Genomic DNA, 197623 nt, shown 5'->3' with positions numbered 1-197623 from the left:
GTCTACGGGTTCTACAAGACGGTGGGCGCCGAGGTTCTCCGGCTCGCAGACGATCGCACGACAATCGCGGCAATGTCGGCGGAGACAGGCCGCACCTTCGAGCTCCTGCTGCTGGAGGACTTCGGTCGCGCCGGCACGCAGAGCCTGGTGATCGACCGGCTCGGCAGCGGTGGTGAGCTGAGCTGGGGCGCGACGTACATCGGCGACGTGATCCGGCTGGCGCCGGACGCCATCGCTCCCACTCCGGACGACGACAAGGTCGCCGCGGGCACCGAGCTGCTCAACGGTGCCGGCTCCTACGCCGTCGGCGAGCGGTCGAGCCGGATCTACGGTCTGGCCGGGGAAGGAATGATCAACTTCGGCTTGGTCGGTGGCATCGTCGCCTTCCTGCCCTTCGCGGTGCTGGTCCGCTGGGCCGATCGCTACTGGTCGGACTCGTTGGCTCCGGACGATCCGTCGGCAAAGCTGCTCGCGGCCTGGCTGCCCGCGACGGTGATCGTCGCACTGGCCAGCGACCTGGACAACGTCTTGTGGATGTTGATCAAGCAGGCGATGGTGATGATCCTTGTCGTGTTCTTCGCCCGTACCAGGGCCACCGAGCGCGATGGCTGACGACACGGCGACGCTGAGCCGGCGGTCGCTGCGGCTGCGGACCCGACCGGTCCTGATCGGAAACTGCGGGTACGCGCTGGCCCAGTTCGCGATCCTCGTCGTGCTGGCTCGGATCCTCGGACCGACCGAGGTCGGCCTGTACGCCCTCGCCCTGGCCGTCACCGCGCCGGTCCAGCTCGGGCTCGGACTACGTCTTCGGACCACCCTGAGCGTCGATCACTCCGCCACCTCGTTCTCGACCTACACCCGGCTCTCGACGGCCCTGGCCGTGCTGGCCCTGCTGGTCGGCAGCCTGATCGGCTGCCTCGTCCGGCCCGAGCCGGCGTTCGTGGTCGTGGTCGTCCTGGTCGCCGCCTCGAAGGCGGTGGAGAGCGTGCTCGACGTCTGCTACGGCGAGTACCAGCGCCGCGAGATCCTGGCTGCCATCGCCTTCTCCCAGCTCCTCCGCGGAGCGGTCACGCTGGTCCTCGTCAGCGCAGCTGCCTGGCTCTGGGGGCTCCAGGCCGCACTGATCGCGCTCGCCGTCACTTGGACGCTGCAACTCCTGCTGCTGGATTATCCGCGAGCCAGCGCGGCGGATTCCCGCTCCACCGCCGCCGGACCGGCCCTTCGTGCGCGTGACCTGGTGCGACGAAGCTGGCCGCTGGGTCTGGCGGCCGCCCTCTCCTCGCTGTCGTTCGCCGTTCCCCGGCTGACGGTCGCAGGACTCCTCGACGCCGACGCGCTCGGTGTGTTCGCGATTCTCGCCTATCCGATGACGGTCGTGACGATCTTGGCCAACTCGCTCGGGCAGGCGAACGTACGATCGCTGTCCGTCGCGGTCCGGCATCACGGCTCCAAGGAGCTGGTGATCTCGATGCTGAGGATGTCGGTGGTCATCTGGGGACTGGGTTTCCTGGGCGCCGTCGGCGCGGTCGTCTGCGGACCGCAGGTCGCCCACTGGCTGCTGGGAGACGCCGTTCCCGTCTCGGTCGGACTGCTGCTGCTGTTGGTGGCCGGAGCGACGGCCGCCGGGCTGGCGACCATCGCGTCCTATGCCGTGGTGAGCACCACCCGCTTCGGCTGGCAGCCCGTCGTGGTGTGCGCGAGCATCGCTGTGACGCTGCCCGTGATGTATCTCGCGACCAAGGCGTTCGGCCTGACCGGAACCGCCCTCGGCATCGTCGTGATGTACGTCCTGCAGACGGTCTTCGGCACGGTCGCTGCGCTGTGGTCGCTACGCAGCGCCCGATCCGTCGACGAAGGAGCCGCGGTCTGAGGCGCGCTGATCGGCCGCCGGACGGACAACCGACCGGTAGAAGTCGAGCAGGCTCTCCCAGAAGAGGCGCTGGTCGTATCGCTCGCGCACCCGCCGCCGGGCCGCGCACCCCAGCCGGGCCCGAAGATCGACATCGAGCAGCCGCTCCAGGGCGGACGCGAGTGCGGCACTGTCCCGCACCGGGATCAGGAGGCCTGTCTCCGCGTCAGCGACGACCTCGTTGCACCCGTTGATGTCGGTCGCCACGCAGGCGAGCCCGCACGCCGACGCCTCCAGCAGCGCGTTCGGCAGACCTTCGCGATAGCTCGGCAGGGCGAAGATGTCGGCAGCGGAGTAGTACGGCCGCACGTCGTCGCACCAGCCCACGTTGACGATCCCGTCCGAGGACCGCAGCAGCTGCGCCGCCTGCTCGGACAGCGGGTCCCGCTCGGGCTCGGCCGACCCGACCAGCAGCAGCACCACGTCGTCGTGCTCGGACCGGAGCTGCTCGAAGGCGAGCAACAGCTCCCCGATCCCCTTGTCGCCGACTAGCCTGCCCGCGTACAAGATCACCGTCGCGTCCTCGTCGATGCCGAAGAGTCGGCGTGCCGAGGCACGAGCGTTCGCGTCCGCCGGCCGGTACCGGGCGGGATCCACACCGTTGATCGAGCCCTCGCCGATCACGTCGATCCGCCGGGCGCTGCTGACGTGGTCCAGTACCCAGGACCGCAGTCCCGTGCTGTTGCAGGTCAGCCGGGTGGACAGGGCGTACGTTGCACGTTCCGCGGCCAGCAGAAGTTGCCGACGAAGTCCGGACGCCTCCATCAGTGGCATCCCCACGATCCCGTGGACCCGGACAGGGACCCGGGCCAGCGCCGCGGCGGCCATCACCAACAGCCCCGCCTTCGGCGTGTAGCTCTGCACCAGTTGCGGCCGGGTCCGGCGAAACCACCGGCACAGCTGCCAAAGCGCAGCCACGTCCGCGAGCGGCGTCACTGCTCGTTTCATCTCCACGCCGAACGCGGCCACCCCCTCGCGGTCGGCCACGGCGTCCAAGCGATCGCCGGGTGAGGAGATCACCGTGACGTCGAACTGCCTGCTCAGGTACGCGGGCTGGCCGACGAGCAGGCTGTCGAGCGACTGGGGCACGGTCGTCGCCAGGTGGAGCCTGGGTCTCATCGGCGGATCGACTCCAGCACGTGCTCGACGACCCGACCGAACCGGCCGACGTCGACGAGTCCCGACAGCACGGTCACGTCCGCGATCGAGACGTCGATCTCGCGTCGCCGGACGGACTCGATCTCGAGCTCGTACCCCTCCCGCCGGACCGCGTCGAGGATCGACCGGACGGATGTGCCGAAACCGGTCGCGACGTTGACGACGGGAATGTCGCGACGATCGAGCAGCACCTCGTACACGTCGACGACGTCGTCGACATGAATGAAGTCGCGGACCGCGTTGCCCCGGTTGGCGACCCGCAGCGGAGTGCCGAGCCGGGCCGCGTCGATGATCTTGGCGATCAGCGAGAAGTTGTCGTCTCCGCCGTACATGTTGAACAACCGCACGATCGTCGTATCGATACCGTGCCGTCGCCCGGCACTGCGCACCAGCGACTCGTTGGCGACCTTGAGACTCGAGTGCAACGAGTCGGCCATCAGCCGGTCGTCCTCACGACACGAGGTGTTGTCGCCGTACACCGACGCGCTGCTGGTGTAGATGATCTTGCGAACGTCGTAGTCGGCCAGCGATCCGAGAATGCTCGCGGTCACCCCGAGCGAGACCTGGACGAAGGACTCCGGATTGCGCACGTCGTCGAGCCTGGTCGCGGCCTGGAAGTTGTTCAGGACCAGGCTGAACGGCCCGGCCGGCAGCTGTCTCCGGAAGCCTTCAGAGCTGAACTCGCGCGCTGAGATCAACGTCGGCGCCGGCGCCCGCTTCGCCAGCCGGGCAGACAGGTTGCTGTCCCGCCCGACGATGACGGTTGCGGGGCGCGGGTCCTCCCCGGGCAGCGGCTCGGCTGGAGTCACGTCAGAGCCGCACGACGCCGGACGCGGTGACGACCCCCCGCGTGTCGAGCAGCAGCCGCGACGATGCGGCCAGTCGGGCCAGGTCGTAACTCCCGTGCGGCTGGAGAAGGATGGTGAGGTCGGCCTGCTCAGCTGCCTCGTACGGGTCGGCAGCTCGATTGAGCGATCGGCCGGGCGAGACCCGCCAGCCCGGAACATAAGGGTCGTGGTACGAGACCACCGCTCCCCAGTCGATGAGCTTGCGGGCCAGCGGCATCGCCGGTGTCTCGCGGCAGTCGGCGACGTCCGGCTTGTAGGTCACACCGAGGAGCAGGATCCGAGCCCCGTTCGCCGCCATCCTTCGATCGTTGAGCAGCTCCAGGGCTCGGGTCGCGGTGTACAGCGGTGCGGCTCGGTTGATCTCCTCGGCCAGCTCGACCATCCGGAAGGCGTACCCCAGCTCGGCCTTCACCCGATGACTCAGGTAGGCAGGATCGACCGGGATACAGTGCCCGCCGACCCCGGGACCGGGGCGGAACGCCATGTAGCCGAACGGCTTGGTGGCAGCGCAGTCGATCGCGTCCCAGAGGTCGATGCCGAGCTCGTTGGAGAACCGCACCATTTCGTTCACCAGGGCGATGTTGACGTGCCGGAAGGTGTTCTCCAAGAGCTTGGCCATCTCGGCCTCCTTGGCTCCCTTGGCCGCGACGACCGTGTCCACCAGGATGCCGTAGAACTCCACCGCGGCCTCGGTGCACCTGCTTGTCAGGCCGCCCACCACCTTGGGTGTGTTGCGGACCCCGTACACCTGGTTGCCGGGATCGATCCGCTCGGGCGAGAAGGCGATCATGACCTCGCCCTGTGCCCACTGGTCACCGAGCACGAGCGGCGCGAAGACCTCCTCGGTCGTGCCGGGGTAGGTGGTCGACTCCAGCACCACCAGCGTTCCCTTGCGGACATGGCGACCGATGACCCCGGCCGCGTCGAGGATCGCTGTGAGGTCCGGGCCGCCGTCTCGGTGCAGCGGCGTCGGCACGCAGACCAGCACCACGTCGGCATCGGCGATGCAAGTGGGATCGGCGGACGCCGAGTACCCGAAGTCGAGACCTTGTCGCAGCTCGTCGACCGAGACGTCGGTGATGTGCGACCGGCCGGCATTGAGCCGCTCGACCAGGGCGGCGTCGGAGTCCAGGCCGACGACGTCCATCCCGACCGCGGCCGCACGAAGCGCCATCGGCAGCCCGACGTAGCCCTGGCCCATCACGACGAGCTTCTTCATGACTGCTCCCTCAACCAGGTGTAGGTGCGGTCGATGCCGTCGCGGAGGGGGACCGGTGCGACGTCGGGAAAGAGACCGCGGAGGACCGCGTTGTCCGCCTGCGAGTGCGGTACGTCGCCGGGTCGAGGCCCGCGGTGCTCGAGCGGCGACTGGCAGCCGGTGACGTCCTCGATCACCTCGACCAGGTCCAGCAGGCTCGTGTTGGTGCCGAACGCGAGATTGACCGGCTCCGGATGCGACACCCCGCGGGCGAGTGCGCGCAGCAGCACGTCGCAGACCGTGCCGACGTAGGTGAAGTCACGAGAGTTGCTGCCGTCGCCGTTGATCGGTATCGCCGAGCCGCGGCGAACCGCATCCAGGAACACCGGGATGACCGCGGCGTACGCGTGGCCGGGACGCTGCCGGGGTCCGTAGACGTTGAAGAACCTGAAGGCGAGCGTGCTCAGGCCGAACGACTGCTGGTAGGCCAGCACGTACTGCTCCGCCGCCAACTTCGACACCGCGTACGGACTCATCGGCCGCACCCACTCCCGCTCGCCCTTGGGCAGCGCAGGATTGCTTCCGTACACCGAGCTCGACGAGGAGTAGACGACATGCCGGATGTCGGTCCGGCGGGCACACTCCAGCACCGTCAGGGTGCCGGTGGCATTCGCTTCGTGAGTTGCCATCGGGTTGGCGATACTGCGCGGAACACTGCCGAGCGCGGCGAGGTGGACGACCGCGTCGACGTCCCGCATGGCGCGCATGACGTCGTCGGCGCAGGTGACGGAACCCTTGACGAAGTCCACGTCGAGCCCGAGCAGGTTGTCGACATGGCCGGTCGCGAGATTGTCGAGAACGGTGACACTCCAGCCGCTCGCGATCGCGGCCTCGGCCAGGTTGGAGCCGACGAAGCCCGCACCTCCGGTGATCAGGACATGCATCTGCTAGCCCACCCGATCGGAGCCGGTTGCGACGGCCACAGGCCTGAGCTCCGGTCGCTGCGAGAACGACCCGACGTCGGCCCGATGCAGCGGCGGAACCGGGACATGGGTGATCAGTGGATGCTGGCGCCGGGTTCCCTGCTCCCCCGTGCTGAACAGCGCCTCGTGCAGCTTCTCGCCCCGGCGGAGACCGGTGAAGACGATCTCGATCTCCTTTCCCGACCGCGCCACCAGCCGCTGTGCGACGTCGAGGATCCGGACCGGCTCTCCCATGTCGAAGATCAGCACCTCACCGGCCTCCCCGATGGCGCCGGCCTGGATGACGAGCTGACATGCTTCCGGAACGGTCATGAAGTACCGCGTGATGTCCGGGTGCGTGACGGTCACCGGACCGCCGCGATGGATCTGCTCCATGAACGAGTGCAGGACCGACCCCCGGCTGCCGAGCACGTTGCCGAACCGGACCGAGATGTAGGTACCGGGGGCATTCGCGCTGTACCAGGCGGTGACGCGCTCGGCGATGCGTTTGGTCCGTCCGAGGGTGCAGCTGGGATCGGCGGCCTTGTCGGTGGAGACGTTGACGAACTGGGCACAGCCGACCTTGCGAGCCGCCTCCAACACGTTCAGCGTTCCTTGGACGTTCGTCTTCCAGCCCTCGTCGGGATACTGCTCGAGCATCGGCAGGTGCTTGAGCGCTGCGGCGTGGAAGACGACCTCGGGACGATGCAGAGCGAAGATCTCCTCCACGACCCGAGCGTCCCTGATGTCGGCCAGCACCATGTCGGGCGTGTCCAGCAGGCCTTGGCCATAGATCGACAGCTGGACCGCATGCAGCGCGGACTCGTCCCGGTCGAGCAGCACGAGCTCCGTCGGTCCGAAGGCGTGCACCTGACGCGCGAGCTCGGAGCCGATCGAGCCGCCGGCGCCCGTGATCAAGACCACGCGTCCGGTGAGATAGCCGGCGATCCCGCCGAGGTCGGTGTGGATCTGCCGACGCCCGAGCAGATCCTCCATGTCGACCTCACGAATGTCGCTGAGCTTGACCCGACCGCCGACCACCTCGTTGACCGGCGGCAGCACCAGGAATCTCAGCCCGGCTTCCTCGACGAGCGCCGATGTCTCGCGCACCAGCTCGGGGCCGGCATCGCTGATCGCCAGGATCACCGTCGTCGCGTCGACCATTGCTGCGGCCTGGAGCAGTCCGCTCCGATCGCCGAGCACCGGAACTCCCATCAAGCGCAGGTGTCGCTTGCTCCGGTCGTCATCGATCAAACCGACGGGACGAAAGGGCGCCGCATCCTCCATGGTCAGCAGCCGCACCAGCTGGTGCCCGGCATTGCCGGCACCGTAGATCAGCGCGCGCTCCCGGTCGGCGCCGGCACGCGCGCCGGCACGAGTGACGATCGCGCGGTAGCCCCACCGTCCCGCGGCCATCAACAGCAGGGCGACCGGCGGGGCGAGGGCGGCGACGGCCCGCGGAAACGCGCTGGTGCCGACGAGACCGATGAAGATCACCGCCAGCACGAGCGAGACGACGACCGTCGACATCGCCAGGCCGAAGCTCTCCTCGAAGCTCGCGGTCTTGTACCGGCCGCGGTACAGCATCAGCAAAGTCCCGACGATCACCTGAATGACGCAGGCAGCGACCGCGTACGCGACGACCGCGACGTCCTGGGAATCAGCGAGCGTGAAGTCGTACCGAGAGCCGACCACCACGCAGGTGGCCAGCACCCAGCTCGCGCAGTCCCACAACACACGGACGGCCTGGCGCGACAGTGCGCTCTTGCACAACACGTCTCGGGGGGCTCCCTCCATGGGCACTGCCCCCGCAGTGCTGGCGTCGTCGCGACTCGTGATCACGAGTCGCGCTCATGCTAACTACATCGTGCAGACAAATGCCAGGCGGGATACCAACGTGTGATCAAACGGCTCCGGCCCCGATCGATCGTGATACCTGATCTGCGGACGATCATGATCGCGCCGTCCTCAGAGTCGTCCACCGGCAATCCTGGCGATCGTCGTCACTGCGTCGTCGATCTCGCCGAACGCTCGGACGTAGTCGGCTTCGGAACCCCCGTACGGATCGTCGATCTCGTCCGCCGCGCTCGGGCTCCGCCGCGTCGCCGCCGATCTCACGGCTACCCGCAGCCGTTCCGCCGAGGTTCTGCCGGGCAGCTCGTCCGGCTCCAGCCCGTCCAGCAGGCGAGCAAACTCACGCAAGGTGAAGGTCCGGCGAACGACGGAGGGCGCCAGGTCGACGACGTCGCGTCGCTGCTCCTTGGTCATCGTGAGCACGAGGTCTGCCGCGCGCAGCTCCTCGGGCGTGACCCGGCGTGCCGAAAAGTCTGCGGACGCGATCTCGGCCTGCCCGAGCAGCCGAGCCATCGGTGGTGAGATCGGGGCACCGAGCACACCGTAGGTACCGCCTGAGCTCACGGCCACGCCCGGTCCGAGCCTGACGGCCAGCAGTCGCTCCGCCACCGGCGATCGACAGATGTTGCCGGTGCACACACAGAAGATCCGGAACTGCTCGAGGTTCGACAGGGCGGGACACTCCTCGGACGACTCGACCGCGGATTGGACCGGGGCACCGAATATTGTGGTTAGGCTACGCGCCATGCTCGGCGCGCTGCGAAGCAACGCGCGATGGATCGCGATCGGCTGCTTGATCATCCTCAACGCCGCTCTGATCGCCGCGCTCATCGTGCGACACTCGGCCACCGCGACGTCCGCGGTCCCGGCCGGCGTCCCTGCGGTGAGCCCCGCCATGAGCCCGAGCGACACATCGCGGACTGTCTCGACGCCGACTCCCGCACCGACCGCCTCCCCATCCGCACCCGAGTCCCCGGGTCCGGCATCCACCCCGAGCCGGCTTCTCACCGCCAACTCGGCCACCATCGCCTGGCGTGCCGAAGGTGGCGGCTGCGGCGAGCGAGCGGTGGTCGAGGTCACCACGAACGGCGGAAAGACCTGGCGACGTGTCGATCCCCAGCTGCGCGCGCTCGTCCGCCTGCAGGCGTACGGCGATCACTCGGTGTTCGCCGTCGGCGCGGATGCCGCCTGTCGACCTGCCTACACCAGCACGGAGTCCCCGGATCGGAGGTGGCACAGCGCACCGGTCGTCTGGGACACCTGGTTCAGCGATCCGAAAGATCCTGCCCGGGTGCACGCGCCCGGTGGTCGGACATCTCGGCCGTGTGGCGATGCCGTCCGGGCCTTCAGCGCCACGAGCAGGGCGGGCGCCGCGGTCATCTGCGGCGACGGGCGGGTCCGGGTCAGCACGACCGGCCGAACCTGGCGCACGATCCAGTCACGCTCGACCGCTGTAGCCCTCGGCTCCTCCGACCGTGGCTTGCTGCTCGCCTACCCGTCTGCCTCCTGTCAGGGAGTGGTCGTGCGGAAGTTGCGCGCGACCACGGGCGGTGGAAGCTGCGCCGAGGAGTTAGATGCCGTCGCGATCGCCGGACACGGCACGACCACGTGGGCGTGGGTCGGCGATCACATGTCGGTTCGGTGAGACTGCGGCGTGGAGATGGCGACGATGTGATCACGCGGCACCCGGTATGGACCGATCCCGGATCGGCTGGCTATGCTTCGAGGCCAGTGCTGTGCAGCGGCTCGGGGCGCTGCGTTCGGGACCAGCGCATCCGTTGTCCGCTGAAGAACAGAGCCGATGTCGCCCCCGATCCGCATGGCCCCGCCCGCATCCACCGAGCCAGATCCCCGTGGCCGCAAGACGTCGCGCCGGCGCTCGGTGCTCCTGATCGCGCTCATCGGCACCGCCGTGCTCATCGTCGGAGCGCTTGTCTTCGCATCGGTCTATGTGGTGCGCATCGACTCGGCCGTCGAACAGAACCTCCAGCGGGTCGACGAGATGCCGCCGGACTCGCCGACCGATCCCTCCGAATCGCCACGTCCGGCGAAGAACCCCGCAAGCAAGGCCATCAACTATGTCTTGATCGGCTCCGACAGCCGCGCCGTCGGCAATGCCGGCGCCGGCCGGAGCGACGCGCTGATGGTGCTGCACCTGACGGGCGACCGTCGTGAGGCATATCTGATCTCGTTTCCACGCGACCTGTACGTCCCGATTCCCGGCCATGGCAAGGACAAGATCAACGCCGCGTACGCCTACGGCGGCACCGCCCTGACGATCCGCACGCTGGAAGGCTTGCTCGACACCCGGATGGACCATGTCGCCGTGATCGACTTCGCCGGCTTCATCGGGCTGACCGACGATCTGGGCGGAGTCACCGTATACAACCAGTACCCGTCACGATCCGACGGCTACGCCTTCCCGCAGGGCAACGTCACCATCCGCGGCCAGCAGGCGCTCGCCTACGTGCGCGAGCGCAAGCAGTTGCCGCACGGTGATCTCGACAGGGCCGAGCGCCAACGCGCAGTGGTGGCGGCAATCATGAAGAAGGGGCTCAGCCCAGCAGTCATCGCCGACCCCGACCGCTTCGTCCGGTTCGCGGGCGGCGCCGCACGACACATCAGCGTCGATCGGCAGCTGACCGACCGCGAGCTCCGGAAGACCGCCGCGTCGTTGCGGCTCACACCGGACGACGTGTTCGCGCTGCAGGCACCGATCACGGGCTTCGGCACGTCTCCCACGAAGCAGAGCATCGACATCGTCGACCAGCCCAAGCTGGATGTCCTCGCGGCGGCACTCCGCGACGATCGGATGACCGACTACGTCGCCAGCTATCCCAACTGACCGCCGTCGGGGCCGGGCCGTCGTCGACGTGCGCTGAGCCTGTCGAAGGCACGCTTCGACAGGCTCGGCGCGCGATCTCAGTCGTTCTGGGGGAAGCCGAGGTTGAGGCCGCCGTGGCTGGGGTCGAGCCAGCGGGAGGTGACGACCTTGCCCCGGGTGAAGAAGTGCACGCCTTCGACTCCGTGGGCGTGGCTGTCGCCGAACAGGGACGACTTCCAGCCGCCGAAGGAGTAGTAGGCCATCGGCACCGGCACCGGCACATTGATGCCGATCATGCCGACCTTCACCTCGTTCTGGAACTGTCGGGCCGCACCACCGTCGTTGGTGAAGATCGCCACCCCGTTGCCGTACGGGTTGTCGTTGATCAGCTGCACACCCTCGTCGTAGGAGTCGACCCGGACCACCGACAGCACCGGGCCGAAGATCTCGTCGGTGTAGATGCTCATGTCGGTGGTGACGTGGTCGAACAGGGTCGGCCCGACGAAGAAGCCCTCCCCGTCGGCATCCGGCTGGATGGTCCGGCCGTCGACGACCAGCTCGGCACCTGCAGCCTCGCCGGCGTCGACGTAGCCGGACACCCGCTGCTGCGCCGCAGAGGTGACCAGCGGGCCCATGTCGCAGCCCCGGGTCCCGTCACCGGTCCGCAGCCCCACGGCCCGCTCCTTGATCTTCGCGACCAGCGTGTCGCCGATGTCGCCCACGGCGAGCACCGCCGAGATCGCCATGCACCGCTCACCGGCCGACCCGAAACCGGCGTTCACCGCCTGGTCGGCGGCCAGGTCCAGATCGGCATCCGGCAGCACCAGCATGTGGTTCTTCGCCCCACCCAGGGCCTGCACCCGCTTGCCGTTGGCGGTGCCGGTCTCGTAGACGTACTTCGCGATCGGGGTCGAGCCGACGAAGGAGATCGACTGCACGTCCGGGTGGGTGAGCAGGCCGTCGACGGCGATCTTGTCACCGTTGAGCACGTTGAACACACCGTCGGGCAGGCCCGCCTCCTTCCACAGCTCGGCGATCCACCGCGCCGCAGTGGGCACCTTCTCGCTCGGCTTCAGCACGACGGTGTTGCCGGCGGCGATCGCGATCGGGAAGAACCACATCGGCACCATCGCGGGGAAGTTGAACGGGGAGATGATGCCGACCACGCCGAGCGGCTGCCGAACCGAGTGCACGTCGACCTTGGTGGAGGCGTTCTCGGTGAAGGCGCCCTTGATCAGATGGGCGATGCCGCAGGCGAACTCGACCACCTCCTGGCCGCGGGTCACCTCGCCGAGGGCGTCGGAGAGCACCTTGCCGTGCTCGGAGGTGATGATCGCCGCCAGCTCCTCCTTCCGCGCATTCAGCAGCTCGCGGAACGCGAACAACACCTGGGTCCGCTTCGCCAGCGAGGTGTCCCGCCATGCCGGGAACGCCGCCGTTGCCGCCGCCACCACCTCGTTCACGTCCTCCTCACTCGCCAGCGCCAGCTGCGCGGTCACCTCCCCGGTTGCCGGGTTCGTGACATCGGAGAAGCGGCCGCCGGTGCCCTCGAACGAGGTGCCGTTCTTCCAGTGGTGGAGCGTCGTTGCCATGATCTTTTCCTTACTCGGTTGCGTTGTGTGCGGGGGTCGGTGTGGCTGGGTCAGCCGAAGTGCTTGTCGATCAGTGCCTGCGCCCGCTCGCGCTGGCGGGAGTTGACGCCGTCGGCGTCCTCTTCCCAGCCGAACACACAGCTGCTGATCACGCCGTCGAAGCCGACCGAGGCGAGTGCCGCGAACACCTCGTCGTAGTCGACCTCGCCGCGGCCCATCTCCATGTGCTGGTGCACCCGGGCGGTGTTGCCCGGCGGGTTGGAGATGTAGCGCAGTCCGTTGGAGGTGAGGTGGTTCCAGGCGTCGGCCAGATGCACATAGCGCACCTTCTCCGCCGCCCGCTCGATGATCTCGGTCGGGCTGTGGCCCTGGTGGAAGGCGTGCGGTGTGCAGTAGAGGAAGCCGAGCCAGTCACGGTTGAGACCGCGGATCATCTCCACCGCCTCGATCCCGTCCTCGATGAAGTCGTCCGGGTGCGGCTCCAGGATCAGCTGGACTCCCTCCCGCTCGAACACCGGCAACAACTCCTCCATCGACTTCAGGAACTGCGCCTCCGCGGTCTCGGCGGCCTCCGGGCGCCCGTTGAACTCGGAATTCATCACCTCCACGCCCAGGTCCACGGTGATCTGGATCGCTCGCCGCCAGGCGCGGACGGCCGCCTGCCGCTGGTCCTCGTCCGGTCCTGACCAGCGCAGCACCGGCAGCACCGAGGCGATCTTGATGCCGGCATCGGCGGTGACCTTCTTCAGCCTGCGAACCCCGGCATCGTCGATGCGGGGATACTTGAAGAACGGGACGAAGTCCGCTTTCGGTGACAGCTCCATCCACTCGTATCCCAGTCGGGCCACGTGATCGGCCAGCTCGTAGACCGTGCTGGTCGAGTAGTACATCTGCGGATCGAGCGCCAGCTTCACACTCATGGCCGGTCGCCGATCAGATCGGGCGCACGGATGTCGGGGATGGGCTCCTCCTCCACCGGCAGCGCAATGCCGGCGAGCTGGACATACTCTTTGCGGCCGCTGCGGACGGCCTTGACACCGGCCTCGCAGACCGCGACCGCGGCATAGCCGTCCCAGGCGCCCGGGCCGTCGATGGTGCCCTGCTTGGCCGCGTCCACCCAACGCTGCAGCTCGATGTCGTACGCCTGACCGAACCGCTCCACGAATCCGGGCGTGATCTGGCCGCCCCAGCTGCCGTCGGTGCGCTTGACCTGGAGGTTCTGGTCCAGGCCGATCGTGGCGCTACCCTGCTCGCCGACGACCTCGGTCCGGACCTCGTAGGCCACGCCGGTGCGGACGTAGATCTCGTCGGTGACGATCCGGCCCGATTCGGTCTCGAAGACCACAAGCATCGGATCGTTGGTGCCGGCCGGAGCAGCCGAGGTGGCCACCCCCTTGATCACCTGGACCGACACGATCTCTTCTCCGAGCAGGAAGCGGGTGACGTCGACCTCGTGCACGACCGAGTCGCGGATCATGAACTCGGAGTTGAAGTGATCGGGCACGGCCGGATTGCGATGGGTGCAGTGCACCATCAGCGGGTTGCCGAGACCACCGGAGACGATCAGCTGGTGCAGCGCGACATACTCCGGGTCGAACCGGCGCATGAATCCGACCTGGATCAGCTCTTTGCCGAGCGACTTCTCCTTCTCCACGATCACACGCGAGGAGGCGATGTCGGTGGTCAGCGGCTTCTCGCAGAGCACCGGTTTGCCGGCATCCAGGCAGGCGTTGACCTGGACGTCGTGGACCGCGCCCGGGGACGCGATCAGCACCGCATCCACCTCCGCGTCGTTGATCGCCTCGATCGGGTCGTCCACCACCCGGGCGCCGATCGCGTCGGCGACCTCCTTCGCCTTCTCCGGGAAGTAGTCGCTGATCACGGTCACCTTGGCGCCTCTGATCCGCTTGGTCAGTGCGTCCACATGGAAGGCGCCCATCATCCCCACGCCGAGGACGGCGATGCGCAGCTCCGTCATGACACAACCCCCATGTCGATCTTCACGTCGGAGCAGTTGCTCAGATAGGTCTTGGTGCGCTTGGCGATCGGCAGCGGGATGTCCGGTGCGCACGGATACAGGTCGTGCTCGATGATCCCCTTCACCTCGCGGTTCAAGGCGTTCAACGCGTCGAGCACCGGCGGCATCTCGGGCAGGCCGAGCGGCGGCTCGATCATCGCCCCCATCCGCACCGCCTCGGGGAAGGACAGGTTCCGGTCGAGGACGTACTCGACCACCGTGGGGTTCACCTGCTTGAGGTGGACGTAGCCGATCCGCTCCGGGTACTTGGTGATCAGCTCGACGCAGTCGCCGCCGTAGTAGGCGACGTGGCCGGTGTCGAGGCAGAGGTTCACGTACTCCGGATTCGTGCCCTCCAGGAAGCGCTCGATCTCCGGCTGGTAGCCGACGTGGGTGTCGGCGTGGCTGTGGAACTGCACGTGCAGCCCGTACTCCTCGAGGATCCGGCGGCCGAGCTCGTCGGTCTGGCGGGTCAGCAGGTTCCACTGCTCTTCGGAGAGGTCCGGGTCCTCCTTCGGCTCACCGGTCTTGTGATCGCGCCACGGCTCCGGGATGACCACGATGTGCTCGCCGCCCATGGCCTTGGTCAGCGCGGCGACGTCGGTCACCTGCTTCCAGGTGTAGTCCCAGGCACCGGGCAGGTGCAGGTGGGAGAAGACGGTGCCGGCGAGCACCGACAGGTTGTGCTGGTCCAGCACCTCCTTCAGCTCGCTGGGGTCGGTCGGCAGGTAGCCGTACGGTCCGAGCTCGATCGCCTCGTAGCCGGCCTCGGCGACCTCGGCGAGGAACTGACTGGCCGGCAGCTGCTCGGGGTCGCTGGGGAACCACACCCCCCACGAGTCGGGCGCGGTGCCGATGGTGATCTTGGCCAACGGGGTCACTCTCCTGGTTCTGCTGGATGGATGGATGGTTCGGTGATCACGCGCCGGCTCAGACGGTGGTCGGGGTGAGGAACGGCCGCTGCTCGGCCTTGTGCTGGTCGTACGTCTCCCGCGCAGACCGGGTGGACTCCAGCGTGGAGGTGGCGCTGACCGGGACGTCCCACCAGGATTGCGAGCTCGGCGCGTCGATCAGCGGGTCGGTCTCGACGTAGATCACGATCGGGCCCTCGGCCGCCTTGGCCGTTTTGATCGCGTCGGCGAACTCGGCCCGGGTGCCGGCCTTGATCACCTCGAGCCCGAAGCTGGCCGCGTTCGCGGCCAGGTCGATCGGCAGCTTGTCGCCGTCGAGCCGCCCGGTCGCGGCGTTGCGCCGCCGGTAGGACGTACCGAATCGCTGAGAGCCGAGAGACTCCGAGAGCGAGCCGATCGAGGCGAAGCCGTGGTTCTGGACCAGCACCGTGATCACCTTGATGCCCTCCTGCACCGCGGTAGCGAGCTCGGTGGCCATCATCAGGTAGGACCCGTCGCCGACCAGGACGAACACGTCCCGGTCCGGACAGGCCAGCCGCACGCCCAGGCCGCCGGCGACCTCATAGCCCATGCAGGAATAGCCGTACTCGACGTGGTAGCCCTTCGGATCGCGGGTCTGCCACAGCTTGTGCAGATCGCCCGGCATCGAGCCGGCGGCGCAGACCACGACGTCACGCGGGTCGGACAGCTCGTTCACCATGCCGATCACCGAGTTCTGGGACAGCAGGCCCGGCGACGGCTCCTCCTCGGCGTACGCCTTCGCCACCGTCGCGTCCCACTCGGCGTTCAGCTCGCTGATCCGCTCGGCGTAGCCGGGGTCCACCCGGTGCTCCGCGAGCAGCGCGCCCAGCGCGTCGAGGGACTCCCGGGCGTCGGCCAGCACGCCGTAGCCGGCGTGCTTGACCGCGTCGATCGGGGCGACGTTGATGTTCACGAACTTCACGCCCGGGTGCTGGAACGCGGTCCGGCTGGCCGTGGTGAAGTCCTCGTAGCGGGTACCGATGCCGATGACCACGTCGGCGTCGCGGGCGATCGCGTTCGAGGCGGTCGTCCCGGTCGAGCCGATCGCGCCCAGGCACTGGGGGTGGTCGAACGCGAGGGTCCCCTTGCCGGCCTGGGTCTGGCCGACCGGAATGCCGGTGGACTCGACGAACGCCTCCAGGGTCTCGGTGGCGCGGGAGTAGTGCACGCCACCGCCGGCCACGATCAGCGGGCGCCTGGCCCCGCGGATGATCTCGGCAGCCTGCTCGATCACGCGGGTCTCCGGCAGCGGCCGGGCGATGTGCCAGACCCGCTTGGCGAACAGCTCGACCGGCCAGTCGTACGCCTCCGCCTGCACGTCCTGCGGGAAGCAGACGGTGACCGCGCCGGTCTCGGCCGGGTCGGTCAGCACCCGCATCGCCGAGATCAGCGCTGCGGGCAGCTGCTCGGGCCGCCAGACCCGGTCGAAGTACTTGCTGACCGGGCGGAAGCAGTCGTTCACGGTCACGTCGCCCGCGTACGGCAGCTCGAGCTCTTGCAGCAGCGGCGACGCGCTTCGGTCGGCGAAGGTGTCCGCCGGCAACAGCAGCACCGGCAGCCGGTTGATCGTGGCCAGCGCGGCGCCGGTCACCATGTTCGTCGCGCCCGGCCCGACCGAGGTCGAGACCGCGTACGTCTGCAGCCGGTTCTTCGCCCGGGCGTACGCGACGGCGGTGTGCACCATCGCCTGCTCGTTGCGGCCCAGGACGTAGGGAAGCGTGTCGGGCTCGGTCAGCTCGGCCTGCAGCAGCGCCTGGCCGATGCCGGCGACGTTGCCGTGGCCGAAGATGCCGAAGCAGCCGGCGAACAGCTTCTGCTCGGTCCCGTCCGACTCCGAGTACTGCGCGCCCAGGAACTTGACGACGGCCTGGGCGACGGTGAGGTGAACAGTCTCAGCCATGAGGTTTCACGAGTCCTTCGCGATGAGTCTGGGGTCGGGGTCTTGGTCTACCCAGGTGCCACGCACCCAGGCGTGATCGGGGTGGTCGGAGATCTTCCAGGCGCGCTCGGCACCCGGCCCGGCCATCACGTTCAAGTAGTACATCTCGAAGCCCGGCGCCGCGACGCAGGGCCCGTGCCAGCCGAACGGCACCAGCACCAGGTCGCGGTCGTGGACCTCCTCGAGCAGGTCGATCTCATGGCCGGGCGACGACGACGTGCGCATGAAGCCGAAGCCCGGCTGGCCGTCGGGACCGGCGGCGATCTCGAAGTAGTAGATCTCCTCCAGCTCCGACTCGGTCTCGGTGGTCTCGTCGTGCTTGTGCGCCGGGTAGGACGACCAGTTGCCGGCCGGGGTGATCACCTCACAGGCGATGATCTTGCTCGCCGGCAGGGTGTCCGGGGTGCCGAAGTTGCGCACCCGGCGGCTGGACTGGCCGGCCCCGCGGAGCTCGACCGGCACCGCCTCGGCGGCCAGGTAGCGCGACTCGGCGTCGGCGTCGGCGGGGACCTTCGCACCGCACAGGGCGTACCTGCCGCCGTGTTCGGAGTACAGCTCGACGCTGCTGCCGGGCGCCAGGTAGGCCACGTCGGTGGGCCCGGCGAACACGTTCGGCCGGCCGGTGAGCACGCAGAACTGCGCTCCCTCGGTCTCGATCGCCAGCGAGCCGGACAGCGGTACGACGACGATCTCCTCAGCGCCGACATCGAGCTGGGTCGTCTGGCCGGCGCCGAGCTCGACGATCCGGAGCGACGAGTAGCCCCAGCCCGCCGACTCCGGCGTGACCTCGACCTCGTACGTTTCGCTGCCCGCGCTGCCAGCGGCCAGATAGAACTCGGAATTCATCCCGGACCTCCTCAACGCACCAGCGAAACGGCGGTGTCGACGGCCTTGGCCACGTCGCCGTCGGCCGGGTAGAGCATGGTCCGCCCCACCATCAGGCCCCGCACGGACGGCAGCGCGAGCGCGGCCTGCCAGGCCGCGTACGTCTCGTCGGGTGAACCCTCCGGGTCACCGCCGAGCAACAGGGTCGGCAGCGTGGTCGCGTCCATCACTCGCTCCATCTCGTGCACGACCGGAAGCTTCAGCCAGGTGTAGGCGCTGGAGGCGCCGAGGCCTTGGGCGATGTGCATGGACTTGATCACCGCATTCGGCGACAGGTCGTTGACGATCTTGCCGCCGACCCGGCTGGACATGAACGGCTCCACCATCGCGATGGTCCGGCGCCGGTTGAGCTCGGTGATGATCTTCGCCTGGGCCTCCAGTGTCGCCACTGTCGCCGGGTCGGCCAGGTCGATCCGAGTGAGCATCTTCAGACCGTCGAAGCCGGCGTCGATGGTGCCCTGCACGTCGTAGCCCGTGTTGCGGTCGTCCAGCTCGAAGCTGGAGCCCTGCAGGCCACCACGGTTGAGGGAGGCGAAGACGACCTTGTCCTCCAGCGCACCGAGAAGCAGTAGGTCCTCGGCGATGTCGGCGGTGGCGAGCAGACCGTCCACTCCGGGCCTGGACAGCGCCGTCATCAACCGCTCCAGCAGCTCGGTTCGGCTGGCCATCGCCGTCGGCCGGCCCTGAGCGCCGAGCGCGCCGCGGGCCGGGTGGTCGCAGGCGATGATCATCAGCCTGCCGTCCTCGCGCAGCAGTGGCCGGCGGCGGCGGGCGGCGAGCAGCCGTTGGATGCGCTGCGGGTCGCGGGCCCGGATCTCGTTGATCTCCGCGATCGAGCCGGCGAAGCCCTGCCCGGCCGGCGCCGCGACCGGAGCGGTCGATGTAACGGTCATCAGTTGCCCGCCTTCTCGAAGTGCACCGCGAGCGAGTCGGCCAGCCGCTCGTTCGGGTCGCCGCCGGCGATCAGCGTCTCGATCTCGGCCTCGGTCGGCATCGCGGTCGAGCACTCCAGCCGGGAGGCCACGATCGCACCGGCCGCGTTGGCGTACTGCAGCACCTTGTCCAGCGGCCAGCCGCGGAGCAGTCCATGACACAGCGACCCACCGAACGAGTCGCCGGCGCCGAGGCCGTTCAGCGGGCGGATCGGGATCGGCGGCGACTCCAGCCGGGACGTCCGGGTCTTGGCCAGCACGCCCTTCGGTCCCTGCTTGACGATGGCCAGCTCGACACCCGCGTCCAGCAGCGCATCCGCCGCTCTCTCCGGCTCGGTCTCACCGATCGCGACCTCGCACTCCTCCCGGTTGCCGACCGCCACGGTGACGTGCGGCAGCGCCTTCTGGATCTGCTCGGTGGCCGCGGCCGGGGTCTCCCAGAACATCGGCCGGTAGTCCAGGTCGAGCACGGTGAACTGCTTGCGGGCCCGCGCCTCCAGTACCGCGAAGTGGGACTCCCGGCTCGGCTCCTCGCTGAAACCGGTCACCGACAGCCACATCAGCCGGGTGCCCCGGACGGCGTCGAAGTCGATGTCGGACGGCTTGACCTGCAGGTCCGGTGCCGTCGGCTTGCGATAGAACCAGAGCGGGAAGTCGTCCGGCGGGAAGATCTCGCAGAAGGTCACCGGCGTCGCGTACTCGTCGTTGGTCACCACGTGGGAGTCGTCGACCCCCAGCTCGCGCAGCGCCTTGCGGACGAACCGGCCGAACGGGTCGTTGCCGACGCCGGTAATGATGCCGGCCCGCTCGCCCAGCCGGGCAGCCGCGACGGCCACGTTGGCGGTGGTGCCGCCGAGGTACTTGCCGAACGTCTCGACGTCCTCCAGGCCGACACCGATCTGCAGCGGGTACACGTCGACTCCGGCGCGACCGAAGGTCAAGACGTCCAGCGGAGCCGCGGCCGAGAAGCCGGAGCCGGTGGGGACAGGGTCGCTCATCGCGCTCTCCTTCGAGATTTCCATCGTTTGCACACAGGTCAATCAGGGGCCTGTTCGGGCGGCTCGTCTAGAACCTAGGCCTTCGCCATCGCAGTGTCAATAATTTGTCCAGACAAAACGTCATGCATCGGTGTCCGCGCTTGATCGCGGCTGGGTCGCGACTCGGTCACCGCTGGGCCTTTTGCGGCCGTCCTGGCTCAGAGATCGCCCTCGAGGAACTGCGCTCGGCCGTAGCCGAACGACCAGTCGGCCCTCTCGTTCGCGACCACCGACACGATCAGATCGGTCGGCTTGACCCCGCACTGGGCAGCCAGCCGGTCCGCGAGCAGGGCGTACGCCGCCTTCTTCTGCTCGACGCTGCGACCCTGCTGGAAGATCTGGATCACCACGACCCCGTCGCTGCGCTCGAAGCCGAGCCCGGTGTCCTCGGCGATGATGTGGCCGACCGGATGCTCGGTGATGATCTGGTAGCGATCACGCGGCGGCGCCGCGAAGACCTCGAGCATGACGTCCTGGACGACATCCGCCAGTTGGCGGAGCTCCTCCGGCGTACGTCCGGCCTGGACATCGATTCGGACCAACGGCATCTCTCGACCTCTTCTCGCGGGGATGTCCTCATCCTAGAGTTTGTAAGGACATACTGTCAAATATGGATGGCGAATCATTCGCACCCCCGCCCCCAGCACCGCTCCCCCGCCCCGGAAACTGTGCACATCTCGCAGCGACACGCCGGTAAGCCCTGCAACAACTGCACAGTTTCCGGGGTGGATGTGTCGGACGTCGGACGGCCTGACCGACCCAGGAACCCCGCCGCGGCGGGAAAATCGGGCCAAGACCGGGCCGACCCAGCCCTAAAACCCCGCGGCGGCGGGAAACTGAGGGGCGCGCACCGGCCGCGGCTCGGGGTCAGGGAGCCGACGTTCGGTCAGCGGCCGACGGTCAGATCAGCGGCCGACCAGGAAGCCGGCGCCCCAGGCCAGGTGGGTCGCGGCCAGCACCACGGGCAACCAGCGCCGCGCGGCCGGCGACAGCGCGCCGGGAGCGGTGGCGGTGACGTACGCAACGAAGGCGGCGTAGCCGAGCGGGGCGAGCGCGCCCAGTTGCAGTGGCCGGGAGCCGATCCGGCGGCCGAACCACGCCGCGAGGGTCCCGCCGGAGATAGCGACGACCGCGGCGGGCGGGGCCAGATAGCGCAGGCTCGCGGTGTCGCTGTGCCGGCGGACCACCTCGCGGCGCCACTTGCCGGTGTCGTACATCTGCTTGGCCAGCGCGGGCAGGCTCGACCGCGGCCGGTACGTCACCCGCAGCTCCGGTGAGAACCAGATCAGCCGGCCGGACGTCCGCAGCCGATAGTTCAGCTCCCAGTCCTGGGCCCGGTGCATGCTCTCGTCGAATCCGCCCACGGCGAGCAGCTCGGCCTTGTCGAACACACCGAGAAAGACCGTGTCGGCCGGCCCGGCGGGTACGTCGCCCTGGTGGAACGCGGCGCCGCCCAGGCCGTACGGACTGGTGTAGACGTAGGCCACCGCTTCCTCGAACGGCGTCCGGCCCTGGGCGTCCATCACCCCGCCCACGTTGGCGGCACCGGTCTCGGCCAGCAGTTCCACGGCGCGGACGATGTAGCCGTCCCCGAGCTCGCCGTGCCCGTCGACCCGGACCACGATGTCGTAGCGCGACGCCGCGATCGCCAGGTTGAGCGCGTGTGGCGTCTTGCCGGCCGGGTTGTCGACGACGCGGAGCCGGTTGTCGCCGGCCGCCAGCCCGGCCGCGATCTCGGCGGTCCGGTCCCGGCTCGGTCCGACCGCCATGATCACCTCGAGCGGGCCCGGATAGTCCTGCTCGAGCACCCGGCCCACGGCCGCGGCCAGGTGCGGCTCCTCGTTCAGCACCGGCATCACGACGCTGACCCCCGGCCAGTCGCGATCGGTCCCGGTCACTGCCCCGATGCCGCGCAGACGGCGCCCACGTCCGAGGCGTTGGAGGCGGTCGTCTTCTTCTTGGTCGCCGACGAACTGGCCTTCGCCGACGATGAGGGTGCCCCGGACGCGGTCGGCGCGGCGGCCGAGGTCGAGGCGGCCGGCGCCGGATTGTCAGCGGCCTCGGACTCAGCGATCTTCTTCGCCACCATGGTGTGGACCTTGTCGAAGTTCGGCGCGCCCGGATAGACCGTCGGCGGCACGAACGCGAGGGTGGAGATGGGCTTGGCCTTGGCCTTCATCGCCAGGTCGAGCATCGTGTCGACCCGGCTTGTCGGGATGTCGGTGGCCACGATCTCCTTGCCGGCGGCCGCGATCTGGTTGAAGTTGGTCAGCACCGTGACCGGATCGAGCTGCTGCAGCATCGCGCTCATCACGCACTTCTGCCGCGCCATCCGGTCGTAGTCGGAGGAGTCCGATCGGGACCGCGCGAACCACAACGCCTCGTACCCGTTCAGGTGCCGGTTCTGGCCCTTCTTCACCCAGCCGTAGAGCTTCGCGTGCCCGCCGCCGATCGGGATATCGCGATTCACGTCGAGGGTGATCCCGCCGACCGCGTCCACCAGCGCCTGGAACCCCTTGAGGTCCACCAGCGCCCAGTAGTTGATCTTCAGCCCGGTGGCGCCCTCGATCGCCTCCTTGGTGGCCTGGGCGCCGGGGTTGCGTACGCCCGGATAGAGGTCCTTGTGGCCCATCGCGTAGGTATAGACCGCGTTCAGCATGCAGGAGTGGTCGGGGCAGCTGTAGCCGTTCGGGAACCGCTTGTGCAGCGGCGAGGACTCCGGGAACGGTACGTCCTCGAGGTTCCGCGGGAGGCTGATCAGCACCGTCCGTCCGGTCTCGGCGTCCACGCTCGCGACGGTCATGCTGTCCGGCCGCAGCCCGGTCCGGTCCGCCCCAGCGTCGCCGCCCATCAGCAAGATGTTGTAGCGACCGGCGGTCGCCTGCTTCTCCCCGCCGCCGGCGAACACGGTGCTGACCAGGTCACGCTGGGCCGACACCACTCCGGCGGAGGCGACCAGCGCCCCGACGACGGCGGCCACCAGGGCGAGGCTGATCAGGGCGAACAGTGGTCTGTGGCGGCGGGCCAGCTCCGGCGGCCGGGCGATCCGCCAGGCATCCAGCAGCAGGATGCCCCAGCCGATGCCCAGCACGACCAGCCCGATCTGGATCACCCGGAGAGTGAGTGGATAGGTGAACAGCGCGACCGCGCCGCTGCGCCAAACCAGCGCGAGCAGCCCGGAGAACAGCAGCAGTCCCCACAGCACCGCCCAGGTCCGCAGGGCGAACCGGCCGACCCGCTTGTTGCCGGCGGCGACCTGAGCCGACCCGGGAAGGATCAAGGTCATGCCGAGGAAGGTCAGGGCCCGGCGCAGCTTGACCCGCTCGCTGCGCAGCGTCGGCGTCTTGAAGCCGGACGGGATGTGCTGGCGCTCCTCGCCACCGACCGGATTCTCCGCGGAGCCGGTGTCGGTGCCGGGATCGTCCACGAAGGTCTGAGACACGTGCGCAAGCCTTTCGGTCGGGGAAGGAACCGAGCGTTGGCTCAGTATGTCCGCGACGATCCATCCGGGCGGTCGTGCCACGCCGAGCGCCGGAGCGCTTTTGCCGGCCATGACCCGCCCCCGTGCCAGGTACCCTCGCTGATATGTCCAGCCGCGACGACGACCTCGACTGGCTGTACGGCCGGGAGAAGTCCGCGCCGTCGGCGCCCGAGCCGACCCAGGTGATGCCCGGGGCGTGGGGCCAGCCGGGCGGCGGGTCGGCGCAGCGGCCGGCGGCCGGCTCGCCGCCGCCACCGCGCGTGGCCGGACCGGCCGCTCCTCAGCAGAGCGCCCCGGAGCACAGCGCCCCGTTCGACACCGCGCAGTACCAGTCCGTGCCGGCGTACGGGCAGGGCTCGAGCAACCCGCGGGCCTATCAGGACTGGCGGGCGGCCGGCAACGCGCCGACCCCGCCCGGCCAGCTGCCGCCGGCGCCGACCGCACCGGGTGGCAGGCCGGGCAAGGGACCGCGCAAGCGGCACCCGGTGCGGAACGTGTTCGTCGTGCTGCTGCTGGTCGTGCTGGCCTCGATGACCTGGCTGGTGGCGGTGCCGCTGCACGCCTGGAGCCAGGTCCAGCGGGTCGACGACACACCGAGCGGTCAGCGACCGGCCGCCCAGCCGGGGACGACGTACCTGCTGGTCGGGTCGGACTCCCGCGAGGGTCTGTCCAACGCCGAGAAGAACAAGCTCGGCACCGGCAGCACCGCGGGTCAGCGGACCGACACCATGATGATCATGTACATCCCGCCCAGCGGGCGGCCGGCCCTGATCTCGATTCCGCGCGACTCCTATGTGCCGATCCCGGGCAAGGGCAAGAACAAGATCAATGCGGCGTACGCGTTCGGCGGTCCGAAGCTGCTGGTCAAGACCGTCGAGCAGAACACCGGGCTCCGGGTGGACGCCTACATGGAGATCGGGTTCGGTGGCTTCGTCAACATCATCGACGCGCTCGGCGGGATCCAGATGTGCATCCCCAAGGCGATCAAGGACCAAGACAGTCACCTGAACCTGAAGAAGGGCTGCCAGACGCTCGACGGCACGACGGCCCTGGGCTACGTCCGGATGCGCAAGGCCGACCCGCTCGGCGACCTCGGCCGGGTGCAGCGCCAGCGTCAGATGCTCGCCGCTGTGGCGAAGAAGGCGGCCACGCCGTCGACCGTGCTGAACCCGGTGCGGTACTGGACCCTGACCCATGCGATCTGCGACTCGATCACGGTCGGCCAGGACACCTCGCTGCCGGAGACCGCCTCGATGGCGCTGGCCATGCGCAAGGTCGCCAACGGCCAGGGCCTCACCCTGACCGTGCCGGTGTCGAACACCAACGCCTACACGCCGGCCGGGTCGTCGGTGCTCTGGGACACCACCAAGGCGAAGGAGATGTTCGCCCAGCTAGCCAAGGGCGACACCTCAAATCTGGACAAGTACGCCAAATAGCCCGGTCATAGGTTCTCCCGCCGGGTAATTCTCGACCCCAGATTCCCCTCACTCCGCCCGACCGAGCGTGACAGGTCGTCTCGAGCTGGTTCTCGGGTCGAGAATTACTCAGAAGGGCGTCGTCATCCTCGGGTGAGCAGCTGCCGAGCCATCACGATCCGCTGAACCTGATTGGTGCCCTCGTAGATCTGCGTGATCTTCGCGTCCCGCATCATCCGCTCGACCGGGTAGTCCTTGGTGTAGCCGTAGCCGCCGAGCAGCTGGACCGCGTCGGTGGTGATCTCCATCGCCACGTCGGAGGCGAAACACTTCGCCGCGGCCCCGAAGTAGGTCAGGTCCGCGTCGCCCCGCTCCGACTTGGCCGCCGCGGCATAGGTGAGCTGGCGGGCGGCCTCGAGCTTCATCCCCATGTCGGCGAGCATGAACTGCAGTCCCTGGAACTCCGCGATCGCCTTGCCGAACTGCTTGCGCTCCTTGACATAGCCGGTGGCGTAGTCGAGCGCCCCCTGAGCGATGCCCAGCGCCTGCGCCGCGATGGTCACCCGGGTGTGGTCGAGCGTCTTCATCGCGGTGGCGAAGCCGGTGCCCGGCTCGCCGATCATCCGGTCCGTGGGAATCCGCACGTTGTCGAGATATACCTCGCAGGTCGGCGAGCCCTTGATGCCGAGCTTCTTCTCCGGTGCCCCGAACGAGACGCCGGGATCGTTCTTCTCGACCACGAACGCGCTGATCCCCCGGCTGCGAGCATCGGGGTCGGTCACGGCGAACACCGTGTAGTAGTCGGACACCCCGGCGTTGGTGATCCAGCGCTTGACGCCGTTCAGGACGTACTCGTCCCCGTCGCGCACCGCTCGGGTCTTCATGCTGACCGCGTCGGAGCCGGCCTCCGGTTCGGACAGGCAGTACGACGCCATCGCGTCGCCCCTGGCGATCGGCGGCAGGTAGCGCTGCTTCAGCTCCTCCGACGCCGAGATCAGCCAGGGCAGCGAGGCGAGCTTGTTCACCGCCGGGATGAGCGAGGAGGACGCGCAGGCGCGAGCCACCTCCTCGATCACGATCACGGTGGCCAGCGCGTCGGCGCCGACCCCGTCGTAGGCCTCCGGGATGTGCGGGGCGTGGAAGTCGGCGGCCCGCAGCGCCTCGTAGGACGCCTTCGGGAACTCCGCCAGCTCGTCGGTCTCCGCCGCCCGCGGCGCCACCTTCGCGTCGCACACCTCCCGCACCGCGGCCCGGAACGCCTCGTGCTCCTCCGTTGGTGCGTACATCTCGCTGAAGTCGCTCACGCTCCGAATCCTACTGGCGAGTAACAACAACCGCGCCCCCTGAGCCTGTCGAAGGGCAGATCAAAGCTTCGACAGGCTCAGCGCACATCAACCCTCAGACGGTTGCGGCCTTGGGGTCCCAGTCGGCGGGGAGCGGGGCGGGGACCTCGACGGTGCTCTGCACGTCGACGTACGCCCCCGAGGTGATCGCCTCGTCGATCGAGATCATCGCGTCCAGCACGTGGTAGGCGAGGGCGCCCTGGGCCCGGTGCGGCCGGCCCTCGCGGATGGCCCGGGCCATGTCGAGGGCACCGGTGCCGCGCGAGGAGAGCTGCGTCGTCGTCGAGACGACCTTGGGCTCCTCGTCGTCGCGGCGCTGCACCGCGATCTCCCCGTCGAACATGTTCGGGTCGGGCAGCACCATCGTCGCCTCGGTGCCGGTGACCTCCAGCAGCGTACGGCGGCGGGGCGAGTCGAACGAGAAGATCATCGTCGCCGACTGGCCGGACTCGAACCGCGCCGAGGCGCTGACGTGACTCGGCACGGTGACGGCGAACTCCTCGCCGGCCTTCGGACCGGAGCCGATCACCCGGGTCTCCCGCGACTTCGAGCCCACGGCGGCGACCGAGGCGATCGGGCCGAGGGTCTGCACCAGCGCGGTCAGGTAGTACGGGCCGATGTCGAACAGCGGACCCGCGCCCTCCTGGAAGAGGAAGGCCGGATTCGGGTGCCACGACTCCGGGCCCGGCGACTGCATCAGCACCAGCGCGGTCAGCGGCGTCCCGATCTCACCCTCCTCGATCAACCGTCGGGCATGCTGCAGCCCGCTGCCGAGGAAGGTGTCCGGCGCGCAACCGACCCGGAGCCCGGCGGCCTCGGCGCCGTCCAGCAGCGCCCGGGCGCTGACCCGGTCCAGCGCCAGCGGCTTCTCGTTCCAGACGTGCTTGCCGGCGTCGATCGCCGAGAGCGCCACCTCGGCATGCGCCGCCGGGATGGTCAGGTTGATGACGAGCTCGACCTCGGGATTGTCCAGCACCACCTCCGGGCCGCCGGAGACCGCGATCCCGTGCTTCTCCGCCTTCGCCTTCGCCGCATCGGCGAACAGGTCGCCGACGGCGACGACGTTGGTGTCGGCGAAGCTGTTCAAGTTCTCCAGGTAGGTGTCGGAGATGACACCGGCCCCGATGAAGCCGATGCCGACCGGTCCGCTCTTGCTCATCGGGCGTCTCCCTTCAGCAGGTAGGCACGGCTCGCCTCGATCGCCTGGACCCGGTCGCCCTCGCTGTCGTCGAGCTCGACCACGGCGAGCGCTGTCGGCGCGGCGGCGATGTAGTCCCAGACCGGGACGATCCCGGAGCCGACAGCGACCTGCTTCTTGTTGTCCCGGGTGCCGTCGCCGTCCTTGATGTGCAACGCGACCACCCGGTCGCCGAGCCGGTTCAGCAGGGCCGGCACGTCGGCGCCGCCGACGTAGGCCCAGTACGTGTCGACCTCGAGGACGACCTCGGGGGCCAGATTCGCGGCGAGCACGTCCAGCCCGGTGAGACCGTCGAAGTCGGTTTCCACCTCGAACCAGTGGTTGTGGTAGCCGACCCTCAGACCGCGCGCGGCCGCCTTCTCCGCGGCGGCGTTCAGCTTCTCGGCCGTCGCCGCGATGCCGTCGGTGGTTGCCCACTGCTCGGGGTCGACGAACGGGTCGATCACGGTGCCGATGCCGAGCTCGGCGGCGAGGTCGAGGATGGCGTCGGCGTCGCCGCGGAGCAGTCCGACGTGCGCGGTCGGGGCGGCCAGCCCGTGCTTGGGCAGTCCCTCCCGGAGCTGGTCGGCGAAGGTGTCGAAGCCGAACGGCTCGACGGTCTCGAAGCCGAACCCGGCGATGGTCGCCAGGGTGGCGTCGAAGTCCTCGGCGAGGGCCTCGCGGACGGTGTAGAGCTGGACGGACAGCTCGGGGACGGACAGGTCGGACGCAGGCATGCGGCTCCTCTGACGAATGGCTGGATCGGGTCGTACGGACAGCTGAAGCGGTTAAGCGACCCGGGTGCCTACTCTACGAGACGCGTGGGGTGTCCTGTCCAGCCGGTACGTCCGCGAGCAGTTCACGGGCCAGCAGGGTCGCGCCGGCGGCGGCCGCCGGGAACACCAGGATCGCCAGGAACGGGACGGCGAGCAGTGCGAAGGTCGGCGCCGCGAATCCCCAGACGTGCAGCCGCCGGGTGCGCATCGCGGCCCGGCGCTCGGCGATGGTGAGCCGTCCGCGCCGCTCGAACGGGCCGCCGAGCAGCTCGATGGCCAGCAGCCAGCCGCCGAACATGGCGGCGACGACCGGCACCACGCTCTGCCCGACCACCGGGATGAACCCGGCCAGGAACAGCGGGATCGCGCCGAGCGCACTCACCGCGATCAGGGCGAGCGACTGCCTGATCGCGCGGCCGATGCTGCGCACCAGTGGTTCCTCGTGGGCCGGCTGCTCACCGCCCAGCTCGCTGTCGACGTACTCCCCGATCTTGTCGTAGATCGGCCCGCCGATCGCCAGCGTCAGCGCCGTGAACGTGACCACCATCAGCAGCACGGTGACCCCGACCAGCGCGACGCCGACCGCGATCTGGATCGCGCTCTCGGCGCCCTCGGACCAGTCCCGGGCGAACGGCGTCAGCCAGCGCGTCAGCGGTCTCAGCTCGCCGCCGAGCACGACGATGACGATCAGGAACAGCACCGAGGTGATCGCCGGCGGGATGGCGCCGAGAGCGAAGTTGCGCGGCCGGCGCACGATCAGGCCGAGCCCGCGAACCAGCAGGCCCAGACCGCTGACCGCTTCCGAGACCGGGTTCGCCATCCGTCGAGGGTAGCCAGCCCGCCGCAGACCCGAGGGAGCGAGCCGGGAGAGAGCCCCGGCTAGGCGGCGCGCTCCGGACGAGGTACGGCGGCGAACCGGGAGGGTGCGAACCAGCGCGGGACCGCGCGCCGGTAGTCAGCGGCACCGGTCAGCCTGACCGCACCGGTGCGCAGGGCCCGGTCCCAGGCCAGGTCGCCGCGCCAGATCTCGACCATGGTGCGCAGCGGACTGGTGATCTCGACCGCGACCGTGTGGCCGGGATCGAAGTCGCAGACGTCGACCTCCTCGGCGGTGAGCACCAACCACCAACGCCGCGCCTTGGCCGGCGCGTCCGGGAAGTCGAAGACGACGACGGTTCGTTCGGCCGGGAGCAGCGCGGGGTCGATGATCCGGTGGAAGTCCCACATCAGCAGCTTCGGATCGAGGTCGGCGTCGCCCAGCTCGCCGGCCCAGCGCACGCCCCACGCGCCCAGCCCCTCCAGCACCGGCCGGAGCTCTTCGGCGGCCTGGCTGGGGACGTAGCTGACCGACCCGCCGGCCTCCTCCCGCCGCACCAACCCGGCCCGGACCAGTTGCTGCAACCGCTTCGACAGCAGCGACGGGGACATCGTCGGCAGGCCGTGCCGCAGCTCGGTGAACCGCCGGCTGCCGTACAGCAGCTCGCGCATGATCAGCATCGTCCAGCGTTCGTCGAGCAGCTCCATCGCCTTGGCGACCGGGCAGAACTGGTGATAGGGGGCACCCATGACCGCCACGCTAGGAGGCGGTCCCGGCAGCGACCACCAACAGCGCCAGGACAGTACAGATCCTGTACCGGCGAGGTACAGATCTCGTACTGGAGCCGGCCGGGCCGCGGTTCCTACCGTCGTGATGTCAGCCAAACCGACTTCCCGAGGGGGACATGCTCACATGACATCCATCATCGAGACCGGCCCGCAGCACGCGGCCGCGGCGGATCGCGGCGAGGAGGACCGGGCCCTCAAGACACGCCAACGCGGCATGTGGGCGCTCGGCGACTACTCGGCCGTGGCGACCGAGATCATCGCCGGCTTCGGCCCGATCCTGGTCCAGGCGGCCGGCATCGCGTCCGGCCAGCTCGTGCTCGACGTCGCCGCCGGCTCCGGCAACATCGCCCTCCCGGCCGCCCGGACCGGTGCCCGCGTGACGGCATCCGACCTCACCCCGGAACTGCTGGAGGTCGGCCGGGCCCGTGCGGAGGCCGACGGGATCAGCCTCGCCTGGGAGACCGGCGACGCCGAGGCGCTGCCCTATGCCGACGCCCAGTTCGACGTCGTCACCTCCTGCGTCGGGGCGATGTTCGCGCCGCACCACCAGCCCACGGCCGAAGAGCTGGTCCGGGTCTGCAAACCCGGTGGCACGATCGCCCTGATCGCCTGGACGCCGGCTGGGTTCATCGGGCAGATGTTCGCCACCATGAAGCCGTACGCTCCCCCGCCGCCGCCCGGTGCGCAGCCGCCGCCGCTGTGGGGCGACGAGGCGCACGTACGGAGTCTGCTCGGCGACCGGGTCGAGATCCTCCGGACCGAGACCGCGGGTCTGCCGGTGAGTCACTACCGCTCCGGCGCGGAGTTCCGGGACTACTTCAAGGCGAACTACGGACCGACGATCGCGGCCTACCGTGGGATCGCCGGCGACCCGGACAAGGTGGCCGCACTGGACGAGGCGCTCGCCGAGCTGGGCGACCGCTTCGGTGCGGGGACCGGGTCGATGGAGTGGGAGTACCTGCTGCTGGTGGCTCGCCGGCGCTGAACCGCTGGGGGCTGTTCGGACGTCCTCCCCGAACCGGCGCGTGGTCGGCGGTGTACTAGCGGTTGAGACGGATGGGGTGAGGACTCGAGCGAACCACGGCAATCCTCGAACCGGATCGGCGAGGACGAGGAAATCGGCCAGACGCCGGACACGAGCCTGGTGGCCGCGACGTTGGGTGGAGACCCGACGGCGTACGGCCACCTGGTTCGTCGGCATGCCGCGCTGGCCAAGAGGATGGCGGTGCTCTGGGGCGCCGCGAGCGAGGCGGACGACGTGGTCCAGGACGCGTTCGTCCAGGCGTACGCGGCGCTGCCGCGGTTCCGGGCCGGGGCCGAGTTCCGGCCGTGGCTGCTGACCATCGTGCGCAACCTCACCCGCAACGCCCAGCGGGCCCGCGGCCGCCGGTCGGCCCGGGAGGCGTTCGTCGCGATCGACGACGTGGTCGCCGACATCGAGGACTCCGCCCTCGACACCGTCCGCCGGGACCGGCTGCTGAGCGGCGTCCGTCGGCTGCCGGAGGACCTGCGGGAGGTGGTCGCCTGCCGGTATCTGCTCGAACTGTCCGAGGCGGAGACGGCGACGACGCTCGGCATCCCGGCGGGCACCGTGAAGTCGCGCCTGCATCGCGCACTGGCCCGGCTACGGGAGGAGGTCGGCGATGAGTGAGCTCGACCGGCTGGAGTCCGAGCTGATCCGCGCGGGGCGGAGTCTGGCGATCGCCCCGCCGCCCGACGACCTGGCCGAACGGGTCCTGACCAGGATCGCCGACCGGCCGGTTCCCGCCGGCACCCGCAGCGCCGGCGGACCCGGCTGGTGGCGCTGGCTCCGCGCTCGCCGTCGCAGGCTGGCCGCCGCGATCGTCGCTGCCGTGATCATCGCCTTGACGCTCACGCCGCCGGTGCGGGCCGCCGTGGTCGAGTGGCTCCGGATCGGCGGGGTCGTGGTCAGGACCGTGCCACCGCCGGAGGTGTCCCCGACGCCGTCGCCTCCGCCCGTGGGCCAGCCGGTGACCGTGGAGCGGGCACGCTCGAGCGTCGACTTCCCGTTCGGTGTGCCGACCCGGCTGGGCGAGCCCGACCGCGTCACCGTCAGCGGCGACCGCCGGGTGGTGGGGATGGACTGGAGCGTCGACGGCAGACCGGTGCACCTCGATCAGTTCGACGGCACGATGTCGTGGGCCTTCGTCAAGCAGAACTGGACGAAGGTCACACCGACCGACGTCGACGGCCGGGATGCCGTCTGGATCGCCGACCCGCACGAGATCGTCTACGTGGACCGGGACGGGATCGAGCGGCCCGAGACCGCGCGTATCGCGGGCCCGGCGCTGGTCTGGGAAACGACGATCGTCGGCCGGTCGATCACGGTCCGGCTCGAGGGGGTCGCCGAGCTCTCGACGGCCCGCGTGATCGGCGAATCCTTGTCCTGAACCCGGCGGTGGTCGGCGGTGTATCCGAGGTGAACCAGTTCCCCTCCGTGAGGAGCACCGATGGTCGAGACGAGCCGAACCCGCGGGGGCCGCACGGCCTCGGCACTCATCCTGGGACTGCTGCTGGCACTCGGGGGCGGCCTTCTCGGCGCCGGTCCGGCCTGGGCGGGCGGCCCGACGAGCGTGCTGGTGGTGGATCCGGCCGCGGGTCGAGCCGCCGCCCTGTATGTCGACGACGCCCGCTACCAGGCGCTCGCCGACGCGGTCGGTGCCTACGCGGCGCCGGACGACTCGGATGCCGGCGCCGAGCCGTCCTCGAGCACCAGCCCGGCGAGCGTCTCCGACTGCTTCGAGTGCGAGGTCCGGATCACCTGGCTGATCCACGACATGAGCGTGTGGCGGGTCGATCGGGTGCATCTGACGGCCGGTGACGGGATCTGGCTACAGACGGTCGCCGACGCTTCCGGCGGCGACGTGTTCGACCGCCCGGCGATCTGGCAGCGCCCGCACGACGCGGCCCGGCTGCGGGCCATCCTCACCGCCATGGGTGTCGTCGCCGGCGCGTCGGCGGGGCCCGAAGGCGGGTCCGCCGACCCGTCGGCGGACCCGAGCCAGACCGCCGAGAGCGGGGTGGCCGGCAGCGGCGGCTCCTCTGCCGGCCCGCCCGTGGTGGGAGTCGCGGCCGGAGCAGGCGTGCTCGGACTCGCGCTGGGCCTCGGGGCGGCACTCCTCCTCCGCCGCCGCGGGCCGCGGCGCCCGCGCGCCGACCGGATCGAGCTGATCGGCTGACCGCCGCCACGAGTGGGCGGACCGCCGTCAGGAGGGAGTGGTCCGCTGCGGGTCGCGGGTCTTGTGGGCGCGCAGGGAGCCGGCGTGGGCCTTCGCGGTCGGGTCGTCCCGGGTCTTCAGCAGACTGGCCACGGTGACCACGGCCAGGATGGCGACGATCACGCCGAGGCTGACCATGGTGGGGATCTCCGGCACCGCCGGGTTGATGTCCACGTGGGCCCAGTGCAAGATCAACTTCACGCCGATGAAGGCGAGGATGATCGACAAGCCGGTGGACAGGTAGACCAGCCGATCGAGCAGGCCCTGCACCAGGAAGAACAGGGCGCGCAGGCCCAGCAGGGCGAACGCGTTGGCGACGAAGACGATATACGGCTCCTTGGTCACCCCGAACACGGCCGGGATGGAGTCGAGCGCGAACAGCAGGTCGATGCTGCCGATCGCGATCAGCACGAGGAACAGCGGCGTCACCATCCGGCGGCCGTCGATGCGGGCCACCAGCTTGCCGCCGACGTACTCGTCGGTGATCGGCAGCACCCGGCGGGCCACCTTCACCACGACGTTGTCCTCGACATCGGGGTCCTCGTCTCGGTGCCGAAACAGCTGGATCGCGGTGAAGATCAGCAGCAGGCCGAACAGCAGGAAGACGACGGAGAACAGCGACAGCAACGCGGCCCCGACGGCGATGAAGGCGGCCCGCATGATCAACGCCAGCACGATGCCGAAGGTCAGCACCTTGTGCTGGTGCTCCTCCGGCACGGCGAAGGTCGCCATGATGATCACGAAGACGAACAGGTTGTCGACCGACAGGCTCTTCTCCACCAGATAACCGGCGAAGTACTGGACCCCGAAATCACCCCCGTACGCCAGGCCGAACCAGACGCCGAAGGCGATCGCCACCGCGATGTAGAAGACCGACCACAGCGCGGCTTCGCGGAAGGTGACCTTGTGCGGGCGGAGTGCCGCCGACACCAGGTCGACGGCGAGCAGCAGGACGATCAGGCCGATGGTCACGGCCCAGACGAGTGGGGTCAGTTCGAGCATTCGGGCGTTCCTCCGCGTCGACGTACGAATCGCGGAGGTCTCTGCCGATCCGATGACGGACCCAGCGCGCCGGGATCCGACGCTGGATCCGTAATGACGACGGGCTGCGCGTGCCTGTCACGGCACCGGCGTACTCCCCTCCTTCGGGCACATCGAGTGAAGCAGAGTCGACCCACCAAAAGCAAACGCGAGTTCGATTGTTCGACGGGCTAAATGGTCGACAGCGGGTTGGCAGCGGAGCGAACCGCCTCGCCCTTGGCCAGCGCGGACTGGCGCAGTTGATCTTGGAATCCGAGCATCTTCTGCTGCAGCCTCGGGTCGGCAACGGCAAGGATCCGGGCCGCCAGCAGCCCGGCGTTGCGAGCGTTGCCGATGCTCACTGTCGCCACCGGCACGCCGGCCGGCATCTGCACGATGGACAGCAGCGAGTCCATCCCGTCGAGGTACTTCAGCGCGACCGGGACGCCGATCACCGGCAGCGGGGTTAGTGAGGCGAGCATCCCGGGCAGGTGGGCCGCTCCCCCGGCCCCGGCGATGATCACCCGCAGCCCGCGGGTGTTCGCCTCGCGGCCGTAGCGCACCATCTCCTCGGGCATCCGGTGCGCCGAGACCACATCGGCCTCGTACGCGATGTCGAACTCGTTCAGGGCCTGGGCTGCGGCGCTCATCGTGGGCCAGTCGGAGTCCGACCCCATCACGATGCCGACCAGCGGTCCGGTGGTCTCGGCGGCAACGTCACTCATCTGGGTTCCCCATCAGGTAGTTCGCGGCATGGCGGGCCCGTCTGCGGACGTCGCGGAGATCGTTGCCGTACGTCGTCACGTGCCCGACCTTGCGCCCGGGCTTCACCTCTTTGCCGTAGAGCTCGACCCGGAGCTTCGGGTCGCGGGCGAAGCAATGCAGCAGCGCGGACGGCAGGTCCTCGACGCTGCCGCCGAGGACGTTGGTCATCACGGTCACCGGAGCCCGGGTGGTCGGATCGCCGAGCGGCAGGTCCAGCACCGCCCGCAGGTGGTTGCCGAACTGCGAGGTGTGCGCGCCGTCGATGCTCCAGTGCCCCGTGTTGTGCGGCCGCATCGCCAGCTCGTTGATCACGATCTGGCCGTCTGCGCGTTGCATCAGCTCCACCGCCAGCACCCCGACCACGCCCAGCTCGTGCGCGATCCGCAGCCCCAGCTGCTCGATCGCGATCCGCTGGGCATCGCTCAGGTCCGGCGCCGGCGTGATCGTCTCCACGCAGATCCCGCCCTGCTGCAAGGTCTCCGAGACCGGATAGGCCACCGCCTGGCCCGACGGCGAGCGCACCACCAGCACGCTCAGCTCGCGGGCGAAGTCGATGAACTCCTCCGCGACGATCCGCACACCGGGCCTCAGGCCGTCGAACGGGACCGCCGCCTCGGCCGCGGAGTCGATCTTGAACACGCCCTTGCCGTCGTAACCGCCGCGGGAGGTCTTGGCGATCACCGGCCAGCCGACGTCGTCGCCGAACGCGGTCAGCTCGGCGGCGTCGGCGACCACCCGGAAGACCGGGCAGGGGGCGCCCAGCGCGGTCATCCGCTCGCGCATCACGACCTTGTCCTGCGCATGCACCAGCGCCTCCGGGCCGGGCCGGACGGCGACGCCGTTGGCCTCCAGCTCGTGCAGCAGGTCGGTCGGCACGTGCTCGTGGTCGAAGGTGATCACGTCGCAGCCGGTCGCGAACCGCCGTACGGTCTCGGGGTCGGTGTAGTCACCCACCGTGACGTCGTGGACGACCGTCGCCGCGGACACGTCCGGACCCTCGGCCAGCAACCGGACGTCGATGCCGAGCGGGATCGACGCCTCGTACATCATCCGGGCGAGCTGTCCCCCACCGATGATGCCGACGGTGAACCTGCGGGTCGTCACGTGCGGGAACCCTACCAACCCGACAGTCCCCGGCGCTCAGCCGCGGAGGACCTCGACCAGGGCGTCGTACGTCGCCGGGGTCGCGGCGACCAGCCAGTTGCCCTTGGTCAGCCCGTCGTCGGCGAGATAGTCGTTGGTCACCCCGCCGGCGGCCTGCAGGACCGCGATCCCGCCGAGGCAGTCCCAGGACCAGATGTGCGGCTCGACCAGCCCGAGCAGCCGTCCGCACGCGACGTCGCAGATGCCGAGTGCCCCCGAGCCGTTGCGCAGGTACATCCCGCGCCGGCGCATCAGCCGGGCGAAGACGGGGATGATGTCGTCGGCGGGGATCCGGGCGGCGCAGCCGAGATAGGTCAGCCCGTCGGTCAGGTCGGTGCCGGGATGCAGGCTGATCGGCTGCCCGTTCTTGGTCGCCGGGAGCCCGCGGCCGCCGACGAACAGCTCGCGGTTGGCCGGCGCGTTCACCAGGCCGAACTCCAGCACGCCCGCGCGGACGTACGCGATCGAGATGCACCAGCTGCTCAAGCCGGACACGAACGGCTGGGTGCCGTCGATCGGATCCACCACCCAGATCCCGGTGCTGCCGGGAAAGTCCGAGTGACCGGTCTCCTCGCCCAGGAACGCGTCGCTCGGGAACGCCTCGGCGATCCGCTGCTTGATCAGCTTCTCCACCGCCACATCGGCCTCGGAGACGACGTCCTGCACGCCCTTGCTGGTCACGGTCAGCGTGCCGACCCGATCGGAATAGGTCAGCGACAGCTCGCCGGCGGCGGCGATCAGGTCGCGGGCGAATGCCAGTCGGCGCTCGATGTCGTCAGCCACGTTTCCGCTCCTCCCGGTGTGCACCACCCGATTCTGTACGGTGGCGGCATGTCCGCGGGAGCCGGCCGCCGGAGCGAAGGCTCCCGGCGTGATCTGCTGATCGATATCGCCCTCGACGTGATCGCCGAGCACGGCGTGGCCGGGACCACGCATCGGCGGGTCGCGGCGGCGGCGGGCGTCCCGCTCGGCTCGACGACGTACTACTTCGCCGATCTCGGCGACCTGCTCCGAGCCGCGTTCGGACGGCTGGCCGACCAGGTGTCGGAACGTTTCGAGGCGCGCCTGGCACCGGCTCGCACGCCGGGCGAGGCGCGCGACGCGATCGTCGACTATCTCCGCTACGACCTGAGCGACGAACGCGAGGCCGCGCTCAGCTACGAGTTCTACGCCTACGCCGTGCGCCACCCGGAGGTGCGCTCGATGGTGGCGGCCTGGTTCGGTCGCAGCCAGATCGCGCTCGAGCGATTCTTCCCACCCGCCACGGCCCGGCTGATCGACACGATGATCGAGGGGCTGTGCACCTATCGCGGGCTGGCCAGCGGGCCGGACGAGGCCGAGATCCGGCGGGCGCTCGAGCTGCTCAGCCCGGAGCGCTGAGCGAGGCCACCTCGGATCGAACCCGAAAGGCCGACCCTCGTTGCCTCGCCGAAGGCAGTGCCAGGCGGCACCGATCCCCGGAGAGTCCGTCGAGGGGCGGATTCTCGGGTTCGCCGGGAATATCGCGGCCCAACAAGTTGCTTGTACATACGTACACAATTTGTGTACGATCGTACAGAAGCGGCGTCACCGGCGACGTCGGAGCGTCACATCGTCACAACGAGGTCATCATGTCCACCCCGAGCCTGACCGGCACGGATTCCCTTCAGCACATCGTCCGCCGATGGCGTACGGCCATGTTCGTCGTCTTCGCCGCCTGCGGCTTCGCCCTCGCGGCCTGGGTGTCGCGCACGCCGTCGATCCGCGACGGCCTGCATGCCTCCACCGCCGAGATGGGCTGGCTGATCTTCGCCATCGCCGGCGGCGCCATCTTCGGCCTCACCTCGGCCGGGGGGCTGGTCGGCCGGTTCGGCGCTCGGCCGGTGATCCGCGTCGCGCTGCTCACCGCCGCCGCCGGACTGGCCGTCATCGCCCTCGGCAGCGCGCTGGCCTCGTTCGCCGTGGTGCTGGCCGGCCTGATCGTCTTCGGGCTCGGCTTCGGCACCACCGACGTGTCGATGAACGTGGCCGGAGCCGTCAACGAGCGCGCGCTCGGCCGGACCGTGATGCCGCACTTCCACGCGACGTACAGCATCGGCACCCTGCTCGGCGCCGGACTCGGCGTGCTGGCCCAGCACCTCGGCCTGCCGGTCAGCCTGCACCTCGTGCTCGCCGCGGCGATCATGGTCGCCGCCGTGGTCCCCGCGCTGCGGCTGATGCCGGCCGGGATCGGCATCGCCACGCCCGGCCAGCCCAAGCTGACCCGGTCGGAGCGGCTCGCCGTCTGGCGCGACCCGCGGACCCTGCTGATCGGCCTGATGGTGCTCGGCATGGGTCTGGCCGAGGGTGCCGCCGAGGACTGGCTGCCGCTGGCGACCGTGGACGGCTACGGCGTGACCGAGACCATGGCCGCCGCGCTGTTCGGCGTGTTCGTCGTCACCATGACCCTCGGCCGGCTGTTCGGCGTGCTGCTGATCGACCGCTTCGGCCGCGTCGCCATGCTGCGGGCCTCGGCCCTGGTCGCCGCGATCGGCCTGGTCGTGGTGATCTTCGGCCCGACGGTGACCACCGCCGCTATCGGCATCGCGCTGTGGGGGCTCGGCACCTCGCTCGGTCTCCCGGTCGGCATGTCGGCGGCCGCCGACGACCCGCGGACCGCCGCCGCGCGGGTCAGCGCCGCCGCCACCGTCGGCTACGCCGCGTTCCTGTTCGGGCCGCCGGTGCTGGCCTTCGTCGGCGAGCACGTCGGGCTGTTGAACTCGTTCGTGGTCGTGCTCGGGCTGGTGATCGTCGCCGGCCTGATCGCCCCGGCGGCCAGGCCACTCACGGGGTCCGGCACCGCTCCGGCCGTCCGGACCGAGCAAGAGCCCGTCTCCGTAAGCTGAGCCCGTGATCTCCGCGACCGCCCTCGATCCCGAACAGCGCGCCCGCAACCTCGACCGCCTCGCGTCGGAACACTTCGACGTGCTGGTGGTCGGGGCGGGCGTGAACGGATCCGGTGCCGCGCTGGACGCGGTCACCCGGGGGCTCAAGGTCGGGCTGGTCGAGGCCCGGGACTTCGCGGCCGGCACGTCCAGCCGGTCCAGCAAGCTGTTCCACGGCGGTCTGCGCTATCTCGAGCAGTTCGACTTCCACCTCGTCTTCGAGGCGCTCAAGGAGCGCAAGCTGGCGCTGGAGAAGCTCTGTCCGCACCTGGCGAAGCCGGTCCGGTTCCTCTATCCGCTGCGCAAGCCCGGCATCGACCGCGCGTACGCGGGGCTCGGCATCGGCGTGTACGACGTGATGGGTGCCGGGCGCGGCGTGCCGTCGCGGCTGCGGCACCTGGGCCGGAAGAAGACCCTCGCCGCCTTCCCGTCGGGCGACCGGGACGCGCTGTACGGCTCCATCACCTTCTACGAGGGTCAGGTGGACGACGCCCGGCACACCATGATGATCGCCCGGACGGCGGCCAACTACGGCGCCGTGGTGGCAAGCAGTGCGCGGGTCACCGGCTTCATCCGGCAGAACGACCGGGTCACCGGCGTCCACCTTCGCGACCTGGAGTCCGGTCGCGAGCTCGACGTCAGCGCCGACGTGGTGATCAACGCCTGCGGCGTGTGGATCGACGAGATCCAGACCATGGTGGGCGGCAAGGGCGCGTTCCGGGTGCGGGCCTCGAAGGGCATCCACCTGATCGTGCCGAGGAACCGGATCAACTCCAGCCTCGGCCTGATCACCCGGACCGAGAAGAGCCTGCTGTTCATCATCCCGTGGGGCCAGGGTTCGGCCGGGTCGGGCGGCTTCTGGCTGATCGGAACGACCGACACCGACTGGAACCTCGACCTGGCCCATCCCGCGGCCAGCGAGGCCGACATCGACTACCTGTTGGGTCACGCGAACGCCCTGCTGTCGGACAAGCTCAGCCGCGACGACGTGGTCGGGGTCTACGCCGGACTGCGTCCGCTGCTGGCGGGAGAGTCCGACTCGACCTCCAAGCTGTCCCGCGAGCACGCGGTGGCCTCGCCGGTCCGCGGGCTGGTGGTGGTTGCCGGCGGGAAGTACACGACCTACCGGATCATGGCCGCCGACGCCGTCGACGCGGCGGTGCACGGGCTCAACAAGACGGTGCCGCCGTCGTGCACCGAGGACGTCTTGTTGCTCGGCGCGGACGGCTATCACGGACTGTGGAACACGCGCGGCCAGCTGGCCGAGTCGCTGGGACTGCCGCTGGGCCAGGTCGAACGGCTGCTCGGCCGATACGGCTCCCTGATCGGCGAGCTGGGCACCCTGATCGCGGAACGTCCCGAGCTGGCCGAGCCGCTGGAGGCGGCGCCGGAGTATCTGAAGGTCGAGGCGCTCTATGCGGCGACCCACGAGGGTGCCCTGCACCTGGACGACATCTTGGCGCGGCGCACCCGGATCTCCATCGAGACCTGGGATCGCGGCGTCGGCGTCGCTCCCGAGGTCGCCGAGCTGGTCGCCCCCGTGCTCGGCTGGGACGCCGCCGCCATCGAGCGGGAGGTCGATCACTATCGCGCCCGGGTCGCCGCCGAGCGGGAGAGCCAGCATCAGCCCGACGACCTGTCGGCCGACGCCGCTCGGCTGGGCGCGCCGGACGTACGAATGGGGCGGTCGGGCGGCTGAGCGGGAGCGGCCGCGCAGGATCGGAGCAGATCGTTCGGGTTACTCCCCCGACGATCGACTCCAATCCTTGTCGGGTCAGCGCAACTTGAAGATGACCGAGCGCTGGACGATGAAGTTGACCGTGGTCGCCACGCCCTGGGCGATGACGAAACCGATCACCTGGACCGCGAGCCGGCTCAGTCGCGGCTCGAGCACGGTGTAGAGCACCGAGAACAACCCGACCTGCAGGGCGAAGGTGACCGCGTAGAGCACCACCACCGCCAGGAACCGCCGCTTGGACGGGGCGGCCCGGAAGGTCCAGCGCCGGTTGATCAGGTAGGCGGTGGTCGTGCCCGCGATGAACGACAGGGCCTTGGCGGGGGTGTGGCCGAGCCCGAAGTGCATCAAGATCACCAGCAGGCCGAAGTCGACGATCGCCGACAGGCCGCCGGTCAGTACGAACCTGATCAGCTGGTCGCGCAGCGGCAGCGGGCTCTCCCGCTCCTCCACCGGCAGCTCGACCGGCTGCGGCAGCTGCGGCACGTGCCCGGCCATCTCGGCCCCCACCGCCCGGTCGGTCCCGTCCGTGCTCTCGGCGTGTCCGGCGTGCTCAGTCACCCGCGTCCTCCGTCCCGCGCCAGCGGGGTGCCCGGCGCTCGTTGAACGCCGCGATCCCCTCCCGCCGGTCCGCCGAGAAGGCCGCCTCCTCCCAGGCCCGGTTCTCCACCACCAGCGCGCTCTCCAGGTCGAGGTCACTGCCACGACGCAGCGCCTGCTTGGCGGCCCGCAGCGCGATCGGCGACCGGGAGGCGATCAGCCCGGCGAGCTCGAGCGCGGCGGCGCGCGCCTGTCCGGCCGGCACCAGCCGGTCGACGGCGCCCAGCCGGTGAGCCTCCTCGGCGTCGACGTGCCGGGCCGTGAACAGCAGGTCGGCGGCGCGGTTCGAACCCACCCGGCGCACCAGCAGCTGGGTGCCGCCACCGCCCGGGACGAGCCCGACGCCGGTCTCGGGCAGTCCGAGCACCGCCGCCGACGAGGCCACGATCAGGTCGCAGCACAGCGCCAGCTCGAAGCCGCCGCCGAGCGCATAGCCGTCCACGGCGGCGACGGTCGGCACCGGCAGGTCGAGCACCGCCCCGAACGCCGAACGGAACACCGGCCGCTGCGCCGCCAGTGCGGCGTCGTCGAAGGAGTTGCGCTCCTTCAGGTCCGCGCCCACGCAGAACGCCTTCGGCGAGCTGCTGGTCAGCAGCACAACGCTCAGCGATCCGTCGTCGGCCAGCTCGGCGCACGCGGCGGTGATCGCTCGAGCCTGCGCGGTCGAGATCGCGTTCAGCGCCTCGGGCCGGTCCAGCACCAGCTCGGCCACGGCCTCCGCGGGCCGCTCGATCCGCACCGTCATGTCCACTCCGGCTCGGTCGTCTCCGGGCGCGGGGCGAGGCCGAACAGCAGCTCGCTCATCACCGCGTGGACGTGCTCGACGTCGGGCACGTCGACCAGCGCGATGGTGCCGTTCTCCCCCGCCGTCTGCACCTCCAGGGTGCCGCAGCCGAACATCCGGTCGACCAGGCTCTGGTCGTACGACACGTCGTTCACCCTGATCAACGGCAAGTCCTTGCCGCTGCGGTGCAGGATGCCGCGGCGGGTGATCAGCCGGTGCGTGGTCAGCGTGTACGTCGTCGTCGCCCAGCGCAGGAAGGGCCGCAGCACCAGCCAGACCACCACCAGCAGGCCGAGGCAGACCACCACCACCTGCCCGGCCGGACGGAAGCCGCCCGGCACGATCGCCGCGCCCGAGCCGATCAGCCCGCCCAGCACGACCAGGCCGACCGCCGGCCAGACCAACACCTTCGCGTGGGTCCGGGTGCGCACGACGACGTGCTCGTCGGCGCTGATCAGCCGGACTCCTGCCACCCGTCCATGCTGACACAGACGCCCGGAGCCGTCCGCGAACGCGAGACGCACAGCGTCGACACAGATAGTAAGGCTACCCTTACTCGCATGACCGAACGACCGCGCCCGAAGCGCGTAGCCCGCTCCGCGACCGTCGTGCGCACCGAGCAGCTGAGTCCGGCGATGGTGCGCGTCGTGCTCGGCGGTCCGGACCTCGCCGCCCTTCCCGAGCTGGAGTTCACCGACCACTACGTCAAGCTGCTGTTCGCCCCCGCCGGTGCCGGCTACGCCTGGCCGTTCGATCCCGACGAGATCCGGGCATCCCGCCCCGCCGAGCAGTGGCCGGTGACCCGGACGTACACGATCCGCTGGTTCGACCGGGAGGCCGGCGAGCTGGCCATCGACTTCGTCGTGCACGGCGACGCGGGACTGGCGGCTCCGTGGGCGGCGCAGGCGCGACCCGGCGACGAGATCGGCTTCTTCGGCCCCGGCGGCGGATACGTCCCGGAGCCCGGCGCGGCCCACCTGCTCGCCGGCGACGAGGCGGCGCTGCCCGCGATCGCGGCGGCACTCGACCGGCTGCCGGCCGACGCCGAGGCGGAGGTGTACGTCGAGGTCGCCGGGCCGGCCGACGAGCTGCCGCTGCGGGTCACCGACAAGACCAGGCTGACCTGGGTGCATCGCGGGGATGCCCCGTACGGCGCGCCGCTGGCCCGGGCCGTCCGGTCGGGCTGGACGCCCGGCCCCAACGCCCAGGTGTTCGTGCACGGCAATGCCGAGCTGGTCCGCGATCTGCGCCGCTTCCTGTTCGTGGAGCACCGCCTCGACCGGCGTGCGGTGTCCATCTCCGGCTACTGGCGCACCGGCTACACCGAGGAGCGCTGGCAGAGCACCAAGCGCGAGCTGGTCGAGCAGATGGAGCGCGACGAGGCGGCCGCCGCCCACCCCTGAGCCCGACGGCGCGGCCGCCTACCCCACTCCGCACCCCGCACGTCGACTCCGCACCCCGCGTGCCGGGTGCGGAGTGCACATCCGAGGTGCGGAGTGCGGCCCGAGGCGCCTGGCCCGGGATTCGACCGGCGGGCGGCACAGGACGAGCGATCCGCAGGCGCTGAGGCGCCGGCCGGAACAGCTCAGAACAGGTGGGTGACGTCGCCGGCGCTGAAGGATCGCGGGCCGGTGGCGGTCCGGACAACCAGGCGGCCGTCCGTGTCGATCGCCTCGGCGACGCCTTCGACGGCCCGATCGCCGGTGAGCTCGACCCGGACGTGGCGTCCGATCGTGGCCGAGCGGGCGACGTACGCTGCCGCGAACGCCGCGTCATCGGAGTTGCGCTCCCACTCGGCGAAGATCAGCTCGAATGCGCCGAGAACGGCGGCGACCACTCGGGTGGCCGACGGCGTCGGCGCGTCCGGGGCGAGCAGGGCGAGCGAGGTAGCGGTCGGGACCGGGAGCTGGTCCGCACCGAGCGCGACGTTGATCCCGATCCCGACCACGCAGGCCGGACCGTGCGGCGTCTCCACCCGCTCGGCGAGGATGCCGCAGAGCTTGCGCTCGCCGACCAGCACGTCGTTGGGCCACTTCAGCCGGGCGTCGACCGGGCAGATCCGGCGCAACCCCTCGACCACGGCCAGCCCGGCCAGGAGGGACAGCCAGCTCCAGCGCTGGACCGGGATGTCGTGCGGGGCGACCAGCAGCGAGATCGCGACCGACGTACCGGGCGGAGCGCTCCACTGCCGGCCCTGCCGGCCACGCCCCGCCGACTGGTAGCCGCTGACCAGCACCGACCCCGGGGAGGCGGCTCCCGAGCGCGCGGCGGCCGCGAGATCGGCGTTGGTCGACCCGGTCTCGGCCAGCACCTCGATCGAGCGCCAGAGCGAACCGGGCCGGACCAGCTCGGAGCTCAGCCAGCCGCCGTCGATTGTCGTCACGCGCCGACAGTAGCCCTCGCGGCCCGCGGAACTCGGATCCGCTGTGCGCCGCCGGATCCCGTGCAACGGGTCCGAGCAGATCCAGGCGATCCGAAGAGGCCCCGGGGGATCCGGGATCGTCTGGTGGGGCGCGGGGGCGGCACCTCGTCGGGAGGGGTACGAGCGAGGTGACTAGGGTGCGACTCATGGAGCGTGTGGCGTGAGCGGGGGCAAGACAGCGAGCTCCGCCGCCGACATCCACACCACCGCGGGCAAGCTGGAGGACCTGACCCGGCGGATGGACGAGGCGGTCCACGCCGGCTCCGCGGCGGCGGTGGAGAAGCAGCACGCGCGCGGCAAGAAGACCGCCCGGGAGCGGATCGCGCTGCTGCTGGACGCCGACTCCTTCACCGAGATCGACGAGTTCGCCCGGCACCGGGCGACGTCGTTCGGGATGGAGAAGCGGCGGCCGTACGGCGACGGTGTGATCACCGGCTTCGGCACCATCGACGACCGGCCGGTGTGCGTGTTCAGCCAGGACGTGACCGTGTTCGGCGGCAGCCTCGGCCAGGTCTACGGCGAGAAGATCGTCAAGATCATGGACTTCGCGCTGAAGACCGGTGCCCCGTTGATCGGGCTGGTCGAGGGCGGCGGTGCCCGGATCCAGGAGGGCGTGGTCTCGCTCGGTCTCTATGCGGAGATCTTCAAGCGCAACACCCACGCCTCCGGAGTGATCCCGCAGATCTCGGTGATCATGGGCGCCGCGGCCGGTGGCCACGTCTACTCCCCGGCGCTGACCGACTTCACGATCATGGTCGACCAGACCTCGCAAATGTTCATCACCGGTCCGGACGTGATCAAGACCGTCACCGGCGAAGACGTCACGATGGAGGAGCTCGGCGGCGGACGTACGCACAACACGAAGTCCGGCAACGCGCACTACCTGGCCGCCGACGAGGAGGACGCGCTCTCCTACGTCCGCGCCCTGATCGGCTACCTGCCGCAGAACAACCTGGAGGACCCGCCCAGCTTCGACGTGCTGAACCCGCTCGACGTGAGCGAGGACGACCGGCTCCTGGACACGCTGATCCCGGACTCGCCGAACCAGCCGTACGACATGCACGAGGTGATCGCCGGCGTGCTGGACGACGGTGAGTTCCTCGAGGTGCACGAGCTGTTCGCCCCGAACGTCGTGGTCGGGTTCGGCCGGATCGACGGCCGCTCGGTGGGGGTGGTGGCGAACCAACCGCTGCACTTCGCCGGCTGCCTGGACATCGACGCGTCCGAGAAGGCGGCCCGGTTCGTCCGCACCTGCGACGCGTTCAACATCGGAGTGATCACGTTCGTGGACGTGCCCGGCTTCCTGCCCGGCACCGACCAGGAGTGGAACGGCATCATCCGGCGCGGTGCGAAGTTGATCTACGCCTACGCCGAGGCCACGGTGCCGCTGGTCACGGTGATCACCCGGAAGGCGTACGGCGGTGCGTACGACGTGATGGGCTCCAAGCACCTCGGCGCGGACGTGAACCTCGCCTGGCCGACCGCCCAGATCGCCGTGATGGGCGCCCAGGGTGCGGTGAACATCCTGTATCGCAAGGAACTGGCGAAGGCCGACGATCCGGAACAGCTCCGCAACCGGCTCGTCACCGAGTACGACGACGAGCTCGCCAACCCCTACATCGCCGCCGACCGCGGTTATGTCGACGCGGTGATCCACCCGCACGAGACGCGGGCCGAGATCACCCGGATGCTGCGGCTGCTCCGCACCAAGCGGCAGACCCTGCCGCCGAAGAAGCACGGGAACATCCCGCTGTGACCCCGAGCACGGCGGACCCCGACGGCGCACCGGTGATCTCGGTGGTCCGCGGCAACCCGACCCCCGAGGAGATCGCCGCGGTCGTGCTCGTGCTCACCGCCGGCCGGGCCGAGGAGGCCGCGACGAGGTCCCCGTCTCCCACGGGTCAGTGGGCGGCCTACTGGCGGAGCCTCCGGACGCCGATCGCACCAGGACCCGGGTCCTGGCGGCAGTCGGGACGCACCCAGTGACCGGGGTGAGCGTTCGCATCGCCTGCCGGCCGGTGTGAGCACCGGACCTCGCGCCGACACCACGAAGGGAGCCCTGGATGCACGTCATCGAACCGAGCTCGACGGCGAAGAACCCGCCCGAGCGCTTCACCGGCGACGTCTGGCTGGACGGGATCGCGACGCCGCAGGAGGACGGTCAGCGGATGGTGGTGGCCCGCGTCCGGTTCGCGCCCGGCGCACGGACGGCCTGGCACTCCCACGCCAACGGGCAGACCCTGCACATCACCAGCGGCGTCGCCTGGGTCCAGCAGCGGGGCGGCGAGGTGATCGAGCTGCACCAGGGTCAGACGGTCTACACCCCGCCGGGCGAGGAGCACTGGCACGGTGCCAGCGCCGACCGGTTCATGGAGCATCTGGCGATGTTCGAGTACGGCGACGACCCGGCGTCGTCCACCACCTGGCTCGAGCACGTCGCGCACGAGGACTATCGACCTCCGCGCGGCTGAGCGACGTGGATCGGGCAGGATCGGGCAGATGGACGAGGACGCCGACCTGCTGGACGCCGGGCCGTTCTATCACGGGACCCGGGCGGATCTGAGTCCCGGCGACCTGCTGCAGATCGGATACAGCTCCAACTTCGGGTCGCGGAGGCGGGCCAACTTCCTCTATCTGACCGCCACCCTGGACGCCGCCACGTGGGGCGCCGAGCTGGCCGTGGGCGACGGCCCGGGGCGGATCTACCAGGTCGAGCCCACGGGTCCGTTCGAGAACGACCCGAACCTGACCGACAAGCGGTTCCCCGGCAATCCGACCCGCTCGTACCGGACCCGTGACCCGCTCCGGGTGATCGCGGAGGTCCGCGACTGGGCGGGCCACCCGCCCGAGGCGCTACAGGCCATGCGCGACCACCTCGCGGAGCTCCAGCGGCAGGGCATCGAGGCCATCGACGAGTGATCCTCAGCCGATGGATCGGGTCGCCGGCCCGAGTGCGTCCCCGTCGTCCACGGATCCTTTGGGGCGATTCGGATCCCCTGCAGCGGATCCGAATCGGCACAGGGGATCCGAGGCGCAGGAGGGGTCATCTAGGGTCGGGCGGGTGGGTACTCCGACCTTGATCGTGGTCAGCGGGCCGCCGGGAGCGGGCAAGACAACGCTCGCGCACGGTCTCGGCGCACGGATCGGCGCGCCGGCGATCTGCCGCGACGAGCTCAAGGAGGGCATGGTGCACGCGGCCGGTGCGACGCCCGGCGCGGCGGAGCACGACCGGCTGAACCTGCGTACGCTCGCGGTCTTCTTCGACCTGCTCGACACCCTGGTCCGGGCCGAGATCAGCACGATCGCCGAGGCGGCGTACCAGGACCGGCTGTGGCGGCCCGGCCTGAATCCCTTGTTGGAGCTCGCCCGGGTGGTGGTCATCCGCTGCCGGCTGGACCCGGCGCTGGCCCGCCTGCGGCACGAGGCGCGGGCCGGAGCCGACCCGCGCCGGGCCGCCCATCAAGACGCCGCGTACCTGTCCACCGGAACGGCGCCGGACCGGGCGACGTTCGACTGGCCGCGACTGGACGTACCCACCCTGGACCTGTCCACCGACGGCGATCCGTCCGCGAGCGTCGAGGCAGCCGCCGATTTCGTGCGGACCACGAGCTGACCACGAAGGGAGATCGATGACCCGACCTGTCGACGAGGTGGCCGACGCGTACGTCGCCGAGTCCGTCGAGCGCTATCCGGAGGTCGCCACGAGCCTCGGCGCGCCGGGGCACGATCACGAGTGGAGCGACTACTCCCCCGCCGGGGTGGCCGCCGAGCTCGAGCACCTCCGCGGCACCGTCGCCGCCCTGGCGGCCGCGATTCCGTCCGACGACCGGGAGCAGATCGCCAAGGAGGCGATGCTGGAGCGACTGGCGCTGCAGGTCGAACTGCACGAGGCGCACATCCCGGCCAGCCGGGTCAGCTCGGTCGCGGGCGCCGTCCAGGGTCTGGTCAACACCATCGACCTGATGCCCGACGGTACGGCGCAGGCCTGGGAAGCGATCGTCGAACGGGTGCGCACCCTCGGCCGGCCGCTGACCGAGATCGCCGAGACGCTCCAGCGCGAGGCGGATCAGGGCCATGTCTCTGCGCGCCGGCAGATCCTCGCCACCGTCGACCAGGTCGGCGGCTGGATCGGCGGCGACGACGACTACTTCGCGGCGCTAGCCGATCGGATCCCGACCGAGCTCCGCGACGGCGTCGTCGACCAGCTGACCGAGGTCTCCGCCAGTGCGCGCGAGTCGCTGGGGCGGTTCGCCGACTGGCTGCGGTCCGAGCTCGCCCCGCGCGGCCGCGAGGTCGATGCGGTCGGCCGCGAGCAGTACGAGCTCGAGTCCCGCTACTTCCTGGGCGCTGTGGTGGACCTGGACGAGACCTATCAGTGGGGTTTCGCCGAGCTGCACCGGTTGCAGACCGAGCAGCACGCCATCGCCCGGGAGCTGTTCGGCGACCCCGACATCCCGGCTGCCTGTGCCGGGCTGGACGCCGACCCGGCGCGCCAGATCACCGGCGCGGCCGCGTTCCGGGACTGGATGCAGCAGCTGGCCGACCGGGTGATCGCGGAGCTGAACGGAGTCCATTTCGACATCCCGGCCGAGATCGCCACGATCGAGTGCTGCATCGCGCCGACCCACGACGGCGGGGTCTACTACACCGGCCCGACCGAGGACTTCAGCCGGCCGGGCCGGATGTGGTGGTCGGTGCCGGCCGGGATCGACCGGTTCTCGACCTGGAAGGAGACCACCACCGTCTTCCACGAGGGGGTTCCGGGGCACCACCTGCAGGTCGGCCAGAACGCCGTGCAGAGCGAGCTGCTCAACCGCTGGCAGCGCCAGCTCGCGTTCGTCTCGGGCCACGGCGAGGGCTGGGCGCTCTATGCCGAGCGGCTGATGGACGACCTCGGCTATCTGGCCGACCCGGCCGATCGAATGGGCATGCTCGACGCACAGGCCTTCCGGGCCGCCCGGGTGGTGATCGACATCGGGATGCACCTGCAGCTGGAGATCCCGGCCGACAACCCGATGGGCTTCCATCCGGGCGAGCGCTGGACTCCCGAGCTGGGGTACGACTTCATGCGCGCGTCCACCGCGATCGACGAGCCGACGCTGCGTTTCGAGATCGACCGCTATCTCGGCTGGCCCGGCCAGGCGCCGTCGTACAAGGTCGGCGAGCGGATCTGGCTGGAGGCCCGGGACGCCGTCCGGGCCCGGCAGGGAGCGGAGTTCGATCTGCGGCGCTTCCACGCCGATGCGCTGAACCTCGGCTCGCTCGGCCTCGACCCGCTGCGCGCGGCGCTCGACCGGCTGTAGGCGGGCCGATGCGACTCGTGCTGGCCTCCGCCTCGCCGGCCCGGCTGCGTACCCTCCGTGCGGCCGGGCTGGATCCGGAGGTCGTGGTGTCCGGTGTGGACGAGGAGGCCGTGTCCGCACCGACCGTCCCGGCGCTGGTGGCAGCGCTGGCGCAGGCCAAGGCCTCCGCGGTGCTGTCGGGGCTCGACGACCCCGACGTGCTGGTGATCGGCTGCGACTCGATGCTGGAACTGGACGGCCGCGCGCTGGGCAAGCCGCGCGACGCCGAGGAGGCGACCGCCCGCTGGCGGTCGATGCGCGGTCGCGAGGGCGTCCTGCACACCGGGCACCACGTGGTGCTGCGCCGGTCCGGGACCGAGACGGCGCGGACGGCGGTGGCCTCCACGGTGGTCGAGTTCGCGGCGATCGACGACGAGGAGATCGCGGCGTACGTCCGCAGCGGCGAGCCGCTGCTGGTGGCCGGCGCCTTCACCATCGACGGGCTCGGCGGGCCGTTCGTCAGCGGGCTGCGGGGCGATCCGCACAACGTCGTCGGGATCGGCCTGCCGCTGCTGCGGACCCTGCTCGCCGACCTCGGGGTCCGCTGGACCGACCTCTGGTCCCGCTGATCCCTCGCGCCGCGCGCTCCCTCCCCGCCAGACCCGGCCTTCTCCCCCGGAGACCCGGCCCCGAGAAACCTGGCCCCTCCCCGGAAGCCCGGCCCGCTCTCCCGGAAACTGTGCAGTTGTTGCAGCCGCGCCCGGCGTGTCGCTGCAACAACCGCACAGTTTCCGGTTGGGGGATGCGGCGCGGGGAGCCGGGCGAGGCGGGGTGCCAGGGTCGTACGGAGCCTGGGGCGAGCGGCGGACCGGGCCGGGTGAGGGAACTCAGCGGCCGAACAGGAGCAGCACGATCAGGGCCGCATTGAACGTGGTCACCACGGCGACGACCAGCCAGGCCAGCACGACGGTGGGGCGACGCGTGGGGGCCAGCGCCATCAGCGTCTTGTCGGCCACGATCCGGACCAGCGGCACCAGGGCGAACGGGATACCGAAGGACAGCGCGACCTGGCTGACGATCAGCAGCCAGGTGGGGTCCAGCCCGGCGGCGAGCAGCAGCAGCGCCGGGACCGCGGTGATCAGCCGCCGGGCCAGTAGCGGGATCCGGCGGTGCAGCAGGCCGTCCATGATCACCGCGCCGGCGTACCCGCCGACCGAGGTCGAGGCCAGCCCCGAGGCGAGCAGGGCGAGCGCGAACATGGTCGCCACCACCGGCCCGAGGGTCGCCTCGACCGCCGCGTGCGCCTGCTCCAGCCCGTCGACCGGGAGGCCGAACAGGGTGCTGGCCGCCAGCAGCAGCATCCCGATGTTCACCGTTCCGGCGACCAACATCGCCGACACCACGTCCAGCCGGATCGCTCGCAGGGTGCCGACCGCACAGTCCGGATCAGCCTTGCCGTGCCGGTCGCGGACCAGCGCGGAGTGCAGATAGACCGCGTGCGGCATGATCGTCGCGCCCAGCATGCCGACCGCCAGCAGCGCCGAGTCGACACCCTCCAGCCGCGGCACCAGCCCGCGTACGGCCGCGGCCGGGTCGGGCGGCGAGATCACCAGGCCGGCCAGGAAGCCGATGAACACGATCGCCAGCAGGCCGGTGATCACCCGCTCGAAGGTCCGCTGGCTGCGCCGGTTCTGGATCACCAGCAGCACGGTCGAGACGGTCGTCGTGATCACCGCACCGAGCACCAGCGGCAGCCCGAACAGCAGCCCGAGGGCTACCGCGCCGCCGACGATCTCGGCCAGGTCCGTCGCCAGCGCGACCAGCTCTGCCTGCGCCCAGTAGGCGAGCCGGACCGAGCGACGGTTCCGGGCCGCCACCAGCGTCGGCAGCGACTCCCCGGTCAGCCAGCCCGCCTTGGCGGACAGATACTGCACCAGGCCGGCCATCACCGTCGCCGCCACCAGCACCCAGAGCAACAGGTAGCCGTACCCGGCCCCGGCGGCGGTGTTGGTGGCGACGTTGCCGGGGTCGACGTACGCCACGGCGGCGACGAACGCCGGGCCGAGCAGCCGGGTCCGCTCGAGCAGGCGGGGCGCGCTGATCGTCATGACCCGGTCACGCCGGCCGGAGCGCGACGGCGGTCGTGCCATCGGACCCGGTCAGCACTCCCGTCCACCCGTTGCCGGCGAAGGTCATCGTGTTCGTCGCCGGGTCGTCGGCGCTGATCGCGAAGCCGGCGGCCGGGAGCGCCCGGCGGTAGTAGCCGGCCAGCTCGGCACCGCTCGGCGCGCTCATCACCACCGTCACGGCGTTGGGCTGGTCGACCCGATCGGTCAGCACCGCGCCCACCGGGACCGAGAACGCGTCCAGCGGGCCGTTGACGAAACCCAGCATGCGCAGGGTGACGCCGTCGCTCGGGATGCTCGGTCGTACCGACGGGGACGCGCTCGGAGCGCCCGTCGCAGGCGCCGATCCCGACCCGGCCGCCGACGGCGACGCCGAAGATCCGCCCGACACCGGCTCGGGCGCCGCACCACAGGCCGCCAGCACGGCGCAGACGAGGGCAACCGCGGCCGCCGCCGCGGCAACCCGTCCGCGACGTGGCCGAACACACATGGGGTCAAACGTAATCGGCCCCGTCGCATCCGTGCCGTCGCCGACGCCCCGCGGGCCGCGGTCGAGGTCCCCACGGCGCCGCGCCCACCGGGAATGAGCCCGGGGCCCGCAGCCGCAGAGATCCACACGCCCCGGTTTCGCACATTCCGGCCGTGGCGGGAATGTGGGGCCCATTCGAAACGGGAACAGCCCGAAAATCCGGCCGCGGCCGGAAATTGCCCGACCTGCCGGGCGCGCGCCGCGCAGGCGTACGCACATTCCGGCCGCGGCTGGAATCTGAGGGTCGATCTGGCCGTGGAAGGCCCGAAAACCCCGCCGCGGCCGGAAATTGCGGCCTGAAGGGGCCGCTCCCGCCGCCGATCGGGTCTTCACGAACGGGCGGAAAGGGAGTGACCTGCATTCCATCGGGGTGTCATGCGTCACTCACACGCCAGCGCGGCGACGCTGCTGTCGTGCCGTCGCGGTCCGTTGGTGCCGTCCAGACACAGCGCGGCCGCTCAGCCGACCGACCCTCGACCACTAACCTTGAGCCCGCCATGACAGAACAGCAGCTCGCCGTGTCGGCCGCCAAGCGGTTGACGGCGCCGATCCGGGCCATGCGGCCGCGGCAGTGGACCAAGAACGTCCTCGTCGCCACCGCACCGCTCGCCGCCGGGCAGCTGCTCCGCCCCGACGTGCTGGTCGGCGTCGCGCTGGCCTTTGTGTCGTTCTGCCTGGTCAGCGCCGGGGTCTATCTGCTGAACGACGTCCGGGACGTCGCGGAGGACCGGCTCCATCCCAAGAAGAGGTTCCGGCCGATCGCCGCCGGCGAGCTCAGCCCGGGCGCCGCTCTGGGCCTGGCCGCCGTGGTCGGGATCGGCGGCCTCACGCTCGGCTTTCTGACCGCGATCCCACTCGGCATCACGCTGGTGGTGTACGTCGCCATCCAGATCGTCTACTCGGTCTGGCTCAAGCACCTGCCCGTGGTCGACCTCGCCGTGGTCGCCTCGGGATTCCTGCTGCGGGCGATCGCCGGCGGCGTCGCTACCGGCATCTATCTCAGCCAGTGGTTCCTGCTGGTCGCCGCGTTCGGCTCGTTCTTCATGGTGGCGGGCAAGCGCTACTCCGAGATGAAGCACCTCGGCGCCGACGTGGGAACCCGCAAGTCGCTGACCCGCTACTCCGAGTCCTATCTGCGGTTCGCCTGGATGCTCGCGGCGGTGATGGTGCTCATCTCCTACAGCCTCTGGGCCTTCGAGTACGCCGGCCCGTCGCCCCTGTTCGGGGTGCCCTGGACCGCCGTCTCGATCGCGCCCTTCACTCTCGGCCTGCTGCAGTACGCCCTCGAGGTGGACGCCGGTCAGGCCGACGCACCCGAAGAAGTCGTGCTGTCCGACCATGTCCTACAAGGCATCGGCCTGGCCTGGCTGGTGACGATCTCCCTGGCGGTGTTCTTTTGAGCGATCGAACTGACGACAACCTGCCCGACATCAAGCCGTCGCCCGCGGTCGAGTCCCAGCCGGCGATCCCGCTGGAGCTGACCAGCCTGCACGGCTGGGGACGTACGGCCGCCAGCCGGTCGCACCTCGCCGCGGTCGACTCGGTGGCCGGCGCGGTCTCCGCGCTGCGGACGGCGGGCGGTCAGCCGCGCGGGGTGGTGCCCCGCGGCCTCGGCCGCAGCTACGGCGACGCCGCGCAGAATGCCGGCGGCACCACGTTGGACCTGACCAGGCTGAACCGCATCCTGCACCTGGACGCGGAGTCCGAGCCGCCGACCGTGACGGTCCAGGCCGGGGTCTCGCTGGACCAGCTGATGAAGGCGCTACTGCCGTTCGGGCTCTGGGTGCCCGTGCTGCCGGGCACCCGCCAGGTGACCATCGGCGGCGCCATCGCCGCCGACGTCCACGGCAAGAACCACCACACCCAGGGCAGCTTCGGCAACCACGTCCGGTCGTTGGATCTCCTCTGTGCCGACGGCGAGATCCACACGGTGACACCCGACGGGGACGATCCGGACCTGTTCTGGGCGACCGTAGGCGGGATGGGGCTGACCGGAGTCATCCTCGGCGCGACGGTGGCGGTCCAGCACGTGGAGACGGCGTACTTCAGGGTGGACACCGACCGCTGCCGCGACATCGACGACCTGATGGAGCGGATGAGCGTCGGCGACGACAACTACACCTATTCCGTGGCCTGGTTCGACGCCGTCAGCCAGGGCTCGCACCTGGGCCGGGCGGTGCTCACCCGCGGCAACAAGGCGCAGCTGTCGGAACTGACGCCCAAGCAGCGCCAGGACCCGCTGAAGTTCGTGGCGCCGGAGTTCGGCACCATCCCGGAGGTGTTCCCGAACCGGATGGTGAACAAGCTGACCGCGAAGGCCTTCAGCGAGTTCTGGTTCCGCAAGGCACCCGCCCACAAGGTCGACCAGGTGCAGAACATCACCCAGTTCTTCCACCCCCTCGACATCGTCGCGGAGTGGAATCGCGTGTACGGGCCCAACGGGTTCCTGCAGTACCAGTTCGTGGTGCCGTTCGAGGCGCACGAGACCTTCCGTACCGCGTTCGTCAAGATCGTGGAGTCGGGCCATCTGTCCTGCCTCAACGTGCTGAAGCGGTTCGGACCGGGCAACCGCGCTCCGCTGTCGTTCCCGATGCCGGGCTGGACACTGACCGTCGACCTGCCGATCGAGGCCGGCCTGGATCGGCTCTGCAACGAGTTGGACGAGCTGGTGGTCTCGGCCGGCGGGCGGGGCTATCTGGCGAAGGACTCGCGGCTGTCGGCGGAGACGTTCCGGCTGATGTATCCGCGGCTGGACGACTTCCTCGCCGTCCGCCGGCGGGTCGACCCGACGGGTATGTTCACCTCAGACCTGTCCCGCCGGCTCCGACTGTGAAGCCCTCGCCCCGAGAACCCGTGCAGCGCCTCCCCCATACCGGAAACTGTGCAGTTGTCGCAGTTCCGAATCGATTCACAGCTGCGAGATCTGCCCAGTTTCGGGTGGTCCCGGCGGGTTCGGAGAACTGACGTGAGAGAAGAGAGAACACCGATGATCAATGCCGTGGGTACGCCCCAGTCGTTGCTGCTGCTCGGCGGGACCTCCGACATCGCGCTGGCGATCGCCCGGCTCTACGCCGGGGCCGGGCACGTGCGGGTGGTGCTGGCTGCCCGACCCACCGACCGGCGTACGGCCTCGGCGGACGAACTGCGCGCGCTCGGCTGTGCCGTGTCCGAGGTCGACTTCGACGCCCGCGACGTGGCGTCGCACTCGTCCGCGATCGAGGCGGCCTTCGCCGACGGCGACATCGACATCGCCGTGGTGGCGTTCGGCCTGCTCGGCGACCCGGAGCGGGCCTGGACCGACCCCGACGTCGCGCTCGAGCTGGCCGAGGTCAACTACACGGCGCCGGTCCACGTCGGCGTCCTGCTCGCGACCCGGATGAAGGCCCAGGGCCACGGCGAGATCGTCGCGCTGTCCAGCGTGGCCGGGGAACGCGTACGCCGGTCCAACTTCGTCTACGGCTCGACCAAGGCCGGCTTCGACGGCTTCTTCCTGGGACTCGGCGAGGCGCTGCGCGACAGCGGGGTCGGCGTGCTCGTGGTCCGGCCGGGCTTCGTCCGCTCGAAGATGACCGAGGGGCTGGACGCCGCTCCGCTGTCGGTCACCCCCGAGCAGGTAGCGGAGGCGGTGGTCGACGGCGTCCGGCACCGGCGCGACCTGATCTGGGTCCCGGCCACCATGCGCGCGGTGATGTCCGGGCTGCGGCACGTGCCGCGACCGCTGTTCCGCAAGCTGCCCATCTGAGTCCGGCGCCCGGCTGGGCTCAGGTGGCGCGGCCGACCGCGACCGAGCGATCAGCGTCCTCCGTGAGGCTCATCGCCTGAAGGAAGTCGACCATTCCGCCGGAGACGAGATAGCCGCGCCCCGGGGTGACCGCCACCGGCGCCCGGCGCGGGAGGGTGACCCCGAGCAGTTCCCCGTCGTAGTCCACGTTCGGTTGCAGCAGCACGCCGCAGCGGGCCTTCCGGATCGTCTTCGTCCAGTGCGAGTACAGGCTGCGCAGATCGTCGGACCGGCCGGCCGCGACCACCAGCAACTCCGTCGTCCGGGCCGACAACAGCCCGGCGAAGGCCTGGTCGTCGTCGGCGAACTGTTCGGCGTCGTCGACCAGCAGGAGCAGCGGGCCGCGGTGCACCCGCGCCGCAGCGAGGAGTGCCGTCGCCTCCTCCGCACCGACCGCGCAGCGGTCGAACCCGCCCTGCTGGAGTGGTGATCGGCGGCCGCAGATCGCCCAGATCGTGCTGCCGGCGCCCCGGGCGTTCTCGGCGATGGCCAGCAGCAGGGTGGACTTCCCCGACCGGGCCGGTCCGGCGATCAGCACGTGCTCGCCCTCGTAGACGTCGATCTCGGCGACCTCCAGGTCCGACTCGCGGACGCCGACCGGCAGGTGCCAGGGCTCGGTGTCGAGCCGGACCGGCGCGCCGAGCTGGGCGACGCTGATCGAGGTCGGCAGCCGGCCGACCACCGACGCCTTGGCGGCCGGGTTGCCCCAGTGCGCGGCGACCGCGGCCACCGCCTCGGCGAGGCCGCCCGCGGGCGTGCCGACGTGTGCATGCAGCTTGGTCTCGGCCAGGATGCAGCGGCCGGGAACGGCCGGCGGCGCGAGCCGCACCGGCACACCCGAGGCGCTGTAGTCGTACGGGTCGGCCAGCCGGAACAGCCAGCGCTGGGTTGTCACCTCCTCGAGCTGGCTCGGCACCGCCTTGGAGCGGGCGGTGGCTACCGCGGTCCAGATCCCGACGTCCGGGCCGTCGGCGTACACCCGGTAGAAGCCCTCGATCAGCTTCAACCCGTCGAAGTCGTCGTACTCGTCGCGCAGCACGCCGAGGCCGTCGACCAGGACGACCATCCGGCGCTGCGGTCCGCCGCCGCGCCGGCGGTCGAGCTCGGCCCGCAGGTACTTCAACAGCCGCACCTGCTGCTCGCGCGCGCCCGAGCCGGACCCGACGTACGCCGTGGCGTGCGGCAGGTCGGCCAGCGGGGCCAGGTCGCGGTTGCCCAGGTCCAGCACGAGCAGATCGAGCTCGTCCGGGGCGTACGCGTCCGCGAGCGTCAGCGCGGCCGACGCGAGCGTGGTCGAGGTGCCGCTGCCGGGGATGCCGAGCAGCAGCAGGTTGCCGCGCTCCAGGTCCCAGCCGACCGGAAGCTGGCGCTGCCGGCGCGGGTCGTCGGCCACCGCGATCTGCGCGGTGCTGCCCTGCACGCCGCCGACGACCGGAGTGACGTCCTCGGCCGCGCCGGCCGCCAGCCGCAGCGCCACCCGCTCGCCGAGCGGTTCGGGCCAGACCGGTCGCGGCGGGCGGTAGCCCAGCTGGTCGTTCGCCGCGACGACGGCGTCGATCAGCAGATCCAGGTCCGTGGGCGCGTCGTCGTCGACGGACGCCCCGTCGATCTGCTGCTGGTCGCGGTCGAAGCGGACCGGATGGACGTCGACCAGCTGCGAGGTCTGCGCCTCGGCGCGGCCGGTGACCAGCGCCGTCTGGACGGGCGTGATGTCGTCCTGGCCGAGCTTGACGTAGGCCCGGCCCCACTGGGTTCGGCCGATCGACGACGCCGCCGGCACGCCGATCACGTTGACCGAGTCCTCCCGGCTCTGCACCCGCAGCGCGACCCGCAGGTTGGTGTTGGCCAGGATGTCCTCGTTGACCACGCCGGCGGGTCGCTGGGTGGCCAAGATCATGTGCACGCCGAGCGTACGTCCGACCGCGGCCACGCTGACCAGCGACTTCAGCACGTCCGGATAGTCCTTGGCCAGCATCGCGAACTCGTCGATCACCAGCAGCAGCCGCGGCATCGGCTCGCTCGGGTTGGTGGCCAGATAGGCGTCGAGGTTGTCGATCCCCTCGCCGGCCCGAGCGAACACCTCCTGGCGATAGCGCAGCTCCGCCTCCAGCGCGGTCAGCGCCCGGTCGGCCAGCTGCTCGTCCAGGTTGCTCACCGTGCCGATCGTGTGCGGCAGCCGCTCGCAGGTCTTGAACGCCGCGCCGCCCTTGAAGTCGATCAGGATGAACGTCAGCCGGGTCGGGTCGTTCTGCGCGGCCAGCCCGGCCACCATCGAGCGCAGGAACTCGCTCTTGCCCGATCCGGTGGTCCCGCCGACGAGGCCGTGCGGACCGTCGCGGACCAGGTCGATCCCGAACACGCCGTGCTCGCCGACGCCGAGCGGGGTGGCGACCCGGGTCGCCGCCGCCCAGGTCCGGCGAACGGCCTCGGGGCTGACCTCGTCGATCCCCAGCAGCGGCGGCAGCCGGACCAGACTCGGCAGCACCCCGCCCGGGATGGACAGCTCGGGGTCGTCGAACCGGGCCAGGTCGGCCGCGCACGCCTGCGCGGTGGCGACACTGATACCGGCCAGCACCACGTCGTCGACGCTGGTGCGGTCGCCGGGCCGGCGAACCCGGCCGCCGGCGTCGCGGCGGACCTCGATCACCGTCGTACACGATGCCGGCAGCTGCTCCTCCGTCGCCGCGATGACGATCCCGGAGACCTGCACGGTCGGCCGCTCCGGGGCCAGCCGGTCGCGCTCGGCCGGCCGGCCGTAGCCGAGCAGCTGGCGGGCCGGCGCGTCCCGCCCCTCGGTCAGCACGTCGGAGTCGAGCAGCAGCAGCACGGCGCAGGTGGGGTGCGCATCGACTCCGTCCCGGACGGCCCGCAGCAGCCCCTCGCTGCGACCCCGCTCGGTGGACAGCCAGCGACCGCCCGATCCGTCGCCCATCCGCCGGGTGTGCGGCAGCCAACCCGCCCAGCTCCACTCCTCCGCCCGGCCGGGATCGCAGAAGACGCCGACGGTGAGGTCGGCCGGCCCGCAGTGGGTCGCCGCCTGGCAGAGCAGGCTGCGGGCCACGGCGAGGCACCCGTCGCGGTCCCCGATCACCCCGACGACACCGGCGGCGGTCAGGTCGATCTCGACCGGAGCGGCGGGCAGCACGGCGTCGTCGATCGTCTGCTGGACCTCCTCCTCCGGCTTGCGTGAGGTCGATCCGCTGAGCGGCGGATCCCAGTCGACGTTCCCGGTCCCGGCGTGCAGGATCAGGAAGTCCGCCGAGCCGGGGCGGCGCTGCCACAGCCGGGTCGTCGGCAGGTCGGCCCGCCGGAGCGTGAGCGCGGGATCGGGGGCGAGCTCGCGACGGCGCTCACGCTCGATCGCGGCAGCACTCTCCAGATCGGCGCGGAACTCGGTCAGTGCGGTGTCGAAGGTCTCGTCCGCCTCCTTGACGTCCTTCTTCCGCCGCCGCTTCTGCTCGACCGTGGTGCCGACCGCCATCACCGGGCTGAGCAGCGCGAACAACGCGAACCGCAGGTCCCGCATCAACATCACCATCACGACGGCCATCAGCAGCGGCGCGACGATCGCCGCGATCCCGAAGCGGGCCGGGGGCGGCGGGTCCTTCCGGGCCGGTGCCTCGATCGGATCCGGTGCCGGCGCCAGCCCGGCTCGCGGCGGCCGGTTGAACGGCACGGTGGCCGAGTGGGTGAGGTTGTGCAGCGTGCCGGGTGCCGGTGCCAACGACTCGGTCCGCCCCTGCCACAGGGTGACCGACGCGCCGCCCACGACCACGACCGACAGATCGGTGATCAAGATGCCGTCGTCGCCGACCGCCACCCCGTCGACCATCGTTCCGTTGGTGGACCCGCTGTCGCGGATCCGCAGGCCGTCGCCGTCACGTTCGACGCTCGCATGGCTCCAGGAGACGCTCGGCGAGTCGACGGTCAGGTCGGCCTGCGGCGAACGTCCGATCAGCAGCGGTCGGCCGCGCGGCACCGGCACGGTCCGGCCGGCGTTCATCCCGCCCGACAGCGACGCCGCCCAGCCGTCGATCGCTTCGGCGTGATCCGCCCGTGAGCGACCGATCCGGCTGCCCTCGAGCAGGCTGACGTCACCGACCAGGTCGCCGGCGCGCTGCCGGCTGTCGTCCACCCACAGGGTGTCGTCGGGCGACAGTGCCACATCGCAGACGTGCCGGACGACATCGGTCAGCGTCGCCGTGTCGGCGGCCTGCGCCAGCTCGACCTCGCGGCGGACGCCGTCGACGTCGATCACCAGATGCACCCGGGTCCTCCTCCGTCCGCGGCGACGTGTCCAACCCTAGGGTGTGTCCCGATTCTGCTCGGCGCCGAGGCATTCCCGCTCAGCGCGGGCTCGCCGCGTACCAGTACAGGGATGCCGATGATCCCGCGGTGGACTGGCCGGCGGACGGCGCGCTCGACGGACGTACGCCCGGGGAAACCGGTGTGGCGGCCAGCGCGCGGACGTCGGCGTCCGCGACGGTCGGCGGCGTGGCGAAGTCCAGGGGCGCTCCGGCCAGCCCGTCGGCGGCACCCAGCCGCATGGTGCCGAGGGCATCGCCGACCGCGGCGGGATCTGCGCCACCCGTCCGGTCGGTGGCCTGCGCGGCGGCCCGGACCAGCGCGACGACCGCGTCGTGGCTGCGGACGTCGGCGGCGCCCGCGACCGCGCCGAACGGCCGCTCGCCGAACAGATCGGTCGCTCGCGGATTGTCGGCGGCAAGGCTCAGCGCGGAGAAGTACGCCGCCAGCGAGCGGCCGGCGTCGGTCGGCTCCAGCGCGCGGGCGTCGCCGTCGTCGGGTCCCGCGCTCAGGTACGTCCCCGCGAGCGAGCCGTCCGCATCCGCCACCGCCCGCGGGAAACCCGGGCTGAGCGCGTCTGGAGTGAGCAGCACGGGCAGGTCGATGCTCGCCCCCTGCAGCGCCGCGACCAGCCTGCCCTGCAATTCGGCGGGCCCGGAGATCACCACGGCGTCGGCGGCCCGGCCCGGGTCTCGCTGCCGGACCGCGAGCCTGGCCACCACGTCCGCCGGGTCGTCGCCGGCGGCGAACGACTGGGTCGCGACCGGGGTCAGCCCGCTGACCTCGCCGCCGCCCGCATCGATCAGGTACGGCCGGGTCAGCTCGTGGTCGGTCAGGGTCTCGGCCAGCCGCTGGTCGGTGACCGTGGAGTCCGGCCCGGTCGACCACACACCGGTCGGCAGGCCGTTCGCGGTGGCCGTATAGGGCAGCAGCACCGGAAGGTGCCGGTCGGCTGCCGCCTGGACCGCCGCACCGATGTGATCGCCCTCGGTCGCCAGCACGATCCCGGCGACGTGACGGTCGGCCAGCGTCGTCACCGCGGCCACGGCACCGGCCTCGGTGCCCTTGTCGTTGACGGGTACGAGGGTGACGGATGTCCCGCCGAGCGCGAACCGCTCGGCCGCGACCCGGGCGCCCTCGGCCGCGTCACGCCACGCGGACCCCTCGCCCGGCGCCGACGTCACGCTCACCACCACGCCGATCGACAGCCCGGCCGGCACGGTGGCGGTCAGCCTCACCGCCGGTCCGGGGGCCGGCATGTCCGCGGGCGTCCGGGCGCAGCCGCTGGGGGCGGCGACCACCAGGGTCCCCACGGTCAGCACGGCGCCGGCGAGCACGGCGGGCCGGCGTGCGCCCCGCCGGACGGGCTGAGATTCCGGCGGGAGGGCGGGTGACGGCGTGAGCGCGCCTGCGGGCTGCGGCGCGGGCTTGCGTGCGCTCCCGCGCGCGAAAGGGGGCGCGGACCGGCGGAGGGCCAGCCGGCGACTCATCGGCCGCCGGTGAGGTGGAACGCGTACACCGTCCGGTGCTGGACGTCGTCCGGCACCTGCATGGCGAACGCGGACAGGTCGGCCTGCCGGGCCAGCGCCGCCTCGGCCTGGGCCTGGCGCAGCATGATGCCCGCGATGTCCTGCCCCCGAACGGCGGCGTACGCGTTCGTCTGGTCGGCGGCCAGCGCCAGCTGGTAGTCCGCCGCGCCGGCGGCCGTGGCGCCCTTGGCCACCGTGCCGATCACGCCGGAACCCTTGACGTTCGGGTTGCCGAGATCGAGCAGGATGTTGGCCAGGTCGCGGGTGAGCTGCTGGCGGGTGGTGGTGAGGTCGCGGGTCGCCGAGGTCACGTCGCCCGAGATCCGGCCGAGCGACGCGGTGGTGGTGGTCGTCAGGGATCGGCTCGCGGTCTGCTGGGTGCGGTCCAGCTCGGTGCGCTGCTGGTCGATCGCGGCCGCACCGTTGTCCTGCAGCGCCTTCGCCGCCGAGCTCAGTCCCGCCGCCGAGCTGGTGAACGCCTTGCCCAGCTGCTGACTGCTCGCCTGACCTTGGTCACTGACCGTCTTGATCGCGTCGTCCAGGCTCGCCGTCGACGCGTTCTTCGCCGCATCCGCCAGCGACTCGTCCAGCGCGGCGATGGCGTCGCTGTACTTCTTCTCCAGGTCGCCGAGACCGGAGGCCAGCGAGTCGAGACCATCGAGTGACTTTCGAGCTGCCGTGTTCAGGTCCGCGACCGACGCCGTAGCAGCGTCGCTGGCCTTACGGGCGTCGGTCAGCGCATCGGTCGTCGCGGTCAGCGCTTTCCCGAGGTTGTCGTCGGTGCTCTTGGGGTCGGTTTCCTCGGCCAGGTCGCTCCACGCGTACGACTGCTTCTGCAGCCGGGTCGACATCGCCGCGGTGTACGGGGCGGGGGGCGTGAGAGCGGTGGTGTCACCGTTGGCGTCCGGGCACGAACGCGTGACCAGGAAGGACCGGATTCGCTCGGCGGTCTCGGCGGTCAGGGTCCCAGGCTGGGTGCCGTCTCCGATCACGGGGCAGATCGCGTCCGCGGCGGCCTGGTTCTGCGCCACCATCGAGTCGACGTCGTCCTTGTTGGCGAGCGCAGCCGTGTGTAAATCGCCGATGACGGAGCCGACCACCTTCAGCGAGTCCTCGGCCTTGACGATCGCCGCATTCGTCGCCGCGAGCTGCTTCGCGGTGTCCGATTTCGTCGGGTCAGCGCTCGTGCCGTCAACCAGCGAATTGAGCTGCTTGATCAGGTCGTCGACAGTCGCCCGGCTGGTATCGAAGTCCTTCTCGGGATCCAGCCCGTCGGTCACCTTCTGCGCGTCCTTGATGCTCGCCGAGACGGCTGCGAAGCCATCACGTGTCGCGGCGAGGGAGCAGGTCACCGAGACGACGGCCGCATCGGCCGGGCAGGCGTCGGGCTTGGACGGATCGGCAGGGCCGATCGTGTCGCTGATCGCCTTCTGCAGCTCGTCGCGGCAGCCCAGGGTGGTGCTGGAATAGGCGTTCAGCTGGGCGGAGACCTGGAGCAGGCTGCCGTAGACGGTCCCGGTCGCCACCGGCGCGCTGACCTTGGCGTCGCAGCCCTCACCGGTCACCGTCGCCGTCGGCACGGGTGCCGAGGTGTCACCGAGGAGTGCCTCGACCTGCCGAACGGTCGACTCCAACTGCTGCAGCGTGCTGGAGCTGGTGGACTTCAGCGAGGACTGGAGCGCCTTGTCGAGCGAGCCGAGACTGCGGTCGGACTCCTTCAGCGAGCTGTCGATCTGCTTGGTGTTCTGCTGCAGAGCGACCACCGTCTTCGCACCCAGCGTCGTGGACGTCGAGTCGAGGGTCTTGCGGACCTTCGAGATCTGGGAGCTGGCCCGGGTCAGCACGTCGTTGACGTCGCCGATCACCGCGATGGTGCGCGACTGCAGCGCGAGCTCGTCGGAGTTCTTCGGATTGAACGCCGCGTCGACCAGCGCGCCGACGGACGGATCAGTGACGAGTCCGGGCTGCACGCTGACGTCGACGGTCGGGACGGTGAAGTCCTTGGCGTCCAGCACCAGCCGCAGCGTCGCCGTCGCGGCGAGCTGCGGGGGCGCGAGGATCGCGGCCCACTGGACCTGGGGCACCTGCTGGGACGACCGGCTGAGCACTCCGTTGGTGACGTCGGCGTCGGTCGCTCCCGACGCGTCGGTCGAGGGCGTCACGACGGTGGCGGGGTCGACTCCCGGCAGGGATGCGGAGGCGACCACCGTCAGCGGCGCGCCGACCATGGCCGTGCTGGTCCGGGACTGCCCACCCGCGTCGTAGCTGACCTGCTGCGGCCTGACGGTCAGGTTCTGCACCTGCAGGTCGATCGTCACCCGACCGGTGTAACCGTCCAGGTCGGCCAGATTGGTTCCGGACGAGGTCGCTGTCCGATACGACGGCACCACCCGGACCGGGAGGTCGTTCACGACCTTGCTGGGGTCGTGTTCGCTGGTGGAGGTGTCGGTCTGTCCGCTCGTCCGCGAGATCACCACGGTGTCGCCGACCTGGCTGAGCGACCCGTCGCTCTGCATGGCGACGCTCACGGACTGCAGCAGACGGTCGCCGGCGGCCGGCGGCGCGATCTCGGCTGCCTTCTGATCCGACGTCCAGGGCCGTACGACGGCGAGGACCACGAGTGCCGCGACGATGACCGCCACCCCGGATGCAAGCAGTAGCTTGCCTCCGCCGGGCAGGCGGCTGAGATCGGGCATTCTGGAGAACCCTCCGTTCGACGACGTTGGCGCTCGGAACCTGTCGCAGGCTCGGGACCCGGGTAATGCTAGGTCGGATCGGGGGTCAAACCGAATTGCGACGCCGCGGACCGATATGCCGCGCCGCGCCTGGATCGCGCGAGACAGCGCAGGCCGACGCCGCTCGGAAGAGGCGCTGGTGAGATCCCGGCTCCGCCGGGTCGTCCGGGCACCTCCACCGTCCGCCGCGTTCGCACGCGGGCCCGTCGACCCGATCCCCCGTCCGCCCGATCGGCGAGGTCGGGCAGCCCGCAGGCTCGGAGGCGACTCCGCACCCCGGGCGGCGACTCCGCACCGGGCGTGCAGGGTGCGGAGTCGACCGGCGAGGGGCGGAGTGCTGCGGCACTGATCGGTCCGGAGCAATCGAGGCTCCCCGGATGCGACCTGCGGCAGGACCACACGCGCGCTCCGGTCGCACGGCCCGAAGGTCGGCCAGAACACCGGTCGCGAACCGATCTGCCCGACGGCGGCCGAGGGCCGGGCCGCGCCGGATCAGGCCGCCGTGGTCTTCGTCCCGGCCGCCTTCGCGGCTGTCCTCCTCGCCGGTGCCTTCGTCACACGCGCCGCCTTCGTCCCACCCGCCCCATTGGTCGCAGCAGTCCCGTTCTTCGCGGGCCCGCTCGTCCCGGCCCCGTTTGCCGCGGTTCTGGTCATCGCGGCGGCCTTCTTCGCGGGCGCCTTCCGGGCGGAGCCACCCGAGGCCGTCGTTGCCTTCTTCGCTGCCGCGGAGACCGCGTTCGGCGCCCGCGTCCTTCCGGCAGCCGCGCTCGTCGCCCCTGCCGATGACGCCTTCTTCGCGGCGGCTCGCGGCTGCACGGCCTTTTTCGCCCCGGTTGGCGCCACTGCCGTCTTCTTTGCGCCGGCCCTCGATGACGCGGCCTTCTTCCCGGCGGCCGCGGACGAGCGCTCGGGATCCCCCTCCATCAGGCTGGGCTGCGCCGATCCGACGGGCACCTCGTGACCATCCAGGATGGGTCGGAGGAACTCGCCGGTGTAGGAGCGCGGGTTCGCTGCGATCTCCTCCGGCGTCCCCTCGCCGATCACCATGCCACCGCGGGAACCGCCCTCCGGGCCCATGTCGATCAGCCAGTCGGCGGTCTTGATGACGTCCAGATTGTGCTCGATCACGACCACGGTGTTGCCCTGGTCGACCAGCCGGCCGAGCACCCCGAGCAGCTTGCGGATGTCCTCGAAGTGCAGGCCGGTGGTCGGCTCGTCCAGGACGTACAGGGTGCGGCCCGTGGACCGCTTCTGCAGCTCGCTGGCGAGCTTGACCCGCTGCGCCTCACCGCCGGACAGAGTCGGTGCCGGCTGGCCGAGCCGGACGTACCCCAGGCCGACGTCGACGAGGGTCCGCAGGTGCCGGGCGATCGACGGCAGCGCGGCGAAGAAGTCCGCCGCCTCCTCGATCGGCATGTCGAGGATCTCGGCGATCGTCTTGCCCTTGTAGTGCACCTCCAGGGTCTCCCGGTTGTAGCGGGCGCCGTGGCAGACCTCGCACATCACGTACACGTCGGGGAGGAAGTTCATCTCGATCTTGATGGTCCCGTCGCCGGCGCAGTTCTCGCAGCGGCCGCCCTTGACGTTGAACGAGAACCGCCCCGGCTGGTAGCCACGCACCTTCGCCTCCGGCGTCTCCGCGAACAGCCGGCGCATGTGGTCGAACACGCCGGTGTACGTCGCCGGGTTCGACCGCGGGGTGCGTCCGATCGGCGACTGGTCGACGTGGATGACCTTGTCGATCAGGTCGGCGCCGGTGATCGTCCGGTGCCGGCCCGGGACCTCGCGAGCGTTGTAGATCCGCTTCGCCAGCGACGTATAGAGGATGGAGTTGACCAGCGTCGACTTGCCGGACCCGGACACGCCGGTGACCGCGACCAGCTGGCCGAGCGGGAACCCGACGGTCACGTCCTGCAGGTTGTGCTCGACGGCGTTGTGCACGGTGAGCTGCCGACCCTTGGTGCGTGGCCGGCGCGCGGCCGGCAGCGGGATGCTCCGCCGCCCGGACAGATAGGCGCCGGTCAACGAGTCCTCGCTGTCCAGCAGCTCCTGGACCGGCCCGGAGACCACGACGTGACCGCCGTGCTCGCCGGCACCCGGCCCGATGTCCACCGCCCAGTCCGCCGTCCGGATGGTGTCCTCGTCGTGCTCGACCACGATCAGGGTGTTGCCGAGGTCGCGGAGCCGGACCAGCGTCTCGATCAGTCGCCGGTTGTCGCGCTGGTGCAGGCCGATGCTGGGCTCGTCGAGCACATACAGCACGCCGACCAGGCCGGATCCGATCTGGGTGGCGAGCCGGATCCGCTGCGCCTCGCCGCCCGACAGGCTTCCGGTCGGCCGGCTCAGCGACAGGTAGTCCAGCCCGACATCGAGCAGGAACCGGAGCCGTTCGTTGATCTCCTTCAGCACCCGCTCGGCGATCTGCCGCTCCCGATCGGTCAGCTCGACGGTGTCCAGGAACGCGGCGGCGCCGTCGATCGACAGGTTCGAGATCTCGGCGATGTTCTTGCCGCCCAGGGTCACCGCCAGCGACGACGGCTTCAGCCGGGCACCCTTGCAGGCGTTGCAGGGCACCTCGCGCATGTAGCCGGCGAACCGCTCCCGCGACGTATCGCTCTCCGCCTCCGCGTGCCGGCGCTCGATGTAGGCCACCACGCCCTCGTAGCGGGCGTTGTAGCTGCGCTCCCGACCGTAGCGGTTGCGGTAGGTGACGTGCACCTGGCCGGGCACCCCATAGAGGATGATCTTCCGGGCCGCCTCCGGCAGCTGGAACCACGGCACGTCCATCCGGAAGCCGGAGGTGTGCGCCAGCGCGTCCATCAGCCGCTGGAAGTAGTCGGCGACCTGGACCGAGGTCCACGGCGCGATCGCGCCGTCGGCCAGCGACTTCTCGTCGTCCGGCACGACCAGTTCCGGGTCGACCTCCATCTTGGTGCCGAGACCGGAGCACTCCGGGCACGCTCCCCACGGGCCGTTGAAGGAGAACTGCCGCGGCTCGAGCTCGTCGATGGCGATGTCGTGGTCGTTCGGGCACGCCATCTTCTCCGAGTAGCGCTTCTCCCGCCCAGGGTCGTCGGCGGGCAGGTCGACGAAGTCGACGCTGACCACACCCTGCGCGAGACCCAGGGCGGTCTCCACCGAGTCGGTCAGCCGGCGCTTGACGGTCTCCTTCACCGCGAGCCGATCCACCACCACGTCGATGTCGTGCTTGCGCTTCTTGTCCAGCGTCGGCGGCTCGGTCAGCGCGATCACCTCGCCGTCGACCCGCGCCCGGCTGAAGCCCTGCCCGGCGAGCTGGCGGAACAGGTCGACGTACTCCCCCTTGCGACCACGGACCACCGGCGCCAGCACCTGGAACCGGGTGCCCTCGGGCAGACCCATCAGCCGGTCGACGATCTGCTGCGGCGACTGCTTGCTGATCGGCTCGCCGCAGATCGGGCAGTGCGGCCGGCCGGCGCGGGCGAACAGCAGCCGGAGATAGTCGTAGACCTCGGTGATCGTGCCGACGGTCGATCTCGGGTTGCGGCTGGTCGACTTCTGGTCGATCGAGACGGCTGGCGACAGGCCCTCGATGAAGTCGACGTCCGGCTTGTCCATCTGACCCAGGAACTGCCGGGCGTACGCCGACAGGGACTCCACATAGCGCCGCTGGCCCTCGGCGAAGATGGTGTCGAACGCGAGGCTCGACTTCCCGGACCCGGACAGGCCGGTGAACACGATCAGCGCGTCGCGCGGGAGATCGAGCGAGATGTTGCGCAGATTGTGCTCGCGGGCGCCGCGCACGATGAGCCGGTCAGTCACGGTCGCCACTCTATGAGGGCCCACCGACAGGAATGAATTCTCGCGCCCCGGTCCCCGCTCCGACCCCGCCGCGCGACCCCGCTCCAAGCGAACCTCGGATCCCCTGTACGTCCTCGGATCCGGTGTACAGGATCCGAATCGACGGGAGGGATCCGAAGTCCGGGCCGGGTGCTCCTCGGATCCCCTGGTGCTCCTCGGATCCCTGGTGCTCGCCGGATCCCCTGGACGTCCTCGGATCCGGTGTACGGGATCCGAATCGACGGGAGGGATCCGAAGTCGAGGCGGGGTGGGGCCCGGCCCTGGGGAAGGTACGCAATCGGTCGGGGCCTAGGTTGGGGTCCATGTCCGAGACCAGCGCGTCCCAGGATCGGCTGACCGAGGTTCGGCACCTGCTGACCGAGGCCACCCACCGGCTGCTGGGCGACACCATCGCGGTCGGCGACGAGGACTGGCCGGCGCCCAGCCGGCTCCCGGGCTGGTCTCGCGGCCATGTGGCCACCCACATCGCCCGGCAGGCCGAGGCACTGAGCCGGCTGGCGAACTGGGCTCGCACTGGTCAGCGGCAGGCGATGTATAGCTCCGACGACGAGCGGAATGCCCAGATCGACGCTGGCTCCGGCCGCTCCGGGCTGGAGCTGCAGATCGACCTGGACACCACCGCCGGCCGGCTCGCGGAGGACTTCGAGTCGCTGGACGCCGCCGACGCGTGGGATGCCGTGGTCGAGCTCCGCGGCGGCACGGAGGTGCCGGCCCGGATGCTGCCGCTGGCCCGGCTGGGCGAGGTGGTGCTGCACCACATCGATCTCGACATCGGCTACGACATCGACGCCGTGGATCCGGCCACCGCCGGCTGGCTGCTGGAGTACACCGCATTCCGGCTCGGCGGTCGGGACGGCTTCCCCTCGCTCGAGCTACGGGTCACCGGCGGCCCGGCCAGCCGGGTCGGACCGCCGTCGGACGAACCTCAGGTGATCAGCGGCACCGCGGCCGCCCTGCTCGGCTGGTTGACCGGTCGCAGCGGACCCGACCGGGTCGAAGGCGCCGAGGGCCTGAGCCTGCCGCCGCTCTGACGCCCGGGCTCTGACGCCCGGGACGCGCTCTCACGCCCGCGCACCCTTGCTGGGGCGTGTGTCGTGCGCCCCCTCGGATCCGAACACGCCGGCCCGCGACGGTCTCCCCACCGAGCCGACCCACGCTTCGCGCGGCCAAACGCGACTTCGCGCACCGTCGCCGGTGAGCGAAGTCGCGCTGCGGCGAGCGAAGTGGATCGGCGGCGGTCGCCGGGAGACACGTGGGCGCCGAGCGCAGCGACCATGACTCCGCGACTCCCCACGACTTCGCGCGGCCAAACGCGACTTCGCGCACCGTCGCGGGTGAGCGAAGTGGCGCTTCGGCGAGCGAAGTGGAGTCGTCAGCGGCTCGCTGGGTGCGTTGGGCCGGCGAGCCGGACCGGCCGGTGCGACCGGAAGCCGTCGCGGACGGCTCATTCCGGCGGCGGGGCGGAGCCCTCCCGGCGGGCCCGGGCTCGGCGCTTGCCGGCGTGCATGGCCTGGACGCGGGCGATGGGGATCTCGTGGCCCTCGGCGACCAGGTCGTCCGGGAGCGCCTGGGGCGCGGGCAGGCTCTCGATCCACGGGTCGCGGTCGCCGATCAGGGCGGCCGCGTTGCCGATGGTGAAGTCGCGCGGGGAGATCGCGTCCAGATCCGTCCAGGCCACCGGGAAGGACACCGGGACGCCCGGCCGGACCCGGGGGCTGTAGGCCGCGACGACGGTCGCGCCACCCGCCCGGGTGGAGTCGAGGAAGACCTTTCCCGCCCGCTCATCCCGGACGAAGGCCGTCGTGGCCAGATCCGGGTCGAGGCGCTCGGCCCGGGCGGCGAGCGCGCGGGTGGCGGCTGCCACGTCCGCCGGCTCGGCGGCGGCCAGCGGGACGAAGACATGCAAGCCCTTGGAGCCACTGGTCTTCACCGCCCCCTCTAGGCCGGCATCGGCGAGCGCCTGCCGGACCAGCCGGGCGGCCCTGACGACGTCCCGGAACGGCCCGCCCTCCGGTGGATCCAGGTCCATCACCAAGAAGTCGGGCCGGTCCGGGCGGTCGTGCCGGAACAGCGTGACGTGATACTCCACCGCGCGCTGGTTGGCGAACCAGAACAGGGTCTTGCGGTCGTTCGGCAGCGCGTACGCGATCTGGCGGTGCGACGCCTCCGCCCACACCTCGACCCGGCGGATCCAGTCCGGGGCGTACGTCGGCAGGTTCTTCTGCATGAACGCCGGCTGCCCGGGCCGGACCCGGACCACCGACAGCGGCCGATCCCGCAGCGCCGCGATCAGCGGTCCGGAGACGGCGTCCAGATAGTCCACCAGTGCACGCTTGGTCGCCCCGGCGCCGTCGAACAGCTCGGCGTCGAGATGACTGAAGCTGATCACCTCGCGCGTTTCCGCCGCCTTCGCCACGGCGCCGAGTTTACGAACAAGTGGCGGTCAGACCCCTTCGAGCCGACCGGGGTGCTTCCGGATGAACACCAGCCAGGTGACCGCGCAGCAGATGGCGTAGAACACGATGAAGGCGAGCACGGCACCGTCGCCGTTCTTCAGGGTGAGGAAGGACTGCCGGAACGCCAGGTTCACCAGCACGCCGCCGAACGCGCCGATCGCGCCCGCCAGCCCGATCAGCGCGCCGGAGCGACGGACCGCCAGCCCGTCGGCCACCCGGACCGGCATCCCGGCGCCGGAGTCGAGCTGGGCCTTGGCATGGAAGATCGCCGGGATCATCTTGTAGACCGAGCCGTTGCCGAGACCCGAGAACACGAACAGCAGCACGAAACCGAGGACGTACGTCGGCAGCGAGTGCAGCTGGGAGGCGGCGAGCACGATCGCGGCACCGAGCGCCATCGCGATGAAGTTCCAGAAGCTGACCACCGATCCCCGATAGCGGTCGGCCAGCGAGCCACCAACCGGACGGATCAGCGAACCGAGCAGCGGGCCCAGGAAGGTGATGGCGGCGGCCTTCGCCGGGTTCGGGAACTGCTCGGGGAACTGCACCAGCAGCACCTGGCCGAACGCGAAGCTGAACCCGATGAAGGAGCCGAAGGTGCCGATGTAGAGCAGCGAGATCAGCCAGGTCTGCCGATGCCGCATCACCTCCCGGATCGCGCCCTTCGCGTTGTGGGCGTGGGTCAGGTTGTTCATCTTGAACCAGGCCAGCACGGTGACCACCAGGATCAGCGGGATGTACACCGCGACCATCGCGCGCGGGTACTGCGTGCCGAGGGTGGCCAGCACCAGCAAACCGACCAGCTGCACCACTGGTACGCCGAGGTTGCCGCCGCCGGCGTTCACCCCGAGTGCCCAGCCCTTCAGCCGGGCCGGGAAGAACGCGTTGATGTTCGCCATCGAGGAAGCGAAGTTGCCACCGCCGACGCCGGCGAACATCGAGACGATCAACAGCGTCTCGAACGCCACCCCGGGCTTCAGCACGATCGCGATCAAGATCGTCGGGACCAGCAGCAGGGCGGCGCTGATCACGGTCCAGTTGCGCCCGCCGAACTTGGCCACGGCGAAGGTGTACGGGATCCGCAGCACCGAGCCGACGAGCGTCGGCAGCGCGGTGAGCAGAAACTTCTGCGAGGGGTTGAAACCGTAGCCGGGGCCCAGGAACAAGACCAGCACGGACCACAGGCTCCAGACGGAGAACCCGATGTGCTCGCTGGCCACGGAGAAGATCAGGTTGCGGCGGGCGATCGACTTGCCGGTCGACTCCCAGAACTCGGGGTCCTCCGGTCGCCAGTCGTCGATCCAGTGGCTACCGCGGTGCTTGGCACCGACCAGCGTCGGCGCGGATTCTGCTGTGCTCATGGTGGGGCGTCCTGTTCGTTTCGGGAGCGTCGGCGGGCCCTTCGACAAGCTCAGGGCACGTGGGGGGAGGCTCAGGGCAGGTGCGGGGAGCAGGCTCAGGGCAGGTGCGGGGGGCAGGCTCAGGGCACGTTCGGTGGGGTGGAGACGACGAGCTGGTTGTCGGCGTCGACGCTGACGCGATAGGTGCGAAGCGGTACGTCGAACGTGGTCGAGCACCCGGTGTCGAGGGAAAAGGCGTTCAGGTGGAGCGGGCAGAGCACGACGGCGTTGTCGATCTGGCCGTCGGCGATCGGCCCGCCCTTGTGCGGGCAGACGGCGGACACGGCCCGGAACCCGCCGCTGCGCAGGTGGAACACGGCGACCTGCTCGCCGGCGACCTCGAAGGCCCGGCCCTCGCCGGGTGGGACCTGCCCGGCGTCACCCAACCGGACCGCGGTCACGGCGTCGACACTCATCACGCCGCGCCCTTCGACGAGCCCACCTTCGGCAGGACCTCCAGCGGCAGCGACGTGCGGAACTGACCGGGCGATCGCTCGGCATCCCGGTCCAGCCAGGGATCGACGTACGCGTCCACCGATGCCTGCATCCGGGCGTCGAGATCGGCGGCGATGCCGTCGGAGTCGTCCACCACGATCGCCCGGATCTTCTCCAGCCCGATCCGCGGCACAAACGCGTACGTCCGCTCCAGCCACTTGCCGTTCTCCCGGTAATACTGCATGAACCGGCCGACGAGCAGCTTCGCGTACTCCGGGTCGTCGACCGTGGTGAGCAGGTCGCCCTTGCGGATGTGGGCGCCGGCCGCGCCGCCGACGTAGATCTCCCACCGGCCACCCTCGACGGCGACGATGCCGACGTCCTTCACGTACGACTCCGCGCAGTTGCGCGGGCAGCCGGAGACCGCGAGCTTCATCTTCGCCGGCGACTCCAGCCCCTGGTAGCGCTCCTCCAGCTCGATCCCGAGCTTGGTGGAGTCGCCGGTGCCGAACCGGCAGAACTCCTGACCGACACAGGTCTTCACGGTCCGGAAGCTCTTGCCGTACGCGTAGCCGCTCGGCATCCCGAGATCGGCCCAGACCTTCGGCAGGTCCTCCTTGGGCACCCCGAGCAGGTCGATCCGCTGGCCGCCGGTCAGCTTGATCATCGGGACGTCGTACTTCTCCGCGACGTCGGCGATCTTGCGCAGCTGCTCGATCGAGGTGACGCCGCCCTTCATCTGCGGCACCACCGAGAAGGTGCCGTCCTTCTGGATGTTGGCGTGCACCCGGTCGTTGATGAAACGGGCGTCCCGCTCGTCGACGTACTCCTCCTTCCACATCATGATCAGCAGCGAGGCCAGCCCCATCTTCGACTTGGCGTCCTCGGCGCCGCCGGGAGCCAGCGCGGCGAACACGCTCGACACCGACTTCAGCCCCTGCTCCTCGATCGCGGCCATCAGCGTCGGCTTGTCCATCGGGATGCCGGGGACGTAGTAGTGGATGCTCGGGTCCTCCTCGACCGCGCCGCCCGCCGCCAGCTCGACGATCTTGCAGACCAGCTCCTTGCAGGAGCCGCAGCCCTTGCCGGCCCGGGTCTTGTCCATCACCGCGCCGACCGACTTCGCGCCGCACTTCACGGTGTCGACGATCGTGCCCTTGCTCACCCCGTTGCAGTTGCAGACCTGGGCGTCGTCGGCCATCTCTTCGACGCCGACCTCCTCCGACGGGCCGCCGATGTCGAACAGCAGGGCGACCCGCTCCTCCGGCAACGGCATGCCGCGATCGAATGCCTGGGTCAGGAACGCGACCTTCTTGGTGTCGCCGACCAGGGTGGCGCCGACGATCTTGTCGTCGCGGATCACCACCGACTTGTAGACACCGCGCTTCGGCTCGGTGAAGATCACGTGCTCGTCGTCGTCGCGCTCCGGGCCCTGCAGGCCCATCGAAGCGACGTCGACGCCGGCCACCTTCAGCTTGGTCGAGGTGCGCGATCCCAGGTAGGTGGCGCCGGGGTCGGTGCCGGTGATCCGGTCGGCGAGCACCTTTGCCTGCTCCCACAGCGGCGCGACCAGACCGTAGACCTCGCCGCGGTGCTGGACGCACTCGCCGACGGCCCAGACGTTGTCGTCCTCGACGGTGTGCATCGCATCGTCGACGACGATCGCCCGCTCGACGGTGAAGCCGCTGGTCAACGCCACGTCGACGTTGGGCCGGATGCCGGCCGCGATGATCACCAGGTCGCAGGCGATCTCCCCGCCGCCACGCAGCTTGATCCCGGTGACCTTCTCCGCGCCGGCCTCCCCGCCGACCATCAGCGCCGTGGTCCGTGCCGCGGTGTGGACCCGGATGCCGAGCTTCTCCACGCTGCGCTGCACGATCAGGCCGGCCTGCGGACCCACCTGGGCATTCATCAGGTGGCCGCCCGCGTGCACGACGTCGACCGCCAGCCCGAACCGCTGCAGCCCTCGCGCCGCCTCCAGGCCGAGCAGCCCGCCTCCGATCACGACCGCCTTGATGTGGTCCGCCCGGTCGGCGTAGCCGATCATGGACCGGGTGTCGTCGAGGGTGCGGAAGGCGAAGACGCCCTGCAGCAGGCTGCCGTCCGGCCCGTACAGGTTGTCCATCTGTGGCAGAAAGGACCGGCTGCCGGTGGCGATGATCAGCTCGTCGTACGGCGTCACGCTCCCGTCGTCGGCGATCACCACCTTGGCGAACCGGTCGATCCGCTCGACCCGCACGCCGGCGTTCAGGGTGATCTCGTTCTCGTCATACCAGGCGAGCGAGTTGAGGAAGATCTCCGTCTCCTCGCTCTCCCCCGACAGCACATGGGAGAGCATGATCCGGTTGTAGTTGCCATACGGCTCGTCGCCGAACATGGTGATCTGGAACTGCTCGGCGCCGCCGCGGGCGAGGATCTCCTCCACCGTCCGGGCCCCGGCCATCCCGTTGCCGATCACCACCAGCCGCCGACGGGCATCATACGGCTGGGCCAGGTCTTCACTGCGTTCGAGCACGCTTGTCATGGGCGGAGCCTCTCGGGAGTGAGGAGATGAGCGAAGCGACAGATCGCCTTGGTCATGGGCGGAGCCTCTCGGGAGTGAGGAGCGGATGTCGGCGACACGCTTTTCCGTCGTCGACATCCGCGACGAACGACCGAGACTCCGCGTAGCCCATGACCCTCGCGGAGCGCGGAGCGCGACCATCGGACATGGTCATGGGCGGAGCCTCTCGGGAGTGAGGAGGGAACTGAAGCGGCAGATCGCCCTGGTCGTGGGCGGAGCCTCTCGGGAGTGAGGAGCGGATTCCGACGACACGCTTTTCCGTCGTCGGAATCCGCGACGAACGACCGAGACTCCGCGCAGCCCACGACCGTCGCGGAGCGCGGAGCGCGACCAAAGCATTCAGTGCTCCACCATGCCGAGGTCGACCACGACGTGGCCGGCGAGTCCGAGCGGGGCGATCAGCTGCAGCTCGACCACCGAACCGCCGTCGATGTCCTCGACCACCCGCAGCGGTACGTGCACATCGGCCTTCGCGCCGATCGGGAAGTACCGCATCGGCACGCCGTCGCGGAGCAGCACGACGGTGATCAGCTGATCGGCGGTGTTGCCCCCACGGAAGTAGAGCGTCTGGTTGACGGCGCCGTCGGGAACCAGATAGCTCAGCTCCGGGCTGATCGCGACGGGCTTCTCGAACCCGGCGCCCTCGAACGGATAGATGCCTTGCAGGAAACGGTTCTTGGTCAACACGGTGCGGTCCTCTCGGAAAACTGATCCAGGCTTGGGTCGGGCGGTCGGGGCGGCCGGAGAGTCCCGGCCGGCGGCACGGAGCAGCGTCGCTGCGGCGGTCCGTGCCGGGTCGTGGAAGCCGCCCTGCGGCGAGCGCTCCAGCAGGGCGATGTCGTCGGGCTCGCCGATCTTGGCCGCCGACACGGCGCAGACCTTGAACGCCGGCATCCGCGAGTGCGGGTCGAGGACGGCGTTGGTCAGGGCGTTCGCGGCGGACAGACCGCCCCAGTGGAACGGCACGAAGATCGTGTCGGGACGGATCTCGTCGGTGATCTTGGCCCGGAAGTTCGCCTTTCCCCGCCGGGAGGTGAGCTGCACGATGTCGGCCGGCCCGATGTCCAGCCGGCGGGCGAGATCCGGGTGCAGCTGGACCTCGGGCTGCACCTGAGCCTGCGCCGGGTTCGGCACCCGGCGGGTCTGGGTGCCGCTCTGGTACTGCGCCATCAGCCGGCCGGTGGTGAGCACGTACGGGAAGCGCGGGTCCGGCGACTCGGCCGGGTCCCTGTGGTCGACCCGGAGGAAACGGGCCCGGCCGCCGGGGGTCGGGAAGGACTCGGCGAACAGCCGTGGCGTGCCCGGGTGGTCCTCCGACGGGCACGGCCAGAAGACACCATGCTCGGCCTCGATCCGGGCGTAGCTGATCCCGGCGTAGTCCGCGATGCCGCCCGCACTCGCCCGCCGGAGCTCGTCGAACACCTCGGCCGGGTCGGCGGAGAAGTACTCGCCGCGGCCGAGCAGGTCGGCCAGCTCCTTGATCACCTGCAGGTCGTCCAGGACACCCTCGGGCGGCGGCAGGGCGCGGATCCGGCGGATCACCCGGCCCTCCAGGTTGGTCATCGTGCCCTGCTCCTCGGCCCACTGGGCGGTCGGCAGGACGACGTCGGCCAGCGCTGCGGTCTCGGACAGGAAGATGTCGGAGACCACCAGGAAGTCCAATGCGGCAAGGCGATCCGCGACCCGGTTCAGATCCGGTGCGGAGACCACGATGTTGGAAGCGAGCACGATGAGAGTGCGGACGCCGCCGTCGGTGCCGAGCCGGTCGATCATCTCGTACGCCGACAGCCCGGCCCGCGGCAGCGTCTCCGGGTCCACGCCCCAGACCGCCGCCACGTGCGCCCGGTCCGCCGGGTCGTTCAGCTTGCGGTATCCGGGCAGCTGGTCGGCCTTCTGCCCGTGCTCGCGACCGCCCTGTCCGTTGCCCTGGCCGGTGATCGTGCCATAGCCGGAGAACGGCCGGCCCGGCAGACCGAGGGCCAGCGCCAGGTTGATATAGGCCTGCGCGGTGTCGGTCCCGGTGCTGTGCTGCTCGGCGCCGCGGGCGGTCAAGATCATCGCCGACTCGGCGCCGGCCAGGGTGCGGACGGTCCGGTAGAGATCGTCTACGGCGATGCCGGTGATCCGCTCGACCCGGTCCGGCCAGTAGGACGACACCCCGGCGCGGACCGCCTCAAAGCCGGTGGTCCGGCTGGCGATGTAGTCGTGGTCGATCAGGTCCAGCCGGATCGCGAGATGCAGCAGGCCGTTGGCGAGGGCGAGATCGGTGCCGGGCAACGGCTGCAGGTGCGCCGTCGACCCCTGCGCCGTGGCTGTCCGCCGGGGATCGACGACGATGTGCTGCGCGCCGACGGCCCGGCCCGCGTCGAACCACTGCATCGCCGGCGGCATGGTCGCCGCCGGATTGGAACCCACCAACAGGATCGCCTTCGCCTCGGCGATGTCGGCCAGCGGGAACGGCAGCCCGCGGTCGATGCCGAACGCGCGGTTCGACGCCGTGGCGGCCGACGACATGCAGAACCGGCCGTTGTAGTCGATCATGGACGTGCGCAGCGCGACCCGGGCGAACTTGCCGAACGCGTAGGCCTTCTCGTTCGTCAGCCCGCCGCCGCCGAAGCAGCCGACGCTGTCCGAGCCGTAGAGCTGCTGGCTGCGTTCGATCGCGCCGGCGACCCGATCCAACGCCTCCTCCCAGCTCGCCCGGCGCAGCGGGCTGGACCGGTCTCCCGCGACCTCACGGACCAGCGGGTAGAGCAGCCGCTGCGGGTGGTCGAGGAGCGTGGCCGCGTTCCACCCCTTGGAGCACAGGCCGCCGCGGTTGGTCGGGAAGTCCGGCTGCGGTTGCAGCGTGGCCGGCGCGCCACCAGCGACAACACTGATGCCACACTGCAACGAGCAGTAGGGACAGTGCGTCTCGGTGGGCGTCGGGCTCACGATCTCATCGTGCGATGCGGCGGTTACAGGCCCTGCGCTCCGACGTAACAAGCCTTTCACCGATCTCTCACCGGCGCAGGGTGTCGGTGGAGAGGTACTGCGATCCGACCCGTTCTTGCCTGGCCCGGCCCGGAAAGACGGCCTGATCGGGCCTCGCGGTTACGACCTCGTGACGTCGGACTCACCGGGGCACCGCCGAGCGTGGCGAGGTCCGAAACATGCCGGTTACACCGGGACAACGGCCGAGTAATCGCAAACCCCTACCCTCTGCACCATGAGCACCCGGGTCGAGCCGCTGGCCGGCTTCCGGGTCGGCGTCACCTCCGATCGCCGATCCGGCGACCTGATCGCCGCCCTGGAGCGGCGCGGAGCGGAGGTGTTGCACGCGCCCGCCCTGCGGATCGCCCCGCACGACCAGGACGGGCCGGTGATCGCCCAGACGCGGGCGGTGATCGAGGAACGTCCCGAGGTCGTGCTGGTGACCACCGGCTACGGCGTCCGGCGGTGGTTCGAGGTGGCCGACGCGGGTGGGCTGGGCGCCGAGCTGACCGATGCGCTGGAGCACGCGGTCGTCATGGCACGGGGTCCCAAGGCGGTCGGCGCGGTCCGCGCCGCCGGGCTCGACGACCACCGCGGCGCCCGGGAGTACGACACCACCGCCGCCATGGTCGACGACCTGATCGCGTCCGGCCTGACCCGCAAACGGGTGGCGATCCAGGTGCACGGCTACACCGACGAGATGCAGGTCGGCCGGCTGCGCGAGGTGAGCGAGCAGGTGCTCACCGTCACCCCCTACCGCTGGGTGAGCCCGCGATCGCCGGACCGGCTGAACCGGCTGATCCAGGCCGCCTGCGAGCAGCGGCTCGACGCGGTGGCCTTCACCAGTGCCCCGGGGGTCGAGGCGACCCTGGCGGCCGCGGAGCGGAGCGGCCGGCGGGACCAGCTGATCGCCGCGCTGGCGGGCGGGGTGTTGCCGTTCGCGGTCGGGCCGATGACCGCGGCCCCGCTGCGGGCCAACGGCCTTGACCCGGCGGTGCCGGAGCGGCACCGGCTGGGCGCCATGATCCGGCTGATCTGCGACCGGTTGGACGCCGACCGGGCCCGGCGGTTCCGGTTCGGTGACACCCGGATCGAGTTGCGCGGCCACGTCGTGCTCGTCGACGACCGGCCGCTGTCGCTGGCCCCGCATGCGCTGGACCTGCTGCGGATGCTTGTCGACAACGATCGGGTCGTCTCGCGCGCCGAGCTGATGGGCTGCCTCTCGGACGAGCCGGACGACCATGCCCTGGACGTGGCGATGAGCCGGCTCCGGCAGTCCCTCGGCGTACCCGGCCTGATCACCACCGTGGTGAAGCGCGGCTACCGGTTCGCCGGCGAGCTCGACGGCTGAGCCGTCCGGCCGATCTCGCCGAGCCTGCCGTCCGATCGCACGGGCCGCGTGCGAACCACCCGCGTCGGCCCGGGTGTGTGCCGGGTTGAATGATGTCGGTCTGGAGCTCTCCCCGGCTCCGGACATGTCCCTACTCACAGGCGAGGAGAGATCCATGAGCGTGACGCTGGATCCGCGGAGCACGGCGGTCGTGCTGATCGAGTATCAAAACGACTTCACCACCGACGGCGGGGTGCTGCACGGGGCCGTCGCGGACGTGATGGAGTCCACCGGCATGCTGGACAGGACGGTCGCGGTGGTCGCCGCCGCCCGCTCCGCGGGCGCCACGATCATGCACGCACCGATCACCTTCGTCGAGGGCTACCACGAGATCTCCGCGCACCCGTACGGCATCCTCAAGGGCGTCGTCGACGGCAACGCGTTCGTCAAGGACAGCTGGGGTGCCGCGATCGTCGACGTGCTCGCGCCGCAGCCGGGCGACATCGTGGTCGAGGGCAAGCGCGGGCTGGACACCTTCGCCAGCACGAACCTCGACTTCATGCTCCGCAGCAAGGGGATCAGCACGATCGTGCTGGGCGGCTTCCTGACCAACTGCTGTGTCGAGTCGACGATGCGCAGCGGCTACGAGAACGGCTACCGGGTGATCACCCTCACCGATTGCGTGGCAGCCACCTCACAGGCCGAGCACGACAACGCGATCAGCTTCGACTACCCGATGTTCTCGCTGCCGGTGAGCGCGGACGAGGTGATCGCCGCGTTCGGCGGCGCCGATGCCTCCGACGACGCCCCGGCCGAGCCGGTGCTGGAGCCCGCCCCGTGACCGGGCCGGGTCACGTCGAACCCGGCGGCGCCCCGCTGGTCGGCCAGTTGCCGGGCGGGGCGACCCTGGTCAAGGTGTCGGTCGGTCCGATGGACAACAACGCCTACCTGCTCAGCGCGGACGGTGACTCGGTGCTGATCGACGCGGCCAACGACGACGAGCGGCTGCTCGCGCTGATCGGCGACGCCCCGGTCTCGACCATCGTCACCACCCACCGGCACGGCGATCACATCCAGGCGCTAGCCGACGTCGCCGAGGCGACCGGGGCCCGGCTCGTCGCCGGCCATCCGGACCTCGAGTCGATCGAGCGCGACGCGGGCGTGAGCGGCGTCACCGGCGTCTGGGACGGCGACACCGTGCCGCTCGGCGAGACCAGCCTCGAGGTGGTCGGGCTGGTCGGGCACACCCCGGGCTCGATCACCCTGGTCTACGCGCCGGCCGGCGGCCCGGTCCACCTGTTCACCGGCGACAGCCTGTTCCCCGGCGGACCGGGCAAGACCTGGCGGGCCGCGGACTTCACCTCGCTGATGGACGACATCGAGGCCAAGCTGTTCGACCGGTTCGGCGACGACACCGTGGTGCATCCGGGTCACGGCGACGACACCACGCTCGGAGTCGAGCGGCCCCAGCTGGACGCCTGGCGGGCTCGCGGCTGGTGACAGCAGACCCCTCGCTCGTGGTCGTCGGACGGCCGGGCGATCCCCGGGTCCGCGCCTTGGCCGCGGTGGCCGACCGCTCGGGTCGGCCGTACGTCGTGCACGCGCCGGACAGCGCCGCCGGCGCGGCCGTCATGGCCGGCGCGGATCCGGTCGCGCTCGCCGCGGGCGCGGACGGCGATCCGCAGCCGGTGGTGGTCGTCACCGAGGGTGTGGTGCTGCTCGATCCAATCGAGCTGGACCTGGTCGAGGCGCTCGGGTTTCCCCGAGCGCCGGCGCACACCGAGTGTGAGATCGCGATCGTGGGCGCGGGACCGGCCGGGCTGGCCGCCGCGATCGGCGTGGCCAGCGCCGGACGACGTACGGTCGTGGTCGATCCCCAGCTTCCCGGCGGCTCGCTGGACCGGTCGGCGCGGGTCGGCGACTACCTCGGCTTCCCCGAAGGCATCACCGCGGCGGAGCTGATCGACCGGGCCGTGGCACAGGCCCGGGCGGCCGGGGTCGGGTTCCTGCTCACCGAGCGGGTCGAGGAGATCCTCGACCACGGCGACGGCCGGCTGCTCGTGCTGACCAGCGGCGCGACTGTCCGCGCCCGGGCGGTGGTGCTGGCGACCGGCCGGCGGCCGCGCCCCTCCGTCGAGCTGTCCCTGCCGGGCGTGCTGGCCGCCGAGCACCCGGTCTCGACCACGGCCGATCCCGCGGTGGCGGTCGCGGTCGGCGCGGGCGCCGCCGCCGCCCGCCGAGCGCTGGACTACCTGACGGCCGCGGTCTCGACCGACTGAGTCCGGGCGATCGTCCGGCCAACGGCCCGGGCCTCGATCCCCACCTCGCGGAGCAGTCCCGACAGCACGATGTTCAGACCCACCAGATACAGCCCGGGGGCCTCCGGCGCGGTGTGCACGCCGCCGATCAGCGGCTCGCCCTTCTCGTCCAACACGCCGAGCCCACCCACCAGGCCGCCGAGGTCGGGCCGGAAACCGGTCGCGGCCACGATCGCGTCCGGCCGGAGCACGCGCCCGTCGACCAGCGCGACATCCGGCCCGTCGATCGAGGCGATCTGCGGCACGACGGTGATCGCCCCGGTCTGGATCGCCGCCACGAAACCGTGGTCGAGGATGGGCACCGTATGCGACCGCAGGTACTGGCTGAAACCGTCGCCCATCGGCCCGGGAAGGCCGTACCGGCTGAGGTTCGGGACGCTGATCCGGCGCAACATGCTGGTCAGCGCGTCGACCACCGGCACGGGGAAGCGCCGCAGCACGATGCCGAACACCTGGGTCGGGAAGCCAGCGAGGTCGCGCCGGACGATGTTGGGCGGCCGCCGCACCGACAGCCGGACGTCGGTCGCGATCGCGCTGATCTCGGTCGCGACCTCGGCGGCGGAGTTGCCGGCGCCGACCACCAGCACCCGCTTGCCCCGGTAGGGCTCCGGGTCGCGATAGGCCGAGGAGTGCACGAAGTCCCCGGTGAACGAGCTCAGTCCCGGCCAGGCCGGGATCCGCGGCGTGCGGCTCAGCCCGGTGGCCAGCACGACCGCACCGGCCTCGTACGTGCCTGCGGTGCTCTCCACCCGCCAGCCGTCGGCCATCCGCTCGACGCCGGTGACCTCGACGCCGAACTGGGGCGTGATCCGGTGCCGGGCCGCGTACTCCTCGAGATAGCTGACCAGGTCGTCCCGGCGGACCCAGCTACCGAACCGGCGCGGGATCCGCAGCCCGGGCAGTCCGGACAGCTGGCGCGCCGTGTGCAGCCGCAGGCTGTCGTACCGGCTGCGCCAGGAGGCGCCGACCGCGCCCGTCCGTTCGAGAAGGTCGAATTCCACGCCGCGCTGGTGCAACTCGGCCGCCACGGCGAGTCCCCCAGCGCCCGCACCGACAATGACCGTGCGTCGACTCACCGCTGCACTGTAGTGCGATCAAATCGACCGGACCACATATATAACCCCGACAGCCGCCGCCAGCGCGGTCGAGATGCAGAGGAAAAACAGCAGCCCGCCACCGGGAAGCTCGGCCGAACCATCGACGGCGGCGACCGCGCGCCGCTGCCGGCGGCCTGCCAGCACCCACACGATTCCGGTCACCAGCAGCCCGATGGAGCCGACCAACGCGGACCAGGCACCGATCGCCGGCGTCAGCAGCCGGAAGGAGACGACGGACCCGAGCAGCAGCGAGAGCGTGGTCCGCCGCCAAGCCAGGGCGGTCCGCTCGGGCTGGAGACCCGAGGCGAAGCTGGTCGGCTGGGTCATCGCAGCAGCACCCCGAGAACCAGCAGCACGGCGACCACGGTCACGCCGACCGCGACCGGGAGGCCGACCAGCGAGGCCGGCAGGGGTCGCTGGTCACGCATCGCCCGCTCGACCAGGCCCCAGTTGAACCAGCCGAGCAGGGGGACCACCAGGCCCAGGCCGAGCAGCACGAGGGCGGCGGCCAGCCGCAGGCCCGGATGGATCGGCAGCGAAAGCGCCTCCAAGGCCACGCCACCGGCGATCAGGGCCAGCGCGGTCCGGACCCAGGCGAGGAATGTCCGCTCGTTGGCGAGACTGAATCGGGCGTCGGGCTCCGAACCGCGGCCATAGACCCAGCGCGGGAAACGGGACTCAGGCATCGCCCTCGACGGTGAGCTCGCCCATCACGTCCCAGCTGTCACCCTCGACCTGGCGGCTGACGATCCGGGGGGTACGGACAAGGTGCCGCGGCGCCTCCGCGACGAAGGCGGCGAAGTGGTCGCTGCCGACATGAGCGCCGGCGCCGTCATCGGCGAACGCCTCCACGAGCACCCACTCGTCGGGGTCGTCGACGCTCCGCGACCACTCGAACCACAGGTTGCCGGGCTCGGCCCGGGTCGCGGTGGTGAACCGGTCGACCAGCGCCGCCCACTGCTCGGTCGCATCCGGCTTGACCGGGAACTTGACCACGATGAAGTACACGCCGCCTACCTCCGCGTCGTCGGCCGACCACCTGTCGGATCCTGCTGGCGACCCTACCGCCGGTCCGGCGGGCCTGGATCGCTCAGGTCGGGCGTCCGACGGATGCGCGTCAGGGCGCGGCCAAGGCCTCGCCGACGCCGCGGGCCCAGCCCTGCGGATCGGCCATGAAACCGGCGTGGTCCCCCGGCAGCTCGACGGCGGAGGTGCCCAGTGCCTCGGCCAGGGCGCGGGTGGCCCTGCCGGCGATCTCCGGCCCCGAGGCGGCGCCAACGGCGACCACGATCCGCGGTCCGCTCGCCCGCAGCTGCTCGATCGGCGGCCGCCAGCCGGTGAACGGCTTCAGCATCTTGGTGAAGAACAGCTCGTCGTCGGCTTGCTGCTTGGGGTTCGGCTCAGGCGGCGGACCGGCCGCCTCGGCCGGCTCCGGGGCCGCGTCGTCCGGCTCTGCACCCGGCGGGGGCCAGGCGGCCGGGGCCACCCCGGCCTCGGTGACCGGACCGTGGTGCATGACGAGTGAGATGAAGGCTCCCCAGCCCGCACCGGAGCCGCCGGCGCGGTAGGCCGCCTCGACACCGTCGACGGCGGTCCTGATGTACGCCGCGTCCGGCAGCAGCTCGGCGACGGGCGGCTCGTGCGCGACCACGGTCCGCAGCAGGTCGGGGCGACGCAGGGCGAGCGCCAGTGCGGCGACCGCGCCGCCGCTGCTGCCGACCACGTCGGCCGGCCCGTCGCCGACCGCCTCGATCACCGCGGCAAGGTCATCGGCCTCGATCTCCGGGGTCACGTCCAGTGCCGGATCGTCCACCGTGCTCCGGCCGACGCCGTGCGGGTCGTAGGTCACCACGGTGTGATCGGCCGCCAGCAGATCGGCCACCGGTCCGAACGGGCCGCTGGTCATCGGCTGCCCGACCACCAGCAGCAGCGGGCCGGCGCCACGGACCTCGTAGTAGATCCGGCCACCGTTCACCTCGAGCTGGCCGCTGCGGACCTCTCCCGCGCCACTCGGCGCCTGCTGGGTCGTGCTCATCGAATGCTCCTCCCGACGTGCTGGCGTGGTTCACGGGCTCAGACCCGCGCCGGCCGCTCAACTCATCGGCTCGCCACGCTCCAGGCCGAGGGTCGCGAGCAGGTCCTCGTGCAGCTCCATCCAGACGGTGTGGCAGGAGTCGATCCCGACACCGGTCACCCAGGCCGGGTCACCGGACTGGACCCTGGCCAGGGCAGCGTCGAAGCGGACGTCGTAGCCGGCGAAGCGGCTCAGCGCGCCGGCCAGCGTCGTGACGATGTCGACCAGCTCGGCATCGAGCAGATCCAGCGCGTCGATCACCGGGCGGTCCCAGGTGGCGTCGAAGTGATCGTTGACCGCGAGCGGGTCGGCGGCCGTCGGTCGGAGCTGCCAGTCCGTGCAGGCCCGCTGCAGCCGAGTGTTCCGCGACTGGAAGGCCCGGTAGCCGGCCCGGACGGCAGCGCCCGCGCCGGTGTCGTCGAGCTCCGCGGACAGCCGACGACGGTTCTGCTCGAATCCGGTCCGCGTGAGCGTCCATCCGCCCGTGCCGGCGAAGTCGACCCGGCTGATCCAGCCGTAGGCCTGGTAGTCCAGCAGTAGCTCGGCGACCAGCCCCGGATCGAGCCCGAACCGCTGCGCGACCTCACGGTCATCCGCCATTCCCCTGATCCGGACGGCGTGCAGGGTGAGCAGATCGGCGGGCGAGTCGACGGGCACCCGTTCGAACCTACTATCCGGCGAGTCTCCTGTCCGGCGGCCCCGACGACCCTCCGAGCGTGAGCACTAGGCTCCGAGGATGGTCGCCGGCCCGCGCTACCCGACCGATCACGAGCCGGTCGTCGACGTACGTCCGGCGCTCGGCCGGTTCGACGACTTCGCCACCGTCGTCGGCACCCAGCGCGCCGGCGCGGGCGGGTGCTGGTGCACCGCCTATCGGGACAGCCGGGTGCCGAACGCGCAGCGGCCGGACTACATGCGCGCCCAGTGCGAGACCGCACCGGGACCCGGTGTGCTGGTGTTCGTCGACGACGTGGTCGCCGGCTGGTGCTCGATCGCGCCCCGGGCGAGCTATCGCCGCCTGCTGCGCTCGCGGACGATCCCGATCCTCGACGATGCCGACGCCTGGGTCGCGGTCTGCTTCGTGGTCCGGGCGGGCTACCGCAAGCACGGCCTGATGCACCGGCTGCTTGCCGGCGCCGTCGAGCACGCCCGGGACGCCGGCGCCGAGTTGGTCGAGGGGTATCCGGTCGAGACCGGCGGCTCGCGGGTGGACGTCATCTCGGGCTATGTCGGCACCGTGGAGCTGTTCGAGGCGGCCGGCTTCGAGCGGGCCGCTCCGACCACGGGGCACAGCGGTGGCCGGCCGCGCTGGGTGATGCGCCGGCGGCTGCGCTGATCCCCATCGCGGCGGAGTATCGGCGGGTCGATGTCGCCGATCGACCTGGCGTGACGCGAAACGGCGCGAGTAAACGGTTACCGCTGATTCCGAGGTCGATTCGCGACACGGCGGCCCGGTATGGGGTGGCCTCCGGGGAGGCGGCCGGCCGACGTACGTTTGCTGGTGTGCGGTTCGCCATCTCGATCCCGCAAGGCGACGGCGGCAGCTTCGACGACGCCGGCGTCCGGGCCTACCTCGCCCGCGCGGAAGACCTCGGCTTCGAGTCCGGCTGGGTCCAGGAGCAGGCGATCGGTCCGGCGCCGCTGATCGCCCCGCTCGAGCTGCTGGCCTGGGCGGCCGCCTGCACCGACCGGCTCCGGCTCGGTGTCGCGGTCCTGGTCACGCCGCTGCACGACCCGCTGCAACTGGCGGCGTCGATCACGGCGGTCGACCGGCTGAGCCACGGCCGGCTGGAGGTCGGTGTCGCGGCCGGCGGCGGGTTTCGCCGGTTCGAGGCGTTCGGGGTCGACCGGGCGACGTTCGTCGCCCGGTTCAACGAGGGCCTGCAGCTGATGAAGGCGGCGTGGTCGGACGAGCCGCGGATCAGGTTCCACGGCCGGTTCCGGTGGTTGGACGGGCTGCCGATCCAGCCCAAGCCGGTGCAGCGGCCGCATCCGCCGATCTGGTTCGGTGGTCACGCTCCTGCCGCGCTGGCCCGTGCGGTCCGGCACGGCGACGGCTTCCTCGGCGCCGGGTCCGCCAGCACGGACACCTTTCGTCGGGAGGTCCGCGTCCTCCGCGACAAGCTGCTCGCACAGGGTCGCGAGCCGACGGACTTCCGGATCGGCAAGCGGGTCTATCTGTGTGTCGACGACGATCCCGGCCGGGCCCACGAGCGGGTGCTGGCCGGTCTGCACAGGATCTACGGCGAGATGTCGGGGATCGCGGACGTGCCGGTGTCCGGCACGCCCGAGCAGGTGGTCGCCGGGCTGCGCGCCGTGGTCGACGCCGGCGCGGAGCTGTTGCTGCTCAACCCGGTCGGAGCCGACGTCGCCGAGGACCGGGAGCAACTCGAACGGCTCGCCGCCGACGTGCTCCCCGCGCTGCGCTGACCCTTCCAGCGCCGAGCCACGATCGGTGCCAGGCTGGACCCATGCGGAGCGTGTACGAGGCGGCCGGTGGTGCCGAGGGCCTACGCCGGCTGGCCGCAGCCTGGCACGAACGGGTGCTCGCCGACGAGGTGGTCAGCCACGCGTTCAGCCATGGGTATCGTCCCGACCACACCGAGCGGCTGGCGGCGTACTGGGTCGAGGCGCTCGGCGGTCCGCCCGCCTACAGCGCCCGCTACGGCGACGAGTCGGCGGTGGTCAGGCTGCACAGCGGCAACGGCCCGCACGAGGAGATGAATCGGCGCGCCATCTCCTGTTTCGATCAAGCCCTCCTCGACGCCGGGCTCGGCGAGGAGCCGTTGCGAACCGTGCTGAGCGACTACTTCGCCTGGGCGACCACGGCAGAGATGGCGCGCTTCCACGCGTCGACGTCCGACGTACCGGACGACCTGCCCATCCCCCGCTGGTCCTGGGACGGCCTGCAGGCCGGCTGAGTGCCGCCGGTCGCCGGGCCGGGTCAGCCCCGCGCGGCGATCGGGCGGAGCGTGAGCGACTGCGCGCTGGTGCCGATCGGGCCGCGCTCGTCGTGGACGATGCTGTGGGTCACCCCGAGCCCGTCGGCACCGAACGTGACCGTGGTGTCGAAGCCGATCCACTCCCCGGCCGGCTCGGCGAAGAAGTGCGCGGTCAGGTCGATGTTGGGGAACGCGATGTCGCGCGGATCCTCGCGGACCGTCATCCCGTTGGTGATGTCCAGCAGGCCGGCGACGCCGGCCAGCCTGCTGACCGGTTCCCCGGCGAGCAGTGGCACCGACGTCCGGACCCAGAAGAGGGCGCGACCGGGCTCGGCCTGCTTCCGGCGTACGTCCGCCGTGGCCACGAATCCGCCCGGCCAGACCGTCGTCGGGTCCCAGCGCGGCATCGTCTCCGGCGCCGGCAGCTGCGGGAGCGCCGAGCCCTGCCACTCCCCGGTCGGCCGGGTCTGCAGCAGCCAGGCGCGGAGCAGCACGACATCTCGTCCCGCGTGGCTGAGCACTGCCTCGACGAGCTCGATCGTCCGGCCGGGCCGGACCACCCGGACCCGGGCCCGGACCAGGTCGATCGGCACCGTGCCGAGGATGTCGTAGGACAGCCGGGCGAGCGCCAGCCGTTCGCGGCCATCCTGGTCGCGACGCCTGTCGCGGTCCGCCTCGACCAGGTGAGCCAGCAGCCCCAGCGCGGGCGCGATGTGCTGCTCGTCGGTCCGCCAGGCACCGCCGGTGTGCTCGGTGGCGCGGAAGCTGTCCGGTCCCAGTCGCTCGAAGTACGCCATCTCGCCCCTCATCCTCGCCGATCGGTCGAGACCGCCCCTCGTCCCGGACGACGGACGGGGGCCGGTCGGTCACACTGGACCGCCGAGCTTCGTCAGCGTAGTAAGACTGTCCGACGACCCGAGAAGAAGGTTTGCCATGCCGACCACCACGAAGAGCCCCGGATTCAGCGATGCCGAGAAGGCGGCGATGAAGGCGCGTGCCGAGGAGATGCGGGCCTCCGGCCGCGGCGGGGCGAAGAAGGCCGACGAGGCGCAGGCCTGCCTCGATGCCATCGCCGCCATGCCCGAGGAGGACCGAGTGCTCGCCGAGCGGGTGCACACCATCGTCGCCGAGGCGGCACCCGACACCCGGCCGAAGACCTGGTACGGCATGCCGGCCTACGTCGACGCAGACGGCAAGGTCGTCTGCTTCTTCAAGCCCGCCTCCAAGTTCGGCGCGCGCTACGCGACGCTCGGATTCAACGACGTGGCCGCGCTCGACGACGGCGAGATCTGGCCCACCGAGTACGCGGTGACCAGCGCGTCGCCCGCGGTTGCCGAGACCATCGAGCGGATCGTCCGGAAGGCCGTCGGGTCCACCGACTGACGCCGCCGCGGCAGGGCAGACTCGTCGCATGACGTTCTCCGGAACCCCGGTCGACCGGGCGTTCGCCCACCGGACGCTGGCCGAGGACGAGCAGCTGGCCGTCTTCCTCGACGCCCACCGCGCGATCCTGCGGGACACGTTGACCGGGCTGACCGACGACGAGGTCCGCGCCCGGCTGGTCCCGTCCCGGACCACGCTGCTCGGGCTGGTCAAGCACGCGACGTTTCTGCAGGTGGTCTGGTATCAGGAAGCGATCACGGGCGTCCCCAGGACGCAGCTCGGGCAGCCGAACGCGGTCGAGGACTCGTTCGTGCTGGCCGAGACGGACACGGTCGAGTCGGTGCTCGCCGGCTACGACCGGGCCTGCGCAACGGCGCGGGAGGTGGCCGCGGCGCATCCGCTCGACGAGATCGTGACCGGGCATCGGATGGGCGCGATGACGCTGCGCTGGATCCACCTGCAGGTGCTGCGCGAGCTCGCCCAGCACAGCGGCCACGCCGACATCCTGCGCGAGCAGCTGCTCGCGCGCCGCGACGGCTCCGGCGGCCGGCCCGGTGCCGCCCTCGGCTCCTGATCGGGCCGCGCTGTCCGGGCGGCCCGCGGTGTAACTAGCGGCTCGCGGTGTTCTGGCGGGTCGCGGTGTTCTGGCGGGCCGGGCGCCGCTGTGTTTGAGTAGTGCCGTGCCCGCTCGGCTGGACGTCGACTATCTCGTGGTCGGTGCGGGGGCGATGGGGATGGGCTTCGTCGACGCACTGATCGACCATGCCGACGTCCGCGTGGCCATGGTCGACCGCCGCGACGGCGTCGGCGGGCACTGGCGCCATGCGTACCCCTTCGTCCGGCTGCACCAGTCCTCGACCTTCTACGGTGTGGCGTCGCGCCTGCTCGGCGGCGGCCGGATCCAGACCACCGGCCCGGAGGCCGGGCTGCACGAGCGGGCCGACCAGCCGACCATCTGCGCCTACTACGAGTCGGTGCTGGCCGAGCGGATGGTCGGTCCGGGACGGGTGGAGTTCTTCCCCGGCTGCGAGTACGTCGGCGGTCGGGCGTTCGTCTCCCGGGAGACCGGCCGGCGGTTCGAGGTGCCCGAGCGGTGCCGGGTGGTCGACGCCCGCTACCTCGCGCCCGACATTCCGGCCGAGACGCCGCCGAAGTTCGAGGTGGCCGACGGTGCCCGCGTCGTGGCCGTCAACGACCTCCCGGCGTGGGAGGGCACGACCAGCCAGTACGTCGTCGTCGGCTCGGGCAAGACCGCGACCGACGCGTGCGTCTGGCTGCTCGGCCGCGGCGTCGACCCGGACGAGATCTGCTGGGTCCGGCCGCGCGACCCCTGGATGCTGAACCGGGCGCTGATCCAACCGGACCCGGCGGTCTACCTGGGCATGGCGGCGGAGATGATGCGGCTGGCATCGCTGTGCGGGTCGCTGCCGGAGCTGTTCGCGCAGCTGGAGGACGCCGAGATCATGCTGCGGATCGACCGGTCGGTGACCCCGACCATGGCCAAGGCGCCAACGCTCGGCAGGTGGGAGCTCGACCTGCTGCGTCGGATCGCGCACGTCGTCCGGCTCGGCCACATCCGGGTGGCCCGCCCTGGGCGACTCGACCTGGACGACGGATCGGTCCTGCTGGCCCCGGACGCACTGGTGGTGAACTGCGCGGCCGACGGGCTGAAGAACCCGCCGCTGGTCCCGATCTGGGGCGCGGACACGATCACGCTGCAACCGGTCCGCGCCGGCTTCCCCTGCTTCGGGGCGGCGGTGGCGGGCTACGTCGAGGCGACCCGCGACGACGATGCCGTGAAGAACCGGCTCTGCCCGCCGTCCTCGTACGGGAACTCCCTCACCGACTGGGCCCGGATGAACGTCCGCGGCGCGCGCAACACCGCCGCCTTCTCCGCCGAGCCGGACATCAAGGCGTGGACCGACCGGATCGCCGTGAACCCCGCGCGGATCCCGCCGGAGCGTCCCACCTCCCCCGCCCTGGACGACGCGCTGGACCGGCTGGGCCGCTACCTCGGGCCGGGGGTGGCGCGGCTGGCCGCGCTCGGCGGTCTCCCGGCCTGAACGGCGGTGGACCGGCTCGCCTCAGGTCGCCTCGCCGCTGCGCTCGGCGGCGCGCGCGATGTGGGTCGCACCGCTGGTCATCGCCCGTCGCCAGGGCGCAACACCCTCGATCTCGATGTCCAGGGAGAAGCTGAGCACGGTCCGGATCAGCACGATGATGCCGAGCGCCACCACGTTCTCCATCGTCGGCGCCACCGCGACGGTGCGGAGCAGGTCCGCTGCAACGAGCACCTCCAGCCCCAACAAGATCGCCCCGCCAAACGACTGGCGCATCACGGCGTAGGCCTTGCGACCCTCTCCCGAGGATCGCCACGACCGGATCGCCAGCACTGCCGCGAGCACGAATCCGCCGAGCAGCACCACCGCGCCGATACCCTCGAACATGCTGGCGACGGCCTCCATCGCCTCCTCGAACGTCATCGTGCCGCGCTCCGGTTCGACCGGGCGTCCGGCGCAGTGCCCGGCCCACGGACTGTCGTCGGACCCTCTCCCCCGGCCACGACCGGGACAGCTTCGGCACCGGTCAGCGCAGGACTAGACGGCCCGGGGTCGCCTCGCCCGTCTTCAGTCACGTGCGCATTCTGTCGGCACTCCGGTCCGGGTTCCGGGCGGGGTGCCCACCCGCCGAACTGCCCGACTCCGGGCAGTTGCGCCGCGACCACGGCGGAGCTAGCGCGATCCGAGCCGGATCCGAGCGGAATCTGGTCCCGAACGTGAGCGGCAGCGGGTTCAGCGGCCGGTCCCGGTGACGCTTTTCGGGCGCTCGATCGCCGTTTCGTGGCCGCCGGGCTCCTGATCGCGGTTCGAGCGCGCGAAATGCGCCAGCCGGCCGTCGTCACCGTTGCGGCAACGACGGCCAGCGTTCGGATGCCCACTGCCGCCAGGTCGCGTAGCCGGCCGGAACCGGCGGCACCGGCCCGCCGCTCAGCTCCGCCTGGTCCGGCGCCTCGAACTGCGCGCGCCACTGGGTCAGCTCGGCATCGCTGAAGCGGAACTGCGCCGCGTCTGCGCTCCACCGACCGGTGACGCGCCGGCGCTGCTCGTCGTCCTCGACGGGGAGGTAGACGACCTGCGCCCGGACGCCCAGCGAGGCCGCGATCCAACGCAGCGCGGAGCGCTCGTCTCTCCCCCAGAAGCCGAAGTCGAACACCACGTCGAGGCCCAGCTGCGCCGCGCGCATCCCCAGCTCGACCAGTTTGCCCTCGATCCGGTCCCGCTGGTCCGCGCGCTCGCGAGCGCGCCAGCCCGTCGGGCCGTCGCCGTGGAAGACTGCCTGCTGCCAGTCGTCCGGCGTCAGCCGAAGGGCTGACTCGCTCAGCTCGAGCTCCTTGGCTCGGGTCGTCTTCCCGGCTCCGGGCAGGCCGACGATCAGGTAGACGGTCACCGGGCGACGCTACCGGTCAATCGTGACCGGAGCGGCCGGGAGCCGCCCCGGTCACGCTCCGGTGGTGGTCGACGGCGTGACGGTGGGGCTGGTCCAGGAGGCCAGCAGGTCGAGGGCGTGCGCGGTCCTCGAGCCCGGTTCGGCCGCGTACAGGGTCAACGTCAGTCCCGGCTCGGAGATCATGTCCACGCTCTCGTAGGCGAGCCGGAGGTCGCCGACGTCGGCGAGGTGGAAGAGCTTGGTGCCGGCGCCGTGGCTGCGGACGTTGCGGCTGCTCCACCGGCGGCGGAACTCCTCGCTTCGGGTGGACAGTTCCCCGACCAGGTCGTGCAGCTCCTTGTCGTGCGGGTCGCGGCCGGCCTCGGTGTGCAGGATCGCGACGCTGGTGTCAGCCGCGAGATCCCAGTCGGGATAGAAGTCGTGGGCGGCATCGAGCTGGAGGAAGGTGAACCGGACGAAGTTCGGTGTCGGCTCGCCGGTGGCCGCATAGAGCCCCGCGTGCATGGCTCGACCGAGGTGATTCGTGGCGAGCAGGTCCATCCGCCCGTTGCGGACGATCGCCGGTGCGGTAAACGCGTCCAGCACCCATTGCAGGGCCGGTCGGGGCTGCCAGCGCTTCGCGGGCCGCCGGCGGGGCCGCATTCCGGCCGTGGTGCCGTCGGCAGCGTGGGCGAGGTGGAAGAGGTGGGCGCGCTCGGCGTCGTCGAGTTGCAGGGCGCGCGCGAGCGCGTCCAGGACCGAGGCGGAGGCGCCGGCGATGGCACCGCGTTCGAGCTTGGCGTAGTACTCGACGCTGACTCCGGCCAGCGCGGCGACCTCGGTCCGGCGCAGACCCGGCACCCGTCGATCGCCGTGGACCGGCAGCCCCGCGTCGGCCGGGGTGATCTTGGCTCGGCGCGAGATCAGGAACTCGCGGACCTCGTCACGGTTGTCCACACCGAGACGCTACGACGCCGACCGGGGCGACTGGGATGCCCTGCTGGTACACCTCTCGACACGGACTCCCACGCGGGACCGGTCCGGGGTTGACTGGGGATCGAGTCGTACCCCTGGCCTGAAGGAGCTGTCCCGCTGATGCGTGGCGTCGTGTTGCATGCCCCCGGCGATGTCCGGGTCGAAGACCTGCCCGAACCGACCGTCGACGAACCGACGGATGCGATCATCCGCCTCGCCGCCGCGTGCGTCTGCGGTTCGGATCTGTGGCCGTACCGCGGCGCCGACAAGCTCAGCAGGCCGAGACCGATGGGGCACGAGTACGTCGGTGTGGTCGAGCAGATCGGCGACCAGGTGCGCGCGATCAAGGTCGGCGACTTCGTGGTCGGGTCGTTCTTCGCCTCCGACAACACCTGCGAGATCTGCCGGGCCGGCTACCAGACCAACTGCGTCCACCGCAGCAATCCCGGACCGGCCCAGGCCCAGCTGATGCGAGTCCCGCTGGCCGACGGCACGCTGGTCGCCACCCCCGGACGGCCCGACGCCGACCTGATCCCCTCGCTGCTGGCCGCCTCCGACGTACTCGGCACGGGCTGGTTCGGGGCGGTCGCCGCCGAGGCCGGACCCGGCAAGACCGTGGCCGTGGTCGGCGACGGCGCGGTCGGCCTGCTGGCCGTGCTGGCCGCCCGGGAACTGGGCGCCGAACGCATCATCGCGATGTCCCGGCACGCCGACCGGCAGGCGCTGGCGCGGGAGTTCGGCGCGACCGACATCGTCGAGGAGCGCGGCGACGCCGGCGCGGCGAAGATCAAGGAACTCACCGGCGGTCTCGGCGCCCACTCCGTGGTCGAGGCGGTCGGCACCCAGCAGTCGATGATGCAGGCCATCGGCGCGGCCCGGCCCGGCGGCCACGTCGGGTTCGTCGGCGTCCTGCACGACGTCACCATCGCCGGAAACGACATCTTCTTCACCCACGTCCACGTCCACGGCGGCCCGGCCCCGGTGCGCCGGTTCCTGCCGGACCTGATCGAGCGGATCTGGGACCGGCGGATCGATCCCGGCCGGGTCTTCGACCTCACCCTGCCGCTCGACCAGGCCGCCGAGGGTTACGCGGCGATGGATCAGCGCCGCGCGATCAAGGTCCTGCTCCGACCCTGATCCCCACCCCGGCCCCGACCTTCCCGGACCCAGCCCGTCCCTACTTTCGAGGATCCACGATGAACCCCAGCTACGACTTCGCCGGCCAGGTCGCCCTGGTCACCGGCGCCAGCTCCGGCATGGGCCTGGCGACGGCCCGGGCCTACGCCGAGTCCGGCGCCGCCGTGGTGCTGACCGACATCAACCAGGGTGCGCTGCGGGCCGCCGCCGCCGAGCTGAGCGCCGCCGGCCACCAGGTCCTGCCGGTGGTGTGCGACGTCGCCGACGAAGCCAGCGTCGCCGCCGCCGTTCGCGCCGGGGTCGAGGCGTTCGGCCGGCTCGACCACGCCTTCAACAACGCCGGCATCCAGGTCCCGCCGTGTGATGCCGCCGACGAGCCGGCCGAGGTGTTCGACCGGGTCAACGCGATCAACCTGCGCGGCGTCTGGGCCTGCATGAAGCACGAGCTCGCCCAGATGCGGACCCAGGGCAGCGGCGCGATCGTGAACAACTCCTCCCTCGGCGGCCTGGTCGGCCTGCCGGGACGGGCCGCCTACCACGCCACCAAGCACGGTGTGATCGGCCTGACCCGCAGCGCCGCGCTGGAGTACGCACCTCGCGGCATCCGGATCAACGCCATCTGCCCCGGCACGATCGCCACCCCGATGGTCACCGACATGATCGCCAAGGGCGAGCTGGACCTCGACCTGGCGCGGGCCAACCAGCCGATCAACCGGCTCGGCACCCCGGAGGAAGTCGCCGCCTCGGTGCTGTGGCTCACCAGCCCCGGCGCCGGGTTCGTCACCGGTGTCGCCCTCCCGGTCGACGGCGGCTACACCGCCCAGTAGCGGACCGCCGGACCGGTCAGGACTTCGTCAGGTCCTCGGCGAGCATCACCAAGATGCCGCTGGGGCCACGGAGATAGCTGAGCTTGTAGCTGTCGCCGTAGGTGCCGACGCCCCGGAGGGGACGGCAGCCGTGCCGGGCGGCGATCCGCAGCGCCTCGTCGATGTCGTCGACCGAGAACGCCACCCGGTGCATGCCGATCTCGTTGGGCAGGGTGGGACTCGTCTCGATCGCGTCGGGGTGGATGTACTCGAACAGCTCGAGCCGTCCGTTGCCGTCCGGCGTCTGCAGCATGGCGATCCTGGCGTGGTTGCCGTCCAACCCGACGGCGGTGTCGGTCCAGTCCCCGCTGACGGTGTCGCGGCCGACCACGGTCAGGCCGAGATCGGTGAAGAAGGCGATGGCCTCCTCCAGATCGCGAACCGCGATGCCGACGTTCTCGAGATGGATGGGCATGTTGGCACGCTACCGAGGCTCGTCCCGGCGGGTGCCGGCTGCGGGCCAGCGGTTTGTCTCACCGAATCGCCGCGGCGGTGCCCGGCCGGCGGTCCGGCTCAGGGGATCAGCACCACGCGCTCGCCACCGGTCGGCTCGTTCCAGATGCTTTCGACCTCGGCGAGCGGGACGGCTCGGGTGCCGATCGCGAAGTCTCCGGCGCCGAGTCGCTTGGCGATGGCGCGCAACTCGTCCTTGATGTCTCGCGGATCCACCGAGCCCTGTCCTGATCCGACCAGGTGCAGGTTCACCGCGCGGAGGGCAGCCGAGGGAATCGGTGACTCCGGCCCGGCGACCGATCCGATCTGGACCCAGGTGAGGCGCTGCCCGTCGTCGTGCCGGGCCGGGACGATCGCCCGCAGCGCCGCCGCGGTCGGCTCGCCCCACAGGTAGTCGAGCACCACGTCGACGCGGCCGCCCGCCTTCGCCAGACCGGCCGGATCCGCCAGCTCCGGGCGGCCGACAGCGTGCACCTCGCCGGCGCCGAGCAGCCGGGCGACGTCGACGGCCAGCCGGCCGGCGTTCCCCGTCGCGCCGAGCACCATCACGCTCTGCCCCCGGCGGAATCCCGCCCGGTGCTTCAGGGCGACCCAGGACGACATCAGCGGGTTCATCGCGGCGGCGACGAGCACCGGGTCGGCGTTCTTCGGCAGCGGAATGCTGCGGCGCGGATCGATCGCCACGCGCTGCGCCATCGCTCCGCGGTTCATATCGGGCAACAGGAAATAGCGCAGCTCGCCGGAGGCGGTCCGGGCGACCCCGTCGATCCCGGGGATCAGCGGGAGCTCGCCGGTGCTGGAGTAGTGCGAGCCCGACGCCTGCGACCGGACCCGGGGGCTGAGCGCGGCAGCCAGCACGTCCACGACCTGCGCGTCCGGACCGTCGGCCGTCGGTTCGTCGATCTCTCGATATCGCGGTGGAGCGCCGAAGTCGTCCACGACCGCTGCCTTCATTCGATCACCTCGCAACTTAGTTGGTATTCCCCATCAACTATAGTTTGCTTTACCAACTAGATCAACCTACGATCGACGCATGCCGCCGGACCCGGACCCGCTCGTAGACGCCCTGGTCCGGACGGCGTACGACGTCATGCGCGTCGTCACCCGGGTAGCCGCGTCGCACGACGTCTCCGTCACCCAGATGCGCGTGCTGGGCATCCTGCGTGATCGCGAGCCGCGGCTGTCGGAGCTGGCGGACTATCTCGGGTTGGACAAGTCCTCGATCAGCGGGCTGGTCGACCGAGCCGTACGGCGGGGACTGCTCGCTCGGCGCCCCGATCAGGAGGACGGCCGGGCATCGCGGGTCCTGCTCACGGCGGCCGGGAGGGACCTGGCCAGGTCGGCAGCAGGCCAGGTCGCCGATGGGATCGAGCCGCTCGTCGCCCACCTGACACGCTCCGAGCGCGCCACCCTGGCCCGGCTCTTCGCGCCGGATCCGACCGCCGCGGGCTAGCGGCATCGCGGGGCGGGTTCAGTTGGCCAGACCGAGAAGGAGGCGCGCACCGTCGCGGTAGAGGTCGTCGGCGCCACGGCCGGTGCCGTCGAAGTAGTCGGCGATCGCGGCGGTGACGGTCGGCAGCCGGGCCCGCAGCACATCCAGGTCAGGAGCGGGCGATTCGGGCGCCGGCGCCTGCTCCTCCAGCACCCAGCCCACCGTGTACCGCTCGCCGACCAGCACCAGCAGGCGCGCACGTCGGAGCGCGAGACCACCGGCCACCAGGGTCGCCATCGCCAACTCGGAGAAGTCCGCCCGGCGCATCGAGTTGCGCGAACCGGACACGATGCGCGCGCCGTCACGATGGCCGAGCATCGCCGACCGCAGCCCGCCGAGAGCCTCGAGCAGCCAGGCCCGCGCGTCGCCCGGGACGGAGATACGTCGCGCCGAATCGATCGCGCCGTCCATGATCTCGTCCGCGAGCGCATCGAGCAGCTCGGACTTGTTCTGGACGTGCCAATACAGGGTGGGCGCCCGGACGTCGAGCCGGCCGGCGAGCGAGCGCAGGCTCAACGCGTCGAGGCCGGACTCGTCGACCAGGCGCAGCGCCTCGTCGACGATCCGGTGACGGTCCAGCGGCATCCGCGCCACGCTCCCTTGAAAAGAGTCTCTAACGGTGTTAGAGAGGATGGTGCTCTAACAGTGTAAGAGAGGCGGCGGAGATGAAGGCGGCAGTGATCGAACGCGCCGGGGCGACCCCGGTCTATCGGGACTTCCCGGACCCGGAGGTCCATGACGGCGAGGTGCTGATCACGGTGGCGGCCGTGGCGGTGGAGAACGTCGACCGCGCGATCGTCGCCGGCAGCCACTACACGGCCGGCGCGTTCCAGGCCGCGCTCCCGGCGATCCCCTGCTTCGACGGCATCGGCCGGCTGCCCGACGGCACCCTCGTCGGCTTCGGCGGCCTCACCCCGCCGTACGGCTCTCTCGCCGAGCGTGCGGTCGTCCCCGCTGCGTACACCGCAACCATCCCGGACGGGATCGAGCCCGCCGTCGCCGCCGCCCTGTCGTCGGCGATCACGGCCATGAGCATGCGGACCGCCGCCGGCCTCGAACCGGGTGAGACGGTGCTGATCCAGGGCGCCACCGGCGTCGCCGGCCGTCTTGCGGTCCAGATCGCCCGGCTGCTGGGCGCGGGACGCATCGTCGCCACCGGTCGCGACGACGCCGCGCTGGAAGATGTCGCGGCGCTCGGCGCGGACACGCTGATCAACACCACCGCGAGCGACGACGAGCTCCTGCGCTCCTTCCGCACCCACGCCGGCGACGGGTACGACGTCGTGGCCGACTTCCTCTGGGGCCGGCCCACCGAACTACTCGTCCGGGCGCTGACCCCGGAGACGTTCGCGTTCCACCAGCCCACCCGGCTGGTGCAGATCGGCGAGTCCGCCGGGCCCGCGATCCGGCTCACCGGCGAGTCGCTGCGGACCTCCGGCCTCGAGGTGTACGGCGCCGCCCGCAACCTGGCGACCGGGATGGCGACGGCCTACCAGCAGGTCGTCGACTGGGTCAGCAACGGCGAGCTGACCATCGCGGTGGAGACGGTGCCGCTCAGCCAGATCGCCCAGGCCTGGACCCGGACCGATCTCCGTGGCCGCCGGCTCGTCGTCGTCCCCGGCTGACCGTGGTTACACGGGTGCTCAGCGAGCGTTCCCGAGCCACGTACATCACCGTCCGCGGCTGACTCACGGCAAGTCCGCCCGGGGGTCGACGGCGGACAGGGACAGCAGCGGGATGCCGAGATCTCGGATGCGCGCGAGGAGCCCGTGCAATTCGGACTGATCGGCGAGCGGCCCCTTCAGCACGCTGGTGCCGTCTTCGTGGCGGATCACGCTCAGCCCGTCGAACCAGGTCGTCGCCCAGTGGTCGTCGAGGTGGCCGGCGACGCGGACCTCGTAGGTCGGGGCCGGAGGTCTGCTGCTTGCGGTCGCCGGTGCGGTGCCGCCGGAGGCCGGGTACGTCACGGCCGTGCTCCCGCCGCGGCCGGCTGCCGGTCGGCGCCGGGCCGGCGGCCGGCGGAGCTGCGGTGGCGGCGGAGGACCCATTCGGCGATGAGCAGGTTGATCACCCAGCCGGCGCCCTTGGCGAGGTCCGAGCGCAGCTCGCCGGTGCCGAAGACGGCATCGCTGATGCCCTCGGTGAACACCTGGGTGCCGGCCGCGAGGCCGATCGCGTAGCCGCGGATCATCCAGGCCCGATGGGCGGCGACGTCGCGGCGGCGGATGGCCGACAGCCCCAGGACGACGCAGCCGGCCATCGCGGACCCGAACACCAGCCGGAGCACGTACAGCAGGTCGCCGGTACCGGGCTGCGGCTCGGCCAGGAGGGTCAACATCAGCGCCGACCCGGCCACGGCCAGGCCCGCTCCGGCAACGATCCGGCCGGCGCGGCGGTGCCAGCCGCGGCCGGTGCGCAGGCGAGGAAACTGGAGCGCGCCGAGTAGGGCGAACACGGCGGCCCCGGCGATGTGGACGACGAGGGCGACGACGGGGACGCCGGTGAACCGATCGTCTGCCGGCATCAGGGCGGGGCCGCCCGCGAGTTGGAGAAGGCGCAGCGAGCCCGCGGTGAGCGGCACGACGGCCAGGGCCACCAGTACGACGGGAACCGGCCAGCTCCTCGACGACCCACCCCCCGACGGGTGCCGGCTGTTCATCGGACGACGGATTCCTGGATCGAACCGGCGGGAGCGCCCGGTGCGGTCGCGGCCCGGCGCTGGGTGCGCCACAGCGTCACGCCGAGGCCGATCAGGGCGATGCCCTCCGGGACCGCCATCGGCCGGTCGAACGCCTCGGGGAGCACCGCGAGCGCGGCCGTACCCAGCGTGCTGGCGGCCAGCAGAGCCGCGGCCCAGCGGGCGAGCACCCCGGTCCGGAACAGCGCGATCCCGAACAGCAGGCCGCCGCTCAGGTAGAGCACTCCGGTGACGTCGAACCACGTCTGCAGTGCGCCGATGTCACCGGTCGGGGACCCGCCGCCGGAGGCGATCACCACGTCGTTGACGAACCCGGGCTGCGCCTCGACCAGTGCGGGGAGGACGACGACGGCGATGATCTCGACTGAGAATATCGCCAGGTACGCGGCGGCGAAGACCAGATAGCCGATCAGCCCGAGCACGCCGGCCTTGCGGTGCTGGTGCAGGTACATGCCGGTCAGACCGGCGAGTGCGAGGACGGTCATCACCGCCTTGGCGCTGCCCCGGACCACCCACTCGGCAGTCTCGCTGGTGTAGCTGTCGAAGGACGGGTGGCCGATCTGCACGGCGATGAAGATCGCTCCGGCGGCGGCGGCCGCGGCGCCGGCGGCCCGGATCAGTCCAGCGGTGGTGACGTTCATGACGAGGCTCCCGATCGGCGGTGGGCCGGACGGGCTGTCCGGCGACACCTCGGACGTTACGGACGCTCATGGTGAGGCCACATCACACGATGATGTGACCGACCTGGTGATTCATCGCGCCGCCGATGCGGTCACAGCAGATCGAGCTCGGCGGCGCGAGCGAGCGCTGCCCGCCGGGTCTGGACGTTCAGCTTGGTGAAGATGTGCCGGGTGTGGGTCCGGAACGTGTTGATCGTCATGAACAGCTGCCGGGAGATCTCGGGGCCGCTCAGCGGCGTCGCGAGCAGCCTGAGCACCTCGAGCTCGCGCTCGCTCAACGCGTCCGCACCGGCTGCCACCGCGGGTGCGGGCGAGGTGACCGCGGCGCCGGCCCGGAGCACCTCCCCGGCGAGCCGGCCCGGCCCCGGACGCGATCCGGCGGCCCGGAGCAGCACCTGCATCGGCGCTCCTTCGTCCAGGAACAGCCGGGCATAGCCGGCCGGCACGGCAGCGGTCAGCGCCCGGTCGAGCCACGTCAGCGCCAGCTCCCGCGCGCCCCGGGCGTCGTACGCGAGGGCCAGCAGCAGCTGGGCGTCCACCACGCTGCCGCCGCGGCCGTGCCGCCGAGCTTCGGCCAGCACCCGCTCGAGCAGGCCGATCACCTCGTCCGGGGCGGCGGGTGCGGAGCCGTCGGCCCGGTTCTGCGCGATCAGCAGGCGGGCGAGCGTGAGGCGGTCGAACTCGGTCAGATAGCCGAGATCCGCCGTGGCGCCGACCTGACCGCGATCCGCCCAGTCCCACGCGGCGCCGAGCTGACCGCGGGCGATCTGCAGCCGGGCGATGAGAGCGGGGACGGGCCGGACGTCGGGAAAGAAACCCGGGACGTACGCGGCCTGCGCTTCGTCCAGGTCGGTCACGGCCGCGTCGAGGTCGCCGAGAGCGCGGAGCAGTCCGGCCCGGGCGAGGTGCCAGCGATGCCGGTTCTCCGGCACGGAGGCGGCCTCGCCGAGGGCGCGGCCAGCGGCGAGGTGCGTCCGGGCGGCCTCGAGCTCACCGTGCTCACGCAGGACGTCGGCCAGCCCGATGTGGAGGTCGCCGGCGGTCGACAGCGGGACACCCCGCCGGTTCTGCGCCGTCGCGAGTGCCTGTTCATAGAGTCTGCGGGCCGTCGCCGGGCTGCCGCGGGTCAGCCACATGTCCGCGAGGACGACCGTGCCCCCGAGCGCGTCGGCCACGTTCCCGGCCGCATCGAGGCTGGCGATGGCCTGCGTGAACGTGTCGACAGCCACCTCGACCTCACCCTCCGCCCAGGCGGACAGGCCGAGGAATCCGGCCGCGCCACCCCTGGCGAAGTGGTCGTCGGGGCCGGCGAGGTCGAGTGCGGCGCGGGCGTACGCGGAGGTTGCGACGGCGTCGCCCCGGGCCTGCGCGACCGAAGCGCGATAGATCGCGATCCACGCCGGCAGCGTCCGCACGGCGTCGTCGCCGGCGGGCGCGACCCGGCCGCCCGCCGGCACCGCCAGAGCGTGCTCGGCGTCGCGTAGCCGACCCTCGACGCCGTCGAGGTCACCGGCGATCAGGCTCATCCAGGCACGCTGGATGCTCAGCGCCGGCCGCTGCCGGATCACGTCGTCGGGCAACATGCGCAGCCACTCGGTGAGCAGCCGGTCGCGCCGGAGGCGTCGCGCCTCGGGCAATGCCTGCTCGACGAGGTCGGCCGCCGCGTCCGGGTCGCCGCCCGCGTTCGCATGGGCGATCGCATCCTCGAGCAACCCGTGCCGGGCGTACCAACGGCTGGCGGACCGGTGCAGGCTGCGGAACCGCTCGGGGTGCTCGGCAGCGAGTCTGGCGCGCAGCGCGTCGGCGAACAGGTGGTGGTAGCGGTACCACTCGGACCGGTCGTCCAGAGCGACGACGAACAGGTTCGACCGGTTGAGCCGCTCGAGCATGGTGCGGCCGTCGCTTGCTCCGGTGAGCGCGTCACATAACGGGCCGGTCATCCGGTCCAGTACGGCCGTGTCCAGCAGAAACCGCTGGGTGTCCGCGGGCTGTCGGTCGAGCACCTCCTCGACCAGGTAGTCGAGCACGAAGCGGTGACTGCCGGTGAACGCCGCCACGAAGTCGTCGGTCTGGTCGCGCCCGCGCAGCGAGAGGCCGGCCAGCTGCAGTCCCGCCGCCCAACCCTCGGTTCGCGTCTCGAGCGACATCAGCTGGCCCGGATCGAGGTCCAGGCCCATCACCTGGTTGAGGAACATCTCGGCCTCGCCGAGGGTGAACCGCAGGTCGGCGGCGCGGAGCTCGACCAGCTCGCCGCGGGCACGCAGGCGTGGCAACGGCAGTGGCGGGTCGGCCCGGGTCGTGATCGCGACCGTCGCTCGCGGCGGCAGGTTGTCCAGCAGAAACCCGACCGCGTGATGGACGCGGACCTCGTCGATGACGTGGTAGTCGTCCAGCGCCAGCACGGTGCTGCCGTCCACCTCGTCCAGCTCGTTGACCAGGGCGGTCAGCAGCGCGTCGACCGGCGGTTCGCCGCCGGACTCGAGCAGCGACTCGAGGTCGTCGACGGCGGGCGAGACGCCGACCTTCACCGCGCCGACCAGATCGGACAAGAACCGGGACAGATCGTTGTCGGCTTCGTCCAGCGACAGCCAGGCCACCCGAGAGCCCGGGTCGGCGTCGAGGCTCAGCCACTGCGTGAGCAGTGTCGTCTTGCCCGCTCCCGCGGGTGCCGACACGAGCACGAGGCGCGGCAGCGGCCCGGCGTGGGTGAGCTGCTCGATCAGCCGCGGCCGGGCGATCAGCGCACGGCGCGACATCGGGACGCGCACCTTCGTCCACGGCACCGCCATGCCAGGAGACTAAGCGCTCCATGTGCCGGTCGGCCCTTCGCTCGGCACCGCCGGGACACTCGGCCAGCGAGCGGCGCAAGCCCGGCGGACGACGTGTCCGTCAGCGCGGCTCGCTGCGGAAGTCGGGCAGGGTGACCGGCTGCAACTCGTCCCAGACGTCGCCGGGGCCCGGATTGTCGGGGCTCGACGCACCGCCGAGGTGGGCGATGATGCCCCAGACGGCGTTGAGCGAGGTCTGGACCGCACCCTCCACCCACGCCGGGGTCCAGCTGACGCCGTCGCCGGCGAGGAAGATGCCACGCTCCTGCTCGGGCAGCTGCCGCTGGACGAAGTGGCCGTACATCCGCTGGTTGTAGCGGTAGTGCCCCGGCAGGGCGCCCTTGAAGGCGCCGAGGAAGTTCTCGTCCGCCTCCCAGCTGACCGTGATCGGGTTGCCACGGATGTGGCTGCGGATGTCGACCCCGGGATAGATCCGATCGAGGGCGGCCAGCGCGAGTTCGACGCGGCGCTCGGGGCCGAGCGGGAGCACCTTGAGCGCGTCGGTCATCCAGGAGTAGCTCAGGCAGATGACGGCCGGGCGATCCGGGCCGTTGTCGAAGAAGTACGTCCCCCGCGTGATCCGGTCGGTCAGCGTCATCGACAGCAGCGGCCGGCCGGTCTCCGGGTCGATCTCGTTCCAGAACGGGCGGTCCACCATCACGAACGACTTCGCGGCCTGCATGTACCTGGTTCGGTCCAGGGCCATCCACAGCTGCTGGTCGAACAGCGACTCCTCGACCGAGACCGAGGTCGTCAGCAGGTGGCTCTGGCAGGTGACCAGGACCGCGGCATAGGTGCGCGCGTTGCCCCACTGGTCGACGACGGTGAGACCGCCCGAGCCGTCGCGCTCGATCCGGGTGGCCCGGCCCAGCGTCGCACCGCCGTTGAGGGAGGCCAGGCTGGTGTGGTCGGGCCAGTGCCGGCAGGCGGCGGGCTGACGCCACAGCCGGTGCAGCAGGCTCTCGACGCCACCGACGATGTAGCGCTGGTTGTCGTCGAGCTCGAGCAGGTTGACGCGGAGGATCTCCAGCATGGAATTGGGGAAGTCGCTGTCCCAACCGCCGGTGCCGAAGCCGACCTGGCCGAACACTTCCCGATGCCGGAAGCTCAGACCGGAGAACGCCTTCGACGACACGACGAAGTCGTAGAAGGTCCGCTCGTCCCATCCCTCCGCGATCGGGTTCCACAGCTCCTTGAGCCGGCGGGCGTCCCGGTCCCGGACGGCCCGCTGCAGCTCGGTGAAGTCGGCGAACTCCTCCAACGCGGCGTGATACGCATCGGCGACCTCCCGATACAGCGGCGGCAGCTCGTGCGCCCCGCGCGCGAACTCGGTGATCCCCTCGAGGTCGATGACGGTCGAGCCGGCAGCCTCGGTCAGCGGGTTCGGAAAGGGCCGCGACTCCAGCCCGACGAGGTCGACGTAGTGATAGAAGGCGCGCGACGACACGGGGAAGCGCATCCCACCGAGCTCGGCGATGACGCCGTCGGTCCCCTCGAAGGTCTCCGACCGCAGCCGGCCGCCGAACCTCCCGGACTCGTACAGCACCGGCCGCACACCCAGCTTCATCAGCTCGTGCCCAGCGACGATCCCGGCCGTCCCCGCGCCGATGATGGCGACCTCCGTGCCGAGCCGGTCCTCGGGAATCGTCCCCAGCCCGGCCGGGCTGGTGATCCAGTCGTCGTACGCGAAGGGGAAGTCCGGGCCGAACGCGGTGACTGGTCGGTCCTCGGTCATGAGCGGAGCCTCTCGGTCCATCGACTCGGTCATGAGCGGAGCCTCTCGGGAGTGAGGAGTGATTCTGGGCGACACGCTTTTCGTCGTCCGGAATCACGACGAACGAGCGAGATCCTGCGTAGCTCATGACCCGGAGCGCGGAGCGCGACCATCGACTCGGTCATGAGCGGAGCCTCGCGGGTTCTGGGCCCGTCGGCCCGTGCCGGTGAACGGTTCGCCGTCATCGTAGGGCGACGGTAGCGTCGGCCACATGAAGCTCGCGCTGTGGCAGTGCCACCCGACGGACGGCCGGGTGGCGGAGGCGCTGGACGCGTTGGAGGCGCAGCTGGCTGCGGCCGCCGCCGCGGGCGCGCGCCTGCTCGTCGTGCCGGAGCTCTACCTCCCGGGATACAACCGGCCGGACCTGCACGCCGCGCTGGCTCAGCCAGCCGACGGCGTGTGGATGACCCACATCCGGGAGCTGGCCCGAGCGGCCGGCTGCGGCGTGTGTCTCGGCTGGGCCGAGCGTGACGGGTCGGACGTGTACAACGCGGGCACCCTGATCGGTCCCGACGGCTCGATCCTGATCCACTATCGCAAGATCCAGCTGTTCGGCGGGATGGAGGCCGAGAGCTTCCGCCGTGGCGCCGGTCTCGCCCCGGTGGTCGACATCGAGGGTCGCCGGGTCGGGCTGCTGGTCTGCTACGACATCGAGTTCCCCGGGCACGCCGCCGCCCTGGGAGCCGCCGGTGCCGACCTGATCCTGGTCCCGACGGCCAACCCCGTCGGTTACGAGCACGTCCAGCGCACGCTGGTACCGGCGCGGGCCCACGAGAACGACGCCGTCGTGGCCTACGCCAACCTCGTCGGGACCGAGGGAGACCTCAGCTTCGGCGGGCTGTCGCTGATCGCGGGACCGGACGGCCTGCCGCTGGCGTCCGCGGGCGCGTGGGGAGAGGCACTCCTCGTCGTCGACCTCGACGCCGCGGCCGCCATCCCGCCGGCCGGACACGCCACCCTGGCCGCCGACTACCGTCCGGTGGACCGATGATGCCCACCCGGGCCCCTTCGAACACACCGTCGTCGCCGCCCTGCACGAGATCGCGGATCAGAGTCCGCCCGCGACGATTCTGAGCGCGTGCAGCCCGTGGGCCAGCGCCGATGACTACGCCGGTGTCGTGGCCGCCCTACCGGGGCAAGGCCCAGTTCACCGCCGGATGCCGAACTGGCGCGACGACCATGGAGCGCTCGCCCATCTGAAGATCGACCCCGGGCGACCTGACGGGTCTCGACGATCAGCTAGAGCCCCCCGACGGTGTCGCCGATCGACCTCGCGCGGTGGAAACCGACCTCGGAAAACGGTTGCTGGTCGGCATGAGGTCGATCGGCGACACGCAGTTCGACCGAGGTACTCACGCGCACCCACCGACCGTCGATCCGCCCCGATGTCGCCTGCTACGCTGCCCGCTATCGGCCGGGGGGCGTAGGAACCGGGCAGGCGTCGACATCCAGCGGGGATGCGGGAGCGCGGCCCGAGGAGCCGGCGAGGTGGCCCAGAGTGAAACTCACCGACGAGCAATGGGACCTCGGCCACCTGCATGATCATCTGCAGGCGGCGGCCGAACTGGAGGCCTGGACGATCCCGTACTACCTGTCGGCGATGTTCTCCGTGGTCGACCGCTCCACCGACGCGTACCAGCTGATCCAGTCGGTCGTGAACCAGGAGATGCTGCACCTGCAGCTGGTGTCGAACATCGCCAACGCCTACGGCTACAGCCCCGTGCTGACGCCCGGCGCCTTCGTCTACGCCGGGCAGAACGTGCCGCATCTCGACTTCAAGCTGGATCCGGACAACCCGATCCCCCAGTTCACCCCGTTCAGTGCCGAGATCGGGCCGCTCGATCAGCCTCGGATCAACGCGATGTGCCTGATCGAGTATCCCGAGTGGGACACCGGCGGCAAGCCGGACTTTCAGCAGGACGTCACCGACTACGGCAGCATCGGCGAGTTCTACGACGCATTGGAGTACGGCGCGCACCAGCTGTCCGACCAGATCGCCGGCGCGGTCAATCAGGTCGACCTGTTCTCCGCGTTCTATCGCGATCTGCCCACGATGATCGTGCGCGGTGTCGGCCGAGCCGGGTGGAGCGAGGTCCAGCTGCTGATCGACGTGATCCGCGACCAGGGCGAGGCCGCGAAGGCTGCCGACGCGATCGCCGCGCCGTTCCGCAACACCGCCGACGATCCCGACGCGGAGCAGAGTCACTACGAGAAGTTCAGCCAGATCCGCGGGGAGACGTTGCCGGCGGTCTATCCGGTCAAGGATCCGGCGAGCTACACGCCGGAGGATCGGAAGCGGCAGAGCATCTTGATCAAGGACTTCGCCCGCTTCACCGCTGCCGTGAGCGAACTGTGCTCCGGGCGTCGCCCGGTCGATTTCGAGACCGTGATGGTGACGCTCGGCGGCGACATCCTGGCCTGCTGGAAGAGCGGAGTGACCCCCGAGTTCACCCCGCCGTCGCAGCCACCCACCGGCGTCTTCGCCTGACGTCCCGATCGCCTGACATCCCGTCGCCTGACATCCCGATCGCCTGACATCCGGATCACCTGACATCCCGATCACCTGACACAGCGCCGAGTGAGGAGAACAATGCCGATCACCTTCCGGCTCCATCCGACGATCAACTTCGCCCGGGTCGGCACGAGCGACGACTTCTACCTCTCACCCGAGACCAGCGCCGGGCTGCCGGTGACCGGAGCCGGCGATCTGGTCGGCGGCCTGCCGATCAAGCGCGGCACCGAGGACGAGCCGATCACCAGCGACGACCTGCGCGACGCGGACGGGAACCTGCTCCGCCAGGCAGCCCGCTTCCGGATCTACGCCTACGAGTTCTCCGCTCCCGACAGCTATCCCGGCGGGGGTGGAGTCGAGGTGTTGCCGGGGGCTCGGCTGAGCGACGGGCGGGAGGTCGCCGACGTCGTCTGGACCGTCCACCTGGCCAACAAGAAGGCGAACGCGTACGACGTCGTCCCCTCCCAAGGACTGCAGGCGTTCGCCGACGGCAAGGTGCCGGGTCTGCGCAACGCCAGTCTCTACGGCACAGTCGACACGCCGCAGCGGCTGCAACAGCTCGTGATCGACCCCGGCCCGCGGGCGATCAGGTCGGGCACGGGCGGCACGGTTGCCTTCGACGCCACCACGGTCGCGAGCTTCTCCGACGACACCGGGGCGATCGCCGAGCAGCCCGCGTACCCGGTCAGCTTCCCGCAGACGGTGAACAGCCGGTTGTTCCAGCCGAGCGGGCCGCTGGACACCCTCGGCGAGCTGCGGACCGACGAGCGCGGACGGCTGCTCGTGCTCGCCGGCCACGGCCGGACCGCCGCCGTCTACGACGAGTACGGCGACCCGATGCCGCTGACCGGCGACCTGAACAACGACGGTTGGTTCGACGACGCGGCGGATGGGCCGGTGTCGGCCACCGTGGTGTTCACCGACGGAACCGTCGAGGAGGCGTTCGGCGCCTGGGTGGTCTGCGGCGACCCCGCCTTCGCCCCGCAGATCCGCAACGTGGTCTCGGTCTGGGACGACGTGTACGACGCCTGGGTCCGCGAGCTGGACCTGCAACCCGAGATCTGTTCCGGCGGGCAGTTCCGCGCCGACTACCGGCCCGGTTTCGCCGCCGAGATCCACCCCGTCTTCCGCGCGGCGTCGCTGCAGCGCTGGACGGCGAACCTGCCCGAGCTGGCGGTGCGGGCGCACGAGGCGGTGGGCGCGATCTCGGCCGGCGACGACCCCGACACCACGATCATGTCCGGGCTCGCCTACGTCCGGAACCCGAACAACGCCGACGAGCTCAGCGTCGGCGTACCGCTGATGCCGCTCTCGCTGGGCGAGGCGGGCACCGACTTCCTCGCCGTCAGCCGCACCCAGTACTTCTTCCTCGAGCAGTGGAGCCTGGGTCGGTTCGAGCCGGACGGAGAGTCCCGGCTGGGTCCGGGTGAATACCTGGACATGGCTTCGTTGAGCAACTGCCTCGGCGGCCGGTACGTGCCGGGGATCGAGCTGAGCTATCCGGTCCGGCAGCCCGACCTGTACGACACCGACTGGCGTACGTCCGGTGCCGGCCCGTTCCGGATCAGGCACAAGCCGCTCGACTACGGCACCGCGGTCAAGAACGCACCCTTCCTGACCGGAGGCTGGATTCCCTTGCACGGGATGACCAACGGGCTGGAACCCGGCGACCTGTCGAAGTTCATGTCCGTCCCCTGGCAGACCGACTACAACTCCTGCTCGATCCACCAGCCGAGCATCAACACCTCGGGACGCAACACCGCCACCGGAAACCCGACCACGCTGTACTGGTCGTGGCCCTCGCAACGGCCCGACGCGGTGTACCCGGCGACGGCGGTGGTGAACGGCGTGCTGCCGCCGCGCGTCTGGTCGATCCGCGGGCCGGGCACGCTGACCAACGATCCGAAGAGCGCGGCCACGTTCCAACGCGCCCTGCAGTCGGTCCAGCAGTGGGATCGGATCGGCGTGGTCCTGCAGGGCTCGGTGATTCGAGGTGGTCCGTACTCACCGGACTTCTTCCTGGAGGCCGAGAGCCGGCTGCCGACCGAGGGTCAGTCGTTGAACGTCGTCGCCGAGTGGCCGTTCAATGCCAATCCTCCGGCGTCTCCGCCTGGGGCCAATCCTCCGGCGTCTCCGCCTGGGGCCAATCCTCCGGCGGCTCCGCCTGGGGCCAATCCTGCGGGCGGTGTCGGCTGACGCAGCCGAGGGCGGACCGGGACGATCTGGTCGCCGATGTCCTCGTGGTCGGCGGTGGGATCGCCGGCCTCGCGAGCGCGATCGAGTTGGCGCTCGCCGGCGCCGGCGTGGTCGTCGCCGAGGCGACCGGCGCCCCGACCGAGCGATTCGGCGAGACCCTGGCACCCGGCGTGCTCGCCCGGCTCGATCGGCTCGGACTGAGCGAGGTGTTCCGCTCGGCCGGCCATCTGAGCTGCCCCGGGACAGCGGTCTGTTGGGGCAGCGACCGGATCGGGCACAACGACTTCGTCCTGGACCCGCACGGACCGGCATGGCACATCGACCGGTCGCGGTTCGAGCTGATGCTCCGCGCGCGGGCCGTGCAGCTGGGCGTCGAGGTGCTGCCGGCGACGCGAGTCGTGGACGTCGAGGAGTCGGGCACCCGGACCGTCGCCGCGGTGCGCAGCCCCTCGGGCGCTCCGGTCGGCACTCGCACCGTCAGCGCACGCTGGCTGATCGACGCATCGGGTCCCACGGCCTGGTTGGCTCGACGCCGCGACGTCGGTCGCGTCGTGATCGACCGGCTCGTCGCGCTGGTCCGGATCGCAGCCGTGGCCGGCAGCTTCACCGCCCAGACGCTCGTCGAGTCGACCCCGGAGGGCTGGTGGTACGCCGCGCGCATTCCGGCCGACCGGCTGGTGACGGTCTTCGTCACCGAACCCCGGTCCGCGCGAGCGCTGATCTCCGAGGGCTGGGCAGGCTGGCACTGGGCACTCGGCGCCACACGCCTGCTGGCCGACCGGCTCGCCGATGCCGGGGTCACCGCGGAGGGTGCGGCGTTTCGGGTCGGTTCGATCGGCGTCAGCCGCCTGTCCCGGGTGGCCGGCGAACGCTGGCTGGCCGTTGGTGACGCCGCCGCCCAGCTCGACCCGATCGCCGGGCGCGGGATCCACGACGCTCTCGGCGACGCCGGCCACGCTGCTCGCCTGGTCGCCGAGTCGCTCCGCGGCGGGCGGCCGGCGATCGCAGAGTTCGGCGATCGAGTCCACGCCCGGTTCGCCGAGCACCTGACGCAGCGCGAGGGCTGGTACGACGTCGAGCGCCAGTGGCCGGCGGCGCCGTTCTGGCGCCATCGCGCGGCTGGTCTCCTCCGGGCTCGGCCGGCTGCGACCGTTCGGTGAGCCGGCGGTCGGATCGACGGAGCCGTGAACGGAAGGGCGTGCAGCGGGTCAATCGGGCATTCGCTCGGCGATCGCGGCGACCGTCGTACAGCCGACCACGAGCGATCCACCGGCAGCGTCGATCGCCGCTCCCATTCTCCGCAGAAGCAGCTCGAGCTTGTCGCTCGGAAGGCGATTGATGCCGCCCGCGGTCGAGGTCACCTCGAGCCAGGCGTCGCGCCCGGTCGTCGACTGCCACTCGAAGGTCAACCGCTCGACTGCGCCGAAGGCGCCGGTCGCCCGGAGACCGTCGGCCGTGCGGTCGATGATCGCCCCGTAGGGGTCCGCCGCCGGCGCCACGGTCCAAGGATTGAACGGGAGCCCGGTCTCGAGCGACTCGAAGATATCGGCGAAGACAGTAGCGACCTCCGGTGCCGGAACGACCGTGTTCCAGAACAGCGCGAGCCGACCGCCGGGGCGCAACACGCCGGCGGCCTTGGCGGTGCCGGCGACCGGATCGATCCAGTGCCAGGTCTGCCCGGCGATCACCCCGTCGAAGGTCCGCCCGGCCGGATCCCAGTCCTCGAATCGTCCGTCCTCGACCACGAGGTCCTTCGCGCGTGCGACCGCAGCCATCCGCGGATCCGGCTCGATGCCGAGCAGCTCGAATCCACGCTCGCGAAACGGCTCGGCCGAGATGCCGGTGCCGATCCCGACATCGAGGATCGCCCGGCCGGGCAGTCGTTCCACGACGGCGTCGACCAGCGCAGCCGGATAGCGAGGACGTACCCGGTCGTACTTCTCGGCATCCGATCCGAACGCCTGGGCCAGCTCCGGGTGGCGGTACGCCGCGTCGCCAGTCGGAGCGGGCGGTGGGGTCGGAGGGGTCGAAGCAGCTAGAGTGGGCACGTGCCCACTGTAAGTGGGCGATCGCCCACTTACAACGTGAGGGACGGAGACTCGTGCCCACCGGGGTTGCACTGCGCGACGCACGCTCCCAGCTTCTTGCCGCCGGGGAGCGGGTGCTGCTCGACGGCGGGCCGGCAGCCCTCACGAGCCGCACCGTCACCGACGAGGCCGGCGTGGCCAAGGGCGTCCTGCACCGGCACTTCGCCGACTTCGACGACTTTCTCGCGACGCTCGTACGAGAGCGGATCGCCGCCATCGACGCCTGGTCGGTCGAGCTGAGCGAGCGAGCCGGCGCCGGCACGGTGATCGAGAACGTCTGCGCGGCGCTCGTCCGGATCTTCGACCCGCTGGGCCTGGCGATCATCCGGCTCCTGCTCTCCCGCGACGAACTCCGGACCCGTGTCCGGGCGGGCACCGGTCCCGGCATCCCGACCCTGACCGAGGCCGTGGTGGGCCTCGCGGCCTATCTGCTCGCCGAGCAACGGGTCGGCCGGATCCTCGCCGGCGCCGCACCCGCTGCCCTGGCGCCGGCGCTCGTCGGGGCCGGGCATCTGCTCTTCGCGGGCGAACTCGGCGGGCTGCCCGACGAGTCGGCCGTGCACGAGGTCGTCGAGGCCATCCTGGTCGGGGCCGAGCCCGGTCCCGACGAGGACGGTCGCGGCTGAGGCCGCGCCCGCCCCGGACGGCTCGTCACCTCCGGTAAGTCGGCAGTTCGATCCGGTCCGCGGGCGGTCGGAACAGGGTCTGTTCGAAGCGGCGCAGCGGTCCCGACGCGGCGAGGCGAAACGCGGTCCGCAGCGCGCTGACGCCGAGCGTGCTGCGGGGGTGCATGATGCCCGGCGCGCCGGGCGGCAGCTGCTGCGCCTTGTCCACGTAGGGCCGCATCACCTGCTCGTAGCTGTCGAGCGCCTGCCCGACGTCGGGCCGGGTGGCCAGCTCGCCGGCCAGGACGTACGCGCCCACCACCGCCAGGCTCGCGCCCATCCCGCTGACCGGTGACGGGCAGTAGGCCGCATCCCCCACCAGCACCGCGCGTCCGGCACTCCACCGCGGAGCCATGATCTGAGCGACATCGTCCACATAGACGTCGTCGGAGCGCAGCAGACCGTCGACCAGGCGCGGCGTTTCCCACCCGGCATCCCGGAAGCGATCGGCGAAGCACTCGATCACCCGAGGATCGCGAGCGACCGGAGCGGTCCGCATCGACAACGTCGCTCGCTGACGGCCGACGTTGTCGGGCCGGAGCGTCGCCGCGCGACCTCCTGCCGCGTTGTACCAGCGCCACCAGTCGTCGTCGGTGTCAGGGCGATCGATCGAGAAGTACGCGATGGAGACTCCGAGTTCTCGTCGGCGCACCGGACCGAAGGCGGCCTCCCCGAGTTGCTCGCGTGTGTTCGAGCCGATCCCCTCGGCGATGATCACGACATCGACGTCCTCGTGCTGGCCGCTGCTCAACTCGACCGGCAGCCGGCCGTCCGAGCGTCCCCGGCCGGGTGCCGGACCGTCGAGCCGCTCGATCCACGTGCCGAAGGGGTAGTCGACGGCGTCGCGCGTCCGCTCGTACAAGAGGCCGACGAGCTGGCCGCGGAGGATCTCACGCTCGGCCGTCGCGCCGTCGCTGTCCGACATGCCCGCGACGAACTCGCCGACGCTTCGATCGTCCTCGTCAACGAACCGCGTACCGACCTCGCCCGTGCCGCGGGCACCGACCTCCTCGTCGAGGTGCATCCGGCGCAAGACGTCGCGGGCGGCGCCACGAAGATCGATGTTCTGCCCGCCGGTCCTGATCGCCGGGAACCGTTCGACCAGGGTGCACTCCCAGCCGTACCGCGTCAGCCACCACCCCGCGACGATCCCGGCCACGCCGGCGCCGGAGATGAGCGCACGTTGCACCATCGAGACCTCCCTCTGTCACCGTCGCCTGATTCCCTTCTCCGGCCGGGTCCGGATGCATCAGCGGCCTCCGCGGCGTCGGCTGAAAACGGCGCGCGGGCGGGGTGCCCTACGGTGAGCGCGTGATCCCGCAACCCCGCTGCCCGCACTGCCGGCACTTCGTCTACCTGGACGCCGTGCGCTGCCCCCACTGCGACGGTGAGCTCGGCTATCACCTGCTGAGTCGACAGTTCTACGGCGTCCGCCACGGTCAGACGGTCATCGACGGGCAGACCTGGTACGTGTGCTCCAACCGGGAGTGGGACTGCAACTGGCTGGTCTGGGAGGACAGCCCGGCGGGACGGTGCTTCTCGTGTCGACTGACCAGGCGGCGCCCCGATCTCGACGACACCATCGCACTCGACAAACTCGCCAAGACCGAGGAGGCCAAACGCCGGCTCCTCGTGCAACTCGGCGACCTCGGGCTGCCCATCGTGCCGTGGGATGTGCAGGAGGGCGGCTTGGGCTTCGACCTCATCTCGAGCCTGTCGAACGGCCAGCGCGTGATCACCGGTCATGCGAACGGCATCATCACCCTGGACCTCGCCGAGAGCCTCGACGACCACCGCGAGGCGCTCCGGGTCCGCCTGCGCGAGCCGTACCGAACGATGCTCGGCCACCTGCGGCACGAGGTCGGGCACTACTACCAGAACGTGCTGCTGCCCGACGAGAGCGCGTGGGCGCGGTGCCGCGAGCTCTTCGGCGACGAACGGGCCAGCTACCAGGACGCGATCAAGCGCCACTACTCGGTCGGCGCCCCGGAGGGCTGGCAGTCGTCGTTCATCTCCGAGTACGCCACCATGCATCCGTGGGAGGACTTCGCCGAGTCCTTCGCGCACTATCTGCACATCACCGGCACGCTGCAGACGGCCGCAGCCATCGGCATCCACCTCGACGCCGCCGCGACCAATGTGCGCGACATCGACGTGGACCCGCTGGAGTCGTATCGCGACGAGTCGATCCAGCGCCTGCTGAGCGACTGGGAGTCGATGTCGAGGGCGTTCAACCGCATCAACCGGGCGATGGGCTTCGGGGATCTGTATCCCTTCCAGCTACCGGCACCGGTGCGCACGAAACTCGGCTTCGTGCACGACATCGTGACCCACGCGCCGCTCACCGTCGACGAGCAGATCACCCGCGCCCTGCCCGAGCGACCGTGACGGAGCGGCGGTCCCGACCGCCCAAGCCGCATAGCTGCCGCCGGCAGACCGTTGCCGAGTTGCTGCGGGGAGCACGACCTCTCGCGAGGGTTGGGTCAGCCGCTCGGGCTTCGCCGCCGCGCGACGGTGCTGTCGATGGTGCGGGCGAGGATGAGCAGCAGCAACGTGTACATGCCGATGTCGGCGTCGAGCATGCTGAGCACGGTGCTGAACGCCAGGATCGCGGTCATCGTCCAGGCCAGCCGGATCCTGAACGTCGAGGGAGCCGCCCGGCTGGACAGGGTCCCGATCAGCGCCGTGAGGACCGAGACCAGCAGGAGCGTGCCGATGTAGATCGGCGCGCTGACCGTGTTGAGATGGCGGCCCACGATGGCCGTCGGGAACGGTAGGAACGCGATCGCCAGCAGCCAGGTCATGGTCAAGATGTTGATCGAGGGAAGGTCGATCCCCTTGTCGGCGACGGACCGGACAGCGGCCGCATGGGCCGACCAGAAGAGGTAGGTGACCACGAAACTGATCGCGAACGACAAGAACAGGTCCGAGTGCGCGGCCAAGGAGGCACCGATCCGGTCCGGGTCGATGTCGACGGTCACATCGACGAGGGGCAGGACCAGCAGGGTCATGGCGATCGCGACGATCCCGTCGGTGAGCGTGATCGATCGTTCGACCCCGGCGCCGCCCAGCGGGGTGACCCGGCGACGGGTCGTCTGCCGGTCGGTCATCGCCGGGCTCCGTCGCGGGCCGGGCCGCGGCCGGGCAGGGGCCGTCCTGCGGTGACGGGGGCCGGGGCGGGGCCGGGCCAGAGTCGCCCGGTGGCGAGGGCCACGATCGTCCTCGTCGCGATCGACCCGATCAACAGGGTGATCGCGGCGAGCAGGGCGTACTGCCAGACGGGATAGGCCGGCGGCCGGAGGGCTTCGAGCCAGGCGATGCCGGCGGTGGCGACGGCTGCCCAGCTGAAGGTGAACGACCAGGTGCTGGGCATGAACGGCAGCCGGACGTACGTCGGGAACAGCCGGACCTGCGCGAGGACCATCAGCAGCCCGTAGCCGCCGAGGATGGCGGCGACGGTGTCGATCTGCTCGCCGCGCAGCCTGAACCAGGCCAGGCCGGCGATGGCGGCCGGCGCGACTTCGATCGCGAGGGTCGGTAGCAACGGAGTCGGCAGGCTGGGACGAGCGAAGAGCCGCGCGAGCATGATCGAGCCGAGGATGAACCAACAGATCAGGCCGAGCCCGAACATGACGGAGGCAAGCACCGGTTGCCCGGCCACCGATGCGCAATAGGAGGCGAGCAGCCCGCCGGCAACGGTCGGCAGGAAGTACCCGGGGTACAACGAGTCGACCTTCATCTCGACGGCCCCCGCCGCGCGGGTCGGGTGCGGATCTCCCGGTTCAGTTGCTGAGCTCGGAGACCGCCGCCCGATAACGGATTCCGTCCGGGTTCAGGGCCAGCAGCTCGTGGAGCAGTTGTGGCCGCGTCGTCTCGAGTTCGCCGGCAAGCCAGCCGCACAGCACTGCCGACCAGCCATGGCTGAGGTAGATGACGAGCAACCGCAGCGGTCCCTGACTCGCGTTTTCCCAGCCGGGTAACGCCTGCAGGAGCCGGAGGGTGCTGGCCTCGATGGCCAGGCCGATCTGCCGACGGGCCAGCGCTCGATCGTGGAGCACGGCGGCGCGCAGCGCCGACCGGTTCTCCTCGACCGCGGCGATGATCATCGAGCCGGTGGTCGCGGCCAGTCCGTCCCGGCCACCGGAGCGGAGCGCGGCGGTGCTGCCCTCGTAGATCGAGGCCAGCGCCGATTCCAGCAGGTAGAGGCTGAGGTCGCCGACGCTGCCGAAGTGGGCATAGAACGATGACCGGTTGACGCCGGCGACGCGGACGATCTGACTGATGGTCGGCACCGCGTCTGCGGTCTTGGACAGCTCGACGTACGCCCGAGCGAGTTTCGCCCGGGTGTCCCGGGCGCGAGGATCCTGGCTGCGGGCCCGGACCGCGTGGATCCGTGGGTCGTCGAGCGTCATCGATTCCACGGTAGCGGGCGTGGTGGGACACGACCGGGGTCAGCGTCGCTGGAGCGACGCCGATGCTGGCGCGTCGGCGTCTGCCCGCTCGGTGGCCCGATCGGTGAGCACGAGCACGCCGGCGAGCAGGAGCCAGAGGTTGGCCGGATATCCGGCGAGCCGCTCCATGGTGCCGGCACCCAGCCCGAGCAGCAGCGCCGGACCCGCGGTCTGTGCCGCGCTGGACAGCACGGACGCGGCCAGCCCGATCCCGGAGAGCACCACACCCGCGACGCCGACCCCGGCAGCCGCTGCCGTGCCGTGGTGACGGATGAGCGCGATGCCGAGCAGCAATATGCCCAGCTCGCCGAGCGGGATGTTGAGTGCGCCCAGCAGGTGGAGGGACAGCTGGGTGTTCTCCGGATATAGCCCGGTGAGCACCTTGCCGAGGCCGGCGACGATCAGCAGGACCACGCCGATCCGGGCCGCCGGCCCCGGTGGCCAGTACGACCAGAGCAAGATCATCGCGGTCACGAGGAGTATTCCGGACAGGATGAACGACGCGTTCATCACGGCGTGCCAGGGCGAGCAGACCTGTTCCGTTCCGCCGTGCGGCAAGTTCACGGTGCCGCACACGGTCACGCCGAGGTCGCTGATGTAGTTCCGGGACAGGCTGTACGGCGTGCTCCAGGCCGCGGCGGCGACGAGCTGGGCGACTGCGTACTGCACGGTTCCGACGATCAGCAAGACACCTCCCCAGGTGGCACGGCGGTCGGGCTGGCGGGCGGCTTCGAGCATGACGGCTCCTCTCAGGGATGGTGGATGCGCCGCCGACCGTCCCGGGTCCGGGTCGGCGGAGGAGATGGCGAGCGACTCAGCGCCGACCGGTCGGACGGCTCACAACGACGCTTCGCACGATCTGTTCCGATCGTGTGCGGCTTGCAGCTCGGTCACCGCGACTCGGCTGAAGTCACCGAGCAGCGGATCGTTGTTGCCCTTGCGCAGGGCGATGAGCACCTCACTGGGCCCCGCGCCGTCCACGGCCACCGTTGCCAGCTCGGGCCGTCGATAGAGCGCGGCCACCGACTGCGGCACGACCAGGGCTCCCTGGCCGGCGGCGACCCGTTCGAACCGCTCGACCGCGCGCTGGTCGAAGGTTCCGTTGCCGGTCCGATTGAGCCGGACCGTTCCCGACTCGGCTGGCAGACCGGTCAGTTCGGGTACGTCGGTGACCGACTGGAGCAGCCCCAACCAGCGAAGCTCGTGAACGCTGATCCGCGGCAGTGCCGCGATCGGATGGTTCGTCGCGACCACGACGACGCGGGGCTCGACGAACAACGGCAGGCACTCGAGCTCGTCGGCGTCGCACGGGGATCGGACGAGTCCGGCGTCGACCCGCCCGCTGATCAGCAGGTCGGCCTGGTCCCGGGCGGAGGTGACGACGAGATCGAGAGCGACCCGCGGGTGGCTCTGCTGGAACCGCCGGGCCAGCGCCGTCACGGGGATGCCCGGTCGGAAGCCGACGGTGAACGTACGACCGGGAAGCCCCGCCTGCCGCGCGCGGCGGACCAGATCGGCGGACGACTGCAGCAGACTCCGGGCCTCCTGCAGAACCCGACGACCTTCGCCGGTGACCACGACTCCCCGACCGGTCCGGGTCAGCAGGGACACGCCGAGATCGGTCTCCAGCGCGCGAACCTGCCGGCTCAGCGCCGGTTGCGCCACATGCAGATGCTGTGCGGCGGTCCGGAAGCTGCCGCACTCGGCGACCGCCACGAAATAGCGGAGCTTGCGCAGATCGAGGTCCATGTCAGCCCCTCGACTCGACCGACGTCACCGGCACCGCCGTCATCACCCAGTCGGGGACGAGCAGCGCGAGCCAGTCGACCAGTTCGGCCCGGGTCATGCTCACCTCGCCCAGCAACCAGCCGCAGATGACGGCCGCCAGACCGTGCCCGACGTACTCCGCCGACGCACTCCGCGTCAACGGCGTCAGGCCGCCGAAGCTCGACACCTGCGCGTAGTAGTCGAGGACCCGCGAACTCAACTGCGCGCCGAGCGCCTGCTCACCGAGCGCCCGGTCCCGGGCCAGCACGGCCATCAGCGGATTCGCCGGGTCGCTGACCCGGTCGAGGATCTCCGCGATCACCAGCGTGTTCGAGGCGCGGGCCGGCATGGTCCGCCGGTTGTGACGGCCCAGGTTCTCCGTGTGGACCTGATCGAGGTTCCGGTCGATCGCATAGAGCGCGAGCTCGTCGACCGTGCCGAAATGGGCGTAGAACGACGACCGGTGCAGCCGGGCGCGGGCCACGATCTGCGGAACCGTCACGTTGCCGGCGTGCGCGGCCGACAGCGCGACAAAGGCCTCGACCAGACGCCGTCGGGTCTCGGCGGCTCTCGGGTCCAGCCCCCGTCGCGGAGTGGCGTCGTGCTCGACCTCGGTCAACGCGCTGCCCCCGCTCCCGGCCTGTCGGTGCTCTGGCCTCATTCTCCATCAACTGTCGGAGAAGTTCGACCCCTCGGACACGGCGATACCAACTCGGCATCGCCGCCGGAGCACCGCGCGCAAGCCGAGCGTGGAACACCACGACCCGATGCCCGCGGGGCAGATCGGACCCTGTCACCCGCCCACACTCGGCCGTAGCGTCGTCGTCGTGCTGCCCGCCTGGACGTTCCTGATCGCCACTCACGCGATGGCAGCCGCCCTCAGCCTGGTGCTCGGACCGTTCCAGATCATTCGCCGTCCCAAGGGGGACCCGGTCCACCGGCTGGTCGGTCGGTGCTGGGCGGTGTTGATGCTCTACGTCGCCGCCGGGTCGTTCCTGTTCGGCGGCTACGACACCGCGATCGCGATCTTCCTCCGTGTTCTCGCGGCCTGGACCCTGTGCAGCGTGACCCTCGGCATCGTGATGGCCCGCCGCGGGAACGTCCGCCGGCACCGGGGATTCATGATCGGGACCTACGTCGGGCTGGTCGCCGCCTTCGTCGGCGTGGTCGCGGTCCACACCCGCCGCGTACCGGCCTGGTTCGTCGTCCACCCCGTCTGGATGTCACTCGTCACGGTCGCGATCATCGCCGTCGCAAGCCTGTTCCTCGCCGGTGTGGAGGCCACGACGGGCCGCCGGCAGCGGGCGCTTGCCGGCTCGCGCTGAGCCGGGCCGAACCCCGTCACCGGCCGTCCGGTCCGCCGACCGGCCTCGGCGTTCGCTCACGGAGAACGCGGAAGAAATCGGTCTCCAGCGGCATTGAGTCGATGACGCTCAACTTGCGTCACCCTGACTTGGAGGCATCCACGTGACGACAACTCAACTGCCCGTCCTGTTCCTGAACGACCTCGTCGTGCTGCCCGGCATGGTCGTCCCGATCGAGCTGGACGAGACCGCGCGGGCCGCGATCGACACCGCGCGATCCAGCGCCGACGACACCCTGCTGGTGGCGCCGCGGCTGGAGGACCGCTACGCCGCGTACGGCGTGGTGGCCAGCATCGTCCAGGTCGGCCGGCTCGCCGGCGGCGAGCCAGCCGCGGTGCTGCGGGCGGAGCGGCGGGTCCGGATCGGCTCCGGCGTGGCCGGTCCCGGCACGGCGCTGTGGGTCGAGGCCCACGAGATCGAGGACCCGGACGCGGACACCGACGAGGTGCGCAAGCTCGCGGCCGACTACAAGAGTTTGGTCATCGCCACCCTGCAGCGGCGCGACGCCTGGCAGGTGATCGACACCGTCAACCGGGTCACCGACCCGTCGGCGCTGGCGGACCTGGCCGGCTACGCGCCCTATCTGGACGACGAGCACAAGCGCCAGCTGCTGGAGACGCCGAGCGTCCGGGAGCGGCTGAGCACGCTGATCGGCTGGACCAAGGACCACATCGCCGAGGTCGAGGTCAACGACAAGATAGCCGGTGACGTCCGCGAGGGAATGGAGAAGAGCCAGCGCGAGTTCCTGCTCCGCCAGCAGCTCAACGCCATCCGCAAGGAGCTCGGCGAGGACGAGCCGGAGGGCGCCCAGGACTATCGGACCCGGGTCGAGGAGGCGGATCTGCCCGAGGACGTCCGCAAGGCCGCCCTGCGCGAGGTCGGCAAGCTCGAGCGGGCCAGCGACCAGAGCCCGGAGTCCGGCTACATCCGGACCTGGCTGGACGTCATCCTGGAGCTGCCGTGGGACACGAAGACGGTCGACTCGACCGACGTCGCCGCAGCGCGGGCCGTGCTCGACGCGGACCACCACGGCCTGGAGGACGTCAAGGACCGGATCGTGGAATACCTGGCGATCCGCGGCCGGCGCGCCCAGCGTGGGCTGGAGGTCGTCGGCGGTCGCGGCTCGGGCGCGGTGCTGGCCCTGGTCGGTCCGCCCGGCGTCGGCAAGACCTCGCTCGGCCAGTCGGTCGCTCGTGCACTGGGCCGCAAGTTCGTCCGGGTCGCCCTCGGCGGCGTCCGGGACGAGGCCGAGATCCGGGGTCACCGGCGGACGTACGTCGGTGCGCTGCCCGGGCGGATCGTGCGGGCGATCACCGAGGCCGGTTCGATGAACCCGGTCGTGCTGCTGGACGAGATCGACAAGGTCGGCTCGGACTACCGCGGCGATCCCAGCGCGGCCCTGCTGGAGGTGCTCGACCCGGCCCAGAACCACACCTTCCGCGACCACTACCTCGAGGTCGACCTCGATCTGTCCGACGTGGTCTTCCTGGCCACGGCGAACGTGCTGGAGACGATCCCGCAGCCGCTGCTGGACCGGATGGAGCTGGTCAGCCTCGACGGCTACACCGAGGACGACAAGATCGCCATCGCCCGCGGTTACCTGCTGCCCAAGCAGCTGGAGCTGGCGGCCCTGCGGTCCGACGAGGTCGAGGTCACCGACGGCGCGCTGCGCGAGATCGCGGCCGACTACACCCGCGAGCCGGGCGTACGTCAACTGGAGCGGTTGCTCGCCAAGGCGCTGCGCAAGGCGGTCACCAAGCTGTCAGCGGAGCAGGCGCCGGAGACGTTGGTGATCACCACCGGCAACCTGCGCGACTACCTCGGCCGGCCACGGTTCACGCCGGAGGCGCACGAGCGCACGTCCGTGCCGGGTGTGGCCACCGGGCTGGCGGTCACCGGGATGGGCGGCGACGTGCTGTTCATCGAGGCGAACGCGGTCGAGGGCCCGGCCGGATCGAATCGGGGTGGCTTGACGCTGACGGGTCAGCTGGGAGACGTGATGAAGGAGTCCGCCCAGATCGCCCTCTCCTACGTCCGGGCGCACGCGATCGAGCTCGGTATCGCCGACCCGAGCGTGCTCGACCGGCAGATTCACATTCACGTGCCGGCGGGAGCGATCCCCAAGGACGGGCCGTCCGCCGGCGTGACGATGGTGACCGCGCTGACCTCGATGGCGCTCGGCCGACCGGTCCGCTCGGACGTGGGCATGACCGGTGAGGTCACCCTGAACGGGCGGGTGCTGCCGATCGGCGGGGTCAAGCAGAAGCTGCTCGCGGCCCAGCGGGCCGGTTTGACGACGGTCTTCCTGCCGAAGCGGAACGAGCCCGACCTGGACGACGTACCGGCGGACGTGCTCTCGGCGATCGATGTCCGGCTCAGCACGGACGTGGCCGAACTCGTCCGGCAGGCGATCGAGCCGGGCAGCACGGCAGGCGAGACCACCCTCGCCGCGTGAGTAATTCTCGACCCGAGATCGACCGCTCGCCACCGGGTCACGCCTGATCGGCGACTCGGGGTCCAATCGAGGGTCGAGAATTACTCGGATCGATATCGACCTGACTGGCACGGGCCGGTCTCCCTACACTGGGGAGACCGGCCCGTTCGGCATCAGGAGGGTCTGCGCCATGGGCGATCTGGACCGCGTCAGGTTCGGTGGTGAGATCGTCGACCGCCGCACCAGCAACATGCTGCGCGAGGCCCAGCGGATCGCGAACGAGAAGGACCCCAGCATCGGCAAGCTGCACCTGAGCCAGGGTTGCTTCTGCCACGGCGTGGCCGCGTCCGCCGGCACCCACTCCGGCGCGGGCGCGTTCGATCTGTCGGTGCGCGGCTACTCCGAGCACCAGAAGGAGATCATCGCGCTCTCGCTGCGCAAGGTGGGCTTTGCGAGCTGGCGCCGGATGCCCAACCAGGGTCCGTGGCCGGAGCACATCCACGGCATCGCCATCGGCTCCAAGCAGCTGCCGTCGGTCGCCCAGAGCCAGGTGCGGAGCTACCTGAACGGGCGCGACGGGTTGGTCGGCAACCGGGTCGACCACCAGGACCGGCCCAAGACGCTGCTCACCTGGGAGCAGTACAAGGACAAGTACCTCGACGGCCAGAACAAGCCCGACAGCTCCCCGGTCGCCGACACTCCGACCGCCGAGCCCCAGCCGGATCCCACCGATGCCGCGGCGGACCCGTACGACATCACCGCCGGTCAGGGCGTGACCACCACCGCCCGGGACAGCGACAACGACGGGCTCACCGACGACTTCGAGAAGCTGATCGGCACCGACCCGCTGAACGCCGACACCAACCGCAACGGGCTGACCGACGGGCAGGAGTTCTTGGCCACCCAGGGGCGCGGCACCGGGGTGGTCGTCGACTCCGACCACGACGGCGTCGCCGACTGGCTGGAGACTGCGGCGCAGGGCGCCCAGGCCGCCCGCGCGGCGGCGATGACCGCCGCCACCGGCCAGCCGAACGGCCCGGGGGCGTACGGGACCGGTGCGTACGGGCCGGGAACGTATGGGCCGGGAACGTACGGACCGGGAGCGTATGGGGCCGGAACGTATGGGCCGGGAACGTATGGGGCTGCAGGCTACGGTGCCGGTGCGGCCGGCGTCGGGACCGCTGGCATCGGCACCGGCGGAATCGGAGCCGGCGGAATCGGCACGGGCGGAATCGGCACGGGCGGAATCGGCACGGGCGGAATCGGCACGGGCGGCACTCCCGGCACCGGATTGGGCACTCCGGTCGGCACCGGTACCCCCGGCACCGGAGCGGGTGTTCCGACGGGCACCGGTGTGCCGGCACCGGCCACCGGCGACGCCGCGAGCGCGCTGGACGCCGGCGACAGCGCGGCCGGCTGACCCGAAACTTCCTCGCAGCTGGGCGGTACCGCCCGCACTCCCGACTCCGCGCCTCGCAAGGCGACTCCGCACCTGACAGGCGACTCTCGAAAGGCGACCTCGCACCCCTCACTGTGCGCAGTCGACCTCCGGCGATCCTCAGCGCACCGCGCTGGACGACCCCTCCGCCGCCCGGTCCTCGTCGTACTTGGACTTGATCAGGCTGGCCACGGTGGTGATCGTCAGCGTGACGATGATGAACGTCAGCGACAGCCAGATCGGGATCTCGCCGGCGAACGGAGCCCAGTCGGCCAGGTGGTAGTGGTGCAGCGCGTGCAGCACCAGCTTCACCCCGATGAAGGCGAGGATCACCGCCAGGCCGAGCGACAGGTAGACCAGCCGCTTCAGCAGGCCGCCGATCAGGAAGTACAGCTGCCGCAGCCCCATCAGGGCGAACACGTTCGCGGTGAAGACCAGGTACGGCTCCTGGGTCAGCCCGTAGATCGCCGGAATCGAGTCGAGCGCGAACAGCAGATCGGTGCTGCCCAGGGCGATGATCACGAAGAGCATCGGCGTGATCAGCCGCTTGCCGTCCTCGCGCACGGTCAGCCGGGTGCCGCGGAAGTCGTCGGTCGCCGGGAACCGTTTCTTCACCATCCGCATCATCGGGTTCTCCGGCAGCTCCTCACCGCCGTCGTCGTGCTTGCGGTAATCCACGACGAGCTTTCCGGCGGTGTAGACCAGGAACGCGCCGAAGATGAAGAAGACCCAGGCGAACTGGTTGATCGCGGCGGCACCGAGCGCGATGAAGATGCCGCGGAAGATCAGCGCGAGGATGATGCCGACCAACAGCGCGTACTGCTGTAGCTCGCGCGGCACCTTGAGCTTCGTCATGATGATCACGAAGATGAACAGGTTGTCGATCGACAGGCTGTACTCGGTCAGCCAGCCGGCATAGAACTGGGCCGCGTACGTCGGCCCGGAGACCCACCACACCCCGAGCCCGAACAGCAGCGCGAGCCCGACGAAGACACCGATGAAGATGCCCGCTTCCTTCATCGAGGGCTCGTGCGGGCGGCGGCCGATCACGAAGACGTCGACCGCGAGGATCGCCACCATCACGACGACGGTGATGATCCAGGCGTAGAGGTGAACGTTCAACGGAGGGAATCCTTCCGAGACTGACTGACGGGACGTTCGTGCAGGTCTCGGAGGTCTCTTCCGCCGGGCCACATGCCCGGCCGGGGCACCGGGCTCGACCCGGGAATGACCGGGGTCGATGACCGAGGTGACGATGCCGTCGCTGGGGAATACTCCCCTCCGCCGCCGATTCTGACAGCCTCACCTCCGAATGACGAAATCGAGTCGGTCGGACGAGCCGCTCAGCCGGTCCTTATCCAGTATGACGTTCGTCACTCCGCCGACGCGGACCCATCGCGCCCCGGGGCCGGCCGGCGCTCCTGGCCCCTCCCCGAAATCCCGCCGCGGCGGGATTCTCGGGCCGGATCCCACCGAATCGGGCCCCACTTTCCCGCCACGGCCGGATATCGCGCTCCGGGGCCAGCCGCCCCCGGACTCCCCGGCCCAGCGCAAACCTGCGCCGCAGAATCCCGCCCCGACGGGATTCTCGGGCCGGATCCCACCGAATCGGGGCCCACTTTCCCGCCGCGGCCGGATTCTGCGCTCGGGGCCGGCCGCCCCACGGACTCCCCGGCCAGCGCAACCCTGCGCCGCAGATTCCCGCCCCGGCGGGAATCTCAGGCCGGATCACGCCGGATCAGGCCCCACTTTCCCGCCACGGCCGGATTTTGCGCTCGAGGCCAGGCCCCAAGCGACAACGGGCGCGCGGCCGACCGCAGTCAGAGCGTCTCGGTCACCTTGCGCAGGCCGCGGGGGGCGTCCGGGTTGCCGCCGCGGGCGATGGCCAGGTGCTGAGCCAGCTGCTGGAACGGCAGGATCTCCAGCAGCGGGGACAGCTCCTCCGACGCGCCGGCCGGCAGCGCGACGCCGACCGAGGCCCGCTCGACCGCGGCGGCGCTGCCCACGCAGAACACGTCGGCGCCTTGCTCGGCGAGCCGCGGCAGCACGTGCCCCATCGCCTCGCCGCCGACCCCGTCGGCGACCACGGCCAGCACCGGGACCTGCGGCTCGATCATCGCCAGCGGCCCGTGCAGCAGGTCGGCACCGGAGAACGCCTGTGCCGACAGGTACGACGTCTCCATCAGCTTGAGCGCCGCCTCCCGCGCGGTCGGGTAGGAGTAGCCACGCCCGGTGGTCACCAGCCGGGTCGCGAACCGGTAGCGCTGTGCCAGCAGGGCTACCCGGTCGTCGGCGGCCAGCAGCTGCTCGCCGAGCCCGGGCAGCGCGGCCGCGGCGGCGCCGGAGCCGCCGCGCACCCGGTCGAACAGCAGGTGCAGGGTGAGCAGCTGCGCGGTGTAGGACTTGGTCGCCGCGACGGCTCGCTCCACCCCGGCCCGGACGTCCACGTGGGCCGCCGCGGCCAGCGCCAGCGGCGAGTCGGCCTTGTTGGTGACGGCGATGGTCAGCGCGCCGCACTCGCGGGCGACCTCCAGCGACCGGACCAGGTCGGGCGAGCCGCCCGACTGGCTCACCCCGATCATCAGCACGCCGGCCAGGTCCGGGCGGGCGCCGTACGCGGTCATGGTCGACGGCGAGACCAGCCCGCAGGGTAGCTGCAGACCGATCTCGGCGACGTACTTGCCGTAGAGGGCCGCGTGATCACTGGTGCCGCGCGCGACGAACTGGACGAACCGCGGCCGGTAGCGCGCGATCAGGTCGGCGGCGCGGGCGAGATCGCTGTCGGCGGCCCTGGTCTCGGCCAGGAGCCGGCGCCAGACGTCCGGCTGCTCGGCGATCTCGGCGGCCATCAGGGAGCCGGCGGCGGGAGTGGTGATCGGCATGAAACGAGTTTCCTTTCTCAGCGGATGGTCGAGGTTCAGAGGGCGGCGGCGAGGCGGGCGGCGCCGTGGGCGGGATCGCGATCGAGCACGCGTACGTCGGTCAGCCCGATTGTCGCGAGTCGCTCGCTCACCCCTGCGGTCAGGATGGGCTGGTGGACCAGGACGCCGCCGCCGAGCACGACGGGCAGGTCCGCGTCACTCAGGACCCGCGCGACCGAGCCAACCAGCTCGGCGAGCTCGCCGGCCGCGGCGTCCACGATGGCGCTCGCGGCCGGGTCGCCGTCGGCGGCCAGCTCGAACACCAGCCGCGCGTGGCCCGCCCAATAGCGCCGCTCAGGCGTTGCGTAGAAGTGGTCGACCAACTGGGCCGGCCGCTGCAGACCGCAGTCCGCGGCGAGCTGTTGGGACAGCCGGTCGGGGCGATGCCCGCGATCGACCAGGCGCAGCGCGTGCCGGACCGCTTCGCGGGCGATGCCGTACCCGCTCCCCTCGTCGCCGAGGAGATAGCCCCAGCCACCGGCGCGCGCGACCGCACCGGAGGGCGTACGTCCCCACGCGACGGAGCCGGTACCGGCGATCAGCGCGATCCCGTGATCCAGCCCGGCGGCGGCGAGGATGAGCTCGGTGTCGTGCACGACCCGGACGGCCGCACCGGGGACCTTTGCGGCGATCAGGTCGCGCAACCGGAGCTCGGCCTCGACCGTGTCCACCCCGGCGGCGCCGGCGCAGACGGTGGTGATCGGTTGGCCGTCGGTGGCCCGGATGAGCTGATCGAAGATCGAGTCCAGCTGGCGGCCCGCCTCGGCCGTGCCGACCGAGGCGAGGTTCGAGCTGCCGGCCATCGCCTCGTGCCCGTGCCGCAGGCTGACCGCATGGGTCTTGGAGCCGCCGATGTCGATGCCGACGACCTGGCCGGTCCGGGCCGGCGCGACGGGCGCGCTCACTTGGCGTCGCTCTGCACGGTCCGGTCGGCCGGCGCGATCTGCTCGGCCGGTCCGTCGGTGGGCCAGGTGCCGCCGTTCTCCCAGTAGTGGCGGATGTCCTCGAGGGGCCGGCCTTTGGTCTCCGGGGCGAGCTTGAAGACGAAGGCGAAGGCGGCGAGGGCCAGCACACCGAAGACCACGAACGTGCCGGCACCGCCGAGGCGGGTGAGCATCGTCAGGAAGACGGCGGCGACCGCGACGTTGGCGACCAGGTCGGAGGTCAGCATGGCGCTCGAGCCCAGCGAACGGAGCCGGGCCGGAAAGCTCTCACCGGCGTACACCCAGACCAGGGCGCCGAAGCCGAACGTGAACCCGACGGTGAACAGCAGCAGGCCGAGGAAGCCGAAGAAGGTCAGCGCACCGCCGAAGTCGGAACCGATGGTGAACACCGCGACCAGCAAGGCGTTGGCGGCGATCATGATGCCGATCCCGGTGAGCAGGATGGGCCGGCGGCCCAGCCGGTCGACCAGGACCATCGAGACGAACACGGCGATCAGACCGGCCACCTGGACCAGGGCGGGCAGGCCGAGCAGGGCGAAGTTGCCGTGGAAGCCCATCGCCTCGAAGATCCGCGGGCTGTAGTAGACGATCGCGTTGATGCCGGTGATCTGGACGAAGAAGCCGAGTCCGATCACGAAGATGGTGGCGCGCAGGAACGGCTTGCGGAACATCTCCCGGAGGTACTTCGTCGTCTTGCCCTTGCCGCCCTCTTCCTCTTGCAGCGCGGCGGCCATGTCGGCGATCTCCGCGTCGACGTCGGTATTCGGCTCGATCTGGGCCAGCACCCGCTTGGCGTCCTCACGCCGGCCGCGCATCATGTACCAGCGCGGAGTGTCGGGCAGCCGGAGCAGGAGCAGCAGGATCAGCACGCCGGGGATGGCGGCCATGCCGAGCATCCAGCGCCAGCTCTCGGTCTCGGCCAGGGCCCAGGCGACGAGGTAGCCGGCGATGATGCCGATCACGGTGGCGACCTGGTAGAGCACCAGCATCGCGCCGCGGATCGCCGGAGCCGACGACTCGGCCACGAAGACCGGCACCACGACGACCGAGATGCCGATCGTCAGGCCGAGCAGGAACCGAGCTCCGACCAGCGTCGGCACCGACCAGGCCAGGGCCGAGACGAGCGAGAACGTGGCGAAGGTCGCGGCCACCAGCACCATCGACTTCTTGCGGCCGATCTTGTTGGCCAGCGCGCCGCCGAACACCGCGCCGAGCACCTCGCCGACGACGACGGCCGTGGTGACCAGCTGCTGCTGTCCGGTGGTCAGCCCGAAGTCTTTGGTCATGAACAGCAGTGCGCCGGCGATGTTGGACGAGTCGTAGCCGTAGATGACGCCGACGGTCGCCGCGGCGACGGCGACCAGGATGCCGAGCCTCGACGAGTTCCTCAGGTCGTGCAGCAGTCCCATGGGGGGCTCCTTCGTTGGGGTGACAGTCGGGCTCGCGCGACGGACGCTCGGGGATTGCGGCCCGAAGATTGGTCTATACCTTTTCGGTAGTCCGATATTGGCATAGACCAATCTCACGTGTCAACAGATAGGTATAGACCATTCACGCAGATGTGACGCACCACTCAGAAAAGGTGTAGACCATTGCTAGACTGAGCGCATGAGCGCCCCGACGGTGAAGGTTCCGCGCTACTACGCGGTGAAGACCCAGATCGCCGAGCTCATCGACGGCGCGCCCCCGGGCACCGCGATCCCCACCGAACGCGACCTGGCAGTGCGCTTCGACACGTCCCGGACGACCGTCCGGCAGGCCCTCGCCGAGCTGGTCGTCGACGGGCGGCTGGAGCGGACCCAGGGTCGCGGCACCTTCGTCGCCGAGCCCAAGGTGGTGCAGGTCCGCCAGCTGACCTCGTACTCCGACGACCTGCGGCAGCAGGGCCGCTCACCGTCCAGCACGGTGCTCTCGGTGACCAAGGAGGCGGCCTCGGACGCGGTCGCCGCGCACCTGCAGCTCGAGCCCGGTGCGGTCGTCCACCGGGTCGAGCGGCTCCGCGGCGTCGCCGGCGAGCCGCTGGCGCACGAGGTGGCCTGGCTGCCCGGACCGCTCGCCCGGCTTCGGCAGGAGCTCGAACGCCGCGGCTCGCTCTACCAGACCATGCGCGAGGCGTACGGGATGCGGCTGAGTCGCGCCGAGGACACCGTGGAGACGGCGCTGGCCGGACCGCTCGACGCCCAGCTGCTCGCGGTCGACGTCGGGCTGCCGATGCTGCTGATCCACCGCACGGGGTACGACGCGGGCGGCCGTCCGGTGGAGTGGACCCGCTCGGTGTTCCGCGGCGACCGGTTCCGATTCGTGGCGGTCAGCTCCATCGACTGAGAGCCGCCCGTCCGGGGAGGACGGGACCCGGACAACCCACGGACAACGTGGGCACGATCAGGTATCAGCGGTCGCGTCGTGCGCTCTTGGTCCGATATGAATGGACTGTCAGGTCGGGGGGCCTGCGGCGCGTGCCGCCGGGTGTCGTTCGGCGCCGTCGCGGGTGGTCCAGGAGGTCGTCGCCTCCTGGCACGTGTCGTCGTCGAACCGGGGGGCCCCGCATGACCGAAGATCGTCCTACGCCGTACGAGCGGCTCCGGGAGGAGCCTCAGCGCCGCTCGCCACGGCCCGAGCACCTGGCCCGGCACGCCGGCCGGACGCTGGATCCGTCGACAGCGGTCCGCTTCCAGGGCCAGCAGCTGCAGCAGACCGTCTATTCGGGCAGCCGGCTGCTGGTCAGGCCGTTGGCCGATCTGGACGCGATCCTCGCCGGACTCCGTGCCGCCGCCGACGAGCACAACCTGGACATCGACGTCAACGACCTGGACGAGCGCCTGGTGGCGATCGCCCGCGAGGCCGGGATCGGTCCGGACGAGCCGCAGCCGCTGGTGCTGCGGGTCGAGCTGCTTCCCCGCTGGGACGCGGGGCCGGTGTCCCCGCCGGACGCCTGGCCGGTGCTGCAGTCCTACCGCAACCGATTCGCCGCATCGGCTCCGGAGCGGTCGGCGGTCCAGCTCGATCACCTGCTCACCTCCCATGCCGAGGGCCAGCGGGGCGGCATCACCGGCAATCCCTACTGGCAGGCGACCGGGGTGACGGGCAACCCGTACTGGCAGGCCGCCGGAGTGACCGGCAATCCGTACTGGCAGGCGGCGGGCGCCGGCGCAGACCCGTACTGGCAGGCCGCGCCCTACTGGCAGGCCGCCGACACCACCGCGACGCCGTACTGGCAGGCGGCCTCCGAGCTGGCCTCGTACGGAACGCCGGGCTGGGGTGGCCGCACCCCGCTGGCGTACGTCGGCCCGGACCCGGCGCGCTGCCCGGACGAGTGGATGGAGGGTCGCCGCCGCCCGGTGGTCGCACTGCTCGACACCGGCGTCGGCGAGCACCGGTGGCTGCCGGACGAGGTCGTCGACCGCAACCCGACCTGCGCGGGCCTGCCGATCGGCATCACCGACCCGCTGACCGACCCGGAGAACCCGGGCGTCACGATCAACCCGCTGATCGGCGGGCTCGACGTGACGGCCGGTCACGGCACCTTCATCGCCGGACTGATCCGACAGACCTGCCCGGACGCGAACATCCTGGCCGTCCGGGTGATCCGGGGCGACGGCGTGGTCAGCGAGGCCGACCTGCTCGAGGCGCTGAACATGCTGTGGCTGCGGCAGAAGCTGGCGATCGTCCGGGGCGAGCCCGAGCACCTGATCGACATCTTGTCGATGTCGCTCGGCTACTACCACGAGGACATCACCGACGCCGAGTTCGACCCGTTCCTGCTGGCGCCGCTGCGCGCGTTGGCCAGGCTGGGGGTCGCGATCGTCACCTCGGCCGGCAACGACGCCACCACCCGGCCGATGTACCCGGCCTCGTTCGCGCCGTGGTCCGGCGGCCTGATCAGGCACTTCGATCAGGACGAGGTGCCGATCACCGCGGTCGGTGCGCTGAACCCCGACCTCACCATCGCCCTGTTCTCCAACGCCGGCGAGTGGGTCCGGGCCTACCGGCCGGGGGTCTCGCTGGTCAGCACGCTGCCCGCCTTCGACGCCTCACACGCGCCGGCGGTCGAGCTGAAGCGGAACGGCGTGATCCGGGCAACGGTCGATCCCGACGACTTCCGGTCCGGGTTCGGCCTGTGGAGCGGTACGTCCTTCGCGGCGCCGATCCTGGTCGGCGAGATCGCCCAATTCCTGAACACCAGGGAGACGCTGCCGCCGACCGAGGTCGACCCGGTGCCGGCGGTCCGGCGCGCCTGGGCCGCTATCCGCAAGCTGGTCCCGGCGGTCCGCCGACCCGGCGAGCCCGACCCCGACGACCCGGATGCGGGCGGCGAGGACGAGGACGGCCCGGAGAAGGAATGGACGGCGGCCGACCGCGACGGCGACACCGACGGGGAGGCCCGGGAATGACCGGCGGCACCACCGACGAGAGCCTGGCGGTCCGGGCCGGCCGGCTGTTCAGCGAGTTCCGCAGCGGCGACGAGCGGAAGATGGCCGACCTGGTCGCCCTGCTCACCCCGATCCTGTGGCACACGGCGCGGGCGACCCGGCTGGACAACGCCACCGCCGAGGACGTCCTCCAGACGGTCTGGCTCACCCTGGTCCGCAAGGCCGACACGATCGACGAACCGCTCGCCGTGCTGCAGTGGCTGGTGATCACCACCAAGCGCGAGGCCTGGCGGGTCTCCAAGAGCCAGACCCGCACCCGGCCGGAGGATCTCGAGTCCACCGCCGCGCCGCTCGCCGACCCGCGGACCGACGTCGAGGCAGAGGTGATCGGCGGGCAGACCCAGCGCCTGCTCTGGCGGCAGGTCGAGAAACTGCCCGACCGGTGCCGGACCCTGCTCCGAGTGATCGCCTTCGCCGATCGACCCGACTACGCCGAGCTGGCCAAATCGCTCGGCATGCCGCAAGGCAGCATCGGCCCCACCCGGGGTCGATGCCTGGCCAAACTCCGCGTACTCCTCGCCAACGACCCCTCCTGGGAGGTCCGATGACCACCTCACCCGCCGACCGCGAAGGCCAGCTGGCCGAGCAGCCACTGGACAACGAGGATCTCGCGGTCCTCAACGCCATCCGGGCGATGTACGACGAGGCCGATCCGGTGCCCGCCGGGTTGGTCGAGCGGATCCAGTTCGAGATCACGCTGGACGCGCTGGAGGCCGAGCTGGCGACCCTGATGCAGCTGGACCTCGCCGACGCCGGCGCGCGCGGCACGGCGACAGAGTCGGTCCGGACGATCACGTTCACCAGCGAGAGCCTGACCACGATGGTGACGCTGACCCCGCAGCCCGGCGGTACCGTCCGGGTCGACGGTTGGGCCGCGCCGGGCGCCGGGATCCAGGTCGAGGTGCTGCTGCCGGGCGGCCCGCGGGAGACGCGGGCCGACGAGGACGGCCGGTTCGTCTTCGAGGGACTGCCCAGCGGGCTGGCCAAGTTCGCGCTGCACCTGGAGAACGAGAGTGGCAGCTCGACCGTGATGAGCCCGACCATCGAGCTCTGAGCTCACCCGGCGCGCCCCACTGTCCGCGCGCCCCTGTCTCCCTGACACCGCTGCTCCCAGACCCCGGCGCTGTGCCCGCAGCCCAAAGTCCGGCCATGGCGGGAAATCGGGGCCGATCGGCGCGCCATCGCCCCGATTTTCCCGCCGCGGCCGGACTTTTCGCTCGGGCGTGGCAGATCGCCCCGCGTCACCGCGGGGCGTACGGCAGGTGGACCGGAGGACGTACCGAACGTGGACTGGGCGCTCGACCCGCTCCGGCCGGGCCCTGATCCGCCCCCGTTCGGCGGTAGGCTCGAGATTCGGCTGTCGATCCCACCCCTGGTCAGGCCCGGATTCCGGGTCAGCCGCGGATCAGCGGCCGATCCCGAGTCCCTCGGGTGCCGTCGTCGCCCGCCGAGGCCGGCGAGAAGGGCACCTCTGCACGAAGGAGCGTCGTGGCGACCGCACCGGCGACGGTGACCGAGCACGCTGCCCAGCTGCACCAGCGCGCGCTGTCGCAGTGCGCCCGCAGCCGGTTCGACCTGGCCGAGCGAACCCTGCTGCGGGGCCTGCGGCTGCTGGAGGCGCCGGAGCAGGCCGACCAGGCGGAGGCGCAAGCCGTCCGGGTCCGGGTACTGATGACGCTGTCGACGGTGGAGACCGAACTGCACGGCCGCGACGCGGGGCTGGCCCGGTTCGAAGAGGCGGAGCAACTGGCCGCGGTATCCGGAAATCCCGCCCTGCAGTTCGCCGTCGACTCCGCGACCGCCTTGAACCTGTTGCGCCGCGGCGACCACGACGGCGCGCTGGAGCGTTTTGCCTCCGCCGAGCGGAACATCAAGTCGGCGACGACGTCCGAGGCCTGCATCCTGTTCCTCAACCGGGGCAACCTGATGCTGCAGAACCTTCACCTCGCCGCGGCCCGACGCGACCTCGACCGCTGCATCGAGCTCGCCGACGCCGAGCCCGACAACGAGCAGCTTCGAGCCTGGCAGTTCATGGCCCGGCACAACCTGGGCTATCTGGAGTTCCTGGCGGGCAACCTCCCGCTCGCGCTGCGGATGATGGACTCCGCGGCTGCGATGCCGGTGGCCGTATCGCACGGCATCTCGGCCCTGGACAAAGCCCGGGTGCTGATCGAGGCCGGGCTGAGCGACGCCGCCGATCAGACCCTGCGTGACGCCGAGGCCGAGTTCCGCCGCGGCCGGCTGCACCACGAACTGGCCGAGACCGAGCTGGCCCGGGCGGAGTGTGCGGTGCTCGGCGGCGATCTGCGGTCGGCCCGGACGCTGGCGGGCTCGGCCCGCACCCGTTTCCGGCGGCGGTCCGACGACCGGTGGCGCCGGGTCGCCGAGCTCGCGCTGCTCTCCGCCGACCTCGCCGACGGCCGCCCGCCGGGACGGCTGGTCGGTCCGGCCGAGCGGCTGGCCCGGGAGTTCGGCGAGCAGGGACTGCAGCTCCAGGCGCGGACGGCCGAGCTGATCGCGACGACCGCGCTGACCCGGCTCGGTCAGGTCGAGCACGCCGAGCAGACCCTCGAGCAGCTGCCGCCGCTGTCGGCCAGCGACCCGATCGCGGTCCGGCTGCAGCAGCGCGCCGCCGCGGCGGGTGTCGCCCGGGCCGCCGGCCGGCCGGCGGTGGCCCGGCGGCAGGTCCGTACCGGGCTCGCCGACCTGAGCCGGCACCAGGCCAAGTTCGGCAGTCTCGACCTGCAGACCTCCAGCGCGATCCACGGCGCCGAGCTGGTCCGGCTCGACCTCGAGCTGGCCCTCGCCGACGGCAAGCCGCGCCAGATCTTCGACGCCATCGAGCGCGGCCGGGCCGTCTCGCGCCGGCTGACTGCGGTCACCCCGCCGACCGGCGAGTCCGCCGATCTGCTGTCGGAGCTGCGGCAGCAGAGCGAGATCCTCAAGGCGATCGGCGACGACCCGACGATGTCCACGGCGGCGGCCGACATCCGGCACCGGATCGCCGCGCTGTACGACCGGCTCAGCGCCATCTCGTGGTGGTCCGACGGCGCCGGCGACATCGGCAAACCCGCCTCGATGCAGGCGGTGAGCGACGTCGCGGCCGTGCTGGACAAGACCTTGGTGTCGTACGTCAACCTGCACGGCGGCTGGTCCGCCGTCGTCCTCTCGGGCGGCTCGGCCCGCTGGGTGCGGCTGCCGGGCGACGACCGGACCATCGAGCTGTCCCGCCGGGCGCAGGCCGACCTTGACGTGCTCGCGTACGGCACGCTGCCGATCCCGCTACGAAGCGCGGCCACCGCCTCCCTGCAGCGCACCCTCGCCCTGCTCGACGAGCTGCTGATCGCGCCGCTGGAACTGGGCGACGCGGCGCTGGCGATCATCCCGACCGGTCCGACCACCACCCTGCCGTGGACCTGTCTGCCGAGCCTGCGCGGCCGCCCGGTCGAGGTCGCGCCGACCGCGACGTCGTGGCTGGCGGGCGCCCGCGCCGAGGACGTCGCCGGGCCGCTCCGCGTCGGCGCGCTGTGTGGGCCGGGGCTGTCGACCGCGCCGGCCGAGGTGACCGAGATCGGCCGGCTATGGGGACCGCGGCTGCCGGACGGGGTCCGGAGCGAGCTGCACGCCGGGCGGGCCGACCTGGCCGACGCACTCGCCACCGACACCGTCGTGCACGTCGCCGCGCACGGGTCGCACGTCCGGCAGAACCCGATGTTCTCCTCGCTCGAACTGACCGACGGACCTCTGTACGCGTACGAGATCGCCGGTCGGCGCGTCGCCCCACACGTCGTGCTGTCGGCCTGCGAGCTCGGCCAGGCGACCACCCGACCCGGCGACGAGGCACTCGGGCTCACCAGGGTGCTGCTGCACCTCGGTGCCCAGTGCGTGGTCGCCGGAGTCGCCCAGGTGGCCGACGAGCTGGCCGGCCAGGTGATGGCCGACTACCACAGCCGGCTGGTCGCCGGCGACGACTCCGCCAGCGCGCTGGCCGCCGCCACCGCCACCGGCGACTACGCGCCGTTCGTCTGCTTCGGCTCCTCTTGGCGCACCCTGCCGGGCCCCACCTGACCCCGGCCGGCCCCCGAAGCCCCGTCCGCCGGAGCCCCGTCCGCCGGAGCCCCGAAGCCCCGTGCCCCCGGAGCCCCGGCCCCCACTCCCGGACCGGAAAGTGTGCAGCTCTTGCAGCGACACGCCGGTGGCGGCTGCAACACCTGCACAGTTTCCGCAGGAGGATCCGGTGGCGCCGGGCGAGCGGGCCGAGGCTGGGCGCTACAGCGGGCGCAGGCCGACCTTGCGGTAGACGTCCGCGACGGTGCCGGCGGCGACCTCGCGAGCCCGCTCGGCACCGCGATCCAGGATGCCCTGCAGCTCGGTCCGTTCGCCGAGCAGTTCGAGCGTCCGGTCCCGATAGGGCACGGCTACCTCTGAGACGGCGTCGGCGACGGCCTTCTTCAGATCGCCGTAGCCGTGCCCGGCGAAGTCCGACACCAGCTGGTCGATCGACGTCCCCGTCAGCGCGGCCAGGATCGTCAGCAGGTTCGAGACACCGGGCTTGTTCACCTCGTCGAACGTGATCTCCCGGCCCGAGTCGGTCACCGCCGACTTGATCTTCTTGACGTTGGCCTTCGGGTCGTCCAGCAGCTCCACGATCCCGCTGGGCGCGGAGAACGACTTGCTCATCTTTCCGCTCGGGTCCTGCAGGTCCTGGATCTTGCCGACCGACTTCAGGATGTGCGGCTCCGGCACGACGAAGGTCGGGCCGAACCGGGAGTTGAAGCGCACCGCCAGGTCACGGGTGAGCTCGAGGTGCTGGCGCTGGTCCTCCCCGACCGGCACCTGATCGGCCTGGTAGAGCAGGATGTCGGCGGCCATCAGGACCGGGTACGTGAACAGGCCGACGCTGACCGAGTCCGAGCCGATCTTGGCCGACTTGTCCTTGAACTGGGTCATCCGCTGCGCCTGCCCGTATCCGGTCAGGCAGGACAAGATCCAGGACAGCTGGGTGTGTTCGGGCACCTGGGACTGGAGGAAGACGGTCGAGCGGGCCGGATCCACGCCGGCGGCGAGCAGCTGGGCCGCGGCCCGGAGCACCCGTTCGCGGAGGACCACCGGGTCCTGCTCCACGGTCAGCGCGTGCAGGTCGGCGACGCCGTAGAACGCGTCGTGGGTGTCCTGCAGCGGCACCCACTGCCGCAGCGCCCCCAGGTAGTTGCCGAGATGCATCGAGTCGGCGGTCGGCTGGACGAGCGAGAGGACCCGGGGTCGGGCCGGATCGGAGGTGGGCGCAGACACGAGAGTGGATTCTGCCACGCAGGACACCGGCGCCCCGACCGGTTATCGGCCCGACTGTCGCATTTCGGGCGCTCGATCGGGCCCGAAGCCCGGATCGTGACGCTCCGGCGGCTCGAGCGCCCGAAATGCGTCAGTTCGCGCGTCAGAGTGGTCCCGGGACACCGACCTGATCCCGCTCGGGATCGGAGTCCTCCCGACGACGCAGCCAGAACCGCGAGGCGCGCCGCCCGTCCAGCTCGGTGACCCGCAGCTCCAGCCGGACGGCCGCCTCCGGATCGGCCTCCTCGGCCGCCTCCGTCTCGATCTCGTCGCCTACCGCGGGCAGCCGGCCCAGTCGGGCCATGAAATAACCGGCCAGGGTGTCGTACGGCCCCTCCGCCAGCACGAGCCCCGTGCGCTCCGCGAACTCGTCCAGCGACAGCAGCCCGTCCACCTCGAACTCGCCCGGCAGCCCGACCGCGTCCTCGACCACCACGTCGTACTCGTCGGCGATCTCGCCGACCAGCTCCTCCACCAGGTCCTCGATGGTCACGATGCCGGCGGTCCCGCCGTACTCGTCCATCACGAGCGCGATGTGCTGCCGCTCCCGCCGCATGTCGTTCAGCGCCCGCAGCACGCGAACGGTCCCCGGCATCGAGAACACCGGCCGGGTGAGCTCACGGATCGGGGTGGTCCGGGTGCTGACGTCGGGATCGAGCAGCTCGCGCAGGTGCAGGAACCCGATCACGTCGTCGGCCGACTCCCCCATCACCGGATAGCGCGAGTGCGGCGCCTTGAGCACCTCCCGCACCGCCCGGTGCGCGGGCATGTCCCCGGGCAGGAAGTCGACCTCGGTCCGCGGCACCATCACCTCGCGCAACGCCCGCTCTCCGGCGGAGAAGACGTCGTCGACGATCTTGCGCTCCTCGTCGGAGATGGTGGTCGAGCCGCTGACCAGCGCCCGGATCTCCTCGTCGCTGACCTCCTGGCGACCGGCCGAGGGGTCGCCGCCGAACAGCCGGACCAGCACATTGGTGGACGCTCCCAGGAACCAGATCACCGGCCGGAGGATGCTCGCGATGCCGTCCACCAGCGGCGCCAGGGCGAGCGCGAACGCCTCAGAGCGCTGCAGCGCCAGTCGCTTGGCGGTGAGCTCGCCGACCACGATCGAGACGTAGGAGATGATGATCGTCACCACGATCAGCGCGACCGTGGAGGCGATCCCCTCCCGCCACCCGAACGTCCGCTGCAGCACCGGCGCGAGCCGATCGGCCAGCGTCGCGCCGCCGAACGCGGCGGACAAGAAGCCGAACAGGGTGACGCCGATCTGGACCGCGGACAGGAACCGGTTGGGGTTGTCGTTCAGCTTCGCGACCGTACGTCCCCGCTTACCGCGGTGCGCCAACTGGCGGACCTGGCTGTCGCGCAGCGAGACCAGTGACATCTCCGCGGCCACGAAGATGCCGCTGGCGAGGATGAGCACGAGGATGACGAGGACGTCGAGCAGGGTCTGGTTCATCGGCTGGTCACCGGCTCAAGCGTAATGACCCGGCCGGTGACACGCTGCCTGCGCGCGGCCCAATTCGGTTGCACACCGGCACGCCCCGTTCTTCGATGGCTCCATGACCGCCGCCGCCTTCCCCGAGATCGTGCCCGTGCTCGAGGACCTCGTCCGCGGCGTCCGGCTGCGCGCGCACCGCCCCGGCGACCTGCCCGCGATCGTCGAGCAGGCGGTCGACCCCGACTCGGTCCGGTTCACCACGGTGCCCACCCCCTACGGCCCGGCCGACGCGCGCTGGTTCCTGGAGGAGATGGTGGCCGGGGGCTGGACCAGCGGCGAGCGGCTGAGCTGGGCGATCGAGCTGACCGGCCGACCCTGCATCGAGTTCGCCGGCACGATCGATCTGCGGCCGGACTCCGACGGCACCGCGGAGGTCGGTTTCGGCCTGCACCCGGCCGCCCGCGGCCGGGGCGCGATGAGTGCCGCTCTGCGGCTGCTTCGCGACCACGCCTTCGACGTCCGCGGCCTGGGGCTGCTGCGCTGGCGCGCCGTGGTCGGCAACTGGGGATCCCGGCGGGTGGCCGCCGCAGCCGGCTTCCGCTTCGACGGCCGGGTGCGCGGCCTGCTGAACCATCGCGGTGACCTGCTGGACGGCTGGCTGGCGACCATGACCGCCGACGACCCGCGCGAGTCGCGGGGCTGGCTCGAACCACCGGTCCTGACCGGCCCGAACGTCGTTCTGCGCGCCTTCACAGACCGCGACCTGGACCGGATCGTCGAAGGCGCGTCGGACGTACGCACCCGGCACTGGCTGGTGTCCCTGCCGGCGCCGTACACGCTGGACGACGCCCGGAGCTACGTCGAGGGCGCCCGAGAGATGGCGGCCCAGGCCGACGGCCTGGCCTGGTGCATCGCCGACCCCGATGACGATCGCTGCCTCGGCGTGGTCAGCCTCGAGGGGTACGCGAACTACGCCCGGCGGGGCGAGATCGGCTACTGGGCGCATCCCGATGCCCGCGGTCGCGGCGTGGTGACGGACGCGGTCCGGCTGGCCACCGCGTACGCCCTCGGCAGCGGCCTGGTGGCGTTCGTTCAGATCCGATCCGCCGCCGGCAACCGGGCCTCCCGACACGTCGCCGAGGCCGCCGGGTACGTCCGGGCCGGCCTGCTGCCCGCCTGCGAACCGCTGGGCGACGGATCGATCGACGACCTCGTGGTGTACGTTCGGCTGGCTGACCCAGCCCGCCGTGAGACACCGTCGATGTGACGAAGCCGACGTGCCGGCCTGGTCGATCGCTCGAACCTTCGTTCGGTCCTATGACAGACTTTTCGGGTGACTTTGCAGATCAGTGTCATCGGAACCAACTATCTGGGCGCGACGCACGCGGCCGGCATGGCCGAGTTCGGCCATGACGTCATCGGCGTGGACATCGACCCGGACCGGGTCAAGACGCTGAACTCCGGCCAGTCCCACATCTTCGAGGTGGGCCTGGAGCCGCTGCTGGCCAAGCACACCGCGACCGGGCGGCTGCGCTTCACCACCGACTACGCCGAGATCGCCGACTGGGCCGATGTCCACTTCCTGGCGCTGGGCACCCCGTCCGGCCCGGGCGGCGCGGCCGACCTGTCCCAGCTGCACTCCGCGATCGACTCGCTGGCGCCGCTGCTGACCAAGCCGTGCCTGGTGGTCGGCAAGTCCACCGTTCCGGTCGGCACCGCGCTCGCCCTGGAGGCCCGGCTGCGCGAGAAGGCCCCCATCGGTGACGGCGTCGAGGTGGCCTGGAACCCCGAGTTCCTGCGCGAGGCGTACGCGGTCGAGGACACGCTGCGTCCCGACCGGCTGGTCTTCGGCACCCACTCCAAGGAGGCGCTGGCGACCCTGGAGGAGATCTACGAGATCCCGATCACCGACCGGACGCCGGTCGTCCGCTGCGACATCGCCACCGCCGAGCTGATCAAGGTGGCGGCCAACTCGTTCCTGGCCACCAAGATCAGCTTCATCAACGCGATGGCCCAGATGTGCCAGGCCGCCGGCGGCGACGTGACGCTGCTGGCCGACGCCATCGGCTTCGACAAGCGGATCGGGCGCGAGTTCCTCAACGCCGGGCTCGGCTTCGGCGGCGGCTGCCTGCCCAAGGACATCGCCGCGCTCGCGGTCCGCGCCGACGAGCTCGGGGTCGGCGTGCTGAGCGAGTTCATCCACGCGGTCGAGGCGATCAACGACGGCCAGCGGCTCGAGCTGGCCGAGCTGGCGATCGACCAGGCCGGCGGCGACGTGACCGGGAAGCGGATTGCCGTGCTCGGTGCCGCGTTCAAGCCGGGCACCGACGACACCCGCAACTCCCCCGCGCTGACCGTTGCCGACCACCTGCACGCCCGCGGCGCGGACGTCCGGATCTACGACCCGCAGGCCCGGCTCGCCCCGCGCGAGGGCTTCACTCAGGTGGCCAGCGTGGAGCAGGCGCTGCTCGGCGCCGAGGTGGTCCTGCACCTGACCGAGTGGCCGGAGTTCCGCCAGCTGAACCCGGAAAAGCTCGGCGAGCTGGTCAAGTCCAAGATCATCATCGACGGCCGGCTCAAGCTGCACGCCCCGTCCTGGCGCAACGCCGGCTGGAAGCTGGTCCAGATCGGCCGCGCCTCGACCATCTGAGCCCGGCTCGGGACCGCGGTCAGCTCGGAAGCTCGCTCGGGGCCGCGGTCAGCTCAGGAGCTCGCCCAGCCGGCGGGCGTTTCGCACCGCGTTGCCGCCGCCGTCGTTGTTGAAGTACGCGAAGACCTCGCGCCCGACAGCCTCCCACTCGCGGACCCGGCCCGCCCACCAGCGGAGGTCGTCCTCACCGTATGAACCGCCGTAGAGGTGCTCGCGGTCGGGGCCGTGCAGCCGGACGTACACCTGTGGCGCCGTCGCGCGCAGCACGCACGGCAGCCCGGCCCCGCTCATCACCACGTACGCGGCCCGGTGTTCGGCCAGCAGGTCGAACACGCGATCGTCCAGCCAGCTGGCATGGCGGAACTCGACCGCCGCCGCGAGCCCGCGCGGCAGCCGGTCGAGGAAGTAGGCCAAGCGGGCGTCGTCGCGCTCGTGCCGGGGATGCAACTGGACCAGCAGCATGCCCTGCCGGTCGCCCAGCAGCCGCCAGCAACGGGCGATCCGCTCGACCCACTCCTCCGGCGCATAGAGCTTCTTGGCGTGCGTCAGGCCCCGCGGGGCCTTCACGCTCAGCCGGAAACCGTCCGGCAGGCGCCGGCGCCAGGAGGCGAACGTGGCGTCTCGCGGCCACCGGTAGAAGCTGGCGTTCAGTTCGACGGTGCGGAACGAGCCGACGTACCAGTCGAGCCGGGCCAGGCTGGGCGTACTGGCCGGATAGAGCACGTCCTCCCAGTGGTCGTAGCTCCACCCGCTCGTGCCGATCCAGGCCATGCACCACCCATACCCAGCGGGTTGTCAGCGTCTCAGCACGCCGGGGGTGCTGACACACCGACAACTCCGAAAGGGGCCTAGGCGAGGCGGGCGGCGAGGTTGTCGTCGAGGGTGCCCAGGAAGTCCTCGGTGGTCTGCCACTCCTGGTCGGGGCCGACCAGCATGGCCAGGTCCTTGGTCATCTTGCCGCTCTCCACGGATTTGATGATCACGTCCTCCAGGGTCTCGGCGAACGCCGTGACCTCGGGGGTGTTGTCCAGCTTGCCGCGGTGCTTCAGACCGCCGGTCCAGGCATAGATCGAGGCGATCGGGTTGGTCGAGGTCGGCTTGCCCTGCTGGTGCTGGCGGTAGTGCCGGGTCACCGTGCCGTGGGCGGCCTCGGCCTCGACGGTCTTGCCGTCCGGGGTCATCAGCACCGAGGTCATCAGGCCGAGCGAGCCGAAGCCCTGGGCCACCGTGTCGGACTGGACGTCGCCGTCGTAGTTCTTGCAGGCCCAGACGTAGCCGCCCTCCCACTTCAGGGCGGCGGCGACCATGTCGTCGATCAGCCGGTGCTCATACGTCAGGCCGGCGGCCTTGTAGTCCTCGGCGAACTCGGTCTCGAAGACCTCGGCGAAGATGTCCTTGAACGCGCCGTCGTACGCCTTCAGGATCGTATTCTTGGTCGAGAGGTAGACCGGATAGTTGCGCTGCAGCCCGTACGACAGCGATGCCCGGGCGAAGTCGGCGATGGACTTGTTGAAGTTGTACATGCCCATCGCCACGCCGCCGTCGGCGCCGTAGTTGGCGACGACGTGCTCGATCGGCTCCGAGCCGTCTTCGGGGGTGAAGGTGATCGTCAGCTGGCCGGCGCCGGGCACCTTGAAGTTCGTCGCCTTGTACTGATCGCCGTGCGCGTGACGCCCGATCACGATCGGCTTGGTCCAGCCCGGCACCAGCCGCGGGATGTTGGAGATGATGATCGGCTCGCGGAACACCACGCCGCCGAGGATGTTGCGGATCGTGCCGTTCGGCGAGACCCACATCTTCTTCAGGTTGAACTCCTTGACCCGGGCCTCGTCCGGGGTGATCGTGGCGCACTTGACGCCGACGCCGTGCTGCTTGATCGCGTTCGCGGCGTCGATCGTCACCTGGTCGTCGGTGGCGTCGCGGTGCTCGATGCCGAGGTCGTAGTAGTCGAGGTTCACGTCGAGATAGGGGTGGATCAGGCGCTCCTTGATGAACTGCCAGATGATCCGGGTCATCTCGTCGCCGTCGATCTCGACGACCGTGCCCTCGACCTTGATCTTCGCCATCGGTGTCACCCTCCGAAGTTTTCGCCGTTCGTTCTGCGGACCACAAGCTATCCCAGCCGGCACACGGAGCCGTGCCCGGTCCATGCCCGGGCGGGCGTACGTCCGCGGCTGCGGCCGTGACTCAGCAGGCGCCCCACAGGCCCGTGCCGGCATCGCGGGCGACGTCCCCGGCGAGTGCGAACAGCTCCGCGTACCGCACGTTGGGCGGCACCCGCAGCGGGCGGGCCCAGCCGCCGTCGACCAGGTCGAAGTTGACGAACTCGCCGCGGGCGCTCCACAGATAGAGCAGCCGGCGACCGTACCGGTCGAGCGGGTCCCGGTCCGCGGTGACGTAGACCGTCGAGCCGACCGGGATCAGGGTCCGAAGGTGGTCGGTCGCCTCCGGGCCGAAGCACTGTTCCGGCTGCACCTCGGGGGTGTCGATGCCGATCAATCGCACCTTGACGCGTTCGGTCCCGGCGACGTACGGCCCCGCGGACGTCGCCTGCAACCAGACCGTGTCGCCGTCGTGGATCCGCCGGACGACCATCGGCTGCGCGTCCTTCGGCCGGTCGGGCACCTGGTCGGCCGACGACGGATCGGTGTCCGACCCGGTCGCCGAGCGCATGGCCGATCCGGCCCGGCCAGGGGCCGGGTCCCGCGGCGACGAGCCCAGCGCACCGACCAGCAGGTAGCCGCCGACTACGAACGCGATCACCACTACGGCGGCGACCACACCGGCCCGCCGGCCCGATCGGCGAGCCACCCGCCGGTCCGCGCGGGTCAGGGCATCCGGACGACCTGGCCGGCGTACGCCAGCCCGCCGCCGAAGGCGAACAGCAGCACCGGCGCGCCGGACGGCAGTGGCGAGGTCTCCTGCAGCTTGGACAACGCCAGCGGGATGGAGGCCGCCGAGGTGTTGCCCGACTCGGTCACGTCGGTGGCCACGACCGCGTTCACCGCGCCGATCTTGGCCGCCAGCGGCTCGATGATCCGCAGGTTCGCCTGGTGCAGCACGATCGCGGCGACGTCCTCCGGGGCCAGCTTGGCCCGGTCGATCACGTCCCGGGCGATCTTGGGCAGCTCGAACGTGGTCCAGCGGAACACCGCCCGCCCGTTCTGGGCGAACTTGTCGTCGTCGGCGTGCTCGATCCGGACCGCGTCGCCGAGCTCGGGCACGCAGCCCCACAGGATCGGGGAGATGTGCTCGTCCGGATCGGCGGTCAGCAGGAAGGCGCCGGCGCCGTCGGCGGTCAGGACGCAGGTGGTCCGGTCGGTGAAGTCGGTCACGTCGGTCAGCTTCTCCGCGCCGATCACCAGCGCGGTCTTCGACGCACCGGCGGCGATGGCGTGCTGGGCGATGGCCACCGCGTGCGGGAAACCGGAGCAGGCGGTGTTGATGTCGATGGTCGCCGGCTGGCCCTCGATGCCGAGCCGGGCGGCCACCCGGGACGCCATGTTCGGGGAGCGGTCCAGCGCGCTGCAAGTGGCCACGATGACCAGGTCGATCTCCTGGGCGTCGGCGCCGGCCTTGGCGAGCACGTCCTCGGCGGCCTTGGAGGCCATCAGGTCGACCGTCTCGTCCGGCCCGGCCCAGCGGCGCTCCTTGATCCCGACCCGGCGCTGGATCCACTCGTCGTTGGTCTCGACCATGGTCTCCAGCTCGGAGTTCGGCACGACCCGTGCCGGCTGGAAGTGCCCGACCGCTAGCAGGCGCGTACCCGTCATGCGGGTGAGTATGCCACCGCCCCGCCGACTCGAGCCGCTGCCGCCAACCGGCGAGCGAGCGCCACCGGCAACTTCGGATCCCCTGCTCTCGTTCGGATCCTCTGCACCGGATCCGAGGCCGAACACCGGATCCGACGTCCCGGGTTCAGTCCGAGCTCACCACGGCGTCGGCCCGGGTGCGCGGGTCCTGGGCATCGACGTACTCCTGCTCGCTCGGCCACCAGTCCGCCGCCCAGCGGGCCAGCAACTCCGGCGGGTCGCGGTCCGCGATCCGCGCCCGGCGTACGTCCTCCGAAGCGTCAACCCACAGCCGGAGGTCCCACGGCACCGGCAGCCGTACGTCGGTCGACGACACGCCCTCCACGACCACCGGCACGCCGACCGGGACGTCCACCCAGTCCAGCCCGCGATCGGCCACCAGGTCCCAGCGCCGGTAGCGGCCCGGGCGGCCGGCGAGCAGCGGCTCGACCACCTGGGCGACGAACAGGTCGCGGTCCCAGTCCCGCAGCGCCGCGCGGCCGAAGTGGTCGATCGGCAGCAGCACCGAGCCGGGCAGCGCGGCGGCGATCCGGGCCGCCAGCGTGCTCTTGCCGGCCGCACCGAGCCCGTCCACCCCGACCCAGCGCGTACCCGGGCCGCCGGCGGCCAGTTGCTCCGCCACCCAGGCCGGCGCCTGCTCGAACGAGACCGATGTCACCCGCAGACCTCCTGTCCGGACACGGACGCGGCTTGCTAGTTTCGCACTCGCACCGCGTTCCTAGTCCGAGGAGAGTCTCGTGAGCACACCCGTGAAGGTCGCCGTCACCGGCGCCGCCGGCCAGATCGGCTACAGCCTGCTGTTCCGGATCGCCAGCGGGTCGCTGCTCGGACCCGACACCCCGGTCGAGCTCCGGCTGCTGGAGATCACGCCGGCCCTGAAGGCGCTCGAGGGCGTGGTGATGGAGCTGGACGACTGCGCGTTCCCGCTGCTCTCGGCGGTCGAGATCGGCGACGATCCGAACGCCGTGTTCGACGGCGTGAACATCGCGCTGCTGGTCGGCGCCCGGCCGCGGACCAAGGGGATGGAGCGCGGCGACCTGCTGGAGGCCAACGGCGCGATCTTCAAGCCGCAGGGCCGGGCCCTGAACGACCACGCGGCCGACGACGTCAAGGTCCTGATCACCGGCAACCCGGCCAACACGAACGCGTTGATCGCGATGAGCAACGCACCCGACATCCCGAACGAGCGGTTCAACGCGCTCACCCGGCTCGATCACAACCGGGCCAAGGCCCAGCTGGCCGCGAAGCTCGGCACCAGCGTCAACGCCGTCACCCAGATGACGATCTGGGGCAACCACTCCGCGACGCAGTACCCCGACGTCTTCAATGCGCTGGTCGACGGCGAGAACGCGGCCGACGCGATCGGCGACCAGGGTTGGATCGAGTCGACCTTCCTGCCCGTGGTGCAGAAGCGCGGCGCCGCGATCATCGAGGCCCGGGGCGCGAGCTCGGCGGCGAGCGCGGCGAACGCGACCGTCGACCACATGCGCGACTGGGTGCTCGGCACGCCGGAGGGCGACTGGGTGTCGATGGCGGTGCCGTCCGACGGCTCGTACGGCGCTCCGGAGGGGATCATCACCTCCTACCCCTGCACCACGGCCGCCGGCAGCTACGAGATCGTCCAGGGCCTGGAGCTGAACGACTTCTCCCGGGCCAAGATCGACGCCAGCAACGCCGAGCTGGTCGAGGAGCGGCAGGCCGTCACGGCCCTCGGCCTGATCTAGCCAGGCGCCGGCCACCCGCCGGCATACGAAATTGCGGCCGCGCGGTAGGAAGGTCGGCTCCGGTCGGAGCAGCTGTCCGGCCCGCAAAACCCAGCCGTGGCCGGAATCTCGGGCCCCACGAGGCGTCCCAAGGCCCCAAAATCCAGCCACGGCCGGAATTTCGGCCCCACCGGCGGGGGAGGCGGGTCGAGGGCAGCGCGAGTGCGCCGCCTGCCGGCCGCGGAGGTCGCCTCCCCGAACCGGCCGTACGTCAGACTGGGACCCATGACCGAGCCGAATCCGTGGAGCCGCGAAGGCGCGGCGGGGGCGCCTCACCCGCCGAGCGGGAGCGATCCGGCCGCGGCCGACCCGGCACCGGCAGTCCAGGCGTGGCCGGCCTATCCGCCGGCGCCGAACTCGTTCGGTTACGACACCGAGGACATCCCGGACTACCCCGGCGCGTCCAGCGATCCGACCGCACCGCACGCCGCGGCCAATCCGTACGAGCCGAACCCGCCGGCGCAAACCCCGTACAGCCAACATCCGCGCGCCCAGAATCCGTACGACCAGACTCCGTACCCCCAGAGCCCCTACGGCTCGCAACCCATCCCCTATGGCGGGACCACCCCGTACGGGCCGTCGGCCTACCGCTACGCGACCGGCCCCTACGGCTACACCGCGACCGCCCACCCGCAGGCCGTCACGGCGCTGGTGCTCGGGGTGATCGGGCTGGTCATCTGCTCGGTCGCCGGGATCGCCGCCTTCTTCGTCGGGCAGAAGGCCCGGCGGGAGATCCTGGCCGAGCCGCAGCGATACTCCGGGCTCGGCATGGCCACCGCCGGCTGGGTGATGGGCATGATCGCCTTCGCGATCACGCTGCTGGGCGTCTTGTTCGTCGTGATCGGACTGGCCGGTGGCTGGGACTGAGCCGGCCGGTCCGGCCCGAGCAACCACGCCTGGCGGAGCGGGCAGCCCGGACGGCGGCGACCGCTCGGGGCCGGCCGGGTCCCCGACCGACTCCCCGCCGGAGCCCAGCGACGACCTGGTCTCGACCCGGCACGAGATCGGCAGCGGGCGGCGCAAGCTGAGCTACACCGCGACCACGGGCCGGATGGTGCTGCGCGAGGAGGTGATCGAGGAGAAGAAGTTCCTCGGCCCCAAGCCGCGGGCGGAGATCTTCTCGGTCAGCTACGTCCTCGACGGCGCAGATCCGCACACCCGGCCGGTCACGTTCGCGTTCAACGGCGGGCCCGGCTCGTCGTCGGTCTGGCTGCACCTCGGCCTGTTCGGGCCGCGCCGGGTGCAGATGGCTGACGCCGGCGACCTGCGCCCGCCACCGTACGGGCTGACCGACAACCTCGAGACCCTGCTGGTCGCCTCGGATCTCGTCTTCATCGACCCGGTGAGCACCGGCTACTCGCGGACCTCCCAAGGCCACACCGCCGACGACTTCCACGGCTACACGCGCGACGTGGAGTCGGTCGCGGAGTTCATCCGGCTCTGGACCAGCCGCAACGACCGCTGGCTGTCTCCGAAGTTCCTGGCCGGCGAGTCCTACGGGACCACCCGGGCAGCGGCACTCGCCGCCGCGCTGGCCGACGGTCCCGGGATGTACCTCAGCGGCCTGATCCTGGTCTCCAGCGTGCTGGACATCGGCTCGGTCGACTTCACCGAGGGCAACGACCTGCCGTACGCGCTCTATCTGCCGACGTACACCGCCGCGGCGCACTACCACGGCGTGATCGACGGCGAGCTGACCGCCCGCGTCGCCGAGGCCGAGGAGTTCGCCGCCCGCGACCTGCCCTGGGCGCTGGCCCGCGGCTCGCGGCTGCGGGGCGCCGAGCGGGACGCGATCGTGGCCCGCTACGCCCAGCTGACCGGCCTCGATCCCGGCTACGTCGACCGGGCCGACCTGCGCGTCACCCTGTTCGCGTTCTGCGCCGAGCTGCTCCGCCACCGGGCGCTGGAGACCGGCCGGCTGGACCTGCGCTTCACCGGCTGGCCCGACGACCGCAACGCCGGCTCGACCACGGAAGACCCGAGCTACCGCGCCCTGATGGGGCCGTACGCAGCCGCCTTCAACTCCTACGTCCGCGGCGAGCTCGGCTACTCCTCCGACCTCGCCTACCGGCTGCTGACGCCGAACGTGAACCCGTGGTCGTACGCGGAGTTCGAGGGCCGCTCGATCGAGGTCGCGACCAGCCTGGCAAGGGCGATCTGCGCCAACCGGACGCTGCGAGTGCACGTGTCGTGTGGCTACTACGACGGGGCGACGCCGCACTTCGCGGCCGAGCACGTGTTCGCCCACCTGCGGATCCCCGACAGCGCACACGAGCGGATCGAGTGGGCGCGCTACGAGGCGGGGCACATGACGTACGTGCACGAGCCGAGCCGGCGGCGGCAGTCGGCCGACCTGATCGACTTCGTCCGCCGTTCGTCCTGACACCTGCCCGAACCGCCGCAACTCGGAGGTCTGTACTCGGGCGTCCGCACCCGGAATGCGCGACAATGGCGGCCATGAGCAATCCCTACGGCCAGAACCCCGAGTCGAACTCCGGCGAGAACCAGCCCGGCTCGGGCGATCAGCCGAGCTACGGCCAGACCCCGCCCCCGCCGAGCTACGGCTCGACGCCTCCGCCGCCGAGCGAGCCCTCGTTCGGGCAGACCCCGCCCCCGCCGAGCTACGGGCAGACCCCGCCGCCGCCCAGCGAGCCGGGCTACGGCCAGCAGCCGCCCGGGTACGGCCAGACCCCGGCCTACGGCCAGCAGCCGGCATACGAGCAGCAGCCGGCGTACGGCCAGCAGCCGGCGTACGGACAGCAGCCGTATCAGCAGGGGTACGGCACGGCCGCCCAGCCGCACCCGCAGGGCACCGCGATCCTGGTGCTCGGCATCGTCGGCATCGTGGTCTGCGGCATCGCGGCCGTGGTCGCGCTGGTGATGGGCAACAAGGCGCTGAAGGAGATCGACGCCAACCCGAGCGCCTACAACAACCGCCAGATGGTGGTCGTCGGCCGGATCCTCGGCATCGTCGGCACGGTGCTGTGGGGGCTCGGCATCGTCGCCTACATCGTGTTCTTCATCGCGCTGGCCGGCTCGGGCGCGTTCAACAACTGAGGTCGTACGCTGAGGGTCGGGGCATCGTGGCTGCCCCGACCCTCAGCCGTCTGGTCGGCCCGGCCCAGTGAGAGAGCGCGCGATGTCGGATCAACCGCAGCAGCCCGAGTACGAGCAGCCCGCTCTCGGACAGCCGGGGTACGACCGTCCCATCTACGGCCGGCCCTACCCCGCTCTGCCGCAGCCGCATCCACAGGGCACGATCGTGCTGGTCCTCGGCATCCTCGGATGCTTCGTCACCGTGTGCGCGCCGATCGCCTGGTATCTGGGGTCCAAGGCCCTCCGCGAGATCCAGGCGTCCGGGGCCCGCTATTCCAACGAGGACCTGCTCCGGGCCGGCCGGATCATCGGCATGATCGTCACCATCCTGGCGATCGTCGGACTGGTCTTCCTGGTGATCTTCGTGATCATCGCCGCGATCGCCGCGACCGCGACCTCGTCCTGACCGTCAGCGGCCGGCGGGCACCAGGATCGCCAGGGCGATGACGGCGCCGCCGGCCAGGGTCAGGAACGCGATGTCGAACACCTTGCTGCGGACCTGCAGCAGCCCGGCCTCCCCCGCCGGCAGAGCCAACCGCTCGACCGCGCCGACGGCCAGCGAACTGCCGACGATGAGGCAGCCGATCCGCCAGCTGTCCTGGCCGACGAACGCGACGGCGAGCCCGATCGCCACCCCGACGACCACGACGAGCAGCGGCCAGTAGCGCTGGGACCGGGCGGCCGCGCCCGTCCCGCGCGGACTCGCTCCCCGGGCACTCACGGCGTGCGCGCTCACGCCTCGAGCCGGCGCTCGGCGAGTTCCACCACGTTGCTCAGCAGCATCGCCCGGGTCATCGGGCCGACGCCGCCGGGCACCGGGGCGAACCAACCGGCCACCTCGCGGACGGACGGATCCAGGTCACCGACCAGGCCCGCGTCGGTCCGGGTGATGCCGACGTCGACGCAGACCGCGCCCGGGCGGATCATGTCGCCGGTGACGAGTCCGGGCCGGCCGGCCGCCGCGATCACGATGTCGGCGTTGCGCGTGTGCGCCGCGAGGTCGGTGGTGCCGGTGTGGCACAGGGTCACGGTGGCGTTCTCCGATTTCCGGGTCAGCAGCAGACCGAGCGGCCGGCCGACCGTGGTACCGCGGCCGACGATGCACACCTCCGCGCCGGCGATCTCGATGCCGTTGCGGCGAAGCAGCTCGACGATGCCCTTCGGCGTGCACGGCAGCGGGGCCGGAACCCCGAGCACGAGGTTGCCGAGATTGGCCGGGTGCAGCCCGTCCGCGTCCTTGTCCGGATCGACCAGGCCGAGTGCCCAGTTGTCGTCAAGCTGGGGCGGTAGCGGCAGCTGGACGATGTAGCCGGTGCAGGCCGGGTCGGCGTTCAGCTCCGCGATCCGCGCAGCGAGCTCGTCCGCGCCGGTGTCGGCGGGCAGCTCCACCTGGATCGAGGCGATGCCGACCTGCGCGCAGTCACGGTGCTTGCCGGCGACGTAGCTCCGGCTGCCTGGGTCGTCTCCGACCAGCACCGTGCCCAGACCGGGCACGATCCCCGCCTCGGCGAGCTTCGCCACCCGCTCCGCCAGCTCGCCCTTGATGGTGGTGGCCAGTGCGCGTCCGTCGAGGATCTGCGCCGTCATATCCGTCTACCTCTCGTCGTCCGGTCGTCACCCGGCCCGCCCCGGAAACTGTGCAGCTGTTGCGGTTCGACCGGCGTGTCGCTGCAAGACGCGCACAGTTTCCCGGGGAGCCCCTGGCCCGGGTGAACGGCCCGGGTGGACGGTCCGGGTGGGCGAGCCTCCGGGCAACCGTACGTCGTCGGGCGGGTGGTCAGTGGAAGAAGTGCCGGGCGCCGGTGACGTACATCGCGATCCCGGCGGCCTGCACCGCCTCGATCACGTCGGCGTCGCGGACGGAGCCGCCCGGCTGCACGATCGCGGCGATGCCGGCGTCGATGAGGATCTGCGGCCCGTCAGCGAAGGGGAAGAACGCATCCGACGCGGCCACCGAGCCGGCGGCCCGGTCGCCGGCCCGCTCCACCGCCAGCCGGCAGGAGTCGACCCGGTTGACCTGGCCCATCCCGACCCCGACCGAGGCACCGTCGCGGGCAAGCAGGATGGCGTTCGACTTCACCGACCGGCACGCCTTCCAGGCGAACTCGAGGTCGGCCAGCACGTCGCCGGAGACCGCGTCTCCGGCGACGAGCTCCCAGTGCGCGGCGCTGTCGTGGTCGGCGTCCACGGTGTCGCGCGACTGCATCAGCAGGCCGCCGTCGATCGGCCGCGTCTCGGCGCCGCCGCGGCGCAGCGGCTCGACCACCAGGATCCGGATGTTCTTCTTCCGGGCCAGCACCTCGACCGCGCCGTCGTCGTATGCCGGTGCCGCGATCACCTCGGTGAACACCTCGGCGACCTGCTCGGCCATCGCCACGCTGACCGGACGGTTGGTGGCGATCACGCCGCCGTACGCCGAGACGGGGTCGCAGGCGTGCGCCTTCGCATGCGCCTCGGCGATGTCGAGGCCGACCGCGATCCCGCACGGGTTGGCGTGCTTGATGATCGCCACCGCCGGTTCGTCGAAGTCGTACGCGGCCCGCCGGGCGGCGTCGGTGTCGACATAGTTGTTGTACGACATCTCCTTGCCGTGCAGCTGGTTCGCCGTCGCGAGCCCGCCGGGCAGAAAGCCGTTGCGATACAGCGCCGCCCGCTGGTGCGGGTTCTCGCCGTAGCGCAGCACCGCCGCCCGGTCCCAGGTCGCGCCGACCCAGCTCGGGAAGCCGCTGCCGCCGCTGCTGTCGGTGACCACGTTGCCGAGCCAGGACGCGACCGCGACGTCGTACGTCGCCGTGTGCACGAACGCCGCCGTGGCGAGTGCCTGCCGCTGCGCCAGGGTGAACCCGCCGGCCGCCAGCGCGTCGTGCAGGTCCGCGTACTGGTCGGCGGAGGTGACGACGGCGACACAGGCGTGGTTCTTCGCCGCGCCTCGCACCATCGACGGACCGCCGATGTCGATCTGCTCGATGCACTCGTCCTGGCTCGCCCCGGACAGCACGGTCTGGGTGAATGGGTAGAGGTTGCTGATCAGCAGCTGGAACGGCTCGACGCCGAGCTCGGCCAGCTGGTCGCGATGGCTCTCCAGCCGTACGTCGGCCAGCAGCCCGGCGTGCACCCGCGGGTGCAGCGTCTTGACCCGGCCGTCCAGGCACTCCGGGAACCCGGTCAGCTCCTCGACCTGGGTCACCGGCAGCCCCGCGGCGGCGATCCGGCTCGCTGTCGAGCCGGTGGAGACGAGCTCGACGCCGGCCTCGACCAGGGCGCCGGCCAGCTCCTCCAACCCGGTCTTGTCGTAGACCGAGACCAGGGCGCGCCGGATCGGCACCCGCCCCTCTTCGGACGTACCGTCTGCGGGGTCGGTCATCTCAGCCAGTGCACCTTTCTGTCGACCACCCGCCAGTCGCGGGTGGCCAGGTCATGGGTGACGTCGAGCAGCATGGCCCGCTCGACGACCTTGATCTTCTCGTGCAGGGTCTCCACGGTGTCGTCGTCGGACACCCGGACGCTCTCCTGGGCCAGGATCACGCCGGTGTCGACGCCCTCGTCGACCAGGAACACGGTCGCCCCGCTCACCTTGACCCCGTACGCGATTGCGTCGCGCGGGCCGTGGATCCCGGGGAAGGACGGCAGCAGGGCAGGATGGGTGTTGATCATCCGGCCGCCGAACCGGGCCAGGAAGTCGGCCCCGACCAGCTTCAGGAAACCGGCGCTGATCACCAGGTCCGGATCGTACGCGGCGACGGCGGCGGTCAGTCCACGGTCCCATTCGGCCCGGTCCCCGCCTCTGGCCAGCGGGTGCACGAAGGTCGGGATGCCGGCGCCCTCGGCTCGGGCCAGCCCCTCGACCCCCGGCCGGTCGGAACCCACCGCCACGATCTCGATCCCGAACGCCGGGTCGGTCGCGGCGTCGATCAACGCCTGCAGCAGGGTGCCGGTGCCGGAGATCATCACCACTACCCGCCTCGGGGTGCGACTCATCGCGTCCCGCAGTTCGATCGGGCGCCGAGCACGGCGGACAGCCTACCGAGAGCCGGACATGGCCTCCTGCCGGTCCAGCTGCACGGTCGCCTCCGGATCGTCATCGCCGTCGCGATCGGCGTCCTCGGCCACCGGCTCGTCCGCGCCGGTCCGGCGCAGCAGGCCGAGCACGAGCCCGCCGATCATCCCGGACAGGCCCAGCGTGCTGACCGCCATCACGGTCAGCTCGGGCAGCCGCGGACCGAGCCCGGCCAGCCGGAGCACGCCGAGATCGCCCGAGCTCGCCCAGGCCAGCACGACGAAGACGAGCCCGCCGATCACCCCGGACAGGCCGCCGACCAGGGCGGTCTCGTCGAACCGGGCGGCCGGCCCGCGGCGGACCACAAGCCACGCGGCGACCAGGCCGGCGAGCACCCCGCTGCCGAGCCAGAGCAGCTGCTCGGCGCCGCCCGCCCCGGAGACCGGCACGGCACCGAGGATCGGGACGCCCGGCAGCAGGCCGACCTGGGTCGCCGAGGGAGCCACCACCGAGCCGTCGCCGAGGCCGAAACCGGCACCGAGCGCGTACGCACCGCCCCAGACCATCGCGTTCGGTGCGAATGCGAGCTGGCCGACGAGCAGCGCGATGCCGCCGGTCACGCCGGCGCCGAGCGCGTGGTTGAGGGAGGTCACCCGGTCCAGGTGGGTGAGCAGCCCCGTCACCACCACGGCCGCTCCAGCCGCCAACAGCACCAGCTGGGTGCCGAGCACGGCCGTCGGCACCGGGAGCAGCCAGGCCGGCCAGCTCGAGGTGACCTCGACGCCGAGTGCCCGGCAGCTGCCCCACAGCGCGGCGGCGGCGAGCACCGCCAGGGTTGCAAGCGTCCGCAGGTTCGGTGCCGGCGAACCGAGCAGCAGGGCGACCACGATCAGCGGGCCCAGATAGCCGAAGGTCGCCAGCACCGCGATGCCGAGGGCGGTCCGCCGGCGTGACTCGACCGGACCGGGCCGGGCCTCGCCGCCGGTAGCCTCGCCCGCTCCCTCGGCCGGCTCGCGTCCGACGGTCCGCGCGGCCGCGAAGGACGTACAGCGAGCGAGGACGAAGGCGAACAGGGCCACCGCACCCCACGGCACCAGGGTGAGCCGCAGGCCGGCCAGCGACAACCCGGCGCCGTTCGCATAGACCCACACCTTGGTCCCGACCAGGATCGCACCGCTGAGTGGGCCGGCTGCGGTATCGGCGTCCACCGCCAGCCAACCGAGAACGGTCAGGCCGACCACGATGACCCAGCCGACGCCGGCGACCAGCACGCCGGCGAGCGCCGCCGCCAGCGGCCAGCCGACCGGCAGCGGCGCGGGTCCGCGATCGAGCAGAACGGTCGGCTCGGCGTCGGGTTCGGTCGCGCGCAGGGTCAGGTCGTCGGCGCGGGACGAGCTCGCGCGGCGCAGTCGTACGCGCTGGGACAGGGAAGGAGCCATGGCCCCTCCATGCTCGCGGCGGAGATGTCGCGGACGCCGCAGACACGCCCGGCCGGGTAAGGTTTTGCTGTTCCAGGCCCGGCGGACCGGCGGCCCGCCGCGACCACACGGGCGACGCGCGAGTTGGAGGACCGACCGAAGCATGGCAGGCAAGGACCCGGACGACCATCGACCGCGGCGTGCGGCCGGCGACTCCTCGGCGTCGGATGGGACGGGCGGTTCGGGCGGTTCAGGCAGTTCGGGCGGTTCAGGCAGTTCGGGCGGTTCAGGCGGTTCGGGCCACAAGGGGTCCGACGTGGAGCCCGACCGGTCCACCACGATCCTGCCTCGGGTCCGCGACGACCGGAGCACGACCATCTTGCCGAAGACCGCCGAGCGTCGGCGCCGGTACGAGGAGGACGACGAGGAGGACGACGTACGCCCGCTGCTGCGGGAGCGCACCCGGCTGATCCTGATGGTCGCCGGCGTTGCTGCCGTGGTGATCCTCGGGCTGGTGCTGGGCTACGCGGCGCTGAACGTCAACCGGCCGGCCGCCCAGCCCTCGGCCGGGGTGTCGGTCGACCCGTCGACCGGCGAGACGGCGACCCCGACGCCGGTGGCACTGCTGGACGACAACTCGATGATCGACGCGCAGATGGCGAAGCAGATCGACCCGGCGCGGACCTGGCAGGTCGCCTCGACCCAGCGCGGTCTGGACAGCAACTCGCCGCGCGCGGCGTGCTTCGCCTCCGACCCGGTCGACGGCCAGCCCGACGCGCAGCAGACCATCCAGCGACTGCTCAGCAGCAGCGGCAAGAACCCGCCGGCTCTGTTGCACCAGGCCGAGGCGTACGGCACCCCCGAGGACGCCGCGCAGGCCTACGTCGCGATCTCCAAGGCCCTCGGCACCTGTGCCGTCGTCGGGGCCTGGATCGACTCCGGCCGGACGGTCTCCGGGCTGGGCGACCAGAGCGCCGCCGCGGTCGTCGCCGTCACCGACGCGGGCAAGCAGACGATCCACGCGATTGTGATCGCCCGGACCGGCCGGGTGGTCGACATCGTCGACGTCGCCCAGCCCACGTCGGCACCGAGCGTCGGCGACACCGCCGCAGCGCTCGGCCAGGCGATGACCGTGCAGTGCGCGACCAGCGGCGGGACCTGCCCCAAGAAGCTCTCGGTGAAGAACGGGCCGCCCCCGCTGGGTGGGGACGAACCCGGCTTCCTCGCCGCCGGCGACCTGCCGCCGGTCGGCAGCACGCCGTCGCTGTGGGTGGGCAGCACCCCCGGCGCTCCGGACGCCGACTACGTCGGCACCGGCTGCGAGACCACCGACTGGACCAAGGTGAGCGCCACCGGCAAGACCATGCGGACCTACACCCAGCAGGACAGCTCGAGCATCTTCGGGGTGGACCAGATCATCCTCACCATGTCGGACGACAAGGCGGCCGGTGACGTGGTCGACAAGGTGAAGAAGGACCTGGACAGCTGCTCCAAGCGCAAGCTGACCGCGACGGTCTCCAAGCCGGTCAAGGTCGACGGGCCCGGTGCGGAGAACAACGAGGTGACCGGCTGGGCCGCCGAGGTCTCGCAGAAGACGTCGAGTTCGACGGTGCAGTTCCGGGTGGGCATCGTCTCGGTCGGCTCCAAGGTGATCTGGACGCTCGCCAACCCCGTCGACAAGCTCGACTTCACCGACGACCAGTGGAAGACCATCGCATTGCGCTCCGGCCAGCGGGCCAGCCAGGTGCAGTAGTTGATTGTTCCGCTCGGGCAAGCCCTCGCTCCACGCTCCGCTGCGCTCCAGGCCGGGTCGTTCGTCGCCTTCGGTGAGACGGAAAGACGTGTCTCACCGAACACTCCTGCACTCCCCGGCGCGCAGCGTCCGCGACCGTCGAGTACAACCTCAGCGCACCGCGGCAAGCCTCGCTCCACGCTCCGCCGCGCTCCAGGCCGGGTCGTTCGTCGCCTTCGGTGAGACGGAAAGACGTGTCTCACCGAACACTCCTGCACTCCCCGGCGCGCAGCGTCGGCGACCGTCGAGTACAACCTCAGCGCACCGCGGCAAGCCTCGCTCCACGCTCCGCCGCGCTTCGGGCGGGGTCGTTCGTCGCGGTGGCCGAGCGCCCGCCTGGCCTCCCACACCTGGCCCTCAGTAAGGTATGCCTTACCTATAGGATCGGGCCTGGCTGTGGGGTTCCGGGAGGCGCGGACCGACGACAACCTGGCGATGCTCCAGGTGGTCCGACGGCAGCGGATCAGCCCGAACGTCATCCGGGTCACCCTCGGCGGCGACGAGCTGGGCGTGATCCCGGCGCGCGGCTACGACCGCTGGTTTCGGCTTTTCCTCCCCCGCGAGACCGGCGTGACGAGCTTCGACGTGCCGCGGAAGGCGAACCTGATCGGGTACGTCCGCTTCCGCCGGATGCCGACCGAGGTCCGCCCGCACCTGCGCAACTACACCGTCCGCGACTACCGCCCCGGCGCCCGCGAGCTCGACGTGGACTTCGTGCTGCACGGCGACGCCGGGATCGCGAGCCGCTGGGCGCAGCGGACGCAGCCCGGCGATCGGGTGGCGCTGCTCGACCAGGGCTGCGGCTTCGACCTCGACCCGGCGGCAACGGAGCATCTGCTGGTGGCCGACGAGACCGGTATGCCGGCCGTGCTCGGCATCCTCCGCGACCTGCCTCCCGACGCTCGCGGGCATGCGTACGTCGAGCTGCCCGATCCCGCCGACGCGCAGCCCGACGTCCGCCCGGAAGGAGTCGAGTTGCACTGGCTCCCCCGCCCGAACGCCGAACGGCCGGGATCGGTAGCCGTGGCGACCGTCCAGCGCGAGTGGCGGCCGGCCGGCGGCGTGCTCTCGGCGTATCTGGTCGGCGAGCAGACGCTGCCGACGGCGCTCCGCACCCCGCCCAGCCCAAGCACCGCGACTCCGCACCCCGGACGGCGACTCCGCACCCGGCGCGCGGGGTGCGGTGTCGCTATCCGGGGTGCGGAGTCGTTGCGGCCGCGTGCGACCGCGGCCAGGGGTCAGTCCGCAGCCTCACGGTCCAGAACCACCAGAGCCTTGAGCAGGGCCCCGAGTGACTCGTTGTCGGTGATCTCGTCCGCCGCGATCATGGCGGACAGGGCGTCGCGGCTCACCAGCCGGAGCCCGGTGATCCCCTCCGCCTCGGTCTCGGCGCCGCCGACCGGCTCTAGGCCGACCGCGAGGAACACCCGGCCGGGCGCGTCGGAGACCCCGTTCAGCGAGAAGACCTCGCCGAGGTCACGCCACTCCCGCGCCGCATAGCCGGTCTCCTCACGCAGCTCCCGCGCCGCGGCGAGCGCCAGATCCTGGCCGTCCGACCCGCCGGCCGGGACCTCCCACGAGGAACGACCGATGGCGTACCGGTCGACCTCCACCAGCACGAACTCGCCGGCGTCGGTCACGGGCACCACGAACACGGCCGGGGAGCGAACCTCCACCACCCCGTAGATCCCGGGCGCGCCGTCGGGTCGCAGCACCGCGTCCTCGCGCACCCGGATCCACGGGTTCTCGTACGCCGTTCGCGACGACAGCCGCCGCCAACCACTCCCCATGTCCGAGTTGTCAGGTTCTCAGCGAGCTATGGCGCGTTCAGAACCTGACAACTCGGTGAACCACGGGGTCACAGCGCCGTCATGATCTCGCGCATCAGCTCCGCGGTCTCGCTCGGCGTCTTGCCGACCTTGACCCCGGCCGCCTCCAGCGCCTCCTTCTTCGCCGCCGCGGTGCCCGACGAGCCGGACACGATCGCGCCCGCGTGACCCATCGTCTTGCCCTCCGGCGCGGTGAAGCCCGCGACATAGCCGACGACCGGCTTGGTCACGTTCGCCTTGATGAAGTCGGCGGCACGCTCCTCGGCGTCGCCACCGATCTCGCCGATCATCACAATCGCATCGGTGTCGGGATCGTCCTGGAACGCCTGCAGGCAGTCGATGTGGGTGGTCCCGATCACCGGGTCGCCGCCGATGCCGACGGCGGAGGAAAAGCCGATGTCGCGGAGCTCGTACATCATCTGGTACGTCAGCGTGCCCGACTTGGATACCAACCCGATCCGACCGGCCTTGGTGATGTCGGCCGGGATGATGCCGGCGTTGGACTGTCCGGGCGAGATCAGGCCCGGGCAGTTCGGGCCGATCAGCCGGGTCTTCGAGCCGGCGGCGAGCGAGTAGAACTCGGCCGAGTCCTTGACCGGGACTCCCTCGGTGATCACCACGGCGAGCGGGATCTGGGCCTCGATCGCCTCGACCACCGCACCCTTGGTGAACTTGGCGGGCACGAAGATGACCGTGACGTTCGCGCCGGTCGCCTCGATCGCCTCGCCGACCGAGTTGAACACCGGCACCGACGCCTGCTCGAACTCGACGCTCTGGCCGCCCTTGCCGGGTGTCACGCCGCCCACGATGGTGGTGCCGGAATTGAGCATCCGCTGGGTGTGCTTGCGACCCTCGGAGCCGGTCATGCCCTGGACGATGACCCGTGAGTCGGAGTTCAGAAAGATCGCCATTGTCGTCAATCGCCCTCTCAGCGCGCAGCCAGCTCGGCGGCCCGGCGGGCCGCTCCGTCCATCGTGTCGACCTGCTCGAGCCCGGGCAGTGCCGCCTCGGTGAGGATCCGGCGACCCAGCTCGGCGTTGTTGCCGTCCAGCCGGACCACCAGCGGTACGTCCACGTGCTCGCCCCGGCTGCCCAGCAGCTCGAAGGCCTGCACGATCCCGTTCGCCACCGCGTCGCATGCGGTGATCCCGCCGAACACGTTGACGAAGACGCTCTTCACCTGCTCGTCGCCGATGATGATCTCCAGACCGTTGGCCATCACCTCTGCGCTCGCGCCGCCGCCGATGTCGAGGAAGTTGGCCGGCTTCGGCGAGCCCGCGAACTCCTCACCCGCGTACGCGACCACGTCCAGCGTGCTCATCACCAGACCCGCGCCGTTCCCGATGATCCCGACACTGCCGTCGAGCTTGACGTAGTTCAGTCCCTTGGCCTTGGCCGCGGCCTCCAGCGGATCCTCGGCGGACTTGTCGGCCAGGGCCTCGTGGTCGGGGTGCCGGAAGTCCGCGTTGGCGTCCAGGGACACCTTGCCGTCGAGGGCGACGATCCTGCCCTCACCCGTCTTGACCAGGGGGTTCACCTCGACGAGGGTGGCGTCCTCGGCCTCGTAGACCTTGCCGAGCAGCTGGATCACCCGCGCGATCTCGGCGGCGTCGTCGCCGTCGAAGCCGGCGGCCGCGACGATCTCGTCGGCCTTCGCCTGATCGATGCCGACGTTCGGATCGACCGGGATCCGGGCCAGCGCCTCCGGCCGCTCGACCGCGAGCTGCTCGATCTCCATGCCGCCCTCCTTGGAGCACATGGCGAGGTAGCGGCGGTTCGCCCGGTCCAGCAGCAGGGAGAAGTAATACTCCTCCGCGATGTTCGCGCCCTCGGCGATCATCACCGTCTTGACGATGTGGCCCTTGATGTCCAGTCCGAGGATCTCCTCGGCGCGCTCGCGCGCCTCCTCGGGGCTCTTGGCGATCTTCACGCCGCCCGCCTTGCCGCGGCCACCGGTCTTCACCTGCGCCTTCACCACGACCACGGGGCTGCCCAGCTCGGCCGCGGCCGCTTGCGCCTCCTCCGGCGTTGTGGCGGTGATGCCGCGCAGCACGGGTACGCCGTGCGCCTCGAAAACGTCTCGCGCCTGGTACTCGTACAGGTCCACTGAACTGCCTCCATGCTTCTCGGCCACCGATCGGCCACGGGATAGGCAGCCGGCAGTGGCCGGTGCGACTCGGGAAGTGTCCGCACCGCGCAGACGGCTTGAAGCCTAGTGGTCGCGCCTTCCCGGCCGTGCCGGGGTCGACCGCCCGCCGTCCTGCCCGGACCGCCTCGACCCGGCGAAGGCACCCGATCCCGGCACCGACCTCCCCACCCCTCCCGGAAACTGTGCAGCACTCGCACTTCTGAATCGCTTCACAGCGCCGGATCTGCACACTTTCCGGCAACGGGAGTTCCGGTCAACGGGGCCGGGGCCGGGGCTGGCAACGGGGCCGGAGGTCGGGCGGTGGCCCGTCAGCTCCGGCGTACGTTCGCACGGACCCAGTCGACGATCTCGGCCATCGATGCGCCGGGGGTGAATACCTGGGCCACGCCCAGCGCGGCCAGCGGCGCCCGGTCCGCCTCGGGGATGATCCCGCCGCCGAAGACGACGATGTCGGTGGCGTCCGCCTCGGCCAGCAGCTCGACCACCCGGGCAAACAGTGTCATGTGCGCGCCAGACAGCACCGACAGCCCGATGGCGTCGGCGTCCTCGGCGAGCGCGGTGCCGACGATCTGCTCCGGAGTCTGGTGCAGGCCGGTGTAGATGACCTCCATCCCGGCGTCGCGGAGTGCGCGGGCCACCACCTTGGCGCCCCGGTCGTGGCCGTCGAGGCCGGGCTTGGCGACCACGATCCGCAACGGTCCGGCACCGGTTGACGACGCCGGCTCGGCGGCTGACAAAGTTGTCGGAACGTCCTGAGGTTCCACACCAGTTACCCTACTGGGCTGTAATGTTTATCCGTGCTGAACTCGGCCATCGGAGGCATTTCACGCGTCGTCCGGCGTGATCTGCCCCGGGTCGCCTCGGGGGTGGCGATCGAGGCCGGCTGGATCGCGGCGCACCTGGTGATGTATCCCGGCGGCCTGCTGAGCGACCCGGCGAACCGGTCGGCGCACGGGCACTACAACTTCCGCGGCTTCACCCCGGCCCAGCGCGGGCTGGTGCACGCCGGGGTCGACGCCGCGGCCACCCCGATCCTGCTGGTGCACGGGATCGTGGACAACCACTCGATCTTCACCGTGATGGACCGGGCCCTGCGCCGGCGCGGGTTCAGCGACGTGTCCTCGTTCGACTACGGCCTGCTCACCTCCGACGTCCGCGGGGCCGCTGGCGACCTGCAGCAGGCCGTGGAGCAGCTCTGTGCCGACTCGGGGTACGAGCGGATCCACATCATCGGGCACAGCCTCGGCGGGCTGATCGCCCGCTACTACATCCAGCGGATGGATGGTCACCGCCGGGTGCATACCTGCGTCACGCTCGGCAGCCCGCACCAGGGGACGACGCTGGCGAAGATCGGCAAGGTCGTGCCGCTGGTCCGCCAGCTCGCGCCGGACTCCGACGTGATCGCGGAGCTGACCCTGCCGGCCCCGGACTGCAGCACCCGGTTCATCGCCTTCTACTCCGACATCGACCACCTGATCCTGCCGCACTGGAGTGCGACGATCGTCCATCCGGATCTCAACGCGACCAACGTCGCGATCCACGGGGTCGGCCATATGTCGATGCCCAACAACGGCCGGATCGCGTTCCAGATCGCCTCCGCGCTACGCCATCTCGACGCGGACGGGACGCGGGTCGAGGATGCGTCCGCCAGCCCTCCCGCGGCCCCCCGAGGCGCGACCGGCGAGTGCTGACGCAACCACGGATCGTGGCCGATGCGGCGCCGGCCTGGCGACCCCGGAGGAGCCGGTCCGGTGCGCCCGCGGAACTGTGAGCCGGTTGAGTTAAAGCTGTCCGCTGATCCTGCGGACCCGGTACAATTCTTCTCGGTGATCGTGGGGGACGGTCGTCGGGTCGAGAGGTCGGGCTGGTGGGTTTGAGCTTGCTTTATCAGTCCGTTATCTTGATCACAGTGCCGTGCGCGGGGACCAGACCGAGTCGGGCACTGTCTGGGTCGACTTCCCCCGCCGCCAGACGTACGCAGTGGGCATCGCGCCTGGTCGCACCGATTTCGGTGCTCACGACGAGTGCCGACATCGAGACAGCGAGCAGCGAGGGAACGACGTGACGAGGCAACCGCAGGGGCGCGCCGCGCGCCGCCCGGCGGCCGACCCCGGCCCGGATCGTCGCAGCTGGCTGTCCCAGGGATTCGCGGCGCTGGGCATCTCCGCGCTGGGCCTGGCCATCGCCGGTTCCATGTCGCTGACCACGAGCGCCCAGCCGATGACGGCTGGAGATGCACCGATCACCAGCGCCAGCACTCCGGCCGACGCCGCCAGCTCCGCGGCGGGAACGGTCGACGGCTCCGTCCCGGGCGCCGCGAAGGCGGGTGCCGGTGCCGGCACGTCGAGCGTGAGTCAGCCCGCGGCAGCGCAGGCATTCCTGGCCCGCGATCCCGGGGTCGACACCTCCCGGTCCGAGCAGCTCCGCGCCGCGCTGGCCAAGGAGCGGGCCGCACAGCGAGCCGAAGACCTGGCCAAGACCGCCGAACAGGTCACCCGGGCCGTCCGCGACCAGGCCAGCAAGGCCAGGAAGAACACGCTGGACGCGACTGAGCGGCAAATCCAGGAGAACGCGGTCAAACTCGCCTGGGCGCGTCAGCAGCGAGCGATCGCCGCCCGGGTCGCGGCGGGCAACGCGGTCGCGACCGCGACCGACTCGACCTCGACGACGGCCGACCCGGGCAACACCACCATCCCGACCGGCGGCACCGCGGTCGCGCCCGTACCGGGCGCTGTGGTCGGCGCCCGATTCGGCCAGTACGGGCTGTGGTCGCGCTACCACACCGGCCTCGACTTCCGCGCCGCCGCAGGCACACCCATCCGCGCCGTCTTGCCGGGTGTCGTCGTGTTCGCCGGCAACGTCGGTGACTGGTCCGGCAACCACGTCGCGATCCGGCACGCCGGGGGCGTGACAACAATGTCATCGCATATGTCGCGGATCGCGGTGTCCGCTGGCCAGTCCGTCAGCGCCGGCCAGATCATCGGGTACGTCGGCGAGACCGGCCGGGCCTTCGGGCCGCACCTCCACTTCGAGCTCTATCCGGCCGGAGTGAAATACGGCGACGTCTACCGGGCGATCGACCCGCAGCCCTGGCTGCGCGCGCACGGCCTGCAGACTCACTGAGGCGGCTCGCCCGGTCACCGCCGAGCGAGATCTACGTCACGAAACCATCTCGCTTATTGGACCTGGTCAGCGTGGGTTCGGAGACCTGCGTCACCTTTTCGCGTACCAGTCGTTCGAGTGGTCCGCCACCATTTTGGACTGAAGTTACCAATCCGTTATGGTCGTTGCAGTCCACCGTTCGAGCCACCTCCGGCAGACGGGCCTCACCGAAGTCCAGGGCGTTCCAGCAACCGCCTCGGCAACACACCCTCAGGGGCGCGGACTGAACTGTCCCGCCGCCTCACGAGGAAGACGAACCAGCCTTGACAAGGTTGTCACCTACGAGTTTGTTCGGTCGCCGGCCCGCGGCCCGCCGCGCTCTGGTGGACACCAAGCCGAACTGGCTGCACCGCGGTCTCGCGGTCCTCGCAGTCTCCGCGCTCGGTGTCGGCGTCGCCGGCTCGGTCGCCCTCACCGGCTCCGCGCAGTCCAGCTCTGCAACGCCGGCCACCGCCCAGCCCAGCGTCGTGACCGACGTCGTGCCCGGGGTCAAGGTGCCCGACGCCTTCGACGCGCGTTCCACCTCGGTCACTCGTGGCAATGCCCGGCCCCCGGTGGCCGCGGCCACCGCCGCGGGCCGGCTGTCCGCGCACGCTGCCGAGGCCGAGGCCTCCGCCGCGGAATCGGCCGCGAGCTCCGGCGAGCAGGTCGCCGACCCGCAGGCGATCGAGGCTCGCGCCGAGGCGCTCGCCGCCACCGCGTCCTCGATCGAGAAGCAGGACGACACCCTGGTCGCGAAGCGGAAGAAGGCCATCGCCGCGGCCAAGGCCCGCGCCACCAAGGGATGCGTGCCGGTCGTCGGCGGCTACACCATCGCTGCCCGATTCGGCGATGTCGGCGCCTGGGCTCGCTACCACACCGGCTTCGACTTCTCCGCCCCGATCGGCACCGGCCTGCGCGCCCCGACCGCCGGCGTGGTGATGAATGCCGGACCGGGACCGGCCAGCGGCTGGGCCGGCAACTACGTGGTGATCAAGCAGGCGGACGGGACCCAGGTCCTGATGGCGCACATGTCCCGGGTCAGTGTCGAGGTCGGGCAGAAGGTCTCCCCGTGCGACTCGGTCGGGGCCGTCGGCCAGACCGGCCGCGCCTTCGGCCCGCACATGCACTTCGAGGTCTACCCGAAGGGCATCGAGCCGGGCGACGTCTACAAGGCGGTCGACCCGCTCCCCTGGTTGACCAAGATGCACATCAAGCCGTGATCGGCTAGACGTCGCAATCCCCGACTGGCGCGACTGCAGCATGTCGCGAATCGAGGTGGGCCGGCCTCCCTCGGTCAGGGGTGGTCGCGTCCGAGCGCGGGCGTACGACGGCCCGAACCGCTGGCCTGGTCCTCAGTTGCCAGGACGTCTAAATCGCGCCGTTTCGGCGCCGGCCAGCCGCTAGAGCTTCTCAAGCGGGGCGTGCCGGAGCGAGAGCCGCTTCACCCCGGCCGAGCCGAAGTCGACGTCGGCCTTGGTGTCGTCGCCGCTGCCGGTGGTGGCGATCACCGTGCCCATGCCGAACGTCGTGTGCAGCACCCGGTCCCCCGCCGCCACGTTGGGCACGGTCCGCACCTTCGGCCGGGCTCCGAACCCGACCCGTTCCTTCCAGCGCTCCTGCACCTGACGGGTGGCGGACGTACTGCGCCAGCTGGTGGTTGCCTGCTCGGTCCGCCGCCAGTCGAGCAGGCGATCCGGGATCTCGGCCAGGAACCGGCTCGCCGGGTTGTGCTGAGGTGCGCCCCAGGCCGCCCGGACGACGGCCCGGCTGACATAGAGCCGCTTGCGCGCCCGGGTCACACCGACGTACGCCAGCCGTCGTTCCTCCTCCAGCTCGCTCATCGACGTCAACGCTCGCTGGTGCGGGAAGACGCCGTCCTCCAGCCCGGTCAGGAAGACGGTGTCGAACTCCAGTCCCTTGGCCGTATGCAGTGTCATCAAGGTGACGACACCCTCGTCCTCGACGCCGGGCGGCGGCGGGATCTGGTCGGAGTCGGCCACCAGGGCGACCCGCTCCAGGAACGCACCCAGCGACGCATCCGGCTCGGGCGCGCCGGCGCCGAGATCCAACTCGCCGTCCTCGGTAGCCTGCTCCAGCGCCTCGGCCCGCAGCTGCGGATCGAGGCCCGCGCCGACCAGCACCCCATCGTCCGCCAGCAGCGAGTCCAGCGCGTCCGCGCCGGCTCCGCCACCGATCGCGCCCGCCACGAACTCGCGGGCCACCGCGACCAGTTCGACCAGGTTCTCCAGCCGCGTCTGGTCCTGCGGGTCTGTCGAGGACTGCAGCTCGGCCAGATAGCCGGACTTCTGCAGCACGCTGGTCAGGATCTGGTCGGCGGGTACGCCCTCGGCGACCATCGCCTCGTGCTCGTCCAGGAAGTCGGCGAAGCCGATCAGCTGCTTGGCCGACCGCGGCGCCAGTCCGGTCACGTCGTCGATCCGGCGCAGCGCCTCGCCGAAGCTGATCCGCTCCCGAGCGGCGAGCGCCTCCACCGCCTCCTCGGCCCGGTCCCCGATCCCCCGCTTCGGCACGTTCAGGATCCGTCGTACCGACACGTCGTCGGCCCGGTTCGCGATCGCCCGCAGATAGGCGATGGCGTCGCGCACCTCGCGCCGCTCGTAGAACCGGACCCCGCCGACCACCTTGTAGGGCAGACCGAGCCGGATGAACACCTCCTCGAACGGCCGGGACTGGGCGTTGGTGCGATAGAACACCGCGCAGTCGGCGTACCGAGCCCGTCCCGCGTCGCGCAGCGCGTCGATCTCCCGGGCGACGAAGCTGGCCTCGTCGTGCTCGGTGTCGGCGACGTATCCCACGATCGCCTCACCGTCGCCGGAGTCCGACCACAACCGCTTCGGCTTGCGTCCCTCGTTCTTGACGATCACCGCGTTGGCCGCGGACAGGATCGTCTGGGTCGAGCGGTAGTTCTGTTCGAGCATGATCACCGCGGCGCCGGGGAAATCGGACTCGAAGTCGTTGATGTTGCGGATGGTCGCGCCGCGGAACGCGTAGATGGACTGGTCGGAGTCGCCCACCACCATCAGCTCCGGCGGGTCGACGGTGACCTCGTCGCCGACCTGGCCGCCGTCGACCTCGGCCGAGCACAGTTCGCGGATCAGGGCGTACTGCGCGTGGTTGGTGTCTTGGTACTCGTCCACCAGCACGTGCCGGAACCGCCGCCGATACTGCTCACGAAGCTCCGGGAAGGCCTGCATGAGGTGCACCGTGGTCATGATCAGGTCGTCGAAGTCGAGCGCGTTGGCCGCGGTCAGCCGCCGCTGGTATTCCTGGTAGGCCGCCAGGTAGTTCTCCTCCAGCTCGGTGTTCACCCGGGACCGGGCCGACTCGTGGTCGACCAGTTCGTTCTTGCAGGTCGAGACCCAGTTCAGGATCGCCCGCACCGGATAGCGCTTCGGATCGAGGCTCAAATCGTGCGCGACCAGCTGCATCAGCCGCTTGCTGTCGGCGTCGTCGTAGATGGAGAACGTCCGGGTCAGGTTGAACCGGTGGATCTCGGCCCGCAGAATCCGGACGCAGGCGGAGTGGAAGGTGGAGACCCACATCAGCTTCGCCCGGTTGCCGACCAGTTCCTGGACCCGGCCGCGCATCTCCGCGGCGGCCTTGTTGGTGAACGTGATGGCCAGGATCGAGCCGGGATGGACGTTGCGCTGGGCGACCAGGTACGCGATCCGCCGGGTCAGCACCCGGGTCTTGCCCGAGCCCGCACCTGCCACCACCAGAACCGGCGGACCCTCGTGCAGCACCGCCTCGCGCTGCTGCGGGTTCAGCCCGGCCACCAGGGTCTCCATGGTCAGCCGCTCGCGCCGGCGGCGCGGCTGCGCCCGCTCACCGCCCAGACTGTCGGCCAAGGCCGCCTCCTGATCCAGCGTGTCCTCGGGAGTCGGCCGGACGCTGCGCTGCTGTGCTTCACTCATGGCTCGACCACCCTAAGCGCTGCGACCCACAGTCTCGTGCCGACTCGTGCCGTCATCACACCCCGTCCCGGAAACTGTGCGGCTCTTGCCGTCCTCACCGGCGTGTCGCTGCAAGACGCGCACAGTTTCGTGGGCCTGGGTGCGGAGAGAATGAGGGGGCGGGGCGACTGGCTCGGCACTACCCTGGTGGCATGTGGTGGCGTCGGATCCCGGTGCGCACGATCATCAAGCGCACCGTGATGGCGGTCGCGGCGGTCCAGGGCGCGACCCTGCTCACCCTGGTCACCATCGACATGTATCGCAAGCGGGGACGTACGCCCGCGATCTTTCCCCGGTTGGCGCCGAAGGTGATGACCGCCGGCGGGTCGGAGGTCACCGTCTACACCTACGGCGAGGACCTCTACCGCGACATGCTGCACGCGATCCACCTCGCCAAGCGGGAGATCTTCTTCGAGACCTTCATCTGGAAGGGCGACGAGGTCGGCCAGGCCTTCAAGGACGCCCTGATCGAGGCGGCCGACCGGGGCGTGGAGGTGTACGTCGTCTTCGACGAGTTCGCCAACCTGGTCGTCCCGCGGTCGTTCTTCCACCTGCCGCCGCACATCCACGTCCGGCGCCACCCGCTGGTCGCCAGCGGCTTCCGGTTCCCCCGCAACAGCGGTCGCGACCACCGCAAGCTGCTCGTCGTGGACCATGACGCGGCGTTCGTCGGCGGCTACAACATCGGCACCCTGTACGCCACCGATTGGCGCGACACGCACGCCCGGCTGACCGGCGACATCGTCTGGGACATGCGCAACGCGTTCATCGACTACTGGAACCTGTTCGCCGACGACAAGAGGCGCAAGGCGCTGCCCGACACCGGCAGCCTGACCTGGCAGCCCTACATCCGGATCCACCGCAACATGCCGCGGATGATGGTCTACCCGATCCGCGGGATGTATCTGGAGGCGATCGACCGGGCCTCCCACCACGTCTACCTGACCCACGCGTACCTGATTCCGGACGAGGACATGCTCACCGCCTTGATCCGGGCGGCCCGGCGCGGGGTCGACGTCCGGATCATCGTGCCCGCCGAGTCCAACCACATCGTGGCCGACTGGCTGTCCCGCGGGTTCTACGGGCAGCTGCTGCGCGGCGGCGTGCGGCTGTTCCTCTACCAGAAGGCGATGGTGCACGCGAAGACCGCGACCATCGACGGCCAGTGGTCGACCATCGGCACTGCCAACATCGACCGGCTCAGCCTGCTCGGGAACTACGAGATCAACATGGAGGTCTACAACAGCGAGGTCGCCCGGCAGATGGAGGAGGTCTTCACCATCGACTCCTCCAACTCCGTCGAGCTCACCCTGACCGACTGGCAGCGCCGGCACGCCATGGTGAAGTTCTCCGAGACGGTGCTGACCCCGCTCCGGCCGTTGCTTTGATGCGCGCTGAGCCTGTCGAAGCGCGCTCCACCGGCCCTTCGACGAGCTCAGGAAACAAATCGGTCAAGCGCGAACGGCCTCTTCCTCGCCGGCATCGACCCGAGCGCTGGCGCTGGACCGCTTCCGGGCCCGCAGGACGGCGACGTACAGGCCGGCGAGGGTGAGCAGCACGATCGCGCCGTAGATGGGCCAGCGGATCGCGGAGTCGACGTCGAAGCTCTTCAGCAGCACGCGGGCGTTGGTGAGCAGGATCATCCCGCCGACCAGCACGCCGAGCAGGTGCGCCGGCGCGACCTTGACCAGGTACGCAGCCAGCGGCGCCGCGACCAGGCCGCCGATCAGCAGCGCCAGCGCGAAGCCCCAGTTGATGCCCGCCGCACCCAGACCGATGATGAAGCCGAGGCTGGCGGCGGCGCTGACGGCGAACTCCGAGGTGTCGATCGAGCCGATCACCTTGCGCGGCTCCATCCGGCCGTCGGCCAGCAGCGCCGGTGTGGCCACCGGGCCCCAGCCACCGCCGCCGGTGGCGTCGATGAACCCGGCGAACGCGCCCAGCGGGGCCAGGAACTTGATGGTGTGCGGCTTGGCGAAGCGCGGCCGGATGCCGACCACGAACCGGACGATGATGTACGCCCCCAGCGCCGCCAGGATGACCGCCATGATCGGCGCCGCGGCGTCCGTGGACAGGTTGGAGAGCACGGTCGCGCCGATGAAGGCGCCGATCGCGCCCGGTCCGGCGATCCGGGCGACGACCCGCCAGTCCACGTTCTTCAGCCGCCAGTGCGAGACGCCGGAGGCGAGGTTGGTGCCGAGCTCGGAGAAGTGCACCGACGCCGACGCGGCGGCCGGCGTCAGACCGGCCAGCACGAGCATCGTCGAGGATGTGACCCCGTAGCCCATGCCGAGGCTGCCGTCGACCAGTTGGGCAACGAAGCCGACCACGGCCAGCACGAGCAATTTGCGCATCGAACGAACTTCCTACCGGAGAGGCAATACCTAGCGACTTACTAGGGATAGCCGAAATACTAGGTCACGTCGTCCCGCGACGACACTCGCCGTCTCGTCATCCGGGATGCCCGATCCCCGGGCCCGGGCCGTCGGCCGCTTCACACCGCTCACTGCCGCTTCGCACCCCTGGCCCGGGGTGCGAAGCGCCAGTCAGGGGTGTGGAGCGCGGGCCAGGGGTGCGAAGCGGCAGTCCCGGCCGCGCCAGGCGTGGTCCGACGGCCGGGCACCAACGGCGTGCGGACGAGGTCGAGCTGTCAGCTCCAGGCGGAGGGGTTCGCGACCAGCGCGCTGACCGACGCCGGCAACTCGTGCGCGGCCACGTCGGCCAGCGTGACACCCTCGAGGATCTCGCGCTCCGAGGCCCGGAGCGCGATCCAGACCTCCTGCAGGGCGGCGGCCGCACCGACGTACTCCAGGTGCTCGGGGCGGCTGCCCCGGACATTGGCCAGTTCCCCGTCCAGGGCCCGGATGACGTCGGCGATGCTGATCTGCTCGGCCGGCCGGCCGAGCCGGTAGCCACCGTCCGGCCCGCGCTGGCTGCGCAGCAGGCCGCCGCGACGAAGCTCGCCGAGGATGCTCTCCAGGTATTTGTTCGGGATGTTCTGCGCCGCCGAGAGCTGCTCGACCGTTCGCGGGGCGTTCGCGGCGGCGAGCTCACACACCGCCCGCAGGGCGTAGTCCACCCGCGCCGACAGTCTCATCGCGACGCCCCACTCATATCCACACCAACCTACGCCACCGGCGCCGGGATCGGCGCATCCACGACACCGGAACGCCGTGCCGGAGCGCGCCTGCCCGGCTCCGTTGTGCCGCGGACGTAGATTTCGATCATGGGCATCATCGGCTGGATCCTCATCGGACTGATCATGGGCACGATCGCGAAGGCGGTGCTGCCCGGCCTGCACCAGGGTGGCTGGATCACCACCATCCTGCTCGGCATCGTCGGCGCCCTGGTCGGCGGATTCCTCGGCAACCTGTTCTTCAACGTCGGCCTCGGGCACTTCTTCTCGATCCGCACCTGGGTGCTGTCCTTCATCGGCAGCATCGTCGTGCTGGCGATCTGGGGAGCGATCAAGGGGCGTACGTCCAGGGCCTGACCGGCTAGACCAGCCTCCGGTCGGTGGCCCAGCGGGTCAGTTGGTGCCGGTTGGACAGCTGTAGCTTGCGCAGCACGCTGCTGACATGCGTCTCGACCGTCTTGATCGAGATGAACAGCTCCTTGGCCACTTCCTTGTACGCATAGCCGCGGGCGATCAGCCGCAGCACCTCGCGCTCCCGGGCGGACAACCGGTCCAGGTCTTCGTCCACGCTGGCGATGTCGATGGCGCCGGAGAAGGCGTCCAGCACGAAACCGGCCAGCCGCGGTGAGAACACCGCGTCGCCGTCGGCCACCCGCTTGATCGCCGCGATCAGCTCCGGGCCGCTGATCGACTTGGTGACATAGCCGCGCGCGCCCGCCCGGATCACGCCGATCACGTCCTCCGCCGCGTCGGACACCGACAGAGCGAGGAAGCGCTGGTCGGGGTTCTGCTCGTGGACCTTCTTCAGCACCTCGATCCCGCCGCCGCCCGGCAGGTGGACGTCCAGCAGCACCACGTCCGGCCGGGTGGCGAGGACGACCTTGATCGCGGTCTCCGCGTCGGGCGCCTCACCGACGACCTGGACAGACTGCCCGATCTCGGCCTTGACCCCGCTGCGGAACATCGCGTGGTCGTCGACGACGACGACGCTGATCCGCGGCGCCGGGGTTGGCGGCGGCGCGCCCGGAGCGGAGGAGCCCGCCGCCGGCGCGCCGGGGGTCGCGACCACCCGCGGGGAGGCGGCGCCGGGCTGCGAAGGGGCTCCGGGATGCCCCGGCATCGCCGGCTGCCCGGGTGTGCCCGGTGCGGCGCCCTGCCCACTCGGCGAGCCCGGTCGGATGGGTTGACTCATGTCGTGATCTCCAGTCGTACTTCGGTTCCCTCACCGGGCGTGGAGCGGACCACGGCCTTGCCGCCGTGCCGCGCCATCCGGTCGATGATGCTGCCCTTGACACCCATCCGGTCCTCGCCGATCTCGTCGATGTCGAACCCCTTGCCGCGGTCGCGGACGAACACCTCGACGGTGCCCTCGTCCACCTCGGCATAGACGTCGATCTTGTCGGCACCGGAGTGCTTGGCCGCGTTGACCATCGCCTCCCGGGCCGCCCGGACCAGCGCGACCACCGCCTCGTTCGTGTCGCAGTCGCCGACCACGACCAGCTCGATCGGGATGGCCCGCTCGTCCTCCACCTCGGCCGCCGCCGCGGTCAGCGCGGCCTTCAGGGTGGCCTCGGCGGCCTCCTCGCCGTACAGCCAGGTGCGCAGCTCACGTTCTTGCCGCCGGGCCAGCTGCTGGACCGCTTTCGGGTCGTCGGACTGACGTTGGATCAGGGCGAGCGTCTGCAGCACCGAGTCGTGCAGGTGGGCGGCCATGTCGGCCCGCGCGTCGGCCCGGACCTTCTCCGCCCGCGCCTCGTTCAGCGCGCTCCTCGACCGGTGCAGCCACGGTGCCAGCACCACGGCGAGACCGGCCAGCGCGAGCACCGTCATCGCCAGCACCTCGGGCAGCAGGGCGAGCTGCCCCTGCTGGGCGACGACCAGTCCGAAGGCGGCCCCGACCAACCCGAGACCGACGATGATCCGGACCAGGGCCGGCCACCCGCCGCGGGCCACGAACGGCGCCAGCCAGACCCGGCCACCGGCCTCGTCTCGCCACTTCTTCTGCTCCGCGCGATCGGCCTGCCGCCAGACCAGCGCCGCCCCGGCACAGGCGAACGCAACCGGCCAGAACAGCTGCTGGCTCAGCCCGAGGCCGCTGGTCTGCACGATCCACAGCACGCCGGCGCCGAGCGCGACCAGCGCGACGACCTTTCCCCAGTCGTGCGATCGGGCCGGCTTCGTGGTCTGCCGCATCCCCGACCGGCTGGCCGCCTCCAGGCCGGGTGCCATCGCCGGCGGCTGCGGCGGAAGCAACAGCCACAGCGCGCCGTAGGCCAGCACGCCGATGAACTGGAACGCGGCTAGCGCGACGAAGCCGATCCGGATGACCATCACCGGCCAGCCGAGGTGCCGGGCCAGGCCGGTACAGACGCCGCCGAGCATGGCGCCCTCGCTGATCCGGGTCGCCCTCGGCCGGTCGCCCTCGGGCTCCTGCTTGCCGGTGTCGCCGCCGACTCGGTCGGGGGCCCGCGCCGCCGGCGGCGTCAACCGCGGCTCGGTCGCCTCGTCCGCCTCGACCCTCGGCGGTCTCCCGCCGGCGCCGGGATCCTGCTGAGTCGTCGGACCCGTTCTCGGCGATGGCACGCTGGAGGTCGCCAGGTCGGGCGGGCTCAGCGTGGGCGGGCTCAGGGCGGGCGGGCTCGTCGCCGGCGGGTACGCGGCAGTCGGGTCGGTCGTCGGCATCTCACCTCCACCCTCACACGGTGCCGCCCTGGGGGCACCAGGGTCGGCCCGGACCGTACCCGGGTCCCGAGGGAGGGTCCGGAGTTCCATTGTCCCAGGTATCAGGGGACGAATCGGGGGTCGTCCCTGATGGCGCGGCGGGCCCCGGTCGGCACGATGGCTGTCATGAGTTCGATCTGGACCATCCGCCGCAGCACCAGCGACGCCAAGCTCGCCGGTGTGTGCGGCGGTGTCGCCCGCCACTGGAACGTGGACCCGCTGCTGGTCCGGGTCGGCTGCGTGCTGCTCGCACTGAGCGGCGGCATCGGCCTCGTGCTGTACGTCGCCGGCTGGCTCCTCATCCCGGCCGAGGGCAGCGAGCGGCCGGTGATCCACGACCTGCTCGGTGAGCAGGCGAGCCGGCTCTCCCGCGAGATCTGGATCGCGATCGTCGTGATCGCGTGCATCATCAGCTTCGCCGTGCTCGGCTCGGTCACACCGTTCGGGTTCGGACCCGCCCTGATCCTGGCGCTGATCTGGTATTTCGGCTACTACCGGACCAAGGTGCGCAAGACCCCGTCCCCGCCGCCGCCCGCCCAGCCACCCGCGATGCCGCCCGCTCAGCCGACTCAGTTCTACAACTACTCGGGGCCGCCGACCGCCTTCACCCAGGCGGCCGACGCCTGGCGAGAGCGGATCGTCCAGGTGCAGCGCGACAGCGCCGCCCAGCGGACCACCTCCAGCCCGAACACCCCGCCGTCGACCTACCCGGCCGCCGGTGCCGCCTGGTCGGTGGACGAGGATCGCAGCGAGCCGTCGGGCTGGGTCACCCCGCCCTCGGCCAATGACCCCGCTGGCAGCGCTGCGGTCGCCGAGCAGCAGGCGTACCTCGCCCATCCCGACCCGGTCGGCCTCTACTCGCCCGAGCCGGCCGTCACGGCCGTCGTGCCCGCGGTCCCGAAGCCGGCCGACCGCCGATCGGCCCGCAGGCTGCGGCTGGTCGCGGTGCTGATGCTCGGGCTGACCCTGACCGGCCTCGCCATCGCCGATGCCGCGGGCGCGTCGGTGTCCGCGGTGACCTACCTCGCGGCCGCGCTGTTGGTGCTCGGGCTGACCCTGATCGCGGCGACCTGGTTGGGCCGTGCCCGCGGCATCCTCCCGATCGGCCTGCTGCTCGCCGTGATCACCATGGGAGTGGCCGCCGCGCCGCAGCTGCCGCCGGCGACCGAGTGGCAGTCCCAGCAGATCGCGTACACCGATGTCGCGGCGCTACCCGCCGCCGGCGATCATCGCGACGTCGGAAACCTGAGCGTGGATCTGAGCAGGCTGGCGCTCACCGACGACGCGACGTACACCGCCGACATCGATCTCGGCGAGCTGAGCGTGACGGTGCCCGAGAAGGTGAACGTGGTCGTCGACTACACCGTCGACGCCGGCGCGGTCACTGCGTTCGGGACCAAGGCGGCGAGCGGCACCGAGCTGCACGCTGTGCTGCCGCCGACCGCACCCGACCCGAAGCAGCCCACCCTGACCCTGAAGCTGTCGGCCGATGTCGGCCAGATCGAGGTGACCCGATGAGGACGTACAAGCCCGACGTGGTGTCGCTGATCTTCGGCGTGCTGATCACCGGTATCGCCCTGCTGGCGCTCTGGCTGACCTACGTCGGCGGCGTCGACTGGCAGCTGCTCAAGATCGCCGCGCCGCTGAGCCTGGTCGTGCTCGGCGTCGCCGGCCTCGCCCTGTCCCGCAACCGCGACTGAAACCTAGAACCCAACCCCGAAAGGAAAGACACAGATCATGTCCGCTCCGTACTCAGCTCCCAAGCGGCTCGAACGCAGCCGCAACGACCGCTTCATCGGCGGCGTCTGCGGTGGCATCGCCAAGTACCTGAACATGGACCCGACCCTGGTCCGGATCCTCACCGTCGTGATCACGCTGTTCACGTTCGTGCCGGTGGTGGCCTACATCATCGCGATGTTCGTGATGCCGGAGGAGTCGCCCGCCGACAGCGTCACCTACCCGCCGGTGAACGCGAACGGCAGCGACTCGGTCTGGGGCGCGGCCGGCGCTCCCTGGGAGCAGCCGCAGAGCACCAACGGCAAGCCGGTGGGTCAGACCACGCCGCTGAGCTGACTGCTCCACTCGGCAAGCCTCGCTCCGCGCTCCGCTGCGCTTCGGGCCGGCTCGTTCGTTGCGTGCTGTGAAACGGAAAAGCGTTGTTTCACAGCACGCTCCTGCACTCACCGGCGCGCAGCGTCGGCGTGGGTGGGGCTATTCCCACTCGCCGAGCGGAGCAGTTCAGAACGCCCGCTACTCCCATTCGATGGTGCCGGGCGGCTTGCTGGTGATGTCGACCACCACCCGGTTCACCGCCCGGACCTCGTTGGTGATCCGGGTGCTGACCTTCTCCAGCAGGTCGTACGGCAGCCGGCCCCAGTCGGCGGTCATGGCGTCATCGCTGGTCACCGGGCGGAGCACGATCGGGTGGCCGTACGTCCGGCCGTCGCCCTGCACGCCCACGCTGCGGACGTCGGCGAGCAGCACCACCGGGAACTGCCAGATGTCGCGATCCAGCCCGGCCGCGGTCAGCTCGGTCCGGGCGATCGCGTCCGCGTCGCGAAGGATCTCCAGCCGCTCCCGGGTGACCGCGCCGATGATCCGGATGCCGAGTCCCGGACCCGGGAAGGGCTGCCGCCAGACGATCTCGGCCGGCAGCCCCAACTGCTCGCCGACCGCCCGGACCTCGTCCTTGAACAGGGCCCGCAGCGGCTCGACCAGGGCGAACTGGAGGTCGTCGGGAAGGCCGCCGACGTTGTGGTGGCTCTTGATGTTCGCCGCACCCTCGCCGCCGCCGGACTCGACCACATCCGGATAGAGGGTGCCCTGGACCAGGAACTCGACCCCGGCCTCCTCGTCCGCGTGCGCGCCGACCACCTGCCGGGCCGCACCCTCGAAGGAGCGGATGAATTCGCGGCCGATGATCTTCCGCTTGGTCTCGGGGTCCGTCACCCCGTCCAGCGCCGCCAGGAACGTCTCCGCTGCGTCGACCACCAGCAGGTCGACCCCGGTGGCGGCGACGAAGTCCCGCTCGACCTGCTCGGCCTCGCCCTTCCGCAGCAGTCCGTGGTCGACGAACACACAGGTCAGCTGGTCGCCGACCGCCTTCTGCACCAGGGCCGCCGCGACCGCCGAGTCGACCCCGCCGGACAGCCCGCAGATCACCCGGCCGTCGCCGACCTGAGCGCGGATCGCCTCGACGGAGTCCTCGACGATGTTCGCGGGGGTCCAGTCCGGACGGCAGCCCGCGATGTCGTAGAGAAACGTCTCCAGCACCAGCTGGCCGGCCTGGCTGTGCTGCACCTCGGGGTGCCACTGGACGCCGGCCAGCCCGCGGCCGGTGTCCTCGAACGCCGCGATCGGCGCACCGGCACTGCCCGCGAGCGCGGTGAACCCGGCCGGCGCAGCCGAAACGGAGTCGCCATGGCTCATCCAGACCCGCAGCTCGGGTGGCACCTTGGCCAGCAGCGTGCCCGGCTCGGCGATCTGGGCCTCGGTCCGGCCGAACTCGCTCAGCCCGGTCCGGGCCACGTCACCGCCGAGCGCCCGAGCCATCGCCTGGAACCCGTAGCAGATGCCGAACGTCGGCAACCCGGTGGTGAACAGGTCTGCGTCGACCTGAGGCGCGCCGGGCGCGTACACCGACTGCGGACCGCCGGACAGGATGATCGCCTTGGGCTTGCGCGCGACGATGTCGGCCACGCTCGCGGTGTGCGGCACGACCTCGGAATAGACCTTCGCCTCCCGGACGCGACGGGCGATCAGCTGGGCGTACTGCGCGCCGAAATCGATCACCAGGACCAGATCATGCTCGGGCTGGCTCATCCCGGGCTCCACCTCTCCTCACGTTGAAGTGAGCAGTCTAGGGGCCTCCCGACCGCATCTTCGGATCCCTTGTTCGCCCTTGGATCCCCTATAAGAGATCCAAGGGCGGAGAAAGGATCCAAAGATCTGACGGTGGGTTGCTCGAGCTGGGTGGCGGCCGCCTCCTCAGGCTCGGCCGGCGCGGCGCAGGACACGCATCGCGCCGGCCATCGCCGTCACGAAGCCCTGTTTGGACAGCCCGAAGCTGGGCGCGATCGGCACGCCGGACTGGGTGGCCACCGCCTGCGACTCGACGAACCGGCGGATGCCCTCCCCCGCCTGCCGGCGGCCGAGCCCGGACTGCTTCATCCCGCCCATCGGGGCGTCCAGGCTGCCGAAGGTGGCCGCGAAACCCTCGTTCACGTTGACCGTGCCGCACTGGATCTCGGCGGCGACCCGCCGGCCGCGGGCCGGGTCACCGGTCCAGACGCTGGCGTTCAGGCCGTACGCCGACGCGTTTGCCTGGGCGATCCCGTCCGCGTCGTCGTCCATCGGATACAGGCTGACGACCGGGCCGAACGTCTCGTCGGCGAAGCAGCGCATCGCCGGAGTGACCCCGGTCAGCACGGTCGGCTCGTAGAACGTCGGGCCGAGATCGGGCCGGGACCGGCCGCCGGTGAGCACGGTGGCGCCGTGCGCGCGGGCGTCCTCGACATGGGCCTCCACCCGCTCGACCTGGGCCGCATTGATCAGGCAGCCGACGTCGGCGTCGTAGTCCAGGCCGGCACCCAGCCGGAGCTGCGCGGCGGTGGAGGCGAAACGGTCGGCGAAGGCGGGCAGCAGGTCGCGGGCGACGTACAGCCGCTCGATCGAGACGCAGAGCTGCCCGGCGTTGGAGAAGCTGGCGCGGATCAGGCCGGGCACGGCCTGGTCGAGGTCCGCGTCGTCGAGCACCAGTGCGGGGTTCTTCCCACCCAGCTCCAGCGAGCAGCCGATCAGCCGGCCGGCGCACTGCTGGGCGACCCGGCGGCCGGTGGCCGTGGAGCCGGTGAAACAGACGTAGTCGACCTGGTCGATCAGCGCCGGCCCGACGACGTCCCCCGGCCCGTTGACGATCTGCCAGACGTCGGCCGGCAGGCCGCACTCCTCCAGCAACTCGGCGGCGGCCAGCGAGCTGAGCGGCGTCTGGGCGTCCGGCTTGAGCAGCACCGCGTTGCCGGCGGCGAGGGCCGCGAGCCCGTCCGAGACAGCCATGGTCAACGGGTAGTTCCAGGGACCGATGGCCCCGATCAGGCCCTTCGGGACGTAGTGCCGGTCGATCCGGGTCAGCAGGGGCAGGATGCCGCTGGCCCGCTCCGTGTGCAGGTAGCGCCGGGCGGTCTGGCCGTAGTAGCGGGCCGTCAGGGCGGTGTGCAGGATCTCCTCCATCGCACTGAGCCGGGACTTGCCCGCCTCCAGCTGGACGAGATCGGCCAGGTCGTCGCGCCGGTCCAAGATCATGTCGTGCAGGTCGAGCAGCACCTGCATCCGCCGCTCGATCGGCGTAGCGGCCCAGTCCGGCTGGGCCTTCCGGGCCCGTTCGGCGGCGGCCGCGACGTCCGCCTCGGTCGAGGTCGGCAGGTCGGCCAGGACGCGTTGATCGAGCGGCGAACGCAGCGGCGTCGGTGGAGCGCTGGCCACCACACGGCCGGCCAGCCGGGAGAGGTCGAACATGACTTTCAGCGTATCCAGGCAGCTCGGTGACCACACGCAACCCGGCCGGGCTCGGGGAGGCGCATGACACCATGTGAGCCATGGACTCTGACGTCATCGTGATCGGCGCCGGGCTGTCCGGTCTGGTGGCGACCGCCGAGCTGGCCGACGCCGAGAAGTCGGTGATCCTGCTCGACGGTGAGCCGCAGCAGTCGTTCGGTGGTCAGGCGCACTGGTCGTTCGGCGGCCTGTTCCTGGTCGACTCGCCCGAGCAGCGCCGGCTGCGGATCCGCGACTCGACCGAGCTGGCGCTGGCCGACTGGCTGGGCAGCGCCGCCTTCGACCGGCCGGAGGACTACTGGCCGCGCCGCTGGGCCGAAGGATTCGTCGAGTTCGCCGGCGGCGAGCTGCGACCGTGGCTGCGCGGTCTGGGGGTGCGGTTCTTCCCGCTCGTCCAGTGGGCCGAGCGGGGCGGCTACAGCGCACCCGGCCACGGCAACTCCGTGCCACGGTTCCACGTCACCTGGGGCACCGGTCCCGGGCTGGTCGAGCCGTTCGCCCAGCGAGTGCTGAACTCACGGCGTGTCCGGCTCCGCTGCCGGCACAAGGTCACCCAGCTCGAGATCTCCTCCGCCGGCGTGCTGGTCTCCGGCGACGTCCTGGAGCCGAGCGAGGTGCCGCGCGGCGTGCGCAGCTCCGAGGTCAAGGTCGGTGAGTTCAGCTACACCGCCTCGGCCGTGGTGGTCGCCAGCGGCGGCATCGGCGGAAACCACGACCTGGTCCGGGCGCACTGGCCGGTCGGCTGGGGCGACCCGCCGGAGCAGATGCTCAGCGGCGTACCGGACTTCGTCGACGGCTCGATGCTCTCGATCGCCTCGGTCGCCGGCGGACGGCTGATCAACTCCGACCGGATGTGGCACTACCCGGAGGGGATCGTCAACCACGACCCGGTCTGGACGCGGCACGGGATCCGGATCCTGCCCGGTCCGTCGTCGCTCTGGCTGGACGCCCGCGGCGAACGGCTGCCCGCTCCCCTCTTCCCCGGCTTCGACGCCCTGGGGGCGCTGCGGCACATCACCTCCGGCGGCCACGCCTATTCCTGGTACGTGCTGGACCAGACCACACTCAACGCCGAGTTCGCCCTGTCCGGATCCGAGCAGAACGCCGACCTGACCGGCAAGGACCTCAGGCTGCTGGCCGGCCGAGTCAGGCCCGGGCCGACCCCGGAGGTGGCCGCGTTCCAGGACCGCGGGGTCGACTTCCTGAGCGCCGACACGGTGGCCGAGCTGGCCGCGAAGATGAACCAGCTCGCCGGCGCGCACCTGATCGACGCGGACGCCCTCCAGGCCACGATCCGGGCACATGACCTGCAGATCCGTTCCGGCCTCGGCAAGGACCCGCAGGTGGTGGCCACCAGCGCGGCCCGCAAGTTCCTCGGCGACCGGCTGATCCGGGTCGCCGCCCCGCACGAGTTCCTCGATCCCCGGGATCCGTCCGGCGGCCGGGTCGGCAGTGGTGGGCCGCTGGTGGCCGTCCGGCTGCACGTGCTGACCCGCAAGACGCTCGGCGGGCTGGAGACGGACCTGGACGGCCGGATGCTGGGATCCGACGGCCAGCCCGTGCACGGTGTGTACGCCGTCGGCGAGGCCGCCGGCTTCGGCGGCGGCGGGGTGCACGGCTATCGGGCACTCGAGGGGACGTTCCTCGGCGGGTGCCTGTTCACCGGCCGCACCGCCGGCCGCTCCCTCGCCGCCACCCTCTAGCCCGCCGCCCCCAGGTCGGAAACTGTGCAGAACCTGCAGCGACACGCCGGCCGAACCTGCAACAGCCGCACAGTTTTCCGGGCGTGGTGGGGGTTCCCGGGAGGGGGCACCCGCGGGCCGAGGTCGGGGCGCCGGGTTGGGCACGGGGCTCCGAGAGGCCGGAGACGTCAGCCGGCGGCGATCCGCTCGTGGTGGCGGACGACCTCGGCCACGACGAAGTTGAGGAACTTCTCGGCGAACTCCGGATCGAGCTTGGCCTCCTCGGCGAGCCGGCGCAGCCGCGCGATCTGCTGCGCCTCGCGCTGCGGGTCGGCCGGCGGCAGCTCGTGCGCCGCCTTCAGCACACCCACCTGCTGCGTGATCTTGAACCGCTCGGCGAGCAGATGGATCAGCGCGGCGTCCATGTTGTCGATGCTGTCCCGCAACCGGCGCAGCTCCGCGGCCACCTCCTCGTCCATGGCATCGGAGCCTAGTACTCACGCCCGGAGGCACGAGCCGCCGTTCCGCGGCCGGAATCGAGCGGACACCAAGACGCAACGCGTCGAGCCCGCTGTGACCTTCCTAACGTGCCCGGATCACAGTTTCGGCCGATCCCCGAGGCAGACCAGGCCAGGCGCTGGTCCCATACCAGTCGAGCAGACCAGTTGGGGGGACGAAAGTCCCTGGTTCAGGCGAGAGCCGGCTGGAGCGTCGGATCTGGGGCAGACCAGTCAAACCCCCTCATTGATACCAGTTGTCGGCGTCTGCAGACCCCCTGTGAGGCGGCACACTGAGCCGTAACCCGGTGTTTACCCGACCGCCGAAACAACGATTTCGGACGCGCCGGAAGAACCTCTATGGTTATGACATCGAAGGAATCCGGAGCCGGATCGGGACGATCGAGATGATCAACCGAGAGGGAATCGAGACAGTCCTTCGAGACTCATCGCGATGAGACAGCGACCGGCGCACAGAGGCGCCGAGCACCGGGACGGTTGGCACGTATGAGGTGCCGACACCCCGCCCGCGGCAAGGCAGCCGCACACGCGACATCGAAGTCGGTCACGGGAGACCGTGGCGGGCCGGCAGCGATCATGCCCGGATCGAGCCGATCACCAGCCACGACACCCAGGACCGAAAACCCTTCGGCGTCGGCGCCCCCGCAAAACACCGAATTTGTGGAGAGTTCACACATGGCCAGACCGGCCCACGACTATGCACGCGTCGATAAACACGTGCCCGTTACCCGCAGAGCGGAGACGGCCAATCCGTACTCGCCCGTGATGATCTTGCTTTCCTTGATCGCCACCTTGGGCATCCTGCTCTATGCGCAGTTCCTGCTCAATCCGAGCAACCGCGGCGACTTCATCCCCTACGTGATGGTCATCGTCGCCGAGACGATCCTCGTCACCCACGCCCTGCTGTCGATGTGGACGATCCTGTCGGGTCGGACCAGCGCGAAGACCTTCGGCTACCACGAGGCACGCCGGGTGATGTTCGACAAGAAGGCGATCAAGGCCGCCGGCCTGACCGACCAGCCCGAGCTGTGGCCGATCCTGCTGAACGGCAAGCAGGTCCTGGTCGACGTCTTCATCACCGTCTACGGCGAGGACATCGAGAAGATCCGTGCGACTGCCACGGCCGCGATGGCCATCAAGGGCAAGCACCGCACGTGGATCCTGGACGACGGCCGCTCCGACGATGTGAAGGCCCTGGCCGACGAGCTCGGCTGCCACTACGTCCGCCGGCTCTCCAGCGGTGGCGCCAAGGCCGGCAACATCAACCACGCGCTGTCGATCGCCAAGGGCGACTTCTTCGCGGTGTTCGACGCCGACTTCGTGCCCCGGCCGGAGTTCCTGGTCGAGACGATGCCGTTCTTCGAGAACAGCACCGTGGCGTTCGTGCAGACCCCGCAGACGTACGGCAACCTGATCAACATGGTGTCCCGCGGTGCGGGCTACATGCAGACCGTCTTCTACAAGTTCGTCCAGCCCGGCCGGAACCACTTCAACGCCGCGTTCTGCGTCGGCACGAACGTGATCTATCGGCGCGCGGCGGTCAACGACGTGGGCGGCATCTACACCGACTCCAAGTCCGAGGACGTCTGGACGTCGCTGATGCTGCACGAGCGCGGCTGGAAGACGATCTACATCCCCAAGACCCTCGCGGTCGGGGACGCACCGGAGACCATCGAGGCCTACACCAAGCAGCAGCTGCGCTGGGCGACCGGTGGCTTCGAGATCCTGCTCACCCACAACCCGCTCAGCCCGCGGCGGAAGCTCTCGATGGACCAGCGGATCATGTACCTGGTCACCGCGACGCACTACCTGACCGGTATCGCCCCGGGCATCTTGCTGATGGTGCCGGCGCTGGAGGTCTTCTTCGACCTGCGGCCGGTGAACCTGACGATCAGCTGGCAGACCTGGTTGCTGTTCTACGCCGGCTTCTACCTGCTGCAGATCCTGCTCGCCTTCTACACCCTCGGCTCGTTCCGCTGGGAGGTGCTGATGCTGGCCGCGGTCTCCTTCCCGATCTACATCAGCGCGTTCTACAACGCGCTGACGAAGAAGGAGCAGAAGTGGCACGTCACCGGCTCCAAGAGCAAAGTCCAATCTCCGTTCAACTTCATGATTCCCCAGGTGTTGGTGTTCTTCTTCCTCGCCTTCACCTCGGTGGTCTCGATCTGGCGTGACCTCGGCAACAGCCAGCTGAGCCTGGCGACCGCCTGGTGTGTGACCAACACGTTCATCCTCGGCGCGTTCATCGTGGTCGCGTTCAAGGAGAGCTGGCACAACAAGCACCCGCGTGACCTCGTGCCCGATCCCGTCGCCGGCATCACCGACGTCGAGGACGGCACGGAGACCGCACCCGCGGTGCTCGCCAACACGATCGATCGTCCGGCGCTGGAGGCACAGGCTGCCGCCAACGGGGACACCACCGAGAAGAACGACACCATCTCGGTTCTCGCGGCCGACGCCGCCGAGGACGAGAACACCGATGACATCAAGAATGGGGTTTACGCGAAATGACCTGGACCAACCGCTTCCGATTGTTCGGAGGGATCATCGGCGTACTGCTCATCGTCGCCGTGCTCACCCTCATCTTCAACCAGCGCCAGACCAAGGCGACCAGCCTGACCGCCACCATCGCGGCCGACACCTATGACGTCGGCGCGGCCTACGGCGGCACCGTGATCAAGCAGTACGTCAAGGAGGGCGACGTCGTCGCCAAGGGCGACAAGCTCTTCACCATCAACAGCGTTCCGCTCCAGCAGGACCTGTCCAACGGCCTGGACCTGCAGAGCTCCGACGCCTACACCGTCGACAAGAAGGCCGGCACCCTGACCTACAAGGCGACCGTCGCCGGCCAGGTCACCGATCTCAAGGCCAAGCTCGGCAACTCGCTGGGCACCGGCGCCCCGTTCGCCACGATCTCCGTGGTCGACAGCCAGTACGTGGATGCGAAGTTCCTGCTCTCCCCCGGCGACTACGCCCGGATCGAGAAGGGCGCTCCGGTCGACATCGTGCTGCCGAACAACGAGATCATCGCCGGCACGGTGAGCACCATCGAGGTGACCACCGACCAGAGCAAGGCGCTGACCGAGCTCCGGATCGACAGCCCGGAGCTGACCAACTCCGACCTGGCCAACGTCAACCATCCGGGCACTCCGGTGACCGCCACCGTCCAGATGCGCGACGACGGCCCGCTGGCCGGGGTCAGCGACATGGCGTTCAACTTCCTCCGTCAGATCGGGCTCAAGTAGGCGCCTTCGGCCGGACCGAACGCACACCTGATCATGTCCGCCGCGTCGTCGCCAGCGACGACGCGGTCGGGCATGGCCAATCAGGAACAGGAGTTCCACTGATATGAACCTTCCCCACCTTCGCAAGACCCTGTCCGACAAGACCTTTTCTCGACGTACGCTGCTGGCCGGGCTGGCCGTCACCTCGGTGGCGGTCGGCGCGGCCGCCTGCGGCGCCGGCGGTGGCCTCGACAAGGCGACCAACACCAAGTCCGCCACCGGCGCGGAGGTCTTCCCGGCCTCGCAGGTCGACTCGTTGACCGCCGCGATGACCAACAAGACGCTCAAGGACCTGAAGGCCGAGCGGCTCGCCGACGGCCTGATCCCGCCGACCAACCGCTGGTTCTCCGGTCTGGTGTTCGGCGACCAGGCGCAGCCGGTCTTCCCGCTGCCGTTGAGCTTCGGGCTGACCGACAACGGCTTCGCGCTCGGCCTGCCGACCGTGACCGCCACCGAGAAGAACATCGCCGGCGGCTACAAGCCGGACATCTCCGTCGATGCCGGCGTGAAGTCGGCGAAGGTCAGTGCGTACGACACGCTGACGGTGACCATCGACCTGCTCGACGACGGCGGCACGCTGGTCGGCAAGACGACGATCGCCGAGGGTTCGCCGTTCATCCGCTACACCGCGGAGCAGGCGGGCACCCTCCAGCTGAACCTGCCGTTCACCGCCTCCGGTGACTTCTGGACGGTGAAGGCGGGCGACACCACGTACGGCCTGGTGGTCACCGACGGCAAGGTCGACGGGCAGAGCGTCAAGCTCTCCAAGGGTGGCGCGGCCATCCTGTTCGCGGTGCCGGCCGACGGCGCTGCCGACAAGCTCGCCACGCTGGCCCCGAACGCGGTGACCGGCAGCTCGCTGGCGTACAAGATCTCCGGCGACACGATCACCACCACGCTCAGCTACCAGGCGAAGGGCGACACCGCCTTCGCGGTGCTGCCGCACCACGCCAAGAACCTGGACTCCAGCGTCAAGGCAGACCTGGGGACGTACCCCAGCATCTTCGGCACCCTCAAGCTGTGCACCGGCACGGACCTGATCTACACCACTCCGGTGTCGGAACCGACCAGCGCGCTCGACATCGACTCGCTCAGCGGCGCGGAGAAGAAGCAGCTGTCCGACCAGGTGACCAAGGACATCGCCGCCATCCCGGCGTTCCCCGCGGACACCTACTTCGGCGGCAAGGCGCTGTATCGGGTCGCCATGCTGTGGCAGCTGGCCACCCAGCTCAAGCTGGACGGGCCGGCCGGCCAGGCCAAGGCGAAGCTGACCGACACCCTCGGCCAGTGGACCGATCCGACCGGTGCGACCAAACGCGACGCGTTCTGCTTCGTCTACGACGACCAGAACAAGGGCGTGGTCGGGCTGACGCCGTCGTTCGGCTCCGACGAGTTCAACGACCACCACTTCCACTACGGCTACTTCCTCTACGCCGCCGGTGTGCTGACCCAGGACGATCCCGCCCTGGCCAAGCAGTACGCACCGGTGATGAACCTGCTGGCGGCCGACATCGCCTCCAGCGCGGGGAACGGGAAGTTCCCGGACCGCCGCGTGTTCGACGCGTACGCCGGTCACTCCTGGGCGTCCGGCACCTCACCGTTCGCCGACGGCAACAACCAGGAGTCCAGCTCCGAGGCGATCACCGCCTGGACGGGGCTGGCGAAGTGGGCCAAGAGCAGCGGCAACGACGCCTTGGAGACCGAGGCGATCTGGATGCTGTCCACCGAGGCGCAGGCTGGGTTGGCCTACTGGACGAACTTCGACGCCAGCGAGCCGGTGTACTCCGGCTTCGGCCACAAGATCGTTCCGTTGAACTGGGGCGGCAAGCGTGACTACGCCACCTGGTTCTCCCCGGAGCCGGCAGCGATGCTCGGCATCCTGGTGATCCCGATGAGCCCCGCGTCGACCTACCTCGGCGGGGACTCGGACCGGATCAACGCCAACGTCGCCGAGGCGACCAGCGGGAAGTTCGACCAGAAGTTCGGCGACTACCTGCTGATGTACGCCGCGCTGGCCGGCGAGAGCGAGCGCAAGGCGGCGCTGCAGACGGCGCAGACGCTGGACGACAAGTGGATCGACGACGGCAACAGCCGGTCGTACCTGCTCGGCTGGCTGATGGCGCTGAAGAGCTGACAGGGCGAGCGTCACGCGAGCCCGAACCTCACCAGGGCGAGCGTTGGGTCGATGGGCGTGCACCGAAAGCGCACCATCGCGCGAGCCTGAACCATCAAGACTGCGTGGTCGATTCCGTCGGGGAACCCTCGTCATTCGACGCGGCTGCGCGTAAGGCCTGACCGGCCGTTGTTTCGGTGAACGGACGGACAGGAACGGGCAGCGGGTCCGGTCTCGGCATATCGAGGCCGGACCCGCGTTGGTCTGTCCACCCGGTGACGGGTGAGTCGCCGAGGCGGGCAGGCGGCTCCAGTTCACCACACAACTGTTCGTACGCCCAACGTAGGTTTCTCAGCCGAGGTCGTCGGCCAGCCGCTGCAGCCACCCCGACGGACCGTCGGAGAAGCCCAGCTCGGCACCCGCCTCTGGCGTGCCGAGCGCGCGGGCCCAGCCGAGCGCCCGGATCAGTCCACCGGTCCGGACCGCCAGCTCGCACTGGCTCAGGAGATCGCCGCGGCTCTCGCCGGCGGCCAGCCAGGGCTCGAGGTAGGCGTCCCGGACCCGGACCAGCTCGGGAGCGTCCGCCGGCAGCTCGAGGGCGTACGCCAGCACGTCGATGGTCACCCGGAGGGTGGAGAACGGGTGGGAGAGCACGGCGTCTCCCCAGTCGATGATCCGGCACCGGCCGTCGACGTCGACGAACACGTTCCCGTCGTGCAGGTCGTCGTGCTGGATCGTCGCCGGTACGCCGCCGGCCAGCTCGGCCGCCGCCGCGGCCAGCGCGTCGCGCGAGCCGACGATCCGGCCGAGCTCGGCCGGACCGAGCTCCGGGTTGGCCGTCGTGGTGAACCACCGCCGGTCGGCGACCAGCGCGTCGAACGCGTCCAGCAGCCGGTCCGGGGTCAGGTCGGGAAGCCCCGCCGCGCGCAGCGCCGGCACCGGTGTGACGCGCTGCAGCTCGCCGTACGCCGGTAGCAGGGTGCACCAGAACGCCACGATCTCGGCCGGTTCCGCGCCGGCGAAGCGCTCGCGGACCGGCGCCCCCGCATCGCGGATCAGCGTCCACGGCATCGAGGCGTGCACGAGGGACTCCGCGAGCAGGGACGACCCGGTCGTCGCCAGCGCGGCGAGCAGCCGGGGCTCATAGACGGTGAGCTCCTTGTTGACCTTGAGCCACCAGCGGCCGTCGGCGGCCTCGACCCGCCAGACGTCAGCCCACGGCCTGGTCCGCAACGGCTCGATCTCGGCTCCGGTGAGCAACCCGGCCGTCCACTCCTGGGGGGTGAGCATCGTGCTCGTCTCCATTTCGGCCTCGGCTGTTGCGGTCGTCTGATCGATGGCGAACTTACTGCGCAAGTGGTGCCGAATCGACCCGGGGACACAGCCGCCCGACGTAAGGTTGGCCGCGAAGTCCAGCGGGGGGACAAGGGGGAAAGACGCGTGAAGGAGCCTGTCGGGGGGCGACTCCTCGGTCTCGGCGCGACCATTCTCCTGCTCGGTCTGCTGGGCTGCCGCAGCACTGCCAGCGGCGAGCCGAGCACACCGCTCGACACGCCCGCGCCGACGCCGGCGACGGCCGCGACGGCCGGGCCGACTGCCGAACTCACCATCGTGGTGGACCCCGGCAACGGTGCCGCCACGACGACCTGGCGGCTGTCCTGCGATCCCGCCGGCGGCGACCACCCGGATCCGGTCGGTGCCTGCCAGGCGCTCGAGGTCAACGGAGCGAGCGCCCTGCCGCCGGTGCCGAAGGACCGGGCCTGCACGATGATCTACGGCGGACCGGAGCGGGCCACCGTGACCGGCACGATGAACGGTGCCAAGGTGAAGTCGACCTTCACCCGCACCAACGGCTGCGAGATCGATCGCTGGTCCCAGCTGGTGCCGCTGCTGCCGGAGCCGACCGGCTGAGTTGCGTTCGTCCCGGCGCACCGATATGTCGAGCTTCACGCCGGCCGACCGGTGATTACCAGCCGGTCAGGGCGGCTGCCGCGGAGGCGTCGTCGGGCATCGTGTGGCTGCGGCGCTCGGCCTCGATCCGATCCAGGTAGACGCTGATCTGACGGGCGGTCTCGCGCTCGTCCCAGCCGAGCACCTCGGCCACCAGGTCCGCCGCGAACGGGGCCGCCGAGACGCCCCAGTCACGGGTCTCGATGGCGATCCCGGTCCGCCGGCCGAGGATGTCGGTCAGGTGCAGGGCACCCTCGTGACTGGCTGCGTAGACGATCTCCGCGGCCAGATAGTCCTCGGCACCCGGCACCGCCCGGCCGAGGGACGGGCGTTCGGCGATGCCGACCAGCAGCTCGTCGGCGAGCGAGCCGTAGCGGTTCAGCAGGTGCTCGATCCGGCCGACCGGTAGCCCGGCCTGGCGGGCCAGCAGGTGCCGCTGGTTCCACCGCGCGTGATAGCCCTCGGCACCGAGCAACGGCAGCCGGGTCGTCACCGACCGCTCGATCAGGCCGCCGATCTCCCGCCCGGCCGCATCCCCCGCGCGCGCGGCCATCACCCGGTACGTCGTGAACGAGCCGCCGGCGGCCACGACCAGCCCGCGCCGAGGTGCGGTGACCCGCAGCTCGCTGGACAGCGGCGAGCCGACCACATCGCCGGCACGGCGCGGCCGGAACGACGACAACGGCCGAAGTCCGGCATAGCAGCCGACCACGTCGGCCTCGGTCAGCGGTGCGGCCAGGTGCCGGTTCACCGCGGAGAGCAGCTCCTCGATGTCGCGCGCGGTGGCCGCCGGATGCTCCAGCTCCTCCCGCCACGGCGTGTCGGTGGTGCCGATGATCCAGAACCGGCCCCACGGGATCAGGAACAGCACCGAGCTGCCGGCGCGGGTGACGACGCCGGTGGAGGCCCGGATCCGGTCCCGGGGCACCACGAGATGGATGCCCTTGCTGGCCACACCGGGCCGGGGCGGGTCGGCCGCATCCGGATCCGCGAGCGGTCCCAGCAGCCGGTCGGTCCAGACCCCGGCCGCGCTGACCACGACGGTGGCTCGGATCTCGTGCTCGGCGCCGCTCAGCTCGTCGATGACCCGGGCGCCGACCACCCGATCGGCGTCCCGGAGCAGCTCGACGCAGGACGTACGGTTCGCGACCAGGGCACCGTACGCTGCCGCGGTCCGGACCAGCGTGAGGACGTAGCGGGCATCGTCGGTCTCGGCGTCGTAGTACTGCACCGCGCCGGTCACGCGGTCCGTGGCCAGCCCGGGAGCGATCCGCTTCACCGAGCGCAGGGCGAGGTGGCGGTGGTGCGGCAGGGCGCGCGGCTGGCCGGGCACCCGCGCCAGCCCGTCGTACAGCAGCAGGCCGGCGCCGACGTACGCCCGCTCGATCGCGTGATGGTGCAGCGGGTACAGGAACGGCACCCGCCGGACGAGGTGCGGCGCGATCCGGTCCAGCAGCAGGGTGCGCTCGCGCAGCGACTCCTTGACCAGACCGAACTGGAACAGCTCGAGATGGCGCAACCCGCCGTGGATCAGCTTGCTGGACCGTCCGGAGGCGCCGAACGCCCAGTCCCGTGCCTCCACCAGGCCGACCCGCAACCCGCGACTGACCAGGTCGAGCGCGGTGCCGGCCCCGACCACGCCGCCGCCGATCACCAGCGCATCCAGCGGTCCGGCGCTCATTCGGTCCAGCGCGGCCGCGCGGCCGTCGCGATCAAGCCGTGAATCCACTACAGAGCTGTCTCCCGATCTGGAAGGTATGTCGGTCGGGGGGTCAGCCGACGACGACCTCGACCCGCTGGAACTCCTTCACCTCGGTATACCCCGTGGTGCCCATCGCCTTGCGCAGGGCACCCACCAGGTTCATCGTCCCGTCCGGAACGGTGGACGGACCGAGCAGGATCTCCTCGAGGGTGCCGACCGTGCCGAACGCGGCCCGCTCGCCGCGGGGCAGGCTCGGGTGCCACGCCTCGGCGCCCCAGTGGTAGCCGCGTCCCGGCGCCTCGGCGGCCTTGGCCAGCGGCGATCCGACCATCACCGCGTCGGCACCGCAGGCGATCGCCTTGGCGATGTCGCCGGAGCGGCCGACCGAGCCGTCGGCGATCACGTGCACGTAGCGACCGCCGGACTCGTCCAGGTAGTCGCGGCGGGCGGCCGCTACGTCGGAGACCGCGCTGGCCATCGGCACCGCCACCCCGAGCACCGACCGGCTGGTCGAGGCCGCTCCCCCGCCGAACCCGACCAGGACGCCGGCCGCGCCGGTGCGCATCAGGTGCAGCGCCGCCTGGTGGGTGGCGCAGCCGCCGACGATGACCGGCACGTCCAGCTCGTAGATGAACTGCTTCAGGTTCAGCGGCTCGCTGGCGCTGGAGACGTGCTCGGCCGAGACGGTCGTCCCCCTGATCACGAAGAAGTCGACGCCGGCGTCGACGACGGCCTTGGCGTACGCCGAGGTGTGCTGCGGGCTGAGCGCGCCGGCCGCCGGGACGCCGGCCGCCCGGATCTCCGCGATTCGCTGCCCGATCAGCTCCGGCTTGATCGGCTCGGCATAGATCTGCTGGATCCGCCGGGTCGCGTCCATCGGGTCCGGCGCCGCCACGATCTCCTCCAGCAGCGGTTCCGGATCGGCGTAGCGGGTCCACAGACCCTCGAGATTGAGCACCCCGAGCCCGCCGAGCCGGCCCAGCTGGATCGCCGTGCTCGGCGACATCACCGAGTCCATCGGCGCCGCGATCAGCGGGAACGCGAACGTATAGGCGTCGATCCGCCAGGTCAGCGACACCTCCTCGTCGCCCCGCGTACGCCGCGACGGCACGATCGCGATGTCGTCGAACGCAAACGCCTGCTCCGCCCGCTTGCTCCGCCCGATCTCGAACATGACCGCCACCTTAGTGGCACGTCCTCGGAGCCAGCGGGAGGTACTGGGCGCCACCAACAGACCCGGCCGCGGCGGGCGAGCCAGGCAGTAAAGCCGTGCCGCGCGTTGTCGAGCGTCGGCAAGCGGAGCGCCCGGGCTTTCACTTCCGACCGAACGAGACGGCCAACCCAGCCCGCGGCAGCGGCACGATCTGATGCCGGCGAGCGAGGGAGAAAGTGAAAGTCAAGAAGGGCGCTCAGCGAGCGCGAGACAACTACCCAGAATAGTTCGGCGCCTCGACGGTCATCTGGATGTCGTGGGGGTGGGACTCGCGCAGGCCGGCGGAGGTGATCCGGACGAACCGGCCGCGCCGGTGCAGCTCGGGGACGGTCGCGGCGCCGGTGTAGAACATCGACTGGCGCAGCCCTCCGACCAGTTGGTAGGCCACCGCGGCCAGCGGTCCGCGGAACGGGACCTGGCCCTCGATCCCCTCAGCGATCAGGTTCGAGTCGTTGGTGACGTCGCCCTGGAAGTAGCGGTCCTTGGAGAACGACGCGTTCCGGCCGCGGGAGGCCATCGCCCCGAGCGAGCCCATCCCCCGGTAGGTCTTGAACTGCTTGCCGTTGACGAAGATCAGCTCGCCCGGGCTCTCCTCGCAGCCCGCCAGCAGCGAGCCGAGCATGACCGTGTCGGCCCCCGCGACGAGGGCCTTGGCGATGTCGCCGGAGTATTGCAGCCCGCCGTCGCCGATCAGCGGCACGCCGGCTGGGCGGCAGGCCAGGGACGCGTTGTGGATGGCGGTGACCTGGGGGACGCCGACCCCGGCGACCACCCGGGTGGTGCAGATCGAGCCTGGGCCGACCCCGACCTTCACCCCGTCCACCCCGGCATCGACCAGCGCCTTCGCACCGGCGTACGTCGCGACGTTGCCGGCCACGATGTCGACCCCGCCGGCCGCGGGCTCCGCCTTCAGCCGCCGGACCATGTCCACCACCCCGTGCGAGTGCCCGTGGGCGGTGTCCACGATCAGCAGGTCGACACCCTCCTCGACCAGGGCCATCGCCCGCTTCCAGGCGTCCCCGAAGAAGCCGACCGCGGCACCGACCCGGAGCCGGCCCTGATCGTCCTTGGTGGCATCGGGGTACTGGTCGGACTTCACGAAGTCCTTGAGGGTGATCAGACCCTTGAGCCGGCCCTGCTCGTCGACCAGCGGCAGCTTCTCGATCTTGTTGGTGGCCAGCAGGTGCATGGCGTCGTCGTTGCTGATCCCGACCGGGCCGGTGACCAGCGGCATCTTGGTCATCACGTCGCCGACCAGCCGGCTCGGGTCGTTCTCGAACCGCATGTCGCGGTTGGTGACGATGCCGAGCAGGCGCAGGTCGCGATCGACGACCGGAACACCGGAGATCCGGTAGCGGCCGCACATGGCGTCGGCCTCGCCGATGGTCGCATCGGGTGAGATGGTGATCGGCTCGTCGACCATGCCGGCCTCCGACCGTTTCACCACGTCGACCTGGTGGGCCTGGTCCTCGATCGACAGGTTGCGGTGGATGATGCCGAGGCCGCCCTGGCGGGCGATCGCCACGGCCATCCGGGCCTCGGTCACGGTGTCCATCGGCGAGGAGATCAGCGGCATCTTCACCGAGATGCGCTTCGACACCACGGTGGCGGTGCTCACTTGGGACGGTACGACGTCGCTCTCGTTCGGCTGCAGCAAGACGTCGTCGAAGGTGAGGCCGAGGGTGGCAAAGGGAGCAGGGACGCCGGCGGGCGTCAGATCACCGGGAAACTCCGACACGGTGGGCCTTTCGTGGTGGGCGCGCAGGCTCCACATCGTAGTCGCCGAAGATGACTGCTCTGCCCTTCGACGAGCTCAGGGCACGTTGGTGCATGCAGCTCAGGGCAGGAACCTGACCAACACCGACGCTGCGCGCCGGGGGGTGCAGGAGGTTCTGGTGAAACACGCTAATCCGTTTCACCAGAACCGACGAACGAGCCGGCTCGAAGCGCGGCGGAGCGCGGAGCGAGGCCTGGCGAGCGGAGCAGTCAAGCGAGGCCTGCCGAGCGGAGCAATCAACACAGTCCGCGGCGGGCGAGCAGCGGCTCGATCCGGGCGGGTCGGCCGCGGAAGGCGTCGTACAGCTCCAGCTCGGGGGCGGTCCCGCCGCGGCTGAGCAAGGCGTCGCGGAAAGCCTGGCCGGCAGCCCGGAGATCGCCGGCGTGCTCGCGGAACCACTCGACCGTGTCGGCGTCGAGCACCTCGCTCCATAGGTAGGAGTAGTACCCCGCCGAGTAGCCGCTGGCGAAGACGTGGTTGAAGTACGGCCCGCGGTAGCGCGGCGGGATGGCGTCGAGGTCCAGCCCCGCCTCGGCGAGCGCCCGGGCCTCGAACTCGGCGACATCGGTCACCGCCGCCGCCTCCGCCCGGGTCAGCCGGTGCCAGGCCAGGTCGATCCACGTCGCCGCCAGCGACGCGACCGTCTCGACGCCCTGGTTGAAGGTCGGCGGGTTGCGGAGCGCGGCCGCCAGCTCCGGGGGAAGCGGCGAGCCGTCGTCGACGTGCCGCGCGTAGCCGTCGAGCACGGCCGGCCAGCTGAGCCACATCTCGTTCACCTGGGACGGGAACTCGACGAAATCGCGCGCCACGGCCGTGCCGGACAGCCGCGGATAGCTGACGTCGGAGAACAACGCGTGCAGGGCGTGGCCGAATTCGTGGAAGAGGGTCGCGACCTCGTCCTGGGTCAGCAGCGCGGGGCTGCCGGCCGGCGGCTTCGGCACGTTCAGGTTGTTCGCCACCACCGGACGCTCGCCGAGCAGTCGAGACTGCGGGACGAGCGATTCCGACCAGGCACCGCCGCGCTTGCCGTCACGGGTGAAGAAGTCGGCGACGAACAGCCCCAGCCCCGACCCGTCGGCATCGAACACCTCGTACACCACGACATCGGGGTGATAGCCGGCCAGGTCGTCGCGCACCACGAAGCCGAGCCCGTAGAGCAGGGTCGCCGCGGCGAAGACACCGTCGGTCAGCACCCGCTCCAGCTCGACGTACGGCCGGATGGCGGACGCGTCGAACGCGTACCGGTCGCGGCGCACCCGGGCGGCGTAGTAGGCCCAGTCCGACGCCTCGAAGGGTGCGTCGTCCCCGTCGGCCCGTTTCGCCGCTGCGAGCTCCGCCGCCTCGCGACTCGCGTTCGCGGTCGCGGCCGGGATGATCCGATGCAGCATGTCGTCGACGCTGGCGTTGTCCTTCGCGGTCCGGTCGGCCAGCACGTAGTCGCTGTGCGACCGGTAGCCGAGCAGCTCCGCGCGCTCGGCGCGCAGCACGGCCAGCCGGCGGATCAGGTCGCGGTTGTCGTACGCGTTCCCGCGCGAGCCGCGAGACTGCGCGGCAGCCAGCAACCGGCGCCGCGACGCCGGTTCGTGCAGGGACTCCAACGCCGGCTGATGGGTCGGCAGCACCAGCGTGATCAGGTAGCCGTCCAGCCCCCGCTGGCGCGCAGCCTCCGCCGCGGCCCCGATCGCGTCCGGGCCCAGTCCGTCCAGCTCGGCGACGTCGCTGAACAGGACGGCGCTGTCGTTGGTGTCGGCCAGCAGGTTGGTGCCGAACGCGGTCGAGCACTCCGCGATCTGCCGGTTCAGGTCGGCCAGGTGGAGCCGGCTCGGCTCGTCCAGGGCCGCGCCGGCTCGGGACAGATCGGTGTGGTAGCGCTCCAGCAGCCGGACCTGCTCGGCGTCGAGCCCGAGCTGGGCGCGCTCCGCGTACAGGGCATCGATCCGATCGAACAGGCGCCGGTTCAGCATGATCTCGTCGGCGTGGACGGCGAACCGCGGCGCGTACGCGGTCTCCAGCGCCTCCAGCTCCGGGTTGGTGTCGGCGCTGGTCAACAGCCAGAAGACCCGCTGCGCCCGGCGGAGCAACCGGCCCGAGCGCTCGAGCGCCTCCAGCGTGTTGTCGAACGTGGCGGGGCCGGGCGTCGCCACGATGGCCTCGACCTCGGCCAGCTGGGCCGCCATCCCCTGCTCGAACGCGGCCTCGAGCGCCGCCGGCGTGCACTCGGCGAACGGCGGCAGGCCGTACGGCAGCGGGCTCGGCTCGGCGAAGGGATTGCTGGGGCGGACGTCGGCACTCACGAATGGCGACCCTACTGTCTTGCTTCGCTCGACAACTTGCCCCGCACCGACGCTGCGCGCCGGGGAGTGCAGGAGCGATCGGTGAAACACGCTAATGGGGGTGTAACAGGTGCCGGTGCGGCAGTCTGTTGCCCAGATCCCGTCGGCGGGTGA

At 70.8% G+C, this 197623-nt stretch carries 173 protein-coding genes and 1 pseudogene; 74 read left to right on the top strand and 100 right to left on the bottom strand.

What is annotated here, in order from left to right; all coding sequences use genetic code 11:
- Together ABD747_RS03185 and ABD747_RS03180 are read left to right on the top strand one after the other, a co-directional pair.
- On the top strand, positions 1-612 hold a 612-nt coding region (locus tag ABD747_RS03185; protein WP_344801640.1), incomplete at its 5' end, for a hypothetical protein.
- On the top strand, positions 605-1870 hold the full coding sequence (locus tag ABD747_RS03180; protein ID WP_344801639.1) for a lipopolysaccharide biosynthesis protein: 1266 nt from the start codon (positions 605-607) through the stop codon (positions 1868-1870). The genes ABD747_RS03185 and ABD747_RS03180, both read left to right, overlap by 8 nt.
- Here ABD747_RS03180 and ABD747_RS03175 read toward each other — a convergent pair.
- From ABD747_RS03175 to ABD747_RS03150, 6 genes are all read right to left on the bottom strand, one after another.
- Positions 1829-3028, bottom strand: coding sequence for a glycosyltransferase family 4 protein (locus tag ABD747_RS03175; protein ID WP_344801638.1), 1200 nt, complete (start codon positions 3026-3028; stop codon positions 1829-1831). The two genes, ABD747_RS03180 and ABD747_RS03175, sit on opposite strands and share 42 nt — an antisense overlap.
- Positions 3025-3876 (bottom strand): NAD-dependent epimerase/dehydratase family protein, encoded by an 852-nt coding sequence (locus ABD747_RS03170; RefSeq protein WP_344801637.1) that lies wholly within the window; start codon positions 3874-3876, stop codon positions 3025-3027. Before ABD747_RS03170 ends, ABD747_RS03175 begins: the two co-directional genes overlap by 4 nt.
- 1 nt (position 3877) lies before the next feature.
- Entirely contained in the window at positions 3878-5134 is a 1257-nt protein-coding gene (locus ABD747_RS03165) for a nucleotide sugar dehydrogenase (protein WP_344801636.1), read from the bottom strand.
- A complete protein-coding gene (locus tag ABD747_RS03160) occupies positions 5131-6057 on the bottom strand; it encodes an NAD-dependent epimerase/dehydratase family protein (protein ID WP_344801635.1) in 927 nt (308 codons plus the stop codon). Before ABD747_RS03160 ends, ABD747_RS03165 begins: the two co-directional genes overlap by 4 nt.
- A 3-nt stretch (positions 6058-6060) precedes the next feature.
- Positions 6061-7872: a nucleoside-diphosphate sugar epimerase/dehydratase gene (locus ABD747_RS03155; RefSeq protein ID WP_344801634.1), complete on the bottom strand. Its 1812-nt coding sequence runs from the start codon at positions 7870-7872 to the stop codon at positions 6061-6063.
- A 171-nt stretch (positions 7873-8043) separates the two neighbouring features.
- Positions 8044-8676: an arsenate reductase/protein-tyrosine-phosphatase family protein gene (locus ABD747_RS03150; RefSeq protein WP_344801633.1), complete on the bottom strand. Its 633-nt coding sequence runs from the start codon at positions 8674-8676 to the stop codon at positions 8044-8046.
- Here ABD747_RS03150 and ABD747_RS03145 point away from each other — a divergent pair.
- Positions 8675-9574, top strand: coding sequence for a hypothetical protein (locus ABD747_RS03145; RefSeq protein ID WP_344801632.1), 900 nt, complete (start codon positions 8675-8677; stop codon positions 9572-9574). The two genes, ABD747_RS03150 and ABD747_RS03145, sit on opposite strands and share 2 nt — an antisense overlap.
- 156 nt (positions 9575-9730) lie before the next feature.
- Positions 9731-10774 (top strand): LCP family protein, encoded by a 1044-nt coding sequence (locus tag ABD747_RS03140; RefSeq protein ID WP_344801631.1) that lies wholly within the window; start codon positions 9731-9733, stop codon positions 10772-10774.
- 77 nt (positions 10775-10851) lie between these two features.
- Here the strand turns inward: ABD747_RS03140 and ABD747_RS03135 are convergent, their stop codons facing one another.
- From ABD747_RS03135 to ABD747_RS03085, 11 genes are all read right to left on the bottom strand, one after another.
- On the bottom strand, positions 10852-12345 hold the full coding sequence (locus tag ABD747_RS03135) for a CoA-acylating methylmalonate-semialdehyde dehydrogenase (RefSeq protein ID WP_344801630.1): 1494 nt from the start codon (positions 12343-12345) through the stop codon (positions 10852-10854).
- A gap of 50 nt (positions 12346-12395) precedes the next feature.
- Positions 12396-13265: a sugar phosphate isomerase/epimerase family protein gene (locus ABD747_RS03130; protein WP_344801629.1), complete on the bottom strand. Its 870-nt coding sequence runs from the start codon at positions 13263-13265 to the stop codon at positions 12396-12398.
- Positions 13262-14323, bottom strand: a complete 1062-nt coding sequence (locus ABD747_RS03125; protein WP_344801628.1) for a Gfo/Idh/MocA family protein — start codon at positions 14321-14323, stop codon at positions 13262-13264. Before ABD747_RS03125 ends, ABD747_RS03130 begins: the two co-directional genes overlap by 4 nt.
- Complete coding sequence (locus ABD747_RS03120; RefSeq protein WP_344801627.1) at positions 14320-15243, bottom strand: TIM barrel protein; 924 nt, start codon at positions 15241-15243, stop codon at positions 14320-14322. Before ABD747_RS03120 ends, ABD747_RS03125 begins: the two co-directional genes overlap by 4 nt.
- A 49-nt stretch (positions 15244-15292) precedes the next feature.
- Entirely contained in the window at positions 15293-17194 is a 1902-nt protein-coding gene (gene iolD, locus ABD747_RS03115) for a 3D-(3,5/4)-trihydroxycyclohexane-1,2-dione acylhydrolase (decyclizing) (protein WP_344801626.1), read from the bottom strand.
- 6 nt (positions 17195-17200) lie between these two features.
- Positions 17201-18079, bottom strand: a complete 879-nt coding sequence (iolB, locus tag ABD747_RS03110; protein WP_344801625.1) for a 5-deoxy-glucuronate isomerase — start codon at positions 18077-18079, stop codon at positions 17201-17203.
- Between the two features lie 11 nt (positions 18080-18090).
- A complete protein-coding gene (locus ABD747_RS03105) occupies positions 18091-19011 on the bottom strand; it encodes a Cgl0159 family (beta/alpha)8-fold protein (protein ID WP_344801624.1) in 921 nt (306 codons plus the stop codon).
- Positions 19011-20048, bottom strand: coding sequence for a 5-dehydro-2-deoxygluconokinase (iolC, locus tag ABD747_RS03100; RefSeq protein WP_344801623.1), 1038 nt, complete (start codon positions 20046-20048; stop codon positions 19011-19013). Before iolC ends, ABD747_RS03105 begins: the two co-directional genes overlap by 1 nt.
- Positions 20049-20245: 197 nt before the next feature.
- The gene (locus ABD747_RS03095; protein WP_344801622.1) at positions 20246-20635 is read right to left on the bottom strand and encodes a tautomerase family protein; all 390 of its coding nucleotides are present in this window, start codon (positions 20633-20635) and stop codon (positions 20246-20248) included.
- A 357-nt stretch (positions 20636-20992) separates the two neighbouring features.
- Positions 20993-21943 (bottom strand): glycosyltransferase family 2 protein, encoded by a 951-nt coding sequence (locus tag ABD747_RS03090; protein ID WP_425562475.1) that lies wholly within the window; start codon positions 21941-21943, stop codon positions 20993-20995.
- 38 nt (positions 21944-21981) lie between these two features.
- Positions 21982-23529, bottom strand: coding sequence for an LCP family protein (locus ABD747_RS03085; protein ID WP_344801620.1), 1548 nt, complete (start codon positions 23527-23529; stop codon positions 21982-21984).
- Between the two features lie 143 nt (positions 23530-23672).
- On the opposite strand from ABD747_RS03085, the gene ABD747_RS03080 reads away from it, so the two are divergent.
- Positions 23673-25004: an LCP family protein gene (locus tag ABD747_RS03080; RefSeq protein ID WP_344801619.1), complete on the top strand. Its 1332-nt coding sequence runs from the start codon at positions 23673-23675 to the stop codon at positions 25002-25004.
- A 122-nt stretch (positions 25005-25126) separates the two neighbouring features.
- On the opposite strand, the gene ABD747_RS03075 is transcribed toward ABD747_RS03080, so the two are convergent.
- The 5 genes from ABD747_RS03075 to ABD747_RS03055 all read right to left on the bottom strand — a co-directional run bounded on the left by ABD747_RS03075 (position 25127) and on the right by ABD747_RS03055 (position 29845).
- Entirely contained in the window at positions 25127-26269 is a 1143-nt protein-coding gene (locus ABD747_RS03075; RefSeq protein WP_425562474.1) for an acyl-CoA dehydrogenase family protein, read from the bottom strand.
- A gap of 112 nt (positions 26270-26381) precedes the next feature.
- The gene (locus ABD747_RS03070) at positions 26382-27485 is read right to left on the bottom strand and encodes a Gfo/Idh/MocA family protein (RefSeq protein ID WP_344801617.1); all 1104 of its coding nucleotides are present in this window, start codon (positions 27483-27485) and stop codon (positions 26382-26384) included.
- Positions 27482-28240 carry a sugar phosphate isomerase/epimerase family protein gene (locus ABD747_RS03065; protein WP_344801616.1) on the bottom strand — a complete coding sequence of 253 codons (759 nt, stop codon included), beginning with the start codon at positions 28238-28240 and terminating at the stop codon, positions 27482-27484. The genes ABD747_RS03070 and ABD747_RS03065 overlap by 4 nt, the downstream gene beginning before the upstream one ends.
- Positions 28241-28313: 73 nt before the next feature.
- Positions 28314-29099, bottom strand: a complete 786-nt coding sequence (locus ABD747_RS03060; protein ID WP_344801615.1) for an EI24 domain-containing protein — start codon at positions 29097-29099, stop codon at positions 28314-28316.
- A gap of 59 nt (positions 29100-29158) precedes the next feature.
- The gene (locus ABD747_RS03055) at positions 29159-29845 is read right to left on the bottom strand and encodes a winged helix-turn-helix transcriptional regulator (protein ID WP_344801614.1); all 687 of its coding nucleotides are present in this window, start codon (positions 29843-29845) and stop codon (positions 29159-29161) included.
- Between the two features lie 163 nt (positions 29846-30008).
- Between ABD747_RS03055 and ABD747_RS03050 the strand changes: the two genes are divergently transcribed.
- From ABD747_RS03050 to ABD747_RS03035, 4 genes are all read left to right on the top strand, one after another.
- The gene (locus ABD747_RS03050; RefSeq protein ID WP_344801613.1) at positions 30009-30869 is read left to right on the top strand and encodes a class I SAM-dependent methyltransferase; all 861 of its coding nucleotides are present in this window, start codon (positions 30009-30011) and stop codon (positions 30867-30869) included.
- 159 nt (positions 30870-31028) lie between these two features.
- Positions 31029-31535, top strand: coding sequence for an RNA polymerase sigma factor (locus tag ABD747_RS03045; protein ID WP_344801612.1), 507 nt, complete (start codon positions 31029-31031; stop codon positions 31533-31535).
- Positions 31528-32295 carry a hypothetical protein gene (locus tag ABD747_RS03040; RefSeq protein WP_344801611.1) on the top strand — a complete coding sequence of 256 codons (768 nt, stop codon included), beginning with the start codon at positions 31528-31530 and terminating at the stop codon, positions 32293-32295. Before ABD747_RS03045 ends, ABD747_RS03040 begins: the two co-directional genes overlap by 8 nt.
- A gap of 60 nt (positions 32296-32355) precedes the next feature.
- Entirely contained in the window at positions 32356-33084 is a 729-nt protein-coding gene (locus tag ABD747_RS03035) for a hypothetical protein (RefSeq protein WP_344801610.1), read from the top strand.
- A gap of 27 nt (positions 33085-33111) precedes the next feature.
- Here the strand turns inward: ABD747_RS03035 and ABD747_RS03030 are convergent, their stop codons facing one another.
- From ABD747_RS03030 to ABD747_RS03015, 4 genes are all read right to left on the bottom strand, one after another.
- Entirely contained in the window at positions 33112-34125 is a 1014-nt protein-coding gene (locus ABD747_RS03030; protein ID WP_344801609.1) for a TerC family protein, read from the bottom strand.
- A 209-nt stretch (positions 34126-34334) separates the two neighbouring features.
- A complete protein-coding gene (gene purE, locus ABD747_RS03025; protein WP_344801608.1) occupies positions 34335-34868 on the bottom strand; it encodes a 5-(carboxyamino)imidazole ribonucleotide mutase in 534 nt (177 codons plus the stop codon).
- On the bottom strand, positions 34861-36012 hold the full coding sequence (locus ABD747_RS03020) for a 5-(carboxyamino)imidazole ribonucleotide synthase (RefSeq protein ID WP_344801607.1): 1152 nt from the start codon (positions 36010-36012) through the stop codon (positions 34861-34863). The genes purE and ABD747_RS03020 overlap by 8 nt, the downstream gene beginning before the upstream one ends.
- Positions 36013-36048: 36 nt before the next feature.
- Positions 36049-36834: an inositol monophosphatase family protein gene (locus tag ABD747_RS03015; RefSeq protein ID WP_344801606.1), complete on the bottom strand. Its 786-nt coding sequence runs from the start codon at positions 36832-36834 to the stop codon at positions 36049-36051.
- A gap of 48 nt (positions 36835-36882) precedes the next feature.
- Between ABD747_RS03015 and ABD747_RS03010 the strand changes: the two genes are divergently transcribed.
- From ABD747_RS03010 to ABD747_RS03000, 3 genes are all read left to right on the top strand, one after another.
- A complete protein-coding gene (locus ABD747_RS03010) occupies positions 36883-37431 on the top strand; it encodes a TetR/AcrR family transcriptional regulator (protein ID WP_344801605.1) in 549 nt (182 codons plus the stop codon).
- A gap of 230 nt (positions 37432-37661) precedes the next feature.
- On the top strand, positions 37662-38915 hold the full coding sequence (locus tag ABD747_RS03005; protein WP_344801604.1) for an MFS transporter: 1254 nt from the start codon (positions 37662-37664) through the stop codon (positions 38913-38915).
- Positions 38916-38919: 4 nt separating this feature from the next.
- Positions 38920-40653 (top strand): glycerol-3-phosphate dehydrogenase/oxidase, encoded by a 1734-nt coding sequence (locus ABD747_RS03000; protein WP_344801603.1) that lies wholly within the window; start codon positions 38920-38922, stop codon positions 40651-40653.
- Positions 40654-40728: 75 nt separating this feature from the next.
- On the opposite strand, the gene ABD747_RS02995 is transcribed toward ABD747_RS03000, so the two are convergent.
- The 3 genes from ABD747_RS02995 to ABD747_RS02985 are packed head-to-tail and all read right to left on the bottom strand — an operon-like array spanning position 40729 to position 42546.
- Complete coding sequence (locus ABD747_RS02995) at positions 40729-41250, bottom strand: GtrA family protein (RefSeq protein ID WP_344801602.1); 522 nt, start codon at positions 41248-41250, stop codon at positions 40729-40731.
- The gene (locus ABD747_RS02990; protein ID WP_344801601.1) at positions 41243-42034 is read right to left on the bottom strand and encodes an enoyl-CoA hydratase/isomerase family protein; all 792 of its coding nucleotides are present in this window, start codon (positions 42032-42034) and stop codon (positions 41243-41245) included. Before ABD747_RS02990 ends, ABD747_RS02995 begins: the two co-directional genes overlap by 8 nt.
- Positions 42031-42546 (bottom strand): PH domain-containing protein, encoded by a 516-nt coding sequence (locus ABD747_RS02985; RefSeq protein ID WP_344801600.1) that lies wholly within the window; start codon positions 42544-42546, stop codon positions 42031-42033. The genes ABD747_RS02990 and ABD747_RS02985 overlap by 4 nt, the downstream gene beginning before the upstream one ends.
- A gap of 87 nt (positions 42547-42633) precedes the next feature.
- On the opposite strand from ABD747_RS02985, the gene ABD747_RS02980 reads away from it, so the two are divergent.
- Positions 42634-43476, top strand: coding sequence for a siderophore-interacting protein (locus ABD747_RS02980; protein WP_344801599.1), 843 nt, complete (start codon positions 42634-42636; stop codon positions 43474-43476).
- Between the two features lie 182 nt (positions 43477-43658).
- Here the strand turns inward: ABD747_RS02980 and ABD747_RS02975 are convergent, their stop codons facing one another.
- The gene (locus ABD747_RS02975) at positions 43659-44456 is read right to left on the bottom strand and encodes a biotin--[acetyl-CoA-carboxylase] ligase (RefSeq protein WP_344801598.1); all 798 of its coding nucleotides are present in this window, start codon (positions 44454-44456) and stop codon (positions 43659-43661) included.
- Between the two features lie 277 nt (positions 44457-44733).
- On the opposite strand from ABD747_RS02975, the gene ABD747_RS02970 reads away from it, so the two are divergent.
- The 7 genes from ABD747_RS02970 to ABD747_RS02940 all read left to right on the top strand — a co-directional run bounded on the left by ABD747_RS02970 (position 44734) and on the right by ABD747_RS02940 (position 50406).
- Positions 44734-46251 carry an acyl-CoA carboxylase subunit beta gene (locus tag ABD747_RS02970; RefSeq protein WP_344801773.1) on the top strand — a complete coding sequence of 506 codons (1518 nt, stop codon included), beginning with the start codon at positions 44734-44736 and terminating at the stop codon, positions 46249-46251.
- Positions 46248-46481, top strand: a complete 234-nt coding sequence (locus tag ABD747_RS02965; protein WP_344801597.1) for an acyl-CoA carboxylase subunit epsilon — start codon at positions 46248-46250, stop codon at positions 46479-46481. Before ABD747_RS02970 ends, ABD747_RS02965 begins: the two co-directional genes overlap by 4 nt.
- Before the next feature lie 77 nt (positions 46482-46558).
- Positions 46559-46966 carry a (R)-mandelonitrile lyase gene (locus tag ABD747_RS02960; protein ID WP_344801596.1) on the top strand — a complete coding sequence of 136 codons (408 nt, stop codon included), beginning with the start codon at positions 46559-46561 and terminating at the stop codon, positions 46964-46966.
- A gap of 28 nt (positions 46967-46994) precedes the next feature.
- On the top strand, positions 46995-47414 hold the full coding sequence (arr, locus tag ABD747_RS02955; RefSeq protein WP_344801595.1) for an NAD(+)--rifampin ADP-ribosyltransferase: 420 nt from the start codon (positions 46995-46997) through the stop codon (positions 47412-47414).
- A gap of 142 nt (positions 47415-47556) precedes the next feature.
- The gene (locus tag ABD747_RS02950) at positions 47557-48108 is read left to right on the top strand and encodes an AAA family ATPase (RefSeq protein ID WP_344801594.1); all 552 of its coding nucleotides are present in this window, start codon (positions 47557-47559) and stop codon (positions 48106-48108) included.
- A gap of 16 nt (positions 48109-48124) precedes the next feature.
- Positions 48125-49798, top strand: a complete 1674-nt coding sequence (locus tag ABD747_RS02945) for a DUF885 domain-containing protein (RefSeq protein ID WP_344801593.1) — start codon at positions 48125-48127, stop codon at positions 49796-49798.
- Between the two features lie 8 nt (positions 49799-49806).
- Complete coding sequence (locus tag ABD747_RS02940) at positions 49807-50406, top strand: Maf family protein (RefSeq protein ID WP_344801592.1); 600 nt, start codon at positions 49807-49809, stop codon at positions 50404-50406.
- Between the two features lie 258 nt (positions 50407-50664).
- Here the strand turns inward: ABD747_RS02940 and ABD747_RS02935 are convergent, their stop codons facing one another.
- Positions 50665-51885 (bottom strand): Nramp family divalent metal transporter, encoded by a 1221-nt coding sequence (locus ABD747_RS02935; RefSeq protein WP_344801591.1) that lies wholly within the window; start codon positions 51883-51885, stop codon positions 50665-50667.
- A 7-nt stretch (positions 51886-51892) separates the two neighbouring features.
- Positions 51893-52393 carry a hypothetical protein gene (locus ABD747_RS02930; protein ID WP_344801590.1) on the bottom strand — a complete coding sequence of 167 codons (501 nt, stop codon included), beginning with the start codon at positions 52391-52393 and terminating at the stop codon, positions 51893-51895.
- Positions 52394-52929: 536 nt separating this feature from the next.
- On the opposite strand from ABD747_RS02930, the gene ABD747_RS02925 reads away from it, so the two are divergent.
- The 3 genes from ABD747_RS02925 (at position 52930) to ABD747_RS02915 (ending at position 56174) form a co-directional block, all read left to right on the top strand.
- The gene (locus tag ABD747_RS02925) at positions 52930-53832 is read left to right on the top strand and encodes a decaprenyl-phosphate phosphoribosyltransferase (RefSeq protein WP_344801589.1); all 903 of its coding nucleotides are present in this window, start codon (positions 52930-52932) and stop codon (positions 53830-53832) included.
- Positions 53829-55265: an FAD-binding oxidoreductase gene (locus ABD747_RS02920; RefSeq protein ID WP_344801588.1), complete on the top strand. Its 1437-nt coding sequence runs from the start codon at positions 53829-53831 to the stop codon at positions 55263-55265. Before ABD747_RS02925 ends, ABD747_RS02920 begins: the two co-directional genes overlap by 4 nt.
- A gap of 153 nt (positions 55266-55418) precedes the next feature.
- Positions 55419-56174 carry a decaprenylphospho-beta-D-erythro-pentofuranosid-2-ulose 2-reductase gene (locus ABD747_RS02915; protein WP_344801587.1) on the top strand — a complete coding sequence of 252 codons (756 nt, stop codon included), beginning with the start codon at positions 55419-55421 and terminating at the stop codon, positions 56172-56174.
- A 19-nt stretch (positions 56175-56193) separates the two neighbouring features.
- Here ABD747_RS02915 and ABD747_RS02910 read toward each other — a convergent pair whose 3' ends face one another.
- The 4 genes from ABD747_RS02910 to uvrA form a co-directional block, all read right to left on the bottom strand.
- A complete protein-coding gene (locus tag ABD747_RS02910) occupies positions 56194-60480 on the bottom strand; it encodes an FtsK/SpoIIIE domain-containing protein (protein ID WP_344801586.1) in 4287 nt (1428 codons plus the stop codon).
- 79 nt (positions 60481-60559) lie between these two features.
- Positions 60560-61855, bottom strand: coding sequence for a type 1 periplasmic-binding domain-containing protein (locus ABD747_RS02905; protein ID WP_344801585.1), 1296 nt, complete (start codon positions 61853-61855; stop codon positions 60560-60562).
- Positions 61856-62004: 149 nt separating this feature from the next.
- On the bottom strand, positions 62005-64743 hold the full coding sequence (locus ABD747_RS02900) for a hypothetical protein (RefSeq protein WP_344801584.1): 2739 nt from the start codon (positions 64741-64743) through the stop codon (positions 62005-62007).
- 531 nt (positions 64744-65274) lie between these two features.
- Complete coding sequence (gene uvrA / locus ABD747_RS02895; protein ID WP_344801583.1) at positions 65275-68583, bottom strand: excinuclease ABC subunit UvrA; 3309 nt, start codon at positions 68581-68583, stop codon at positions 65275-65277.
- Positions 68584-68924: 341 nt separating this feature from the next.
- Between uvrA and ABD747_RS02890 the strand changes: the two genes are divergently transcribed.
- Positions 68925-69653, top strand: a complete 729-nt coding sequence (locus ABD747_RS02890; protein WP_344801582.1) for a maleylpyruvate isomerase family mycothiol-dependent enzyme — start codon at positions 68925-68927, stop codon at positions 69651-69653.
- 413 nt (positions 69654-70066) lie between these two features.
- On the opposite strand, the gene ABD747_RS02885 is transcribed toward ABD747_RS02890, so the two are convergent.
- The 5 genes from ABD747_RS02885 to ABD747_RS02865 all read right to left on the bottom strand — a co-directional run bounded on the left by ABD747_RS02885 (position 70067) and on the right by ABD747_RS02865 (position 78410).
- The gene (locus ABD747_RS02885; RefSeq protein WP_344801581.1) at positions 70067-71038 is read right to left on the bottom strand and encodes a DNA polymerase domain-containing protein; all 972 of its coding nucleotides are present in this window, start codon (positions 71036-71038) and stop codon (positions 70067-70069) included.
- Between the two features lie 27 nt (positions 71039-71065).
- Complete coding sequence (locus ABD747_RS02880) at positions 71066-72439, bottom strand: nitrate/nitrite transporter (RefSeq protein WP_344801580.1); 1374 nt, start codon at positions 72437-72439, stop codon at positions 71066-71068.
- Positions 72440-72558: 119 nt separating this feature from the next.
- Positions 72559-72894 (bottom strand): Rieske (2Fe-2S) protein, encoded by a 336-nt coding sequence (locus tag ABD747_RS02875; RefSeq protein WP_344801579.1) that lies wholly within the window; start codon positions 72892-72894, stop codon positions 72559-72561.
- Positions 72894-75437: a nitrite reductase large subunit NirB gene (gene nirB / locus ABD747_RS02870; protein ID WP_344801578.1), complete on the bottom strand. Its 2544-nt coding sequence runs from the start codon at positions 75435-75437 to the stop codon at positions 72894-72896. The genes ABD747_RS02875 and nirB overlap by 1 nt, the downstream gene beginning before the upstream one ends.
- Positions 75438-75815: 378 nt before the next feature.
- The gene (locus tag ABD747_RS02865; protein WP_344801577.1) at positions 75816-78410 is read right to left on the bottom strand and encodes a molybdopterin oxidoreductase family protein; all 2595 of its coding nucleotides are present in this window, start codon (positions 78408-78410) and stop codon (positions 75816-75818) included.
- A gap of 274 nt (positions 78411-78684) precedes the next feature.
- Here ABD747_RS02865 and ABD747_RS02860 point away from each other — a divergent pair, with 274 nt between their 5' ends.
- The 4 genes from ABD747_RS02860 to ABD747_RS02845 all read left to right on the top strand — a co-directional run bounded on the left by ABD747_RS02860 (position 78685) and on the right by ABD747_RS02845 (position 82058).
- Complete coding sequence (locus tag ABD747_RS02860) at positions 78685-79800, top strand: uroporphyrinogen-III synthase (protein ID WP_344801576.1); 1116 nt, start codon at positions 78685-78687, stop codon at positions 79798-79800.
- Between the two features lie 154 nt (positions 79801-79954).
- The gene (locus tag ABD747_RS02855) at positions 79955-80620 is read left to right on the top strand and encodes a cysteine hydrolase family protein (protein WP_344801575.1); all 666 of its coding nucleotides are present in this window, start codon (positions 79955-79957) and stop codon (positions 80618-80620) included.
- Positions 80617-81279 (top strand): MBL fold metallo-hydrolase, encoded by a 663-nt coding sequence (locus tag ABD747_RS02850; protein WP_344801574.1) that lies wholly within the window; start codon positions 80617-80619, stop codon positions 81277-81279. The genes ABD747_RS02855 and ABD747_RS02850 overlap by 4 nt, the downstream gene beginning before the upstream one ends.
- Positions 81276-82058, top strand: coding sequence for an NAD(P)/FAD-dependent oxidoreductase (locus ABD747_RS02845; protein ID WP_344801573.1), 783 nt, complete (start codon positions 81276-81278; stop codon positions 82056-82058). Before ABD747_RS02850 ends, ABD747_RS02845 begins: the two co-directional genes overlap by 4 nt.
- On the opposite strand, the gene ABD747_RS02840 is transcribed toward ABD747_RS02845, so the two are convergent.
- The 6 genes from ABD747_RS02840 to ABD747_RS02815 form a co-directional block, all read right to left on the bottom strand.
- The gene (locus ABD747_RS02840; protein ID WP_344801572.1) at positions 82028-83173 is read right to left on the bottom strand and encodes a flavin-containing monooxygenase; all 1146 of its coding nucleotides are present in this window, start codon (positions 83171-83173) and stop codon (positions 82028-82030) included. The two genes, ABD747_RS02845 and ABD747_RS02840, sit on opposite strands and share 31 nt — an antisense overlap.
- Positions 83174-83191: 18 nt before the next feature.
- Positions 83192-83521 (bottom strand): DUF202 domain-containing protein, encoded by a 330-nt coding sequence (locus ABD747_RS02835; RefSeq protein ID WP_344801571.1) that lies wholly within the window; start codon positions 83519-83521, stop codon positions 83192-83194.
- Positions 83518-83880: a YidH family protein gene (locus ABD747_RS02830; protein ID WP_344801570.1), complete on the bottom strand. Its 363-nt coding sequence runs from the start codon at positions 83878-83880 to the stop codon at positions 83518-83520. The genes ABD747_RS02835 and ABD747_RS02830 overlap by 4 nt, the downstream gene beginning before the upstream one ends.
- Entirely contained in the window at positions 83873-84202 is a 330-nt protein-coding gene (locus ABD747_RS02825) for a putative quinol monooxygenase (RefSeq protein ID WP_344801569.1), read from the bottom strand. Before ABD747_RS02825 ends, ABD747_RS02830 begins: the two co-directional genes overlap by 8 nt.
- Before the next feature lie 109 nt (positions 84203-84311).
- A complete protein-coding gene (locus ABD747_RS02820; RefSeq protein WP_344801568.1) occupies positions 84312-85229 on the bottom strand; it encodes an alpha/beta fold hydrolase in 918 nt (305 codons plus the stop codon).
- A gap of 57 nt (positions 85230-85286) precedes the next feature.
- A complete protein-coding gene (locus ABD747_RS02815) occupies positions 85287-85925 on the bottom strand; it encodes a transcriptional regulator (RefSeq protein WP_344801567.1) in 639 nt (212 codons plus the stop codon).
- Positions 85926-86004: 79 nt separating this feature from the next.
- On the opposite strand from ABD747_RS02815, the gene ABD747_RS02810 reads away from it, so the two are divergent.
- The 3 genes from ABD747_RS02810 (at position 86005) to ABD747_RS02800 (ending at position 88189) form a co-directional block, all read left to right on the top strand.
- Positions 86005-86604 carry a GNAT family N-acetyltransferase gene (locus tag ABD747_RS02810; protein WP_344801566.1) on the top strand — a complete coding sequence of 200 codons (600 nt, stop codon included), beginning with the start codon at positions 86005-86007 and terminating at the stop codon, positions 86602-86604.
- A gap of 167 nt (positions 86605-86771) precedes the next feature.
- Positions 86772-87698, top strand: a complete 927-nt coding sequence (locus ABD747_RS02805; RefSeq protein ID WP_344801565.1) for an LLM class flavin-dependent oxidoreductase — start codon at positions 86772-86774, stop codon at positions 87696-87698.
- A gap of 41 nt (positions 87699-87739) precedes the next feature.
- Positions 87740-88189: a group II truncated hemoglobin gene (locus ABD747_RS02800; RefSeq protein ID WP_344801564.1), complete on the top strand. Its 450-nt coding sequence runs from the start codon at positions 87740-87742 to the stop codon at positions 88187-88189.
- Between the two features lie 23 nt (positions 88190-88212).
- On the opposite strand, the gene ABD747_RS02795 is transcribed toward ABD747_RS02800, so the two are convergent.
- Positions 88213-89007, bottom strand: a complete 795-nt coding sequence (locus ABD747_RS02795) for a thioesterase family protein (protein ID WP_344801563.1) — start codon at positions 89005-89007, stop codon at positions 88213-88215.
- Positions 89008-89143: 136 nt separating this feature from the next.
- Between ABD747_RS02795 and ABD747_RS02790 the strand changes: the two genes are divergently transcribed.
- From ABD747_RS02790 to ABD747_RS02780, 3 genes are all read left to right on the top strand, one after another.
- Entirely contained in the window at positions 89144-89593 is a 450-nt protein-coding gene (locus tag ABD747_RS02790; protein ID WP_344801562.1) for an iron chaperone, read from the top strand.
- Between the two features lie 28 nt (positions 89594-89621).
- Positions 89622-90167 (top strand): DinB family protein, encoded by a 546-nt coding sequence (locus ABD747_RS02785; protein WP_344801561.1) that lies wholly within the window; start codon positions 89622-89624, stop codon positions 90165-90167.
- A 106-nt stretch (positions 90168-90273) separates the two neighbouring features.
- Positions 90274-91656, top strand: coding sequence for an NAD(P)/FAD-dependent oxidoreductase (locus ABD747_RS02780; RefSeq protein ID WP_344801560.1), 1383 nt, complete (start codon positions 90274-90276; stop codon positions 91654-91656).
- Positions 91657-91677: 21 nt separating this feature from the next.
- Here the strand turns inward: ABD747_RS02780 and ABD747_RS02775 are convergent, their stop codons facing one another.
- The 3 genes from ABD747_RS02775 to ABD747_RS02765 form a co-directional block, all read right to left on the bottom strand.
- Entirely contained in the window at positions 91678-92076 is a 399-nt protein-coding gene (locus ABD747_RS02775) for a DUF1622 domain-containing protein (RefSeq protein WP_344801559.1), read from the bottom strand.
- A gap of 415 nt (positions 92077-92491) precedes the next feature.
- Positions 92492-93040 carry an AAA family ATPase gene (locus ABD747_RS02770; protein WP_344801558.1) on the bottom strand — a complete coding sequence of 183 codons (549 nt, stop codon included), beginning with the start codon at positions 93038-93040 and terminating at the stop codon, positions 92492-92494.
- A gap of 51 nt (positions 93041-93091) precedes the next feature.
- Positions 93092-93976: a helix-turn-helix transcriptional regulator gene (locus ABD747_RS02765; protein WP_344801557.1), complete on the bottom strand. Its 885-nt coding sequence runs from the start codon at positions 93974-93976 to the stop codon at positions 93092-93094.
- 138 nt (positions 93977-94114) lie between these two features.
- On the opposite strand from ABD747_RS02765, the gene ABD747_RS02760 reads away from it, so the two are divergent.
- Together ABD747_RS02760 and ABD747_RS02755 are read left to right on the top strand one after the other, a co-directional pair.
- The gene (locus ABD747_RS02760) at positions 94115-95131 is read left to right on the top strand and encodes a zinc-dependent alcohol dehydrogenase family protein (RefSeq protein ID WP_344801556.1); all 1017 of its coding nucleotides are present in this window, start codon (positions 94115-94117) and stop codon (positions 95129-95131) included.
- A gap of 59 nt (positions 95132-95190) precedes the next feature.
- The gene (locus tag ABD747_RS02755) at positions 95191-95958 is read left to right on the top strand and encodes an SDR family NAD(P)-dependent oxidoreductase (protein ID WP_344801555.1); all 768 of its coding nucleotides are present in this window, start codon (positions 95191-95193) and stop codon (positions 95956-95958) included.
- 16 nt (positions 95959-95974) lie between these two features.
- Here the strand turns inward: ABD747_RS02755 and ABD747_RS02750 are convergent, their stop codons facing one another.
- The gene (locus ABD747_RS02750; protein WP_344801554.1) at positions 95975-96412 is read right to left on the bottom strand and encodes a VOC family protein; all 438 of its coding nucleotides are present in this window, start codon (positions 96410-96412) and stop codon (positions 95975-95977) included.
- A 98-nt stretch (positions 96413-96510) separates the two neighbouring features.
- On the bottom strand, positions 96511-97404 hold the full coding sequence (locus ABD747_RS02745; protein ID WP_344801553.1) for a zinc-binding alcohol dehydrogenase family protein: 894 nt from the start codon (positions 97402-97404) through the stop codon (positions 96511-96513).
- Positions 97405-97483: 79 nt separating this feature from the next.
- Here ABD747_RS02745 and ABD747_RS02740 point away from each other — a divergent pair, with 79 nt between their 5' ends.
- Positions 97484-97903, top strand: coding sequence for a MarR family winged helix-turn-helix transcriptional regulator (locus tag ABD747_RS02740; RefSeq protein WP_344801552.1), 420 nt, complete (start codon positions 97484-97486; stop codon positions 97901-97903).
- A gap of 18 nt (positions 97904-97921) precedes the next feature.
- Here the strand turns inward: ABD747_RS02740 and ABD747_RS02735 are convergent, their stop codons facing one another.
- Positions 97922-98527 (bottom strand): TetR/AcrR family transcriptional regulator C-terminal domain-containing protein, encoded by a 606-nt coding sequence (locus tag ABD747_RS02735; protein WP_344801551.1) that lies wholly within the window; start codon positions 98525-98527, stop codon positions 97922-97924.
- Between the two features lie 80 nt (positions 98528-98607).
- Here ABD747_RS02735 and ABD747_RS02730 point away from each other — a divergent pair, with 80 nt between their 5' ends.
- Positions 98608-99567: a quinone oxidoreductase family protein gene (locus ABD747_RS02730; protein ID WP_344801550.1), complete on the top strand. Its 960-nt coding sequence runs from the start codon at positions 98608-98610 to the stop codon at positions 99565-99567.
- A gap of 63 nt (positions 99568-99630) precedes the next feature.
- Here ABD747_RS02730 and ABD747_RS02725 read toward each other — a convergent pair whose 3' ends face one another.
- The 5 genes from ABD747_RS02725 to ABD747_RS02705 form a co-directional block, all read right to left on the bottom strand.
- Positions 99631-99909, bottom strand: a complete 279-nt coding sequence (locus ABD747_RS02725; RefSeq protein WP_344801549.1) for a hypothetical protein — start codon at positions 99907-99909, stop codon at positions 99631-99633.
- Positions 99906-100538, bottom strand: coding sequence for a DUF2306 domain-containing protein (locus ABD747_RS02720; RefSeq protein WP_344801548.1), 633 nt, complete (start codon positions 100536-100538; stop codon positions 99906-99908). Before ABD747_RS02720 ends, ABD747_RS02725 begins: the two co-directional genes overlap by 4 nt.
- A gap of 59 nt (positions 100539-100597) precedes the next feature.
- Positions 100598-101281, bottom strand: a complete 684-nt coding sequence (locus tag ABD747_RS02715; RefSeq protein ID WP_344801547.1) for a hypothetical protein — start codon at positions 101279-101281, stop codon at positions 100598-100600.
- 131 nt (positions 101282-101412) lie between these two features.
- Positions 101413-104109: a LuxR C-terminal-related transcriptional regulator gene (locus ABD747_RS02710; protein WP_344801546.1), complete on the bottom strand. Its 2697-nt coding sequence runs from the start codon at positions 104107-104109 to the stop codon at positions 101413-101415.
- Positions 104110-104209: 100 nt separating this feature from the next.
- Complete coding sequence (locus ABD747_RS02705; RefSeq protein WP_344801545.1) at positions 104210-105883, bottom strand: flavin monoamine oxidase family protein; 1674 nt, start codon at positions 105881-105883, stop codon at positions 104210-104212.
- Positions 105884-106133: 250 nt separating this feature from the next.
- Between ABD747_RS02705 and ABD747_RS02700 the strand changes: the two genes are divergently transcribed.
- The 4 genes from ABD747_RS02700 (at position 106134) to ABD747_RS02685 (ending at position 111790) form a co-directional block, all read left to right on the top strand.
- Positions 106134-106913 (top strand): nitrilase-related carbon-nitrogen hydrolase, encoded by a 780-nt coding sequence (locus ABD747_RS02700; protein WP_344801544.1) that lies wholly within the window; start codon positions 106134-106136, stop codon positions 106911-106913.
- Between the two features lie 507 nt (positions 106914-107420).
- Positions 107421-108410 (top strand): ferritin-like domain-containing protein, encoded by a 990-nt coding sequence (locus tag ABD747_RS02695; protein ID WP_344801543.1) that lies wholly within the window; start codon positions 107421-107423, stop codon positions 108408-108410.
- A gap of 102 nt (positions 108411-108512) precedes the next feature.
- Entirely contained in the window at positions 108513-110630 is a 2118-nt protein-coding gene (locus ABD747_RS02690) for a LodA/GoxA family CTQ-dependent oxidase (protein ID WP_344801542.1), read from the top strand.
- A gap of 44 nt (positions 110631-110674) precedes the next feature.
- Entirely contained in the window at positions 110675-111790 is a 1116-nt protein-coding gene (locus tag ABD747_RS02685; RefSeq protein ID WP_344801541.1) for an NAD(P)/FAD-dependent oxidoreductase, read from the top strand.
- Positions 111791-111838: 48 nt separating this feature from the next.
- Here the strand turns inward: ABD747_RS02685 and ABD747_RS02680 are convergent, their stop codons facing one another.
- Positions 111839-112678 carry a class I SAM-dependent methyltransferase gene (locus tag ABD747_RS02680; protein WP_344801540.1) on the bottom strand — a complete coding sequence of 280 codons (840 nt, stop codon included), beginning with the start codon at positions 112676-112678 and terminating at the stop codon, positions 111839-111841.
- Between the two features lie 53 nt (positions 112679-112731).
- On the opposite strand from ABD747_RS02680, the gene ABD747_RS02675 reads away from it, so the two are divergent.
- The gene (locus ABD747_RS02675) at positions 112732-113343 is read left to right on the top strand and encodes a TetR/AcrR family transcriptional regulator (RefSeq protein ID WP_344801539.1); all 612 of its coding nucleotides are present in this window, start codon (positions 112732-112734) and stop codon (positions 113341-113343) included.
- 25 nt (positions 113344-113368) lie between these two features.
- On the opposite strand, the gene ABD747_RS02670 is transcribed toward ABD747_RS02675, so the two are convergent.
- Positions 113369-114574 carry an FAD-dependent monooxygenase gene (locus ABD747_RS02670; protein WP_344801538.1) on the bottom strand — a complete coding sequence of 402 codons (1206 nt, stop codon included), beginning with the start codon at positions 114572-114574 and terminating at the stop codon, positions 113369-113371.
- Between the two features lie 119 nt (positions 114575-114693).
- Between ABD747_RS02670 and ABD747_RS02665 the strand changes: the two genes are divergently transcribed.
- Positions 114694-115770: a zinc-binding metallopeptidase family protein gene (locus ABD747_RS02665; RefSeq protein WP_344801537.1), complete on the top strand. Its 1077-nt coding sequence runs from the start codon at positions 114694-114696 to the stop codon at positions 115768-115770.
- 95 nt (positions 115771-115865) lie between these two features.
- Here the strand turns inward: ABD747_RS02665 and ABD747_RS02660 are convergent, their stop codons facing one another.
- From ABD747_RS02660 to ABD747_RS02635, 6 genes are all read right to left on the bottom strand, one after another.
- Positions 115866-116492, bottom strand: coding sequence for a TMEM175 family protein (locus ABD747_RS02660; RefSeq protein WP_344801536.1), 627 nt, complete (start codon positions 116490-116492; stop codon positions 115866-115868).
- Positions 116489-117121 (bottom strand): SLAC1 family transporter, encoded by a 633-nt coding sequence (locus tag ABD747_RS02655; RefSeq protein WP_344801535.1) that lies wholly within the window; start codon positions 117119-117121, stop codon positions 116489-116491. Before ABD747_RS02655 ends, ABD747_RS02660 begins: the two co-directional genes overlap by 4 nt.
- A gap of 43 nt (positions 117122-117164) precedes the next feature.
- Complete coding sequence (locus ABD747_RS02650) at positions 117165-117794, bottom strand: TetR/AcrR family transcriptional regulator (protein WP_344801534.1); 630 nt, start codon at positions 117792-117794, stop codon at positions 117165-117167.
- 39 nt (positions 117795-117833) lie between these two features.
- The gene (locus tag ABD747_RS02645; RefSeq protein ID WP_344801533.1) at positions 117834-118571 is read right to left on the bottom strand and encodes a DUF998 domain-containing protein; all 738 of its coding nucleotides are present in this window, start codon (positions 118569-118571) and stop codon (positions 117834-117836) included.
- Between the two features lie 99 nt (positions 118572-118670).
- The gene (locus tag ABD747_RS02640; protein WP_344801532.1) at positions 118671-119582 is read right to left on the bottom strand and encodes a LysR family transcriptional regulator; all 912 of its coding nucleotides are present in this window, start codon (positions 119580-119582) and stop codon (positions 118671-118673) included.
- A 1-nt stretch (position 119583) separates the two neighbouring features.
- The gene (locus tag ABD747_RS02635; protein ID WP_344801531.1) at positions 119584-120219 is read right to left on the bottom strand and encodes a TetR/AcrR family transcriptional regulator; all 636 of its coding nucleotides are present in this window, start codon (positions 120217-120219) and stop codon (positions 119584-119586) included.
- A 208-nt stretch (positions 120220-120427) separates the two neighbouring features.
- Between ABD747_RS02635 and ABD747_RS02630 the strand changes: the two genes are divergently transcribed.
- The 3 genes from ABD747_RS02630 (at position 120428) to ABD747_RS02620 (ending at position 124818) form a co-directional block, all read left to right on the top strand.
- A complete protein-coding gene (locus tag ABD747_RS02630) occupies positions 120428-120925 on the top strand; it encodes a DUF2306 domain-containing protein (protein WP_344801530.1) in 498 nt (165 codons plus the stop codon).
- Between the two features lie 142 nt (positions 120926-121067).
- On the top strand, positions 121068-123419 hold the full coding sequence (gene lon, locus ABD747_RS02625) for an endopeptidase La (RefSeq protein WP_344801529.1): 2352 nt from the start codon (positions 121068-121070) through the stop codon (positions 123417-123419).
- A 169-nt stretch (positions 123420-123588) separates the two neighbouring features.
- The gene (locus tag ABD747_RS02620; RefSeq protein ID WP_344801528.1) at positions 123589-124818 is read left to right on the top strand and encodes a thrombospondin type 3 repeat-containing protein; all 1230 of its coding nucleotides are present in this window, start codon (positions 123589-123591) and stop codon (positions 124816-124818) included.
- A gap of 138 nt (positions 124819-124956) precedes the next feature.
- Here ABD747_RS02620 and ABD747_RS02615 read toward each other — a convergent pair whose 3' ends face one another.
- The 4 genes from ABD747_RS02615 to ABD747_RS02600 all read right to left on the bottom strand — a co-directional run bounded on the left by ABD747_RS02615 (position 124957) and on the right by ABD747_RS02600 (position 130110).
- Positions 124957-125958 carry a TerC family protein gene (locus ABD747_RS02615; protein ID WP_344801527.1) on the bottom strand — a complete coding sequence of 334 codons (1002 nt, stop codon included), beginning with the start codon at positions 125956-125958 and terminating at the stop codon, positions 124957-124959.
- 698 nt (positions 125959-126656) lie between these two features.
- A complete protein-coding gene (locus ABD747_RS02610) occupies positions 126657-127718 on the bottom strand; it encodes an SIS domain-containing protein (RefSeq protein WP_344801526.1) in 1062 nt (353 codons plus the stop codon).
- 35 nt (positions 127719-127753) lie between these two features.
- Complete coding sequence (locus tag ABD747_RS02605; RefSeq protein ID WP_344801525.1) at positions 127754-128662, bottom strand: N-acetylglucosamine kinase; 909 nt, start codon at positions 128660-128662, stop codon at positions 127754-127756.
- Positions 128659-130110, bottom strand: a complete 1452-nt coding sequence (locus ABD747_RS02600) for a sugar porter family MFS transporter (protein ID WP_425562470.1) — start codon at positions 130108-130110, stop codon at positions 128659-128661. Before ABD747_RS02600 ends, ABD747_RS02605 begins: the two co-directional genes overlap by 4 nt.
- A 199-nt stretch (positions 130111-130309) precedes the next feature.
- Between ABD747_RS02600 and ABD747_RS02595 the strand changes: the two genes are divergently transcribed.
- The 5 genes from ABD747_RS02595 to ABD747_RS02575 all read left to right on the top strand — a co-directional run bounded on the left by ABD747_RS02595 (position 130310) and on the right by ABD747_RS02575 (position 137199).
- Positions 130310-131026 (top strand): GntR family transcriptional regulator, encoded by a 717-nt coding sequence (locus ABD747_RS02595; RefSeq protein ID WP_344801523.1) that lies wholly within the window; start codon positions 130310-130312, stop codon positions 131024-131026.
- Between the two features lie 221 nt (positions 131027-131247).
- Entirely contained in the window at positions 131248-133092 is a 1845-nt protein-coding gene (locus ABD747_RS02590) for a S8/S53 family peptidase (RefSeq protein WP_344801522.1), read from the top strand.
- Positions 133089-133679, top strand: coding sequence for an RNA polymerase sigma factor (locus ABD747_RS02585; RefSeq protein WP_344801521.1), 591 nt, complete (start codon positions 133089-133091; stop codon positions 133677-133679). Before ABD747_RS02590 ends, ABD747_RS02585 begins: the two co-directional genes overlap by 4 nt.
- Complete coding sequence (locus ABD747_RS02580) at positions 133676-134185, top strand: carboxypeptidase-like regulatory domain-containing protein (protein ID WP_344801520.1); 510 nt, start codon at positions 133676-133678, stop codon at positions 134183-134185. Before ABD747_RS02585 ends, ABD747_RS02580 begins: the two co-directional genes overlap by 4 nt.
- A 434-nt stretch (positions 134186-134619) precedes the next feature.
- Positions 134620-137199 carry a CHAT domain-containing protein gene (locus ABD747_RS02575; protein WP_344801519.1) on the top strand — a complete coding sequence of 860 codons (2580 nt, stop codon included), beginning with the start codon at positions 134620-134622 and terminating at the stop codon, positions 137197-137199.
- Between the two features lie 201 nt (positions 137200-137400).
- On the opposite strand, the gene trpS is transcribed toward ABD747_RS02575, so the two are convergent.
- Entirely contained in the window at positions 137401-138423 is a 1023-nt protein-coding gene (gene trpS, locus ABD747_RS02570; protein WP_344801518.1) for a tryptophan--tRNA ligase, read from the bottom strand.
- 142 nt (positions 138424-138565) lie between these two features.
- Positions 138566-139921 (bottom strand): hemolysin family protein, encoded by a 1356-nt coding sequence (locus ABD747_RS02565; protein ID WP_344801517.1) that lies wholly within the window; start codon positions 139919-139921, stop codon positions 138566-138568.
- 103 nt (positions 139922-140024) lie between these two features.
- Here ABD747_RS02565 and ABD747_RS02560 point away from each other — a divergent pair, with 103 nt between their 5' ends.
- Together ABD747_RS02560 and ABD747_RS02555 are read left to right on the top strand one after the other, a co-directional pair.
- Entirely contained in the window at positions 140025-141170 is a 1146-nt protein-coding gene (locus ABD747_RS02560; RefSeq protein WP_344801516.1) for a GNAT family N-acetyltransferase, read from the top strand.
- 66 nt (positions 141171-141236) lie between these two features.
- Positions 141237-142553, top strand: a complete 1317-nt coding sequence (locus tag ABD747_RS02555) for a UDP-glucose dehydrogenase family protein (RefSeq protein ID WP_344801515.1) — start codon at positions 141237-141239, stop codon at positions 142551-142553.
- Positions 142554-142601: 48 nt separating this feature from the next.
- Here the strand turns inward: ABD747_RS02555 and ABD747_RS02550 are convergent, their stop codons facing one another.
- From ABD747_RS02550 to ABD747_RS02530, 5 genes are all read right to left on the bottom strand, one after another.
- Positions 142602-143324 (bottom strand): DUF72 domain-containing protein, encoded by a 723-nt coding sequence (locus tag ABD747_RS02550; protein WP_344801514.1) that lies wholly within the window; start codon positions 143322-143324, stop codon positions 142602-142604.
- A gap of 77 nt (positions 143325-143401) precedes the next feature.
- On the bottom strand, positions 143402-144619 hold the full coding sequence (locus ABD747_RS02545; RefSeq protein WP_344801513.1) for an NADP-dependent isocitrate dehydrogenase: 1218 nt from the start codon (positions 144617-144619) through the stop codon (positions 143402-143404).
- A 121-nt stretch (positions 144620-144740) separates the two neighbouring features.
- Complete coding sequence (locus ABD747_RS02540; protein WP_344801512.1) at positions 144741-145364, bottom strand: thermonuclease family protein; 624 nt, start codon at positions 145362-145364, stop codon at positions 144741-144743.
- Between the two features lie 17 nt (positions 145365-145381).
- Positions 145382-146326 (bottom strand): beta-ketoacyl-ACP synthase III, encoded by a 945-nt coding sequence (locus tag ABD747_RS02535; RefSeq protein WP_344801511.1) that lies wholly within the window; start codon positions 146324-146326, stop codon positions 145382-145384.
- A gap of 145 nt (positions 146327-146471) precedes the next feature.
- A complete protein-coding gene (locus ABD747_RS02530; protein ID WP_344801510.1) occupies positions 146472-147023 on the bottom strand; it encodes a uridine kinase family protein in 552 nt (183 codons plus the stop codon).
- Positions 147024-147102: 79 nt separating this feature from the next.
- On the opposite strand from ABD747_RS02530, the gene ABD747_RS02525 reads away from it, so the two are divergent.
- The 5 genes from ABD747_RS02525 (at position 147103) to ABD747_RS02505 (ending at position 151630) form a co-directional block, all read left to right on the top strand.
- Positions 147103-148089, top strand: a complete 987-nt coding sequence (locus tag ABD747_RS02525; RefSeq protein ID WP_344801509.1) for a malate dehydrogenase — start codon at positions 147103-147105, stop codon at positions 148087-148089.
- 264 nt (positions 148090-148353) lie between these two features.
- A complete protein-coding gene (locus tag ABD747_RS02520) occupies positions 148354-148995 on the top strand; it encodes a DUF4190 domain-containing protein (protein WP_344801508.1) in 642 nt (213 codons plus the stop codon).
- Complete coding sequence (locus tag ABD747_RS02515; RefSeq protein ID WP_344801507.1) at positions 148982-150511, top strand: S10 family peptidase; 1530 nt, start codon at positions 148982-148984, stop codon at positions 150509-150511. Before ABD747_RS02520 ends, ABD747_RS02515 begins: the two co-directional genes overlap by 14 nt.
- A 74-nt stretch (positions 150512-150585) precedes the next feature.
- Positions 150586-151185: a DUF4190 domain-containing protein gene (locus ABD747_RS02510; RefSeq protein WP_344801506.1), complete on the top strand. Its 600-nt coding sequence runs from the start codon at positions 150586-150588 to the stop codon at positions 151183-151185.
- A gap of 82 nt (positions 151186-151267) precedes the next feature.
- Positions 151268-151630 (top strand): DUF4190 domain-containing protein, encoded by a 363-nt coding sequence (locus ABD747_RS02505; protein WP_344801505.1) that lies wholly within the window; start codon positions 151268-151270, stop codon positions 151628-151630.
- Between the two features lie 3 nt (positions 151631-151633).
- Here the strand turns inward: ABD747_RS02505 and ABD747_RS02500 are convergent, their stop codons facing one another.
- From ABD747_RS02500 to ABD747_RS02480, 5 genes are all read right to left on the bottom strand, one after another.
- Positions 151634-151960: a DUF3017 domain-containing protein gene (locus tag ABD747_RS02500; protein ID WP_344801504.1), complete on the bottom strand. Its 327-nt coding sequence runs from the start codon at positions 151958-151960 to the stop codon at positions 151634-151636.
- Positions 151957-152811, bottom strand: coding sequence for a bifunctional methylenetetrahydrofolate dehydrogenase/methenyltetrahydrofolate cyclohydrolase (locus ABD747_RS02495; protein WP_344801503.1), 855 nt, complete (start codon positions 152809-152811; stop codon positions 151957-151959). Before ABD747_RS02495 ends, ABD747_RS02500 begins: the two co-directional genes overlap by 4 nt.
- Before the next feature lie 190 nt (positions 152812-153001).
- Complete coding sequence (gene purH, locus ABD747_RS02490) at positions 153002-154588, bottom strand: bifunctional phosphoribosylaminoimidazolecarboxamide formyltransferase/IMP cyclohydrolase (protein ID WP_344801502.1); 1587 nt, start codon at positions 154586-154588, stop codon at positions 153002-153004.
- Positions 154585-155202, bottom strand: coding sequence for a phosphoribosylglycinamide formyltransferase (gene purN, locus ABD747_RS02485; protein WP_344801501.1), 618 nt, complete (start codon positions 155200-155202; stop codon positions 154585-154587). The genes purH and purN overlap by 4 nt, the downstream gene beginning before the upstream one ends.
- Before the next feature lie 42 nt (positions 155203-155244).
- Positions 155245-156660, bottom strand: coding sequence for a cell division protein PerM (locus ABD747_RS02480; RefSeq protein ID WP_344801500.1), 1416 nt, complete (start codon positions 156658-156660; stop codon positions 155245-155247).
- Positions 156661-156955: 295 nt separating this feature from the next.
- On the opposite strand from ABD747_RS02480, the gene ABD747_RS02475 reads away from it, so the two are divergent.
- On the top strand, positions 156956-158392 hold the full coding sequence (locus ABD747_RS02475; RefSeq protein ID WP_344801499.1) for a hypothetical protein: 1437 nt from the start codon (positions 156956-156958) through the stop codon (positions 158390-158392).
- 474 nt (positions 158393-158866) lie between these two features.
- A pseudogene (locus tag ABD747_RS02470) lies at positions 158867-159535 on the top strand (siderophore-interacting protein); the annotation flags it as partial.
- Positions 159536-159669: 134 nt separating this feature from the next.
- Here ABD747_RS02470 and ABD747_RS02465 read toward each other — a convergent pair.
- From ABD747_RS02465 to ABD747_RS02450, 4 genes are all read right to left on the bottom strand, one after another.
- The gene (locus ABD747_RS02465) at positions 159670-160044 is read right to left on the bottom strand and encodes an NUDIX hydrolase (protein WP_344801772.1); all 375 of its coding nucleotides are present in this window, start codon (positions 160042-160044) and stop codon (positions 159670-159672) included.
- A 245-nt stretch (positions 160045-160289) separates the two neighbouring features.
- A complete protein-coding gene (gene sucD / locus ABD747_RS02460) occupies positions 160290-161171 on the bottom strand; it encodes a succinate--CoA ligase subunit alpha (protein ID WP_344801498.1) in 882 nt (293 codons plus the stop codon).
- 17 nt (positions 161172-161188) lie between these two features.
- Positions 161189-162367, bottom strand: a complete 1179-nt coding sequence (sucC, locus tag ABD747_RS02455) for an ADP-forming succinate--CoA ligase subunit beta (RefSeq protein WP_344801497.1) — start codon at positions 162365-162367, stop codon at positions 161189-161191.
- Between the two features lie 350 nt (positions 162368-162717).
- Positions 162718-163173, bottom strand: a complete 456-nt coding sequence (locus tag ABD747_RS02450; RefSeq protein ID WP_344801496.1) for a cobalamin B12-binding domain-containing protein — start codon at positions 163171-163173, stop codon at positions 162718-162720.
- Positions 163174-163206: 33 nt separating this feature from the next.
- Between ABD747_RS02450 and ABD747_RS02445 the strand changes: the two genes are divergently transcribed.
- From ABD747_RS02445 to ABD747_RS02435, 3 genes are all read left to right on the top strand, one after another.
- Positions 163207-164100: an esterase/lipase family protein gene (locus tag ABD747_RS02445; RefSeq protein WP_344801495.1), complete on the top strand. Its 894-nt coding sequence runs from the start codon at positions 163207-163209 to the stop codon at positions 164098-164100.
- Between the two features lie 370 nt (positions 164101-164470).
- Positions 164471-165532, top strand: a complete 1062-nt coding sequence (locus ABD747_RS02440) for a M23 family metallopeptidase (protein ID WP_344801494.1) — start codon at positions 164471-164473, stop codon at positions 165530-165532.
- A 311-nt stretch (positions 165533-165843) separates the two neighbouring features.
- Positions 165844-166773: a M23 family metallopeptidase gene (locus ABD747_RS02435; protein ID WP_344801493.1), complete on the top strand. Its 930-nt coding sequence runs from the start codon at positions 165844-165846 to the stop codon at positions 166771-166773.
- 180 nt (positions 166774-166953) lie between these two features.
- Here the strand turns inward: ABD747_RS02435 and ABD747_RS02430 are convergent, their stop codons facing one another.
- A complete protein-coding gene (locus ABD747_RS02430; RefSeq protein WP_425562469.1) occupies positions 166954-169488 on the bottom strand; it encodes a UvrD-helicase domain-containing protein in 2535 nt (844 codons plus the stop codon).
- 191 nt (positions 169489-169679) lie between these two features.
- Here ABD747_RS02430 and ABD747_RS02425 point away from each other — a divergent pair, with 191 nt between their 5' ends.
- Entirely contained in the window at positions 169680-170915 is a 1236-nt protein-coding gene (locus ABD747_RS02425; RefSeq protein WP_344801492.1) for a phospholipase D-like domain-containing protein, read from the top strand.
- 63 nt (positions 170916-170978) lie between these two features.
- Here the strand turns inward: ABD747_RS02425 and ABD747_RS02420 are convergent, their stop codons facing one another.
- Together ABD747_RS02420 and ABD747_RS02415 are read right to left on the bottom strand one after the other, a co-directional pair.
- Complete coding sequence (locus ABD747_RS02420; RefSeq protein ID WP_344801491.1) at positions 170979-171881, bottom strand: sulfite exporter TauE/SafE family protein; 903 nt, start codon at positions 171879-171881, stop codon at positions 170979-170981.
- 296 nt (positions 171882-172177) lie between these two features.
- On the bottom strand, positions 172178-172624 hold the full coding sequence (locus ABD747_RS02415) for an RrF2 family transcriptional regulator (protein WP_344801490.1): 447 nt from the start codon (positions 172622-172624) through the stop codon (positions 172178-172180).
- Positions 172625-172753: 129 nt separating this feature from the next.
- Here ABD747_RS02415 and ABD747_RS02410 point away from each other — a divergent pair, with 129 nt between their 5' ends.
- Positions 172754-173020 (top strand): GlsB/YeaQ/YmgE family stress response membrane protein, encoded by a 267-nt coding sequence (locus ABD747_RS02410; protein ID WP_344801489.1) that lies wholly within the window; start codon positions 172754-172756, stop codon positions 173018-173020.
- Between the two features lie 4 nt (positions 173021-173024).
- On the opposite strand, the gene ABD747_RS02405 is transcribed toward ABD747_RS02410, so the two are convergent.
- Positions 173025-173627 (bottom strand): LuxR C-terminal-related transcriptional regulator, encoded by a 603-nt coding sequence (locus tag ABD747_RS02405; protein WP_425562473.1) that lies wholly within the window; start codon positions 173625-173627, stop codon positions 173025-173027.
- 224 nt (positions 173628-173851) lie between these two features.
- On the bottom strand, positions 173852-175345 hold the full coding sequence (locus tag ABD747_RS02400; RefSeq protein ID WP_344801488.1) for an ATP-binding protein: 1494 nt from the start codon (positions 175343-175345) through the stop codon (positions 173852-173854).
- Between the two features lie 165 nt (positions 175346-175510).
- Between ABD747_RS02400 and ABD747_RS02395 the strand changes: the two genes are divergently transcribed.
- Genes ABD747_RS02395 through ABD747_RS02385 form a run of 3 tightly spaced genes read left to right on the top strand, consistent with a single transcriptional unit; the run spans position 175511 to position 177457 of the window.
- Positions 175511-176902 (top strand): PspC domain-containing protein, encoded by a 1392-nt coding sequence (locus tag ABD747_RS02395; RefSeq protein WP_344801487.1) that lies wholly within the window; start codon positions 175511-175513, stop codon positions 176900-176902.
- Positions 176899-177084, top strand: coding sequence for a hypothetical protein (locus tag ABD747_RS02390; protein WP_344801486.1), 186 nt, complete (start codon positions 176899-176901; stop codon positions 177082-177084). Before ABD747_RS02395 ends, ABD747_RS02390 begins: the two co-directional genes overlap by 4 nt.
- Positions 177085-177121: 37 nt before the next feature.
- On the top strand, positions 177122-177457 hold the full coding sequence (locus ABD747_RS02385) for a PspC domain-containing protein (RefSeq protein WP_344801485.1): 336 nt from the start codon (positions 177122-177124) through the stop codon (positions 177455-177457).
- Between the two features lie 177 nt (positions 177458-177634).
- Here the strand turns inward: ABD747_RS02385 and guaA are convergent, their stop codons facing one another.
- Together guaA and ABD747_RS02375 are read right to left on the bottom strand one after the other, a co-directional pair.
- A complete protein-coding gene (guaA, locus tag ABD747_RS02380) occupies positions 177635-179206 on the bottom strand; it encodes a glutamine-hydrolyzing GMP synthase (protein ID WP_344801484.1) in 1572 nt (523 codons plus the stop codon).
- Positions 179207-179371: 165 nt separating this feature from the next.
- On the bottom strand, positions 179372-180898 hold the full coding sequence (locus ABD747_RS02375; protein WP_344801483.1) for a succinic semialdehyde dehydrogenase: 1527 nt from the start codon (positions 180896-180898) through the stop codon (positions 179372-179374).
- 80 nt (positions 180899-180978) lie between these two features.
- On the opposite strand from ABD747_RS02375, the gene ABD747_RS02370 reads away from it, so the two are divergent.
- Positions 180979-182640 (top strand): FAD-binding dehydrogenase, encoded by a 1662-nt coding sequence (locus ABD747_RS02370; protein WP_344801482.1) that lies wholly within the window; start codon positions 180979-180981, stop codon positions 182638-182640.
- Between the two features lie 167 nt (positions 182641-182807).
- Here the strand turns inward: ABD747_RS02370 and ABD747_RS02365 are convergent, their stop codons facing one another.
- Positions 182808-183098, bottom strand: coding sequence for a chorismate mutase (locus ABD747_RS02365; protein WP_344801481.1), 291 nt, complete (start codon positions 183096-183098; stop codon positions 182808-182810).
- An 804-nt stretch (positions 183099-183902) separates the two neighbouring features.
- On the opposite strand from ABD747_RS02365, the gene ABD747_RS02360 reads away from it, so the two are divergent.
- The 3 genes from ABD747_RS02360 to ABD747_RS02350 all read left to right on the top strand — a co-directional run bounded on the left by ABD747_RS02360 (position 183903) and on the right by ABD747_RS02350 (position 188555).
- The gene (locus ABD747_RS02360; protein ID WP_344801480.1) at positions 183903-185648 is read left to right on the top strand and encodes a glycosyltransferase family 2 protein; all 1746 of its coding nucleotides are present in this window, start codon (positions 183903-183905) and stop codon (positions 185646-185648) included.
- Positions 185645-186382 carry an HlyD family efflux transporter periplasmic adaptor subunit gene (locus ABD747_RS02355; protein ID WP_344801479.1) on the top strand — a complete coding sequence of 246 codons (738 nt, stop codon included), beginning with the start codon at positions 185645-185647 and terminating at the stop codon, positions 186380-186382. The genes ABD747_RS02360 and ABD747_RS02355 overlap by 4 nt, the downstream gene beginning before the upstream one ends.
- A 103-nt stretch (positions 186383-186485) precedes the next feature.
- Complete coding sequence (locus ABD747_RS02350; RefSeq protein ID WP_344801478.1) at positions 186486-188555, top strand: glycosyl hydrolase; 2070 nt, start codon at positions 186486-186488, stop codon at positions 188553-188555.
- Positions 188556-188885: 330 nt separating this feature from the next.
- Here ABD747_RS02350 and ABD747_RS02345 read toward each other — a convergent pair whose 3' ends face one another.
- Positions 188886-189824 (bottom strand): phosphotransferase, encoded by a 939-nt coding sequence (locus tag ABD747_RS02345; RefSeq protein ID WP_344801477.1) that lies wholly within the window; start codon positions 189822-189824, stop codon positions 188886-188888.
- A gap of 150 nt (positions 189825-189974) precedes the next feature.
- Between ABD747_RS02345 and ABD747_RS02340 the strand changes: the two genes are divergently transcribed.
- A complete protein-coding gene (locus tag ABD747_RS02340) occupies positions 189975-190445 on the top strand; it encodes an SSI family serine proteinase inhibitor (protein WP_344801476.1) in 471 nt (156 codons plus the stop codon).
- A 55-nt stretch (positions 190446-190500) separates the two neighbouring features.
- Here ABD747_RS02340 and ABD747_RS02335 read toward each other — a convergent pair whose 3' ends face one another.
- The 4 genes from ABD747_RS02335 to ABD747_RS02320 form a co-directional block, all read right to left on the bottom strand.
- Positions 190501-192165, bottom strand: coding sequence for a glycerol-3-phosphate dehydrogenase/oxidase (locus tag ABD747_RS02335; RefSeq protein ID WP_344801475.1), 1665 nt, complete (start codon positions 192163-192165; stop codon positions 190501-190503).
- 91 nt (positions 192166-192256) lie between these two features.
- The gene (locus tag ABD747_RS02330; RefSeq protein ID WP_344801474.1) at positions 192257-193360 is read right to left on the bottom strand and encodes a GuaB3 family IMP dehydrogenase-related protein; all 1104 of its coding nucleotides are present in this window, start codon (positions 193358-193360) and stop codon (positions 192257-192259) included.
- A gap of 253 nt (positions 193361-193613) precedes the next feature.
- Entirely contained in the window at positions 193614-195173 is a 1560-nt protein-coding gene (gene guaB / locus ABD747_RS02325; protein WP_344801473.1) for an IMP dehydrogenase, read from the bottom strand.
- Between the two features lie 239 nt (positions 195174-195412).
- Complete coding sequence (locus tag ABD747_RS02320) at positions 195413-197470, bottom strand: M3 family metallopeptidase (RefSeq protein WP_344801472.1); 2058 nt, start codon at positions 197468-197470, stop codon at positions 195413-195415.
- Positions 197471-197623: the final 153 nt, after the last annotated feature.

It is taken from the genome of Microlunatus ginsengisoli (assembly GCF_039537205.1).
Classification (GTDB): domain Bacteria; phylum Actinomycetota; class Actinomycetes; order Propionibacteriales; family Propionibacteriaceae; genus Microlunatus; species Microlunatus ginsengisoli.
The sequence above is the reverse complement of the archived record's forward strand: the minus strand, read 5'-3'. Positions and strand labels throughout refer to the sequence as shown.

Bases quoted from the DNA above. Each gene is read 5' to 3' on its own strand.
- ABD747_RS03180 (WP_344801639.1), top strand. From the start codon at position 605: ATGGCTGACGACACGGCGACGCTGAGCCGGCGGTCGCTGCGGCTGCGG.
- ABD747_RS03175 (WP_344801638.1), bottom strand. From the start codon at position 3,028: ATGAGACCCAGGCTCCACCTGGCGACGACCGTGCCCCAGTCGCTCGAC.
- ABD747_RS03165 (WP_344801636.1), bottom strand. From the start codon at position 5,134: ATGAAGAAGCTCGTCGTGATGGGCCAGGGCTACGTCGGGCTGCCGATG.
- ABD747_RS03160 (WP_344801635.1), bottom strand. From the start codon at position 6,057: ATGCATGTCCTGATCACCGGAGGTGCGGGCTTCGTCGGCTCCAACCTG.
- ABD747_RS03155 (WP_344801634.1), bottom strand. From the start codon at position 7,872: ATGGAGGGAGCCCCCCGAGACGTGTTGTGCAAGAGCGCACTGTCGCGC.
- ABD747_RS03145 (WP_344801632.1), top strand. From the start codon at position 8,675: ATGCTCGGCGCGCTGCGAAGCAACGCGCGATGGATCGCGATCGGCTGC.
- ABD747_RS03150 (WP_344801633.1), bottom strand. From the start codon at position 8,676: ATGGCGCGTAGCCTAACCACAATATTCGGTGCCCCGGTCCAATCCGCG.
- ABD747_RS03140 (WP_344801631.1), top strand. From the start codon at position 9,731: ATGTCGCCCCCGATCCGCATGGCCCCGCCCGCATCCACCGAGCCAGAT.
- ABD747_RS03135 (WP_344801630.1), bottom strand. From the start codon at position 12,345: ATGGCAACGACGCTCCACCACTGGAAGAACGGCACCTCGTTCGAGGGC.
- ABD747_RS03130 (WP_344801629.1), bottom strand. From the start codon at position 13,265: ATGAGTGTGAAGCTGGCGCTCGATCCGCAGATGTACTACTCGACCAGC.
- ABD747_RS03125 (WP_344801628.1), bottom strand. From the start codon at position 14,323: ATGACGGAGCTGCGCATCGCCGTCCTCGGCGTGGGGATGATGGGCGCC.
- iolD (WP_344801626.1), bottom strand. From the start codon at position 17,194: ATGGCTGAGACTGTTCACCTCACCGTCGCCCAGGCCGTCGTCAAGTTC.
- iolB (WP_344801625.1), bottom strand. From the start codon at position 18,079: ATGAATTCCGAGTTCTATCTGGCCGCTGGCAGCGCGGGCAGCGAAACG.
- ABD747_RS03105 (WP_344801624.1), bottom strand. From the start codon at position 19,011: ATGACCGTTACATCGACCGCTCCGGTCGCGGCGCCGGCCGGGCAGGGC.
- iolC (WP_344801623.1), bottom strand. From the start codon at position 20,048: ATGAGCGACCCTGTCCCCACCGGCTCCGGCTTCTCGGCCGCGGCTCCG.
- ABD747_RS03095 (WP_344801622.1), bottom strand. From the start codon at position 20,635: ATGCCGTTGGTCCGAATCGATGTCCAGGCCGGACGTACGCCGGAGGAG.
- ABD747_RS03090 (WP_425562475.1), bottom strand. From the start codon at position 21,943: ATGCCGGTGCTGAACGAGGAGCCGCACCTGGCCGCGGCCGTGGGCCGG.
- ABD747_RS03080 (WP_344801619.1), top strand. From the start codon at position 23,673: ATGTCCAGCCGCGACGACGACCTCGACTGGCTGTACGGCCGGGAGAAG.
- ABD747_RS03075 (WP_425562474.1), bottom strand. From the start codon at position 26,269: ATGTACGCACCAACGGAGGAGCACGAGGCGTTCCGGGCCGCGGTGCGG.
- ABD747_RS03070 (WP_344801617.1), bottom strand. From the start codon at position 27,485: ATGAGCAAGAGCGGACCGGTCGGCATCGGCTTCATCGGGGCCGGTGTC.
- ABD747_RS03065 (WP_344801616.1), bottom strand. From the start codon at position 28,240: ATGCCTGCGTCCGACCTGTCCGTCCCCGAGCTGTCCGTCCAGCTCTAC.
- ABD747_RS03060 (WP_344801615.1), bottom strand. From the start codon at position 29,099: ATGGCGAACCCGGTCTCGGAAGCGGTCAGCGGTCTGGGCCTGCTGGTT.
- ABD747_RS03055 (WP_344801614.1), bottom strand. From the start codon at position 29,845: ATGGGTGCCCCCTATCACCAGTTCTGCCCGGTCGCCAAGGCGATGGAG.
- ABD747_RS03050 (WP_344801613.1), top strand. From the start codon at position 30,009: ATGACATCCATCATCGAGACCGGCCCGCAGCACGCGGCCGCGGCGGAT.
- ABD747_RS03040 (WP_344801611.1), top strand. From the start codon at position 31,528: ATGAGTGAGCTCGACCGGCTGGAGTCCGAGCTGATCCGCGCGGGGCGG.
- ABD747_RS03035 (WP_344801610.1), top strand. From the start codon at position 32,356: ATGGTCGAGACGAGCCGAACCCGCGGGGGCCGCACGGCCTCGGCACTC.
- ABD747_RS03030 (WP_344801609.1), bottom strand. From the start codon at position 34,125: ATGCTCGAACTGACCCCACTCGTCTGGGCCGTGACCATCGGCCTGATC.
- purE (WP_344801608.1), bottom strand. From the start codon at position 34,868: ATGAGTGACGTTGCCGCCGAGACCACCGGACCGCTGGTCGGCATCGTG.
- ABD747_RS03010 (WP_344801605.1), top strand. From the start codon at position 36,883: ATGTCCGCGGGAGCCGGCCGCCGGAGCGAAGGCTCCCGGCGTGATCTG.
- ABD747_RS03005 (WP_344801604.1), top strand. From the start codon at position 37,662: ATGTCCACCCCGAGCCTGACCGGCACGGATTCCCTTCAGCACATCGTC.
- ABD747_RS02990 (WP_344801601.1), bottom strand. From the start codon at position 42,034: ATGACGGTGCGGATCGAGCGGCCCGCGGAGGCCGTGGCCGAGCTGGTG.
- ABD747_RS02980 (WP_344801599.1), top strand. From the start codon at position 42,634: ATGACCGAACGACCGCGCCCGAAGCGCGTAGCCCGCTCCGCGACCGTC.
- ABD747_RS02970 (WP_344801773.1), top strand. From the start codon at position 44,734: ATGGACGAGGCGGTCCACGCCGGCTCCGCGGCGGCGGTGGAGAAGCAG.
- ABD747_RS02960 (WP_344801596.1), top strand. From the start codon at position 46,559: ATGCACGTCATCGAACCGAGCTCGACGGCGAAGAACCCGCCCGAGCGC.
- arr (WP_344801595.1), top strand. From the start codon at position 46,995: ATGGACGAGGACGCCGACCTGCTGGACGCCGGGCCGTTCTATCACGGG.
- ABD747_RS02945 (WP_344801593.1), top strand. From the start codon at position 48,125: ATGACCCGACCTGTCGACGAGGTGGCCGACGCGTACGTCGCCGAGTCC.
- ABD747_RS02940 (WP_344801592.1), top strand. From the start codon at position 49,807: ATGCGACTCGTGCTGGCCTCCGCCTCGCCGGCCCGGCTGCGTACCCTC.
- ABD747_RS02935 (WP_344801591.1), bottom strand. From the start codon at position 51,885: ATGACGATCAGCGCGCCCCGCCTGCTCGAGCGGACCCGGCTGCTCGGC.
- ABD747_RS02930 (WP_344801590.1), bottom strand. From the start codon at position 52,393: ATGTGTGTTCGGCCACGTCGCGGACGGGTTGCCGCGGCGGCGGCCGCG.
- ABD747_RS02925 (WP_344801589.1), top strand. From the start codon at position 52,930: ATGACAGAACAGCAGCTCGCCGTGTCGGCCGCCAAGCGGTTGACGGCG.
- ABD747_RS02915 (WP_344801587.1), top strand. From the start codon at position 55,419: ATGATCAATGCCGTGGGTACGCCCCAGTCGTTGCTGCTGCTCGGCGGG.
- ABD747_RS02900 (WP_344801584.1), bottom strand. From the start codon at position 64,743: ATGCCCGATCTCAGCCGCCTGCCCGGCGGAGGCAAGCTACTGCTTGCA.
- ABD747_RS02890 (WP_344801582.1), top strand. From the start codon at position 68,925: ATGTCCGAGACCAGCGCGTCCCAGGATCGGCTGACCGAGGTTCGGCAC.
- ABD747_RS02880 (WP_344801580.1), bottom strand. From the start codon at position 72,439: ATGAGCACAGCAGAATCCGCGCCGACGCTGGTCGGTGCCAAGCACCGC.
- ABD747_RS02875 (WP_344801579.1), bottom strand. From the start codon at position 72,894: ATGAGTGTCGACGCCGTGACCGCGGTCCGGTTGGGTGACGCCGGGCAG.
- nirB (WP_344801578.1), bottom strand. From the start codon at position 75,437: ATGACAAGCGTGCTCGAACGCAGTGAAGACCTGGCCCAGCCGTATGAT.
- ABD747_RS02860 (WP_344801576.1), top strand. From the start codon at position 78,685: ATGAGCACCCGGGTCGAGCCGCTGGCCGGCTTCCGGGTCGGCGTCACC.
- ABD747_RS02855 (WP_344801575.1), top strand. From the start codon at position 79,955: ATGAGCGTGACGCTGGATCCGCGGAGCACGGCGGTCGTGCTGATCGAG.
- ABD747_RS02835 (WP_344801571.1), bottom strand. From the start codon at position 83,521: ATGACCCAGCCGACCAGCTTCGCCTCGGGTCTCCAGCCCGAGCGGACC.
- ABD747_RS02830 (WP_344801570.1), bottom strand. From the start codon at position 83,880: ATGCCTGAGTCCCGTTTCCCGCGCTGGGTCTATGGCCGCGGTTCGGAG.
- ABD747_RS02820 (WP_344801568.1), bottom strand. From the start codon at position 85,229: ATGAGCACGACCCAGCAGGCGCCGAGTGGCGCGGGAGAGGTCCGCAGC.
- ABD747_RS02810 (WP_344801566.1), top strand. From the start codon at position 86,005: ATGGTCGCCGGCCCGCGCTACCCGACCGATCACGAGCCGGTCGTCGAC.
- ABD747_RS02800 (WP_344801564.1), top strand. From the start codon at position 87,740: ATGCGGAGCGTGTACGAGGCGGCCGGTGGTGCCGAGGGCCTACGCCGG.
- ABD747_RS02795 (WP_344801563.1), bottom strand. From the start codon at position 89,007: ATGGCGTACTTCGAGCGACTGGGACCGGACAGCTTCCGCGCCACCGAG.
- ABD747_RS02790 (WP_344801562.1), top strand. From the start codon at position 89,144: ATGCCGACCACCACGAAGAGCCCCGGATTCAGCGATGCCGAGAAGGCG.
- ABD747_RS02785 (WP_344801561.1), top strand. From the start codon at position 89,622: ATGACGTTCTCCGGAACCCCGGTCGACCGGGCGTTCGCCCACCGGACG.
- ABD747_RS02775 (WP_344801559.1), bottom strand. From the start codon at position 92,076: ATGACGTTCGAGGAGGCGATGGAGGCCGTCGCCAGCATGTTCGAGGGT.
- ABD747_RS02760 (WP_344801556.1), top strand. From the start codon at position 94,115: ATGCGTGGCGTCGTGTTGCATGCCCCCGGCGATGTCCGGGTCGAAGAC.
- ABD747_RS02755 (WP_344801555.1), top strand. From the start codon at position 95,191: ATGAACCCCAGCTACGACTTCGCCGGCCAGGTCGCCCTGGTCACCGGC.
- ABD747_RS02750 (WP_344801554.1), bottom strand. From the start codon at position 96,412: ATGCCCATCCATCTCGAGAACGTCGGCATCGCGGTTCGCGATCTGGAG.
- ABD747_RS02745 (WP_344801553.1), bottom strand. From the start codon at position 97,404: ATGAAGGCAGCGGTCGTGGACGACTTCGGCGCTCCACCGCGATATCGA.
- ABD747_RS02740 (WP_344801552.1), top strand. From the start codon at position 97,484: ATGCCGCCGGACCCGGACCCGCTCGTAGACGCCCTGGTCCGGACGGCG.
- ABD747_RS02735 (WP_344801551.1), bottom strand. From the start codon at position 98,527: ATGCCGCTGGACCGTCACCGGATCGTCGACGAGGCGCTGCGCCTGGTC.
- ABD747_RS02730 (WP_344801550.1), top strand. From the start codon at position 98,608: ATGAAGGCGGCAGTGATCGAACGCGCCGGGGCGACCCCGGTCTATCGG.
- ABD747_RS02715 (WP_344801547.1), bottom strand. From the start codon at position 101,281: ATGAACGTCACCACCGCTGGACTGATCCGGGCCGCCGGCGCCGCGGCC.
- ABD747_RS02710 (WP_344801546.1), bottom strand. From the start codon at position 104,109: ATGGCGGTGCCGTGGACGAAGGTGCGCGTCCCGATGTCGCGCCGTGCG.
- ABD747_RS02705 (WP_344801545.1), bottom strand. From the start codon at position 105,883: ATGACCGAGGACCGACCAGTCACCGCGTTCGGCCCGGACTTCCCCTTC.
- ABD747_RS02700 (WP_344801544.1), top strand. From the start codon at position 106,134: ATGAAGCTCGCGCTGTGGCAGTGCCACCCGACGGACGGCCGGGTGGCG.
- ABD747_RS02690 (WP_344801542.1), top strand. From the start codon at position 108,513: ATGCCGATCACCTTCCGGCTCCATCCGACGATCAACTTCGCCCGGGTC.
- ABD747_RS02670 (WP_344801538.1), bottom strand. From the start codon at position 114,574: ATGGTGCAACGTGCGCTCATCTCCGGCGCCGGCGTGGCCGGGATCGTC.
- ABD747_RS02660 (WP_344801536.1), bottom strand. From the start codon at position 116,492: ATGACCGACCGGCAGACGACCCGTCGCCGGGTCACCCCGCTGGGCGGC.
- ABD747_RS02655 (WP_344801535.1), bottom strand. From the start codon at position 117,121: ATGAAGGTCGACTCGTTGTACCCCGGGTACTTCCTGCCGACCGTTGCC.
- ABD747_RS02650 (WP_344801534.1), bottom strand. From the start codon at position 117,794: ATGACGCTCGACGACCCACGGATCCACGCGGTCCGGGCCCGCAGCCAG.
- ABD747_RS02645 (WP_344801533.1), bottom strand. From the start codon at position 118,571: ATGCTCGAAGCCGCCCGCCAGCCCGACCGCCGTGCCACCTGGGGAGGT.
- ABD747_RS02640 (WP_344801532.1), bottom strand. From the start codon at position 119,582: ATGGACCTCGATCTGCGCAAGCTCCGCTATTTCGTGGCGGTCGCCGAG.
- ABD747_RS02620 (WP_344801528.1), top strand. From the start codon at position 123,589: ATGGGCGATCTGGACCGCGTCAGGTTCGGTGGTGAGATCGTCGACCGC.
- ABD747_RS02610 (WP_344801526.1), bottom strand. From the start codon at position 127,718: ATGCCGATCACCACTCCCGCCGCCGGCTCCCTGATGGCCGCCGAGATC.
- ABD747_RS02600 (WP_425562470.1), bottom strand. From the start codon at position 130,110: ATGGGACTGCTGCACGACCTGAGGAACTCGTCGAGGCTCGGCATCCTG.
- ABD747_RS02595 (WP_344801523.1), top strand. From the start codon at position 130,310: ATGAGCGCCCCGACGGTGAAGGTTCCGCGCTACTACGCGGTGAAGACC.
- ABD747_RS02590 (WP_344801522.1), top strand. From the start codon at position 131,248: ATGACCGAAGATCGTCCTACGCCGTACGAGCGGCTCCGGGAGGAGCCT.
- ABD747_RS02585 (WP_344801521.1), top strand. From the start codon at position 133,089: ATGACCGGCGGCACCACCGACGAGAGCCTGGCGGTCCGGGCCGGCCGG.
- ABD747_RS02580 (WP_344801520.1), top strand. From the start codon at position 133,676: ATGACCACCTCACCCGCCGACCGCGAAGGCCAGCTGGCCGAGCAGCCA.
- ABD747_RS02565 (WP_344801517.1), bottom strand. From the start codon at position 139,921: ATGAACCAGACCCTGCTCGACGTCCTCGTCATCCTCGTGCTCATCCTC.
- ABD747_RS02560 (WP_344801516.1), top strand. From the start codon at position 140,025: ATGACCGCCGCCGCCTTCCCCGAGATCGTGCCCGTGCTCGAGGACCTC.
- ABD747_RS02550 (WP_344801514.1), bottom strand. From the start codon at position 143,324: ATGGCCTGGATCGGCACGAGCGGGTGGAGCTACGACCACTGGGAGGAC.
- ABD747_RS02545 (WP_344801513.1), bottom strand. From the start codon at position 144,619: ATGGCGAAGATCAAGGTCGAGGGCACGGTCGTCGAGATCGACGGCGAC.
- ABD747_RS02535 (WP_344801511.1), bottom strand. From the start codon at position 146,326: ATGACGGGTACGCGCCTGCTAGCGGTCGGGCACTTCCAGCCGGCACGG.
- ABD747_RS02520 (WP_344801508.1), top strand. From the start codon at position 148,354: ATGACCGAGCCGAATCCGTGGAGCCGCGAAGGCGCGGCGGGGGCGCCT.
- ABD747_RS02510 (WP_344801506.1), top strand. From the start codon at position 150,586: ATGAGCAATCCCTACGGCCAGAACCCCGAGTCGAACTCCGGCGAGAAC.
- ABD747_RS02505 (WP_344801505.1), top strand. From the start codon at position 151,268: ATGTCGGATCAACCGCAGCAGCCCGAGTACGAGCAGCCCGCTCTCGGA.
- ABD747_RS02495 (WP_344801503.1), bottom strand. From the start codon at position 152,811: ATGACGGCGCAGATCCTCGACGGACGCGCACTGGCCACCACCATCAAG.
- purH (WP_344801502.1), bottom strand. From the start codon at position 154,588: ATGACCGACCCCGCAGACGGTACGTCCGAAGAGGGGCGGGTGCCGATC.
- purN (WP_344801501.1), bottom strand. From the start codon at position 155,202: ATGAGTCGCACCCCGAGGCGGGTAGTGGTGATGATCTCCGGCACCGGC.
- ABD747_RS02480 (WP_344801500.1), bottom strand. From the start codon at position 156,660: ATGGCTCCTTCCCTGTCCCAGCGCGTACGACTGCGCCGCGCGAGCTCG.
- sucD (WP_344801498.1), bottom strand. From the start codon at position 161,171: ATGGCGATCTTTCTGAACTCCGACTCACGGGTCATCGTCCAGGGCATG.
- ABD747_RS02430 (WP_425562469.1), bottom strand. From the start codon at position 169,488: ATGAGTGAAGCACAGCAGCGCAGCGTCCGGCCGACTCCCGAGGACACG.
- ABD747_RS02425 (WP_344801492.1), top strand. From the start codon at position 169,680: ATGTGGTGGCGTCGGATCCCGGTGCGCACGATCATCAAGCGCACCGTG.
- ABD747_RS02420 (WP_344801491.1), bottom strand. From the start codon at position 171,881: ATGCGCAAATTGCTCGTGCTGGCCGTGGTCGGCTTCGTTGCCCAACTG.
- ABD747_RS02415 (WP_344801490.1), bottom strand. From the start codon at position 172,624: ATGAGACTGTCGGCGCGGGTGGACTACGCCCTGCGGGCGGTGTGTGAG.
- ABD747_RS02410 (WP_344801489.1), top strand. From the start codon at position 172,754: ATGGGCATCATCGGCTGGATCCTCATCGGACTGATCATGGGCACGATC.
- ABD747_RS02405 (WP_425562473.1), bottom strand. From the start codon at position 173,627: ATGTTCCGCAGCGGGGTCAAGGCCGAGATCGGGCAGTCTGTCCAGGTC.
- ABD747_RS02400 (WP_344801488.1), bottom strand. From the start codon at position 175,345: ATGCCGACGACCGACCCGACTGCCGCGTACCCGCCGGCGACGAGCCCG.
- ABD747_RS02395 (WP_344801487.1), top strand. From the start codon at position 175,511: ATGAGTTCGATCTGGACCATCCGCCGCAGCACCAGCGACGCCAAGCTC.
- ABD747_RS02390 (WP_344801486.1), top strand. From the start codon at position 176,899: ATGAGGACGTACAAGCCCGACGTGGTGTCGCTGATCTTCGGCGTGCTG.
- ABD747_RS02385 (WP_344801485.1), top strand. From the start codon at position 177,122: ATGTCCGCTCCGTACTCAGCTCCCAAGCGGCTCGAACGCAGCCGCAAC.
- guaA (WP_344801484.1), bottom strand. From the start codon at position 179,206: ATGAGCCAGCCCGAGCATGATCTGGTCCTGGTGATCGATTTCGGCGCG.
- ABD747_RS02375 (WP_344801483.1), bottom strand. From the start codon at position 180,898: ATGTTCGACCTCTCCCGGCTGGCCGGCCGTGTGGTGGCCAGCGCTCCA.
- ABD747_RS02370 (WP_344801482.1), top strand. From the start codon at position 180,979: ATGGACTCTGACGTCATCGTGATCGGCGCCGGGCTGTCCGGTCTGGTG.
- ABD747_RS02365 (WP_344801481.1), bottom strand. From the start codon at position 183,098: ATGGACGAGGAGGTGGCCGCGGAGCTGCGCCGGTTGCGGGACAGCATC.
- ABD747_RS02360 (WP_344801480.1), top strand. From the start codon at position 183,903: ATGATCTTGCTTTCCTTGATCGCCACCTTGGGCATCCTGCTCTATGCG.
- ABD747_RS02355 (WP_344801479.1), top strand. From the start codon at position 185,645: ATGACCTGGACCAACCGCTTCCGATTGTTCGGAGGGATCATCGGCGTA.
- ABD747_RS02350 (WP_344801478.1), top strand. From the start codon at position 186,486: ATGAACCTTCCCCACCTTCGCAAGACCCTGTCCGACAAGACCTTTTCT.
- ABD747_RS02345 (WP_344801477.1), bottom strand. From the start codon at position 189,824: ATGCTCACCCCCCAGGAGTGGACGGCCGGGTTGCTCACCGGAGCCGAG.
- ABD747_RS02335 (WP_344801475.1), bottom strand. From the start codon at position 192,165: ATGAGCGCCGGACCGCTGGATGCGCTGGTGATCGGCGGCGGCGTGGTC.
- ABD747_RS02330 (WP_344801474.1), bottom strand. From the start codon at position 193,360: ATGTTCGAGATCGGGCGGAGCAAGCGGGCGGAGCAGGCGTTTGCGTTC.
- guaB (WP_344801473.1), bottom strand. From the start codon at position 195,173: ATGTGGAGCCTGCGCGCCCACCACGAAAGGCCCACCGTGTCGGAGTTT.